The 229,369-nt window shown below is 62.3% G+C and carries 205 protein-coding genes, 7 tRNA genes, 1 pseudogene and 2 riboswitches (1 of these 215 cut by a window edge); of the genes and pseudogenes, 153 read left to right on the plus strand and 60 right to left on the minus strand.

Annotated elements, in window-relative coordinates; all coding sequences use genetic code 11:
- The first annotated feature begins 167 nt into the window (after positions 1–167).
- From JFN90_RS10405 to JFN90_RS10415, 3 genes are read left to right on the plus strand one after another with little or no spacing between them, the layout of a single operon-like run.
- Entirely contained in the window at positions 168–842 is a 675-nt protein-coding gene (locus JFN90_RS10405) for a hypothetical protein (RefSeq protein ID WP_199395059.1), read from the plus strand.
- A 59-nt stretch (positions 843–901) separates the two neighbouring features.
- A complete protein-coding gene (locus tag JFN90_RS10410; RefSeq protein ID WP_199395060.1) occupies positions 902–1,105 on the plus strand; it encodes a hypothetical protein in 204 nt (67 codons plus the stop codon).
- A 20-nt stretch (positions 1,106–1,125) separates the two neighbouring features.
- Positions 1,126–1,809, plus strand: a complete 684-nt coding sequence (locus JFN90_RS10415) for a DUF2461 domain-containing protein (protein WP_199395061.1) — start codon at positions 1,126–1,128, stop codon at positions 1,807–1,809.
- Between the two features lie 178 nt (positions 1,810–1,987).
- On the opposite strand, the gene JFN90_RS10420 is transcribed toward JFN90_RS10415, so the two are convergent.
- Positions 1,988–2,947 carry an SGNH/GDSL hydrolase family protein gene (locus JFN90_RS10420; RefSeq protein WP_199395062.1) on the minus strand — a complete coding sequence of 320 codons (960 nt, stop codon included), beginning with the start codon at positions 2,945–2,947 and terminating at the stop codon, positions 1,988–1,990.
- A gap of 351 nt (positions 2,948–3,298) precedes the next feature.
- On the opposite strand from JFN90_RS10420, the gene JFN90_RS10425 reads away from it, so the two are divergent.
- From JFN90_RS10425 to JFN90_RS10435, 3 genes are all read left to right on the plus strand, one after another.
- Positions 3,299–3,808, plus strand: coding sequence for a hypothetical protein (locus tag JFN90_RS10425; protein WP_199395063.1), 510 nt, complete (start codon positions 3,299–3,301; stop codon positions 3,806–3,808).
- Positions 3,809–3,876: 68 nt separating this feature from the next.
- A complete protein-coding gene (locus tag JFN90_RS10430) occupies positions 3,877–4,659 on the plus strand; it encodes an enoyl-CoA hydratase-related protein (protein ID WP_199395064.1) in 783 nt (260 codons plus the stop codon).
- 59 nt (positions 4,660–4,718) lie between these two features.
- Positions 4,719–5,492, plus strand: coding sequence for a class I SAM-dependent methyltransferase (locus tag JFN90_RS10435; protein ID WP_236018944.1), 774 nt, complete (start codon positions 4,719–4,721; stop codon positions 5,490–5,492).
- A gap of 13 nt (positions 5,493–5,505) precedes the next feature.
- On the opposite strand, the gene JFN90_RS10440 is transcribed toward JFN90_RS10435, so the two are convergent.
- The 3 genes from JFN90_RS10440 to JFN90_RS10450 form a co-directional block, all read right to left on the minus strand.
- Positions 5,506–5,829, minus strand: a complete 324-nt coding sequence (locus JFN90_RS10440; protein WP_328755553.1) for a nucleotidyltransferase family protein — start codon at positions 5,827–5,829, stop codon at positions 5,506–5,508.
- Positions 5,829–6,245: a nucleotidyltransferase substrate binding protein gene (locus JFN90_RS10445; protein WP_199395065.1), complete on the minus strand. Its 417-nt coding sequence runs from the start codon at positions 6,243–6,245 to the stop codon at positions 5,829–5,831. Before JFN90_RS10445 ends, JFN90_RS10440 begins: the two co-directional genes overlap by 1 nt.
- A gap of 348 nt (positions 6,246–6,593) precedes the next feature.
- Complete coding sequence (locus tag JFN90_RS10450; RefSeq protein ID WP_199395066.1) at positions 6,594–8,828, minus strand: vitamin B12-dependent ribonucleotide reductase; 2,235 nt, start codon at positions 8,826–8,828, stop codon at positions 6,594–6,596.
- Positions 8,829–9,065: 237 nt separating this feature from the next.
- Here JFN90_RS10450 and JFN90_RS10455 point away from each other — a divergent pair, with 237 nt between their 5' ends.
- The 9 genes from JFN90_RS10455 to JFN90_RS10495 all read left to right on the plus strand — a co-directional run bounded on the left by JFN90_RS10455 (position 9,066) and on the right by JFN90_RS10495 (position 13,979).
- Positions 9,066–10,136, plus strand: coding sequence for a sensor domain-containing diguanylate cyclase (locus JFN90_RS10455; RefSeq protein ID WP_199395067.1), 1,071 nt, complete (start codon positions 9,066–9,068; stop codon positions 10,134–10,136).
- Positions 10,133–11,404, plus strand: a complete 1,272-nt coding sequence (locus JFN90_RS10460; protein WP_236018946.1) for a right-handed parallel beta-helix repeat-containing protein — start codon at positions 10,133–10,135, stop codon at positions 11,402–11,404. The genes JFN90_RS10455 and JFN90_RS10460 overlap by 4 nt, the downstream gene beginning before the upstream one ends.
- A 152-nt stretch (positions 11,405–11,556) precedes the next feature.
- On the plus strand, positions 11,557–12,276 hold the full coding sequence (gene rph / locus JFN90_RS10465) for a ribonuclease PH (protein ID WP_199395068.1): 720 nt from the start codon (positions 11,557–11,559) through the stop codon (positions 12,274–12,276).
- Positions 12,273–12,869, plus strand: a complete 597-nt coding sequence (locus tag JFN90_RS10470) for an XTP/dITP diphosphatase (protein WP_199395069.1) — start codon at positions 12,273–12,275, stop codon at positions 12,867–12,869. The genes rph and JFN90_RS10470 overlap by 4 nt, the downstream gene beginning before the upstream one ends.
- Positions 12,870–13,172: 303 nt before the next feature.
- Positions 13,173–13,250 (plus strand) — tRNA-Pro (locus JFN90_RS10475).
- A gap of 21 nt (positions 13,251–13,271) precedes the next feature.
- Positions 13,272–13,348, plus strand: a tRNA-Arg gene (locus JFN90_RS10480).
- Positions 13,349–13,360: 12 nt separating this feature from the next.
- Positions 13,361–13,436, plus strand: a tRNA-His gene (locus tag JFN90_RS10485).
- A 57-nt stretch (positions 13,437–13,493) separates the two neighbouring features.
- Positions 13,494–13,578: transfer RNA gene (locus JFN90_RS10490), tRNA-Leu, on the plus strand.
- Between the two features lie 206 nt (positions 13,579–13,784).
- Positions 13,785–13,979, plus strand: coding sequence for a helix-turn-helix transcriptional regulator (locus tag JFN90_RS10495; protein ID WP_199395070.1), 195 nt, complete (start codon positions 13,785–13,787; stop codon positions 13,977–13,979).
- A gap of 553 nt (positions 13,980–14,532) precedes the next feature.
- Here JFN90_RS10495 and JFN90_RS10500 read toward each other — a convergent pair.
- The 3 genes from JFN90_RS10500 to JFN90_RS10510 form a co-directional block, all read right to left on the minus strand.
- Complete coding sequence (locus tag JFN90_RS10500; RefSeq protein WP_199395071.1) at positions 14,533–15,087, minus strand: recombinase family protein; 555 nt, start codon at positions 15,085–15,087, stop codon at positions 14,533–14,535.
- Positions 15,088–15,574: 487 nt separating this feature from the next.
- Positions 15,575–16,693: a helix-turn-helix domain-containing protein gene (locus JFN90_RS10505; RefSeq protein ID WP_199395072.1), complete on the minus strand. Its 1,119-nt coding sequence runs from the start codon at positions 16,691–16,693 to the stop codon at positions 15,575–15,577.
- Between the two features lie 22 nt (positions 16,694–16,715).
- The gene (locus JFN90_RS10510) at positions 16,716–17,333 is read right to left on the minus strand and encodes a hypothetical protein (RefSeq protein ID WP_199395073.1); all 618 of its coding nucleotides are present in this window, start codon (positions 17,331–17,333) and stop codon (positions 16,716–16,718) included.
- Between the two features lie 260 nt (positions 17,334–17,593).
- Between JFN90_RS10510 and JFN90_RS10515 the strand changes: the two genes are divergently transcribed.
- From JFN90_RS10515 to JFN90_RS22220, 4 genes and pseudogenes are all read left to right on the plus strand, one after another.
- The gene (locus JFN90_RS10515) at positions 17,594–17,923 is read left to right on the plus strand and encodes a hypothetical protein (protein ID WP_199395074.1); all 330 of its coding nucleotides are present in this window, start codon (positions 17,594–17,596) and stop codon (positions 17,921–17,923) included.
- Positions 17,924–17,928: 5 nt separating this feature from the next.
- Positions 17,929–18,636 carry a GSU2403 family nucleotidyltransferase fold protein gene (locus JFN90_RS10520; protein ID WP_199395075.1) on the plus strand — a complete coding sequence of 236 codons (708 nt, stop codon included), beginning with the start codon at positions 17,929–17,931 and terminating at the stop codon, positions 18,634–18,636.
- Positions 18,637–18,783: 147 nt separating this feature from the next.
- A pseudogene (locus tag JFN90_RS22630) lies at positions 18,784–19,125 on the plus strand (metallophosphoesterase); the annotation flags it as partial.
- 136 nt (positions 19,126–19,261) lie between these two features.
- Complete coding sequence (locus JFN90_RS22220) at positions 19,262–19,519, plus strand: hypothetical protein (protein ID WP_236018947.1); 258 nt, start codon at positions 19,262–19,264, stop codon at positions 19,517–19,519.
- A gap of 409 nt (positions 19,520–19,928) precedes the next feature.
- Here JFN90_RS22220 and JFN90_RS10530 read toward each other — a convergent pair whose 3' ends face one another.
- Positions 19,929–20,297, minus strand: a complete 369-nt coding sequence (locus JFN90_RS10530; RefSeq protein ID WP_199395077.1) for a hypothetical protein — start codon at positions 20,295–20,297, stop codon at positions 19,929–19,931.
- A gap of 217 nt (positions 20,298–20,514) precedes the next feature.
- Between JFN90_RS10530 and JFN90_RS10535 the strand changes: the two genes are divergently transcribed.
- On the plus strand, positions 20,515–21,978 hold the full coding sequence (locus JFN90_RS10535; RefSeq protein WP_199395078.1) for an AlkA N-terminal domain-containing protein: 1,464 nt from the start codon (positions 20,515–20,517) through the stop codon (positions 21,976–21,978).
- Between the two features lie 29 nt (positions 21,979–22,007).
- Positions 22,008–22,544: a methylated-DNA--[protein]-cysteine S-methyltransferase gene (locus JFN90_RS10540; RefSeq protein ID WP_199395079.1), complete on the plus strand. Its 537-nt coding sequence runs from the start codon at positions 22,008–22,010 to the stop codon at positions 22,542–22,544.
- A gap of 30 nt (positions 22,545–22,574) precedes the next feature.
- Here JFN90_RS10540 and JFN90_RS10545 read toward each other — a convergent pair whose 3' ends face one another.
- The gene (locus JFN90_RS10545) at positions 22,575–23,444 is read right to left on the minus strand and encodes a response regulator (RefSeq protein ID WP_199395080.1); all 870 of its coding nucleotides are present in this window, start codon (positions 23,442–23,444) and stop codon (positions 22,575–22,577) included.
- Positions 23,445–23,515: 71 nt separating this feature from the next.
- Positions 23,516–23,592: riboswitch (cyclic di-GMP riboswitch) on the minus strand.
- Positions 23,593–24,065: 473 nt separating this feature from the next.
- On the opposite strand from JFN90_RS10545, the gene JFN90_RS10550 reads away from it, so the two are divergent.
- A complete protein-coding gene (locus tag JFN90_RS10550) occupies positions 24,066–24,359 on the plus strand; it encodes a hypothetical protein (RefSeq protein WP_199395081.1) in 294 nt (97 codons plus the stop codon).
- A 153-nt stretch (positions 24,360–24,512) separates the two neighbouring features.
- Here JFN90_RS10550 and JFN90_RS22530 read toward each other — a convergent pair whose 3' ends face one another.
- A complete protein-coding gene (locus tag JFN90_RS22530) occupies positions 24,513–27,182 on the minus strand; it encodes a PAS domain S-box protein (RefSeq protein ID WP_199395082.1) in 2,670 nt (889 codons plus the stop codon).
- Between the two features lie 149 nt (positions 27,183–27,331).
- Between JFN90_RS22530 and JFN90_RS10560 the strand changes: the two genes are divergently transcribed.
- The 13 genes from JFN90_RS10560 to JFN90_RS10620 all read left to right on the plus strand — a co-directional run bounded on the left by JFN90_RS10560 (position 27,332) and on the right by JFN90_RS10620 (position 46,184).
- Complete coding sequence (locus JFN90_RS10560) at positions 27,332–28,741, plus strand: sigma-54-dependent transcriptional regulator (protein ID WP_199395083.1); 1,410 nt, start codon at positions 27,332–27,334, stop codon at positions 28,739–28,741.
- 320 nt (positions 28,742–29,061) lie between these two features.
- Positions 29,062–29,478: a response regulator gene (locus JFN90_RS10565; protein ID WP_199395084.1), complete on the plus strand. Its 417-nt coding sequence runs from the start codon at positions 29,062–29,064 to the stop codon at positions 29,476–29,478.
- A gap of 71 nt (positions 29,479–29,549) precedes the next feature.
- A complete protein-coding gene (locus JFN90_RS10570) occupies positions 29,550–29,966 on the plus strand; it encodes a response regulator (protein ID WP_199395085.1) in 417 nt (138 codons plus the stop codon).
- Positions 29,956–31,614 carry a chemotaxis protein CheA gene (locus tag JFN90_RS10575; protein ID WP_199395086.1) on the plus strand — a complete coding sequence of 553 codons (1,659 nt, stop codon included), beginning with the start codon at positions 29,956–29,958 and terminating at the stop codon, positions 31,612–31,614. The genes JFN90_RS10570 and JFN90_RS10575 overlap by 11 nt, the downstream gene beginning before the upstream one ends.
- A 41-nt stretch (positions 31,615–31,655) precedes the next feature.
- Positions 31,656–32,195, plus strand: a complete 540-nt coding sequence (locus tag JFN90_RS10580; protein ID WP_215906765.1) for a chemotaxis protein CheW — start codon at positions 31,656–31,658, stop codon at positions 32,193–32,195.
- A gap of 31 nt (positions 32,196–32,226) precedes the next feature.
- Positions 32,227–34,533 carry a methyl-accepting chemotaxis protein gene (locus JFN90_RS10585; protein WP_199395087.1) on the plus strand — a complete coding sequence of 769 codons (2,307 nt, stop codon included), beginning with the start codon at positions 32,227–32,229 and terminating at the stop codon, positions 34,531–34,533.
- Entirely contained in the window at positions 34,533–35,471 is a 939-nt protein-coding gene (locus JFN90_RS10590) for a CheR family methyltransferase (protein ID WP_199395088.1), read from the plus strand. The genes JFN90_RS10585 and JFN90_RS10590 overlap by 1 nt, the downstream gene beginning before the upstream one ends.
- A complete protein-coding gene (locus JFN90_RS10595; protein ID WP_199395089.1) occupies positions 35,455–37,818 on the plus strand; it encodes a HEAT repeat domain-containing protein in 2,364 nt (787 codons plus the stop codon). Before JFN90_RS10590 ends, JFN90_RS10595 begins: the two co-directional genes overlap by 17 nt.
- Positions 37,815–38,663, plus strand: a complete 849-nt coding sequence (locus JFN90_RS10600; RefSeq protein ID WP_199395090.1) for a CheR family methyltransferase — start codon at positions 37,815–37,817, stop codon at positions 38,661–38,663. Before JFN90_RS10595 ends, JFN90_RS10600 begins: the two co-directional genes overlap by 4 nt.
- A 4-nt stretch (positions 38,664–38,667) precedes the next feature.
- A complete protein-coding gene (locus tag JFN90_RS10605) occupies positions 38,668–39,717 on the plus strand; it encodes a protein-glutamate methylesterase/protein-glutamine glutaminase (RefSeq protein ID WP_199395091.1) in 1,050 nt (349 codons plus the stop codon).
- Between the two features lie 298 nt (positions 39,718–40,015).
- Positions 40,016–41,398 (plus strand): sigma-54-dependent transcriptional regulator, encoded by a 1,383-nt coding sequence (locus tag JFN90_RS10610; RefSeq protein ID WP_199395092.1) that lies wholly within the window; start codon positions 40,016–40,018, stop codon positions 41,396–41,398.
- Between the two features lie 369 nt (positions 41,399–41,767).
- Positions 41,768–43,399, plus strand: coding sequence for a methyl-accepting chemotaxis protein (locus JFN90_RS10615; RefSeq protein ID WP_199395093.1), 1,632 nt, complete (start codon positions 41,768–41,770; stop codon positions 43,397–43,399).
- Between the two features lie 139 nt (positions 43,400–43,538).
- On the plus strand, positions 43,539–46,184 hold the full coding sequence (locus tag JFN90_RS10620; protein WP_199395094.1) for a PAS domain-containing hybrid sensor histidine kinase/response regulator: 2,646 nt from the start codon (positions 43,539–43,541) through the stop codon (positions 46,182–46,184).
- A 280-nt stretch (positions 46,185–46,464) separates the two neighbouring features.
- Here JFN90_RS10620 and JFN90_RS10625 read toward each other — a convergent pair whose 3' ends face one another.
- Together JFN90_RS10625 and JFN90_RS10630 are read right to left on the minus strand one after the other, a co-directional pair.
- Positions 46,465–47,058, minus strand: a complete 594-nt coding sequence (locus tag JFN90_RS10625; RefSeq protein WP_199395095.1) for a YceI family protein — start codon at positions 47,056–47,058, stop codon at positions 46,465–46,467.
- A 118-nt stretch (positions 47,059–47,176) separates the two neighbouring features.
- On the minus strand, positions 47,177–47,614 hold the full coding sequence (locus JFN90_RS10630; RefSeq protein WP_199395096.1) for a MarR family winged helix-turn-helix transcriptional regulator: 438 nt from the start codon (positions 47,612–47,614) through the stop codon (positions 47,177–47,179).
- 534 nt (positions 47,615–48,148) lie between these two features.
- On the opposite strand from JFN90_RS10630, the gene JFN90_RS10635 reads away from it, so the two are divergent.
- Complete coding sequence (locus tag JFN90_RS10635) at positions 48,149–49,462, plus strand: NfeD family protein (protein ID WP_199395097.1); 1,314 nt, start codon at positions 48,149–48,151, stop codon at positions 49,460–49,462.
- Positions 49,446–49,745, plus strand: a complete 300-nt coding sequence (locus JFN90_RS10640) for a hypothetical protein (protein ID WP_199395098.1) — start codon at positions 49,446–49,448, stop codon at positions 49,743–49,745. The genes JFN90_RS10635 and JFN90_RS10640 overlap by 17 nt, the downstream gene beginning before the upstream one ends.
- A gap of 3 nt (positions 49,746–49,748) precedes the next feature.
- Here the strand turns inward: JFN90_RS10640 and JFN90_RS10645 are convergent, their stop codons facing one another.
- Positions 49,749–50,243, minus strand: coding sequence for a hypothetical protein (locus JFN90_RS10645; RefSeq protein ID WP_199395099.1), 495 nt, complete (start codon positions 50,241–50,243; stop codon positions 49,749–49,751).
- 229 nt (positions 50,244–50,472) lie between these two features.
- Between JFN90_RS10645 and JFN90_RS10650 the strand changes: the two genes are divergently transcribed.
- The 8 genes from JFN90_RS10650 (at position 50,473) to JFN90_RS10685 (ending at position 58,722) form a co-directional block, all read left to right on the plus strand.
- Positions 50,473–52,299 carry a transporter substrate-binding domain-containing protein gene (locus JFN90_RS10650; RefSeq protein ID WP_236018948.1) on the plus strand — a complete coding sequence of 609 codons (1,827 nt, stop codon included), beginning with the start codon at positions 50,473–50,475 and terminating at the stop codon, positions 52,297–52,299.
- A 109-nt stretch (positions 52,300–52,408) separates the two neighbouring features.
- A complete protein-coding gene (locus JFN90_RS10655) occupies positions 52,409–53,833 on the plus strand; it encodes a sigma-54-dependent transcriptional regulator (RefSeq protein ID WP_199395100.1) in 1,425 nt (474 codons plus the stop codon).
- A gap of 482 nt (positions 53,834–54,315) precedes the next feature.
- The gene (locus JFN90_RS10660; protein ID WP_199395101.1) at positions 54,316–55,050 is read left to right on the plus strand and encodes an amino acid ABC transporter ATP-binding protein; all 735 of its coding nucleotides are present in this window, start codon (positions 54,316–54,318) and stop codon (positions 55,048–55,050) included.
- A gap of 74 nt (positions 55,051–55,124) precedes the next feature.
- Positions 55,125–55,946 carry an ABC transporter substrate-binding protein gene (locus JFN90_RS10665; RefSeq protein ID WP_199395102.1) on the plus strand — a complete coding sequence of 274 codons (822 nt, stop codon included), beginning with the start codon at positions 55,125–55,127 and terminating at the stop codon, positions 55,944–55,946.
- A gap of 186 nt (positions 55,947–56,132) precedes the next feature.
- Positions 56,133–56,837: an amino acid ABC transporter permease gene (locus JFN90_RS10670; RefSeq protein ID WP_199395103.1), complete on the plus strand. Its 705-nt coding sequence runs from the start codon at positions 56,133–56,135 to the stop codon at positions 56,835–56,837.
- Between the two features lie 58 nt (positions 56,838–56,895).
- Positions 56,896–57,597: an amino acid ABC transporter permease gene (locus tag JFN90_RS10675; protein ID WP_199395104.1), complete on the plus strand. Its 702-nt coding sequence runs from the start codon at positions 56,896–56,898 to the stop codon at positions 57,595–57,597.
- A gap of 232 nt (positions 57,598–57,829) precedes the next feature.
- Positions 57,830–58,105 (plus strand): hypothetical protein, encoded by a 276-nt coding sequence (locus tag JFN90_RS10680; protein WP_199395105.1) that lies wholly within the window; start codon positions 57,830–57,832, stop codon positions 58,103–58,105.
- Entirely contained in the window at positions 58,102–58,722 is a 621-nt protein-coding gene (locus JFN90_RS10685) for a CAP domain-containing protein (protein ID WP_199395106.1), read from the plus strand. The genes JFN90_RS10680 and JFN90_RS10685 overlap by 4 nt, the downstream gene beginning before the upstream one ends.
- Before the next feature lie 62 nt (positions 58,723–58,784).
- On the opposite strand, the gene JFN90_RS10690 is transcribed toward JFN90_RS10685, so the two are convergent.
- The 3 genes from JFN90_RS10690 to JFN90_RS10700 are packed head-to-tail and all read right to left on the minus strand — an operon-like array spanning position 58,785 to position 62,953.
- Positions 58,785–59,402 carry a helix-turn-helix transcriptional regulator gene (locus tag JFN90_RS10690; protein WP_199395107.1) on the minus strand — a complete coding sequence of 206 codons (618 nt, stop codon included), beginning with the start codon at positions 59,400–59,402 and terminating at the stop codon, positions 58,785–58,787.
- A 4-nt stretch (positions 59,403–59,406) separates the two neighbouring features.
- Complete coding sequence (locus tag JFN90_RS10695; RefSeq protein WP_199395108.1) at positions 59,407–60,765, minus strand: HlyD family type I secretion periplasmic adaptor subunit; 1,359 nt, start codon at positions 60,763–60,765, stop codon at positions 59,407–59,409.
- A gap of 13 nt (positions 60,766–60,778) precedes the next feature.
- On the minus strand, positions 60,779–62,953 hold the full coding sequence (locus JFN90_RS10700) for a type I secretion system permease/ATPase (RefSeq protein ID WP_199395109.1): 2,175 nt from the start codon (positions 62,951–62,953) through the stop codon (positions 60,779–60,781).
- Between the two features lie 167 nt (positions 62,954–63,120).
- Between JFN90_RS10700 and JFN90_RS10705 the strand changes: the two genes are divergently transcribed.
- A complete protein-coding gene (locus JFN90_RS10705) occupies positions 63,121–63,441 on the plus strand; it encodes a hypothetical protein (RefSeq protein ID WP_199395110.1) in 321 nt (106 codons plus the stop codon).
- Here the strand turns inward: JFN90_RS10705 and JFN90_RS10710 are convergent.
- The 3 genes from JFN90_RS10710 to JFN90_RS10720 all read right to left on the minus strand — a co-directional run bounded on the left by JFN90_RS10710 (position 63,434) and on the right by JFN90_RS10720 (position 67,487).
- The gene (locus JFN90_RS10710) at positions 63,434–65,410 is read right to left on the minus strand and encodes a bifunctional diguanylate cyclase/phosphodiesterase (RefSeq protein WP_199395111.1); all 1,977 of its coding nucleotides are present in this window, start codon (positions 65,408–65,410) and stop codon (positions 63,434–63,436) included. The genes JFN90_RS10705 and JFN90_RS10710 overlap by 8 nt on opposite strands.
- An 18-nt stretch (positions 65,411–65,428) precedes the next feature.
- Entirely contained in the window at positions 65,429–66,103 is a 675-nt protein-coding gene (locus JFN90_RS10715; protein WP_199395112.1) for a transglutaminase-like cysteine peptidase, read from the minus strand.
- A 103-nt stretch (positions 66,104–66,206) separates the two neighbouring features.
- The gene (locus JFN90_RS10720) at positions 66,207–67,487 is read right to left on the minus strand and encodes a TolC family outer membrane protein (protein WP_199395113.1); all 1,281 of its coding nucleotides are present in this window, start codon (positions 67,485–67,487) and stop codon (positions 66,207–66,209) included.
- Between the two features lie 375 nt (positions 67,488–67,862).
- On the opposite strand from JFN90_RS10720, the gene JFN90_RS10725 reads away from it, so the two are divergent.
- The 11 genes from JFN90_RS10725 to JFN90_RS10775 all read left to right on the plus strand — a co-directional run bounded on the left by JFN90_RS10725 (position 67,863) and on the right by JFN90_RS10775 (position 87,177).
- On the plus strand, positions 67,863–70,184 hold the full coding sequence (locus JFN90_RS10725; protein ID WP_268898653.1) for an OmpA family protein: 2,322 nt from the start codon (positions 67,863–67,865) through the stop codon (positions 70,182–70,184).
- 77 nt (positions 70,185–70,261) lie between these two features.
- On the plus strand, positions 70,262–70,807 hold the full coding sequence (locus tag JFN90_RS10730; protein ID WP_199395115.1) for a hypothetical protein: 546 nt from the start codon (positions 70,262–70,264) through the stop codon (positions 70,805–70,807).
- Positions 70,808–70,826: 19 nt separating this feature from the next.
- Positions 70,827–71,402: a hypothetical protein gene (locus JFN90_RS10735; RefSeq protein WP_199395116.1), complete on the plus strand. Its 576-nt coding sequence runs from the start codon at positions 70,827–70,829 to the stop codon at positions 71,400–71,402.
- A gap of 9 nt (positions 71,403–71,411) precedes the next feature.
- Entirely contained in the window at positions 71,412–71,882 is a 471-nt protein-coding gene (locus JFN90_RS10740; protein ID WP_199395117.1) for a hypothetical protein, read from the plus strand.
- On the plus strand, positions 71,879–72,991 hold the full coding sequence (locus tag JFN90_RS10745; RefSeq protein ID WP_199395118.1) for a hypothetical protein: 1,113 nt from the start codon (positions 71,879–71,881) through the stop codon (positions 72,989–72,991). The genes JFN90_RS10740 and JFN90_RS10745 overlap by 4 nt, the downstream gene beginning before the upstream one ends.
- A complete protein-coding gene (locus JFN90_RS10750) occupies positions 72,963–74,933 on the plus strand; it encodes a hypothetical protein (RefSeq protein ID WP_199395119.1) in 1,971 nt (656 codons plus the stop codon). Before JFN90_RS10745 ends, JFN90_RS10750 begins: the two co-directional genes overlap by 29 nt.
- A gap of 391 nt (positions 74,934–75,324) precedes the next feature.
- Positions 75,325–81,615 carry an Ig-like domain-containing protein gene (locus tag JFN90_RS10755; protein ID WP_199395120.1) on the plus strand — a complete coding sequence of 2,097 codons (6,291 nt, stop codon included), beginning with the start codon at positions 75,325–75,327 and terminating at the stop codon, positions 81,613–81,615.
- Between the two features lie 191 nt (positions 81,616–81,806).
- Positions 81,807–83,435, plus strand: coding sequence for an AAA family ATPase (locus JFN90_RS10760; RefSeq protein WP_199395121.1), 1,629 nt, complete (start codon positions 81,807–81,809; stop codon positions 83,433–83,435).
- A 1-nt stretch (position 83,436) separates the two neighbouring features.
- Positions 83,437–84,159 carry a general secretion pathway protein GspB gene (locus JFN90_RS10765; RefSeq protein WP_199395122.1) on the plus strand — a complete coding sequence of 241 codons (723 nt, stop codon included), beginning with the start codon at positions 83,437–83,439 and terminating at the stop codon, positions 84,157–84,159.
- 86 nt (positions 84,160–84,245) lie between these two features.
- Positions 84,246–86,435 (plus strand): SF1B family DNA helicase RecD2, encoded by a 2,190-nt coding sequence (gene recD2 / locus JFN90_RS10770; protein ID WP_199395123.1) that lies wholly within the window; start codon positions 84,246–84,248, stop codon positions 86,433–86,435.
- Between the two features lie 40 nt (positions 86,436–86,475).
- Positions 86,476–87,177, plus strand: a complete 702-nt coding sequence (locus tag JFN90_RS10775; protein ID WP_199395124.1) for an aspartate/glutamate racemase family protein — start codon at positions 86,476–86,478, stop codon at positions 87,175–87,177.
- A 37-nt stretch (positions 87,178–87,214) separates the two neighbouring features.
- Here JFN90_RS10775 and JFN90_RS10780 read toward each other — a convergent pair whose 3' ends face one another.
- Positions 87,215–87,472, minus strand: a complete 258-nt coding sequence (locus JFN90_RS10780; RefSeq protein ID WP_199395125.1) for a Txe/YoeB family addiction module toxin — start codon at positions 87,470–87,472, stop codon at positions 87,215–87,217.
- Positions 87,469–87,723 carry a type II toxin-antitoxin system Phd/YefM family antitoxin gene (locus tag JFN90_RS10785; RefSeq protein WP_199395126.1) on the minus strand — a complete coding sequence of 85 codons (255 nt, stop codon included), beginning with the start codon at positions 87,721–87,723 and terminating at the stop codon, positions 87,469–87,471. The genes JFN90_RS10780 and JFN90_RS10785 overlap by 4 nt, the downstream gene beginning before the upstream one ends.
- Before the next feature lie 81 nt (positions 87,724–87,804).
- Between JFN90_RS10785 and JFN90_RS10790 the strand changes: the two genes are divergently transcribed.
- Genes JFN90_RS10790 through JFN90_RS10800 form a run of 3 tightly spaced genes read left to right on the plus strand, consistent with a single transcriptional unit; the run spans position 87,805 to position 90,322 of the window.
- Complete coding sequence (locus JFN90_RS10790) at positions 87,805–88,347, plus strand: surface-adhesin E family protein (RefSeq protein WP_199395127.1); 543 nt, start codon at positions 87,805–87,807, stop codon at positions 88,345–88,347.
- A 5-nt stretch (positions 88,348–88,352) separates the two neighbouring features.
- Positions 88,353–89,687 (plus strand): MFS transporter, encoded by a 1,335-nt coding sequence (locus JFN90_RS10795; protein WP_199395128.1) that lies wholly within the window; start codon positions 88,353–88,355, stop codon positions 89,685–89,687.
- 17 nt (positions 89,688–89,704) lie between these two features.
- A complete protein-coding gene (locus JFN90_RS10800; protein WP_199395129.1) occupies positions 89,705–90,322 on the plus strand; it encodes a LysE family translocator in 618 nt (205 codons plus the stop codon).
- 4 nt (positions 90,323–90,326) lie between these two features.
- Here the strand turns inward: JFN90_RS10800 and JFN90_RS10805 are convergent, their stop codons facing one another.
- The 4 genes from JFN90_RS10805 to JFN90_RS10820 all read right to left on the minus strand — a co-directional run bounded on the left by JFN90_RS10805 (position 90,327) and on the right by JFN90_RS10820 (position 92,806).
- Positions 90,327–90,596, minus strand: coding sequence for a Txe/YoeB family addiction module toxin (locus JFN90_RS10805; RefSeq protein WP_199395130.1), 270 nt, complete (start codon positions 90,594–90,596; stop codon positions 90,327–90,329).
- Positions 90,586–90,864, minus strand: a complete 279-nt coding sequence (locus tag JFN90_RS10810; RefSeq protein ID WP_199395131.1) for a type II toxin-antitoxin system Phd/YefM family antitoxin — start codon at positions 90,862–90,864, stop codon at positions 90,586–90,588. The genes JFN90_RS10805 and JFN90_RS10810 overlap by 11 nt, the downstream gene beginning before the upstream one ends.
- 85 nt (positions 90,865–90,949) lie before the next feature.
- Positions 90,950–91,378 carry an FKBP-type peptidyl-prolyl cis-trans isomerase gene (locus tag JFN90_RS10815; protein ID WP_199395132.1) on the minus strand — a complete coding sequence of 143 codons (429 nt, stop codon included), beginning with the start codon at positions 91,376–91,378 and terminating at the stop codon, positions 90,950–90,952.
- Positions 91,379–91,432: 54 nt separating this feature from the next.
- Positions 91,433–92,806 (minus strand): 4Fe-4S dicluster domain-containing protein, encoded by a 1,374-nt coding sequence (locus tag JFN90_RS10820; RefSeq protein WP_328755567.1) that lies wholly within the window; start codon positions 92,804–92,806, stop codon positions 91,433–91,435.
- 240 nt (positions 92,807–93,046) lie between these two features.
- Between JFN90_RS10820 and JFN90_RS10825 the strand changes: the two genes are divergently transcribed.
- Both JFN90_RS10825 and JFN90_RS10830 read left to right on the plus strand, forming a co-directional pair.
- Positions 93,047–96,724 carry a PAS domain S-box protein gene (locus JFN90_RS10825; RefSeq protein ID WP_199395133.1) on the plus strand — a complete coding sequence of 1,226 codons (3,678 nt, stop codon included), beginning with the start codon at positions 93,047–93,049 and terminating at the stop codon, positions 96,722–96,724.
- The gene (locus JFN90_RS10830) at positions 96,721–97,686 is read left to right on the plus strand and encodes a diguanylate cyclase (RefSeq protein WP_199395134.1); all 966 of its coding nucleotides are present in this window, start codon (positions 96,721–96,723) and stop codon (positions 97,684–97,686) included. Before JFN90_RS10825 ends, JFN90_RS10830 begins: the two co-directional genes overlap by 4 nt.
- On the opposite strand, the gene JFN90_RS10835 is transcribed toward JFN90_RS10830, so the two are convergent.
- The 10 genes from JFN90_RS10835 to JFN90_RS10880 form a co-directional block, all read right to left on the minus strand.
- The gene (locus tag JFN90_RS10835) at positions 97,680–98,261 is read right to left on the minus strand and encodes a cob(I)yrinic acid a,c-diamide adenosyltransferase (protein WP_199395135.1); all 582 of its coding nucleotides are present in this window, start codon (positions 98,259–98,261) and stop codon (positions 97,680–97,682) included. The genes JFN90_RS10830 and JFN90_RS10835 overlap by 7 nt on opposite strands.
- A 165-nt stretch (positions 98,262–98,426) precedes the next feature.
- Positions 98,427–99,098, minus strand: coding sequence for a sulfite exporter TauE/SafE family protein (locus JFN90_RS10840; protein ID WP_199395136.1), 672 nt, complete (start codon positions 99,096–99,098; stop codon positions 98,427–98,429).
- Between the two features lie 95 nt (positions 99,099–99,193).
- A complete protein-coding gene (gene ccoS, locus JFN90_RS10845; RefSeq protein WP_199395137.1) occupies positions 99,194–99,472 on the minus strand; it encodes a cbb3-type cytochrome oxidase assembly protein CcoS in 279 nt (92 codons plus the stop codon).
- Complete coding sequence (locus JFN90_RS10850) at positions 99,465–101,873, minus strand: heavy metal translocating P-type ATPase (RefSeq protein ID WP_236018950.1); 2,409 nt, start codon at positions 101,871–101,873, stop codon at positions 99,465–99,467. Before JFN90_RS10850 ends, ccoS begins: the two co-directional genes overlap by 8 nt.
- A gap of 8 nt (positions 101,874–101,881) precedes the next feature.
- Positions 101,882–102,337 carry a FixH family protein gene (locus tag JFN90_RS10855; RefSeq protein ID WP_199395138.1) on the minus strand — a complete coding sequence of 152 codons (456 nt, stop codon included), beginning with the start codon at positions 102,335–102,337 and terminating at the stop codon, positions 101,882–101,884.
- Positions 102,338–102,357: 20 nt separating this feature from the next.
- Positions 102,358–103,581 carry a 4Fe-4S dicluster domain-containing protein gene (locus tag JFN90_RS10860; protein ID WP_199395139.1) on the minus strand — a complete coding sequence of 408 codons (1,224 nt, stop codon included), beginning with the start codon at positions 103,579–103,581 and terminating at the stop codon, positions 102,358–102,360.
- Positions 103,578–104,069: a c-type cytochrome gene (locus JFN90_RS10865; protein ID WP_199395140.1), complete on the minus strand. Its 492-nt coding sequence runs from the start codon at positions 104,067–104,069 to the stop codon at positions 103,578–103,580. The genes JFN90_RS10860 and JFN90_RS10865 overlap by 4 nt, the downstream gene beginning before the upstream one ends.
- Positions 104,070–104,088: 19 nt before the next feature.
- Positions 104,089–104,238: a cbb3-type cytochrome c oxidase subunit 3 gene (locus tag JFN90_RS10870; RefSeq protein WP_199395141.1), complete on the minus strand. Its 150-nt coding sequence runs from the start codon at positions 104,236–104,238 to the stop codon at positions 104,089–104,091.
- Between the two features lies 1 nt (position 104,239).
- On the minus strand, positions 104,240–105,103 hold the full coding sequence (locus JFN90_RS10875; RefSeq protein WP_199395142.1) for a cbb3-type cytochrome c oxidase subunit II: 864 nt from the start codon (positions 105,101–105,103) through the stop codon (positions 104,240–104,242).
- A gap of 12 nt (positions 105,104–105,115) precedes the next feature.
- The gene (locus JFN90_RS10880; protein WP_199395143.1) at positions 105,116–106,519 is read right to left on the minus strand and encodes a cbb3-type cytochrome c oxidase subunit I; all 1,404 of its coding nucleotides are present in this window, start codon (positions 106,517–106,519) and stop codon (positions 105,116–105,118) included.
- A 639-nt stretch (positions 106,520–107,158) separates the two neighbouring features.
- Here JFN90_RS10880 and JFN90_RS10885 point away from each other — a divergent pair.
- Positions 107,159–107,815: a hypothetical protein gene (locus tag JFN90_RS10885; protein WP_199395144.1), complete on the plus strand. Its 657-nt coding sequence runs from the start codon at positions 107,159–107,161 to the stop codon at positions 107,813–107,815.
- Between the two features lie 5 nt (positions 107,816–107,820).
- Here JFN90_RS10885 and JFN90_RS10890 read toward each other — a convergent pair whose 3' ends face one another.
- Entirely contained in the window at positions 107,821–107,988 is a 168-nt protein-coding gene (locus JFN90_RS10890) for a hypothetical protein (RefSeq protein ID WP_199395145.1), read from the minus strand.
- A gap of 167 nt (positions 107,989–108,155) precedes the next feature.
- On the opposite strand from JFN90_RS10890, the gene hcp reads away from it, so the two are divergent.
- A complete protein-coding gene (hcp, locus tag JFN90_RS10895; protein ID WP_199395146.1) occupies positions 108,156–109,805 on the plus strand; it encodes a hydroxylamine reductase in 1,650 nt (549 codons plus the stop codon).
- 120 nt (positions 109,806–109,925) lie between these two features.
- On the opposite strand, the gene JFN90_RS10900 is transcribed toward hcp, so the two are convergent.
- From JFN90_RS10900 to JFN90_RS10915, 4 genes are all read right to left on the minus strand, one after another.
- Positions 109,926–111,296: a cbb3-type cytochrome c oxidase subunit I gene (locus tag JFN90_RS10900; protein ID WP_199395147.1), complete on the minus strand. Its 1,371-nt coding sequence runs from the start codon at positions 111,294–111,296 to the stop codon at positions 109,926–109,928.
- Complete coding sequence (locus JFN90_RS10905) at positions 111,293–112,009, minus strand: c-type cytochrome (RefSeq protein ID WP_199395148.1); 717 nt, start codon at positions 112,007–112,009, stop codon at positions 111,293–111,295. Before JFN90_RS10905 ends, JFN90_RS10900 begins: the two co-directional genes overlap by 4 nt.
- Positions 112,010–112,478: 469 nt before the next feature.
- Positions 112,479–113,210, minus strand: coding sequence for an iron-sulfur cluster repair di-iron protein (gene ric, locus JFN90_RS10910; RefSeq protein ID WP_199395149.1), 732 nt, complete (start codon positions 113,208–113,210; stop codon positions 112,479–112,481).
- Between the two features lie 198 nt (positions 113,211–113,408).
- Positions 113,409–113,828: a bacteriohemerythrin gene (locus tag JFN90_RS10915; protein WP_199395150.1), complete on the minus strand. Its 420-nt coding sequence runs from the start codon at positions 113,826–113,828 to the stop codon at positions 113,409–113,411.
- Positions 113,829–114,131: 303 nt separating this feature from the next.
- On the opposite strand from JFN90_RS10915, the gene JFN90_RS10920 reads away from it, so the two are divergent.
- Positions 114,132–115,085, plus strand: a complete 954-nt coding sequence (locus JFN90_RS10920) for a divergent polysaccharide deacetylase family protein (RefSeq protein WP_199395151.1) — start codon at positions 114,132–114,134, stop codon at positions 115,083–115,085.
- 116 nt (positions 115,086–115,201) lie between these two features.
- Here JFN90_RS10920 and JFN90_RS10925 read toward each other — a convergent pair whose 3' ends face one another.
- Entirely contained in the window at positions 115,202–116,575 is a 1,374-nt protein-coding gene (locus JFN90_RS10925; protein ID WP_199395152.1) for a ParA family protein, read from the minus strand.
- Between the two features lie 265 nt (positions 116,576–116,840).
- Here JFN90_RS10925 and xseA point away from each other — a divergent pair, with 265 nt between their 5' ends.
- The 43 genes from xseA (at position 116,841) to acnB (ending at position 161,005) form a co-directional block, all read left to right on the plus strand.
- Positions 116,841–118,217 carry an exodeoxyribonuclease VII large subunit gene (xseA, locus tag JFN90_RS10930; protein ID WP_199395153.1) on the plus strand — a complete coding sequence of 459 codons (1,377 nt, stop codon included), beginning with the start codon at positions 116,841–116,843 and terminating at the stop codon, positions 118,215–118,217.
- Positions 118,218–118,293: 76 nt separating this feature from the next.
- Positions 118,294–118,521 (plus strand): exodeoxyribonuclease VII small subunit, encoded by a 228-nt coding sequence (locus JFN90_RS10935; protein ID WP_199395154.1) that lies wholly within the window; start codon positions 118,294–118,296, stop codon positions 118,519–118,521.
- Between the two features lie 55 nt (positions 118,522–118,576).
- Complete coding sequence (locus tag JFN90_RS10940) at positions 118,577–119,461, plus strand: polyprenyl synthetase family protein (protein ID WP_199395155.1); 885 nt, start codon at positions 118,577–118,579, stop codon at positions 119,459–119,461.
- Positions 119,462–121,399 carry a 1-deoxy-D-xylulose-5-phosphate synthase gene (gene dxs, locus JFN90_RS10945; protein ID WP_236018951.1) on the plus strand — a complete coding sequence of 646 codons (1,938 nt, stop codon included), beginning with the start codon at positions 119,462–119,464 and terminating at the stop codon, positions 121,397–121,399. It begins immediately after the preceding gene.
- Positions 121,392–122,633: a peptidase MA family metallohydrolase gene (locus tag JFN90_RS10950; RefSeq protein WP_199395156.1), complete on the plus strand. Its 1,242-nt coding sequence runs from the start codon at positions 121,392–121,394 to the stop codon at positions 122,631–122,633. Before dxs ends, JFN90_RS10950 begins: the two co-directional genes overlap by 8 nt.
- Positions 122,634–122,708: 75 nt before the next feature.
- The gene (locus JFN90_RS10955; RefSeq protein ID WP_199395157.1) at positions 122,709–123,086 is read left to right on the plus strand and encodes a holo-[acyl-carrier-protein] synthase; all 378 of its coding nucleotides are present in this window, start codon (positions 122,709–122,711) and stop codon (positions 123,084–123,086) included.
- Positions 123,087–124,661 carry an NAD(P)H-hydrate dehydratase gene (locus JFN90_RS10960; RefSeq protein WP_199395158.1) on the plus strand — a complete coding sequence of 525 codons (1,575 nt, stop codon included), beginning with the start codon at positions 123,087–123,089 and terminating at the stop codon, positions 124,659–124,661. It begins immediately after the preceding gene.
- A 2-nt stretch (positions 124,662–124,663) separates the two neighbouring features.
- Positions 124,664–125,113, plus strand: coding sequence for a CBS domain-containing protein (locus JFN90_RS10965; protein ID WP_199395159.1), 450 nt, complete (start codon positions 124,664–124,666; stop codon positions 125,111–125,113).
- Between the two features lie 8 nt (positions 125,114–125,121).
- A complete protein-coding gene (tsaE, locus tag JFN90_RS10970) occupies positions 125,122–125,583 on the plus strand; it encodes a tRNA (adenosine(37)-N6)-threonylcarbamoyltransferase complex ATPase subunit type 1 TsaE (protein WP_199395160.1) in 462 nt (153 codons plus the stop codon).
- Between the two features lie 277 nt (positions 125,584–125,860).
- Positions 125,861–127,078, plus strand: coding sequence for an aspartate kinase (locus JFN90_RS10975; protein ID WP_199395161.1), 1,218 nt, complete (start codon positions 125,861–125,863; stop codon positions 127,076–127,078).
- Positions 127,079–127,264: 186 nt separating this feature from the next.
- On the plus strand, positions 127,265–128,851 hold the full coding sequence (gene cimA / locus JFN90_RS10980) for a citramalate synthase (RefSeq protein WP_199395162.1): 1,587 nt from the start codon (positions 127,265–127,267) through the stop codon (positions 128,849–128,851).
- Positions 128,848–129,405 carry a ComEA family DNA-binding protein gene (locus JFN90_RS10985; RefSeq protein WP_199395163.1) on the plus strand — a complete coding sequence of 186 codons (558 nt, stop codon included), beginning with the start codon at positions 128,848–128,850 and terminating at the stop codon, positions 129,403–129,405. The genes cimA and JFN90_RS10985 overlap by 4 nt, the downstream gene beginning before the upstream one ends.
- A gap of 153 nt (positions 129,406–129,558) precedes the next feature.
- Positions 129,559–129,714 carry a hypothetical protein gene (locus JFN90_RS10990; protein WP_012529698.1) on the plus strand — a complete coding sequence of 52 codons (156 nt, stop codon included), beginning with the start codon at positions 129,559–129,561 and terminating at the stop codon, positions 129,712–129,714.
- 273 nt (positions 129,715–129,987) lie between these two features.
- On the plus strand, positions 129,988–130,392 hold the full coding sequence (locus JFN90_RS10995) for an RrF2 family transcriptional regulator (protein WP_199395164.1): 405 nt from the start codon (positions 129,988–129,990) through the stop codon (positions 130,390–130,392).
- Positions 130,393–130,533: 141 nt separating this feature from the next.
- Complete coding sequence (locus JFN90_RS11000) at positions 130,534–131,877, plus strand: cytochrome ubiquinol oxidase subunit I (RefSeq protein WP_199395165.1); 1,344 nt, start codon at positions 130,534–130,536, stop codon at positions 131,875–131,877.
- Between the two features lie 9 nt (positions 131,878–131,886).
- Positions 131,887–132,915 (plus strand): cytochrome d ubiquinol oxidase subunit II, encoded by a 1,029-nt coding sequence (gene cydB / locus JFN90_RS11005; RefSeq protein ID WP_199395166.1) that lies wholly within the window; start codon positions 131,887–131,889, stop codon positions 132,913–132,915.
- Between the two features lie 319 nt (positions 132,916–133,234).
- Positions 133,235–134,542, plus strand: a complete 1,308-nt coding sequence (gene tig, locus JFN90_RS11010; RefSeq protein WP_199395167.1) for a trigger factor — start codon at positions 133,235–133,237, stop codon at positions 134,540–134,542.
- Positions 134,543–134,550: 8 nt separating this feature from the next.
- Positions 134,551–135,150, plus strand: coding sequence for an ATP-dependent Clp endopeptidase proteolytic subunit ClpP (clpP, locus tag JFN90_RS11015; RefSeq protein ID WP_199395168.1), 600 nt, complete (start codon positions 134,551–134,553; stop codon positions 135,148–135,150).
- Positions 135,147–136,400: an ATP-dependent Clp protease ATP-binding subunit ClpX gene (gene clpX, locus JFN90_RS11020; protein ID WP_199395169.1), complete on the plus strand. Its 1,254-nt coding sequence runs from the start codon at positions 135,147–135,149 to the stop codon at positions 136,398–136,400. The genes clpP and clpX overlap by 4 nt, the downstream gene beginning before the upstream one ends.
- A 9-nt stretch (positions 136,401–136,409) precedes the next feature.
- Positions 136,410–138,830, plus strand: a complete 2,421-nt coding sequence (gene lon / locus JFN90_RS11025; protein ID WP_199395170.1) for an endopeptidase La — start codon at positions 136,410–136,412, stop codon at positions 138,828–138,830.
- An 88-nt stretch (positions 138,831–138,918) separates the two neighbouring features.
- Complete coding sequence (locus JFN90_RS11030) at positions 138,919–139,194, plus strand: HU family DNA-binding protein (RefSeq protein ID WP_199395171.1); 276 nt, start codon at positions 138,919–138,921, stop codon at positions 139,192–139,194.
- Between the two features lie 32 nt (positions 139,195–139,226).
- Positions 139,227–139,303, plus strand: a tRNA-Asp gene (locus JFN90_RS11035).
- A 13-nt stretch (positions 139,304–139,316) separates the two neighbouring features.
- Positions 139,317–139,392 (plus strand) — tRNA-Val (locus JFN90_RS11040).
- 103 nt (positions 139,393–139,495) lie between these two features.
- Positions 139,496–139,572, plus strand: a tRNA-Asp gene (locus JFN90_RS11045).
- 229 nt (positions 139,573–139,801) lie between these two features.
- Entirely contained in the window at positions 139,802–140,542 is a 741-nt protein-coding gene (locus JFN90_RS11050; RefSeq protein ID WP_215906766.1) for a polyprenol monophosphomannose synthase, read from the plus strand.
- Positions 140,542–140,727, plus strand: coding sequence for a hypothetical protein (locus tag JFN90_RS11055; protein WP_199395172.1), 186 nt, complete (start codon positions 140,542–140,544; stop codon positions 140,725–140,727). The genes JFN90_RS11050 and JFN90_RS11055 overlap by 1 nt, the downstream gene beginning before the upstream one ends.
- A 72-nt stretch (positions 140,728–140,799) precedes the next feature.
- Positions 140,800–142,005: a type II secretion system F family protein gene (locus tag JFN90_RS11060; protein WP_199395173.1), complete on the plus strand. Its 1,206-nt coding sequence runs from the start codon at positions 140,800–140,802 to the stop codon at positions 142,003–142,005.
- 7 nt (positions 142,006–142,012) lie between these two features.
- Positions 142,013–143,734, plus strand: coding sequence for a GspE/PulE family protein (locus tag JFN90_RS11065; protein ID WP_199395174.1), 1,722 nt, complete (start codon positions 142,013–142,015; stop codon positions 143,732–143,734).
- A gap of 15 nt (positions 143,735–143,749) precedes the next feature.
- Positions 143,750–144,658, plus strand: a complete 909-nt coding sequence (gene pilM / locus JFN90_RS11070; RefSeq protein WP_236018952.1) for a type IV pilus biogenesis protein PilM — start codon at positions 143,750–143,752, stop codon at positions 144,656–144,658.
- Between the two features lies 1 nt (position 144,659).
- Complete coding sequence (locus tag JFN90_RS11075) at positions 144,660–145,199, plus strand: PilN domain-containing protein (RefSeq protein ID WP_199395176.1); 540 nt, start codon at positions 144,660–144,662, stop codon at positions 145,197–145,199.
- Positions 145,196–145,750 (plus strand): type 4a pilus biogenesis protein PilO, encoded by a 555-nt coding sequence (pilO, locus tag JFN90_RS11080; RefSeq protein ID WP_199395177.1) that lies wholly within the window; start codon positions 145,196–145,198, stop codon positions 145,748–145,750. Before JFN90_RS11075 ends, pilO begins: the two co-directional genes overlap by 4 nt.
- A complete protein-coding gene (locus tag JFN90_RS11085; RefSeq protein WP_199395178.1) occupies positions 145,747–146,409 on the plus strand; it encodes a type II secretion system protein PulP in 663 nt (220 codons plus the stop codon). Before pilO ends, JFN90_RS11085 begins: the two co-directional genes overlap by 4 nt.
- Before the next feature lie 11 nt (positions 146,410–146,420).
- Positions 146,421–149,117, plus strand: coding sequence for a cohesin domain-containing protein (locus JFN90_RS11090; RefSeq protein ID WP_199395179.1), 2,697 nt, complete (start codon positions 146,421–146,423; stop codon positions 149,115–149,117).
- Positions 149,118–149,135: 18 nt separating this feature from the next.
- Positions 149,136–149,627: a type II secretion system protein gene (locus JFN90_RS11095; RefSeq protein ID WP_199395180.1), complete on the plus strand. Its 492-nt coding sequence runs from the start codon at positions 149,136–149,138 to the stop codon at positions 149,625–149,627.
- 5 nt (positions 149,628–149,632) lie between these two features.
- Positions 149,633–150,046 (plus strand): type IV pilin protein, encoded by a 414-nt coding sequence (locus JFN90_RS11100; RefSeq protein ID WP_199395181.1) that lies wholly within the window; start codon positions 149,633–149,635, stop codon positions 150,044–150,046.
- 18 nt (positions 150,047–150,064) lie between these two features.
- Positions 150,065–150,787, plus strand: a complete 723-nt coding sequence (gene ftsE, locus JFN90_RS11105; protein WP_236018953.1) for a cell division ATP-binding protein FtsE — start codon at positions 150,065–150,067, stop codon at positions 150,785–150,787.
- Positions 150,774–151,721 carry a permease-like cell division protein FtsX gene (ftsX, locus tag JFN90_RS11110; protein WP_199395182.1) on the plus strand — a complete coding sequence of 316 codons (948 nt, stop codon included), beginning with the start codon at positions 150,774–150,776 and terminating at the stop codon, positions 151,719–151,721. The genes ftsE and ftsX overlap by 14 nt, the downstream gene beginning before the upstream one ends.
- 1 nt (position 151,722) lies before the next feature.
- Entirely contained in the window at positions 151,723–152,922 is a 1,200-nt protein-coding gene (locus JFN90_RS11115; RefSeq protein ID WP_199395183.1) for a murein hydrolase activator EnvC family protein, read from the plus strand.
- Positions 152,923–152,955: 33 nt separating this feature from the next.
- Positions 152,956–154,290, plus strand: a complete 1,335-nt coding sequence (locus tag JFN90_RS11120; RefSeq protein ID WP_199395184.1) for a S41 family peptidase — start codon at positions 152,956–152,958, stop codon at positions 154,288–154,290.
- 171 nt (positions 154,291–154,461) lie between these two features.
- Positions 154,462–155,784 (plus strand): cohesin domain-containing protein, encoded by a 1,323-nt coding sequence (locus JFN90_RS11125; RefSeq protein ID WP_199395185.1) that lies wholly within the window; start codon positions 154,462–154,464, stop codon positions 155,782–155,784.
- Positions 155,785–155,976: 192 nt separating this feature from the next.
- Positions 155,977–157,434: an NADP-dependent succinate-semialdehyde dehydrogenase gene (gabD, locus tag JFN90_RS11130; protein WP_199395186.1), complete on the plus strand. Its 1,458-nt coding sequence runs from the start codon at positions 155,977–155,979 to the stop codon at positions 157,432–157,434.
- Positions 157,435–157,508: 74 nt separating this feature from the next.
- Positions 157,509–158,267, plus strand: coding sequence for a formate dehydrogenase accessory sulfurtransferase FdhD (gene fdhD, locus JFN90_RS11135; protein WP_199395187.1), 759 nt, complete (start codon positions 157,509–157,511; stop codon positions 158,265–158,267).
- Between the two features lie 218 nt (positions 158,268–158,485).
- Complete coding sequence (gene acnB, locus JFN90_RS11140; RefSeq protein WP_199395188.1) at positions 158,486–161,005, plus strand: bifunctional aconitate hydratase 2/2-methylisocitrate dehydratase; 2,520 nt, start codon at positions 158,486–158,488, stop codon at positions 161,003–161,005.
- Positions 161,006–161,164: 159 nt separating this feature from the next.
- Here the strand turns inward: acnB and JFN90_RS11145 are convergent, their stop codons facing one another.
- Positions 161,165–162,931, minus strand: coding sequence for a M3 family oligoendopeptidase (locus JFN90_RS11145; RefSeq protein WP_199395189.1), 1,767 nt, complete (start codon positions 162,929–162,931; stop codon positions 161,165–161,167).
- 292 nt (positions 162,932–163,223) lie between these two features.
- Here JFN90_RS11145 and JFN90_RS11150 point away from each other — a divergent pair, with 292 nt between their 5' ends.
- On the plus strand, positions 163,224–163,595 hold the full coding sequence (locus JFN90_RS11150; protein WP_236018954.1) for a helix-turn-helix domain-containing protein: 372 nt from the start codon (positions 163,224–163,226) through the stop codon (positions 163,593–163,595).
- On the opposite strand, the gene yrfG is transcribed toward JFN90_RS11150, so the two are convergent.
- Complete coding sequence (gene yrfG / locus JFN90_RS11155) at positions 163,579–164,292, minus strand: GMP/IMP nucleotidase (protein WP_199395191.1); 714 nt, start codon at positions 164,290–164,292, stop codon at positions 163,579–163,581. The genes JFN90_RS11150 and yrfG overlap by 17 nt on opposite strands.
- A 73-nt stretch (positions 164,293–164,365) precedes the next feature.
- Entirely contained in the window at positions 164,366–165,742 is a 1,377-nt protein-coding gene (gene thrC / locus JFN90_RS11160) for a threonine synthase (protein WP_199395192.1), read from the minus strand.
- A 413-nt stretch (positions 165,743–166,155) separates the two neighbouring features.
- On the opposite strand from thrC, the gene rimP reads away from it, so the two are divergent.
- From rimP to JFN90_RS11260, 20 genes are all read left to right on the plus strand, one after another.
- A complete protein-coding gene (rimP, locus tag JFN90_RS11165) occupies positions 166,156–166,635 on the plus strand; it encodes a ribosome maturation factor RimP (protein WP_199395193.1) in 480 nt (159 codons plus the stop codon).
- Between the two features lie 42 nt (positions 166,636–166,677).
- Entirely contained in the window at positions 166,678–167,859 is a 1,182-nt protein-coding gene (nusA, locus tag JFN90_RS11170; RefSeq protein WP_199395194.1) for a transcription termination factor NusA, read from the plus strand.
- A 1-nt stretch (position 167,860) separates the two neighbouring features.
- Positions 167,861–168,454 (plus strand): DUF448 domain-containing protein, encoded by a 594-nt coding sequence (locus tag JFN90_RS11175; RefSeq protein ID WP_199395195.1) that lies wholly within the window; start codon positions 167,861–167,863, stop codon positions 168,452–168,454.
- Positions 168,455–171,343, plus strand: coding sequence for a translation initiation factor IF-2 (gene infB / locus JFN90_RS11180; protein WP_199395196.1), 2,889 nt, complete (start codon positions 168,455–168,457; stop codon positions 171,341–171,343). It begins immediately after the preceding gene.
- A gap of 222 nt (positions 171,344–171,565) precedes the next feature.
- Complete coding sequence (locus tag JFN90_RS11185) at positions 171,566–171,925, plus strand: ribosome-binding factor A (protein ID WP_199395197.1); 360 nt, start codon at positions 171,566–171,568, stop codon at positions 171,923–171,925.
- Complete coding sequence (locus tag JFN90_RS11190) at positions 171,906–172,874, plus strand: DHH family phosphoesterase (RefSeq protein ID WP_199395198.1); 969 nt, start codon at positions 171,906–171,908, stop codon at positions 172,872–172,874. The genes JFN90_RS11185 and JFN90_RS11190 overlap by 20 nt, the downstream gene beginning before the upstream one ends.
- On the plus strand, positions 172,874–173,761 hold the full coding sequence (gene truB, locus JFN90_RS11195; protein ID WP_199395199.1) for a tRNA pseudouridine(55) synthase TruB: 888 nt from the start codon (positions 172,874–172,876) through the stop codon (positions 173,759–173,761). Before JFN90_RS11190 ends, truB begins: the two co-directional genes overlap by 1 nt.
- A gap of 128 nt (positions 173,762–173,889) precedes the next feature.
- The gene (gene rpsO, locus JFN90_RS11200; protein WP_129127510.1) at positions 173,890–174,156 is read left to right on the plus strand and encodes a 30S ribosomal protein S15; all 267 of its coding nucleotides are present in this window, start codon (positions 173,890–173,892) and stop codon (positions 174,154–174,156) included.
- A gap of 183 nt (positions 174,157–174,339) precedes the next feature.
- Entirely contained in the window at positions 174,340–176,430 is a 2,091-nt protein-coding gene (gene pnp, locus JFN90_RS11205; protein WP_199395200.1) for a polyribonucleotide nucleotidyltransferase, read from the plus strand.
- 53 nt (positions 176,431–176,483) lie between these two features.
- Entirely contained in the window at positions 176,484–177,740 is a 1,257-nt protein-coding gene (locus tag JFN90_RS11210) for a M16 family metallopeptidase (RefSeq protein WP_199395201.1), read from the plus strand.
- Positions 177,740–178,180 carry a dUTP diphosphatase gene (gene dut / locus JFN90_RS11215; protein ID WP_199395202.1) on the plus strand — a complete coding sequence of 147 codons (441 nt, stop codon included), beginning with the start codon at positions 177,740–177,742 and terminating at the stop codon, positions 178,178–178,180. Before JFN90_RS11210 ends, dut begins: the two co-directional genes overlap by 1 nt.
- Positions 178,181–178,370: 190 nt before the next feature.
- Complete coding sequence (locus tag JFN90_RS11220) at positions 178,371–179,474, plus strand: aminopeptidase (protein WP_199395203.1); 1,104 nt, start codon at positions 178,371–178,373, stop codon at positions 179,472–179,474.
- Positions 179,475–179,476: 2 nt separating this feature from the next.
- The gene (locus JFN90_RS11225) at positions 179,477–180,085 is read left to right on the plus strand and encodes an L-threonylcarbamoyladenylate synthase (RefSeq protein WP_199395204.1); all 609 of its coding nucleotides are present in this window, start codon (positions 179,477–179,479) and stop codon (positions 180,083–180,085) included.
- Between the two features lie 27 nt (positions 180,086–180,112).
- Complete coding sequence (locus JFN90_RS11230; protein ID WP_199395205.1) at positions 180,113–180,466, plus strand: hypothetical protein; 354 nt, start codon at positions 180,113–180,115, stop codon at positions 180,464–180,466.
- Positions 180,467–180,654: 188 nt separating this feature from the next.
- Complete coding sequence (gene queD, locus JFN90_RS11235; RefSeq protein WP_199395206.1) at positions 180,655–181,023, plus strand: 6-carboxytetrahydropterin synthase QueD; 369 nt, start codon at positions 180,655–180,657, stop codon at positions 181,021–181,023.
- Positions 181,016–181,768, plus strand: coding sequence for a 7-carboxy-7-deazaguanine synthase QueE (locus JFN90_RS11240; RefSeq protein ID WP_199395207.1), 753 nt, complete (start codon positions 181,016–181,018; stop codon positions 181,766–181,768). The genes queD and JFN90_RS11240 overlap by 8 nt, the downstream gene beginning before the upstream one ends.
- Before the next feature lie 139 nt (positions 181,769–181,907).
- Positions 181,908–182,822 (plus strand): AAA family ATPase, encoded by a 915-nt coding sequence (locus tag JFN90_RS11245; protein WP_199395276.1) that lies wholly within the window; start codon positions 181,908–181,910, stop codon positions 182,820–182,822.
- Positions 182,823–182,842: 20 nt separating this feature from the next.
- Positions 182,843–183,685: a DUF58 domain-containing protein gene (locus tag JFN90_RS11250; RefSeq protein ID WP_215906767.1), complete on the plus strand. Its 843-nt coding sequence runs from the start codon at positions 182,843–182,845 to the stop codon at positions 183,683–183,685.
- Positions 183,672–185,555: a transglutaminase family protein gene (locus tag JFN90_RS11255; RefSeq protein WP_199395208.1), complete on the plus strand. Its 1,884-nt coding sequence runs from the start codon at positions 183,672–183,674 to the stop codon at positions 185,553–185,555. Before JFN90_RS11250 ends, JFN90_RS11255 begins: the two co-directional genes overlap by 14 nt.
- Before the next feature lie 62 nt (positions 185,556–185,617).
- Positions 185,618–187,540 (plus strand): tetratricopeptide repeat protein, encoded by a 1,923-nt coding sequence (locus JFN90_RS11260; RefSeq protein ID WP_199395209.1) that lies wholly within the window; start codon positions 185,618–185,620, stop codon positions 187,538–187,540.
- 4 nt (positions 187,541–187,544) lie between these two features.
- On the opposite strand, the gene JFN90_RS11265 is transcribed toward JFN90_RS11260, so the two are convergent.
- Together JFN90_RS11265 and JFN90_RS11270 are read right to left on the minus strand one after the other, a co-directional pair.
- A complete protein-coding gene (locus JFN90_RS11265) occupies positions 187,545–188,294 on the minus strand; it encodes an energy transducer TonB (protein ID WP_199395210.1) in 750 nt (249 codons plus the stop codon).
- A 332-nt stretch (positions 188,295–188,626) separates the two neighbouring features.
- On the minus strand, positions 188,627–190,966 hold the full coding sequence (locus tag JFN90_RS11270; RefSeq protein ID WP_236018955.1) for an NADP-dependent malic enzyme: 2,340 nt from the start codon (positions 190,964–190,966) through the stop codon (positions 188,627–188,629).
- A 308-nt stretch (positions 190,967–191,274) separates the two neighbouring features.
- On the opposite strand from JFN90_RS11270, the gene JFN90_RS11275 reads away from it, so the two are divergent.
- The 3 genes from JFN90_RS11275 to JFN90_RS11285 all read left to right on the plus strand — a co-directional run bounded on the left by JFN90_RS11275 (position 191,275) and on the right by JFN90_RS11285 (position 193,463).
- Entirely contained in the window at positions 191,275–191,757 is a 483-nt protein-coding gene (locus JFN90_RS11275; RefSeq protein ID WP_199395211.1) for an HIT family protein, read from the plus strand.
- Positions 191,754–192,653: an ROK family protein gene (locus tag JFN90_RS11280; protein WP_199395212.1), complete on the plus strand. Its 900-nt coding sequence runs from the start codon at positions 191,754–191,756 to the stop codon at positions 192,651–192,653. Before JFN90_RS11275 ends, JFN90_RS11280 begins: the two co-directional genes overlap by 4 nt.
- 102 nt (positions 192,654–192,755) lie before the next feature.
- On the plus strand, positions 192,756–193,463 hold the full coding sequence (locus tag JFN90_RS11285; RefSeq protein WP_199395213.1) for a DsbC family protein: 708 nt from the start codon (positions 192,756–192,758) through the stop codon (positions 193,461–193,463).
- Here the strand turns inward: JFN90_RS11285 and JFN90_RS11290 are convergent.
- Together JFN90_RS11290 and JFN90_RS11295 are read right to left on the minus strand one after the other, a co-directional pair.
- Entirely contained in the window at positions 193,456–194,703 is a 1,248-nt protein-coding gene (locus JFN90_RS11290; protein WP_199395214.1) for an endonuclease Q family protein, read from the minus strand. The two genes, JFN90_RS11285 and JFN90_RS11290, sit on opposite strands and share 8 nt — an antisense overlap.
- 67 nt (positions 194,704–194,770) lie before the next feature.
- The gene (locus tag JFN90_RS11295) at positions 194,771–195,184 is read right to left on the minus strand and encodes a MerR family transcriptional regulator (RefSeq protein ID WP_199395215.1); all 414 of its coding nucleotides are present in this window, start codon (positions 195,182–195,184) and stop codon (positions 194,771–194,773) included.
- A gap of 178 nt (positions 195,185–195,362) precedes the next feature.
- On the opposite strand from JFN90_RS11295, the gene JFN90_RS11300 reads away from it, so the two are divergent.
- The 7 genes from JFN90_RS11300 (at position 195,363) to JFN90_RS11330 (ending at position 200,819) form a co-directional block, all read left to right on the plus strand.
- Complete coding sequence (locus JFN90_RS11300) at positions 195,363–195,899, plus strand: nitroreductase family protein (RefSeq protein WP_199395216.1); 537 nt, start codon at positions 195,363–195,365, stop codon at positions 195,897–195,899.
- A 154-nt stretch (positions 195,900–196,053) separates the two neighbouring features.
- Positions 196,054–197,001: a pseudouridine synthase gene (locus tag JFN90_RS11305; RefSeq protein ID WP_328755590.1), complete on the plus strand. Its 948-nt coding sequence runs from the start codon at positions 196,054–196,056 to the stop codon at positions 196,999–197,001.
- Between the two features lie 56 nt (positions 197,002–197,057).
- Positions 197,058–197,333: a hypothetical protein gene (locus tag JFN90_RS11310; protein ID WP_199395217.1), complete on the plus strand. Its 276-nt coding sequence runs from the start codon at positions 197,058–197,060 to the stop codon at positions 197,331–197,333.
- A 368-nt stretch (positions 197,334–197,701) separates the two neighbouring features.
- A complete protein-coding gene (locus JFN90_RS11315) occupies positions 197,702–198,622 on the plus strand; it encodes a diguanylate cyclase (protein ID WP_199395218.1) in 921 nt (306 codons plus the stop codon).
- 115 nt (positions 198,623–198,737) lie between these two features.
- On the plus strand, positions 198,738–198,926 hold the full coding sequence (locus tag JFN90_RS11320) for a hypothetical protein (RefSeq protein WP_199395219.1): 189 nt from the start codon (positions 198,738–198,740) through the stop codon (positions 198,924–198,926).
- A gap of 194 nt (positions 198,927–199,120) precedes the next feature.
- Positions 199,121–199,897, plus strand: coding sequence for an electron transfer flavoprotein subunit beta/FixA family protein (locus JFN90_RS11325; RefSeq protein WP_199395220.1), 777 nt, complete (start codon positions 199,121–199,123; stop codon positions 199,895–199,897).
- Between the two features lie 10 nt (positions 199,898–199,907).
- Entirely contained in the window at positions 199,908–200,819 is a 912-nt protein-coding gene (locus JFN90_RS11330) for an electron transfer flavoprotein subunit alpha/FixB family protein (RefSeq protein ID WP_199395221.1), read from the plus strand.
- 86 nt (positions 200,820–200,905) lie between these two features.
- Here JFN90_RS11330 and ligA read toward each other — a convergent pair whose 3' ends face one another.
- Positions 200,906–202,912 (minus strand): NAD-dependent DNA ligase LigA, encoded by a 2,007-nt coding sequence (gene ligA, locus JFN90_RS11335; RefSeq protein WP_199395222.1) that lies wholly within the window; start codon positions 202,910–202,912, stop codon positions 200,906–200,908.
- Between the two features lie 208 nt (positions 202,913–203,120).
- Here ligA and JFN90_RS11340 point away from each other — a divergent pair, with 208 nt between their 5' ends.
- Entirely contained in the window at positions 203,121–205,157 is a 2,037-nt protein-coding gene (locus tag JFN90_RS11340; RefSeq protein WP_199395223.1) for an ATP-dependent helicase, read from the plus strand.
- A 30-nt stretch (positions 205,158–205,187) separates the two neighbouring features.
- Here the strand turns inward: JFN90_RS11340 and JFN90_RS11345 are convergent, their stop codons facing one another.
- Positions 205,188–205,817 carry a peroxiredoxin gene (locus JFN90_RS11345; RefSeq protein ID WP_199395224.1) on the minus strand — a complete coding sequence of 210 codons (630 nt, stop codon included), beginning with the start codon at positions 205,815–205,817 and terminating at the stop codon, positions 205,188–205,190.
- 193 nt (positions 205,818–206,010) lie between these two features.
- Here JFN90_RS11345 and JFN90_RS11350 point away from each other — a divergent pair, with 193 nt between their 5' ends.
- Positions 206,011–206,526 (plus strand): peptidylprolyl isomerase, encoded by a 516-nt coding sequence (locus JFN90_RS11350; protein ID WP_199395225.1) that lies wholly within the window; start codon positions 206,011–206,013, stop codon positions 206,524–206,526.
- A gap of 69 nt (positions 206,527–206,595) precedes the next feature.
- Here the strand turns inward: JFN90_RS11350 and JFN90_RS11355 are convergent, their stop codons facing one another.
- The gene (locus tag JFN90_RS11355) at positions 206,596–207,111 is read right to left on the minus strand and encodes a hypothetical protein (protein WP_199395226.1); all 516 of its coding nucleotides are present in this window, start codon (positions 207,109–207,111) and stop codon (positions 206,596–206,598) included.
- A gap of 270 nt (positions 207,112–207,381) precedes the next feature.
- Here JFN90_RS11355 and metK point away from each other — a divergent pair, with 270 nt between their 5' ends.
- Positions 207,382–208,551 carry a methionine adenosyltransferase gene (metK, locus tag JFN90_RS11360; RefSeq protein ID WP_199395227.1) on the plus strand — a complete coding sequence of 390 codons (1,170 nt, stop codon included), beginning with the start codon at positions 207,382–207,384 and terminating at the stop codon, positions 208,549–208,551.
- Positions 208,552–208,729: 178 nt separating this feature from the next.
- Here the strand turns inward: metK and JFN90_RS11365 are convergent, their stop codons facing one another.
- The gene (locus tag JFN90_RS11365) at positions 208,730–209,434 is read right to left on the minus strand and encodes a response regulator transcription factor (protein WP_199395228.1); all 705 of its coding nucleotides are present in this window, start codon (positions 209,432–209,434) and stop codon (positions 208,730–208,732) included.
- A gap of 2 nt (positions 209,435–209,436) precedes the next feature.
- Positions 209,437–210,396 (minus strand): sensor histidine kinase, encoded by a 960-nt coding sequence (locus JFN90_RS11370; RefSeq protein ID WP_199395229.1) that lies wholly within the window; start codon positions 210,394–210,396, stop codon positions 209,437–209,439.
- 143 nt (positions 210,397–210,539) lie between these two features.
- On the opposite strand from JFN90_RS11370, the gene JFN90_RS11375 reads away from it, so the two are divergent.
- The 3 genes from JFN90_RS11375 (at position 210,540) to ahcY (ending at position 214,341) form a co-directional block, all read left to right on the plus strand.
- Positions 210,540–211,631, plus strand: a complete 1,092-nt coding sequence (locus JFN90_RS11375) for an NAD(P)H-dependent flavin oxidoreductase (RefSeq protein WP_199395230.1) — start codon at positions 210,540–210,542, stop codon at positions 211,629–211,631.
- Positions 211,632–211,889: 258 nt separating this feature from the next.
- Positions 211,890–212,819 carry an ArsR/SmtB family transcription factor gene (locus tag JFN90_RS11380; protein ID WP_199395231.1) on the plus strand — a complete coding sequence of 310 codons (930 nt, stop codon included), beginning with the start codon at positions 211,890–211,892 and terminating at the stop codon, positions 212,817–212,819.
- A gap of 127 nt (positions 212,820–212,946) precedes the next feature.
- Positions 212,947–214,341 carry an adenosylhomocysteinase gene (gene ahcY / locus JFN90_RS11385; protein WP_199395232.1) on the plus strand — a complete coding sequence of 465 codons (1,395 nt, stop codon included), beginning with the start codon at positions 212,947–212,949 and terminating at the stop codon, positions 214,339–214,341.
- Between the two features lie 487 nt (positions 214,342–214,828).
- On the opposite strand, the gene JFN90_RS11390 is transcribed toward ahcY, so the two are convergent.
- From JFN90_RS11390 to JFN90_RS11410, 5 genes are all read right to left on the minus strand, one after another.
- A complete protein-coding gene (locus tag JFN90_RS11390; RefSeq protein ID WP_199395233.1) occupies positions 214,829–216,070 on the minus strand; it encodes a molybdopterin molybdotransferase MoeA in 1,242 nt (413 codons plus the stop codon).
- 121 nt (positions 216,071–216,191) lie between these two features.
- A complete protein-coding gene (locus tag JFN90_RS11395; RefSeq protein ID WP_199395234.1) occupies positions 216,192–217,043 on the minus strand; it encodes a HesA/MoeB/ThiF family protein in 852 nt (283 codons plus the stop codon).
- Between the two features lies 1 nt (position 217,044).
- Positions 217,045–217,269 carry a MoaD/ThiS family protein gene (locus tag JFN90_RS11400; RefSeq protein ID WP_199395235.1) on the minus strand — a complete coding sequence of 75 codons (225 nt, stop codon included), beginning with the start codon at positions 217,267–217,269 and terminating at the stop codon, positions 217,045–217,047.
- Positions 217,270–217,340: 71 nt separating this feature from the next.
- A complete protein-coding gene (locus JFN90_RS11405) occupies positions 217,341–219,071 on the minus strand; it encodes an aldehyde ferredoxin oxidoreductase family protein (RefSeq protein ID WP_199395236.1) in 1,731 nt (576 codons plus the stop codon).
- A gap of 39 nt (positions 219,072–219,110) precedes the next feature.
- A riboswitch (molybdenum cofactor riboswitch) is annotated at positions 219,111–219,231 on the minus strand.
- 185 nt (positions 219,232–219,416) lie between these two features.
- Entirely contained in the window at positions 219,417–220,580 is a 1,164-nt protein-coding gene (locus JFN90_RS11410; RefSeq protein WP_199395237.1) for an iron-containing alcohol dehydrogenase, read from the minus strand.
- Between the two features lie 489 nt (positions 220,581–221,069).
- Between JFN90_RS11410 and moaA the strand changes: the two genes are divergently transcribed.
- From moaA to JFN90_RS11445, 8 genes are all read left to right on the plus strand, one after another.
- Positions 221,070–222,050, plus strand: a complete 981-nt coding sequence (gene moaA / locus JFN90_RS11415) for a GTP 3',8-cyclase MoaA (RefSeq protein ID WP_199395238.1) — start codon at positions 221,070–221,072, stop codon at positions 222,048–222,050.
- A gap of 69 nt (positions 222,051–222,119) precedes the next feature.
- Positions 222,120–222,551 carry an MOSC domain-containing protein gene (locus JFN90_RS11420; RefSeq protein ID WP_199395239.1) on the plus strand — a complete coding sequence of 144 codons (432 nt, stop codon included), beginning with the start codon at positions 222,120–222,122 and terminating at the stop codon, positions 222,549–222,551.
- Between the two features lie 40 nt (positions 222,552–222,591).
- The gene (locus tag JFN90_RS11425) at positions 222,592–222,765 is read left to right on the plus strand and encodes a hypothetical protein (RefSeq protein ID WP_199395240.1); all 174 of its coding nucleotides are present in this window, start codon (positions 222,592–222,594) and stop codon (positions 222,763–222,765) included.
- 113 nt (positions 222,766–222,878) lie between these two features.
- The gene (locus JFN90_RS11430) at positions 222,879–223,691 is read left to right on the plus strand and encodes an electron transfer flavoprotein subunit beta/FixA family protein (RefSeq protein ID WP_199395241.1); all 813 of its coding nucleotides are present in this window, start codon (positions 222,879–222,881) and stop codon (positions 223,689–223,691) included.
- Between the two features lie 75 nt (positions 223,692–223,766).
- The gene (locus JFN90_RS11435) at positions 223,767–225,116 is read left to right on the plus strand and encodes an electron transfer flavoprotein subunit alpha (protein WP_199395242.1); all 1,350 of its coding nucleotides are present in this window, start codon (positions 223,767–223,769) and stop codon (positions 225,114–225,116) included.
- A gap of 219 nt (positions 225,117–225,335) precedes the next feature.
- Positions 225,336–227,303 carry a heterodisulfide reductase-related iron-sulfur binding cluster gene (locus tag JFN90_RS11440; protein ID WP_199395243.1) on the plus strand — a complete coding sequence of 656 codons (1,968 nt, stop codon included), beginning with the start codon at positions 225,336–225,338 and terminating at the stop codon, positions 227,301–227,303.
- Positions 227,304–227,361: 58 nt separating this feature from the next.
- Positions 227,362–227,490 carry a hypothetical protein gene (locus tag JFN90_RS22405; RefSeq protein WP_268898652.1) on the plus strand — a complete coding sequence of 43 codons (129 nt, stop codon included), beginning with the start codon at positions 227,362–227,364 and terminating at the stop codon, positions 227,488–227,490.
- Positions 227,491–227,504: 14 nt separating this feature from the next.
- Positions 227,505–228,845, plus strand: a complete 1,341-nt coding sequence (locus tag JFN90_RS11445) for a radical SAM/SPASM family putative metalloenzyme maturase (protein WP_199395244.1) — start codon at positions 227,505–227,507, stop codon at positions 228,843–228,845.
- Positions 228,846–228,935: 90 nt separating this feature from the next.
- On the opposite strand, the gene JFN90_RS11450 is transcribed toward JFN90_RS11445, so the two are convergent.
- Both JFN90_RS11450 and JFN90_RS11455 read right to left on the minus strand, forming a co-directional pair.
- Positions 228,936–229,346, minus strand: a complete 411-nt coding sequence (locus JFN90_RS11450) for a hypothetical protein (protein ID WP_199395245.1) — start codon at positions 229,344–229,346, stop codon at positions 228,936–228,938.
- Positions 229,347–229,351: 5 nt separating this feature from the next.
- Positions 229,352–229,369, minus strand: the end of a protein-coding gene (locus JFN90_RS11455; protein WP_199395246.1) for a vWA domain-containing protein. The gene runs 1,155 nt beyond the window's last position; 18 of the gene's 1,173 nt are visible here — the last part of the coding sequence; its start codon lies off the right edge, out of view; its stop codon occupies positions 229,352–229,354.

Below are 229,369 nucleotides of genomic sequence, written 5' to 3' on the forward strand. Positions count from 1 at the left end.
TCACGGCAATCCTACTGTTTAGGTGCGACAGAAAACGTCTTAAAAAGCAATCTGCTGAAGATTAGCGCTAATCGGCTAAATTTATGCCTGACAGATGCAAGCAATTTGATGATATATGATCATCTTACCCCGGCAGGTTTAAGGGGCGGCGCAGCACTGAGGTGGCAATGACCAGAGTAAACGAGAACGAGGGGGGTGTTGCTAAGGCTGTGAGGTCCCGCTGGCCCTCGCTCTGTGCATTGTTGGCGCTTGGTGGCCTGTATGCGGCATTGCCTTCCTCTTTGCTGCTGGGCGGCCCGCGCTGGCTCCTTCTGGCTATCGTCTCCGTACTTGCAGTGCCACTTGTCGTCACGCATTACAAGGGGGCTCACGATACCAACCAAGTGATAGGGTTCCTTCTAAACGGCGTGGTGACGGCGACCATGATCATCTCGTTAGTCTTACTGATAAGAGCCCTGCCGCTTCACCTGGAAAAACCGCAAGAACTGCTGCAGTCCGCTGCGGCACTGTGGCTCCCCAATATCCTGGTCTTCGCTTCCTGGTACTGGAGGCTTGACGCCGGCGGCCCGCACCATCGAGCTCAACGCCAGGAACACCTCAATGGGGCATTTCTTTTTCCCCAGATGACATTGCCCCCTGAGAGGAAACACGCTGCAGGTTTGCATGAGTGGACACCGAATTTTGTGGATTACCTGTTCCTGGCCTTCAACACCTCGACAGCCTTCTCGCCGACCGATGTCCCCGTCCTGTCGCGTTGGGCCAAGGTTTTGATGATGCTGCAGTCGATGATCTCTTTGCTGGTGATAGCTCTGCTTGCGGCACGGGCGGTCAACATCCTGTGACATCCGGGAGTTGTAATGGAACCTCCAGATGCACCAGCCTTTTTCAGTGGAGGATCGAGATGGGCACGACTTTTAAGTTGGTTTCGGTCATTTCAGCGCTGCTGATCGTCGGTTGCGCCGGTAGCAGCGTAAAGCGAGGCCTGTACGAGGGAATAAAGGTGCAGAGGGACCTGCACGCAACTCCCTCGGAGAGAGCGGACCGCGGCGAGTCCCCCGATTACCAGAGCTACGAACGGATGAGAAAGGAGCGGCTGCCCCAGTGACTTTCGCGAAGGAAGGTAAAATGATCGAAAAATTCGATGGATTTCCTCCAGCTACGTTTCAATTTCTAAGAGGCCTATGCGATAACAACCCAAAAGAATGGTTCGAACTTCACAAGTCGGATTACCAGAATTATGTTCTGAAGCCTTTACAATCATTAGCCGCGGGTTTAGGACCATTGATGCTGAGCATCGATCCTGATATTGAAGTTACTCCCTCTTTAAACAAGACAATCGCAAGAATATATCGGGATACCCGGTTCTCTAAGGACAAGTCCCCATACAAAACAAGCCACTGGATTACTTTCAAGCGCTCAAAGATTGAGTGGGTAGATAAGCCGGCATTCTTTATTGAAATCTCGCCATATTCATACCGTTACGGAATGGGCTTTTACAGCGCCAGCCGCGAGACAATGGACAGATTCAGAAAAGGAATCGACTCGCATCCAGCAAAGTTTCTCTCTGCAACTTCATTCTTCAAAAAGCAACGTGTTTTCAGTATTGAAGGGGACGAATACAAGCGGCCGCTGAAACCGGATCTTCCCGAGGAACTGCAACGTTGGTACAACAGAAAAAATCTTTATCTGGTCAGCAACAGGCAAGTAGAGGGAGGCAGCATTGAACAGGAAATATTCTCAGAATTAGTAAGCGGGTTCCAGACCATCGCTCCGTTCTATGAGTATCTGCGCAAAGTGGCGACGTATTGAGGTGCACGACGTGGCCCTTGGGCATCGACTGGGGCTGGAAGACGCCGCTATGGTCAAGGCGTGGACTGGTGGATGGGAAAATTGAAACAATCAAAAAGACGACAACAGATGGGGAGTTTGCCTCTCACAGACTGAAAACCGGAGCTCCTCGCGGGAGACTCCGGTTTTTTTATGCAGATTACTTCGCCAGCTCTGTCAGCGCCAGTTGCGCCATGATTCCGTGCACCTTTTCGGTGGGATGAATGCCGTCCCAGAAGATGAAGGTGTCGGGCTTGCTACAGACGTACGGAGGCGAGCCGGGTGTCAGGCAGGGGGTATTGACGACGCTCAAACCGAAACCTGCGGGGGCGCTGACGAGTTCGCCGAGCTTGTCATAAAAACTCACCCGCACCACCTGCAGGTCGGATAGTTGGGCCAACATCGACGACAGCATATAGTCGAGGAGGAAGTTGTAATACTGAGACAACTGGTGCGCGGCAGCCGCGGCCCCCGGCATCGCTTGGTCCGTGGCGATGAGCGCCGGGGTGAGCGAAAGGTCCGGGGCGTTGCATATCAGGAACTTCCTGGCCCCGGCATTGTAGAGAGCGACTATGTTCCGCTGCAGCGAGCTAACCGCCTGCTCAACGATGGCCGGGTCCTGTGCCTCCAGGGCGTCCCGGATGTCGTTGCTGCCGAATTCCACTACATAGAGTGCGTTCTGCGGTGCTTGGCCGTCGAACACGTTGAGGAAGGTGGTGACCTCGAAGGTGATCGTCGCCTCACCTGCCTTGTCATGCGCCCTGGCGCCACCGACGGCATAGTTGGTCGCATTGAGCCCGAGCTGCCGGAATGCAGGCCGGGTGTTCCCCGAGAGGGAGTATTGCCGCGCGAGTTGCTCCACCCAGGTCGCACCGTTACTGAAGTGGTGCCCGCCCCGCGCATACGGCATTTCAGGGACCAGGAGTTGGTCCAGCAACGGGTAGGGAGGGGTGTTCGACGTCCCCAGAAAAACGAAAGCGTTACCGGGATCGGAAAGGCTGTCGCCGAACACTACAATGCGGTCGAAGGACGTCTGCGCCGAGGCCCATGCCGGCACCATGAGCACGAGGGCCAGCAAAAGCCCCAGAATCGTCCACCTCTTGTTGTGGATCTTGGCCATAGAATCCTCCTTTGTAGTCACTGCAAAGTGAAACCAGCCAAGGAACGTATTCCTGCGCCTCTTGTCATCCCTCCTTTCCGCAGGTGTAACGACAACAAGTGTAAGGCTTTCCGTCATATCTTCAAGTCATCCCACCTTCAACCGCCACCCGGGCCATACCGGAAGCAGCGTTCAGGACGCGCTGCTCTCGCACTTCGACTTTGACAGGAATGACGCATGTCTATATATTGCGATTATTTACCGGGTCAAATGAGATTCACCTATGCGCGCCGCTTTTCTCGGGCGGAGGCGAGGAGGATGGATGTTGACGGGATGATCTGGTGCGATTTCAATCTTCAGGAGGCAGTTGCAATGTTATTTCGTTACCTTTCGTCGCTGTTGCTCTTTCCCCTTCTCGCAGGCTGTGCCATCGGTGTGCCGCAAAATCGACAAGAGTTCGTGACCATGTACAAAGACGCCAAGATTTTCGGCAAGGCGGAGCATTTCACCATCAACCGGCCCGCCAAAGCGGTCACCGCCGACGTGAAGGCGTTCGCTCAGAAGTGCCTCAACGTCCGGGTAGTAGACCCGCCCAACTACGCCCTCAAGGAAACAGGAGGTTCGACGACTTTCCGTCCCAAAGTTGAGACGGCCGGCAAGGAGATGACGACGCTTTCGCTGCAGGAGGAGTATAACGACCATCAGATGTCTGGCGCGCCCGTGGAGGGGCTCTACACCTTGGTGGCAGAGATGCGCCCGGCAGGGAAAGGCAGGACGGAGCTGGACATCTACCACGCCAGGCGGGGCAAGATCGCTGATCCGCTCAAACAGTGGGCCGAAGGCGACAAGTGCGCCTGCCCGTCCCTCAATCGAGGCTGGTAAGAAAGAGTGGTATACTCATCCGTCAAGAGCGGACTGTCACAGAGACATGATGTCATGAAGGAGGGGGAATGGACCTGAAGAACCTGCTGCTTGAAGTAACTGACAGCATCGCGACGGTGACGGTGAACCGTCCCTCGGCGATGAATGCCATGACGCCGGAGACCCTGGCGGAACTGCAACTTGTGGTCGCCGAGATCGAGCGTAACGACGAGGTGCGCGCCGCGATAATCACCGGGGCGGGCGCCAAGGCGTTTATCGCGGGCGCCGACATCGCGCTCATGCGGGATATGACCTCGACCCAGGCGCGGGAACTGGCGCTCATGGCCCATGGCATCTATGCGGCCATTGAACGATCGTCGAAACCGTTCATCGCTGCCGTCAACGGCTATGCCCTGGGCGGCGGCTGCGAACTGGCCATGGCCTGCGATATCCGCATCGCCTCCGACAACGCCCGCTTCGGCCAGCCCGAGATCAACATCGGCATCCTCCCCGGCTTCGGCGGCTCGCAGCGTCTCCCCAGGCTGGTCGGGAAGGGGCGGGCGCTCGAGATCATCCTCACCGGCGACATGGTCGATGCCGCGGAAGCGCTCCGTATCGGCCTGGTGAACCGGGTGGTACCGCAGGACGAGTTGCTGGACGAGGCGCGCAAGCTGGCGGCGAAGATCGCGTCCAAGGGGCGTGTGGCCATGAGGCTGTGCAAGGAGGCGGTGGTAAACGGACTGGAGATGGACCTGGTCCGGGCCTGCGCCTACGAAGCGGAACTCTTCGGCTACAGTTTCGCAACGGCCGACCAGAAAGAGGGGATGGGCGCCTTTCTGGAAAAGCGGGCGCCGGTTTTCCAGGACCGCTGATCGGCCGCGTGATCTGTGCGGGATCATGGCATGGCGTGACTGATATTCGAGGAGGGGGGATGATGTCGAACGAGGCGCAGACGCACCAGGAGAAGATTATCGAGCAATTCTCGCAGCAGGCGGTACCGTTCACGCAGGTGCCGGGGCATCACGACGCGATGCAGATCCTGCTGGAACTCTCCGGAACCGGCGCTGAGGATGAAGTCCTGGACGTTGCGTGTGGCCCGGGGATGGTCGCCTGCGAGTTCGCCAAACGCGCGCAGCATGTTACGGGAGTCGACATCACGCCGGCCATGATCGAGCAGGCAAGGCTGCGCCAAGAGGAGCAGCGGCTATCGAACCTCTCGTGGGAGGTCGGCAATGCCGTGCCGCTGGCGTACCCGGACAACTCGTTTTCCCTGGTGCTCACCCGCTACAGCTTCCACCATTTGCTGGATCCGCAGGCAGCCCTCTTCGAGATGATCCGCGTCTGCCGGCCGGGTGGCACGGTGATGGTGGCCGATGTCGCCATGCCTGCGGCAAAATCGGCGGCCTACGATCATCTGGAGCTGATCCGCGACCCTTCCCACACCCATGCCTTGACCGACGCGGAGTTCGAGTTGCTGTTCCAGCGCTCCGGCCTGGCCGACTGCCGCCGTAGCGCCTACGGCGTTGACATCGAGCTGGAAACGCAGATAAAGGCTTCCTTCCCCAAGCCCGGAGACGACCAGGTGATGAGGGAGATGGTGACCGCCGATGTGGGCGTCGACAGCTTAGGCATCAACGCCCGCGAGGAAGCCGGCCAGATCGTCTATACCGTGCCGATTGCTGTTTATGCGGGGAGGAAAAGGTAAAAGCGAGGTGGAGCTATTGGGTCAGGGCTGCGGCGTGTTTTTGTGTCAGCACCACGTAGTGGTCTAGAATATTTTTACGGAAGTTCTCTGGTACCTCATCCCATACCATCACGTCGACACGGAACGGCAAAGAGCTTTCCTCAAACGCCTCTTTCAGCGCAGTCACGCGTTCGCGCTGCGCACGCCCGATGAACAAAACCAAGTCCAGATCTGACGCGGGGCGGGACGTTCCTTTGACCCGTGAGCCGTAGGCCCATACTTCGGTGTCCGGAATGTAGCTGCTGAGCAGAGTCAGAACGGACTCACGCTGGTCCGGTGTGATATCTATAGAGGCCACTATTCCCACGTAGCACCAGTCATGGTCTCGTAAAGGTCAATGGCATCCTCGATGAAATCCCCCATCAGCTTCAGGCATTCTTCCGCTTTTTCCCCGCTGTAATCGTGGGAGGTGTCGACACGGGCCTGAGCGTATCCCAGCCACCTTTCCACCGAACGAAAGAGCTTATTCTCGAAGCCAAGGCGGAAAATGGGTTTGGGACTGTTGGGCACGTCAGGAAGGCCCAGTTCTTCCATTAAGTAACGCTTGAGGATCTTCCACAGGCAGTCATAGCAGGTCTCAAAGCGGTGTACGACCGATTCCGCCAGCGCCTCCCTGTCCAACTCGGGAAGGTTGCGCTCACTAGAGCTGCTGTAATTTGCAAATTGCAGCTCAAGATGCTTGAGTGACTTATTGAATTTATCGTAATCGATCACGCACAACCTCCATGACCATCCATCATCTTTGCCATTACTTGGCCTTGTCCAGGCGATCTCAAATGCTGCTGCAGATTCTTTAGTGCTCCGCTTATTGGCACGCCCGGAAAGCTACTGTAACTTAGCAGGTTTTTTGAGGTTATTCCAGTCAATATCTAGGTCCTTGCCAGGCATCGATGATCGGCAGATTGTGCCCCGTCTCGCTTCCCTGCTGCTGGTGAGAATGTCTATCTAACAAACAAAGGGGGACCGCGCAATCGGGTCCCCCTTTTTATTTACTGTTATTTCTTCTTTACTGTTTGCCCAGCCTGTCTCTGCTGGTCTGCGCAGGAGTGACCCCGCTACTTGCTAGGCACACTCGGAGTAGCCGCAGACGCGGCAGACGGCGCAGCCGCCTTCGTGCTCGACGACACCGCCGCACTCGGGGCAGGCGCCCCTCTCGAACGACGGGGCCTCGATCACTTCAGCATGACCGGTGATGGCCAGGTGCGCCTGGATCGCTTTCGCGACGGCGTCGGCGCAGGAAAGGACCTTGTTGTCGCCGAAACCGCTCGGGCTGTGGCAGGAGATGCCGAGGAGCTGCTTCACGACCTGGCGCGCCTGCACGCCGCTTCTCCAGGCCAAGGACACCATGCGCCCGATGGCTTCGCTCTGGCTGGCTGCGCAGCCGCCCGCCTTGCCCATGGTGGTGAAGACTTCGAACAGGCCGCTGGCGTCTTCGTTGATGGTGATGTACAGCGGCCCGCAGCCGGTCTGCATCTGGTAGGTCCACCCTTTGAGCGCCTTGGGACGCTCGCGCTTGATGGCGCGCTTCTCTTCGGCGGTGAGCGCCACCGCGGCCTTGGGCTCTTCCTTCTTGCCTACGGAGAGGACCTGCTCGTCGCGGGAGCCGTCACGGTAGATGGTGACGCCCTTGCAGTTCATCTGGTAGGCGAGACGGTACACCTGCTCGACGTCGTCGATGGTAGCTTCCTGCGGGAAGTTCACGGTCTTGGACACGGCGTTGTCGGTGTGGCGCTGGAAGGCCGCCTGCATGGTGATGTGCTCTTCCGGCGTGATGTCGTGGGCGGTGACGAATACCTCACGCACATCCTCGGGGATGGCGCTGATGTCCTGCACGGTGCCGTGCTCGGCGATCCTCTGCATCAGCTCCTCGGAGTAGAAGCCCTGCTCCTTGGCGATTTTTTCGAAGAGCGGGTTCACTTCGACCAGGATGTTCTTGTCCATCACCTGGCGCACGAAGCTGACCGCGAAGAGCGGCTCGACGCCGGAAGAGGCGTTGGCGATGATGGAGATGGTGCCGGTCGGCGCGATGGTGGTGACCGTCGCGTTCCTGATCGGATCGCCGCCCGGGACGTCGTAGATGCTACCCTTGAAGTTGGGGAAGGAGCCACGGGACTTGGCAAGCTCGCGGGAGGCGATTTTCCCTTCCTCGTTGATGAACTGCATCACCTTCTCGCCCAGTTCCGCGGACTCCTCGGAGCCGTAGGGGATGCCGAGCATGATCAGCATGTCGGCCCAACCCATGACGCCCAGGCCGATCTTGCGGTTGGAGCGGGTCATCTCGTCGATCTGCGGCAGCGGGTAGTTGTTCACCTCGATGACGTTGTCCAAAAAGTGCACGGAGGTGCGCACGGTCTCTTTCAGCTTGTCCCAGTCTACCTTGCCGTGGACCACCATCTTCCCCAGGTTGATGGAGCCCAGGTTGCAGGACTCGTACGGGAGAAGCGGCTGCTCCCCGCAGGGGTTGGTCGACTCGATCTCGCCGATGTGCGGGGTCGGGTTGTCCTTGTTCAGGCGGTCCAGGAAGATGATGCCCGGCTCGCCGTTCTCCCAGGCCTGCTTCACGATGCGGGCGAACACCTTGCGCGCGTTCAGCGTGCCGGCCGGCTTCTTGTCACGCGGGTTGAATATGGTGTAGTCCTTGTCCGCGTCGACCGCCTTCATGAACTCCTCGGTGATCCCCACCGAGATGTTGAAGTTGTTCAGCTGGCGCTGGTCGTTCTTGCACATGATGAAGTCCATGATGTCGGGATGGTCGACACGCAGGATCGCCATGTTCGCGCCGCGGCGGGTGCCGCCCTGCTTGATGGTCTCGGTGGCGATGTCGAAGACGCGCATGAACGAGAGGGGGCCGCTGGAGATGCCGGTGGTGGACATGACCACGTCGTTGGCCGGGCGCAGGCGCGAGAAGGAGAAGCCGGTGCCACCGCCGGATTTGTGAATCAGCGCGGTGTTCTTGACGGATTCGAAGATTTCCTCCATGCTGTCGCCCACCGGCAGTACGAAGCAGGCGGAAAGCTGCCCCAGTTCGCGGCCCGCGTTCATCAGGGTCGGGGAGTTGGGGAGGAACTCGAAGTTGGTCATCATGCTGTAGAACTTGTCCGACAGCGCGGAGATGTCCGCCTTCTTGTCGAACACGGAGTCCGCCTGCGCGATCGCGGTCGCCACGCGGCGGAACATGTCGGAGGCAGTCTCAAGGGGATTCCCGGCCTGGTCCCTCTTCAAATAACGCTTCTCGAGCACCGTCAGTGCATTCTTAGTGAGACCCGGGATCTGACCCTTCTCGACTGTTTTCTTCATAACCTTTTGTCCTCCTTGAGATATTCAACATGTAGCCATGTCATTTGCTTGGATCCCTACATTTTGTGGGCGGCCAGAAATAAACCACAAGATGTATGATGAAGTCAAGCGTTAATAGATTAAAATTCCGGGCCGTAATAAAAATCGAAATTGCCGCTATTTACACCGCTCGCCCATTTACAAGGGGGGCGCCGCTGTGATATTAATGTCGGGTTAATTTTTCTGCCGGGAGCCTCCATGACCCAGTGTGATTGCAACAGCGAAAAAGAGTCGCTCGAGTCCCAAGTAAAGGCGCTCAAGGACCTCATCGAGGTAGCCAAAGCCGTGGTGTCCACGCTCGACCTGGACACGGTGCTGCAGGCCATCCTCACCTCTGCGATGAGATTCGCCGAAACCCCCGCCGGTAGCGTCGCGCTCTACTACGACGCCAAGCGCGAGCTGAGCCTGCACGCGCACTCGGGGCTGACGGCGGACTTCGTGAAGAAGGAGCGCTGGGAGGTGAGTGCCGGCGGGCTGACCGAGCAGGTGCTCCGGGCGGGGGAGATCTTCTATATTGAGGACACCGAGGAGACCCCCTTCTTCAACAACCCGATCGCCCTCAACGAAGGGATCCGTTCGCTGGTCTGCGTGCCGCTCATTTTCCAGGAGCGCATCGTGGGGATCCTCTACCTGGACGATTTCGCCCCCAGGCAGTTCGACCGGGAGAAGCTGAACCTTCTTTCCATCCTGGCTTCCTTTGCCGCCATGGCGATTCACAACGCCACGCTGCATAAGCAGACCAAGCTCTTGGCCATCACCGATGCGCTCACCGGGCTGCACAACCACCGCTACTTCAAGCAGTACTTCCGGCAGGAGATGGCGCGCGCCAAGCGCTATCACAAGCCGTTTTCCATCATCATGATGGACGTGGACGACTTCAAGTCCTACAACGACACCTACGGCCACGCCAGCGGCGACCGCCTCCTGGAGCTGATGGGGGAGCTGATCCTGCAGACCATCCGCAACGTGGACGTCGCCTTCCGTTACGGCGGAGAGGAGTTCATCGTGCTCCTGCCGGAGACGCGGCTGGAGCAGGCCGTCCTGGCGGCGGAGCGCCTGCGTGACAGCGTGCAAAACGGCACGGCCGCCAGGCTGGTGGAGGGGACCAATCGCGGCGTGACGGTGAGTGTCGGGGTGGCGAGCTATCCCGAGAACGCGGACAAGATGGACGAGTTGTTCAACATCGTGGACTCCCTGCTCTACCTGGCCAAGCGCTGCGGCAAGAACAAGGTGTACCACCAGGAAAGCCTCCAGATCCCGACCACATGAAAAGAAAACTCTTTGCCCTTATCTGCGGTGGGCCGCTTCTGGCGGCCCTTTTGCTTCCCACCTTCGCCAAGGCTTCGGCCTTCGCTAAAGCTACGGCCGACAAGTCGGCTGACACGTCCGCCTTCGCCAAGGCTTCGGCCTTCGCCAAGGCTACGGCCGACAAGTCGGCTGACGGTGCTCGCGTCGTTGTCGCTGCGGCGGGAGAGGCGACGGCTCCAACTGCCACGGCTCCAACTGCTACGGCTCCGGTTGCTGCACAGACGATACTCCTGCGGCTCGAGGCGCCCTTCAAACCGCAACTCTCCTACGGGGACCAACTGCTCTCGGAGGATACGGTCTGGCGCGGGGAGGTGCTGGTGGAGGGAGCGGTCACGGTGGCTCCACAAGCGACACTGACCGTGGAACCGGGGACGGTGGTCCGCTTCAAAAAGAGTGAGGGGCACAACCCTACCTTGGTGGTGCAAGGACGCATCGCCGCTTCCGGTACCAAAGAGGAGCCCATCCGCTTTACCTCGAACTTCGTCACTTCGGCGGCGGGGGACTGGCTGGGAATCACGCTCCTCGGCAGCGAAAAGAAGAACGTCCTGGAGAACTGCCGCATCGATGGAGCGCAGACCGGGCTTGAGGCACTCTTCTCCAACCTGAACCTGAACGGGGTGCGCGCCGAGCGCTGCGTCACCGGGATGCGTTTCCAGGATGCCCTGGTGCAGATGGAAGCCGGCGGCGCGTCGGACTGCGATGCAGGTCTGGTCTTCGCCAACAGCGAAGCGACCCTGCGCAGCCTGAACCTGATCGGCAACCGCGCGGGGATCTCGGCCCAGAAGAGCTCCATCTACCTGCAGGACGCGAGTCTCGCCATGAACCGCTCCGCTCTTTCCTGTGACAACTGCCGGGTGAAGCTTGCCGGCGGCGCGGTGCTCGACAACGGGCGCGGCGTGACCCTGCTGGAGAGCGAGGGGGGTGTGAGCGGTGTGAAGCTCGCGCGCAACAGCGATTATGGTCTCTCCCTGACCGGGTCGCGGGTCCGCGTGGAGGGGAACCTGATCACCGGCAACGGCACGCAGGGCGTGCTCGTTTTCGACGGCGCGGCCGTGGCCTGGAACAACACCATCAGCGGCAACAGCGGGTACGACATCTATAATGCCGGGACCGAGGAGTTCCGCGCCCCCAACAACTTCTGGGGCGAGAACGGTCCCAGGATCTACGACAACGGCGGCCGCGGCAAGGTCGGCTTCGCGCCACAGCTCAAAACGGCGCCAAAACAGTAAAGGCGCGGTTCTAGGTTCTACGTTCTATGTTCTACGTTAGAACCTGGAACCGGCAATGCAGGTTCCTTTGAAATATCACCCAGAACCTGCGTTTAAGCAGTTAACTTAGAACGTAGAACATAAAACGTAGAACATGCTTTAAGGGAGTTAAGATGACACGCACAAACGGCCGCGCGGCCGACGCACTGAGAGATGTAAAAATCACCCGCAACTACCTCAAACACGCCGAAGGGTCGGTCCTGATCGAGTTCGGCGACACCAAGGTCATCTGCAACGCGACCGTCGAGGCGAAGGTGCCCTCGTTCCTGAAAGGGAAGGGGACCGGCTGGGTGACCGCCGAGTACTGCATGCTGCCGCGCGCGACCCACACCCGCAACCAGCGCGAGTCCTCGAAGGGGAAACTCTCGGGACGCACCCACGAGATCCAGCGCCTGATCGGCCGGTCCCTGCGCGCGGTGGTGGACATGGAGAAGCTCGGTGAGCGTTCCATCCTCATCGACTGCGACGTCATCCAGGCCGACGGCGGCACCCGCACCGCTTCCATCACCGGCGCCTACGTGGCCCTGGCCGACGCCCTGCAGACCCTGGTGAAAAAAGGCGAACTGGCAGAGAGCCCGTTGCGCGAGGCGGTGGCCGCGGTGAGCGTGGGCATCATCGACGGCGCTCCCTTCCTCGATCTCGACTACCCCGAGGATTCCAACGCCGAGGTGGACATGAACTTCGTGATGACCTCCTCCATGCGTTTTGTCGAGGTGCAGGGGACCGCCGAGGCGGAGCCGTTCACCATCGAGCAGATGGACGCCATGCGCAGCCATGCCATGCTCGGGCTCTCCCGGCTCTTCGAACTGCAGCGGGAGGCGCTGCAGGCATGAAAGAGCTCCTGGTCGCCTCGGGGAACAAGGGGAAGTTGAAGGAGTTCGCGGAACTTCTGCGCGGGGTGGTGGAGACCATCCTCTCTCCCGCTGATTTTCCGGACCTGCCGGAGGTGGTGGAGGACGGCGACACCTTCGAGGCCAACGCCATCAAGAAGGCGCTCTCTGCCGCCAGGTTCACCGGTAAGCCGGTGTTGGCCGACGATTCCGGGCTGTGCGTCGACTACCTGGGCGGGCGTCCCGGCGTCTTCTCGGCGCGCTTCGCCGGCGAGCAGGCCAGCGATGCCGACAACAACGCGCTCCTTTTGAAGGAGCTGGCCGGCGTGCCGCGTAAGGAGCGCACCGGCGCCTTTCACTGCGTCATCGCGCTTTGCCTGCCCGACGGGACCTGTCAGAGCTTCGACGGCATGTTGGCCGGAGAAATCCTGGAGGCGCCGCGCGGAGAGGGGGGCTTCGGGTACGACCCGCTGTTCCTGGTCCCCGAGTACGGGCAGACCTTCTCCGAGCTCCCCATGGAGGTCAAGAACGCCATCAGCCACCGCGGTCGGGCCATGCAGATGCTCAAAGAGGCGTTGTCCTCACAACAGGGGTAAAGGCGAAACTCTTAACGCAAAGACGCAGGACGCGAAGATAGGTAAAGGTCCTGAGGCAAAGGCGAAAAGCGAAAGACTGTATTTAACGCAAAGCCGCCAAGCCGCAAAGGGTGAAGCAAAGGCATAAACGTGGTTGGAAAGCAGAGACAAAGATTCCAAGGGACAAGACAAAGTACTCCTGGTTGTCTTTGCGGCTTTGCGTTAAATTTTGAGGGCTTTTCAAGAGCTTAAAAAATGCTGCGTGGGCTCAAAAAAAGGGCTTGCACGGCATCAGAGGCTGTGCTATAAACGTGGTTCTTGAATCGGGGTGTAGCGCAGCCTGGCTAGCGCACCTGCCTTGGGAGCAGGGGGCCGGAGGTTCGAATCCTCTCACCCCGACCACTCATTGCAGGCTCTACTTCTGCGCCTGTAGCTCAGTTGGATAGAGCAACGGCCTTCTAAGCCGTAGGTCAGAGGTTCGAACCCTCTCAGGCGTACCACAATTGAATATGGTGGGTATGGTGAAGCGGTTAACACAAACGACTGTGACTCGTTCATACGTGGGTTCGAATCCCACTATCCACCCCAACCTATAAAAGCCAACCCCGTTAACCGCGGGGTTTGCTGTTTCAGCCGTCCGATTTTGCGAGAGTGGCGGAATTGGCAGACGCACCAGACTTAGGATCTGGCTCCTCACGGAATAGGGGTTCAAGTCCCCTCTCTCGCACCACCAGTTAAATCAAAGGGTTATCCTGTAACGGGGTAGCCCTTTACTTGTTCTAGCTTTGGTTGTGTAACCGCTAGTGTAACCTCTAATTCCTGCTGCACGCTGACGAATCCTGCTGAATCCTGCTAACGAGTTCCCCTTATAGATCAATGACCGTGAACGGTGGTGAACATCAATCACTTTCGCGGCAACTCACAGGGGGATACCGAATGAAGACCATTATGAAGCGTCAGGACGTGGTTGCAGCAACGGGATTGTGCTACACGAGCATCTACAACAAGGAGAAAGCTGGTGAGTTCCCGGCTAGGCGCAAGTTGTCGGCAAGAAGCGTAGGTTGGATACGCCAAGAAGTGGAAGCTTGGATAGAAGGGTTGCAGCGGGTAGAGCAAGTAGCGCAGGCTTAAGCCTGGAGAACTGACCTTCCTTAGCAGGAGGGTTTTGTTCTGGACTATAACTATCCTATTGGTGTAGTACCTGCTGCACTCCCGAATGCTGAAAATGCCCTGCTGCTGCGTGAGAGTGTCTGAGAAGATAACGCCTGCATGGTTCCCCGTAGGCCCTCCGTGCCGTGATCGGTACTCCTGATGCCCTTGGGTGTGTCAGGCTTGCGAGGATGCCCTGTGGCGGGTCCTTGGGTGCCGGTGCATACCGTGGTGAGGGTGGGCGGGTTAAAAGCCGTCGACCTGCGCTGGTGCAGTGCTCGTCATCGCGGGGACATCTATCTTGTTTCCTCAGCTATCAAGTATTACCGATGACTTGGAACGTGGGCTACCTATAGAACAAACACCGGGATCTACCTGATGTTATCTACTCTGGCGGCTACCCGTCCACTATCTGTCTTGTACCCTGGAAAGGCAGCTCAGGGATTACGCGCTAAACAATTGGTATCTAACGGAAATCCCTGTTTTGGTATCTATTCGTTTTCGAGCTAACCGGGCAACATCTGTCTTGTGCTGTCTAGGCCGCTAGGTACCGATACAGGGTGTCCCTGCTGATGCTCATGTCCTTGGCGACCTTGGCCTTAGACTCACCATTGGCAACCCTAAGCTTAATCTCCGCTATCCGTTCTGCGGTCATCTCTTGCTTGCGCCCCTTGTAGGCTCCATTGGCCTTAGCAATCTGCACACCTTCCTTCTGCCTCTCTCGGATCAGTGAACGCTCAAACTCTGCTACAGCGCCAAGCATGGATAGCAAGAGGTTCGCCATCGGGCTATCGTCACCCGTAAAGGTAAGCCCCTCCTTCTGGAATTGGACAACTACACCTTTGGCGGTCAACTCCTTCACTATGCCTCTAAGGTCATCAAGGTTCCTTGCGAGCCTATCCATGCTGTGAACCACTACCGTGTCACCCTTGCGAGCATGGAGCATCATAGCGGCTAACTGCGGTCTGTTGGTGTCCTTCCCTGATACCTTGTCCTCAAAAGTGATGTCTGTCTTGACACCTTCAAGTTGTCTATCCGTGTTCTGCATCACGCTTGATACTCTGATGTAGCCGATGTGCTGTCCTGACATTTGATGCCCCCTTGCCCGAGTAGTGTACGATTTGAATCTAAAATGTCAGGCGAAAGGTGTCAAAGCTTATTTTCGTACATGTAAATCTTACGCACGATTTGTACGACCAAGGTGTACGCCTAGGGTACACCCCAAATTGAGGCATGGCGTAAAGCTATAAAATCGGGAAAAGTTCATATTTGGATAATTGAGGGAGCGTACGCAATTGCGAGTGGACCTCCGGAGTGCCGTATAGTATTGCAAAACTCGGAGGTGATGTGAGAAGGAAACAGATAAGTCATTCAAAGCTTTACAACAGATGCCGTAGAGAACCCAAACCCGAATTCGTTCTCCATTGATCTGGTTCATCGGATAATCTGGCCGTTTTTGCATGAGGAGAACCACTGCTTGATGACGGATCGACGAAGTTAGACAAGCCATTTATCTGAACGAAACTTGTGGAACTCCATGGACGAACACAGCAAACGTCTCGGGGGCGGAAAGGGCACTAGCTTTCGCGCAAGAAGACTAATTGACCATTTTGGTCTTCGCTCTTTTTATCAAGCCTGGCTAGCAAATCTTCAGATATTGCATCGTTCAAATACCCAATCAGATCCGTCTTAGACACACAGAGGCTGGATGCTATCTCGCTCAACGACACCTTGTCGCAGATAAGTTCCAACGCCTGGTCAAATAGCGTCGGCTGCTCCTTGGCCCACTCTGTGCCCTCATCTTTGCGTTGGCCGCTTTGCGATATCGAAATAAAGGCCTTTCTCAACGAATGTTGGGATAGGACCCCCAGATTGTAAGCCCGGTAAACCAGGGCCTGGATCGACATCTTCCATCGGTGTTTCAACTTTTCAAAAGCTTCATAGTCCCATCGCCTCGGGCATTCCAGGATAAAGCTGTCCCTTGGAGCAAGAAAAGCCCCGGCAAAGCGGTCCGCTTCGTTTTCGGTAAGCGAACATCCCGGCGTGTGCTCCTCATGCAGGACCAGGTGCCCCAATTCATGGGCGGCATCAAACCTGGCCCTGCTGGCAGTCTTCCCTAGGGCCAGCATCACCCAAGGGCGCTTCCCCGCCCATACCGAAAAAGCGTCCACCTCAATGCAGCTATTGTAGATGGGTGTGACTATAATGCCTTTGCTCTCAAGGAGCCTAGTGATGTTCGGGATAGGACCCAGGCTCATGCCCCAGAACCTTCTCAATTCAGCTGCGATTATCTCTATATCCTCCATGCTCTTGGGCTGGAAAGATTGGAATCCCGAGACCTTCTCTTCGGGAAAGACAACCCCTTGTTGCTGAAGGAAATCGACGAATTCGATGAAAAAGTCACCTATGCGAACGCTTTGCTTTCTTTTAGCTTGGCTCACGGATCTCTTAGACCTGAAGTGGCACTGTCCCAGATTTATGTACCGTCTTCCTTCCTTCTTGGCGAAAAAACTAGGAGGGACGGAAAGCGCGAGTGAAATCCGCATCAACGTCTCTGTGTCAGGTCTGATGATACTTTTCTCTATTTGGGAAATTGCACTCGGGGTTTTATCCACCTTCTGGGCCAGGTCTTTTTTGGAGAAACCTTTCAACTCACGAGCATAGGTGATTCTTTCTGGGTCTATGAGCATGCTCATCGGTTTATCCTTTCAGTTGTTTTTATGCATCTGATTGAGCGCTCTGTACGGCCTTTGGCTCCAACATAAGAACGGGTATGGCCTCTGCCTCTTCTTCGAAAAATATATATTTAGGAGTTTCGAACGTCGTTGCGGATGTCTTGAAAAGGGAAACGGTTTCAGACCAATAATACCGGTCAGACGCTACATCCTTTTCTAGCTTGCCGATAAAAATCTCACTGAGGCCGATTTGCACGTCTGCGGCAATTCCGAGAACCACATTGTCAAATGCGACTCTTCTTTTTTGCGGGAAAAGTGGCAACTGGGCTTCATCGGCCAAAGCTTTGACCTTCTTGGCTGACCTTGGCAACAGGCCTTCTCCGCCTACCCGGTGGTGGTGGATGGTGGCGTTCCCGATGGAAAAGCAGAATTCATTCCCCTTGGGAGGTGTTATTATTGGGTTGTTCTCGATTTCAGAAGTTGCCTTGATCCTGTTCCAACTGTTCTTCCAAAGGTGGGTCCCAAAAGTCCAATTATCGTTGAAAGGGTCATCAGCGTGGGCTCGCAGGCACACTTCGACCGCTTCTGTAATTAGCGGAACTATGTATTGCGAGACATGAGGGACGAGATCTTTGAGGGACGCTATCCGGATCGATTGCATTGGTGATATCCTCCTTTTGTGCAACACGCCGTGATTATATGAAGTAAATCACAAAATGCAACATAAAAATTAAGTGAGAGCGGTCACCCCTGGTGGTAAGTTAAGTACCCGTCAAGCAAGGCCCCCTGTCACTGTCGCTTAAATCCACGGAATTTTTGGCTCAACAGATACCCCAAAAGTAGATATATGTTGGTACAAAAAATTTGTACCACATGATACGATTATGTGGTAAGGTGTTGGTACAAAAACGGGAGGCGGTCGTGCGCGTCAAAGCCATAGACAATAGTGTTTTTAAGATGTTGGAGTCAGAGAGGGATCGGTGTATCAGAGTCATCGAGAAGATCTTTTCCGAACTCGAAAACCTGCCGCGGGGATGCCTAGGGCAGCGGAAGGTTAAGAGCGGTGGCAAGGTATATATCTATTCTTGTCTGAAATATAGGGAGGGCGCTCAGGTCAAATTTGAGCACATTTCCGCTCAGCGAGCAGAGGAGTTGCGACCAGTGCTTGAGCGGAAAAAGAAGCTGCAGAACGATCTGAAGGCCAGCCGGAAGAGGGCGGCTACAATTAATCACATCCTCCAGAAAGGGTGAATGCTTTGGAAATAAAATTTGAGAAGAGTCCCTTCTTTGAGCAAGATGTAACCGAACTTCTCAGGGAGCTCTCGGGGATCGGTTTTTTCACGCATGGACTTCTGATCGGGAGTTGGCCGATGGTTGTGTATGCCGACCATTTCACTCTAATGTACGGCCTGCGGACAGGCGACATCGATTTTGCTGTGATCGGTGCCATGAGGGTGCCGCAGCCGCCCCCTGAAACCGTCCCGGAGGTCTTGGATCGGTTGGGGTATTCGCCGGTCCACGATTACGATGCTGGCATTGAAACCTTTCTGCATGGGGAATTCGAGGTCGAATTTTTAACTCATCGTAAAGGCGGTGGCCGCGGAGAGGGATCGGTCCTGATTCAGCCTTGGAAGGTGGCGGCCCAACCGCTACCTTTTATTGATCTTCTCTTCATCAGGCCGGCGACTATCGTGATTGAAGATTTTAGTATTTCCATTCCTTCGCCCGAGGCTTTGATGCTGCATAAGCTTATCATCGCCCAGCGTCGAACTGGGAAGGACAAAGAACTGAAAAAGGAAAAGGACCTGCAACAGTGTTCGGTTCTTGTCGAGGTGGCGCGCCCCGAAGAGGTCCAACAACTCCTAGCGGAATATAAGATGTCGCGTGAGGTTCAGCGGCAAATGGAAATGTCCTGTGAAGAGGCGGGAATAGCTGTGCCCGGCGGATTGCCTTGGCAGCGGTAGGCGAATCGACATGAGAGCGTCGATCAACTTCCTGAAGCTGGTTTATCCACCGATATTGAACCAGTGCGCGGAGTGGCTATGGGATGAGCCGGTGGTAAGGGGGGCAACGGCTCTTAAGGGTTTTCGTGGGCACTGGGGCAACTATCTATGGCAATTATCATAAGTGATATCCACGGCTGCCTCCTTAAGGTGCAGAAATTTCTAGCCCATGAGCCCCAAGAGCAGCACATATGTCTTGGAGACATAGTCGACAGTAGGGGGCGGAACAAGCTTACGTTTGAAGAGGAATTGGCCTGCCTAGATCTGCTCTTGAGTTCACCCACTATTCTCCTGTGGGGCAACCATGACTTGGCCTACCTGCCAGAACGGCCATGGCGATGTTACGGTAACTTCAGTGAGATGGCCTTTCGTGACCGATATCAAACTGCGAGAAACAAATTTACTGCGGCTTATGCGGCCGATGGTTGGCTCTGTACCCACGCTGGTGTAAGTCCTAACTTGGCAAAACTAATTCCCGCAAGTGTTATTGCTGGGGGAGTAGAAGCTATAGCCGAATGGCTGTGCGTGGAGTTCGAGCGCGAGTTAATAGTGCCAAATCCTGACACCCTGCGAGGAGGGCCGCGATATGGGAAAGGCCCGCTCTTCCAAATTCCTGCCTGTCGCGGAGGCTACCATGAATATGGCGGGATTTTTTGGCACGATGCTGGAGGAGAACGAAGACTACCTTTTCCTCTCATCCCTCAAATTTTTGGTCATAGTCCCGATTTTGAACCGGTTCGTGGAGACACTTGGATTAACTTGGACACACATGGTGGTGAAACTTGGATTTACAATACTAAAACAGATGCGATTGTTGGACTTTAAATGGTTTCCTGGGCGTTAATGGATTCCTGCCTCCATTTCGCCAGAACGAACACGTAGGGTAATGGGACACTGGTGGGACAATTGGGGCAATAAATGGCAGGAAATAACTAGTAACAACGGGTGTGTGGTGAGTGGTAACCTGTTTGAAATTCAAGGCTATGATTGGTTATTGATTGACACTATTAACTTCTTGCCAGACTTAGGATCTGGCACCGCAAGGTATAGGGGTTCAAGTCCCCTCTCTCGCACCAGTAGTGTTTTTAAAGGGTTATCCCGTGACGGGGTAGCCCTTTTCTTGTATCGACTTTGCAAGCCATGGAAGACGCGCGTATTGAAAGTCCACGTGCTGGCGTTACACGAATTGTTGCAGACGTCGGAGCAGATCGCACAATCATCTTGTCAGAAGCAGCACCACCAGATACTAGACCTCAATCGAAATGAAATTTTGCTGCGTACTCAAATCTTCTTTGAGATTCATCGATGGGTGCCTTGAAGCCCATTTCGCAATGATACTCCAAGGCAGCTAGTAAATTTTTAAAAGCATATTGGAAATCTTCGGATAGTTCGTTCATTGATACACTGCTGTCTTGCAAATTCACGTAAATTGTCAGTGCATACATGGTATTACATACATTAATAGGTAGATTTAATCCTTTGGTGCAGTCATTGAACATGTGCCAAGCCCAGCTAGGAAGAGAAGCCGTAATAGTTCTAGCTACGCGTTTATCAAAACCTAATTTGACGAGTGTTGTTCTTACTCCAGCCTCATTCCAGTAGTTGCGTAATACACTGAGCATAATTCTCCTCTGATCAATAGTTTATGAAATGAATAACACGGCATAGGTGCATTACCTAACGATTTGTGGCGCGTACAGGTGTTAGGTGCGCGGCCGCCCGATCACGGGCGGCCCTTTTGCGTTGTCTGTTCTTGTCATCGCCCTATCTGTAAGCAGGTCCGAAAATAGCCGGTTTTTTGCGAGCGGATGTTGTATCTTGCTACAAAGAGGTGGGCGTATGGCGCAGCATGAAGAACGGATATGGTACGCGGCACTGAAGGCAAAGGACGCCAGGTTCGACGGACACTTTTTCGTCGGGGTCTCCTCCACGGGGATCTATTGCCGGCCGATATGCCGGGCGAAATTGCCCAAGCCGGAGAACTGCACCTTTTACACGACGGCTGCTGCTGCGGAGCAGGCGGGTTTCCGCCCCTGCCTTTTGTGCCGGCCGGAACGCGCCCCGGGGACCGCGCCGGTCGATGCCACCCTCGCCCTGGTCCATCGCGCCAAGGTACTGTTGGAAGAAAACTGCGGCAGCGGGGTGAGCATCGAGGCGATCGCCGACCAGCTCGGCTGCACTGACCGCCACATGCGCCGCGTATTTTCGGCCGCCTACAACGTCACTCCTGTTCAATACCTGCAAACCTGCCGGTTGCTGCTCGCCAAGAACCTCCTTACCGACACCGATCTTTCGGTAATCGACGTGGCGATGGCGGCCGGTTTCGGCAGCTTGCGGCGCTTCAACGACCTCTTCAAGACGAGGTACCGCATGGCGCCCACGGCCTTGCGCCGGCAATCGCCCACCACCAAAAGCAGGGACAACGCCATCGTGCTCGCCTTGGGGTATCGTCCTCCCTATCAGTGGCGGCAGATGCTGGACTTTCTCGCCCAGCGCGCCATTCCAGGAGTGGAGACGGTCATCGACGGCGCATACCTGCGCACGGTGCATCTCGTCAGTGCGGAGAAGCGGCATGTGTTTGGCTGGGTGCGGGTGGGGCATCGGCCGGAAAGCAACGTGCTGACGGTGACGGTGGACGGCGCGCTGCTGCCGGTACTGACCCAATTGCTGGCCCGGATCCGGCACCTCTTCGATCTGTTCTGCGATCCGGATGCGGTATATGAAGTCCTTGCCGCGATGAACACTGTCGGCCTCAACCTTTGCACGCCGGGAACCCGCTTGCCCGGTTGTTTCGATCCCTTCGAGATGGCGGTGCGGGCGGTGTTGGGACAGCAAATCACCGTGAAGGCGGCCCGGACCCTGGCTGCCAGGCTGGTCCTAGCCCAGGGCACTCCCGTGGCGACCGGTATCGAGGGGCTCACCCACGCTTTCCCGTCACCGCAACAGATCATCGCCTTGGCCGGCCCCATCGACGGGCATCTCGGCCCGCTCGGCATCACCGGGGCACGCGCGCGCACCATCCTGGAATTGGCACAGGCCATGGTGCGGGAAGAGATCAATTTCAACTTCGGCGCCGAACCGCAAACGGAACTGAAAAAGCTGATGGCGATTCCCGGCATCGGCCCCTGGACCGCGCAGTACATCGCCATGCGAGCCATGGGATGGCCCGATGCCTTTCCCGACACCGACTTCGGGGTCAAAAAGGCATTGGCGCCGCGCACCGCAAAGGAAATATCGGCCTTGGCGGAAACGTGGCGCCCCTGGCGCAGCTATGCAACGGTCAATTTATGGAACTCGCTGTAAGCGCACCAGACGGTGCAGGAGGCGGATAGATGTTTGTCACACGTTACGACTCACCCTTGGGTGGGATCATGCTCGCCAGCGACGGCGACAGCCTGGTCGGATTATGGCTGGAGGGGCAGAAATACTTCGCGGCGACCCTGCCGCAAGAGACGGAGGAAAAAGCGGACTTGCCGGTGTTCGTGGCGACGCGACGCTGGCTGGACGCTTATTTTGAAGGTGAGCGGCCCGACATTGCCGACCTGCCCCTGGCCCCGAAAGGGGGAGCGTTCCGCAGGGCGGTCTGGGACATCCTGTGCCAGATCCCGTACGGTGAAGTCATCAGCTACGGCGACATCGCCAAAAGGATCGCCGCGCGGACCGGCAAGGCAAGCATGTCGGCGCAGGCTGTCGGCGGGGCGGTGGGGCACAACCCCATCTCGATCGTGATACCGTGTCACCGGGTGGTGGGGGCAGATGGCAGCCTGACCGGTTATGCCGGAGGCATCGGCAAAAAGATCACATTGCTGCAGCTCGAGGGCGTCGACCTGTCGCGGTTGCGCACGCCCGCACGCGGGACGGCTCTTTGAGCGGCAGATCCGTCCAGAACGGGCGGTCCCTCAGTACTCCTGTGCCATGGACAGGGCGCGTTCCACCTTCACGGAGAGGGTCGCTTCGCGCAGGGGCTTGGGGATGAAGTCGAAGAAACCGCGGCGCAGGGCGGTGGCTTCCTCGTCCACGGTGGCGGTGGAGGTGACCAGTATCACGGGGACGTTGGCGGTGTCGGGAAAGGTGCGCAGGCTCTCCAGCACGGCGTAGCCGTTCAGCTTGGGCATCTCCTTGTCCGTGATCACCAGATCGAAGCGGTTGGACATGATCTCCTTGAAGGCCTCCATGCCGTCGGCCGCGCAGACCACGTGGTACCCCTTGCGCTTGAGCGATGAGGTGATGAACTGGCTCACCGCCTGGTCGTCGTCCACGACCAGGACGCTCTTCTTGTCGGAGGCGGCGGCCGGGGCGGACTTGAGGTAGTGCATCTTGATGGCCAGCATGATTTCGCGGTGGGTGGCCACGTAGGGCACGACCCCCACGTTATGTTCTTCGGCTATGGTACGCAGCACCTCGGCAAGGGTCGGGTCGCTGATGGCAACGCCGAGCTTCCCTTCTTGCAACTTCAGCGGGAAGATCAGGTTCGCCATGGCCACCTTGGCGGGGATCATCCGGAGCAGCTCCTCGCTATAGCGGTAGCGGTGAAAGTCCGCCAGGAACTTCATGTTGTGCTGTTGCGCCAGCGCCTGGGCCAACTCCTCCGGCGTCACCAGCTCCAACTCCTCGAGCACGGTGCCAAAGCGCTTTCCCTTCTTGCGCGCGTAGCTGACCAGTCTCTCCACGGTCACTGCGGAAAGAATGCCCCGCTCGACGAAGATCTCCCCCAGCTTCTTCCTGGTGGCGCGCTCCTTTCGCTGGGCTCCTTGCTGTGCCAGTTCCATTAATCCCCCTCATACAACACCGACTCCCGCGTCAGGACGCAAAAAAGCCGGGGCTTAATATCACGTGATATTTCGGCATCCCGGCTGTCTCATGGAGACCCTTTAGGCTTTCCGCCCCATCCTCGCGGATGGTTTAGTATTGTCGTGTATCGCTGAAAATTTCCATCTGCTTACACTCACAAGTCCTCCCTTGTCAAGCGTAATCAACTGAAGGTATTAGCAAAGAAGGAGCCGATACGGCATTGGACACTGGTTCTTGTGGTCAATAGTGGGAGAAGTTCCGGTTTCCCTGACTTTTGTGTGAAATAGCCGCTCCGATGAGTGAACAGTCGCTGCAAGAGTGGAGGAAAGACTTGTCTGGTGCCGCGTCGGAGGAGTGGGGATGGTCAAGGTGCGCGCGTAACTGCCCGATGTGCAGAATCTTTCACTGCGAGGTGAAAACGTTTGCACCGTCTTCGGGGAGAGCCGGCCGGCTACGACGCTGTAACCGTCGGTAATCACAACCGGCAACGCAAGTCAGCTTGCATGGCATGGCTTGTGTAAAAGAGACGCAGCAGCAACAATCCATTCAAAGGAGTACGACCCATGAAAAGAACGTTGGCTATTTATGCGGTGACCGCGATGACCTTGCTTTCCTTTGCCAGCCAGGGCATGGCCCGGGGCGGGATGGGAGGGGGCGCCGGCCACGGCGCCAGTCATGGCACCGGAACGGGTGCGGGAACCGGCGCGATGGGCGGCAAAGGTGCAGGAACGAAAGCCGGCATGTCCGGCACCGCCTCGAGCGGCATGGCCAGCGGAACCAAAGGGACGCACGCAAGCATGGCACCGTCGATGACCAAGACGACCATGCAGCAGTCGATGCAGGCCACCATGCACCAAGGCACAGTACAGACAGCGCCCCCGACTACTCCCTAGGGGCAGGCAGCGCAGAGGAACATCCGCTCCAAGGGCAAGAACGGGCCCGGCAGCGAACGACACCGAACTGGATAAAAGGCTTACCTCTGACGGGGTAGGCCTTTTTTGTGTGACGCCGGCAGCGAGCGGGCGGAGCCGGGCAGGGGAGTGCGCTCAGTGCTGCTGGTCCCCCGGTGCACCGGCGCCAGCGGGCTCCTCCCCGGGAGCGGAGAGGGCAGGGAGCCGGACCGTTACCTTGGTCCCCTTGCCGGGCTGCGACTCGAAAGTGAGGCTGCCGCCGTGCTCCTTGATGATGGAGGAGGAGATGTACAGGCCAAGCCCGGTCCCCCCCTTGTTGATCCTCATGGTGAAAAACGGCTCGGTGAGCCGCGCCAGCACCGCCTCGGACATGCCGTCCCCCTGGTCCTCGACGCTCAGGTTGACCGTCTCCCGCTCGCGATCGTGCCAGGTCGTCACCACGACGCCGCTGTTCTTGTCAGGGAGCGACTGCAACGCGTTCATGACCAGGTTGATCACCACCTGGTCGATCTGCTGCTGGCTCCCCTGCACGGCGGGGAGGTTTTGCCACAGCTCCATCCGGTAGTGGTCGGTGTGACGCTGGATATGGTGCCACAGGATGGCGGCGGCGTTCTCCACCGACCGGTTCACGTCGATGCTCCCCTGCATGTCCAGCCCGGCGGGCTTGGTGAAGTTCTTCATGTCCCGCACGATCTTGTCGATCTGCAGCGATCCCTCCCGGATGCCGTCGTGCAGCTTGGGCACCATGTCCAGGACCTCGTCGTAGCTGAATCCTCCCAGGTTCAATTCCGCTTCCGCCTCCTTGAGAGCCTGCAGGCGCGCCAGCATGTCCCGGGTGAGCTGGGTCAAAACCGTATTGTTGATGGAGATGCAGTGGTTGGGGTTGTTGATCTCGTGGGCCACGCTGGAAACGAGCATGCCCAGGGAGGTCATCTTGTTGGCCTGGATCAGCTTGGCCTGGGTGGCCCGGATTTCCTGCTCCAGGCGGAGCTTCTCGGAGATGTCCCGGATCGAGCAGAGCAGGAGCTCCTCGTCCTTGAGCCTGATCCGCGTGCCCCGCAAGGAGATGACGATCTTCTCGCCGCCGCTCTTGTAGCTCGTCGCCCGCTGCAGGAACCCCAGGGCGGCGTCGTGCTGGGCGAGCTCCGCCCTGATCTTGTGCAGGTCCTCCGGGTTGATGAGGGTGTCCATGGCCAGGGAGGGGAGCTCCTCGCGGCGCAGCCCGTAGAGCGTCAGCGCGGCGGGGTTGGCGTCGATCACCTGCAGGGTTTCCAGCTTCATGAGGATGACGGGGTCGTCGTTTTGCAGGAAGACCTGGTAGAAGCGCTCCTCGCTCTCCTTGAGCTCGTTCTTGGCGCGCGCGAAGTCGGTGATGTCGCGCCCCTCGGCGACCAGGTAGATGACCGAACCGGTCTCGTCGCGGATCGGAGAGAGGGAGAAGTCGACGTGGTGCACGCCCCCCGCCTGGTCCAGGTGGGTCGTTTCGAAGCGGGCCGGGATCCCCTGGCAGCCGGTGGCAATGGAGGCCCGCAGCCGCTCGCGCAGTTCCGGGTCGTGGCGCCACCAGGGGGTGTCCCAGTAGGGGACGCCCAGCACCTCCTCCTTGCTGGCTCCTACCAGCGCCAGCGCGGTGTGGTTGGCGTCCACCAGCGTCCCGTCCGTGGTGAGAAGCCCCTGGTAGTGGAAGGCGTGGTCGGTGACGGAGCGCAAAAGTCGCTCGCCCTCGACGAGCTGCTGCTCCCGATACCGTATCTCGTCCGCCATGCTGAGCAGGTCCCCAGCCAACTGCTCGACCTCGGCGATCTCCCCCGGCCGCCAGGGGGGAGATTTCTGGCCGCTGGCAACCCTGCGGGCGAAGCCGGCCAGTTCCTCCAGGCGGCGCGAGAGGCGGCGGGCCAAAAAGAGCGAGGCGACCAGGGCGAGGATGAGCGCCGCGACGGCCCCGGCCGCGACGTTGTGGGTGGTGATGGCCACGGACCGGTAGGCGCTCTGCGCCGGCTGGGCCACCAGGACGTACCAGCCGATGTGGCTGGAGCGCATCATGGTGCCGACCACGGTGCGTCCGTCCAGCCAGAACTCCCCGCTCACCGGCTGCCCCGAGGCGAGCCCGGAGCGCACCAGGGGGATGTTGCCCAGGAAACGGGGAGTGACCAGGGCCGTCCCCCCCTGGTCGGCGATCACCTGTCCGTTGCGGTCGATGAGGATGATCTCCTGCCCCGCGCTGCCGACGATGTCGCGCATGGAACGGACCAGCTTGGCGAGGTCGACTTCCCCGATGACCACCAGATCGCCGCTGGGTATCCCCACGGCGATGGATACCCCCTTGCCGAACGCGGACGCGAAGGTGTTGGACCAGGCCGCACCCTGGAGGCGCCGGGTGTCCCGGAAGAGCTGTTCGTGGGCCAGGCTGCTCCGCTCCAGGGCGCGGTGGTCCTGTTGGCTGTGGCGGTGGTCCTTGCGGATCCCGGCCCCCCTGATGCGTCCGTCGGGGAGGACGGCATAGAGCAGGTTGAGCGAGCCGGATGCCTCGACCTCGGCATCGAGGATCTCCTGCAGGTCCCCGAGGTAGTCGGGCTTGCGCAGGGGGAGGGCGGCGACCGCCCGGACATCGGTAAGCGCGGCGGAGAGGTAGTTGTCCAGTGCGACGCCGAAGGCCCGCGCCAGTTCGCGCTGGCCGGCGGCCACGTCCCGCGTGATGTGGGGGAGCAGCAGGAAGACGTTCAAAAAGACGACCAGCAGGAAGGGGACCACGGCCAGAAGGGTCGACTGCAGCGACAGTATCCTGCGGAAACGGTGGGTGGGCACGGGGCTCCTCACGATAGGGCCGCCGCAGGGGAGGCCGCCAATGGGCATCGGTGCAAAAAAATTCTTTTGCTTTTAACATTTTGACGCTAAGCTGGCAAACACTCATTTGACTATTAACATTTGTGGATTGCGAATTCGGCGGAGCGTGCATGTCGATACAGGGTAACAAGAAGGGGGAAGGTGACCTGATCCTCCTGGTGGACGACGAGCCCAGCATACTGTTCGGCTCTTCGGTGATGTTGCGGCAGGCGGGGTTGGGACGGGTGAGGACGCTGGACGACATCCGCCAGCTGTTGCCGCTTCTGGCCGAGGAAGAGCCGGGGGTGATCGTCCTCGACCTGCAGATGCCGCACATCTCGGGCAAGGAGATGCTCGGGGAACTCTCCTGCGGGTTCCCGGCCATCCCGGTGATCATCGTCACCGCGGCCAACGAGCTGGATACCGCCATCGACTGCATGAAGCTGGGCGCCTTCGACTACATCGTCAAGCCGGTCGACGCGACCCGTTTCGTCACCAGCGTCAGGAAGGCGCTGGACCGCAACACCATGCAGCGCGAGATCGAGTCGCTGCGCGAGTCGCTTTTGACGGGCAAGCCCGCCAACGAGGAGGCCTTCTCGGGCATCAAGACCAGGAGCCCGCGCATGAAGGCGATCTTCAGCTACCTGGAGGCGGTGGCCCCCACCGAGCAGCCGGTACTCATCACCGGCGAGACCGGGGTGGGCAAGGAGCTGATCGCGCGCGCCCTGCACGAGTTGAGCGGGCGCCGGGGCCCCTTCGTCCCGGTGAACAGTGCCGGCGTCGATGACCACGTCTTCTCGGACACCCTCTTCGGGCACAAGAAGGGGGCCTTCACCGGCGCCGACCACGCGCGCGACGGCATGATCGTGCGCGCCGCCGGGGGGACCCTCTTTCTCGACGAGATCGGGGAGATGTCCCTGCCCACCCAGGTGAAGCTCCTGCGCCTTTTGCAGGAGGGGGAGTACTACCCGCTGGGTTCCGACGTCGCCGCCGCCAACCAGGCCCGCGTGGTGGTGGCCACCAACCGCGACCTTGCCGCCGCCATCAGCGAGGGGAGCTTCCGCCGCGACCTCTACTACCGGCTCTGCGCCCACCAGGTGCACATCCCCCCGCTGCGCGAGCGGTGCGAGGACATACCGCTCCTTCTGGACACCTTCGTGGAGGAGGCGGCGCGCACCCTGCACAAGGAGGTGCCGGAATACCCCTACGAGCTGGCGAGTCTCTTGGCCGGCTACCATTTCCCGGGCAACATCCGCGAACTGCGGGCCATGGTCTTCGACGTGGTGACCCGGCACCAGCGCGGGCGGCTTTCCCTGGCCCCGTTCCGCGACGTGACCGGAGTGGGGCTTCCCGCCCTGGCCCCCTGCGCCGACGATGGGGGGGGATGGTTGAACCTCGCTGCGGGCTTTCCCACCCTGGCGCAGCTTACCCAGTGCCTGATCGAGGCCGCCCTGAAGCGCTCGGGGGGGAACCAGAGGGCCGCCGCGGAACTGCTCGGCATCAGCCGCCAGGCGCTTAACCAGCGAATTAGCAAGAAATAATGTAGTGCAATCACGTATTTACCCGCCGAAACCCGCTCTCCCCACTGCCGCACCGCTGCCGCAGGGCAAGAATTCTTGCCCTGTCAATTTTTCTTGCTCATTACCGTAACCCCCCGCTTCTTAATGAGAAACAAAGGTTCACCCTTCGGCCTGTCAAGTTTTCTTGCTCGCCGCAACACCCACCCCCAGAGTTCGCACCCTTGCCAAGTACTGTAAACAGTGACTTCTTCGTTTTTCCTGACATGGCACGGCGCTTGCCATAGCTGGAGCGGCGGGATGAATCCACCGCTGCGCGCAACAGATAGCTAACGAGGTGCACGATGCTGAAGAAAGTCCTGGTAATCGATGATTCGGAAATGATCCACAAGATGTACCGCCTGGTTCTGAACCGCTACAACTGCGAGATTCTCGATGCCATGGACGGACAGCAGGGGCTCGACCTGCTGGAGAGGCACCAGGGGGTCCAGCTCATCCTGCTCGACATCAACATGCCGGTGATGAACGGGGTGCAGTTCCTGGAGAAGGCCGGCACGCTCGGTTACACCAGCAGGATCCCGGTGGTCATCATCAGCACCGAGGGCAAAGAAAGCGATACCATCCGCGGACTGCAGCTGGGCGCCAAGGGGTACGTGAAAAAGCCCTTCAACCCCACCTTGCTGCACGAGCTGATCGAGAAGCTCCTGCCCCCAGGCGGCGCTGCCGGCCTCGACCAGCGCAGCTGCGCCAACACCCTGTAATCCCCCGGCCCGGCCGGCCGCGCCTGCGGGCGCCATTGCCGCCTGGCCGCAACATGGAAAGGGAAAAGATGATGCTGAACAAGGTTCTCGTAGTCGACGATTCGGCCCTGATCCACCAGATGTACCACCTGGTACTGGCGCGCTACCGCTGCCAGGTGGTCGATGCCAAGAACGGCCTGGAGGCCCTCGACATCCTGGCGCAGCAGGACGATGTGCAGCTCGTGCTGCTGGACATCAACATGCCGGTGATGAACGGGTTGCAGTTCCTGGAGAAGGCCTCGGCGCTCGGCTACACCGAGCGCTTCCCGGTGGTGATCGTCAGCACCGAGGGGAAGGAGGCCGATACCCTTCAGGGACTAAAGCTCGGCGCCAGCGGTTACCTGACCAAGCCCTTCACCCCGAGCCAGTTGCACGAGGTGATCGTCAGGGTGCTCCAGGCGGGCGCGACGGCCTCGGAGCCGGAAAAGGTGGCCGCCCTTGAACGGTGATTGCGATTTTTCAGCGCTGGTCGGGGATTTCGTCGAGGACGCCGGGGGGCACCTGGACGCGGTGGAGGGGTTTCTGCTCGAGCTGGAGCGGCGCGCCCCGGAGGGATGCGACGCCGAACTGGTCACCCTGATCCAGGGGCACCTGCATACCCTCAAGGGTAACTCCGGCATGATGGGGCTCGCCCCGTTGCAGCAGTACGTGCACCGGCTGGAAGAGGTGCTCAAGGAGACCGGCGCCGGCGCGCTCACCCTCGATGCCGCCTTTTTCGGCGCGCTCTACGGCGGCATCAACGCGCTGCGCGGCGCGCTGTTTCGCTTCGCACAGTCCCCCGACACCGACTTCGACTTCGCCGGCGAGGAGAGCGCGCTGGAGGCGCTGCGGGCATCCCGGCCGGCCGCGCCCGACAGCGCCGCCCAACCGGCACCTGCGCTCCCCCGCCCCGCCACCGCCGCGGAGTTCGGCTACATCACCCAGAAAAGCAGCACCCTCAAGGTGAACTTCGAGAAGCTGGACGAGCTTTTGAACCTCATGGGGGAACTGGTCATCCAGCGCACCGCGCTCGCCACCCTGGAAAAGCGCCTGCGCGAGCAGGTCACCGACCGGGAGCTCCTGAACGCCTTCAACGAGACCAGCCAACTGATCGGCAAGAGCACCGACGACCTGCGCCAATCCATCATGAAGGTGCGCATGCTCCCGGTGAAGACGGTGTTCCAGCGTTTCCAGCGCCTGGTGCGGGACCTCTCGCTCGCCCACGGCAAGGAGGTGCGCCTGGTGCTGGCCGGCGAGGATACCGAGCTGGACAAGACGGTCCTGGACGAGATCGGCGAACCGCTTTTGCACCTGATCAGGAACGCGGTTGACCACGGCCTGGAGACCCCGGCCGAGCGGCGCGCCCGCGGCAAGGAGCGCTGCGGTACGCTGACCCTCGGCGCGCGCCACGAGAGTAACCACATCGTCATCTCGGTCTCCGACGACGGCGGCGGCATGGACCCGGAGGAGATCCGCAAGAAGGCGGTGGCCCGCGGCATACTGGAGCCGGAAGCGGCCCGGGGTATGAGCGGCGCCGAACTTTTGCAGCTGGTCTTCGTCCCCGGTTTCTCCACCAGGAGCGAGGTGACCGAGACCTCGGGGCGGGGGATCGGCCTCGACGTGGTCAAGAAGATCGTCTCCTCCCTAAACGGCATCATCGAGATCGACTCCAAACCCGGGCGCGGCACCACCTTCACCATGATGCTGCCGCTGACCCTGGCCATCATCACAGCGCTGATGGTGGAGGTGGCGGGGCAGACCTACGCGGTGCCGCTCTCCGGCGTCCTGGAGAGCGTCCAGATCGGGGGGGAGGAGTGCCACGACACCGGTAGCGGCGAGGTGATCATGCTGCGCGACCGGGTGCTCCCCCTGCACCGGTTGGACCGCTTCTTCGGACGGCCGGGCGACGTGCAGAAGGAACAGGAATACGTGGTGGTGGTGGCAAGCGGGGACAAGAAGGGCGGACTGGTGGTGGACCGGCTGGTCGGCCAGCAGGAGATCGTGATCAAGGGGCTGGACGACTACCTGGGTGAACTCCCGGGCATCTCCGGCGGCACCGTGCTCGGTGACGGCACGGTCTCCCTCATCGTCGACATCCCCTCCATACTGGGGCGCTGACCCCCAACGGCGCAAAAAGAGTTATCGCAAAGGAGACAGGCATGGCAGAGCAATTTATCCTCCCAAGCTCGGGACTCGCGGAGGACGTGCTGGCCCGGTTCATCGAACAGGCCCAGGAGGAGGTGGACCGGGGCCTGTTCGATGCCGGCAGCCAGGGGGGCGGGACCTTGCAGTTGGTCACCTTTCGGCTGGGCAAGGAAGAGTACGGCGTCGACATCAACAGCGTCCAGGAGATCATCCGTGGGGGCGGTATCACCGAGGTCCCCGGGGCTCCCTCCCACGTAAGCGGCGTGATCAACCTGCGCGGCAAGATCATCCCGGTGGTGAACCTGCGCCGGCGTTTTTCCCGCCCGGAGATCGAGGAGAACGAGGAGCAGCGCATCGTGGTGGTGGAACTGGGCGAGAAGCGCCTGGGGATGCTGGTCGATTCGGTGCGCCAGGTGATCCAGTTCTCCACGAGTCTCGTGGAGGAGATGCCCGAGGACGCCACCACCCCCGAGGCGAGCTACATCCGGGGCATGGCGAAGCTCGACACCCGCCTGGTCATCATCTTGAACCTCAATCGCGCACTGCTGCTCTAGCACGGGGCACTACTCAGTAAAGGAGACGGAGATGTTAAAGAACGTTCGCATAGGTGGCCGGCTCGGCCTTGGTTTCGGCATCATGCTGCTCATCGTCATCGCGGTCGGCGCTACCGGCTACTGGGGGGTGAGGGAGAGCACCCAGACCACCGTCGCCATGCTGCAGGGGGACGCCACCATCTCGGAATACGCATCCCTCGCAGCAACCAACGTATTGGGACTGCGGCGCTACGAGAAGGACCTGTTCCTGAACCTCGGCAACCACGAGCACGAGAAGGAGTATCTCGGCAAGTGGAATGACCAGCGCGATCACCTGGTGAAGAACCTGCAGGAGTTGGAGAAGCTCGTGGTCCTGCAGAAGGAGAAGGACGCCGTCAAGGCGATGAAGGAGGAACTGGCCGCCTACGAGGCCGGCGTCACCAAGATCTACCAGGGGATCGAAGCGGGGCGCATCAGGACCCCGGCCCAGGCCAACGCTGCCACTGAGCCATACAAGGCGGGGATCCACAAGTTCGAGGGGGTCTCCAAGGAGATGGCTGAAGAAAGCAACCACCGTATGGACAGCAAGGAGAAGGTGATGATCGACCTGTCCCGGCACGTGACGCTCCTGGTGCTGGGGAGCATCCTGGTGAGCCTCATCGTCGGCATCCTGGTGAGCTTTTTAATCAGCCGCAGCATCACGGCTCCTATCAACGCGGCGGTCGAGATCGCGAAGACCGTGGCTGAGGGCGATCTGACCGTGGTGGTCGAGGTGAACTCCAAGGACGAGGTGGGTGAACTCCTCACCGCCATGCAGACCATGGTGCAAAACCTCATGGCCATGATCGGCAAGATCCGGGGCACCTCCGGCGAGGTGGCCTCCGCGGCGGGCCAGATCTCGGCCAACACCCAGCAGCTCACCAAGTCGGCCCACGGCCAGGCCTCGGCCACCGAGGAGACCTCGGCCACCATGGTGCAGATGGCCGCCTCCATCCAGACCGTCGCCGCCAACGCCGATTCGCTCGCCGCCAACGCGGACGAGGTGTCTTCCTCCATCGAGGAACTGGGGGCCTCCAGCGAGCAGGTGGCCAAGAGCGCCGACGTGATGGCGAGCGCGGTCGCCGAGACCTCGGCCACCATCGAGCAGATGACCATCTCCATCGACAACGTGGCGCAAAACGCCGACGAACTGATGACCTCCGTCGCCGAGACCTCCGCGACCATCGAGCAGATCACCGTATCCATTGACCAGGTGGCGACCAACTCCCAGGAACTGCAGAAAGTGGTGGCTGATTCCTCCTCCACCATCGAGGAGATGGCCGCGTCCATCCGCCAAGTGGCGAAGAACGTGGAGGAGGCGGACCAAGTGGCCAAGGGGGCGGCGAAAGAGGGGAACGCCGGCCTCGAGGCGGGGCAGCAGGCGGTCGCCGCCATGGGGCGCGTGGCCGAGGTAATCGAGAAGACCTCGGATTCCATCCTGAACCTCGGGCGGCGCTCCGAGGAGATCGGCAACATCGTCAAGGTGATCGGCGAGATCGCCGACCAGACCAACCTGCTCGCCCTGAACGCCGCCATCGAGGCGGCGCGCGCCGGGGACGCCGGGCGCGGCTTCGCCGTGGTGGCCGACGAGGTGAGAAAGCTCGCCGAGCGCAGCATGGGGGCCACCAAGGAGATCGCCCAGGTGATCCGCCAGGTGCAGGTAGACACCGGCGAGTCGGTGAAGTTCGGCGAGATCGCCTCGCAGGAGGCGAAGAACTCCATGGAACTGATCACCCTGGCCGGCAACTCGCTGGAGAACATCGTCTCCAGCATCGATCGTACCAGCACCCTCATGTCCGACATCGCCCGCATGACCGCCGAGCAGTCCAACGCCTCCAACCAGGTGCTCCAGGCGGTGGAGCAGATGAGCGGTGCCTCGGACGTGGTGGCCAACGCCGCCCGCGAGCAGGCCACCGGCGGCAGGCAGATCAGGATCGCCGTGGAGCGGATGAACCAGCTCACCCAGGAGGTGACCGGTTCCGCCAAGGAGCAGGCCCTGGGGAGCCGCCAGATCCGCATCGCCGTGGAGAACATGAACCAGGTGACCGGCCAGGTGACGATCGCCACCCGGGAGCAGTCCCTGTCCGCCCGCCAGATCGTCGGGGCGGTAAACAGCATGACCTCCATGACCCAATCGGTGGCCAACGCCACCGCCGAGCAGAAGAAGGGGGGCGAGATGGTGGTGGTCGCCATGGACAACATAAGCGACATCACCCGGGAAAACCTTTCCGCCGTGGAGCAGCTCTCGCGCGCGGCGCAGAACCTGACCCAACAGGCCGAGGAGATGACGGCGCTGGTGGGCACCTTCAAGGTGGCCTGATGCAAAACGGGGGCAACACGGCATACCGGGAGGGGGCAGCGGACCTCTACCTGGAGCGGATCCGGGAACGGGTCTTCGAGAAGAGCAGGCTCTACTTCGGCCCCCGCAAGCTGGCGCTGTTCAGGCAGCGCCTGGAGACCAGGCTGGCGCAGCTGGAGCTTCCCGATTTCTGCTCCTACTATAACCATCTGGAGCAGACCCCGAACGAGTACGCTGCCCTGCTCGACCTGATGACCATCAACGAGACCTTCTTCTTCAGAAACCCCGACCAGTTTCGGCACCTGCGCCTGGTCGCGCTCCCGGAGCTTGAGCTGGTGCGGGGGCGGGAGCTGATGCGCTCGTGGGGGGAAGCCGGCGGTGCCGGCGACAAGGTCATGAAGCTGCGCGTCCTGTGCGCCGGCTGTTCCACGGGCGAGGAGCCCTACACGGTGGCCATGACCCTCCTGGAGGGGCTGCGCTATCCCAAGGCGTGGGACATCGAGGTCGTGGCCGGGGACATCAGCCAGAGCTGCCTCGATATCGCCCGGGAGGGGTACTACGAAAACGACCGGCTGCAGCACATCCCGCCCCACTTGGTCCGCAAATATTTCACCGTCACCCCCACCGGCGCCTTCGTCTCCGAAGAACTGCGGGCGCTGGTGCGGTTCATGCCGCTCAACCTGAACCAGCTCATGGAAGGGGAACTCCCCCCGGGGATGACTACCGGCTGGGGGGGCTTCGACCTGGTTTTTTGCCGCAACGTGATGATCTATTTTTCGCCCAGCTGCCAGCAGCTCCTCGTGGGGACCCTCTCGCGGCTTTTGGCCCCGGGGGGGCACCTTTTCACCGGCGACGCTGAGCCGCTGCACCTTTTCAGCCACGACCTCGCCGCGGTTCCCGATGCGAGCTGTCTCGTGTACAGGAAATTGGAGAACGCCGAACATGCTTTCGCACTATGATGCCCCTGGCGCCGAACTCATCCGTTTGCAGGAACGTTCACTACCGGAGCTGCTCCTCTTCGTCGGCGATGCCGAACGGGGGCGCAAGAGCGAGGCCCTCGACACCATCATCGGTCGCGGGCTGGCAGCGATCTACCCCGCCCTGGAGGCGGCGGTCCGCGACAACGACGACGCGGACCTGAGAAACGGCGCCATGGAGGTGCTGGTGAAGATGGGGGGGGAGGCGGTGCCGCGCCTGAACCTGCTCCTCACTGACGGCGACGAGGAGATTCGCAACTTCAGCGCGGTGATGCTGGGAGACATCGGCAGCCGCGACGCGGTGGACCCTCTGATCCGGGCGCTGGCCGACCCCGACAGCAACGTGAGCCATTCCGCGGCGGAGGCGCTGGGAAAGATCGGCGACCGCAGTGCCCTGATGCCGCTGCTCGAGCTTTTGCAGGGGGAGTTCTGGCTGCAGTACCCCGCCATCTGCGCCATCGGCGAACTGCGCGACTACCGTGCCGTGCCGCACCTGCTGCCGCTGCTCGACAATGAGCTGCTGCGCGGCGCGGTGATCGAGGCGCTCGGCAAGGTGGGTGACCACCGCGCCCTTTACGCCCTGGCCGGGATCCTCCCCTTCGTGGAACCGGAGTCGGCGCGCAGCGCGGCGCGCGCCATGGCGTCCATCACCAACAGCCTGAACGACCAGATGAGCTACAAGAACAGCATCGCCATGGGGAGCCAGCAGGAACAGCTGCGCCAACTCCTCTCCGCGCGCGGCGTGGAGACGCTCAAGTCGATGCTGTGGGAAAGCGGCGACCTGGAGTCGTCCCGGGCGGCGGCGATGCTCCTGGGGTGGATGGGAGAGTTGTCCGCCATCGACGGTTTCTTCGGGCTGCTGGGGGACGAGGCCAACTATCAGGTGGTTGAAGACGCGGTGCTTTGCCTGGGGAGGGGCGCCGAAGACAAGCTTTTGGCCGCGCTCGATCATGACAGCGCCGCGGTGCGCCTGGTCGCGCTGCGCGCGCTGCGCTGGCTCGGCGTCCCCTGCGAGGCGGGGAAACTCGCGCGTCTGCTGTCGCGGGACGAGGAGGCGGTACAGCTCGAGGTGCTGGAGACGCTGCAAGACTTCCCGGAGGAGGCGCTGCTGCCGCAACTGCAGTTACTGCTGGCCGAGGGGAGCGACGCCCTGGCGCAGCAGGCGGCCGAGGTCCTGGCGCGTCATCGCCTGGGGCCGGTGCTGGAGCTTTTCGACCAACTGGCGCACTCCCCGTCGGAGCAGTCGCGCCGCCGGGCCGCCATGCTGCTCGGGTGCCTGAAGCAGGGGGGCGGCCTCGAGAACCTGCGCCTGCTCTGCCAGGACGACGAGCCCGAGGTGCGGGCGGAGCTGGTACGCTCCATCGGCAAACAACAGGTCTCCCAGGCTGTGCCGCTTCTGTGCCGGGCGCTGTGCGACCCGGAGGAGTCCGTGCGCGAGGCGGCGGTCCTTGCTGCGGCGGAACTGGGGGATGCCATGCTCCTGGACGAGCTGCTGGCCCTTTTGGGAAGCGGCCGCGAGGACCTCGACTACTGCGTGATCCGGGCGGTGGGCGACATGGGGGCGCGTGAGGCTGGGAGATTCCTGGTGGGGCATCTTGCCGGCGGCGTATCGCGCCAGCTGGAGTACGCCATCGTGGAGACCCTGGGCAAGCTCGCCTACACGGAGGCCTCCGAGCTGGTCGTTCGGCGCTACCTGAATCACTCCGACCCCGACTTCAGGAGGCTCGCCGTCTATACCCTGGGCGAACTGGCCGACCAGGAGTCGCTCAAGGGGGTTGAGGAAGCGGCGGGCGACCCGCACTGGAGCGTGCGCATGGCGGCCCTGCGCGTGCTGGGTAAGATCGGTGGCGGGCGCGAGCTGCCGCTGCTCTTGAAGGGAGTTAACGACGCTGACGCCATGGTGCGTAAGCACGCCATCACCGTGCTCGGGGAGCTGCGCAACCCGGTGACCGTGCCGGAACTGGTGGCGCTGCTCGACGATGCCGAGGTAGGGAGGCAGGCGTTCGAGGCCCTGGTCCACTTCGGGCGTGCCGGGCTTCCCTGGCTGCACCGTCTCATGAAGAAGAACTACAAAGCGGATCTGCGTGAGCGGGTGATCGACGTCATCGGCAAGATCGCGGACCGCAAGAGCGTGGACCCGCTCTTGGAACTCCTCGACGACGAGAGCGAGATCGTGCGGCTCGCCGCCATCGACGCGGTGTGCCACTGCTACGACTCCCTGCCGCTCAAGCGCCTGATCCAGGTCAGAAAGGACGACTGCAGCGTGGAAGTCCGGACGAGGGCGGAACTGGCCCTGAAGAGCTTCGCGCAGCAGGAATACCTGGGATGACCGTTGCGAAAGTCGCGATGCAGGCAGAGGAATTCAGGCTGATCAGGGAGTACGTGGCGGAAGCCGCCGGGCTCGTGCTGGAGGAGGGGAAGCAGAAGGGGCTCGCCGCGAAGCTCTCCCCCCGGCTGCACGAGTTGCGGCTGAGGAGCTTCACGGAATATTACAGCTACCTCAAGTTCTCCCCGGGGCGCAGCGCGGAATGGCAGCGCCTGGTCCCCCTGATCACCAACAACGAGACCTACTTCTTTAGGGAATCCGCGCAGCTCTCGGTCCTGGCGCAGGAGGTACTGCCGGCGCTCAAGGAGAGCAAGCTGGCGCGCGGGGAGCGCTCCCTCCGCATCCTTTCCGCCGGCTGCTCGAGCGGCGAGGAGGCGTACACCATCGCCATGCTCCTGCTGGAGTCGGGGGGCTTCTCCTGGGACTGGGACGTGCGCATCACCGGGGTCGATATCGACACGCGGGCGCTGGAGGCGGCCCGGCAGGGGGTGTACCGCGAGCGCGCCTTCTGGGCCACCGAGCCCCACCTGGTCGAGAGGTACCTGAAGCGCCAGGGCGACAGCTACGTGGTGCGGGACATCCTCAGGAAATGGATCAGCTTTAAGCAGGGGAACCTGCTCGAACTGGCCGACAGCGCGGGGGGGGAGACCTTCGACGTCATCCTGTGCCGCAACGTGCTCATCTATTTCGCGGACCAGACCGTCCAGCGCGTGGTGGATAACTTCGACGCCCTCCAGGCGCCGGGATCCTACCTGTTTCTGGGACACTCGGAGTCTCTGTCCAGGACCCAGGCGTCCTACCTGCCGCTGCGCTTTCCGGGCGCCATCATCTATCAGAAGAGGGAGTAGCAGCTTGACCGGTTCGCAGAGAAAAATAAGGCTCCTGGTCGTGGACGACTCGGCATTCGTGCGCCGGGCCATCATACGGATGTTCGAGAACAGCGCGGACATCGAGGTGGTCGGCGTCGCCGCCAACGGCGAAAGCGCGGTGGAACTGGCCAGGAACCTGGCCCCGGACGTGATCACCCTCGACGTGCAGATGCCGGTCCTGGACGGTCTTTCCGCGCTGGAGCTGATCATGAAGGAGTGCCCCGCGCCGGTGATCATGTTCAGTTGCCTGACCGGCAAGGGGGGGGAGAAGACCATGAGGGCCCTCGAGATCGGAGCGGTCGATTTCATCGACAAGAGCTCCGCGGGAGGGGCCATGGACATCGGCGCCCTGGCCAAGGAGCTGACCGGAAAGATCAAGGTCGCGGCCGGGGTCGACATGGAGAAGCTGCGCGGCGCGGCACGAAAGCCGGAGCCGGCGCGTCCCTGCCGCGGGACCGTGCACCGTTCCAGCACCGAGGTCGTGGTGGTGGGGACCTCGACCGGCGGCCCCCCTGCGCTGCAACAGGTCCTGAGCCGGCTCGAGCAGCCTCCCTGCCCGGTTCTCATCGTGCAGCACATGCCCCCGGGGTTCACCACTTCGCTGGCCGCGCGGTTGGACCGCAACAGTAGCCTGACGGTGCGGGAGGCAAGTGACGGCGAGACGGTCGTGGCGGGGAACGTCTATCTCGCCCCCGCCGGCTGGCACATGCGCCTCAGGCGCAGGGACGGCGTCCTCCAGGTCTGGCTCGACCCGGTGCCGGGCGGGCACCTGCACTGCCCGTCGGTCGACGCCCTCTTCGAATCCGCCGCCGAGGTCTGCGGCGGCCGGGCGCTGGGTGTGGTGTTGACCGGCATGGGGAAGGATGGGGCCGACGGGGCCCGCGCCATCAAGAAAGCCGGGGGGCGGGTGGTGGTCGAGACCGAGCAGACTGCCATCGTCTACGGCATGCCCAAGGCGGTCGCCGAAGCTGTCAGCGTGGACGCCGCCGTCCCCTTGTACCAGGTTTCCGATACCATCACCGCCATGGTTTAGCGACGATCGCCTCACCTGGGCGGCGGGGTTCTGCCCCGCCGCCGCATTCTCCCTGGGCCGGGACCGCACGCCCGGCTTTTCTGTCCGGCTTTCCTACCGGTTTTCTTCCCCGTTTCCTGCCGCACGCTTTGCCGCACCCGTCCTTGCCCGCACCGATGGTTCCTCACCGGCGCGACTCCCCGCATTCCGCTCCGCCCCTGTTTTACCGCACCACTTCCGCGCGCCCGTCCAGTACCGGCTCAAGCTCCTCCGAGAGCTGCCGATAAGACAGGGAACTCAACTCGCGGAGCCCGACCACATGCCTCACACCACCAGGATACTAGCCGTAGACGACGAACCCGTGTTCCGCTTCCTGCTGGAACGTCAACTGCGCGAGATCGGCTACGACGTGCTCACCGCGGCCGACGGGCTGCAGGCGCTGGAGATCCTCGAGCGGGAGCCGATGGACCTGGTGCTCTCGGACCTGGTCATGCCCAGGATGGACGGCCTGCAGCTGATCGGCTCGGTGCGGAAGCTGTATCCGGCCACGCCGATCATCGTGATCACGGCCCACGGCAGCGTGGAGAGCGCGGTGGAGGCGATGCGGCGCGGCGCCTATGACTACCTGGAAAAGCCCTACGATCCGGAAGACCTGCGCATAACCATCCAGCGTGCGCTCGACTACCAGCACGTGGTCCAGGAGAACGAGCAGATCAAGGGGCTTTTGACCGAGCGCTTCACCTTCCAGAGCATCGTGACGGTGAACCCCGCCATGAAGCAGGTGCTGGAGCTGGCCTCCCGGGTTGCGGCGGCGCGCCAAACCACGGTGGCCGTCTACGGCGAGAGCGGCTCCGGCAAGGAGGTGCTGGCGCGGGCGATCCACTTCGCCGGCATGGGGCTCCCCGCCGAGTTCGTGGCGGTGAACTGCGCCGCCATCCCCGAGCACCTGATGGAGAGCGAGCTCTTCGGGCACGTGCGCGGCGCCTTCACCGGAGCCGACCGCGACCGGGAAGGGAAGTTCAGCCTGGCCCGGAAGGGGACCATCCTCCTGGACGAGATCGGCGACATGCCGCTCTCCCTGCAGGCCAAGCTTTTGCGCGTGCTCCAGGAACGGGTCTTCGAGAGAATCGGCAGCAACACCCCGATTCCGGTCGCCTGCCGCGTCATCGTCGCCACCAACCGCAGCCTGGCCGACCTGGTCGCGGCGGGGCGCTTCCGCGAGGACCTGTACCACCGGGTCAACGTCTTCCCGCTGACCATCCCGCCGCTGTGGCAGAGAAAGGACGACATCCCGATCCTCTCCGGCCACATCCTGGAGCAGTTGCGCCAGCACCTGGGCAAGCCGCTGCCGGGAATCTCGCCGCAGGCCATGGACCTGATGCTGGAGTACCGCTGGCCGGGCAACGTCCGCGAGCTGCGCAACTGCCTGGAGCGGGCCGCCATCCTGACCGACAACGAGCTGATCCGTCCCGGCCACCTGGGGCTTGCCGGGGCCGCGCCGGAGGCGGGGCAGGAGAGCGCCGGTGCGTGTGCCACCGATTCGAGCCGCGTGAACTACCAGCTCACCCTTCCCGTCGAGGAGCTTTCCCTCGACGCATTGAACGAGCAGATCCTGGGCATTACGCTGGAGCGTTGCGGCGGCAACAAGTCCAGGGCGTCCCAACTGCTCAAAGTGAACCGCAAGGCCTTTTACCGTACCTGACCCCGCCTCGACTCTTCCTCTTGGCGCGTCCCCTCCTTTTTTATTCTCCCCACTCCCGGCTTCCCCCGCCGGGGACGGGGAATGATTCCGCTCCGGTGCAGGAAAGGTCATTGTCAATCGTCTGTTGTCAATTGACTGCCCCTCCTCTTTGTCCCGTTCGCACACACACTGTCCCGCTGGGGGACAACCGGGATTGTCCCGGTTCGATTCAACGTACCGGAAAGACGCCGGTTATGCTTTTGGCACCGGCTATGCTCATACAAGATCAAGGTGGTCCTAATTGTCCCACACGGGACAGGGCGACGGTACCGGCCACCAACCTCCCTCCGGGGAGGGTGCCGCCACTACTTCAGACACGGGAGACATGACATGAAAACGATCAGAGATCTTAAAGTAGGGGTCAAGCTGGCAGCAGGGTTCGCCTGCGTGGCCATCATAGCCGCAGTGATCGGGTACATCGGTATCAAGGTCACCAACGACCTCAACCGGGAAGGGAAAAGGACCTACGAGACGGTGACGGTTCCCCTGGGTGAGCTGGCCGGGATGTCGGTCTCCTTCCAGAGGGTGCGCATCAACTTGCGGGACGCGGTGGAGGCGACCGACCCGACGCAGCGCCAGCGTTACGTGGACACGGTCACGACGCTGCGGCAGAACATCTCCGAGCGCACCGCTCGGTATGAGAAAACCGTCACCAGCGACGAGGAGCGCGGCCTGTTCCGTGACTTCGTGCAGGCGAGGTCGGCATACCTGGGCTACGTGGAAAAGATCCTCGCGCTGGAGGGCTCGGGACACGATGCCGAGGCCAAGGAGCTTCTGCACGGTGCGGGCAAGGACGCGGCCCTCAAACAGCAGGATTTGCTGGACAAGCTGATGGCGCTGAAAGAGCGCCAGGGGAAGGATACCGCCCGGAACAACGAGGCGGCAGCCGTGTCGGCGGCCAGATCGATTGGTGCTTTCATCGCGCTGGGGCTCATCCTTGCGCTGGTGCTGGGCGTGGTCATCACGAGGTTGATCACCCGCCCGCTGGACAAGGCGGTGCAGGTAGCGAACCGGTTGGCCGAAGGGGACCTGACCGTCGAGGTGGTGGTTGATTCCCAGGACGAGACTGGCCAGCTCCAGCAGGCCATGGGGCACATGGTGCAGAGCCTGCGGGGCCTGGTGTCCCAGACCGTGCAGATTTCCAGCAGCATTGCGTCCGCTTCGACCCAGTTGCAGGGTACCTCCGCCCAGATCGCCACCGGCGCCGAGGAAGTCGCTTCCCAGACCGGGACCGTGGCCACCGGCAGCGAGGAGATGGCTGCCACCAGCGCGGACATCGCCCGCAATTGCGTTCTGGCCGCCGAGGCTTCGCGCCAGTCCACCGACTCCGCCAACCAGGGGGCCAAGGTGGTGCAGGAAACCATCGTAGGCATGGAAGAGATCGCCGGCCGCGTGCGCAGGACCTCGAAGACCGTTGAAGCGCTGGGGCACCGTTCCGAAGAGATCGGCGACATCGTCGGGACCATCGAGGACATCGCGGACCAGACCAACCTGCTGGCTTTGAACGCCGCCATCGAGGCGGCCCGGGCCGGCGATCAGGGGCGCGGCTTCGCGGTCGTCGCCGACGAGGTGCGGGCGCTGGCCGAGCGGACCAGCAAGGCGACCAAGGAGATCGGCGCGATGATCAAGGCGATTCAGGGCGAAACCCGCGACGCGGTGCGCGCCATGGACGAGGGGGTGCAGGAGGCCGAGAAGGGAGCGGCCTCGTCGCAACGCTCCGGCCAGGCGCTGGAAGACATCCTCAGGTGCATCAGCGAGGTTTCCATGCAGGTGAGCCAGATCGCCACCGCCGCGGAAGAACAGACCGCCACCACCACGGAGGTCACCTCCAACATCCAGCAGATAACGGACGTGGTGCAGCACACCGCGCGCGGGGCCGAGGAAACCGCCATGGCCGCCGCCCAGTTGGCCCAGCAGGCAGACGAACTACAGACGCTGGTGGCCCGCTTCAGGGTAGCCTAGCCCGGCGCTGCGGCTGGACGGAAAGCGGGACCGCGACATTGCACTCAAGGATGACGCGGTTCCCCCCGATGAATGAAATACGTCCCCAGGGTCGGAGCGTTTTCGGCCGAGACTGGTTCAAACATACAGAGGTGGCGTCATGAACGCGGAACGCAGCCTGAAAATAACCATCACGAGCACGCTGGCCCTGGTGATCCTGCAGGGGGGACTCACCTGCCTGATCCTGGAAAACATGCGCGGAGGGGCCGGCGGCGGTCTCGACCTCAGGCAGTCCGCACTGCTGCTCATCGCCGTCGCCTGCACCGTTTTCGGCTGGTTCCTCGCCTGGCACTACACGGCCCGGCGCGATGACCCCGGCGCCGAGGAGGGTGGGCCGCACGCCGCGCTGCTGCTGCAGTCGGTCGAGGAGGGGGTGGTTTCGGTGGACGGCGCCGGCTACGTCACCTTCGCCAACCAGGCGGCACACGAACTGCTGGGGTACCGGGAGGGGGAACTGGCGGGGCGGGACCTGCGCGAGGTGATGCACCACGGCCGGACCCTCGACTGCACCAGTTGCGGCAAGCAAAGTTGCCTGTTGCACCCGGCCTTTATCGGCGGCCGGCGGCAGCGCTCGCGCAACGAACTGCTCTGGCGCAACAACGGCAGCTCCTTCAGCGCTGATTTCAGCTGCAGCGCGCTCGCGGGCGGCAGCCGCCCCGGCGCCGTACTCACCTTCCGGGACGTCAGCGCGCGGCGCGAGGTCGAGGAGCGGTTGCGCCTGCAGGGGGCGGCACTTGAGGCGGCGATGAACGGCATCATCATCGCCAACCGGCAGGAGAGGATCATCTGGGTCAACCAGGCGCTGTGCCGGATCCTCGGGTGCACCCCGGAGCAGTTACTGGGGAAGGACCCGCAATCGCTGTTCAGCTCGGAGCGCGACCCGGAACTGTTGGCCGAGCTTGCCGAGAGCCTCGAGGCGAGGCGCCCCTGGCAGGGGGAACTGGTAGGGCACCGCGGCGACGGGACGGCGCTGGACCAGGAGGTGACGGTCGCCCCGGTCCTGGACGAGACGGGAGGAGTGGGCAATTTTGTCTGGATCTTGCTCGACATCTCGCGGCGCAAACGCAGCGAGGCGGCGCTCCAGGAAAGTACCCGCCTGCAGGAGGAGGCCAACCGGCAGTTGGTCAGGACGGTGCAGCGCGCCAACGAACTGGCGGTTAAGTCCGCCCGCGCCTCAGCCGCGAAGAGCGAGTTTCTCGCCAACATGAGCCACGAGATCCGCACCCCCATGAACGCAATCGTCGGGGCGGGGCATCTGCTGCGGGAGACCGAACTCTCGCCGCGGCAGGGTGAGTACCTGCAGACGCTGATGGTGTCCGCCGACCTCCTGTTGGGGATCATCAACGACGTACTGGACTTCTCCAAGATCGAGGCGGGCAAGCTCATGATCGGGCAGGTCACTTTCGCGGTGCGGGCCGTGGTGGATGAACTGCTGGCGGTCTACGCGCACAGGGCGCGCCAGCAGGGAATCGATCTGCACGTCGAGCTGGACTCGCAGATTCCGGATCTGATCACCGGCGACCCGATGCGCCTGGCGCAGATCCTCAACAACCTGTTGAGCAACGCACTTAAGTTCACCCGCCACGGCAGCGTCCAGCTCGCGGTAAAACTGGCGCGCAAGGATGCGGGGTCGGCCGAACTGATCTTCGCGGTGCGCGACTCCGGTATCGGCATCCTGGCGGAGGACCAAGCCCAGTTGTTCCAGGCCTTCACCCAGTTGGACGGCTCGATCACCCGCAGCCACAGCGGCACCGGGCTCGGGCTCGCCATCTGCAAGCGCCTGACCACCATGATGAAGGGCGAGATCTGGTGCGAGAGCATCCCGGGGCTTGGGAGCACCTTCTCGTTCTGGCTTCCCTTCGGCATCGCCGCCGCCGACAGCAGGGTCGAGCGGAAAAAAGAGGCGGGCTTCACCCCGTTCCGGCAGCAGCGGGTTCTGCTGGTCGAGGACAATCCCTTCAACCAGAAGGTGGCGCTCGCGCTCTTAGAGCGGGGTGGGCTGCAGGTGACAGTCGCCGGCAACGGCGCCGAGGCGGTGGAGCTGGTGCGGGCGAAAGAGTTCGACCTGGTGCTGATGGATGTCCGGATGCCGGGCATGGACGGGCTCACCGCGACGCGGGAGATCCGGGCGCTGGGCAAGCCGGGGACGGAGTCCCTTCCCATCCTGGCGGTCTCGGCCAACGCCATGGACCAGGATGTGGCGGCGAGCCTCGAGGCCGGCATGGACGGGCACATCGCCAAGCCCTTCACGCCGGACTCCCTCTACGGCGCCATCGCGGCGTGGCTTAACGGCCCGGGGAGCGCGGCGGCGGGGGGACGGGAACAGGTCGAGGAGCGGCCTCAGGTGGCGAAGGTCGATTTCGAGACCGGCGTGCGGCAGACCGGCGGGGACCGCAAGCTCTACCGCGACCTCTTGAGGCAGTTCGAGCGCGAGTACCAGGACCAGGGGGGCGAGGTCGAACGGGAACTCCGGGCCGGCAACAGGGAGGAGGCCTCGCGCCTCGCCCATTCGGTGAAGGGGATCGCCGGGGTGCTGGCCGCGCTGCCTCTGCACGGGGCCGCCCAGCGGCTGGAAACCGCCCTGAAAGGGGAGGGGGATGTGACGGCAGTGCTATCCGATTTCCGGGAGGAGCTGAAAGCGACCATCGCCTGCCTGCAGGCCGAAGGGTGGCAGAACCTTACCAGCAGCAACCCGCGCCAGCCCGCGGAGGCGACCGGGAATGGGTCCTCCCGGGCCAACGCCTGAACCTCTTTTGCGCGATCAACGATCTTCGTGCCCCCTTCCGAAGGAGGGGACTGGCTCCGCGAGGTGCCTGTCCCCTTCGGGCGTTGGGAGGTCGGCAGGGCTGAAATGAGCGTCCCGCTAGGGGGACTGGCACCTGCGGAGCCAGTCCCCTCTGCCTCCCAGTCCCCTCTGCCTCCTTTGCGGGAGTGGGGAGGCCGAGGGGCGAAACGACAAAAGCGCCTGTTCCAATGAAGGAACAGGCGCTTTATTTGTTTGGTGCTTCAAGCGGTGCTGCCGGCAGTTACTTCGCCTTGATCATCTCGATCTCGAGGTTGATGTCGACGTCCTCGCCCACTGCCACGCCGCCGGTCTCCAGTGCGGCGTTATAGACCAGGCCGAAGTCCTTACGGTTGATCTTGGTGCTGGCGGTAACGCCGCTTCTGAAGTTGCCCCACGGGTCCTTGCTCTCCTTGGCCGGACCTTCCACGTTCAATACCACTTCCTTGGTGACGCCGTGCAGGCTCAGGTCGCCGGTAACTTTCAGCTTGCCCTTGCCGGCCTTGGCCACCTTCTTCGAGGTGAAGGTCATGGTCGGGTACTTGGCGACGTCGAAGAAGTCGGCGCTTCTGAGGTGCTCGTCACGCTTGGCGACGTTGGTGTTGACCGAGGCGGTGTCGATGGTGACGTTGACCTTGGACTTGGTGATGTCCTTGTCGTTGATCTCCACGGTCCCCTTGTGCTTCTCGAAGTTGCCTTTTACGTTGGACACCATGAGGTGACGGACCTTGAAGCCGACGCTGGAGTGGTCGGGGTCGATGTTCCAGGTGGTGGCGGAGGCGAGTGCGGGGAGGGCCAGGGCTGCTACTGCGGCTATGGTTGCAATGATTCTTTTCATGGTGTTTCTCCTTTTCTGATCCTTTTTACGGATTTGGTTTTAGTCGTTATCTTTTTAGTTGATGTCTTTTGATGTTAAATTATCTGGTCAAAAAAAGTTGCCGGTATCTCTGTGTCCGCTATCCCTCCCGTAAGCCTAGTTTCTTGCAAAGTTTCCCCAGGGTTTCCTGTTCTGCATCGGTCAGCACCCCCATCTCCGCGACGATGGCCGCTTCGACCTCGGCGAAGGTGGTTTCGATCAAGCCGCGTCCCTTCTCCGTGAGGAGCACGGTGCAGTAGCGGCGGTCCTCCAGGGAGCGCTCGCGCTGGACCAGCCCCTGCTTTTCCAGGTTGTCGATGACCAGGGTGATGTTGCCGGTACTTTTCAAAATCTTGATCGCCACGTCGCGCTGGCACATGGGGCCCTTGTGCAGCAGGGCTTCCAGCACGCCGAATTGGCTGATGGTGAGTCCAGCGTCCGACATTTTGCGCCCCACCCGTGCGGTCACCGATTCGGTGCCGCGCATCAGCTTGGTGTAGGTGTTCAGCGCGAGTTTTGACTTGGCGTCTTGTCTCATGATCTGCCTCTTCGTTGAGAACTATCGTTTCGATGATTTAAAGTTAAACCCCAAACGATTAAATGTCAAACTATTTTTTTAGGTGGGTGTGAAAAAGATGCAAGTTGTTGGAATTTAGATTTTGCGACAAGGGAGAGTCTCGGAAAATGGTTTGTCAGGGATTTCGCCAGACCCTATCTGCCGCTCACGAAGCGCAGCAGGAGAACCGGCGTCCTCCCCTTTGCGAAGGAGGGGACGCTTGTGCATGTGCAACGCTTATTGGCAACATGCTCGACGCTCCCCGGGCTCGTACTGGGCGCGGGTTGCCATCTCCCCTTTTTAATGGAAAATTACGCGGTGGTGTGTTAACCCAAAACTGCCAGATGCCATGATTGTTTTGAAGGCAGGAAAACAAGGGAAAAAACAAACTGTATTAACGCAAAGACGCGAGGACGCTAAGAAAAGACTTTGTGGAAAGGGCTTTTCCTTGCGCCTTTGCGGCTTTGCGTTAATAACCTGCCTTTGATTTGCTGTGTGGTTCTACGGAGGTGCCGAATGAAACGGCTGTTCCTGTTGCTGCTGATACTGGTGGTGTTGCCGCTGTGCCTGAAGGCGCAGGAGCCGCAGGTGGGACTCGTTTCCCTGCGCGGCCCCATCAATCCCGTCACCGCGTCCTTCCTGAAGGAGAACCTGGACGCGGCGGGGAAACGCGGCGATCGGCTCGTGCTGGTGGAACTGGATACCCCCGGAGGGCTCGATACGGCCATGCGCGAGGCGGTCCAGGCCATCTTCGCGGCGCCGGTCCCGGTTGCGGTCTACGTCGCCCCTGCCGGAGCGCGCGCGGCCTCCGCAGGGGCGGTCATCGGCCTCTCCGCCGACATCCTGGCCATGGCCCCCGGCACCAATATCGGCGCGGCCCACCCGGTCGGCTTGGGAGGCAAACCCGACCCGGTCATGGAGGCCAAGCTGGTCAACGACGCCGAGGCCTATGTCGCGGGAATCGCGGCCAAGCGCGGCCGCAACGTGGAACTGGCCCGAAGCATGGTGCGCCAGAGCATATCGCTCACCGCCGAAGACGCCCTGAAGCAGCGGGTGATCGACCTGGTGGCTCCCACCCGCCAGGAACTGCTGTCGAGCCTGGAAGGGCGGCGGGTGCAGCGGGGCGGGACCGAGGTGGTGCTGCATCTGGCCGGCGCGCGCGTGGTCAGTCACGAGATGGGGACCCGCGACAGTATCCTGAACGCGGTCAGTAACCCGGATGTCGCCTACATGCTCATGCTGCTCGGTATCGCCGGGATCTTTTTCGAGCTCGCCCACCCGGGTGTGATCCTCCCTGGGGTGATCGGCGGCATCTCGCTGCTGCTCTCCTTTTTCGCGCTGCAGACCCTACCCGTCAACTACGCCGGCATCGGGCTGATCCTTTTGGGCATCATCCTGTTCATCGCCGAGATCAAGGTGGTTTCCTACGGCATGCTCGCGGTCGGGGGCGTGGTGGCCATGGTGCTCGGGTCGCTGATGCTCTTCCCGTCGCCCGAGCCGTACCTGCGCCTGTCCTGGGAGGTGCTGGCGGGAACGGTAGGGGTGACGGCGCTCTTCTTCGGTGTGGTGGTGGTCAAGGTGATCCAGGCACACCGGGAGAAACCGATCACCGGCGTGGAGGGGATGATCGGGTCTGTTGGTGTGGCCGATAGCGACCTCGCGCCGGAGGGGAAGGTGCTGCTGAGGGGTGAGTACTGGAACGCGATCGGCGAGGAGCCGGTGCGCCAAGGTGAAAAGGTACAGGTGGTCGCCGTAACCGGGCTCATGCTTACCGTGCGCAAGGCGGGAGCGAAAGGGGAAGGCAGGACGGAGCATGACAGGATCGGGTAAAAAGGGTAAGGAGTCGGGGGACCTGCGGCTGGGGGATAGGCTGTTGGGGCTTCCCTGTCTGCAGCGCCAGCGCGCCAACCTGACTGCGGGGGTACGGGAGGAACGGTTGCCGGCCGGGGTAGAGTGCCCGGTGTGCGGTATCGAAGTCCCGGAATTGGTGCACCGGACTCAGGGGGCGGACGATGCGGGGCTTTTGGAGCGGGTGCAGGAGAGGTTGCCCGGGTGGCAGCCCGAGGAGGGCCTGTGCCGGCCCTGCCTCGAGCGTTTCAGTCATTCCCGGTAAGCGCTAGTAGTGCTTCGGGATGGGTAGGCACCCTTCTTCGTTGAGGGCGGTCAGGTAGGCGCCGCGCAGGGCGATGAAAGCCTGGGTGAGCCGGTCGATAAGGGTGTTGTGGTTGCACCCGATCAGTTCCAGGAGCCCGTTCTGCTTGTTGGAGATCAGCCTCTCGATGTGCGCCGCCCTGCGGTTGATGTCCACGTGGGTGTGCCCCTGGGCATGGCTGATCAGGCTCAGCATTGCGTCGGTCACGAAGACGTCGATGGAGTAGACGGCCGCCACCTGCGGGTGTTCTTTGAGTTGAAATACCACGCGGATTTCCGGGTGCGGGAACTCGATGCCGGGCAGGTGCTCGGGGCCCATGTAATAGGACGCCGCCACCGGCAGCACTTCGATGTAGCAGTTGAGCAGGGTGGACTCGATATCGATGGGGGTCTGCACCGGAAGTTTCAGTGCGGCCCGGGAGAACTGTTCGCCATGTTCGAGATAGAGAGATAGCCGCATGTCATCACCTATAGTAGATCTTGCCAGAGAGGGAATACTTCTGTTGTCACGATAAAAATAATACCGGCCCACGCCAAAAAGCAAGTGGGGGCATGCAATTATGTTTGGGGGGCTGTCTGGTCCCGGCCTCTCCGTGGCGGCTGATCGCGGTTGACATAACCCGCCGGTCTATGCCATTAATTTCCCATTGTCCTCTATCCCGCAAATCCCCTGCTAAGGTGTCTTGCCCTTGCCCATTTTCCGCTTCGCACACTACATCCAGAGATCCCGCGCCGCTGGTGCAGGCCGTAAGCGACTGCGCCTCCCTCGCACCGCCATGCTCCTTCTGGTACTGCTGCTGGCGCTGTTCGCCTCGGCGACGGGCGCCGACACCTTGGGGCGCGGCGGAGTCGGCAAAGCGGTGGTCGTGGTCGGGGGGGATTTCAACTATCCTCCTTACGAGTTTGTCGACCACGACGGCAAGCCCGCCGGCTTTAACGTGGAGCTGACCCGCGCCATCGCCGAGGTGATGGGTTTCAAGGTGGAGATCTCCCTGGGGCCGTGGGACGGCATGCGCCGCGCGCTGGAACAGGGGGATGTCGACATCCTGCAGGGGATGGCGTTCTCGCAGGAGCGCACCAACGAGGTTGATTTCTCCACGCCGCACGCGCTTTTGTTCCAGTCCATCTGGATCCGCCGGGACGACCGGCGCATCAGGTCCATCGAGGACGTGCGCGGCAAAGAAGTCATCGTGATGAAGAACAGCATCATGCATGACTTCATGAAAGGGTTCGACCCCAAGGCGCGGCTCATCCTCACCGACACGCTGGCCGAGGCGCTCAGGCTCTTGAACCAGGGGAGGGGCGATTGCGCTCTCGTGTCCCGGCTGACCGGGATGTACCTGGAGAAGGAGATGGGGCTGAAGCGGATCGTACCGGTGGCCGAACCGATCATGACCCAGGCCTACGGTTATGCGGTAAAGAAGGGGAACGCCGAGGTGCTGGCGCGCTTCAACGAGGGGCTCGCCATTTTGAAGCGCTCCGGGCAGTTCCAGGAGATCCACAACAAGTGGCTCGGGGTGATGGAGCAGCAGCCGGTTTCTTGGGGCCGGGTGGTACGCTACGTGACCCTCGTTTCCCTGCCGCTGTTGCTGATCCTCGGGGGGACCGTGGTCTGGTCGCGGACCCTGCAGAAACGGGTGGCGCAGCGCACCGAGGAACTGGCCCGCGAGGTGGCCGAGAAGCAGGCCGCGCTGGAGAAGCTCCGCATGCACCAGGACCAGTTGGTGCAGGCCGACAAACTCGCTTCGCTCGGGACCCTGGTGGCGGGCGTCGCTCACGAGATCAACAACCCCAACGGGCTGATCCTTTTGAACCTCCCCCGTTTCGAGGAGGTGCTGCGCGGCTCCCAGCCGATCCTGGACGAGTACCGTGGAATTCACGGCGACTTCAAGCTGGGGCGGCACAGCTACGATCGGCTGCGCGAGGAGCTGCCGCACATGCTGTCCGAGACGCAGGACGCGGCCAAGCGGATCAAGCGCATCGTCGCCGAGCTGAAGGATTTCGCCCGCCGCGACAGCGCCGAACTGACCGAGCTTCTGGATCTGAACTCCTGCGCCCAGGCCGCGCTGCGCCTGGTCGAGAACACGGTGGTGAAGAATTCGCACCAGATTGTGGCGCACCTGGCCGACACCCTGCCGCGGGTGAAGGGGAACAGCCAGCGCATCGAGCAGGTGATCGTGAATCTCCTTCTGAACGCGGCCCAGTCGCTGGAGGGGAGCGGCAAGAGTATCCAGATCTCCACCCGCCACGACCGGTTCCGCGACCTGGTGCTGCTCACCGTGCGCGACGAGGGGAGGGGGGTGGAGCCCGAGCACCTGGCGCGTCTCACCGATCCCTTCTTCACCACCAAGCGCGAGGAAGGTGGGTGCGGCCTGGGGCTCTCCATCTCGGCGGGGATCGTGAAGCAGCACGGCGGCACGCTGAACTTCGATTCGGAGCCGGGCTTCGGCACCACGGTGACCATGGAGCTGCCGGCGCTGCCGCCGGGGGGAAACCCGGAACACAGAGGACTCTGAGGGCCACAGAGGACACGGAGAACTGCCCCCTCACTCTTTAGGATGATGAACTGTAGGGGCGAATAATCATTCGCCCGCTTTTGATTTAAGAAACGAAGAGGAGTTGCAGATGAGCGAAGCACTATATCCGGCCTTCGGTGTGCTGCTGGTGGACGACGAGGCGCCCTGGCTGCGTAGCCTGCGCATGACGCTGGAGGGACCGGGCGCCATCAGCAACATCACCGCGCTCACCGACAGCCGCCTCGTAATGGGGGAGCTCGACCGCGGCAACATCGGCCTGGTGCTGCTCGACCTGACCATGCCCTACCTCTCGGGACAGGAACTCCTCGCCCGCATCGCCGAGGAACATCCCGAGGTGACCGTGGTGGTGCTTTCCGGCCTGAACCAGATCGAGACCGCGGTCTCCTGCATGCGCCTGGGCGCCTTCGATTACCTCGTGAAGACCGACGAGGAGGACCGCATCCTCGAATCGGTGCGGCGCGCCATCCGGATGCAGGAGCTGCAGCGGGAAAACAAGGAGATGCGACGCCGCTTCCTCAACGACCGCCTGGAGTGCCCGGAGGCCTTCGCCCCCATGGTCACCAGCAACAAGGCGATGCGCTCCATCTTCCAGTACATCGAGGCGGTCGCCAAGAGCACCCAGCCCATCCTGGTCACCGGGGAGAGCGGCGTAGGCAAGGAGCTGATCGCCCGCGCAATCCACACGTTAAGCCGCGGCGACGGTCCCCTGGTCCCGGTCAACGTGGCCGGGCTGGAGGACAACGTCTTCACCGACACCCTGTTCGGGCACAAGAAGGGGGCTTTCACCGGCGCCGACGAGAGCCGCAGCGGCATGGTGGAGCAGGCCGCCGAGGGGACGCTCTTTCTCGACGAGATCGGGGACCTCTCGCTTCACTGCCAGGTGAAACTGTTACGCCTTTTGCAGGAGGGGGAGTATTACCCGCTGGGGAGCGACCAGCCCAAGCAGCTGCGGGCGCGCATCGTCGTGGCGACGCACCACGACCTCTCCAAGAAGAAGGACGCCGGGGGCTTCAGGAAGGACCTCTACTTCCGCCTGAGGGCGCACCATGTCCACATCCCACCCTTACGCGAGCGCAAGGACGACATCCCGCTGCTGCTTGATCACTTCCTCAAGGAGAGCGCCGAGGTTTTTGGCAAGAAGGTCCCCAGCTACCCCAAGGAACTGCTGACGCTCTTGGCCAACTACAGTTTCCCGGGCAACCTGCGCGAGCTGAGGTCGATGGTGTACGACGCCATGAGCGTGCACTCCTCGCGCATGCTCTCCATGAACAGCTTCCGCCAGGTCATGGAAGTGCAGGGGGAGGTCCCCGCGGAACAGGCTGCGGCGGGCGAACAGAACGTCTTTTACTCCTGTCCCGAGATCCCGACACTGAGCGCCGCGGTGGAGCAACTGGTGACCGAGGCGATGCGGCGCTCCGACAACAACCAGAGCATGGCCTCGCGCATGCTGGGGATATCGCAGCCTGCGCTCAGTAAGAGGCTCAAGCTGCAGAGGGGCGGCAAAGTCGAATAGAAAAAGCGGTTACGCGAAGTACTCTGAGCATCCGCGAAGGACGCAAAGAAATACCTCTCTTGGTTTTAACCATAGAGATTTTTCTTCGCGTTCCTCGCGCCTGCTTCCTGTTCTTTGCGTAACCGCTTTTTGTTTAAACGGGTATAACTTTCGTTAAGCCTATAATGAATGTTATACCCGCCGTAAAATCCCCTTTCTCCGTTACTTCCTTCCTCTCCTGAAACACCTTTCCACTTGTGGTTATACCCCTTTGTTTCTAATCATGGCTGCGGTACTGGCTCATTCGGATAACAATTCGAGTTGTTAGCTGCTTACGGGCACTTTGGCACCGGCTTTGCTGTATAGAGAGGTACACTCTGCACTTACTCGCCTTGCCGGTCGGCAAACAACGGTTGGCGAGAACGGCCGGCAGGGAAACTGCCCATATCCTGTGCAGCAGCTTCGAGTGACTCGATTGGCAACAAATAGAAAAGGAGCAGCAGATGATCAAGTTTGAAGGGGTCCACAAGTGGTTCAAAAAGCTTCACGTGCTTAACGGGATCGATCTCCACGTCAAACAGGGAGAAGTGGTCGTGGTCTGCGGTCCCTCGGGGTCCGGCAAGTCCACCCTGATCCGCACCATCAACCAGTTGGAACCGATCGAGGAAGGGACCCTGGTCGTCGACGGCATGGACCTCAGGAGCAAGAAGACCGACCTCAACAAGCTGCGCGCCGAGGTGGGCTTCGTGTTCCAGCAGTTCAACCTGTACCCGCACCTCTCGGTGATCGACAACATCACCCTGGCCCCGATCAAGATCCGCAAGACCTCCAAGAAGGAAGCGCAGGAGCAGGCCATGGAACTGCTGGAGCGTGTCGGCCTGGCTGTGAAGCGTGACGCATACCCGACCCAGCTCTCCGGCGGCCAGCAGCAGCGCGTTGCCATCGCCCGCGCCCTGGCCATGAAGCCGCGCATCATGCTCTTCGATGAGCCGACCTCCGCGCTCGACCCCGAGATGATCGGCGAGGTGCTCGCGGTAATGCAGGATCTCGCCAGCACCGGCATGACCATGGTCTGCGTCACCCACGAGATGGGCTTCGCCCGCGAGGTTTCCGACCGCGTGGTGTTCATGGATCACGGCGTCATCCTCGAGGAGGCGCAGCCGGAAGAGTTCTTCCGCAACCCGCAGCACGATCGCGCCAAGCAGTTCCTGAAGCAACTGCTGTCGCCCATGCACTAGAGAACTCGTTCACCTGTCGAACGCTGGATCCTGCGGCGGGTGCCTGTTAATACTGAAATCAAAAGGAGAGTACTGTGAAAAGATTGGCTGCTGTTGTTATGGGTTTGGCCCTGTTGGGTTCTTTCGGTAAGGCGATGGCCGCGGCTCCCGCCGATACCCTTGCTGAAGTTAAGAAGAAAGGCGTCCTGGTTGCCGGTGTCAAGGATTCCCTCCCTCCTTTTGGTTACGTAGATGAGAAGAGCCGCGAGATCGTGGGCTACGACGTGGACTTTGTAAAAGCAATCGCCAAGAAGCTGGGCGCGAAGGTCGAACTGAAGCCGGTTACCTCCGCTTCCCGCATGCCGCAGCTCACCGAAGGCAACATCGACATCATCGCCGCCACCATGACCAAGAACCCGGAGCGCGCCAAGCAGATCGGCTTCAGCCACACCTACTTCGCCACCGGTCAGAAGTTCATCACCGTGAAGGGTAAAGTAAAGAGCCTGAAGGACCTGGCTGGCAAGAAGATCGGCACCGCCAAGGGTTCCACCTCCGAGCAGAACGTGAAGGCAGCCCTGCCGACCTCCACCGTGCTCTCCTTCGACGACTACCCGCAGGCGTTCCTGGCCCTGCAGCAGGGTAAGGTGCAGGCGGTGACCACCGACGAGGCGATCCTGGCCGGCATCCTGGCCAAGGCACCCAACAAGTCCAAGTTCGAGATCCCGAACGTCCAGATCTCCAATGAGCCCTACGGTCTCGGCATGAGGAAGGACGACGCCAAGTTCATCGCTTTCGTGAACAAGACCATCCTTGACATGGAGAAGAGCGGCGAAGCGAAGAAAATTTTCGAGAAGTGGTTCGGCAAAGGGACCGACTTCCAGCTCAAGCGGACTTTCAAGATCGTAGCGGACAAGTAATGAAGAAACAGGTTAAGGTTGAGGATAAGGTTAAGAAAAACCTTGTCTCAGCCTTGACCTGCCGTTTAACAGTAAACCAGGTTGAAGAGCGGGACCCGGTTGAGAAAAGACATTTACCTGATAGCTTTATCTCAGTCTTAATCTCAGTCTTAATCTTAGTCTCAACCTGCCTCTAAGGGGTTTCACGTGCTAAAGTACACATTTGACTGGTCCATCGTCACCTCCGGCAAGTATTTCGAATGGCTGGTTTCCGGGCTCAAGGTCACCCTGGAGCTCTCCGTGGTGGGCATTGTCTGCGCCTTCATCCTGGGACTCCTGATCGCCGTCCTCAAGATGAGCCACTACCGCCCCGTGCGCTGGATCGCCACCGCCTACCTGGAGTTTTTCCGGAACACGCCGCTGCTGGTCCAGATCTTCTTCTGGTACTTCGGCTCGTACAAGGTGCTCCCGGCGGCGGTCAACGAATGGTTGAACAGCACGAACTTCGAATTCGCCGCGGCCGCCATCGCCCTCACCATCTATACCTCGGCCTTCATCGCCGAGGACATCAGGTCGGGCATCCTCTCCATTCCCAAGGAGCAGATGGAGGCGGCCAGGAGCGCCGGCTTCTCCTATCTCCGTTCCATGCAGTACATCATCCTGCCGCAGGCGGTGCGCATCACCATCCCGCCGCTGGTGAACCAGTTCCTGAACCTCGCCAAGAACTCCTCCTTGGCGATGAGCATCGGGGTCATGGAGCTCACCTACCAGGCGCGCCAGGTCGAGAGCTACACCTTCAAGGGGTTCGAGGCGTTCACCGCCGCCACCGTGGTCTATCTCGGGCTCTCCGTAGTCATCACGGCGCTCATGGACCTGTACAACAAGAAGGTGCTCAACCCGCAACGCGCCTAGTAGGGCGACCAGGTAGCAACGAAAACGGCGGATTTTCACGCGGGAAACGGAGAACAAAATGGAAGAAGCACTCAACTTTCAGGTAATCATAGACAACTTCACCTACTTCATGATCGGGCGCTACCCGAACGGGCCTCTGGGGGGACTCGGGCTCACCATGTACCTCGCGGTGGTCTCCTGCGTCCTTTCCTTCTTCGGGGGGATGATCCTGGGGCTTTTGAGCCTGTCGCGCTACGCGGTGATCCGCCACCCGGTGAACCTGTTCATCAACGCGGTGCGCGGTATCCCGCTCTTGATGGTGATCTTCTGGATGTACTTCCTGCTGCCGGCCCTGATGGGCAAGACGGTGCCGGAAGCGACCACGGTCATCATGGGGCTCACCATCTTCACCTCGGCCTACATGTCGCAGATCGTACGCGCCGGCATCCAGGGGATCCCCAAGGGGCAGACCGAGGCCGCCATTTCGACCGGCTTGAAGCCATGGCAGGCGATGCTCTACATCGTGCTGCCGCAGGGGCTTAGGAACATGATCCCGTCGTTTGTGAACCAGTTCGTGTCGCTGATCAAGGACACCTCGCTCGCCTTCATCGTCGGGGTTTCCGAGCTGACCCACGTCGGCACCCAGATCAACAACCGGACCATGGCCTTCCCGACCGAGATCTTCATCTTCATCGCGGCGGTTTACTTCGTGCTCTGCTTCGCTTTCACCAGCTTCTCGCGCTGGCTGGAAGGGCGGCTGGCGTGGAGGAAGTCCATCTAGTTTCCGCAGCTGTACCGGATTTTAGAAACGCCCCCCTTGGCTTGCCTTGGGGGGCGTTTTTTTGTCCGGGCTCCCTCTCCCCCTGGGAGAGGGGTGGGGTGAGGGCGATGTGGGCCTTGTCATCGGCGGCGGGGTCGCTTATCCTATGGTCTGTTCAGGGGGGCGAATGATTATTCGCCCCTACAGGGTTTGCAGGGTTTTGGGTCAGGACTGTCAATGGGAGGGGCGCTTCATGGAGGTTCAGGTCGTTTCGGTTCGCTACCGCATTCCGCTTACGGAAAACCAGGCGCAGAAACTGCGGCGCACATGGCCCAACGGGGACCAGTTCTACCCCTACGAGAAGATGGAACGCTACCTGGAGCCGCTTCTGGTCGAGGATCTCAACTGGCACCACTACTCGGGCAACTACCTCTACTTCACTGTGTATGGCGACGACATCGAGGCGACGCTGGCGGATGCCCTCAAGGTGTTCGAGACGAGGCTGGCTCTTTTGGAGGGGAAAAAATGATCCGCAAATCCTTGGCGCTATCATCCCTGCTGCTCCTGCTCACCTGCGCCGCGGCCTGCGCCGAACCTGCCGACCTCGGCCAACAGATCCTGGCTGAAACCAACGCGGCGCGCCAGAACCCGCAGCGCTATGCGCAATACATCCGCAATTTCAAAAAGAGCTTCGTCGGTAACGCGTACCGATTGCCGGGATCGCTGAACATGGTGATGACGTCGGAAGGGAAGGGGGCTCTGGACGAGGCAGTGCAGTTTTTGTCACGGCAGCGCCCGCTGCCGGCGCTGTCCTGGTCGACGGGGCTGGCGAAGGCGGCGGCGGACCTGGTGCGGGAACAGACGGCTTCAGGGGAAACGGGGCACGACGAGCGCGGCGACATGAAGCAGCGGATTGCGAAGTACGGCTCCTGGCGCTCGTCGTTCGGGGAGAACATCAGCTACGGGCCGGACACGGCCAGGCAGGTGGTGATGGGGCTGATCATCGACGACGGGGTCGCGGACCGGGGACACCGAAAGAACATCTTCGACCGCTCCTTCGGGACCATGGGCGCCGCCTGTGGGCCGCATCCGCTCTACCGCACCATCTGCGTCATGGACCTGGCCGGCGGCTTCCAGAACCGGTAACGCCGGCGCGACCTGGCACAGGGGACTGGCTCCGCAGGTGCCAGTCCCCCTCGCCGCTGCAGCTACCCCTGGTTGACCAGGAGCGCGAGGCTTAGCCGGTTACCGGCGGGGAGTTTGCCGTAGATGGAGGTGAGGTGGGCCTTCACGGTGCGCTCCACGATCCCCATGTCGGCGGCGATCTCGAGGTTGGTCCTTCCCGCCGCCACCATCTCGGCCACCCTGCGCTCGGTCGGCGTAAGGGGCCCCATAAGCTTTTCGCAATCCCTCGCCTTACCTGCGCCGTTGTGCGCGGCTTCCAGGATCAACTGTTGGATCACCTGCTGTCCCAGCCACACCCCCCCGCCAGTTATCACCCGTAGCGCTTCCAGGAGGTTCTCCCGGGCGATGTAGCTGTTGGCGTAGCCCACGATGCCCACCTTCAGGAAGGAGAGACCCTCCTCGGAGTCGGGACGGTCCGAGAGGAGGAAAAGCCGGGCATGGGGGGCCGCGGCGCGCAGCTCGGCGCAGGCGGTCGCGTCCACCAACTCGCGATGCAAAAGCACCAGCTCGACCTCACCCTGAGAGGCAACTTGCTTCAGCTCGCCGAGGGTGCGGCATTGCCGCGCCTGGTTTCCTTCCGCGACCAGCCCCTGCCACCGCTTGGACAGGGACTCGTTTGCACTTGCCAGCAGCATCAGCATGTAATCACCTCTCGCGCAACGCCGAGTACTTCGCCTTCAGGATGGGTTTCAAGAGGTAGGAGAGTATGGTCCGCTTGCCGGCCAGGATGTCCACCGTCGCCACCATGCCGGGGATGATGGGGAGCGGCTTATCCTTGGTGCCGAGGTAGTTGCGGTCGGTCCTGAGCGTCACCGTGTAGTAGCTCTCCTTGTTCTTCTCGTCGGTGATGCTGTCGGCGCCGATCTGCTCCAGGCGCGCCTCCAGTCCGCCGTAGATGGTGTAATCGTAGGCGCTGAACTTCACCGTGGCCTTCTGGTTCGGCTTTAAAAAGGCGATGTCGGCCGGCTTGATCTTGGTCTCGATGAGCAGGGTCCCCTCGGTGGGGACGATCTCGACGATGTTCATGCCGGGCTGGATGACGCCGCCGATGGTGTTGACCAGGATCCGGTTCACGGTTCCGTTCACCGGGGAGCGCACCAGGGTGCGGTCCAGCCGGTCCTTGAGCGCCAGCGACGAGGCCGTTTCTTCGCCGACCTTGGCGACGGTGTCGTTGTACTCGACCTTGGCCTTGTTGGAGAAGTTGAGCCGCAGCTCCTTCATGGCGGCGTAGCTTTCGTCGATCTTGGCCTGGGTGCGCGGGATAGACTGCTTGATGGTTTCGATTTCCCCCTTCATCTCGCTTGCCTTGCGCTCAAGCTGCAACAGTTCCATATCGGAGACGGCACCCTTGGCCACCAGGGGCTTGGTGATGTTGATCTCTTTCTGGTACAGGGTGTAGGTCTGGTTCAGCTCGCGCAGCCGAGTGTTCAGCTCCCTGAGCTCGCTCTGGCGCTGTTCGACCTGGGACTGCTTCACCTCGAGGGAGTGCTTCAGCTCGGAGCGGCGCGACTCGAACAGGGCGCGCTCGCTGGAGGCGACGCTGGCCGGGACGTCGCTGGGCATGGAGAAGCTGCCGCTGCCGGCGGCCTCGGCGCGCAGGCGGGCCGCCTTGGCCTTGTCGGCGCCGGATTTCGCCTGGCTCTGCTCCAAGGAGGAGACGAAGCGGGTCTCGTCGATCTTCAACAGGAGCTGTCCCTTCTTGACCGTGTCGCCCACCTTCACGTGCAGTTCGGAGAGGATCCCCCCCTCGAGGTTCTGGATCACCTGGACCTGGCTGGCGGGAATCACCTTCCCCTCGCCCCTGGTGGTCTGCTCCACCTCGGACACCGCCGCCCACCCGATGAAGATGACGAAGAGCGCCAGCGTGGCCCAGAGGATGGCCCGCCCGCCGCGCGGGGTCTGCACCAGGATCGAGGTCCTGATGTCGGTGACGTAGTCGACGTCGTCCTCGGGCATCCTGCGAAATACCCCATTTACCTTTTTTTGGGCTGTTTTTATCTCCACTTCGTATTCTCCGCTAGATGTTCAGGTGGCCGCGCTGGAGCGCTTCGAGGACAGTCGCCTTGGGTCCGTCGGCGATCACGGTGCCGTTGTCGATGACGATGATGCGGTCCACAAGCTCCAGGAGCGAGGCACGGTGCGTGATCAGGACCATGGTCTTTTCCCGGGCGCTTTCCGCCAGGTGGTTCTTGAGCCGTATCTCGGCGCGGCTGTCCATGTTGCTGGTCGGCTCGTCGAAGACGAGGACCGGCGGGTCCAAAAGGAGCGCCCGCGCGATGGCCACGCACTGGCGCTGCCCGCCGGAAAGGCCGCGGCCGAACTCGCCCACCTCCATGTCGAAGCCCATGGGGTGCTTCTTGACGAACTCGCCGACGCCGGCCAGGTCCGCCGCGCGCATGATGGCGTGGTCGTCGATGTCGGCCGCCCCGAGGGTCAGGTTCTCGCGCACGGTCCCCTTGAAGAGCGAGATGTCCTGGGGGACGTAACCCACGTAGTGCCTGAGTTCCGCCGGGTCGATCTGCCGCAGATCGGTATCGTCCATGGTGACCATGCCGCTGGCCGGCTCGAAGAGCCCCAAAAGGAGCTTGCCCAGCGTGGTCTTCCCGGAACCGATGGGGCCGATGACGCCGACCTTCTCGCCCGGGGCGATCTGCAGGGAGATGTTGTTGAGAGTGTTCACGGTCTGGCCCGGGTAGGCGAAGACGAGCCCCTTCACCCCGATCCCCCCCTTGAAGCGGGGGCGGTGCAGGAAGGTCTTGCCGGCCGGACGCTCCACCGGGAGCTTCATGATGTCGTCGAGGGCGCGGTAGGCCTCCTTGGCGCGATGGTAGCGGGTGGCGAGGTTGGCCACCTGGGCCACCGGCCCAACCACCTGCCGGGACAGGATTACCAGCGCCACCAGCCCGCCCTGGGTCAGTTCGCGCATGGCGATGGCGTACACCCCGGCAATCACCAGGGCGACCACGGCCAGGTTCTGCACCAGGAAGGCGACATGGTTCACCGAGGAGGAGATGAAGCGGGAGCGGGCGCTCCAGGTGGAGATGTAGCTGACCGCGTCCTCCCAGCTTCTCTGCACGTGGCTTTCCGCCCCCAGCATCTTAACCGTCTCCAGCCCGGCGAGACCCTCGACCAGGATGGCGTTTTTCTGGCTCGACGCGGCGAAGGTATTCTCCACCGCCCGGCGCAGCGGCGCCTGGATGCAGGCGGAGTAGATGAGCATGAGTGCGATGCTGACCAGGAAGATGGTGAGTATGGCGCCGCCGCCGATGTACCAGATCACGATGAGCCCAAGGATCACGAAGGGGAGGTCGATGACGGCGGTGATGGAGAAGGAGGTGATGAAGTCGAGGATGGTCTCGAACTCCCTCAAGTTGTTGGAGAACGAGCCGATCGACTGTGGGCGCGCCTCCAGGCGCAGGTTCAGGACCCGCTGCAAGAGCAGCGAGGAGATCTTCAGGTTGGCCTTCTTGCCCGCCTCGTCCACGAAGTAGCCGCGCAGCCCCTGCATCAATATCGAGAAGAAGTAGACCACGGTGACGCCGATGGAGAGGACCCAGAGAGTCTCGTAGGCGCTGTTGGGGATGACCCGGTCGTACACGTTCAAGATGTAGAAGGTGCTGACCAGTGCGAAGACGTTGATCAGGAAGGAGGCGATCAGTACGTCGCGGTAGATGCGCCAGGAGGAGGTGATGGCCCCCCAGAACCAGTTCCCTTTCCCTTCCTCGCGGGTGACGCTGGTCGACTTGCCGATGCGGTAGCGGGGGCGCACGAAGATGGCGAAGCCGGTATAGAGCTTCTCCAATTCGGCGCGGGTCACCGTCTTCTCGCCGGTCCCCGCCTCGGGGAGCAGGATCCTGAAGCTGTCTTTTTCCGGGATCCGCTCCACCACCGCGCAGGCCTCGCGGTTGTGCAAAAGCAGGATGGCGGGGAGCTGCAGCTTGGAAATCCGCTCCAGGGGGCGTTTTACCAGCCGGGAGGAGAGCCCGGCCCGCTCGGCGCAGCGGGGGAAAAGCTCCACCGTGACCCGGTTCTGCACCAGGGGCAGCCCCGCGGTGAGCCCGGTGCGCGACGCCGGCAGCCCGTGCAGCTTGGCCACCAGGAGCAGCGAGTCGAGAAGGGGGTCGTCGTGGCGGTCGCTATCCTCGCCCACGTTCCACTGTGTTTCCAACTTTCGGTTTTCAGTCTCTGGCACGTCCGATCCTCTTAGCTGTAAGGGGGCCCGCTCAAATGAAGGTGAAATATTCTAGCATAATACTTTTCACATTGGTAAACGTTTTGCGTTATACTTGCGGCTGTTGTCCTGTGTCAGTACCACTGTCTGAATGACTGTCATCGAGCCGGTAAGAGAAAGGATACGCCATGTTTTATGTAGAAAGAGACGGCGAGGGCAAGATCGTCGCCCTGCACAAAAGCCCCGCCGCGTCGGCCACCGAACAAAAACCCCCGATGGACGAGGAGGTGCTCGCCTTTTTGAACGAGGCGGGGGCCTGGGGAGAGGCGCTCGCCTTCTCCGACGCGGCCACCGTGCGCGTCATCGAGGACCTGGTCGACCTCCTGGTCCGCAAGAACCTGATCAACTTCACCGAACTCCCCGAACAGGCGCAGCAGAGGATCAAGGCGCGCCAGAGCCTGCGCGAGAAGATCTCCTCCACCGACCTCCTGGTGCACGACATCATCTGACGGTAGGGTAGGAGGAGAGCGGCTGGGGCCTGCCGAAGAAGTATCCCTGCATGGCGTCCAGGTTGAGCTCCTTCAGGATCGCCGCCTGGGCCTCGCTTTCCACCCCTTCGGCCACCACCTTGATGTCGATGCTGTGCGCCACGCTGCACAGCGAGGCGACGTAGAACCTGCTGTCGTTCTCCCCGCCGGAGAGCTCCCCGGTGTAGGCCCGGTCGATCTTCACGTACTCCGGGTGCAGGGACTGCAGGTAGCCAAGCTTCGAGAAACTGCGGCCGTAGTGGTCGAGACCGATGCCGTGGCCGCAGGCCCTGATCGCGGCGGCGAACTCCCGGATGCTGTCCAGGTGCTGCACCGCGGCGAACTCGGAGAACTCGAAGTTCACGTGGGGCGCACCGGCAGGAAGCGCCTTTAAAAAGGCGTAGAGCCAGCTGCGGAAGGCGTCGTCCTCGAGCGAGGTGGGGGAAAGGTTGATGGCGACCCGCTCCACCCCGAGGCGGCGGTAGTCGACCTTCAACGCCTCCTCGATCACCATCCGGTCGATGGCGGAAACGAGCTTCAGCCGCTCCGCGACCGGCATGAACAGGGCGGCGTCCAACGCTTTGCCGTCCTCCTGCATGATGCGCGCGAAGAGCTCCAACTGGATGAGCTTGCGCCCCGGCCCGTTGCCGATCACCCCCTGCGCGTCGAGCGTGATGCGCCTCTCCTCGAGCGCCCGCACCAGGGCGTCCTTCCAGTGCTGCTGCCCCTGCGGCAGCGTCTCTGTTTCCCCCGTCACCGCCCGCAGTTCCCAGCCGTTGGCACCCTTTTGCAGCGCCGCCGAGAGCGCCAGGTCCGCCTCGGCCAAAAGCCGCGGCAGGGTGGTGCCCCCCTGGTAGGTGGCGACACCCAGGTGGCCGATGTTGTCGGTGAGGGCGATCTTCTCCATGGCGACCCGGCCCAACTGCGCCGCGATCTCGGTGGCGATGATCCCCCCCTCGACAGGGGAGGCGTCGGGGAGGAAGATGCCGAAGTCCCCGCCGGTGAGTCGGGAAAGCGCGGTGTCGGCATAGGCGGTCAGCGAGCTCTTCAAAAGGGTGGCGACCCGCTTTAACAGCTCGTCGCCGGCCTGCAGCCCCTTTTTCTGGTTCAAGGCGTCCAAGCCGTGGATCCTCAACAGGATGAGCAGCCCGCAGCCGTTATGCTCCTGCCGACCGAGGTCCGCGTTGACCTGGCTCTCGAACAGGCGCCGGTTGCCCAAAAGGGTGACCGGGTCCTGGTAGGCGCGCTCCTGGAGCCCCTCGGCCCGGGCCGCCTGCTCCTCGAACATCTCCTTCACCTTCACCGTCATCCGGTTCATCGCCTCCACCACGCTCTTGAACTCACGGGTGCGCGGCAACGACTCCTGGACCTGGTACTCCTTGCGGCACAGCGCGTCCGCCTGGCGCTCGACGGCGGCCAGGGGCTTCAAGAGGATCCTGAGCCCGATCCCCGCGGCGAGGAGCAGGAAGGCCGCGCAGGCGGCGAACCAGACGGTCATGCTGATCACCTCGCTCCAAAGCGTCGCGTAGGCGTAGCCGGGATGGCTCTTGACCAGGATGCTGCCGCCCTGGTTCCACCCCGCCATCACGTCGGAGACCGCCTCCGGGGTCTTCACCGGCACCAGCGCCACGAACCACTGTGGCACGTCCTCGACCCGGACCGGGAGGGTGCGCTCGATGAGCACCTTGCCGCGCGGGTCGGCGAAGGTGATCTTCTGGTAGTAGCCCCGGTCGAACAGGGCGCTGATCATCCCCTCCACCACGGTGAGGTCCTTCTGGGCCACGTGCGGGGAGATGGAGAGGGCGAGCGAGGTGGCGGTGTCCTGCACGTGGGACTCGAGCTGGTTGGTCAGGAAGGTGCGGGTATTGGCGAGCTTCGCATACCAGGTGCCGGTGAACAGGAACAGGAAGAGCACGACGGTGAAGATGATGAGCTGTCGGTACAGTGTCATAGGGTTACCCTTGGTCCGTTACAGTTTGTTCTCGGACATCTTTTGAAGAAGATCCTGCCACAGCCTCAGCCGGTTCGACTTGCCGGCGGCCTTGCCCATGCCCCTTTGCTTGGCGAGCCACAGCCCGGAGCCGTTGAAGCTCAGGATGGGCACCAGGTCGCTGCGCCGGGACGCATGATCTATGGAATCGACCAGGTTGTCGAGCACAAGCGGCTCGGCCTCGGGCGTGCTGTAGTAGGTGAGCACCATGTGGTGGATGTTGAAGCGCAGCGCCTTGACGTAGGTGATGCGGAGCTTGTCGTCTTCCACCCCCATCGCCTTCAGGGTGAAGTACTTGGCGATGGCGAAGTCCTCGCAGTCCCCCGCCCCCTTGGCCAGGAACTCGATGGGCGTGGCCCAGTAATCCTCGACCCCCCAGACGTCCCAGTCGCTGTCGAAGCGGAGCCGCTCGTTGAAGAAGCGGTTTACCTTGTCGAGCTTGTCCCGGTCGGCGCGGCTTTTGTCCCGCGCGATGAGCTCTTCCCAGGCGGTCAGGCGGCGCAAGGCTTCCCTGCCGTACTTCTTCTCGGCCTGCTGCAGGACGGAGCGGTCGACGCTGAAGTTGCCGGCAGGGAGAACGGTGCCGGCAAGCAATAGCGCCGCCAGGAAGGCGGTCAGGGAGAGCGATGTCAGTCGTTTCAGGTAGATACCCACGTTGATCCCGGCGCAGATGCCCTTTCTTTAAAAAAAAGCCCGGACCGTCCTTAAAGGTAGCGGCGATCCGGGGCTCTATCATACAGTGCGCTCTCGGGATAGTCTACGGCGTTCCGGCGGCCGTGGTGACGCGGCCGGCGTTGTCGGGGGGCTGCAGCCCCAGGGTCGGCAGCAGGCGCGACATGCCGTTTAAGACCCGGTACTCGGCGTAGCGCTGGTCGTACTGTGCGTTCACCAGGCTCGCCTTGGCGTTGATCAGTTCGGCCTGGGTGTCGAGGAGGTCGAACATGGTCCTTCTGCCGATGGACCACTGGGCGGCGAAGGCGTCCGCGGTCTGGGCGGCGGCCTTCACGTAGTCGTCGAGGTACTTGATGCGCTCCTGCGCGGAGCGGTTGGCTTCCCAGGAGAGCCGGATCGACTGCACCGTCTGGCGCTTGGTGTTCTCGGCGATTTCCTGCGCCTCGTACACCTCGCTCTGGGTCTGGGCGATGCGCGCCTTGTTCCAGCCGCCGTTCAGGATGTTGAAGGTGAGGGTGGCGGTGCCCAGGAACTCCTCACGCTGGCCGGGGAGGTCGTTGTAGTCCTTGAGCCAGCGGTAGTCGAGGGCCACGTCGAGGCTCGGGTAAAGGAGGCTCTTGGCCGCCTCGTGCTGCGCCGTTCTCTCCTGCACCCCCTCGCGGGCGGACTTGAGGGCCTGGTTCCCGGAGACGGCCAGTTCCTCCGCCTCTTCCTTGCTCCTGGGGAGACGCGGCCCGACCGACTGGGGGTCGGTCAGTTCGCCGGGGAGGTAGCCGATGACGGCCTGGTAGTCGGCCAGGCTGTCCGAGAGGTTGGCCTGGGCCGCGGCGAGGTTGCTTTCCGCGAGTGCCACGCGCCCCTTGACCTGTTCGAAGTCGGCCCGGCGGTCAACGCCGGACTCGCTTCTCAACTTCACCTGGTCGTGGATGCGCAGGTGGTTGGTGAGGTTCTCCTGGGCCAGCGCCAGGAGCTTCTCGCTCTTCAATACGTTGAAGTACACCTTGGAGGCCAAAAGGGCGTTGTTCTCGGCGGAATTTCCCAGCTGGTACTGCTGGGCGCGGGCACGGGCCTCCTGGCGCTCCACTTCGCTTTGGGTGCCGAAGAAGCGGAACACGTTCTGGCGCACGCTGACGATCGCCGTGTTGGGGTAGGCGGTGCCGAAGGTCGGCTCGTGCTGACGGGTCACCCCGGCGGCCAGCGAGACGTCCATGGTGGGGAGGTACCCTGCCTTGGCCTGGCGCACTTCCCTCTCGCGCGCCACCTTATTGTAGTACTGCGCCCGTACCTCGGGGTTCGAGCGGAGCATGTACTGCACCGCGTCCTGGAGCGTCTCCGCCTGGGCGGCCCCGGCTCCCGATACCAACATCCCCAATGCCAATACTGTCACTAATCTCTGGTTTCGTGGCATAACATACCTTCCTGTGGTCTCATATTTAATAGCAGCAAATTAAAAACGGTAAATGTATACGAGCTAGATGCATTATATACCGTGTAGTTGCTAATGTCGATACACATATTATGTTGCGATAATAAATTTGCAAATATTATTTTTTGTGATTAATATGTGTCCGGCCGCGAGCCAAATATAAAGAATCAGATGCCATTTGACACGGCGGGATTTAATAGTAGCTTAATAGTACATTTTCGCAAGCGTATGAGAGTAAAGCAGTTTTTTAATGCAATCTAATTCAACTGAAACGGAGAAGAAGACTTGAAACGACATGCATTGATGATTATGGCGATGACGTTGCTTCTCGCCTCCCGTCCCGGTACGTCGGCAGCAGCCGACGCTCCACCAGGAGGGAGTCCGGCAAGCAACAGAGTGGGGACATTCTCGATATCCCCGATGATCGGTGGGGTTTCCTTTGACGGGGAGCAGCACCTTGAAACCGCGCCGGTGTTCGGCCTGCGCGCCGGCTACAACTTCACCCGCAACCTGGAGGCGGAAGCGCTCTTCGACTACGCCAAGACCCGCTCGACGCTCGCCGACAGCAACACCGACTTCCTGCGCTACGGCGCGGACCTCTTGTGGAACTTCAGACCCGACGAGAAGTTCGTGCCCAACATCGCCGCGGGCTACGCCGCGACCCAGCTTAAGTCCGACACCAAGGGGTCCTTCGACCTCGGCGCCGGCTTCAAGTACTTCGTGACCGAGGACATGGCCTGGCGCGGCGACGTGAGAGGGGTCTTCCTCGACAACAAGATCGACCACTACGCCATCGAGTACACCACCGGGATCTACATCCCCTTCGGCGTCACTCCTCCGGTCGCCAAGCTCCCGCCCCCGCCGCCGCCACCCGAACCGGTGGCGCGTCCGATCCCCGCGGTGCAGCCGACCCTGAATCTGACCGTGCCGCCTCCGGCGCCGGCCCCGGTACCGGTGGCCGCTCCCGAGGTTTCGCTCGCCGCCGCACCCGACAGCATCAAGAAGGGTGAGAAGTCGGTGCTGACCTGGCAGAGCAAGGGGGCAGACAACTGCGAGATGCGTCCCGACCTGGGCAGCGTGGCCGTGAAAGGCTCCACCACCGTGACGCCTGCCGCGGACACCATCTACACCGTCACCTGCAAGGGCAAAGGGGGTACGTCTTCCGCCAACGCCTCGGTCATGGTGGCCCAGCCGACCCAGGCGGAGAAGCGCTTCTGCAACCAGCCCGCGGTGCTGATGATCAACTTCGACACCGACAAGTGGAACGTGAAGCCGCAGTACCACGCCGAGCTGAAGACCGTGGGTGACTTCCTGAACGAGTTCCCGGAGGCCCACGGCGAGATCTCGGGGCACACCGACGGCACCGCCAGCGCCCCCTACAACCAGAGGCTCTCCGAGCGGCGCGCCCAGTCGGTGCGCGACTACATCGTCAAGAACTTCAACATCGATCCCAAGCGGCTCACCGCCAAGGGATACGGCAAGTCCCGCCCGGTGGCCACCAACAAGACCGCCGTGGGGCGCGCCAAGAACCGCCGCATCGAGGCCAACCTCGTGTGCGAGAAAAACGGTGCCCCGCAGGGAGCGGCAGCCCAGCCGGCAGCAGCCCCCAAGGCCGCGGCGAAGAAGCCCGCAGCAAAGAAAGGTGCCACTGGAAAAAAGCCCTTAGCCCTGGTGCCAGCGCAAGGTAACGTCGCCGACAGCGACGTTCCTCCTGCACAACGCCAGGGCGAACCCGAAACACGTTTTTTCCCGCAGGTAACCGCGCCGGAGGCCATGGCCGCCGGCGCGGCATCCCTGCCCGCAGCACAAAGAAAGGGGGACGAGGCGGCACGCTTCTTCCCCCAGCCGGCAGCACCCGAACTAAAGGAGGGGACCGCGCCCCCTCCGCTTCCTGAGGCCAAGCGCCAGGCGCAAAGCCCGGCCGTCTACCCGGACCAGCCGCCGCGGCAAGCAGCGCAGGCGTCACCGGCGCCGGGGGCGATCCCGGCGGCACAACTGGCTCCCCCCGCCGCTCCATTGATCGAGGGAGCCGCACCGGCCGCCCAGGTCGCGTCGCTACCGACGCCGCCCGAGTTGCCGGCGGCGCAAAGAATGAAACAGGCAGCCCAGCCTACATCCGATACCCCCGTCACCTCAGCGCCGACCGCGCTTCCCGCCACCTCCCCCGCGCCGGCCGCGCCCGAACAGGCTGCCGCTGCCGAAGCAGCATCCGTCGCCTCCGCGCTCAGAAAGCAGGAGCCCGAAGCTCCGGCTCCCGATGAGGCGCCCTTCGTGCTCAAGGCGACCACCCCCACCCCCGCTCCCGACGGCAGGATCGCCCTGACCGGCATCACCATCGACAAGGACGGCCTCAGCCTGTACACGAGCGGCAAGGTGAACGAGTTCAGCCTGATCACCATGGTGGAGCCCTACAGCCTGGTCATCGACCTCTACGGTGCGGTGAACGGCATCGGCCTTCCCAAGGCGCCGGTGGAGAAATTCGACCTCACCAACGTTCGTTTCAGAGAATTCCCCGACCACCTCCAGATCACCCTCGATGCCGGCCGGGAGGAAATCATCCCCTACCGCAGCTTCAAAACCGATACCGGGTTGAGGATCAACATCAAGCCGAGAAGCAGTCACCACATAGGCCCCTGACCAAAAGCGCAGGCGCGCACCCGGCAGCGGCTCACGATACATGCTCTAAGTAGCTCATCCGTAAGGAGGAGTCTGACATGGACCACGGTATTGCATTGCGATGGAAACAGGCTGTCGTAGTGACGGGATTGGTGTCTCTTCTGGCCGCGCCGGCGCTTTTCGCCGCCGAGGCGCAGCCCCCCGCCCCCCCTCCGCAAGAAGCGCCCACCGAGCAGGCAAGCGACCTGGGTCTCGAACTGAGGCTGCAGACGGTGAAGAAGGACCTCCTGGTCATGCTCAACTTCGCCGAGCACTTCATCGCCAGCGGCGAGACCAAGACCGCCGCGCAGCTGCAGGCCCCCCTCGACGACTACCTGAGACGGCACGCAGACTACCTGGTGACCCAGGCGGTGGACGGCTCCAACAACGAGATGACCCAGCTCTCCGCCGAAATTGCCCTGGTGAAGACGCGCCTTCTGATCGTGCTCAACTACCGCGACGATGCCGGCAGCGTCATCACCGAAATGAAGAAGCTCTACGCTCCCTACCAGAAGATGTCGGTGCAGATCCAGGGCAAGACCACCACCCTGGACGAAGCCATCCGCCAGTTGGACACCGACCTGGCACGCATCGCCAAGAAATAACCGCCAAGGAGCCGCCGCCATGGACATTCTGGGTCTCATCACCATCAACCCCAACAGTTTCAACATCTGGTCGCTGAGAGTCTCTCTCACCCTGACCACCAGCATCTTCATCATCGCCATGATCCTCGCGGTGCGGGCTTTCCAGCACGCCAAGGCGCTGGACCACAAGCACCTGGACAGCGTCAAGGACCAGCACGCCACTCCCGGGGACACCCTTTCCGAGAGCGTTGCCAAGATGCTCTGGGCCACCAGCCAAAGCGACAACACCACCGGTGCGGCGGCCCCCAAGGAGTTCCTCTACGACGCGACCCGCGAGGTGGCGCAGAACAACTTCAACGGCACCTTCGTGAACCGGATCTACATGTGCGCGAACCTGCTGCCCCCGATTGGCCTATGGGGGACGGTGGCGGGGATGATCGTGATCTTTCTCTACACCGGCGACCCGGGGGGCGCCATCAACAACGGCGCCATCGGGACCAAGCTCTGGTCCACCTACTTCGCGCTCATGTACTACGTCTTCTTGCAGGCGACCTGCGTCGGCCTGGACGTGATCGCCAAGCGCTCCATCAACCGCGGCCTGCAGGTGAAGATCTAGGAGGGGACCATGCGCTCGGTGGGAACTTCGCGGAACCAGTGGCTCATCTCGTTCACTGACGTCGCCTTTTTGCTGCTCCTGGTCTTCACCCAGATGTCCCGGATGGACACCTCCAGCAGCCAGGTGGCGGAAATGCAGCTTCCCGCCCCGGTGGTGGCGAAGAGCCCCGAACTGGTGGCGATGCAGTCCAACCCGGACTACCACCAGCTCCTGGTGGAAAAGCACGGAGCCAAACCGTACCGGCTGGCGCACATCGTGCGCGGCAAGGAGGCGGCGCGCACGGACCCGCTCTCCTATGACGAGCTCTGCTCCACGCTGAAGCACCTGCAGGAAAACCGCGAACAGCCGCGTCCGGTCGTGGTGCCGTTGCCCGAGTCCTACAGCAGCGACCTCCTCTCCGCGGCGGCGGTGGTGAGTAAGTACTGGAGCTCCAACGGCCTTGCGGTGGTGCACACCTCGCGCAACGGGGATGGGCCATGACGCTGCGCATCCAGAACGCCTGCGGCCACGGCGGGACGCGCCTGAAACACGTCCTGGTCTGCGCCGAGCACGAGCTGCGCCCTCCGATCCCCTGGTGGCTGCGCCTGGCGGTGGTGACGGCGCTGATCCTGGTGGTCTTGTGCGTGAGCCGTTTCCAGATGCCGGGGGCGCCGGTGGGCAAGCGCACCATCATGGACGTGAGCCGGTTGGAGCTGAAGGCCCCCCCGGCGCACCCCAAAAAGATCGCCCCCGTGGAGAAACCGGTGGTCGCGCAGCAAAAGCCGCGCACCGTGTACGCCCTGGACCTGAAGCCGCCGCAGTACCGTCCCCCCGAGCCGGGGAGGGAGCATGCCGGTGAGGGAGGGCGCGCGGGGCACGCGCCGCTGCGGCACGAGGTGGATTACCCAGCCGAGCTGCCGCGCCCGGCGGTGGCCCGCTCCTACGGCTACCAAAGCGGCTCCGAGGTGGCCCTCTACCCTGCGGTCGCGCGGGAGCGCAAGGGGGCGGAAGCTTACGACGAACAGCACGGCGCCGCCAGCGCGCGGGTCCCGGCGACGAGGCTCAGGAGGGAAGCGGGGAGCGCAGAGGTGGGGGGGCGGCCTACGCCCAAGAGCACCTACATCTACCGGGTGCGCGGCGGGCCGGCGAGCGCGGTTCTCGCCGACGACCCGGTCGCCCGGCCGCAGCGCCCGACCCGCGCCGTCGAGGTGGGGGGGAGCGCGCCGGCACCGCGAGTAGCGGCGGTCAGGAGCGCACCGGAAGTGACCATCGAGGAGCCCAAGGGGGCGCAGCCTCTGACGGCGCGGCAGCGCAGCAAGAGCCCCGCCGGAAGCGGAGCGGGGGGCTCGGAAGTCGCACTGGCGCGCGGGATCTCGCTGATGAGCCTCAAGATCTGTGACAGCGCGCTGCAGCAGGAGGAAGCGATCAAGGCGGTCTTGAGCGTGGTGGGAGCGCGCGCAAGCTGCACCAGTGACAAAGGTGAGTTCCAGTTCAAGGGGACCAAACGCGTATCGTCCTTCAACCTCATGATCTACCCGTCCAGGGGACGAGAGCCATCCCAGCGATGCGAGGAGTTGGATTATGCCTACGACTGCCTTAAGAAGAACTGACGCCAGACGGATCATCGCATTCATCTTCTGCTGCCTGCTGTGCCTGCTGATGGCGGCCGCCCCTTCCTGGGGTGCCCCAAAGAAGAAGCACGCTGCACCGGCCAAGAAGCAGTACAAGGCGGCGGCCGTGGCGCCCCCTGCCGCTCCCCAAGTCAAGGAGTGGGGGCCCTACCTCGACGTTGCCTACGAGCTCACCTACTGGGACAAGAACGAGATCAAGGAGTGGCGCGAAAAGCGCGACCAGGAGGTCGGGGAAACGCTGGCCTCCTACATCGCCACCTGGAACGGCAAGCTCGTGGCGGGGCAGAAGGGGGAACAGCCGCAGCTTTTCCGCGATCGCGACTACCTGCGCCTGGCCATCGCCCAGACCGTGGACTACCTGCAAAGCGACAGCCCCGAGAGCCTGGCCGCCGCGGCCAAGACCATGGAGAGCCTGAAGGGGAAAGCCTCCATGCCCGAGATCGCCTACTGGTCCGGGATGGTGAAGGCGCTGCAGGCCCTTGAGCGCGACGACGCCGACGACTTCGTGACCCAGGTCTACGGCATCTGGAACGGGTCGATCCTCTACATCGAGAAGAACGAGATTGCCACCGGCGCGACCAGCGGCAGCGTCCCCACCAACACCCCCTTCTACTACCGAAACCTGATCAGCCTGGTGGTGAACCGGGCCATCATCGCGCGGAAGCTTGACGGCCTGAATGCGCTGGGCCCCCTGTTCGTGATGATGAACGACCGCAATCTCGGCGAGAAGGACAGCGAAGGGAAGTACACCAAGACCCTGGTGCAGCGCATCGTGGACGGGCTGAGCGCGCCCGACTCGGACCGCTACCGGTTGAACTTCACCGTTGCCGCCATCGAGTCCAAGCGCCTGCAGCAGGTGGCGAGCGCCAAGCTCGACGCCGAGGGGATGACCGAGGCGGTGCAAAAGACCTACGAGCGGGCCAGGACCTACAACGACCTCTGCTTCAAGTGGGCGGCGGGCCCGAGGTCGAGCGGCGTGGTCATGGCGGCGGTGGACTACCTGGACATGACCAGCTTCGCCATCCCGCGCCTGGCCGACAACGAGAACGCGGCCGCCTACAAGTTCTTCGCCACCCTGCCGGACCAGGAGGGGCGGAGCGCGCTTTTGAAGTCGATGGCGATCTTCAACGACATCGCGCCGTACTCCGCGGGAGGGTGGGAGCGTGCCGGCTACCAGAGCCGCGAGCTGTATCTCAAGTCGGCGCACCGGCTCTGGCGCGCCGTCATGGAGCTCGCCCTGTGGACGGGCGACTACTACCTGGTGAAGCTGAACACGACCCAGGACTCGCAGAGCATCCAGAGTTACGCCACCTCGATGCAGATGGCGCTCAACTCTTACCTGAACTTCCTCACCGCTCAGCAGGGTAGGGGCTTCAACGACGTCATCCCCGATTCCGCTTACTTCGGGGCTTTCGAGGCGAGCGACAAGGTTTCCTACGCCTACCGCAAGGTGAGCGAGTTCAGCGCCGACAACGGCGCCTACAACCTGTGGTTCACGCACCGGCTGCTTTCGGCCGAGCTGTTCCCGCTCTCCCTGCGCGAGGTGCGCCAGACCTCGGCCACGCTCAAGAAGGATGGGCGCTACAACCTGTACCTCGACTACTACCTGCCGCTGGCGAGCCGCATCAAGCAGTCCCCGGCCATCAAGAAGTGGGTGAGCGCGCAGCGTCCCGAGACGGCGACGGCGAGCCTCGCCTACATCACCGCCATCGACAAGCTCTTTGCCGGCACCGCGACCGCGGACGCCCCCTCGGACACCCAGCTGGTGGCGTCGTTCCAGAGCATGCGCGAGGAGATGCAGCGAAACCCCGACCACCCGACCCACAACCTGTTGAAGCTCTTCTACCTGGAGGAGATTCAGAAGAACTCCAACTTCACCAAGCTGGTCAAGGAGCCCAACCGTCTAGATCGGCCGTTCTAACGGCAAGAAATGTCGCACGGGTCGCACGCGCCCCAGTGCCCCCCGCTGCCCACAAAGCGGCGCACGTGAACCAGCGTCCCCCCTTTTGCGAAGGGGGGACAGGGGGGATTTGTCTTTCCCTTGAAGTCATAATCACAAAAGCCCTCTATGTCACAGAGGGCTTTTTTTGTGTCTGTTACTTGGCATACGTCAAGACACAGGTAATATATCCACTCCGAATCTACAGCCTCTAGCTATGGCAGCGAAAAAATGGGCTCTGTGTAACGTCATCACTATGTCAGTCTAGTACCAAGGTACAATAGACATGGTTTCCCCTCAGAGATATCTTTAGCATAACCAATTTCAGGTAGCTCCCTCTCACGTCTCACTATCACATACATGGAGAATGGTCATGGCACAGAACAATCAGGCAGCAGCGCACCAGGTGGTCGGTAAGGTTGTCATTCTGTACGGAACGGTGAAAGCGATATCCCCGGATGGCGCGATTCGTCTGCTCATGCCGAACAGCCCGATCTTTGCCGATGACCGCATCGTTACCGAGAGCGACGGCAGCGCATCGATCGTATTCGACGGCGCCCAGGGGAACCAGCTGGACCTGGGCCGGATGATGAACGTCTCCATCGACCACGACGTTTACGGCTCGGTCATGTCGGGTGACACCACCGACACCACCGCCGAGGTGGCCCAGATCCAGCAGGCATTGGCGACCGGCGACCAGCCCATCGAACTGGAAGCCCCCGCAGCCGGTGGTCCCGCCGATGCGGGCGGCACCCATCCCCTCTTCGTGCTTGCCCCGACCGGCGAAGAAGTCCAACCGACCGGCGGCGTGACCACCACCGGGGTCACCTTCGGGACGACTGGGACTCTCGATTCAGTCATCGCCACGGTTCAAACGCCGCCGCTCACGGCAACCATAACCGTCAATCCCATTACCAGTGACAATATCGTCAACAACGTCGAAGCTACCGGCCAGATCCCCGTCTCCGGCAATGTCGGAGGCAATGCCCACCCGGGTGACACGGTCACCATCGTGATCAACGGCAACACCCATACCGGCACCGTTGCCGGCGACAACTCCTACACCATCACCGTACCGGGATCCGAACTGGTCAACAACCCGAACCATATCATCACCGTCAGCGTCACCACCACCGGGCCCAACGGCAATACCGCCACCGCGACCGTCACGCCCAGCTACACGGTGGACACCACGACGGCGGACATCCACATCACCAGCATCGCCGGTGACAACATCGTCAACAACGTCGAAGCGGTCAACGCCAACGTTCCGGTAACCGGCACCATCGGCGGCGGTGTTCATGCTGGTGATGTCATCACGGTCACCGTCGGAGGCCAGACTTACAGCCACACCGTGACCGAGGCCGAGGCCAGCAACCACAGCTTCACCATGAACGTTTCCGGTGCGGACCTGACCAACAATGCCGGCCACTCTATCACCGCTTCGGTATCGACCACCGATGCGGCCGGCAGCACCGCGAATGCCAGTGCCACCGCCGGTTACACTGTCGACAACACCACTGCCGAGATTCACATCACGAGCATCGCCGGCGACAACGTCGTCAACAATGCCGAGGCTGGGAGCACGACTGTTCCGGTGACCGGCACCATCGGTGGGGGAGTCCATGCCGGCGACGTGATCATCATGACCGTCGGCGGGCAAACCTACACCCACACCGTCACCGACGCCGATGCCGGCAGCCACAGCTTCACCGTGAACGTTTCCGGCAGCGACCTGACCGGCAACGCGGGGCACCAGGTCACCGCCTCGGTGACGACGACCGACGCGGCAGGTAGCACGGCGAGCGCCACGGCTGTTGGCGAATATACCGTGGATTCTACGGTTGCAACCCACGTCGATACCGCTCACTCTGCCAGCAGCGTCGATGAGGGCGCCTTGGCCGCGGGGAGCCATCCGGGTACCGGCTACATTGCCGAAGGCAACCTTGTTTCCAGCGGCGGCACCGGTTCCTACACCTACGCCCTAGTGTCGGACTCGGTCGCGCACGAGGGGACACTGGTCATCGACCCGGCCACCGGTCATTACACCTACACCCTGAATGGTCCGACCCTCACCAACAGCCCGGATACCTTCACCTATCAGGTGACCGACGCCCACGGCAACACGGCAACCAACACGGTGACCATCGCCATCGCCGATGACGCGCCGGTTGCCAACGTTGATAGCGGCAGCGTGGTGGAAGGCGCGACCCTCTCCGGCAGCGTGGTCACTAACGACGTCCCGGGTGCCGACGGCTCCATCGTCGTGGTGGGAGCTGCCGCCGGTACCAGCGCAACGGCGGTAAGCGGGCAGGTCGATTCCGTGATCACCGGTGTTCACGGCACCCTGACGCTGCACGCCAACGGAAGCTACGAGTACCACGCCAACCCGAACAGCGAGAACACCAGCGACACCTTTACCTACACCATCCAGGATGCCGACGGCAGCAAGTCCACCAGCACCCTGACCGTTAACCTGACCGACAGCGGGCTGCACACCCAGGTTGACACCCTCACCTCCGTCACCGGCGTCGACGAGGGCGCCCTGCCGGTGGTGGGCAGCCACCCGGGCAGCGGCTACATCGCGGAAGGGAACCTGGTTTCCACTGGCGGCGCTGGATCTTACTCCTATGCCCTGGTCTCCGACTCGGCCACCCACGAGGGAACCCTGGTTATCGACCCGGCTACCGGGCATTACACCTATACCCTGAGCGGACCGACCGGCACCAACACCCCGGACAGCTTCACCTACCAGGTAACCGACGCGTATGGCAATACCGCGACCAACACGGTGACCATCACCGTCGCCGATGACGCGCCGGTGGCCAACGTCGACAGCGGCAGCGTGGTGGAAGGCGCGTCCGTGTCCGGTAGCGTGGTCGCTAACGACGTACCGGGTGCCGACGGTGTGGCGCCCGGCTCCATCGTGGTGGTCGGCGTGGCGGCAGGCACCAGCGCCACGGCGGTCAGCGGCCAGGTGGACAGCGTCATAACCGGCGCCCACGGCACCCTGACCCTGCACGCTGACGGCAGCTACGACTACCACGCCAACGCGAACAGCGCCAACACCAGCGACACCTTCACCTACACCATCCAGGACGCTGACGGCAGCAAGTCCACCAGCACCCTGACCGTCAACCTGACCGACAGCGGCCTGCACACCCACATCGACACGCTCACTTCCGTCACCAGCATCGACGAGGGCGCCCTGCCGGTGGTGGGCAGCCACCCGGGCAACGGCTACATCGCGGAAGGGAACCTGGTTTCCACTGGCGGCGCCGGATCTTACTCCTATGCCCTGGTCTCCGACTCGGCCACCCACGAGGGAACCTTGGTCATCGATGCGGCCGGCCACTACACCTACACCCTGAACGGCCCGACGCTCACCAACAGCCCGGACACCTTCACCTACCAGGTGACCGACGGTGAAGGGAACACCTCGACCAACACGGTGACCATCACCATCACCGACGACGCGCCGGTGGCACAGACCGACAGCGGCAGCGTCGTGGAAGGCGCGACCCTTTCCGGCAGCGTCGTCACCAACGACATCCCGGGAGCGGACGGCTCTATCGTCGTGGTAGGCGCTGCGGCCGGTGTCAGTGCAACGGCGGTCGCCGGGCAGGTGAATAGCGTCATTTCCGGCGCCCACGGCACCCTGACCGTCCATGCGGACGGCAGCTACGAGTACCACGCCAACCCGAACAGCGACAACACCAGCGACACCTTCACCTACACCATCCAGGATGCCGACGGCAGCAAGTCCACCAGCACACTGACCATCAACCTGACCGACAGCGGTCTGCACACCCAGGTCGACACCGTTCATTCCGATACCAGCGTCGACGAGGGCGCTCTCTCCGTTGGTAGCCACCCTGGCAGCGGCTACATCGCCGAAGGGAACCTGATCTCCAGCGGCGGCGCTGGGTCCTACAGCTACGCCCTGGTCTCCGACTCCGCGACTCACGAAGGGACCCTGGTCATCGACCCGGCTACCGGCCATTACACCTACACCCTGAACGGCCCGACGCTCACCAACAGCCCGGATACCTTCACCTACCAGGTCACCGACGCCCATGGCAACACCGCCACCAACACGGTGACCATCACCATCGCCGATGACGCGCCGGTGGCGCATACCGACAGCGGCAGCGTCATGGAGGGCGCGGCCCTCTCCGGCAACGTGGTCGCTAACGACGTACCGGGCGCCGACGGCGTGGCCCCCGGCTCCATCGTGGTGGTCGGTGTGGCGGCAGGCGTCAGCGCGACGGCGGTGAGCGGGCAGGTTGACAGCGTCATTACCGGCGCCCACGGCACCCTGACCCTGCACGCTGACGGCAGCTACGACTACCACGCCAACCCGAACAGCGACAACACCAGCGACTCCTTCACCTACACCATCCAGGATGCCGACGGCAGCAAGTCCACCAGCACCCTGACCGTCAACCTAACCGACAGCGGTCTGCACACCCAGGTTGACACCCTCACCTCCGTTACCGGCGTCGACGAGGGCGCCCTGCCGGTGGTGGGCAGCCATCCGGGTAGCGACTACATCGCAGAAGGGAACCTGGTCTCGACTGGCGGCGCCGGGTCCTACTCCTACGCCCTGGTCTCCGACTCGGCCACCCACGAGGGGACCCTGGTCATCGATGCAGCCGGGCATTACACCTACACCCTTAACGGCCCGACACTCACCAACAGCCCGGACACCTTCACCTACCAGGTGACCGACGCCAACGGCAACACCGCCACCAACACGGTCACCATCACCATCGCCGATGATGCCCCGGTGGCCAACGTTGATAGCGGCAGCGTGGTGGAAGGCGCGACCTTCTCTGGCAGCGTGGTCGCTAACGATATCCCGGGCGCCGACGGCTCCATCGTCGTGGTCGGTGCAGCCGCAGGCACCAGCGCGACCGCAGTGAGCGGCCAGGTGGACAGCGTCATCACCGGTGCCCACGGCACCCTGACCCTGCACGCAAACGGCAGCTATGAATATCACGCCAACGCCAACAGCGCGAACACCAGCGATACCTTCACGTACACCATCCAGGACGCTGATGGCAGCAAGTCCACCAGCACGCTGACCCTCAACCTGACCAACAGCGGCCTGCACACCCAGGTCGACACGGTCCACTCCGACACCACCGTCGACGAGGGCGCCCTGTCCGTCGGCACCCACCCGGGTACCGGCTACATCGCGGAAGGGTCCCTGATCTCCAGCGGCGGCGACGGCTCCTACACTTACGCCCTGGTGCCCGACGCGGCCACCCACGAGGGGACGCTGGTCATCGACCCCTCCACCGGGCATTACACCTACACCCTGAACGGTCCGTCGAGCAGCGACAGCCCGGATACCTTCACCTTCCAGGTAACCGACGGCCACGGCAACACCGCAACCAATACCATCACCGTCACCATTACCGATGATGCGCCGGTGTTGAACGTCACCAACGGCATCTTCCAGAACACCGGCGACACCGACACGACCGCTCATACTGGTGGAACCATGGTCGAAGGCACCCTCGCCACCATCGGCGCCGATTTCGATACCGCCCATGTTACCTTGACCGGGACGCCTCCTTCCGGATTGTCCTCCTATGGCCAGACCGTTACCTACAACGTCTCGGCTGACGGTTCTACGATCCATGCCATGGCCGGCGGCAACGAGGTCTTCACCGTGACCGCCCACTCGGATGGTACGTACACCTTCGACCAGCACCAGATTCTCGACCTCGCGGTGCTGAACAGCAACCTGCAGGGGAGCATAGGCGCAGGTGGGCCGCAGACCTCCTTCTACGTCTACACCGACGGCTCTTCCGGGTTCGATGCCACCGCCAAGCCGTGGTCCCTCCAGATCACCGCCGACGGCCATAGCGTCAACCCGAGTACCCAGGGGATGGGGGTCGACAACAACTGGCTGAACCTAACCAGCAACGTCGGCACCACCGAAACCCTTCACTTCAACTTTGACAATGAAGGAGCCAGCGGCGCGGCTAACCTCGCCTACCAGGCTAAGATCGGGATCAATGATCTCGGGGCCGGCGAGCAGATCAACTGGACTGCCACCTATACCGATGGCGTTCACTCCCAGGACATCTCTGGTGTTGCGACCACCAGCAGCCTCGACTCCACGGGTCACCTGGTGTTCACCGCTCCGCAGAACAACATGTACATCGACCACATCGACTTCACCGGCGGTGCCGGCGCTGTGAGGGTCACTTCCTTCACCGCCTACACCATTGACACCACCGTGACCCAGACGCTGAACTTCGGCTTTACCGCTACCGACGGCGACGGGGACCACGTATCCGGCAACTTCAGCCTGCTGGCCCAGAACGGTTCCACCCTGACCGGCGACAGCAGCAACAATGCACTTGGCGGTGGCCATGGCGATAACATCATGTCTGGTGGGGCTGGGGCTGATATCTTTACGGTGAACGGAGGCAACGACACCATAAAAGACTTCACCGCCCATGTGGATAAGATCGTCATCGAGCAAACCCACACGGATGCTTTATTCCAACATACTGATGGATCCACCACGGCCAGTCTGACGATCACCAATAACGGAGCCCAGGTGGGGACTGTTACCTTTGAAAACGTCACCGATGCAGGTGCTCTTTTGGATTCCTTGATCCACAACGATCCCAAAATCCACTAGGATTCGGTGACTGGTTGAGCCGAGCTGCCGCGGAGAATGTCTCCGCGGCAGCTTTTTTTTGCACCTCATTTACCTTAGTAAAGGTTCATCTCGCCGCAGGATTCCCTTGACACTCCCCTCGCAAAAAACTATAGCTATAACCTCCACTTCACCCAACCTTCTCCCGCCTGGAACGGGCACATCGGGGAAACATGTACTGGGAATCTTTCGGCTTCAAGGAAGCACCTTTCGCGCTTACTCCTAACCCGGCTTTTCTGTTCCTGAGCGCTCCGCACCAGGAGGCTTTCGCGCACCTGCTTTTTGCCATCGAGAACCGCGCCGGGTTCATCGAACTGTCGGGCGAGGTGGGGACCGGCAAGACTACCATCGTGCGCACCCTGTTGAATCAGCTCGACCCGCAAACGCACCGCACCGCGCTGATCTTCAACCCGATCCTCTCCCCCCTGGGCTTCATGAAAGAGGTCAACGCCGAGTTCGGCCTCCCCACCGAAGGGAACGAGATCCGCGACCTGCACGCGGCCCTCAACGCCTTTCTCCTGGAAGAGAACCGCGCCGGCCACACCGTGGTGCTGGTGATCGACGAGGCCCAGAACCTCTCGGTGGAGGTGCTGGAGCACGTGCGGCTCATCTCCAACCTGGAGACCGAGAGCGACAAGCTGATCCAGATCGTGCTGGTCGGGCAGCCAGAACTGAACGCGCTCCTGGCCCGGGACGAGCTGAGGCAACTCGATCAGCGCATCACGGTGCGCTACCACCTGAAACCGATGGACTTCGACGACACCTGCGCCTACATCCGGCACCGGATCCGGTTCGCCGCCGAGGGGCGGGAGCCGCTCAGCTTCGCGCCCGGCGCCTTCAAGCGCATCTTCAAATGCTCCGGCGGTCTGCCGCGCCTGATCAACGGGGTCTGCGACCGCACTCTGCTGCTCGCCTACACGCGCGACTGCAAGGAGGTCACCCCGGCCATGGCGTCGCTCGCCATTGCCGACCTGCGCAAGGAGTCGCCGCGCCGGAAGCGGGCCTTGCAGGTGAGGGCGCTGTCGGCGGCGCTGGCCCTCTGTGTCGTCATCATCGCCGGATTCTCGGTCATCTCCTTCCATCTGCTCCCCGGCGAGAAGAAGGAGGCCAAGGAGGTCGTGGTCCCGCCGCTGTCGGCGGAGGCGGCGCGCCAGGGGATTCAGGCCCAGCCCGAGCAGGACAACCTTTTCGCCGCGGTGAACGCGGTGCTGGATGCCTGGCGGGTGCAGCGGGTGGAACCGGTGCCGGGGCAGCCGGCGACCCTGCGCACGCTGGTCCGGCAGCGCGGCATGGCGGCAGCCAGGTTCCCCGCGAGCCTCGATCTCCTGGCGCGGCTGGACGCCCCCGTGCTGCTCCACATCGTGCTGCCGGGGGGAGCGGAGCGGCTGGTGGCGCTGGTGGGATTGGACAAGAACGAGGTCGAGGTGGTCCCGCAGGTGGCCGGGCGCTCCAAGCTCACCCGCGCGGAACTGGCGCAGGTGTGGAGCGGCGGCGTCACCGTGCTTTGGAAGGACTTCCACGGTATCGCCACCCGGACTAAGGGTGCCGAGAAGGCGGCCGGTACCAAGTCGCTGCAGGGGCTTCTGAAGCAGGTGGGATGCTACGACGGTGCCGTGGACGGCAAGTTGAACGAGACGACCAAGAGCGCACTCGCCGAGTTCCAGCGCCGGGAGCAGTTGCCGGGTGACGGGAAGGTGGGGGCGCAGACCCTCATGCTGCTGTATCGCCGCGCCGGCGGCTATTTCCCGCCTGGACTGGCGCGGGTGCAGGGCGCCGACAGCAAACAGACGGGACGGATGTGACATGAGCCTGATACTCGATGCCTTGAGAAAGATGGAACAGGAGCGCAGGAGCAGGCGTGGGGGTGGCCAGGACCTGCGCCCCGAGGTGCTGCGCTACCGCCTGGCGGCCCAGCCCAAGGAACCGCGCCGTTTCCCGGTCGCGGTGGTCGCGGGCGTGGTGCTGGTTATGGCCGGTATCGGCGCCGGTTTCCTGCTGAAGGGGGAATCCACCCAAACGGCGGCGCAAGCCCCCGCCGCCTCTGTCCCCGCACCGCAACTGCCGGCTGCCGCGGCCCCGACGGCCCCGCCTGCAGTTCCTACCGGTGTGGCGTCCCCAGTGGCGGCCGCCCCCGTCGCGTCCGCCCCGGCTCCTGCGCTGTCGGTCGCGCCTGCCGCGCCGGTCGTGGCAGCTCAAGCTCCGGCCGCACCTGCCCAGCCGGTTCTCCTTCCTGCGCGCAGGGCCTCCCGCACCGCAGCGGCCCAGTCCGCGCCGTCTGAGGCGTCGCAGTTCGCACCGCAGGAACCTGCCGCCGTGGCGACAGGGGGCCAGGACATTGCCATCACCGGCATCGCCTACCAGGACGAGCGGCGCATGAGGCGGGCGGTACTAAACGGCATGCTGGTCGGCGAGGGGGCCGAGGTGGCCGGCGCCCGCGTGGTCGAGATCAAGGAAACCAAGGTCAAGCTCTCCCGCGGCGGCCGCGTCTTCGAGGTTCCCTTCTCCTCCGGGCTGCAATCCCGTTAATAAAGACGTGCACCGGCCTGAGCCCTGGTAGCCCTCGGGCCCGCCATCCCTGTTCCCAAATTCCCTACGCACCACCGGGAGCCTCGATGAAAGACAGATCACCTGCTGAGCACCCGGTCGAAAGGATCGCCGGCTCGTTGGAGAGGGTTACCTTCCACAGCGAGGAGACGGGCTTTTGCGTGCTGCGGGTGAAGGTCGCAGGGCACCGCGAACTGGTGACGGTGACCGGGAGCGCGGCAACTGTGACGCCGGGGGAGTTCATGGAGTGCACCGGCTCCTGGCACAACGACCGCACCCACGGCATGCAGTTCAAAGCGGAGCACCTGAAGGTGGTGCCCCCGACCACGCTCGAGGGGATCGAGAAATACCTCGGTTCCGGCATGGTGCACGGCATCGGCCACCACTTCGCCAAGGTGCTGGTACAGGCCTTCCGCGAGGAGGTTTTCGACGTGATCGAGAACCAGCCGGAGCGCCTTTTGGAACTCCCCGGCATCGGCCGCAAGCGCATGGAGTCGGTGGCGAGCGCCTGGGTGGAGCAGAAGGCGATCCGCGAGATCATGGTCTTCCTGCAGAGTAACGGCCTGGGGACCGCACGCGCCGTGCGCATCTACAAGTGCTACGGCAACGAGGCGATCTTCAAGGTCACCGAGAACCCGTACCGGCTCGCCCTCGACATCCAGGGGATCGGCTTCAAGACCGCCGACGCCCTGGCCGCCAACCTGGGCATCGCCCGCGACTCGCTGATCCGAGCCCAGGCCGGCGTGAGACACGTGCTGCAGGAGCTCTCCGGCAGCGGCCACTGCGCGGCCGCCCGGGCCGACCTGGCGCAGAGCGCCGCCTCCCTCTTGGACATCCCCGCTACCGTCATCGAGACCGCCATCGACGCGGAGGTCACCGAGCAGAACCTGGTTGCCGAGCCGATCGGCGGTCGCCCCTGCCTGTTTCTCACGCCGCTGCACCGCGCCGAAGTTGGCGTCGCCGCCAGCCTCGCGCGCCTCGCCAACGGAGCGCCCCCCTGGGGCGGCGTTGTCGCGGAAGAAGCCATCCCCTGGGCCGAGAGCCACAACGGCATCACCCTTTCCGAATCCCAGCGCGACGCGATCCGGCTCGCACTCAAGAACAAGGTGGTCGTCGTCACCGGCGGCCCCGGCGTCGGCAAGACCACGCTGGTGAACAGCATCTTGGCCATCATCCGCTCCCAACACCTCAAGGTGACCCTGTGCGCCCCCACCGGCAGGGCCGCCAAGCGTCTCACCGAATCGACCGGGATCGAGGCCAAGACCATCCACCGCCTGTTGGAGTTCGATCCGCTGAGCTTCGGCTTCAAGCGCGACCGGGACAACCCGCTCGTGACCGACCTCCTGGTCATGGACGAGGCCTCCATGGTGGACGTGGTGCTGATGAACAAGCTCCTCCCTGCCGTCCCGGACCACGCGGGGCTCATCATCGTCGGGGACGTGGACCAGCTTCCCTCGGTCGGCCCCGGCTGTGTCCTTGCCGACATCATCGACTCCGGCGCCGTAGCCACCGTGCGCCTCACCGAGATCTTCCGCCAGGCTGCGGGCTCCAAGATCATCGTCAACGCGCACCGCATCAACCGCGGCGAACTCCCGCTGCAGGACGAGGGGAAGGAACTGGCCGACTTCTACTTCATCCCCGCCGCCACCGCCGAGGACATCCACGGCAAGCTGCTCCAGGTGATCACGGAGCGCATCCCCAAGCGCTTCGGCTTCGACCCGGTGCGCGACATCCAGGTGCTCACCCCCATGAACCGGGGCGGACTCGGCACCGCTTCGCTCAACGCCGAGTTGCAGGGGGTGCTAAACGGCAAGGCGGAACCCAGGGTAACCCGCTTCGGCACCGGCTTCGCCCCGGGCGACAAGGTGATCCAGACGGTGAACAACTACGAGAAGGAAGTGTTCAACGGCGACATCGGCCGCATCGTGGAGGTGCGCCAGGAAGAGGGGACGCTCAGCGTCGATTTCGACGACCGGCTGGTGGAATATCAGTTCGGCGAACTGGACGAGGTGAGCCTCGCCTACGCCACCAGCATCCACAAGAGCCAGGGCTCGGAGTACATGGCGGTCGTGATCCCGCTCTCCATGCAGCACTACACCATGCTGGAGCGCAACCTGATCTACACCGCGGTGACCCGCGGCAAGAAGCTGGTGGTGGTTATCGGCGAGCCCAAGGCACTGTCCATGGCGGTGCGCACCAACAAATCCCAGCGCAGGATGACCGACCTGGCGCGCAGGATCAGCAGCGCACCGGCGTGAGGGAAGTGACTAAAAACGTTGAGGTCGACAGGAGGACGTGATGAAGACCATCGGCATGATCGGGGGACTGGGACCTGAGTCCACCGTTGACTACTACCAGCGCATCATCGAGGCGTTTCGCGTGCCGGGAAGCCTTGCCGCGCCGGAGATGGTGATCTACAGCGTGAGCCTGCAGGAGGTGATGGCCCTTGCCGCCAAGCGCGAGTGGAACCATCTCGTTTACCTGCTGGTGCAGAAGGTGAGGGCGCTGCACAAGGCAGGCGCAGACTTTGCAATCATCACGGCCAACACGCCGCACGTCGTGTTCGACGAGGTGCAGGCCAAGTCGCCCATCCCGCTGATCAGCATCGTCACCGCCACCTGTGACAAGGCCAAGGAACTGGGTGTGAAGAAGGTCGGCCTTTTGGGGACCCGGTTCACCATGGAGGAGAATTTCTTCGCGCCTCCTTTCGCGGCGGCCGGGATCTCAGTGGCGGTGCCCTCTGCCAGTGATCAGCACTATATCCACGAGAAACTGATGACCGAGATTGAGCTCGGCATCATCAAGGACGACACCAGGAAAGGGTTGATCGACATCATCGGCCGTCTGGTGCGGGAAGAACAGGTCGAGGCGATCATCCTCGGCTGCACCGAGTTGCCGCTGATACTAAAAGACGGCGACTTCGATACCACCTTTCTCAATACCACAGCGATCCATGTCGAAAGTGTCGTGAGCTATTGCAGGGCAGGGAGGACGTGGTAAAAGGAGCAGGGCTGGATTACGGAGCGGATGAGCTTATTCAGCCTGAGTAGTAGCGGCAGGCGATCACGATGATCTCTTTTTCCTCCACCAGATACACCAGCCGATGTTCGCGGTCGATTCTGCGGGACCAGCAGCCGGCAAGCTGGAAGCGGAGCGGTTCCGGCTTGCCGGTGCCATCAAACGGCGTGCGCCGGATCTCTTCAAGAAGGGCGAGGATACGCTCGGTCTGGCGCTTGTCGGTCTTCAGCCAGTAGCGCAGGTCATCCAAAGCGGTGGGAGTGAAAGAGACGTTCACAGCCCGAGGGCGTCCAGCGGGGTCGTCTTGCCAGCTTTTGCCTCAGCGAGGGATTGCGTGAGGTGGGCGGCATTGGCGGGGTTGGAAAGCAGGTAGTCGCTTTCCATGATGGACTCGTAATCCTCGAGGCTCAGGATGACCACGCTTTCTCCTTTGCGCCGAGTCACCAGGATAGGCTCGTGGTTGCTGCACGCCTCATCCATCACGTTTTTCAGGTCCTGACGTGCTTCGCTGTATGTTATGGCCTGCATGGGGCACCTCCAGTTGACAACTTGTTGTACAATATCATTCGCCTGCTAAGTTGGCAAGGCGGAATGGAGTAGGGGGGGAGTATGAAAAGACTGATGATCCTGGCGCTGGTGCTCATCGCCTCGACCGCGTTCGCCGGGGAAAAGAAAAAGACGGCCAAGGAGGCGCCCAGCTCGCAATCGCTGCAGGAAAAGTGGGATGCCGATGCCTCGCTGCTGAAGCTGGACTGCAGCGACAGCATGTGCGTCTACGGCGTCAAGGGCTCCGCGCAGATAGTCGATGCCGAAAGCAACATCCGCACGGCCTGGGTCGCCTTTCTCTATACCGACACCGGGCGTAAGGCGCTCACCGGGGCACTCAAGGGAAGCTATTACAGCAAGGAGAAGTGGAATATCAACTGCAACGAGGCGACCATGAATGTTTCTTCGGTGCACTACTACGACGCCAAGGGGAGCCCGGTGAGTTCCTACGGCAACGACGAACAGTGGAGCGACATTGTCCCGGGCAGCTTCGGAGAGACGGTCGCCGCCATAGTCTGCACCGTCGAGGATGACGGGACCGAGGAAGAGACTCCGAACCCCGATGTGCCGGGCGAGTCGCCGCCCCAGGAAGGCACACCCCTTTAAACCTCATGAGCCCACTCGCCGGCATATCGCGCGCCAAGGTGCTGCTCCGGGCGCTGCGCTCCCGCAACTACCGGCTCTTCGTGGCCGGCCAGAGCGTATCGCTGGTCGGCACCTGGATGCAGCAGGTCGCCATGAGCTGGCTCGTGTACCGGCTCACCGATTCGGCCGTGCTCCTCGGGGTGGTTGGCTTCACCAGCCAGGTCCCCACCTTCATCTTTGCACCGGTGGCGGGCGTCTTTGCGGATCGCTGCAACCGGCGCCGCCTGCTCATGCTGACCCAGGCGCTGGCCATGGTCCAGGCGGCACTCCTGGCCGCGGCGGTGATGCTCGGGGTGGTCCAGGTCTGGCACATCGTGGTGCTCAGCCTGGTTTTGGGCGTGGTGAACGCGTTCGACATCCCGGTGCGCCAGTCTTTCGTGGTCGAGATGGTGACCGAACGCGAGGACTTGGGCAACGCCATTGCGCTCAACTCCTCCATGGTCAATGCCGCCCGCCTGATCGGCCCGACCGTCGCCGGCCTGCTGGTAGCCACAGTGGGAGAGGGGATCTGCTTCCTGCTGAACAGCGCCAGCTACCTGGCCGTCCTTGTTGCCCTTGCCGCGATGCGCATCGAGCCCAGGGGGGGCACGGAAAAGCCCCGGCGCCACATCTACCATGAACTCAAGGAAGGTTTCGTCTATGCTTTCGGCTTCGGCCCCATCCGGAGCATCCTGCTGCTGGTCGCGCTGATGAGCCTGACGGGCATGCCGTACACGGTGCTGATCCCGGTTTTCGCCAAGGACATTCTGCACGGCGGCGCCCACACCTTCGGTTTCCTGATGACCGCCGCCGGATGCGGCGCCCTGGTCGGCACCATCTACCTCGCCTCCCGCGGCAGCGTCCTCGGACTGGGCAAGGTGATCGTCTTCTCCACCTGCCTTTTCTCCGTCGGGGTCGCCGTCTTCGCCATCTCGAGCAGCATGGCGCTCTCCCTTGCCGCGCTGGTCGTGGCCGGCTTCGGCGCCATGACCCTGGTCGCCTCCTGCAACACCATCTTGCAGACCATCCTGGAGGAGGACAAGCGCGGTCGGGTGATGAGCTTCTTTACCATGGCCTTCATGGGGATGACCCCCTTCGGCAGCCTGGGCGCCGGTGCCATGACCAAAGTGGTCGGCCCGCGGGTGACGCTGGTGATCGGGGCCTGTTGCTGCCTCGCCGGAGCGTTCGTCTTCGCCAGGAACCTCCCCCGTATCAGGCAGATGATCCGTCCCATCTACGCCCGCATGGGCATCGTCAGAGAAGTCGCCCAAGGCATGGAGACTGCCGCCGAGCAGCCACAGCTGCCAAAAGAGAAAGAATAAAGGAAAGTGAACTGTAGATGATCGATTTTATTACCGCAGGTTTTGTTCTTGGTTGCTCGGCGGGGTTCTCACCGGGGCCGCTTTTGATGCTGGTCATCTCCGAGACGCTCACCCACGGCACCCGCTCCGGCGTGAGGGTGGCGCTCTCCCCCATCATCACCGATTTCCCCATCATCGCCGCCACGCTCTTTTTGTTGATGAACCTCTCCGGATATCACGGCATCCTGGGCGCCCTGTCGCTCGCCGGCGGCCTCTTCGTGCTCTACACGGGCTACCACTCCCTGCGGGCGCGACCGGTCGAGCTGGATCTTCCCAAGGAGCCTCCCAAGTCGCTCAGGAAGGGGGTGCTGACCAACTTCCTCAGCCCGCACCCTTACCTGTTCTGGATCACCGTGGGCGCGCCGCTTTTGACCCGGTCGCTCAAAGTGGGTCCGGTCGCCTTTGTCGCCTTCATCGGGAGCTTCTACCTGAGCCTCGTCGGCGCCAAGATCGTGCTCGCCGTCGCGGTAGGGCGGTCGCGCGCCTTCATGGGAAGCCGGGTCTACCTCTGGATCATGCGCCTGCTCGGCGCGCTGCTGACCTTCTTTGCGCTGCTCTTGTTCCGGGAAGGGGTGAAACTGCTGGGAATATGGTAGGGGATCAGTAGTGGTAGCGGGCCTGGAGGAAATCAACCCGGTCGTCGCTGACCAGGTACACCAGCCGATGCTCTTGGGTGAGACGGCGGGACCAGACGCCGGGGGAGAGGTACTTTAGGGGTTCGGGTTTGCCGATACCTTGGAAAGGGTCCCGCATCACCGCCTCCACCAGTGACAGAGCTCGCAGCGCCGTCTTGCGGTCCACCTTCACCCAATGGCGCAGGTCTTCGCGAAACTCCGGGTGGAATATCGCTTCACGGTGTTTAGGCGCCAACGCCCAGCTCCGTTCGGAGCGCGTCGACCGTTTCCGGCTCGCCCTCCCGCTTCAGGGCACGTTCCAGCGCCGTCAGCAGCCGTTGCGCGTTCTTGGGCGAGCGCATCAGGTGCGCCGTCTCGACCAGGCTGGCCAGTTCGTCCGCAGCTATCATGGCGACGCTCTCGCCGCTGCGGCGATCGATGATGACGATCTCGCGGTTCTTGGTCACTTCATCGCAAAGCCCGGCCAGGTTGGCCCGGGCGTTGGTGTAGGTGGTCTTCAACATGTGCCGCCTCCCTGGCGAGTTGTACAGCAGTACCGTACAGCAACACCTTCTTTTTGGCAAGAGCCAACAGGAGGTTCCCGGTTCCTCAGGTGTTTTCTATTTCCACCACGTCGATCTGCAGCACGATCTCTTCGCCGGCCAGGTGCGGGTTGCGGTCCAGGTTCACTCCCTTTTCAGTGGTGACGATGCTGAACTCGTCCGAGGTCCCCTGGTTCACCACCTCGCGCTGCATCTCGGTCACGCTGCCGCCGATGGGAGCGGCCGAGTCGCGGGAGAAGCGGGACACTGCGGAAGGGTCGCGGCGCCCGTAGGCCTTGTCCGGCGGCAGGGTGACCCGCTTCGATTCACCCGCCGACATCCCTTCCAGCGCCTCCTCCAGCCCCCGCATCACCTTCCCCTGGCCCACCGTGATAAGCAGAGGGTCTCCCCCCGCCGTCGATTCGACTACCTCGCCGTTTTTGCGCTGGGTCGTGTAATGCACCCGCACCGTACTGCCGTACTTTACCGTTGGCATGTGCCACCTCCCTTGATCGGATCTCCTCCCAGCCGTCAGCCGCCAGCCGCCCTTTCAATCGTACCCGGAGAAACCGTCCACTTCCACGTGCTCCAGCAGGCGCCCAAGATACCGGGATTTCAGCTGTTCGCTCGCCATGAGCCTCTTGATAGGCGGCAACCTGAGGATGGCCCCTAGTATGGCCGCCATGGCGCGATGGCTCAGGTAGGCCTGGTTGTCGAAGATGAGGTTTTGCAGCTTGCCGCGCTCGATCGCCATGAGCACCAGGCGGTGCGCCGTGTTCACCGGCGTCAGGACGCGCCTGGCGCGGCTGGTGAGCCGGATGGCGCCGGCGGGGCAGGCGCGTACGCAGACCCCGCACCCCAGGCAGAAGTCGGTGGCGGCCCGCGCCTTCCGGCCGCCCCCCTCCCGACCTCCCCCCTCCGGGGTGAGGAGCTGTACGGACATCCCCTCCCCCGGAGGGGGAGGGTCAGGGAGGGGGGACAGTGTTTCTTCGGCTTCCATGGTGATCGCGTCGACCGGGCAGCTGGCGGCGCACTTGCCGCATCCGGTGCAGCGATGGGCCGCCGTGGTCTGTACGAAGTTTGTGCTGTACATGGCGTTGGGAATGGCGAGCCTGCGGGTGGCGATGAGCCCCTCGCAGCAGCAGCGGCAGCAGTTGCAGATGAAGTTCACCCGCTGCTGCACGTTGTCCGCGCACTGCACGAGGTTCAGGTCGCGCGCCTTTTGCAGCAGGTCCAGCCCCTCCGCGCTCTCCACTCGGCGCGCCACGCCGCGCCGCAGCAGCGACTGCGCCGCCAGGTTCAGGGTCAGGCAGATGTCCAGCGGCGCGTCGCAGGCACGCCCCACGTGCGCCATCTTCTGCCGACAGTAGCAAAGCCCCACCGCTATGTGGCTGGCGCTCTTGATCACCTCGCTGGCCCGCTCGTAATCGAGCACCTGGCACGCCTTCTCGTCCGGAATCGCCTCCTCGTTCACTAACACCCGCCCCAGCGAGGTCTCGCCGCCGGCAAAGAGGTCGCGGATGAAGGCATCTTCGACGTTGATGTAGTGGAAAAAGAGGCGGGACAACTCCTGCTGGTCCAGGTCCGGGCGCATCCGCATCAGCGAGAACTCGAAGAACCCCGCCATCGGGGGAGGAAGGATGTAGACCATCCTGCCGTCGCGCTCGATGTCGAGCAGCAGCGAGCGCGAGGCGAGCTGCTCCAGCAGGGCGCGCGTCTGCTGGACGGGGAGGTTCCAGACCCTGGCCGCCCTGGCCGCCGAAAACGGGCGCAGCGGCAACATGCTCAAAAGCGTCGCCTCCCGCTCGTTGCACAACAGGGAGAAGATCCTCAGCAGGAGATCGGAGTCGGGCGCGCCCTGCGGGAACAGGTTCACCCGCCGCATCAGGCGATGATAACCGTCGTTTGATCGCTGCTCTGGCACGGTGCGGCTCCTTTTATTAAAAAAAGACAATGTGCCAGTATAACAGTCCGCCCACGGCAGGCAACCGCCGGTAATGGTCACCACTCCCTAGGCTTTTCCGGCGTTTTCTTTCGTTATTCCTGACCTTGCTAATTAAAGATCCCCCCTCCGGCGCCGAAGAGGAAAAAAGCGGCTGACGCGGTCCGCGGCCCCCCGTGCCGGGCCGCCTGGTCCGGTGCTGGCGAGGAGCGCCCTCTGATCATGAAGAAACTGAGCCTGACAACCAAGATGAGCCTCATGGTGTCCCTGCTGGTGACGCTGGTGCTCTCCTTCATGACGCTGTGCGCGGCGTGGTTCCTGGAGAAGCAGTACCAGGAGACCGTGTCGGAGCAGCAGTTCTCCATGGTCACTTCCATGGCCGGCGAGATCGACAGCAAGATGCGCATCACCCAGCTTCAGCTCGAGGCCCTCGCCAAAACCATTCCGCACCGGCTCTTCAACAGCCCGTTGCTGGCCCAGCGTTTCCTGGAACAGCGACCGGATACCCTGGCCCTTTTCGACAGCGACATCTTCATCTTCGACGCCAAGGGGAAGCTCCTGGCGGTCAATCCCCTGGAAAAGAGACTGATCGGCCGGGATTACTCCTTCCGTGACTTCTACCGCGAGGCCGCCCGCCTTAAAAAGCCCGTCATCTCCGACCCCTTCATCTCCACCCAGGCGCACCGTCACCCCACGGTCGCCTTCGTGGTCCCGGTGCTGGACGGCAAGGGGAACATGCTGGGGATGATCGGCGGCATGATCGACCTGTACAAGGACAACTTCCTGGGCAAACTCGCCCACGACCGGGTGGGCAAAAACGGCTATCTCTACCTTTTCAACAGGGAGCGCGTCGTCATCACCCATCCGGACCAGGAGCGTATCCTGAAGCGTCTTCCCACGCCGGGCACCAACCCCCTTTTGGACCGTGCCGCGGCCGGCTACGAGGGGGCCGGGGAAACGGTCACCTCGCGCGGCCTCCCCGCGGTGGCTGCCTTCAAGCGTCTCAACAGCACGGAGTGGATCCTCGCATCGAACTTTCCCCTCACCGAGGCCTACGCGCCGGTGCGGGAGGCCAAGGTGCTCCTGGCGGCCGGGCTGGTGGCGGCCCTGGCCGGAAGCGTCCTGGTCTGCCTGCTGTTCATGAGGGGGCTGACGGCGCCTTTGGTGACCTTCATCCGCCACGTGGAGGGGATCAGCGACCAGGACCGGGAGCTGGAGCCGGTGGTGATCCGGACCGGGGACGAGATCGGCACCCTGGCCGACGCTTTCAACCGCATGATCCAGGACCTGCGCCGGCAGAAGGAATCGGCGCGCGAGCTGCGGCTGGCCATCGACCAGGCGCCGGTGACGGTCATGGTCACCGACCGCGATGGCCGCATCGAATACGTCAATCCCCATTTCAGCAAGGTGACCGGCTACAGCGCCGAGGAGGTGCTGGGGGAGAATCCCCGGATCGTGAAATCGGGGTGGCACCCTCCCGAGTTCTACGCCGAGATGTGGCAGACGGTGCTCTCCGGGCGCACGTGGCACGGCGAGATGCGCAACCGGCGCAAGAACGGCGACCTCTACTGGGAAAGCGCCTCGATCGCCTCGGTAACGGGTGACAAAGGCGAGATCACCAACTTTGTGGCGGTGAAGGAGGACATCACCGAGAGAAAATGGGCTGAGGAGGCGCTGATCAGAAGCGACGAGCGCATCAGGCTCCTTTTGGAGTCGACCGCGGAGGCGATCTTCGGGATGGACCTCCTCGGCAACTGCACCTTCGCCAACCGCGCCTGCGCCGCGTTGCTCGGCTACTCCGGCACCGACGAGCTGCTGGGGAAGAACATGCACCTGCTCATCCACCACACCGCTTCCGACGGCTCTCCGTACCCGGTGCAGGAGTGTCCGCTCTACCGCGTGCTGGGGGGAACCCAGGGGATGCACAACGACGACCAGGTCTTCTGGCGCGCCGACGGCACCAGTTTCGCTGTCGAGTACTGGTCCTATCCGCAGCTGCAGGATGGTGAAGTGGTGGGCGGGGTAGTGACCTTCTTCGACATCGCCGAGAGGAAACGGGCGGAAGAGGAGCTGCGCCGCGCCACCGAGGCGGCCGAGTCGGCCACCCGCGCCAAGAGCGAGTTCCTGGCCAACATGAGTCACGAGATCCGCACCCCCATGAACGCGGCGCTCGGCATGCTCTACCTGTTGCGGCAGACCGAACTCTCCGAACAGCAGAAGGATTACCTGGACAAGGCGCAGAGCGCCTCGGGGGTGCTGCTGCGCGTCATTAACGACATCCTCGACTTCTCCAAGATAGAGGCGGGAAAGATGGAGCTCGAGCGCATCCCGTTCCGGCTGGAGCAGGTGCTCTCCGACCTGCAGAACGTGGTCGGGGCGATCCTGCGGGACAAGGAGATCGAGTTCGCGGTCACCGCCGGCGCGGGCATCCCGGAGCTCCTGGTGGGGGACCCGCTCCGGCTGGGGCAGGTGCTGTTGAACCTCGCCGGCAACGCCATCAAGTTCACCGACAAAGGGAAGGTCGAGGTCGGGGTAGCGCTCGTGGCCGTGGAACAGGGGTACGCGACGCTGCGCTTCTCGGTCACGGACACCGGGATCGGCATGGACGCCAGCCAGCGGGAGGGGCTCTTCACCCCATTCACCCAGGCCGACAACTCCACCACCCGCCGCTACGGCGGCACCGGCCTCGGTCTCGCCATCTGCCGCGAGATGGTACAGCTCATGGAGGGGCAGATGGCGGTGGAGAGCGAGCCGGGGCGCGGCAGCACCTTCAGCTTCATGGCCCGTTTCGGGATATCCCAGCCGGGACAGGCTTCGCTCCCTGAGACCCCGGCCGGGGGGGAAGCCGCCCTGGCCGCGGCCGGCATGCGCGTCCTCCTGGTGGAGGACAACCCGATCAACCAGGAGGTGGCCCGGTTCATCCTGGAGCGGGGCGGGGTCACCGTCGAACTGGCCCGTAACGGCGCGGAGGCGCTTTCCATGGTGCACGCCCCCGGGGCGGAGTACCATGCCGTGCTCATGGACGTGCACATGCCGGTGATGGACGGGCTGGAGGCGACCCGGCGCATGCGGCTCGACCCCGCACTGGAGCGGCTCCCCATTATCGCCATGACCGCCAGCGCCCTGCCGGGGGAACGCCTGCTCTGCCGCGAGGCGGGCATGAACGACCAGGTGGACAAGCCGATCAACGTGCCGGGGCTCTTCGCGACCCTGAGGCGCTGGGTGGGGACGCAGTCGGTGCATCCGGAGCCGGCGGCGCTGGACGCGGCGCCAGGCACCGAGGAGGAACTTCCCGACTACCTGCCCGGACTGGACCTGCAGCGGGCCAAGGCCAGGCTCCAGGACGGCAAGCTCCTGAAGAAGCTCCTGGTCCGCTTCCATCGGGACAACGAGGAACTGGTGCGCCGGATCGCGGCGGCCGCCGGCGCGGGCGACCTGAAAGAGGCCCGGCGCCTGATCCACACGGTCAAGGGGAGCGCGGGGAACCTGGGCGCGATCTGGCTCGGCAGCGCCGCCGCCTCGCTGGAGCTGGCTCTGCAGGGTAACGACGCCAGCCTGGTCCACGAGACCCTGGAGCGTTTTGCGGAGAAGCTGGAGGAGGTGATGGCCTCCGTCGGGCGGCTGCAAGGGGAGGTAAGCGCCACCGCCGCGAGGTTGGCTGGTACCGCTTCGGTGCGCATCGAATGCGATGATCCCGAGCCGGTGACCGCCTTGGCCCGCACCCTGACACGGCTGCTGGCGAGCCAGAACATGAGTGCCCTGGCGGTGTGGGAGGAGATGCGCCCCCTGCTGGCGGGGGAGTTGTCGCAGCGGCTGGATGCCGCGCTGCAGGCGCTTGATTTCGGCGACGCCGGCGTCATTTTACGGGACATCATCGAACAGCTGGAGCTAAGGATATGAGCGTCGAGGGAGCGGAAGAAGCAGGAAGAGGCAAAATCCTGATCGTGGACGACACCACGGCCAACATCGAGATCCTGTACAAGATCTTGAAGGGGGAGTTCGACGTGCTGTTCGCCAAGAGCGGCGCGGACGGCGTGCGCATGGTGCGGGAGCAAACCCCGGACCTGGTGCTCTTGGACATCATGATGCCCGACATGGACGGCTACCAGGTCTGCCGCGTCCTGAAGCAGGACCCGGCGACGGCGCACATCCCGGTGGTGTTCGTGACCGCCATGGGCAACGACGAGGACGAGGCCAGGGGACTGGAAGAGGGGGCCATTGACTACCTCACCAAGCCGATTCGCCCCGCCATCGTGGTGGCGCGGGTGCGCAACCACCTGGAGCTGAAGCGCAGGGGGGACCTGCTGGAAAAGCTCAGTACGGAGCTGGCACGGAAGAACCGGGAGCTGGAGGAACTGGCGCGCCAGGATGGCCTGACCGGGATCGCCAACCGGCGTCATTTCGACGAGTCACTGCGTTCGGAGATCCAGCGCGCCGCGCGCAACGGGCGCAACCTCTCGCTCATCATGTGCGACATAGACCACTTCAAGAGGTTCAACGACCTCTACGGCCATTTCGCCGGGGACAAGTGCCTGCAACTGGTGGGGGAACTGCTCAGGAAGAGTTTCAAGCGCGCCGGAGAGGTGGTGGCACGCTACGGCGGCGAGGAGTTCACCGTTATCCTGCCCGACACCAGCGGCGAGCTGGCGGGGCACCTGGCCGAGCGGCTCAGGCTGGAACTGCTCGCGCAGGCCCTGCCGCACGGCCAGTCGGAGTTCGGCATAGTCACCATGAGCCTGGGCGTGGCGGGAGTGCTGGTGGGGCGGGAGAACGACCAGGAGTGGTTCATAACCGCCGCCGACGAGGCCATGTACCGTTCCAAGGAGGAGGGGAGGAACCGGGTCTCGGTCTGGGGTCAGTAATCAACGCCCGGCTGCGGTTCTATTTCCTTACGGTAGGCGTGCTTCACCTCGACCACCTCGCTCACGGTGTCGGCCAACTCGATCACTAGAGGGTGCGCGTCACGCCCGGTGAGCACGAGATGCATGAGCGGCGGCTTGCGCGACAGGATCTCCAGGACCTGTTCCAGGTCGACCAACTGCAGTTGCAGGGCGTTGTTGATCTCGTCGAGAACCACCATGTCGAAGGCGCCCGAATCAATCTTCTCCAAGGAGAGCCGCACCGCGTCCTGCGCGTTGGCCCGGTGCTCACTCTTGGGATACGGGTTGCCCAGGATGCCGCAGAACCCCTTGCCGGTGGTGTGCAGTTCCACCTGGTCCCCCAAAAGCTTCACCCCGTCCCATTCCCCCGCGTAGAGGTCTCCCTTCATGAACTGGATGATGCACACCTTCATGCCGTGCCCGCAGGCGCGTAACGCCATCCCGAGCGCCGAGGTGGTCTTCCCCTTGCCGTGGCCGGTGATGACGACGGTCAGTCCCTGCTTCACCTTCGGTTCCAGCTTGTGTATTTGCAGCGGCGGGCTTCCCTGGCTTTTCATGATAGCGCCTCCCCGGATATTCTAACCCATTTAAAAGCCGTTATGCAAAGTACGCACAGATGCGCGAAGTTCGCGAAGAGAGGCTTTTGTTGTTCACGCCCAAGCCTTCTTTGCGTTCTTAGCGGATACTCCGCGTTCTTTGCGTAACCGCTTTTCGGGGGGGAATCAATGACAGCAGCTCTTGGCCAAGACCTTCCACAAACCAGCCACTCCCATGAGGGCGATGGCGACGCCGGCGGCGCGCAGCATGGCGTTTCTGAGGGCGCCGGAGACGGCGCTCGACGCGGTCCCGAAGCCGAGCATGACGGGAACGGTGCCCAGTCCCATGGCGGCCATGGTGGCGGCGCCGGTGACGGGGCTCCCGGTCCCGGCGGCGACCAGCAGCGGAGCGTAGACCAGCCCGCAAGGGAGCAGCCCCAGCATGAGCCCGAGCGGCAGGGAGGCGAGGGGGGAGGGGGCGGCGAGGGCGCGGCGCACCGGGGTGGTGAGAAAGCGCGCACCGGTCCCTTCCAGGGTGGAGAGGTTGAGGACGCTCAGCCCCAGTGCCGAGGAGAGCCCCACCATGATCACCATGACGTTGGCCCCCACCATGAACCAGCGAAAGACGCTCTTCATGGCCAACAGGTCGAGCGACGAACCGATCAGCCCGGCCGTGGCGCCGAGCAGGGTGTAGGTGGCGATGCGCCCGGTGTTGTAGAAGAGCTGCGACTTGAGCCGCGCAGCCAGCGCCCCCTCCTTGTCCTTCAGGGAGATGGCGGCCACGATGCCGCCGCACATCCCGATGCAGTGGAAGCTGCCGGCTAAGCCGGCCATGAACGCCAACCAGATCTGTAGCATAGGTTCTCCGTGTAGTGGGGGGGGAGGGGGACTGGCTCCGATAGGTGCCAGTCCCCTTTGAACTGCGATAGGTGCCAGTCCCCTTCATCTTGGTGTTATCGGTGCGGCACAGCCCTCACCGCCGCCTGCGGTTCTTCGGAATCCGGGAGGCGGTGCGACATGGTGAGTTCGTGCCCATCGGCCACGGGGACGGACGGGGTGGGGGGAACCTCTGCCCGGGACGGGGGCGGAGGCTCGTCGTCGTCCAGCATCCGGTGCTTGGGGCGCTCCATATCGGTGAATTCGCCTTTTTGTACCCCCCACAGGAAGAACAGCCAGCAGCCGCAGCCCAAGAAGAAGGAGAGAACTATCAGTGCACAAAGGGAGTTATTCATCCGGAGTCCTCATGAGCCTCAGCGAGTTGCCGACCACGCATACGGAACTAAGCGCCATGGCGGCCGCGGCGTAGATCGGGGTCAGGCGCCCGGTCATGGCGAGCGGGATACCGATCAGGTTGTAGAGAAAGGCCCAAACCAGGTTCTGGCGTACCACGGCCATGGTGCGCCGCGCCATCCGGTGCGCCTGCGACAAGCGCTCCAGGTCCGGCTTGGCGAGGACCAGGTCCGAGGTCTCCAGGGCGATGTCGGTGCCGCCAGCCACGGCGCAGCCGACGTCGGCGGCCGAGAGGGCGGGGGCGTCGTTGATACCATCCCCCACCATGAGCACGGTGGCGCCGTTGGCCTGCAGCTTCTCAATCTCCCTGGTCTTGTCAGCGGGCGACAGGGAGCCGATGCCCCTGGCCACCCCGGCGCACTTGGCGACCTTGTCGGTGCACTCCTGGCGGTCCCCGCTTAACAGCAGGGTATCGATCTCCTGGCGCCGGAAGTAGGAGACCATCCCCGGGGCGTCGTCGCGCATCCGGTCCTTGAAGGTCAGGGTGCCGCAGTAACGCCCGGTCCGGGCCACGCCCACCAGCATTCCCCCCTCCGGCGATTCCAGCTCGGCCGGGATACCCTTCACCCCCAGGCGTTCCAGGAAGGGTACACTCCCGAGGGCGATCGCCTCGCTCCCCAACCGGCCGGTGACACCCGCGCCGGCCAGTGTGACCAGCTCGGTGCCGGCGGGGTACTCGATGTCGTGCCGGGCCGCGTAGTCCCGCACCGCCTTGGCGATGGGGTGTAGCGAGCCGCATTCCACCGCGGCGGCCAGCGCCAGCACCTGGCGCGGCGTAAGGCCCGCGCTCGCTTGGATGTCGACCAGCATGGGAGCGCCGCGGGTGAGGGTGCCCGTCTTGTCGAAGACGGCGATGCTGACCCGGCTAAACCGCTCCAGCACGTCCCCGCCCTTGAACACGATGCCGTGCCCCGCGGCGGCCCCGGTGCCGGCCAGGATGGCGGTCGGGGTGGCGAGGCCGAGCGCGCAGGGACAGGCGATCACCAGCACCGCCAACGCCACCATGAGGCTCGCCCCGAGCGATCGCCCCTGGCTGTAGTGCCAGCAGAATGTGGCCACGGCGAGGGTGAGCACGGCCGGGACGAAGTAGGCGCTGACCCGGTCGGCGATGGCCTGTATCGGCGCGCGCCGGCTCTGGGCCTCCTCCACCAGGTGGGCCACCCGGGCGATGAAGCTGTCCCCGACTTTCCTGAGGCAGTGCACCCGCACCGCGCCGGTCAGGTTGGAACTGCCGGCGATGACCTCGTCTCCCGTCTTTTTCAGCTGCGGCAGCGGCTCCCCGGTGGCGGCCGATTCATCCACGTCGCTCATCCCCTCCAGGACCGTCCCGTCCACCGGGAAGCGTTCCCCCGGCGCCACCAGGATCAGGTCCCCCGGGTTCAGCTCGGAGGGGTCCACGCTCTCCAGCTGTTCCCCAACGAAGCGCTGGGCCTGCCCCGAGCAGAGTTCCAAAAGCCTCCCGATCCCGCTCGAGGCCCGTCTCTTGGCGCCGTTTTCCAGGAGCCTCCCGGCGAGAATCAGGGTAACGATCATGGCGGCGGTCTCGTAGTAGACCTCGCCCCCGACAAAGGTCGCGTAGACGCTGTAACCGTAGGAGGAGAGGGTGCCGATGGTGATCAAAAGCTCCATGTTGGGAGCGCCGTTCAAGACGCCGCGCCAGGCCCCGGCGAGGAAGGGCCAGCCGCAGTAGAAGACCACGGGCGTGGTGACCAGGAGCGAGAAGAGTTGCAGGTACGCCTTCATCTGCGGCTCGATCCCCTGGAAATAGCCGGCGTACAGGGCGAAGGCGTAGGCCATGAGCTGCATGGTGAGGAAGAAGGCGGTGCCGAAACGGACCAGGAGATCCTTGTGCACCCGCTGTCCCGCCTCGCGCGCGGCGTCCTCGGTGTAGGGGCGCGGCACGTAGCCGATCTGGTCGATGCGGTTGAAGATGGCGGAGGGGGAGATCCGTTCCGGGTCGAAGCGGACCCGGGCCCGGCCGGTGGCGTAGTTGACCCGCGCATCGAGCACGCCGGGAATGGCGCCGATGATCTTTTCGTTCAGCCAGACGCACGAGGCGCAGCGGATGCCGTCGATGATGATGTCGATGACGCTCCCCTCGGCCGAGGGGTAGACGAAACGGGACAGGTAGGCGTCGCGGTACTCCCCCTTGAAGGCCTGGGGGATGAGCCCCGTTTCCTGCCAGTCGCGCCGGCGGTAGTAGTCGGCGAGCCCGGACCCGCTGATGAGGAGATAGGCCCCGTGGCAGCCGTGGCAGCAAAAGGAGAGCACCGAGTCCGCGTTGCGCTCCTCGACCAGCATGCCCGGCGGTATGTCACCGCCGCAATGGTAACAGGGTGCCAATACGCCTCTCAATTGAAGAACACCACTTTCTGGGAGGCGATCGACTCTCCCTTGGTGAAGAGAAGCTCGCCGCGCAGTTCGCCCTGTCCGGATACGGGCCAGGGGGCGACGAAGATGCCGGGAGCGGTTTCTGCCAGCGTCAGCACCTCTTTCTCGTTGCCGTGCCTGGTCTGGAACGAGAGCTTGCCGCCGGCGACCGGGGCGCCCTTGTCGTCATGCACCCGTACCTGCAGGTCGCTGCCGGAGAGCGAGGCCGACATGATCCAGTCCAGTCCGGCATTGTAGGCGCCGTTTCTGGTCTTCGAGTAGTTGAGCCCGTTTTGATAGTAGTCTGGGTCGGTGACGGCGCTGCCGCGCTCGACGGAGATGAACATGGTGGTCCCCATCCCCAGGAGGAAGGTGGCTATCAGGAGCACGATGGCGATCCGCCAGCGGCAGGGGAATTTGGTTGATCTTTTTTGCATGGTTCCTTCCTTCATCCCTCTTATTGCACCGCCACCGGCAGCGGGCTCGCCGCCACTGTTTTCCCTTCCGACACGAGCCTCAGCTGCACCTGCGTCCCCGGCGGCGGCGCCGCGTTCAGCTTCAGCGCGAATCCGATCTTCTTGTTCTCATTGGCAGCCAGCGCTATCCCCCGCACCGGGCCGACCAGCTCCACCCGGTACCCCGGCAGCGCCGCCGCCTCCAGCGAGTAGGAGCGCGCCGCGGCGCCGCGGTTTTCCACGAAGGCAGAGTAGAAGTTCACCAGTGAGCCGTCCGGGAGCCGCTTCACCTCGCCGGTTGCGGAACGCTGCACCTTGAGCGTCGCCTCCTGGCGTGTGGTCACACCGAACACCAGCAGCCCCACCAGCAACAGGAGCACGCCCCCCAAAAGAAGCGCCTTCCGGTTCACCGGCCGCGACCCTTCGGCACCCGCCGGCCCGAACGTGTAATGGATCAGCCCGCCGCGGCCGCGCGGGGCGAAGACGTCACGGCAGGCGTCCAGGCAGCGGCCGCAGTTGATGCACTCAATCTGCAGCCCTTCGCGGATATCGATCCCCGTGGGGCAGGCCCTGACGCAGGCGCCGCAACGCAGGCAGACTCCCTTCAACGCTGGGTCGAACTCGAGTGTGAGCGTGCCGCGCTCCATGGCCATCAGCTGGATGCGCCCGTAGGGGCAGACGCTCTTGCAGAACCGGCGCCGCACGAAGGCGAGGTCGAGGTAGACCACCAGCGCCGTCACCGTCAGCGAGATCCCCGCCACCGCACCCAGTTGTCCCGCGGCGAGTCTCGCGAAGAACTCCGGCGGCGCGATGAAGTACCAGACCAGGTTGGCCCCCACCAAGGCGGAGAGGGCCAGGAAACACGACTGCCTGAGCGGAGCGCGCAGCGGCGTGGGCAGTTTTTTGGTACGGCGCTCGATCCAGTCCGCCAGGTCGCCTAGCGTGGTCTGGGGACAGAGCCAGCCGCACCACACCCTGCCGAAGAGCATGGTCACGAACAAGAAGGCGAAGACCAGGATCAGCACCACGACCAGGAAGAGGTAGAACTCCTCGATGCGCAGCTTGGCGCCGAAGAAGAGTAGCGTCCTGGTGCCCGCGTCCAGGCGCAGCAGCGACTCCCCGCCGGGACGGATGAACGGGAGCCCCAGGATGATGAGAGTGGCGAGCCACTGCACCCCCTTGCGCCAGGGGGCGATGCGCCTGCTCTTTAGCGGTACTTCACTCAAAACGACAGGACGTACTGTACCAGCCCTTGGATCTTGTCGCCGGAAAGCTCGTTCTTGAAGCCCGGCATGCCCCCCGGGCGCCCGTCACTGATGCTCGTGGTCACCTCAGGCGCCGTCTTGCCGTATTTGTACTGCTTGGCGGTCAGGTTGGGGCCGATCCCACCCTTGCCGTCGGCGCCGTGGCAGGCCGCGCACTTCTCGGCGAACTCCTTCTTCCCTTCAGCGGCGAGGTCGGTGCTCTTGATTTCCTTGCTGGTCGGGACCGCCTGGGCTGCTTCCCCTTTCTCCTTCTGCACGGCGAGGCGCGCCTCCTTGGCCTTCTTGATCTGGTCGAACTCCCCGTAGGAGGTCCAGCCGCTGAACAGGTAGTAGGCCATGAAGATAATCCCCCAGGTCCACAGCCCGAAGTACAGGACCCTGAACACCAGCGGGGAGCTTTTCTCCGCCCGGTACCTGATGCCGTCGTACTCTTTATTTTCGTCGGACATCGCGTCCTCCTTTTTATTCTTAGTTCGGGTAGTCGTCATCCATCATCCGGAACTTGGGTTCCTCGCCGCGCACCGCGTGCTTTTTGCTGTAGGTGCGCACCACGATGACCACAAAGATCAGGAAGAGGATGAGGGTCACTCCCAGGTAGTAGATGCTTGCGCTGTCCATGTCAGTGCTTGTGCACGGACTTCAGGTAGGTGACCACCTTCCAGGTCCGCTCCTTGCCCAGCGTGTCGCCGAAGGCCGGCATGCCGCCCGCGGCGATGCCGCTGTAGACCGAGGCGAACACCTTGGCGTCGGGTTGGTCCATGTCGCGCAGGTCCGGCCCCACCTCGCCCTTCAGTTCGATGCCGTGGCACTGGGCGCAGTGCTCGGCGTAGAGCTTTTGTCCCTCGGGGAGCACGCTCATGTTGTCTTGGAACGGGTTCTTCATCTCGCCCAGCACCTCGGTCTTGCCGGTCTTTCTCCAGGGGATGTCGTTGCCCACCTTCTGCATGTAGGCGATGATGGCGTCCATCTCGCTCTTGCCCTGCAGCGCCTGGATGTCGGCGGGGGTGTAGGGGAACTTGAGCGCCTTCATCTTCTTCTCCGAGAGGCTCGTGTCGAGCGGCCGGTTCAGGAAGTCGTAGGCGGGCATGTTGGAGCGCGGCACCATGGAGCGCGGGTCCTTCATGTGCTTCACGTGCCAGGCGTCCGGGTACTTGCCGCCGATCCTCGCCAGGTCCGGGCCGTTTCTGCGCGAGCCCCAGAGAAAAGGCTGGTCGTAGACAAACTCGCCGCTCTTTGAGTACTCGCCGTAGCGCTCGGTGTCTGAGAGGAGCGGACGTACCGTCTGGGTATGACAGTTGTTACACCCCTCGCGGATGTAGATGTCACGTCCTTCCAACTGCAGCGGGGTGTAGGGCTTCACCGAGGCGATGGCGAGCTTCGGGTCGTTGATCCACCGGAAGGGGAGCACCATGGTGATGATGGTGCCGACCAGGATGGTGGCGGTGGCCAGGAGCAGGAATATGATCGGTTTCTTCTCTATCATGGCGTCTCCTCCCTAGGCTCTTTGCGCCACGGCCTGGGTCTTGGCGCCGGCGATGGTCTGGTAGATGTTGTAGAGGAAGACGAGGAGCCCGGCGAGGTAGATCACGCCGCCCACGGCCCGCATGTGCCAGTACGGGTAGAGTTCCACCATGGTTTCAATGAAGCTGTAGTGGAGGCTCCCGTCCGGGTTGGTGGCGTTCAGCATCGCCGCCTGCTGCACCCCCGCGATCCACATGGTGATGGAGAAGATGAGCTGACCAGTCAAAACCAGCCAGAAGTGCACGTTGGCGAGGCCTATGCTGTAGATCTCGGAGTGGTAGAGCCTCGGTATGGTGTAGTAGATGGCGGCGAAGAGGACCAGGGAGACCCAGCCGAGCGTCCCCATGTGCACGTGCCCCGGCACCCAGTCGGTGAAGTGGATGAAGGCGGAGAAGGTGCGGATCGACTGCGACGGCCCCTGCAGCGTCTGTAGGCCATAGAAGGTGATGCCGAAGATCAGGAACTTGACCAGGTAGTTCTCGCGCATCTGGTGCCACTGCCCGTTCATCGAGAAGTAGCCGTTGAAGACCGCGGCCCAGGAGGGGGCGATCAGCATGACCGAGAAGCCCATGGCGAGCGTCTGCACCCAGTCCGGCACCGGTGCCCACAAGAGGTGGTGCGCCCCGGTCCAGAGGTACATGAAGATGAGGCTCCAGAAGGCGATCACCCCCATCCGGTGGCTGTAGATGGGGACGCCCGTCGCCTTGGGGAGGAAGTAGTAGAAGATGGCCAAAGGAGGCGTGGTAAGCACCATCGCCACCGCGTTGTGTCCGTACCACCACTGCACGTTGGCATCGTTGGCGCCGGCGTAGGCCGAGTAGGACTTGGTGAGCGAGACGGGGATGGCGGCGTTGTTGACCAGGTAGAGCACCGCGACGCCGACCAGTGTGGCCAGGATGTACCAGAGCGAGATGTACATCTGCTCCTCGCGCCGTTTCACGATAGTCATAACGATGTTCACCGCGAAGATGACCCAGAGCACCACGACGAGGCTCGCCACCGGCCATTCCAGCTCGGCGTACTCCTTGGAGCGGTTCATCCCCATGGCCAGCGTCACTGCGGCGAGCGCAATGACGATGTTGAAGAGCCAGAGTTGCGCCTTGGCGAGTCCCGGGCTCCACAGGCTCGTTCGGGTCAGGCGCTGGGTGATGTAGATGAAGAAGGCCATGAAGCTGCCGATGCCCCAGCCGAAGATGCCGGCGTTGGTGTGGATCGGGCGCAGGCGGCCGTAGGTGAGGTAGGGGGGGAAGTTAAGCTGCGGGAAGGCGATTTGGAATGAGATGAAGACGCCGACCAGAACGGCTACCAGTCCCCATACCATGCTCCAGATCACAAACCCTTTGACGATGTCGTCAGCGTACCCTTCCTGTTGGTTCATGCCGTCCTCCTGGAGATGAATGGATCAATGCAGGCAACATGTGAACGACCGGGATGTCGAGCCGACACCCGTCGTTTAGTCGCCGCGAGCTTATGTCATAAATGTTGGAACTGTCGTGATTTTGTCTGATGGATGGAGCGTCTTGCCGGAGTAACGTCCAATGATCCTGCAATAACAAAGTGTTAGTTTAAGTTGTAATCGCCGTTTAGCAAGCGCTCCCCCTGTATACGCCTTCATTTTGGTTGTCCTGAATTCTGTTGAACCATAGGCTATGTTGCCCCCGACCGCTGAAGTTGAACTAAGGTCCCCCCTTTGCGAAAGGGGGGACAGGGGGGATTTGCTTCTTGTCCACATCCCATCCCCCTCTTTTGTCTGCAGAAACCTCAACAGATGCCGATACGCACAGTATCAGGATGCCTCGTTTGACAGAAGCGAGTCGCCTTATCCCTGTTCATCGGCCCGAAGAGTGGGGTGGTAGCAGAAGGGACTGGCTCCGCTAGGTGCCTGTCCCGCTAGCGGAACGCTCCATTCCGCAATGCCACCGTACCCAAACCCTAAGGGGACAGGCACCTGGCGGAGCCAGTCCCCTCATTTGGTTAAGGGCGCGAAAGATTGGGTGATCGGGCCCGGAGGAGTCATATGAGCGAAGTTATCTACTACTGTGCGGCGGGCGTGACCCTGCTTGTTGTCTGGCTGGGGGCCACCTATTGGGCCGTCAACTTCTTCATCAGGCAGGTGACCCAGCAGAGCTGCCAGGATTTCCGGGTGCGGATGAGAAACGAGACGGAGCGGGCCCTGAAGCTGTTCCGGGAAGGGCTGTGTGAGCAGATCGTCCAGCAGGAGAACAAGTCCGACGCGCTGGCGCGGCTCTACGCCACCCTGATCGATCAGTTGCGGCTGGGGAGGGAGTTCCTGGGCTCGCTGGGTGAGGGAGAGCGCGCCCAGGCGGAGAAACAGCTAAGGACCATCAGGGGGACCGGCGAACACTTCTCGGATACCTTCCAGAAACAGGGGCTCTTCTTCTCGGAGGAATTCATCAGGACGGTGAAGGATATGCTGACCCAGCAGAAAACGGGGCAGGAACGGCTTGAGGAACTGCTGCGCCGGGTGCAGAGGGAGCCGCAGAACCCGCTCGCCGTAGATGACCTGAAAAAGGAATGGGGGCAGTTCGAGGACCTGTTGAACAAGCTCATGGACTACGTGCGCAACGAGTTCCGCAGGCGCAATCCCGTAAGCGGCATGATGATGAAGTGGCTCAACGAAGGTCCGGCCCCCGGCGAAAAACAGGGGAGCTAGCTCTCCTACTTGTCCAGAGGCTCCGGCTTGCAGAGGTGCTCCTCTTTCTTCGCCGCGCGTCCGCATTTCTTGCAAACGTAGCGCGGCTCCGCGACGATCTTCTTAAGCTCCTTCAGGTTGTCCTTTATCTCGTCCTTGTCCCACTTGCAGAGCGTCTTGTTGTCCTTGCCCATATCACTCACTCCTGTGTTATTCAGATCAAGTCTCTGTTTTAGGATTTGTATTAACATGATTTAATTCAATTTTAAGGTAAGCCTCTATTGAAATGGAAATCTTTCCAGATATAGTAAATCAGTTTTCGAAATTTCCTAGTGAGTTCAATAGAAAAGGGGGAATCAATATGTCGATGTTCTGCCGTCAATGTGAGCAGGCCGCCAAGGGAACCGGATGCGAGGTAGTGGGGGTATGTGGCAAGAATCCCGAGGTCGCGGCGCTTTTGGACCTGATGATGTACGGTCTCAAGGGGCTGGCTATTTACGCTGACAAGGCAAGGGAATTCGACGTGCGTAACACGGTCGCCGACATGTTCCTCATCGAGGGGCTTTTCACCACCGTCACCAACGTCGATTTCGATCCTGTGCAGCTGGCCGGCAAGCTGAGGAAATGCTACGACCTGAAGGAGCAGGTGAAGGCGATGTACGAGACCGCTTACCGCGAGAAGAACGGCGCCGCGGCTCCCGCCATCACCGACGGCCCGGCAGCGTGGGTGATCGCCGACAACCTGGAAGGGCTGGTGGCCCAGGGGCAGGTGCAGGGCGTGAAGAGCCAGCACAGCGATCCCGACATCCTCTCCGCCATCGAGATCATCATCTACGGTCTGAAGGGGATGGCAGCCTACGCGGAACATGCCATCATCCTGGGCAAGACCGACGAGGAGGTGTTCGCCTTCTTCCACAAGGCGCTCGCCGCCACCACCGACGGCAGCAAGGGGCTCATGGATTTCGTGGGCATCGCCATGGAGTGCGGCAAGCTGAACATCAAGGTGATGGAGATGCTGAACACCGGGCACGTGGAGCACTACGGGCACCCGGTACCGACCAAGGTCCAGCTCGGCACCCGGAAGAACAAGGGCATCCTCGTTTCCGGCCACGACCTGCGCATGCTCGAGGAACTCCTGAAGCAGACCGAAGGGAAGGGAATCGACATCTACACCCATGGCGAGATGCTCCCCGCCCACGGCTACCCCGGCCTGAAGAAGTATGCTCATCTCTACGGCAACTTCGGCGGGGCGTGGCAGGACCAGGCCAAGGAATTCCCGAACTTCCCCGGCGCCATCATCTTCAACACCAACTGCATCCAGCGCCCGTCCGACAGCTACAAGGACCGCCTCTTCACCTGGGGCGAGGTTGGCTGGCCCGGCGCCAAGCACCTGACCGGCTGGAAGTTCGACGAGGTGATCAACAAGGCCCTTGAATGTCCCGACATGCCCGACGCCCCCGGCCAGGAGATCCTGACCGGTTTTGGCCACAATGCCGTGCTCGGTGTGGCCGACAAGGTGATCGATGCGGTCAAGGCGGGGGCGGTGAAACACTTCTTCCTGATCGGCGGCTGCGATGGCGCGAAGAGCGGCCGTAACTACTACACCGAGTTTGCCGAGAAGGTGCCCAAGGACTGCGTCATCCTGACCCTTGCCTGCGGCAAGTACCGTTTCAACAAGCTCGAGTTTGGCGACATCGGCGGCATCCCGCGTCTTCTTGACGTCGGGCAGTGCAACGACGCCTACTCGGCGGTGCAGATCGCCTCGGCCCTGGCCGGCGCCTTCAACTGTGGCCTCAACGACCTGCCGCTCTCTTTCATCCTCTCCTGGTACGAGCAGAAGGCGCACGTCATCCTGCTGTCGCTGCTCTATCTCGGTGTGAAGAACATCAAGCTTGGTCCGGCGCTTCCGGCGTACCTGTCGCCCAACGTGTTGCAGTTCCTGGTCGACAACTTCAACATTGGCCAGATCGGGACGGTGGATGCAGACCTGAAGGCGAGCCTCGGGCAATAAACAGAAGGGAGGGGGCGGTCCCAAAAGGAACCCGCCCCCTTGGCAGCACGCAGCACCAGAGCATATGTAGCTCCTTTAGCGCCAGGTCTGGGCAGATCTGGCGCCTTTTTTGTGTCTGCGTCAGATGTTGGAGGCGGGCGTCACCACGGGTTCGGGCGCGGGGATGCTGGACGGCTTGATGGTAAAGAGGTGGTACACGGTGATGACCACGCCGGCGAGGAAGACGAGACCGACGCCGAAGGCGACCCGGAACCAGAACATCATGGTGAGGTGCGCGGTGCTGTAACCGATGTCCAGGAAACGCTCCAGGTAGGTCTGCAGGATGCCGGCGATGCCGAAGACGAGCCCCAACACGAACATGCCGATGGTGGTGATCCAGAAGCCCCACTTGCCCAGCCGGTCCTGGTACTTGTTGATCCCCTTCAGGCGCGGCATGGCGAAGTAGAAGATGGTCAGGTTCAACAGGGCATAGGCGCCGAAGAAGGCGAGATGCCCATGGGATACGGTGATCTGGCTGCCGTGGGTGTAGTAGTTGATGGGCGGCAGCGTGTGCATGAAGCCCCAAAGCCCCGCGCCCACCAGGTGGTAGATGGCGAGCCCGATGATGTAGTACCAAGTGAGCGGGTTCACGATGGGGTTCCTGCGCTCGCGTACGTGCATCCAGGTGTCCACCACCATGAGCACGATGGGGAGCGGTTCCAGGGCGCTGAATATGCCGCCCCACCAGATCCAGTAATCGGGAGCGCCGATCCAGTAGTAGTGATGGCCGGTGCCGACGATGCCGGTGAAGAGGAACAGGCCCGTCTCAACGTAGAGCCATTTCTCTACCACCTTGCGGTCCACCCCGGTCACCCTCATGATGATGTAGGCGACGATGGACGCTGTCACCACCTCCCAAGCCCCCTCCACCCAGAGATGGATCACCCACCACCAATAGTAATAATCGGTGTTTAGGTTTTTGTAGAAGGGCATGCCGAATAGGTACATGACGGCCAGGAAGGTGACGCCGCCAAGCAGCATCCACTGCAGGGCCGACTTCTGCTTGGACTGGATGATGGTCATGGCGACGTTGGCAATGAAGAGGAGCGCCGCGACCACGATCAGTCCGTTCAGGGGGAAGGGGATCTCCAAGAGCGGCTTGCCGCGGGTCCAACCGAACAGGAAGCCGATCACCGCGGTGACGGCGGCGGCGACGAAGATGACGAGCTGCGCATAGGCGATCTTCGGGCTGTAGAGGTCACGGCCGCACTCGGGGGGGAGGATGTAGTAGGTTCCTCCCATGAATCCCAAAAGCATCCAGGCCACCAGCACGTTGGTGTGGATCTCGCGGGCGGTGGAGAAGGGGAAGACGTTGACCAGGTCCTGCGGCAGCGTGAAGGCGTAGTTGATGGAGAGCCACAGCCCCATGATCACCTGCAGTATGAAAAGCACCAGGGCGAGACGGAAGTACCACAGCGATACCCGCTGGCTTTGGTATTCGATCAGCATCATTTGTTCACCTCCTTGGTGGACTTAAGGCTCAGGATGAAGTCCGCGATTATGGCCGCCGTCTGCGGGCTCACGTCCTGCGGCGGCATGGCCACGCCGGGGCGCACCGACTGAGGGTTGATCATGTAGTTGATCAGTGTCTGGCGATCGTAAGGGATGCGGTTGGCGATGGTGGTGAGGTCGCCGCCCACGTTGCGTCCCTGGTTTTCAAATGTGTGGCAGCCGCCGCAGGCCTGCAACACCAGGTGTACCTTGTCCAGTTTCTCCGGCTGGGACTCGCGCAGCCTGTAGGCCTGGACGAACTTCTCGTCTTGGGGTGGCCAGTGCCGGTTCTCGATGTCACCCACCCAGCGCAGGAAGCTGACCAGTTGCCTGGTTTCGGTCTCGCTGACGCCGAGCTGCGGCATCTTCCGGAAGGAGTTTTTGTACATGACATCGGGGTGCTGCACGATGGAGGCGATGTTGTTCTCCCCCAGCCGATAAAAGGCCTTGGTCATGTCCGGTGCGTAATAGCCGCCGAAGCCGAGGATGGTGTGGCAGTCGTTGCAGTTGTACTTGTGCCAGACCTTCTTGCCGGCCACTACTTGTTCGGTGAGCTTGTCGGTGTGGGTCAACCTGGGGGTCTGCATGTGGAAGTCGTAGGTTTGCCAGAGGAAAATCGCTGCCGAGGTGAGGGTTCCCACCCAGAAGATCAGCCGGGCTGTTTTTCCGGTCATACCGCCCTCCTTTTGCTGTGGTTTGTGACTATAGTTAGATAAATCTAATGATTGACAGCAGGAAGGATACCTTGGGGAGGGGGGATGTCAACATGGAGGAATAAATAAGGCCCCGAAAGGATTGTTGTCATCCGGTTTCGGGGCCTTTTGCGATAGTGGCGGTTTGGGTGGAACGGGCTAATGTGGAGCTGGTTGCGGCGTGCTAATCATCTTTGCGCTGCCTCAGGGGGCAGAGCGAAACGGCGGCCAGTGCCAGCCAGGAAAAAGCGAAGATTGCCACTATGACGGTCATTCGTAGGCTCCTTTTAAGCGGTATCGCAAAGAACGCGAAGTATCCGCGAAGAACGGAAAGCGAGGCGTTCGGGTTTAACACCAAAAAGCTTTCTTCGTGTACTTTGCGCCTGCTTGGCGTGCTTTGCGTAACTGCTTTAAATGCAGAATCGCAAAGCACGCGGTGTAGTGGATCTACTTACAGCTTGCCTGCCTTGGGGAAGAGGATGTTGTTCTCCAGATGGACGTGCTTGTGCAAGTCGTCCTCGAACTCTTCCAGTTTTTGGTAGGTGACCGTGAAGGTGTTGCAGGCGTCGGCGGGCACGGCGTAGTTCTTGGACAGCCGGCGGATCTCGTGCACCGCGGCCCCGACCTCGTCATGCTCGTGCCCCAGTTCCGAGAGGACCGCCTTCAGCTTCTTGATCTCGTCCGGGTTGGGCGCTCCGCCTTCCTTGCGCATTTCGGTCAGCCTTCTTATCGCGGGGAAGAGCTGTTCCTCCTCGCTTTTCAGGTGCTGCATCAGGTCGGCCGCCACCTTTTCGAAGATCTGGGCGATCTGCGCCACCTCGGGGTGGTTGGGGCCGTGAACCTGTGCGATCTTGTTGGCATAAGCGGTGATGGTGGGGATGCTCTCCTTCAAGTAGCCATGGTGCGCGTTGACGATGTAGTCGGCCAGGAAGGGAAGCTCCCAGGCGTCGTAGTTCTGGCTGCGCTCCAGCGGGCGGGCCGCAGTCTCTTCCAGGTCGCGCATGAGTACCGCGAGGTCAATGCCCTTCTCGCGGCAGGCCTGCGCCAGTGGCATGTTGCCGCCGCAGCAGAAGTCGATGCCATATTTCTCAAAGACTTCGGCGGCGCGATAATCCCTGGCGACCACCGAGCCTACGGTTTCCACGTTGGTTTTTTCAGCTGGTTCCTGAGTCGATTTTTCCATGGTGTCGCTCCCTTGGCGGCCCTTCAGCGAAGAGCTGCCGGTCAGACGTTGCGGGGTGTATTTGTCCCCTTTGAGCCCATGGTAACACTATTGGCGCTTCAGAGTATGATCCAGATCAAAAAGTGAAAGGTAGTGCGGGGCGAGGGGGCGCGAGCGCCGGATTGCCGGCGCCGATGCCGATGTGGAAAGGGGGGGCGGTCAGCTCCGGGGGGAGGGTGCCGAGTTGTTGACGAAGCGGCCGATGGCGCGGTCCATGGTGGAAATGTGGTCGATGAGCCAACTGGTAATGAAGTTGGTCATGGTGCTGACCAGGTTTTGGGAGAGTCCCTCGACCTTAAGCCGTTCTTTCAACTGGTTGATCTGGTCGATGAAGACGAGGTGCTTGTCGCGGTGCGCCACGAAGTCGGGGAAGCGGACCTGCTGCATCAGCTTCTCCTCCTCCTTGAAGTGCGTGACCGCGTACGCTTCCAGGAACCAGAACATGCGCATGATCTCGTCCTGGTCCTGGTTCGACTGGTAGGCGTTGACGAAGGCGTTGAACTTGTCGAAAAGAAGCTTGTGTTGAACGTCGATCTCCAGCATCCCGATGCTAAGATCGTCTCTCCACTGGACCAGCATTGTCATCCTCCTGGTGATGATAGAGACTTTTTATACAATCTCTGTTTGGCTTAATCAATAGCTTTAATGTACCTGCAAGGGGAAAAGCAGACGACTCACGCAAAGCCGCAAAGGCGCCAAGGCCTGATGGACTAACTCTTTCTTCCCGTTTCGTTGTCGCTCCCTTTTGCAAAGTATTTGCAATGTCGCAGTGCATCATGCTATCTCACATTAAAAGATGCACGGCTTGTCCGTGCCGGCAGTTATGTCTAAAGGACGGCTGGGGCAATGCCCTGTTCTTGCGCCGTCCCGGTGGAGGTAGTTTTGGCAAGAAAAGGCAAGGCGGTTAACAGGCGCAAGCCTGCTCCCGGCGGTGGTGGGCGTAAGCCGCTCATGGCACTTCTTATTGTTGTTGTACTGATCGCGGCAGCGTTTTTTCTCCTGGAGCAGCTTAACAAGCCGTCTCCGCCCCCCCAACCTGCGCCGAAGGCCGCGGCCGGCCCGACCAAGCATCAACCGATGCCCGAGCGACCGGCCCCCGTGCAACAGCAGCTTTCCACCGCCCAGGCACCGGCCGTAAAACCGCATCCGGCCGCACTCCCCAAGGCCACTGGTCCCGGTCGTCTCGCCATTATCATCGACGACATGGGCACCAGCATGCAGGAGCTGAAGACGCTGCAGTCGATCGGGCAACCTCTCACCTACTCGGTCATCCCAAGTCTGGCCCACGCCAAGCAGGTCGCCGAGGGTGCGCACGCCGCCGGGGCCGAGGTGATGGTGCACATGCCGATGGAGCCGGAGGGGTATCCCAAGCAGAAGCTGGAGTCGATAGGGGTGCTGGTCGCCATGGACGACGCCGAGATCGCGAAGCGGATCAGGAGTTATTTCACCACGGTACCCCATGCCGTCGGCGCCAACAACCACATGGGATCGCGTTTCACCCAGGATCCGGCCAAGATGAAGGTGGTGCTGCAGATATTGAAGGAGAAGGGGCTTTTCTTCGTGGACAGCAAGACCTCGCCGACGTCGGTCGGTTACCGCGAGGCGAAGGCGCTGGGGATGAAGTGTGCGGCGCGGCAGGTGTTTTTGGACAACGTGCAGGATGAGAGCGCCATCGGCAAGCAGTTGGCGCAGGCCGCCGCCATAGCAAGAAAAAAGGGTGCGGCGATAGCAATCTGTCATCCGCACCCTGCAACCATGCGAGCCTTGAAGCTCTATATGCCGGAGCTGGCCAAAAGCGGTATCACCTTTGTGCACGTGTCGGAGCTGACCAACTAGACCAATACTGGGGACAAGTGAAAAGGGGGACAGGCTCCGCGCAGGTGCCTGCCCCCCTTTGTTTGTGGTTGAAGCTAAAAGGGGACAGGCACCTTACGGAGCCAGTCCCCTTTTGTTTATAGTTGCGCGGCGATCTTCTTCTTGAGCTTCGCCACTTCCCGGTACTTGTCATCCACCAGGATGGAGGCGGGGTTGTCGCCGTTCACGGGGTGAACCATCAGGAAGGCGTCGCGCAACTCGCCTTCGTAGCCGGACAGGGTCTCGGACATGATCCCGGAGAAGCCGTCACGCTGCGGGGCGCGGGCCAGCGGGTACTTCTTCTTCAACAACTCGCTGCCGCTCAGGTCGAAACGGTGGAAGTCGATGCTCCCCGCCTCGTCCCCCACGCCGGGGTTCAGCACGAACACCGATTCCAGCGCGGTCTGGTGGATCATCTGCCTGGTCGGGTCGTCGGCCGGCAACTGGCGCTCGATCTTGAAAATGGTGGAGACCAGGAACCCGGTGAAGCAGTCGGCTTCCATGTAGCCGCTGGCGGCGCCGTCGGAGCTCTCGCAGTAGTAGGAAACCTGGGATTCCTGGCTCAACTCCTTGCCGCACACCAGGCACTGGCTCTTCAGCCCGGAAAGCCTGCCAAAGTATTCCTCTTTCTTCCTCTTGTTCTCCTCGTGCTGCCATTTGTCGTAGAGCATGGCGCGCGGTTCTTCGGTCTCGTAGAACTCGTTGAGGCAGGTCTGCCCGAGCGCCGCGAACTGTCCGTAGACGTCGGTGCCGCGCCCGTGGGTGAGGATCGGATAGATCTTCCCTTCCGGGTTGGTGTTGAGGCTCTCCACCTTGGGGCTCTTGGATATGAATGTGTCGGAGCAGCGGAAGCCGCGGTTGATGGCGAAGGCCTTCAGCAGCGTCTTCTGGTCCTTGAACATCCCTTCGAACTTGATCCTCTCGTCGATCAGGCAGGGGATCAGCGACAGGCTCTTCCTGTCCAGTCCCCTCTTGTCGAACAGCTCGAAGATGTTGCGGCAGTTGTCCATGCTGGCCATGTCCTTAATCGGGACCAGCACCCGGTCCGCGGCGTAGAGCGCATTCTGGGTCAGCACGTCGAGGTCCGGGCGGGTGTCGACGATGAGGATGCCCGGGATCTCGGACATCGCCAGGAGCCGCGCCAGCACCATCGGTCCCTTGAGCGAGCCGCGCAGTTCCGGAAGGGTGGTGGAGGAGGGGATGTAGTTGACGCCGTACTGCCCGGTGTGCAACAGGTCGCGCCCGCGGGTCTCCAGCAGGAGGTCGGCCACGGTCCCGTTCAGTTTCTGCCCCTTGATCGAGAACATCTTGTCGATGGTGAAGTGGTTGTCGAAGGAGAAGATCGACACCGGGAGGTTTTCGTCCAGGCCCTTAAGGAAGATGGCGAGGTTGGTGGCCAGGGTGGTCTTGCCGACGCCCCCCTTTTCCGAGGAAACAGTTATTACATAAGGGTAATTTTTCATGGCGCGCATACTAACATCGACACGCCCGGACGGTCAACCCGTTTGACAGTGACGAGGGCGGCGTGATAGAAACGTGGACGTCGAGTGCCCTGGATACTCCGTATTCTTTGAGACAAAAGCGGTTACGCGAAGTACGCGGAGCAGTCGCAAAGACACGGAGAAAGGCTTCTTTGATGTTTACCCCAACGTCTTTTCCCTTTGCACTCTTTGCGGATACTTGGCGTTCCTTGCGTAACTGCTTTTTACGTTGATTGCTTTTGGCTTTGAGGTAGGTATGCAACTTTTCAAAGAACGCCTTATCTTGACGGTGAGCGCGCTGACGGCGCTGGTGCGCGGCCTCCTGGAGGAGAATTTCGACCAGGTCTGGGTGGAGGGGGAAATCTCCAACCTCGCCTGCCCGCAGTCGGGGCACTGCTACTTTACCCTCAAGGACGCAGGCGCCCAGATCCGCTGCGTCATGTTCCGCGGCGCCTTCCGCACCCTTAAATTCACCCCGCGCGATGGCATGCGCATCCTCTTGCGCGCCCGCATGACCCTCTTCGAGCCGCGCGGCGAGTACCAGCTCTCCGTGGAGGCGATGGAGCCGCAGGGGATCGGCGGTCTGCAGCTCGCCTTCATCCAGTTGAAGGAGCGCCTGGCCAAGGAAGGGCTCTTCTCCGAGCTGCACAAGCGCGAGATCCCGAAACTCCCCCGCAAGATCGGCGTGGTCACCTCGCCCACCGGCGCCGCCATCCGCGACATCCTCACCGTGCTCTCGCGCCGCTTCGCCAACGTGGAACTCCTGATCGCGCCGGTCCGGGTCCAGGGGGAGGGGGCGGCCCAGGAAATTGCCGCTGCCATCGCTGACCTGAACCGGGTGGGCAACGTAGACGTCATGATCGTCGGGCGCGGCGGCGGATCGCTGGAGGACCTCTGGGCCTTCAACGAGGAGGTGGTGGCGCGGGCCATTCACAAATCCACCGTCCCGGTCATTTCGGCGGTGGGGCACGAGATCGACTTCACCATCGCCGACTTCGTAGCCGACCTGCGCGCCGCCACCCCGTCGGCCGCGGCCGAGCTGGTGGTGCAGAGCAAGCAGGAACTGACCGCGACGGTGGAGGCGCTGAGCCACCGGCTCCAAGTCGCGCAGCTGCGCCGGCTGGAGCGTTCGCGCGCGCTGGTGACGGCGCTGAGCCGCGCCATCACCGACCCGAGCCGCATCCTCGGCCACCTGGCCCAGCGGGTCGACTCGCTCGACTCCCGCCTGGTGCGGGAGGCGGGGCTCATCCTCGACGACGCCTCGGAGCGCATCGTCACCCTGTCTGCGCGCCTGGCCCGCCAGAGCCCCGCGCTCACCCTGCGCCGCAACGCGGAACTGCTCTCGACGCTCTCCTTGAGACTGGACCACGCCATGACCCGCCGCCTGGCCTGCGCCGCCGAGAGCGTCGGCCTCGCCACCGGAACCCTGAACGCGGTCTCTCCGCTTGCCACCCTCTCGCGCGGCTACAGCATCGCCCGCAAGCTCCCCGGCCGCTCGGTGATCACCTCGTTCCGCCAGCTGGCTCCCGGGGACCGGCTGGAACTCTCCCTTGCCGCCGGTTTCGCCCTTTGCACCGTGGAGCGGGCCAGCGGGCAGAGTGAATCCTTGACGGCATCAGAGCGATCGGTATAATAGGCGATCACTTTTTAATAATTAAACGCGGCGGCGCTTCTAATCCGTCGCGGCAGTACCCGGACACGAGGTTGGTATGGCCGTTGAGAAGTTCGAAACCGCATTGAAGAAGCTCGAGGACGTCGTGAAGAAGCTGGAAGGGGGGGAGCTCTCGCTCGAGGATTCCCTGAAGGCGTTCGAGGAGGGGGTGAAGCATTCCGCCTTCTGTTCCAAAAAGCTGAACGAGGCCGAGCGGCGGGTCGAGCTCCTCATCAAGCAGCGCGACGGCAGCCTCGCCACCAGGCCTTTCGAAGAGGAGGAGTAGTACCGCCTCCGCGGCTGATGTTCCACACCCATTACACCCGAAAGCGAGACCTTCCATGGATCTTAAGGAATACCTGAAGCAGAAGTGCCAGTTGGTCGACCAGGCGCTGGAGCGCTACCTTCCCGATGCCGAGGAACTCCCGGCATCCCTGCACGGCGCCATGCGCTACTCGGTTTTCGCCGGCGGCAAACGGGTCCGCCCGGTGCTCATGCTGGCGGCCAGCGAGGCGGTCGGCGGCTCCGCCGATGCGGTCATGCCCGCGGCCTGTGCCATGGAGATGATCCACACCTACTCCTTGATCCATGACGATCTACCCGCCATGGACAACGACGACTTCCGCCGGGGCAACCCCACCAACCATAAAGTATATGGCGAGGCGACCGCCATCCTGGCCGGCGACGCCCTCTTGACCGAGGCCTTCATCCTGCTCTCCAACGGCGCCGGCGGGGATCCCGCGGCACGGCTCAAGGTGATCCAGGAGATCGCCGTCGCCTCCGGCTCGCGCGGCATGGTGGGCGGCCAGGTGGTCGACATGGAAAGCGAGGGGCGCCACGACGTCGACATCGCCACGCTCTCCTACATCCACACCCACAAGACCGGCGCCCTGATCCGCGCCTCGGTCCGCTGCGGCGCCATCCTGGGAGCGGCGAGCGAGGAGCAGTTCAAGGCGCTCACCCGTTACGCCGACGCCATCGGCCTCGCCTTCCAGATCGCCGACGACATCCTCGACGTCGAAGGGACCACCGAGGAGTTGGGCAAGGACGCCGGCAGCGACCAGGCCCGCGGCAAGGCGACCTACCCCGCGCTGATGGGGCTCGAGGCGTCCAAGGCCCGCGCCCATGAGCTGGTAGAGATCGCGCTGGACGCGCTGGCAACCTTTGATGAGCGGGCCGAACCGCTGCGCGCCATCGCGTCGTACATCGTAAAAAGGAAATCGTAAATGCCCGGCATCCTGGACGGCATCACCGACCCGAGTCAACTGAAGTCGCTGTCGCTGCGCGAGCTGGAGACGCTCGCCGAAGAGCTGCGCGCGCGCATCATCGCCACCTGCGCGGCCAACGGCGGCCACGTGGCGCCGAGCCTCGGCGTGGTGGAGCTCACCATCGCGCTGCACCGGGTCTTCGATTCCCCCAAGGACAAGATCGTCTGGGACGTGGGGCACCAGGCCTACGCCCACAAGCTGTTGACCGGCAGGAAGGAGCGCTTCGGCACCTTGCGCACAAAGGGGGGCATCAGCGGCTTCCCCAAGCGCGCCGAGTCGCCGCACGACAGCTTCGACGTCGGGCACTCTTCCACCTCCATCTCCGCCGGCGTCGGCTTCGCCGTGGCGCGCGACCTTAAGAAGGGGCGCAACAAGGTGCTGACGGTGATCGGCGACGGCGCCATGACCGGCGGCCTCGCCTTTGAGGGGCTGAACCACGCGGGCGAGCTGAACAAGGACCTGGTGGTGATCCTGAACGACAACGAGATGTCCATCTCGGAGAACGTCGGCGCCCTCTCCAACCTCCTCTCCCGCACCATCACCAGCGAGTATGTGCACCGCGCCAAGAAGGACCTGGAAGCCTTCCTGGAGGGGGTCCCCATGTTCGGCAAGTCGGTGCTGAAGATCGCCAAGCGGGCGGAGGAGTCGCTGAAAACCCTGTTCACCCCGGGGATGCTGTTTGAGGCCTTCGGCTTCGAGTACATCGGCCCCATCGACGGCCACGACATCCCCAAACTCCTGGAGACGCTGGAGGCGGTGAAGCGTTTCGACGACGCGGTGCTGATCCACGTACTGACCAGGAAGGGGAAGGGATATCCCCCTGCCGAGGCGAACCCCTCGCTGTTTCACGGGGTCGGCCCCTTCGACGTCGCCACGGGCAAGGTGCACAAGGGGAAGGGGGGAGCCGCCTCCTACACCGGCGTCTTCGGCGAGACCATCAAACGGCTGGCCCATGAGGATGAGCGCATCGTCGCCATCACCGCCGCCATGCCCGACGGCACCGGCCTCACCCCCTTCGCCAGAGAATTCCCCGGGCGCTTCTTCGACGTGGGGATCGCGGAGCAGCACGCGGTTACCTTCGCCGCCGGGCTTGCCGCCGAAGGGTTCAAGCCGGTGGTCGCCCTCTACTCCTCTTTCCTGCAGCGCGGCTTCGATCAGCTCTGCCATGACGTCTGCCTGCAGGATCTCCCGGTGGTGTTCGCCATCGACCGAGCCGGCGTGGTGGGCAGCGACGGACCGACCCACCACGGCGTCTTCGACGTCTCCTACCTGCGCGCCGTCCCGGGGCTCACGATAATGGCTCCCAAGGACGAGAACGAGCTGCAGCACATGCTGCTGACCGCTCTCTCCCTGGAAGGGCCGGCGGCGTTGCGCTACCCACGAGGCAACGGCCTGGGCGTCCCCATGGACCAGATCCTCACCCTGCTTCCCGTCGGCAAAGGGGAGCGGCTCAAGGAGGGGAAGGACGGCGCCATTCTCGCCCTGGGCACCATGGTGGAGCCTGCCCGGCAGGCCGCGGCGGCCCTCGCCCTGGAAGGGATCGAGGTTGCCGTCATGAACGCCCGCTTCGTCAAACCGCTCGATAGCGAACTGATCCTGGACCTGGCCCGGACCGGCCTCCTGGTCACGGTGGAAGACAACGTGATCCAAGGGGGATTCGGCACCGCCATCCTGGAACTCCTCGAAGAGCACGAGGTGACCGGGGTACGGGTGCTGCGCCTTGGGTATCCGGACGCTTTCGTGGAACAGGGGGAGCAGGCCGATCTGAAGGCCGCCTACGGCCTCGACGCCGCCGGCATCGCCCGCACGGTCCGCGAGGCTTGCCAAGGACGCCATGCCAGCGCGCCGGTGCAACGCTCGGAGCAGCCGGCCGTTCCGGAACAGCCGCATGCTTGATCGCCGCGCGCTGCTGCTCGCCCTCCTTCTTTGCGCCGGCACCGCTCTCGCCGCCGACCCTCTCACCTATGGCGCCAAGGCCCAGCAACTGATCTCCAAGGGGGACTTCGTACAGGCGCTCGACGAGCTCAAGGCGGCGACCTCGCGCTTCCCCTACGACCAGGAGCTCAAGCACCAACTCGCCTTCACCTACACCGAGCTTGCCAAGCGCGACCTGCAGTCCGGCCGTTACGCGCAGGCGGCGGAAAACTTCCGGCAGGCCCACGAGCTGATACCCGAGAGCAAAGAGCTGGCCCTGATGCGCGGCATCGCCTTGTACCTCAACAAGGATTACGTCGCCGCACGGGATGAACTGCTCCAGTCGGGGGAGGGGAGCGAGTCCCTGGTCTATCTCGGCAAGATCAGCTACGACACCGGCGACCTCCCCGGCGCTCTTGACTTCTGGCGCCGCGCCAAGGAGCTGGACCCCGCCAACAAGGTGCTGGCAGGCCTGATCGAGAAGGCCGAGCGCGAGCTGCCCGTGGAATCCAGGATGGACAAGGGATACAGCTCTATGTTCGACCTCAGCTTCGACGCCGAGCTCCCCCCCGGGCTCTCCGCCGAGGTGCTGGACGCCCTGGAGAGCGCCTACAACACGGTCGGCGCCGACCTCGGCGTGTTTCCCACCGCACGCATCCCGGTGCTTCTCTACACCAAGAAAGATTACCGCAGCGTGACCGCCGGCCCGGACTGGTCCGGCGGGCTCTACGACGGCAAGATACGTCTCCCGGTGGGAGGGCTTACCGAGCTGACGCCGCAGTTGCGGGCCATCATCTTCCACGAGTTCACCCACGTCTTGGTCGCGGAGCTCACCCACGGCAACATCCCCACCTGGTTCAATGAAGGGCTTGCCGAGATCGAAGGGCGCAAGCTGTTCGCCCCCAAGCTCCCGCAGTTGGACGCGGCCCAGGAAAAGCACCTGTTGCCGCTGGCGGACCTCTCCGGCGGTTTCAGCGGCATGGGAGGCGGTAAGGCATGGATGGCCTACCAGCAGAGCTTCTCCATGACGAGTTTCATGGTGCAGCGCTACGGGTGGTACTCCGTGCAAGAGATCCTGAAGTACCTGGGGCAGCGTGCTGACATGAACACGGCCGTGTCCAAGGCGTTGGCTGATTACGCGCTGGATCTAAACGGGGTGATGCGCGAGTGGCGTGAGTCACTGCCGGCAGCAGGGACGGGCGGCGGCTCGCAGTGAGTGGTATAGTATCAGTAAGGGTTGCCTCTATGGCTGTTCCTCGGGGCGGCGACAAGGCAACAAAAGGGAGTTCTGTTGATCTACGGTACCGGCGTTGACATTGTGGAGATCGCACGTTTCGATAAGTTCCTGAAGCAGGGGAACGACGCGCTGTTTCAACGCATCTTCACCCGCGGCGAGATAGATTACTGCTCCGCCAAGAAACTTTCCGCGCAGCACTACGCCCTGCGCTTTGCCGCCAAGGAGTCGTTCTTGAAGGCGCTCGGCACCGGGCTGCGCGACGGGCTTTCCTGGCAGGACATGGAAGTGATCAACGACGAGCTCGGCAAGCCGACTTTGCGGCTCGCCGGCCGGGCCGAGCAGATGTTCCGCGAGGCGGGGCTGTGCGGCTGTTTCCTGTCGCTTTCGCACGACGCCGGCTGCGCCGTGGCCATGGTGGTATTGGAGCGCTAGATGAAGGTCGTCAGCGGACAGGTCATGCAGCTTATGGATCGCCGTGCCATCGGCGAGTTCGGCGTGCCGGGACTGGAACTCATGGAGCATGCCGGTCGCGGCTGCGCCGACGTCATCGAAGAGGCCTTCGGTGAGGGGGAGGCGAGGCGTGCCGTCATCGTGGCGGGCAAGGGTAACAACGGCGGCGACGGCTTCGTAATTGCCCGGCTCCTGGCTGAGCGTGGCTGGGAGGCGCCGGTGCTGCTGCTGGCGACGCCCGAGGCGGTGACCGGGGACGCGGCTGCCAACCTGGCGCGCCTGCCCGCCTCGACGGTGAAGAGCGTGCCGCGTGGGATCGCCGGCGAACAGGAGCTGCTGCAAAGCGCCACGGTTATCGTGGACGCCCTCCTTGGCACCGGCATGAACAGCGAGGTCACCGGGGTCTACGGCGAGGCCATAGATCTTATCAACGTGGCCGGGGTCCCGGTGGTTTCCGTCGACATCCCCTCCGGTGTCGACGCCGCTACCGGTAAGGTGCTGGGGCGCGCGGTGCGCGCCGATATCACCGTCACCTTTGCGCTGGCCAAGCTGGGCAACGTGCTGTATCCCGGTGCGGAATTGTGCGGCCGGCTGGTGGTGGCCGACATCGGCATGCCCGACGCCGTGGTCGCCGAGGCCGAGGGTGCGCAGTACGTCGACCCCGCCTGCGCAGCCGGGCTGTTCCGCCCCCGCGGCGTCACCGCGCACAAGGGGAGCGGCGGGCACTGCCTCATCGTCGCCGGCAGCACCGGGAAGACCGGCGCCGCCGCCATGGCGGCCAACAGCGCGCAGCGCACCGGGGCGGGCCTGGTTACCCTCGCCGTGCCGGCCGCGCTGAACCCGATCCTGGAACAAAAGACCACCGAGGCCATGACCATCTCGGTCGGGCCGGAGCGGGCCGGGCACCTGAGGGCTGGGTCGCTCCCCGAACTTCTCGCCGCCGCGGCTATCCGCGACGTGGTCGCGCTGGGACCCGGCATCGGCACCGCCCCCTCTACCGTTTACCTGGTGCATTCGCTCCTTGCCGCGCTCGATAAGCCGCTGGTGCTGGACGCCGATGGGCTGAACGCCGTGGCGCTCAAGTCCGATTTGCTGATGGCCAGGCAGGACCGCATCACCGTTCTCACCCCGCACCCGGGGGAGATGGCACGCCTGGCGGGGTGCTCGGTGCCGGAGGTGGAGGCGGACCGCATCGGCTGCGCCCGCGCTTTCGCCACGAAGTACCGGGTGCACCTGATCCTCAAAGGCGCCCGCAGCATTATCGCCGCGCCGGACGGGCGCATCGCCATCAACGGCAGCGGCAACCCGGGCATGGCCACCGGCGGTATGGGCGATGTCCTGACCGGGGTGGTCGCCGCATTTCTCGGCCAGGGGTATGAACCTTTCGTCGCCTGCCAACTGGGCGCCTTCGTCCACGGCCACGCCGCCGACTTCCTGGTGGAGGGCCTCGGCACCCAGGGGATGAGCGCCACCGATGTGCAGGAGATGCTCCCCGTGGCGCTGGCGAGTCTGGCCGCGTCCCGAACCACCGCAACGAACAACCAACAGGGAGAATGACCATGATGAAAGCGAAAGAGATCATGACCACAGACGTCATCACCGTGCACCGCGACACCACCGTCAGGGATCTCGCCAAGCTCTTCGCCGAGCGCCGCATCTCCAGCGTCCCGGTTGTGGACGACGAGGGGCTCCTGATCGGCATCGTCTCCGAAAGCGACCTGATCGAGCAGGACAAGCCGCTGCACATCCCGACCGTCATCTCCATCTTCGACTGGGTGATCTACCTGGAGAGCGACAAGCGTTTCGAGAAGGAGCTGCAGAAGATGACCGGCCAGACCGTGGGGGATATTTATTCCACAGAGGTCGCCAGCGTGGAGCCGGATGCTCCCGTTTCGGATGTCGCCGAGATCATGACCGAGAAGAAGGTCCAGGCCGTGCCCGTGGTAGAGGGGCGCCGCGTGGTCGGCATCATCGGGCGCATCGACATGGTGCGCACCATGATCGCCTAGGCGGCCGGATGTCCTGCGTAGTGACCAAGAGCCAGCAAGAGACGGTAGCGCTGGGAGCGAGGCTGGGGCGGCTGTTGCAGCCGGGGGACTTCGTCGCCCTGGTCGGGGACCTGGGCGCCGGCAAGACCCAGTTCGCCAAGGGGATCGCGCTTGGGCTGGAGGTGGATCCGGAGACCCCGGTGACTAGCCCCACCTATACCATCCTCAATATCTACGACGGGCGCATTCCGCTGTACCACTTCGACCTGTACCGGCTGGAAGGGGTGCACGACGTGGAGGCTCTCGGCTTTGAGGAATACTTCTCCGGAGGCGGCGCCTGCGTGGTGGAGTGGGCCGAGCGACTGGAGGAGGACCTTCCCGGCGACCTCCTCACCGTCACCTTAAACCACGCCGGAGACGATGAGCGCTCCGTCTGTTTCGACGCCTCCGGGCCGCGAGCGCGGGTACTTGCCGAAGCCGTCCTGACATAGTCATCGGCACCGGGCCGCTCACGATTCAAACAGCGGGTTGCTGCCTGCCTCCCACCGCGTTTGCCTTATGCACCAAACGCCCCTCTCTCTCAACGAGGAGGGGCGTTTTTTTATACTGTAAACAGGACGGACCGGAAAAATGAAGAAATAGGCTATCTTGGCCGTGATTGCTTAAAAAAATGTTTTGAGCAAGCACGCTAATGTGCTAATAAAGTGGTTCCTACCGCCCGGATCAAGGTTCAGGTGGATCAATCAGTAGAGTACAAGGAGGACTGACATGGCTTTGGTGGTCCAAAAGTACGGCGGCACCTCGATGGGGTCCGTCGAACGAATTCGCAACGTCGCCAAGAGGGTGGCAAAAACCTATGATGCCGGCAACGACATGGTGGTGGTTGTCTCCGCCATGGCAGGCGAAACCAACAAGCTGGTCGCGCTTGCCAACGAGGTGTGCGAGTTCCCGGACAACCGTGAATATGACGTGCTTGTTGCGGCTGGGGAGCAGGTCTCCATCGCACTGCTGGCCATGTGCCTGAAAGCCATGGGGTACAAGGCGAAGTCCTACCTCGGCTTCCAGGTTCCCATCCTCACCGATTCCTCCTACAGCAAAGCCAGGATCGAGAGCATCGACGACAAGAAGATGCGTGCCGACCTGAAAGAGGGGACCATCCTGATCGTTGCCGGTTTCCAGGGCGTGGACGAGTTCGGCAGCGTCACCACCTTGGGACGCGGCGGTTCCGACACCTCGGCTGTGGCGCTGGCAGCGGCCCTGAAAGCCGACGTCTGCGAGATCTTTACCGACGTGGACGGTGTCTACACCACCGACCCGAACATCTGCAAGGACGCCAAAAAGATCGAGCGCATCTCCTACGAGGAGATGTTGGAGTTGGCCAGCCTCGGCGCCAAGGTGCTGCAGATCCGCTCCGTGGAATTCGCCAGCAAGTACAACGTCGACGTCCACGTCCGCTCGAGTTTCAACGAAAATCTCGGAACCATGGTTACCAAGGAGGATAAAGAAATGGAAGCAGTGCTCGTCTCGGGTATCGCCTACGCCAAGGATGAAGTCAAAATCGCCGTCATGCAGGTACCGGACAAGCCCGGGATCGCAGCCCAGATCCTCTCTCCGCTTTCCGACGCCAACATCTCCGTCGACATGATCGTCCAGAACGTGAGCGAAGCCGGTTCCACCGACTTCACCTTCACCGTGCCCCAGGCCGATTTCAAGAAGGCGCTCTCCATCACCAAGGAAACCGCCGAGGCCATCCACGCCAAGGAAGTCCTCTCCGACGAGAGCGTCACCAAGGTCTCCATCGTCGGTCTGGGCATGAGGAGCCACGCCGGCGTGGCGACCACCATGTTCCAGGCGCTCGCCAAGGAGGGGATCAACATCCAGATGATCTCCACCTCCGAGATCAAGATCTCCGTCGTGGTTGACGCCAAGTACACCGAACTTGCCGTCCGCGTGCTGCACGACGCCTTCGGCCTGGCCGGGAAATAGATACCGTTCAGCGTGCAACGTTCGATGTTACGAAACGCCCCGGCTTCGGCTTGGGCGTTTCCGTAACGGCGAGCGCGGACCTGCAGACGGCGAAAGGGGACAGGCACCTGCGGAGCCAGTCCCCAAACTGACTTTTGAACGTTCGATATCGAACGTTGGACGTCTTTTGATGAAGTTGGGGGGGATATGAGCCTGGTGAAACTTTACGATACGACGCTTAGGGACGGAACGCAGGCGGAGGACATCTCTTTCCTTGTCGAGGATAAGATCCGCATCGCCCACAAACTGGACGAGTGCGGCATGCACTACATCGAGGGGGGGTGGCCCGGCTCGAACCCCAAGGACGTCGCCTTTTTCAAGGACATCAAGAAGGAGAAGCTCTCCCAGGCCAAAATCGCCGCCTTCGGCTCGACCCGCCGCGCCAAGATCACCCCGGACAAGGACCAGAACCTGCGCACCCTGGTGGACTCCAAGGCCGACGCCGCCACCATCTTCGGCAAAAGCTGGGACTTCCAGGTGCACGAGGCGCTCAGGATCCCGCTCGAGGAAAACCTCGAAATGGTCTTTGATTCGCTGGAATTCCTCAAGAAGAACATGCCTGAGGTGTTCTACGACGCCGAGCACTTCTTCGACGGCTACAAGTCCAACCCCGACTACGCCATCAAGACACTGCTGGCCGCCCAGCAGGCGGGGGCCGACTGCATCATCCTGTGCGACACCAACGGCGGCTCGATGCCCTACGAGATCGCAACCATCGTGGACGAGGTGAAGAAACACATCACCACCCCGCTCGGCATCCACGCCCACAACGACGGCGAGTGCGCGGTGGCCAACTCCGTCATCTCCGTGCAGCAGGGGATCGTGCACGTGCAGGGGACCATCAACGGCTTCGGCGAGCGCTGTGGCAACGCGAACCTCTGCTCCATCATCCCGGCGCTCAAGGTGAAGATGCAGCGTGACTGCATCTCGGACGCACAGATGAAGACGCTGCGGGACCTCTCCCGCTACGTCTACGAGCTCGCCAACCTGGCGCCCAACAAGCACCAGCCCTACGTCGGCAACTCCGCCTTCGCCCACAAGGGGGGCGTGCACGTCTCGGCCATCCAGCGCCACCCGGAAACCTATGAGCACATGCGGCCGGAACTGGTCGGCAACACGACCCGCGTGCTGGTTTCCGACCTCTCCGGGCGCGCCAACATCCTCGCCAAGGCGACCGAGTTCAACATCAACCTGGACAGCAAGGACCCGGTCACCCTCGAGATCCTGGAAGACATCAAATCCATGGAGAACCGCGGCTACCAGTTCGAGGGGGCGGAAGCTTCTTTCGAACTGTTGATGAAGCGCGCTCTCGGCACGCACCGCAAGTTCTTCTCCGTGATCGGCTTCCGCGTCATTGACGAGAAGCGCACCGAGGACGATCAGCCCATCTCCGAGGCGACTATCAAGGTCAAGGTGGGCGGCAAGATCGAGCACACGGCATCCGAGGGACACGGCCCGGTCAACGCCCTGGACAATGCCCTCAGGAAGGCGCTGGAGAAGTTCTACCCGAAGCTGAAAGACGTGAAGCTGCACGACTACAAGGTCCGGGTGCTTCCGGCCGGGCAGGGCACCGCATCCTCCATCCGCGTCCTCATCGAAAGCGGCGACAAGGAAGGGCGCTGGGGCACGGTCGGCGTCTCCAGCAACGTCATCGAGGCCTCCTACCAGGCCCTCGTGGACGCCATCGAGTTCAAGCTCCACAAAGACGAGGAGACGGCGGCGCCCAAGAAATGATGCCCAGGGGCCAGCGACTTGCCCTTTGGTGCCTCGCCCTGCTCCTGACCCTCACGTTGTACATGAAAGGCCGCTCTCCCGCCCACCAGGCTGGGGGAGCGGCCTTTTCCCGTTATACGGGGCAGGGGATCACGGTGCGTCTCGCCGGAAAGCTCCGACATCCGGGTGTTTACCGCCTGCCGCCGGGGACCGACGTCGCTACCGCCATTAAAATGACGGTGCCTGCAGGGGAGGAGACGGCGAGTGTCACAGGACCCGCCACCCGGAAACTGGCGAGCGGGGACGTAGTCACCCTCGGCGGCAGCTCTGGCGGTAAGGGAGTGATTTCAGTCACTAAAATGGGCGCCAAAGAGAGGATGCTCCTCAAGATTCCTCTGCATCCCGACCTGCTTCAGGAAGAGGAGTGGGACCTGCTCCCGGGCATCGGGCCGGCCCTGTCCCGACGCATCGTGGCCGACCGTCAGGAAAATGGCGCTTTTGGCGCGGTGGACGGGCTGCTGCGGGTGCCGGGTATCGAGGCGGGGAAGCTTGCCGCTATTCGCAAGTATTTCTAATGGTCGCTAAGGGGGCATTTTTGCGAAGGTTCGTTCTAAATGGAGTACGGATTAGATTACAGCCTGTTTAGATTTCCGATATTGGCATGTCGTGTGAATTATACGTTCCCACATGAAGTTCTTTAATCAACTTTTTGTTGGGAGGTATGGCTTATGAAATGCCCTAAATGCAAAGGTAGGATGTTTGCCGAGAAATATTACGACTTCGTGAGATCGTTCGATGCCTGGAAATGCACCTGCTGTGGCGAGGTGCTCGATCCCACCATCCTCGCCAACAGAGCCAGGAACTTCAACAGCCTCCTCGGCTGATCCCACATCATCACCGACACCAAGGGGGGACGTCTCCAACGCCCCTCCTTTTATTTCCTGCTTGTCAGCCGTAGCCACGCCCCCGCGACTGCCGCGCCCGGCATTGCCTTGCCGCGCCTGGTTTGTCCGCTCGCCCGCCGGATGTGCCCGCTCCATCAGCCTGTGAACTGGAACTGCTGTAGTCATCGAGAAATCATGGAAGCATGATTTTGTCTTGACAGGATCAGGGGTGTCGGTTATAAAGGGGATCAAATTGGTCCTAAAGGTGTTTTTATGATGGAACTGACCCGCAAGGGTGAATACGCAATCCGTGGCATCATCTACCTGGCGCAACAGCCGCCGGGGCGGGTTTCGCTGATCAGCGAGATCGCCGCCGCCGCCGAGGTGCCGCAGACCTTCCTGGCCAAAATCTTCCAAAGCTTCGCCAAGCTCGGCTTGGTTACCTCCTCGCGCGGTACCGGCGGGGGCTTCGTGCTTGCACGTCCCGCATCCGCGATCACCCTGCGTGAGGTGGTTGAGGCCGTCGAGGGGCCCATTCTGCCCAACCGCTGCCTATTGGGCAGCGCCTGTGACAGGGGAGGCCCCTGCCGCGTGCACGCCGTCTGGAAACAGGTGCAGACTGAAGTGGTCCACATCCTCGACGGCGTCACTATCGATACCCTTGCCCGGAACCCCTGACCCTGCGTCGTAGCGTTCAAATTTTTTTGTTTACAATTAAGATAAAGAAGGTCCTGTTGGTCTTTTGTGACCGCTAATATCAAGTTCGGCTGAGAAACGGCCCATGGGCCAAACTGTTCAATTTTATCTAAGGAGCGAATCATGGATGTATTGACCCTGAGCAGGCTGCAGTTTGCCATCACCAGCATGTTCCACTTCATTTTCGTCCCCCTCACCCTGGGGCTGTCGGTCCTGGTGGCGATGATGGAAACCCGTTACGTGCTGACCGGCAACGAGATGTACAAGAGGATGACGAAGTTCTGGGGCAAGCTGTTCCTGATCAACTTCGCCCTCGGCGTGGTGACCGGCATCACCTTGGAGTTCCAGTTCGGTATGAACTGGGCCGAGTACTCGCGCTACGTCGGCGACATCTTCGGGGCACCTCTGGCCATCGAGGCGACCGTGGCCTTTTTCATGGAGAGCGTCTTCATCGGGGTCTGGGCCTTTGGCTGGGACAAGGTGGGGAAGCGGTTCCACGCGGTTTCCATCTGGCTGGTGGCACTGGCCACCAACTTGTCCGGCCTTTGGATCCTCTTGGCCAACGGATGGATGCAGCACCCGGTCGGCTACGTGCTCAGAAACGGCCGTGCCGAGATGGTGGACTTCATGGCGCTGATCACCAACCCCTTCGGCCTGCTGAAATTCGGGCACCAGATCGTCTCCGGGTACACCGTGGCGGGCTTCTTCGTGATGGGGGTCTCCGCCTACCACCTGCTCAAGGCGCGTAACCGCGAATTCTTCAAGGCCTCCTTCGGTATGGCCGCCGTCTTCGCCCTGATTGCATCCATCATGGTCGGCGTCATCGGCGACTTCCACGCCGCCGACGTCGCCAAGACCCAACCCGCCAAGTTCGCCGCCATGGAGGCGGTCTGGAATTCCTGCAGCAACGCGCCCATGCACCTGATCGCCTTCCCCGACGAGAAGAACGAGTGCAATCTGGTCACAGCGCTCCCGGTACCGGGTCTTCTGAGCTTCCTTGCCTTCCACGACACCAACGCGCAGATCCGCGGCATCACCTCCTTCCCCAAGGACGAGCGTCCGCCGGTGCTCCCGGTATTCCTGAGCTTCCGCCTCATGGTCGGGCTGGGCACCCTGTTCATCCTGCTGTCGGCCGCGGCGCTCTTTCTCTCCAAGAACGGCCTGCTGGAGAAGTACCCCCTGTTCCTGAAACTGCTGGTGCTCTGCATCCCGCTACCCTACATCGCCAACCAGCTCGGCTGGCTGGTCTCGGAGGTGGGGCGGCAGCCCTGGATCGTCTACGGCATCATGAAGACCTCCGACGCGGTTTCCAAGTCGCTGGACATTTCCCAGGTGATCGGCTCCCTGCTCGGTTTCACGCTGCTCTACGGCCTCCTTGGCTTCGTGGATATCTACCTGTTGACCAAATTCGCCCGCAAGGGGCCTGAAGAATCTCACGTCGGCGCTACCAACGCCTTCAGAAACTAGGGGGGGACAATGGATCTGCATATCGTATGGTTTGTACTTTGGGGCGTTCTCTGGGGGGTCTATTTCATGCTGGACGGTTTCGTCCTCGGGGCGGGAATGCTGCACCGCGTGCTGGGCAAGACCGACATGGACCGTCGCGTCGTCATCAACAGTTTCGGCCCGGTCTGGGATGGTAACGAGGTCTGGCTGGTCACCGCCGGCGGCGCCACCTTCGCCGCCTTCCCGACCACCTACGCCCTCATGTTCAGCTACCTGTACACGCCGCTTTTGCTGCTGCTCTTCGGCCTCATCGTGCGCGGGGTCTCCTTCGAATTCCGCAGCAAGGAGGAAGGAGCCACCTGGCGCGGTTGCTGGGACTGGGCCATCGTGCTGTCGAGCTTTGTGCCCGCGCTTCTCTTCGGCGTCGCCTTCGGCAACATCTTCGCCGGGCTCCCTATGGACCAGGCAGGTTACCACGGCTCCCTCATTGCCCTTTTGAACCCTTACGGCATCGTGAGCGGGCTGCTCTTCGTGATGCTCTTCCTCGAGCACGGCGCCCTCTACGTGGCGGTTAAAACGACCGGCGACTTGAGCCGGCGCGCCGAGTCCCTGGCCCGCACCCTCTGGGTCCCGCTCCTTGTGGTGGCGGTCGCCTTCCTGGGCTACACCAACTTCGCCACCAAGCTCTATGACAACTACCTGAAGGCCCCGGTCCTTTTGGTGGCGCCGCTTCTGGCCGTGGCTGCCCTGGTTGGCGTGCGCCTGCTGCTTGGCACCGGCAACACCCTGGCCGCCTTCGCCGCCTCCTGCGTCACCATCCTGGGTGTGGTGGGTACCGGCGTGATCGGGCTGTTCCCCAACCTGATCCCCTCCAGCATGGACGTCTTGTCGAGCCTCACCATTTACAACAGCTCCTCTTCGGAGTACACGCTGCAGATCATGACGGGCGTGGCTTTCACCTTCGTGCCGGTGGTGATCCTGTACAAGATCTGGGTGTACCGGATCTTCCGGGAGAGGGTCACCGCAGAGGCGGTGGCCGCCGACCACGAGGCCTACTAGCCCGCATCCGCCTGCCGCCGCCCTCCACCACGGGGGGCGGCTTTTTCCTTTTCGTGCCGCGCCGCGGTCGCCCCACAGGGGCCCTAAGCGATTAAAGGGAAACCAATTCTATATTGACAAGTTCCCTTCCTCTTTGCTACTTTACCCTCTTGTCGCGCGCCCTGAGCGAACAGCGCCGGTGCCATAGCCCTTCCCGGGAGGCAGCTTTTCTAGCGGATGCCCCGACAGACCCGTCACCACAACCCCCGCCCAGACATTCTTGCACGAGGCATTACGGCAGAGAGCCTGCCATATAAAGTGAACAAAGAGAGGACTTTCCATGCAGATTAGTGTTGAATCGGTCAACAGCATCAAGAAGAAGTTGAACTTCGAAATTCCGGCGGACAAAGTTTCTGCTGAAGTTGACAAGGCGTATGCCGAAATAAGGAAGCATGCCGCCATAAAAGGGTTCCGCAAGGGCAAGGTCCCCATGGGACTGATCGAGAAACACTACGGCGAGAAGATGGCCGAGGACGTGGTCAAGAGCCTCGTGAACGATACCTACTTCCAGGCTGTCACCGAGCAGGGCCTCAACCCGGTATCCTACCCGGTCATCGAGAGCGAGCTGCTTAAAAAGGGCGAGCCGTTCAAGTATTCCGCGACCATCGAGGTCTTCCCCGAAGTCGAACTGAAGGAATACCTCGGCCTCGAGGTGCAGAAGGAGCAGCTGGTGCTCGACCCGGCCGCGGTCGACGCCCGCCTCAAGGAGATGCAGGAGCGCATGGCGCAGCTGGGACCCGCTCCGGAAGGGCACGCCGCGGCACTGGGCGATTTCGTCACTTTCGACTTCACCGGTTCCATCGACGGCGTTCCCTTCGAGGGGGGTGCCGCTGAGGACTTCCAGCTCGAACTCGGCTCCGGCCGCTTCATCCCGGGCTTCGAGGACCAGATGGTCGGCCTGACTGTGGGCGCCAACAGCACCATCAAGGTCACCTTCCCGGAGAGCTATGGTTCCGCGGAACTGGCCGGCAAGCCCGCCGACTTCGAGATCACCGTCAAGGAGATCAAGATCAAGGAGCTTCCCGAGCTGAACGACGACTTCGCCAAGGAGTTCGGCGAGGAGTTCGAGACCCTCGACCTGTTGAAGGCGAAACTGGCCGAGATCAACCAGACCCAGGAAGAGTCGCGCATCAACCATGACCTGCGTGAGAACGTCTTCAAGGCGCTGATCGAGAAGAACCCGGTCGAGGTCCCCGAGACCCTGGTCGATCGCCAGGTCACCATGATGCTGGAGAACACCAAGCAGCGCCTCTCCTCCCAGAGGATGTCCCTTGAGATGATGGGGATGACCGACGACAGCTACAAGGCTCAGTTCCGTGATGCCGCCCGCGACCAAGTCAAGGGTTCCGTGATCGTCGACGCCGTGGCCGAGAAGGAGTCCATCGAGGTGACCGAGGAGGAGTTCCAGGCGCAGCTCGGCCAGATCTCAGCCCAGACCGGCCAGCCGCTGGAGAAGGTGACCCAGCTGTACACGACCAATGAGCGGGCCAAGGATAGCCTGATGGCCCAGATGAGGGAAGACAAGGCGGTGCAGTTCATCACCGAGCGCGCCAAGGTGACCGAGGTTCCCAAGGCGGAAAGCAAATAGGAGATTCCATGCTGGTACCGATAGTAGTGGAGCAGACTGGCCGGGGCGAGAGGTCGTACGACATCTACTCGCGCCTTTTGAAGGACAGGATCATCTTCCTGGGGGGCGGCATCGACGACAACGTCGCCAACCTGGTGATCGCGCAGCTCCTCTTCCTGGAGGCCGAGGATCCCGACAAGGATATCCATCTCTATATCAACTCCCCCGGCGGTGTGGTCACCGCCGGGATGGCGATCTACGACACCATGCGCTACATCAAGGCGCCGGTGTCGACCATCTGCATCGGGCAGGCGGCCTCCATGGGCGCCTTCCTGCTGTCGGGCGGGGAGAAGGGAAAGCGTTTCTCCTTGGCTAACTCGCGCATCATGATCCACCAGCCGCTGGGAGGGTTCCAGGGGCAGGCGACGGATATTCATATCCACGCCAAGGAGATCCTGCGCATGAAGGACCAGCTGAATGAACTCTTGGCCGAGCATACCGGCCAGAGCTTTGAAAAAGTCTCCGCCGACACTGAGCGCGACTACTTTATGTCGGGCGAAGAGGCAAGGACATATGGTATTATAGATGCCATTGTGACTAGAAACGTTGTCACCGGAGGTGCCAATTGAGCAGAAGAGATGACCGTTCCGATACGCTGATCTGTTCCTTTTGCGGGAAGAGCCAGGAAGAGGTGAAGAAGCTTATTGCGGGGCCTACGGTCTACATCTGCGACGAGTGCATCGAACTTTGCAACGACATCATCGCGGAGGAGTCCAAGCTCGAGGACACCTCCGGCCCGGACGTCCGCAAGCTCCCCAAGCCGCAGGAGATCAAAGAGGTCCTTGACGAGTACGTCATCGGGCAGTCCCGCGCCAAGAAGGTTCTGGCCGTCGCGGTGTACAACCACTACAAGCGCGTCGAGGCACCCGCAAAGCCCGGCGACGTGGAGATGCAGAAGAGCAACATCCTGCTGCTGGGGCCCACCGGCTCGGGCAAGACGCTCCTGGCCCAGACCCTGGCCCGCATCCTCAAGGTCCCCTTCGCCATGGCGGACGCCACCAACCTCACCGAGGCGGGCTACGTCGGCGAAGACGTCGAGAACATCATCCTGACCCTCCTGCAGGCCGCGGACTACGACGTGGAGAAGGCGCAGAAGGGGATCATCTACATCGACGAGATCGACAAGATCGCCAGGAAGTCCGATTCCCCCTCCATCACCCGGGACGTTTCCGGAGAAGGGGTGCAGCAGGCACTTCTGAAGATCATCGAGGGGACCATCGCCAGCGTGCCTCCCAAGGGTGGTCGCAAGCACCCGCAGCAGGAGTTCCTGAAGGTCGACACCACCAACATCCTCTTCATCTGCGGCGGCGCCTTCCCGGGGCTGGACAACATCATCCAGCAGCGGATCGGCGTGAAGACCTTGGGCTTCGGTGCCGACGTCAAGAAGAAGGTCGAGAAGAAGGCCGGCGAACTGCTGGCCGGGGTAACCCCCGAGGACCTGTTGAAGTTCGGGTTCATCCCCGAGTTCGTCGGGCGTCTCCCCATGCTCGCCTCGCTGTCCGAGCTGGACGAGGAGGCCATGGTGCAGATCCTCAAGGAGCCCAAGAACGCGCTGATCAAGCAGTACCAGAAGCTGTTCGAGATGGAGCACGTGAAGCTCAAGTTCACCGACGGCTCCCTGATCGCCATTGCCCGCGAAGCGCTGAAGAGAAAGACCGGCGCCCGCGGCCTGCGTTCCATCCTGGAAAACGCGATGCTCGACATCATGTACGAGATCCCGTCCCAGAGCATGGTCAAAGAGGTGGTGATCAGCGAAGAGGTGATCTACAGCAAGGAAAAACCGATCATCGTCTATGAGAACGTGGCGGAAAGCGCCTAACAGGGACATATGACTGAACAAACCAGCAGCAGACGCAAGAAGAGAGGGAATCCGGAAAGGTTCCCTCTCTTTCCTTTACGGGACATCGTGATCTTCCCCCACATGGTGATACCTCTGTTCGTGGGGCGTGAGAAGTCGGTGCTCGCCCTCGAGGCCGCCATGGCCCAGAACGACAAGCTGATCCTGCTTGCCACCCAGAAAAACGCCAAGACCGAGGACCCCGAGCCGGCGGACATCTACACGGTGGGGACGCTGTGCCAGGTGATCCAGCTCCTGAAACTCCCCGACGGCACCGTCAAGGTGCTGGTGGAGGGGAAAAGGCGCGGCTCCATCGTCTCCTTCAGCGACCGGACCGATTACTTCGAGGTCGAGGTGGAGACCCTCACCGAGAAGAGCAGCAACCAGACCGAGGTCGAGGCCCTGAAGCGAGGTGTGCTCGCCTCCTTCGAGAGCTACGTGGAGCTGAACAGTTCGGTGCCGGCCGAGATCCTGCAGTCGGTGCAGGCGATCGCCGACCCCTCGCGCCTGGCCGACACCATCGCTCCGCACCTGAACCTGAAGGTGGCCCAGAAGCAGGAACTTTTGGCCGCGGTGCAGCCGGCGCGGCGCATGGAACGCCTTTTGTCGCTCATGGGCGCCGAGATCGAGATCCTGCAGATCGAGAAGAAGATCCACGCCCGGGTCAAGAAGCAGATGGAGAAGACCCAGAAGGATTACTACCTGAACGAGCAGATCCGCGCCATCCAGAAGGAGTTGGGGGGCAAGGACGAGTTCAAACAGGAGTTGAGGAGTCTGGAGGCGAAGGCCGCCAAGCTGCCGCTCTCGGCCGAGGCCAAGCAGAAGGTGCAGGCCGAGATCAAGAAGCTGAAATTCATGTCCCCCATGTCCGCCGAGGCGGCCGTGGTGCGCAACTACGTGGACTGGCTGCTCGCGCTCCCCTGGGGCGCCTACGCCAAAGAGAACCGGGACATCCGCGAGGCGCGCGCCCGCCTGGACGGCGACCACTACGGCCTGGAGAAGGTGAAGCAGAGAATCCTCGAGTTTCTGGCAGTGAGTGCCTTGGCCCCGGGGATGAAGGGGCCGATCCTCTGCCTGGTGGGCCCTCCCGGCGTCGGCAAGACATCGCTGGCGCGCTCGGTCGCCAAGGCCACCGGCCGCGACTTCGTCAAGATCTCGCTGGGCGGGGTGCGCGATGAGGCCGAGATCCGCGGGCACCGGCGCACCTACGTGGGGGCCATGCCGGGGCGCATCGTCCAGTCGCTCAAGAAGTGCGGCTCGTCCAATCCCGTGTTCCTCCTGGACGAAATCGACAAGATGAGTTCCGACTTCCGCGGCGACCCCGCCTCGGCCCTTCTCGAGGTGCTCGACCCGGAGCAGAACGCGAGCTTCAACGACCACTTCCTCGACCTTGACTACGACCTCTCCAAGGTGATGTTCATCACCACGGCGAACTCCAGCCATTCCATCCCGCGGCCGCTTCTGGACCGCATGGAGGTGGTACGGCTGGACGGCTACACCGAGCACGAGAAGCTCGCCATCGCCCGCCAGTACCTGATCCCTAAGCAGGCCGAAGCCAACGGGCTTGCCGATAAGGGGATCAGCTTCACCGACGCGGCGCTTCTGGAGCTGGTGCGCCGTTACACCCGCGAGGCGGGGGTGAGGAACCTGGAGCGCGAAATCGGTTCGATTTGCCGCAAGATCGCCTTCGTTCTGGCAGAGGGAGGCAGGCTGCGCCGTACCGTGCAGCCCAAGCAGCTCGCCGGCTATCTGGGACCTACCCGCTATAAGTACGGGGAGATCGGCCAGGAGGATGCTATCGGCCTGGTTACCGGGCTGGCCTGGACCGAGGTGGGGGGTGAGCTCCTGAACATCGAGGTGGTCTCGCTGCCGGGCAAAGGGAAGCTGACCGTGACCGGCAAGCTGGGCGAGGTGATGCAGGAGTCGGCCCAGGCGGCCATGACCTACGTCCGCTCGCGCGGGGAACTCCTGGGCTTTGCCAAGGACTTCTACCAGCATCTCGACATCCACATCCATGTCCCGGAAGGGGCGATTCCCAAGGACGGCCCCTCGGCCGGTATCGCCATGGCCTGCGCGCTCACCTCGGCGCTGACCAAGAGGCCTGTGCGGCGCGACATCGCCATGACCGGCGAGGTGACCCTGCGCGGCACCGTGCTTCCCATCGGCGGCCTTAAGGAGAAGCTCCTCGCGGCAGGGCGGGGCGGCATCCGCACCGTCTTGATCCCCAAGGAAAACGAGAAGGACCTGGCGGAAGTGCCCAAGGAAATCCTGGCGGGGCTCACCGTATACCCGGTGGCCCACATGGATGAGGTGCTCGGCCACGCGCTGTTGGCACCGGTAGGTCTCCCTGCAGCCGCTCTGTATGCGGACGCAGCTCAAGCGGCAGGTGACAGCGCGGTGGTACCGCACTAGAAAAAAAATTAGAAAAAAGGTTGACACCTCGAACGATGCTCTGGTATATAGTGTCTTCACTTTTGCGATGCATACCTAGGAGGAGCTAATGAACAAGGCAGAACTGGTAAGCGCTATTGCCGACGAAGCACAGTTGACCAAGGTTGATGCTGACAAGGCTCTCACTGGGATTCTTGATGCACTGACCAACTGTCTCGCCGCCGGCGACAAAGTCACTCTGGTTGGCTTTGGCACCTTCAGCGTCGCCGAGCGCGCCGCCCGCACCGGTCAGAACCCGCAGACCGGTAAGAAGATCGAGATCGCGGCTTCCACCGCTCCGAAATTCAAGCCGGGCAACACCCTGAAGGAACTGATCAACGCTTAACAAATCCCGGTTCTCCGGGATGTAGTAGATGCGGGGTTGTAGCTCAGTTGGTTAGAGTGCCAGCCTGTCACGCTGGAAGTCGCGGGTTCGAGCCCCGTCAACCCCGCCATATAAAATCTAATGGGTGAATAGCTCAGCTGGGAGAGCGCCAGCCTTACAAGCTGGATGTCGGGGGTTCGATCCCCTCTTCACCCACCACAAAACAAGTTCTACGTTCTAGGTTCCAAGTTCTACGTGTTAGTTCTTGGTTTCAACATAGAACGCAGAACGTAGAACCGATTCTCAACAGTTTTCGAGAGTTGGGGTTGTAGCTCAGTTGGTTAGAGTGCCAGCCTGTCACGCTGGAAGTCGCGGGTTCGAGCCCCGTCAACCCCGCCATCAAAAGGAAAGGCCGCCTGTCTCAGGCGGCCTTTCCTTTTTTCGTTCCGGGCTCTTCCGCCACGCGCACGGCTGCTTCCCTGCCGCCTTTGCTGCAAGCCCTTTAGCTTGACTTGCCTGATCAAAATCGTTTATCCTCTGCCAGATCCTGGTCTGCGGACTTCAGCTCCCCAAGCACATATGATTTTGCGGTTTTAGCCGTCAACGTGAAACGGAAAGTGAGCCTCCCTTGAAACCCATCAAGCCTATCGTGGTGATCCCCACTTATAACGAAAGAGACAACCTGGAAAAACTGGTTAGGCAGGTACTCAACCTGAACCCCGCCCTGGAGCTCTTGGTGGTTGACGACAATTCACCTGACGGCACCGGCGATCTCGCAGAGAGCCTGGCGGCGGAGACGGGACGCGTTTCCGTGCTGCACCGCAGCGGCAAACTGGGATTGGGCTCCGCCTACCGTGAGGGGTTTGCCAAGGCGCTGGAGATGGGCGCCGACCTCGTGGTGCAGATGGACGCCGATTTCTCCCACGATCCGGCCATGATCCCGTACTTCTTCGAGGAGACCCGCAACTCCGACCTGGTGATCGGGTCGCGTTACCTGAACGGGGTGAGCGTGGTAAACTGGCCGCTGCGCCGGCTCATGCTGAGCTACTTCGCCAGCGTCTATACCAGGGTCATCACCGGTCTCACCATCTCCGATTGCACCAGCGGCTTCAAGTGCTTCCGCGCCGAGGCCCTCAGGGCGATCGACCTCTCCAGCATCCGCTCGGACGGCTACTCGTTCCAGATCGAGATGAACTACCGCTGCAAGGAGAAGGGGTTTCGCATCAGCGAAGTCCCCATCATTTTCATAGACCGCCATGCCGGCACCTCCAAGATGTCCAAGAAGATCGTGCGCGAGGCGGTGCTCATGGTCTGGAAACTCAAACTGGGGTCGCTGCTGGGCGCGGTGCTCCCCAAAGGGAGGGGATGATGCCCTCGACGCTGTGGTCGATTATCTGCGTGGCCGGTCTCTGGGGCTTCGTCACGTGCACCATTTTCTTCATACTGCGTGCCTTTCCGGCCCGTGATTCTTTTCAGGGGAAGGCGGCCCTCAGGTGGGGAGCGGGCGTGCTTCTCTTCTTCGTTGTCTGGATCGTGGGCATGATGCAGGCCTGACGCTGCTGTAGACAGAACCAGTTCCCGTTTACTGTTTTAATTCTCTCATATTTGTGGTACTCATAATATCTTATGCCCGTTTATACCTGTAAAATTGGTTCTTCCGACGGCCGAATCCTCACCAAGGAACTCGATTCTGTCAGTGAGGCTTTGCTGCGTCAGAGTCTGGAGGAACAGGGGTATGTGGTATTCGAGGTTCGCAAGAAACCGTTTCAGTTCCTGCTGGACACGGGTGTCGGCCGCAAGAAGGTCGGGAGCAAGGAACTACTGCTCTTCAACCAGGAACTGCTGGTGCTCTTGAAGGCGGGGCTTCCCATTATCCAGGCTCTCGACACGATTCTAGAGTCAGGAACCGGGAAACTGTACGAGATACTGAACGCGGTGCGGGAGGATATCAAGGGGGGGCTCGCGCTGTCGACGGCGATCGAAAAGTACCCGAGGATTTTCCCGGCGCTCTACATAGCCTCGATCCGCGCCGGCGAGCGCACCGGCGACCTGCCGCAGACCATCCGGCGCTACATCGCCTTTTTGAAGAGGAGCGAGGGGTTCCGCGGCAAGATCATCGGCGCCATGTTCTACCCGGCCATCCTGGTGGCCGTGGCATTCGTGGCCATCACGGTGCTCCTGATCTACGTGGTACCGACCTTCAGCACGATCTACGGGGATTCAGGTAACGCGTTGCCGGTGCCGACCCAGATGCTGATCAACTTCACCGGATTCCTGAGGCACTACCTGCTTGTCTTCGTGGGGCTCATCTTCGGGGCCGTGACCATTTTCAGGCGCTGGAAGGAGACGGAGTCGGGACGCTACACCGTGGACAACATGAAGATCAAGACCCCCTTTGTCGGAGCGGTGGTCATTCGCTACGCGCTGGCGGGCTTCACCCGGACCCTGGCCACCGTGCTCGGTTCCGGCATCCCGATCGTCGAGGCGATGCGCATGTCGGTGGGGACCCTGAACAACAAGGTGCTGGAGCGCGGCCTGCTCATGGCCGTGCACCGGGTCGAGGAGGGGAGCAAGCTCTCCACCGCGCTGGAGAACATGAAGCTCTTGCCGCCGCTGGCGCTGCGCATGCTTTCCGTGGGCGAGACCACCGGTGCCATCGAGGAGATGCTCGGGGATATCTCCGACTACTTCGAGGACGAGATCGAAAGAAATCTGCAAGTGCTGACTACCGCCATCGAGCCTGCCATCATGATCGTCATGGGGGTGGTCATCGGCACCATCATCGTCACCATGTACCTGCCGATCTTCAAGATCGCCAGCACCGTCAGTTAGAGGGAACATGCTGAAGCCGTTCAAAAGACAGAGGCTGGGTGACATCCTCCTGGAGCAGGGTGAACTGACCAACGATCAGCTGGCCTACGCTCTCGACAAGCAGCAGGGCACCAAGGAGCGCCTGGGCGCCATCTGCATCGCCGATGGGCTCATCAGCGACGTGGCGCTGGGGCAGGCACTGGCGCTCCAGTTCGGCCTGGAATTCGTCGACCTGAAGGGCGTGCGCCCGGACGAGTCCCTGTTCAACGTCGTCCCCCCCGAGGTCATGTTCCGCTACCATTTCGTGCCCCTGGAACTGCAGGGGGACCTATTGGTGGTGGCCATCGCGGACCCGACCGCGGTCCTGCAACTGGACGAGATGTCCCTGCTCCTGGAGCGGCCGCTCACTTTCAAGGTGGCCGCTGAATCGGAGATCGCCCACCACCTGAAGCGGGGCGAGGGGACCAGCCGTGTCTTGAAGGAAGTCTCCGAAGACTTCATGCTGCAACTGGTGACCGAGACCGACAAGGGGGAGGAAATCCTCTCCGTCGAAAACGTCTCCGCCGACACCAGCCCCATCATCAAGCTGGTCAACTCCACCATCCTCGACGCCCTGACCCGGCGCGCCTCGGATATCCATATCGAGACCGCCCAAGAAGGGGTCATCATCAAGTACCGTATCGACGGCGTGCTCTACAAGGCCACCGATCCGATCGACAACCACTTCCAGGGGCCGCTCATCTCCAGGCTCAAGGTCATGAGCGAACTGGACATCTCCGAGCGGCGCATCCCGCAGGACGGAAGGTTCAAGGTCAGGATCGGCGCCAAGTCCATCGACTTCCGCGTCTCGATCATGCCCAGCGCCTTCGGTGAGGATGCCGTCATCCGTATCCTCGATAAGGAGAGCATCGCCAGCGACCTGCGTGGACTCACCCTGGAGACGCTCGGCATGGCGTCCCACGAGATCAAGCGCTTCCGCAAGATGATCAAGGAGCCCTACGGCATGGTGCTGGTCACCGGCCCCACCGGTTCCGGCAAGACCACCACGCTCTACGGTGCACTCACCGAGATCCACACCGGCCTCGAGAAGATCATCACCATCGAGGACCCGGTGGAGTACGTCCTCTCCGGCATCACGCAGATCCCGGTCAACGAGAAGAAGGGGCTCACCTTCGCCCGCGGCCTGCGCTCCGTGTTGCGCCACGACCCGGACAAGATCATGGTGGGCGAGATCCGCGACTCGGAGACCGCCCAAATCGCTGTGCAGTCGGCGCTCACCGGTCACTTGGTATTCACCACCGTACACGCCAACAACGTATTCGACGTGATCGGCCGCTTCACCCACATGGGCATCGACCCGTACAACTTTGTCGCCTGCCTGAACTGCGTCATGGCGCAGCGCCTGGTCCGGAAGATCTGCCCCTCCTGCAAGAAGGCGGTCACCGTCTCCGACGACGAGCTGCGCGAGTCGGCGATCGATCCGGAGCGCGCCCGCGGCCTCACTCTGTACGAGGCGCGTGGCTGCGACGACTGCAACGGCACCGGTTACCGGGGCCGTTCCGCCATCGTGGAACTGCTCGATCTCAACGACGAGATCCGCGAGCTGATCATCTCCAAAGCCCCCATCGCCGCCCTGAAAAAGGCGGCCAAGGCGGCCGGGACCATGTTCCTCAGGGAATCGGCCGTGGCCAAGGTGCTGGCCGGCGAGACGACGATTAAGGAGATCAACCGTGTCACCTTCGTGGAATAGGTGCCAGATATGCTAATGTCCCGGAAAAGTCTTGGGCTGGAGCTCTCCGCCGCCGGGTTCAGTTTCGCCCTGGCCAGTGGCGGCAAGACCCCCACGGTCGAGGCGGGACTCACGGTGCCGTTCGCGCCGGGACTTCTGACCCTGTCGCGCCGCGACCCTAACGTGACCGACGGCAAGACCTTCGTCGCCGCGCTCAAGGAGGCGCACCTGCGCCTTCTGACCAAGGAGCGCAGCGTCAGCGTTTCGCTGCCGGATGCCGTGGGACGCGTGGTGCTCCTCGACCTGGAGGCGCGCTTCAAGAACCGCGACGAGGGATTGGACGTGATCCGCTGGAAGCTCAAGAAGAGCCTCCCCTTCGACATCAGCGCCGTGCACCTGGACTACCAGACCCTGGAGGAGAAGGAAAACGGGGCGGTGTCGCTTTTGGTGTCGCTCATCTCACGCCCGGTGGTGCAGCAATACGAGGAACTCCTGGTCGCGGCGGGGCTCGAGCCCAAGCTGATCGACTTTACCTCCTTCAACCTGTACCGCCTGTTCCAGCCCCGGCTCGACCTATCCGAAGACGGCGCTTTCGTCACCTTCTACCAAGGTTCCATGACGGTACTGATCTTCAACGGCGGCGTGCTGAGCTTTTACCGCACCAAGGAGGGGGTAGGGGATGTGCAGAACCTGTTCCGCGAAGTGAACAGCTCCTTCCTGGTCTACGGCGATCAGAACCCCGGCCAGAGCGTCAGTGAGGTCTTCTGTGCCGCAGCTCCCGGCGATGCCGAGTCGTTCCGTGCCCTGGTCGCCGAGGCGAGCGGACTGGAACCGGTGCTGCTTGACCTGGAGCGTCTGGTCCGGCAGGCCCCGGCCTTGGGATTGGACCGCCCCGCGTTGCATGCGCTGGCTGGTGCCATGGGCGCCGCGCTGAGGAGCCTGTGATATGAAACTGACCATCAACCTGGCCACCAGGCGTTACGTTAACCTGCCCCAGCTGAACGCCGTGCTGGCCGCCTCCTTCGTGGTCCTCGCGCTGCTCCTGGTTTACCTGGTGCGCGAGGTGGCCAACAACCAAGTCGAGATCAACAAGATCAAGAACGAGAGCGCCGCCGCGAGCCGCGGCCCCGCCGGTGCTCCTCCCGTTCCCGCTGAGCAGATGAAGGCCCTGGAGGCGAAGATCGCCTTTGCCAATACCATCATCGATCAGAAGTCCATCAACTGGCTCGGCCTTTTGGATAAGTTGGAACTGGTGGTGCCGGCAGGGGTGGCGCTCACCACGGTGGTGCCCTCGGCTCAGGACCCGCAGTCGTTGGCACTGTCCGGGATGGCCCTCTCCTTCGGCAAGCTGCGCACGCTCTTGGAAACCATGGAACAATCCCCCAACTTCTCGGACGTGTACTTGTTGAGTCAGACCGATCGCAAGGTCGGCAACGACCAAAAAGGCTTCGCCTTCACAATCTCCTGCAAGGTCAGTAACCGATGAACTGCCAGATGCTACTCGACATGATCGCCGCTCGGCGCAAGTCCTTCGCGTTCATCGCTTTCTTGGCGCTGCTCGCCCTGGGGGTTGGGATCTATCTCTCCGCCTACCAAAAGCCGGAACTGGAAGAGGCTCAAAAGGCGTGGTTCGCCAAGCGGGATTCCCTTGCCCGCGGAGAGACCCAGGCCGATGCCACCAAGTACCAGCAGGGGATGCGCGACCTCGAAACGTTCCGCAAGCACCTGGTCGCCAAGAAAGAGTTCCCCGCCTTGTTGGAGCGACTCTACGACACCGCCAAGCACAACTCCCTGGCCCTGAACGGCATCACCTACAAGCCCGGCAAGGAGAAGGTAAAAGGGAACCGCGTGGTGACCTACGGCATATCCTTCAACGTGACCGGCAAGTATGCGGCCATCAAGAGCTTTCTCGGCGACCTCGCGCGCTACCAGGAAATGCTGGTCATCGAAAGCATCTCCCTGAGCAACAGTAGTGCGACTGAGGAAAAGGTGGATCTCAAGGTCGTGACTACGCTTTACCTGACGGAGGGGGCATGAATCGCCAGAAACTAGCGCTTTTCCTGCTGCTCGTCGCTCTCGTCGGGGCTATTGTCTACGCCTTCGTGCGCTCTCCGCGGCAGCAGCAGGTATCCGCTCTCAAGAACCAGCCCGGCGCCAAGGCCACAGTGCTCAGGAAGAAGCCGGATCTCGCCCCGAAAGCGGCAGCGCCTGCTGCCGGGGTGGTTCATCTCGAGCTGCTGGAGCGGGAGAAGCCGGGGTTTAGCGGTTTCAGGCGCAACATCTTCTCCCCCATCTTCAGAGAGGATGCGAAGCTGTCGGCCCTCAAGCTCCCGCCGCCCCCGCCGCCGTTGAAGAAACTGCCGCCGATGCCGCAGGCATTGCCGGTGGCTCCGCCGCAGGTGCCCCCGCCGCCTCCACCGCCGACCCAGGAGCAGTTGGACGAGACCGAGCTGGGCAGGTTCGTTTTCATCGGCTTCCTAAAGAAGGGGACGGAGAAGACCGTGTTCCTTTCCAAGGGGGGCGAGATCTACCTGGCCAAGAAGGGAAGCCAGGTGGGCCCGAGGTTCCAGGTGTCCAACGTCACCGATGATGCCATCACCATCAAGTCGATCCAGACTGACCGGCAACTGGTGATTCCGCTGGTAGAAAACAGGTCGCTCAACGTGCGCCGCCCCAGCACCAGTCCCAGGCCTTAAGGAGCAACTTCATGCATAGACTAAGATCGATCTCAACCCTGATGCTGCTGACCGTGGCCCTTTCCGGCTGTGCGGCGGGGCGTACCGCTTTCAGCAAGGCAGAGCAGCTCGAGCGCGAGGGGAACCTGGACGCCGCGTTGGTTAAGTATGCGGAAGTAGCCTCCAAGCACCCCGATGTCGGCGAATACCGGGTGAAGCTGATCAATGTCACCGAGGCGGCCGCCAAGGTGCACTTCAAGAAAGGCGAGGCCTTCCTCGATAACAAGAACTACGAGGAGGCTCTGAGGGAGTTCCAGAGCGCCTACGCGATGGATCCCACCTACGTGGAGGCGAAGGCCCGCGGGGATCAGGCGCTCAAGTTGAGAAACGCCCAGACCTACCTGCAGGAGGGGGCGGATTTCGAGCGGGACCACAAGCTGCGCGAGGCGATGACCTCGTACCAGCACGTGCTGCAGTTCGAGCCGGAAAACAAGGCGGCCAAGGCGGGGCTGGATCGGATCCTCGCCGGCAAGAAACAGAAGTTGGACGGTTTCGAACTGAACCTGAAGTCGACCAAGCCGATTACTCTTAAGTTCAAGGACGCGAAACTCAAGGACATCTTCAACATCCTGACCCAGCTCTCCGGGATCAATTTCGTCTTTGACGAGGGGGTGAAGGACGTCAACGTCTCGCTGCACCTGGAGAACGGCAGCTTTCAGCAGGCCATGGAACTGCTGACCGGCATGCAGAAGCTGGAAAAGAAGGTGCTCAACGAGAGCACCATCATCATCTATCCGAAGACCCCCGATAAGATCAAGCAGTACGAGGAACTCTTCGTTCAGACCTTCTACCTGAACAAGCTGGACGCCAAGAAGGCGGTCAACCTGGTGCGCACCATGCTCCAGGTGAAGAAGATCTACGTCAACGAGGAGGCCAACGCCCTGGTCATCCGCGATACCCCGGAAGTCGTCGAGGTCGCGCGCAAGATCCTGGAGGCCAACGACGTTCCCGATGCCGAGGTGCTCCTCGAGGTCGAGGTGTTCGAACTCTCCAAGAAGGACTCGGAAACCTTCGGGATGCTGCTCTCCCGTTATTCGACCTCCCTCGGCATAACCGGGCCCAATGCCCCGGCTACCGGATCTCCATTCCTCGCGGATACCTTGAGCTCCACCTCAACGACAGCGGCGGCCACTACCGGTACGACAACGACTGCGTCCACCGGGATCAACAACCTGCTTAATGTTTTCAGGATGAGAGGCTACAACGGCTGGCTCACCGTGCCCAACGCCACCTTCAACTTCGGCAAGACGCTCTCCAACGGCGAGACCCTCTCGAACCCGAAGATCCGGGTGAAGAACCGTGAGAAGGCTAAGTTCAACGTCGGCACCAGGGTGCCGATTACGACCACATCCTCCACCTCCACCGGCACCAGCGTGAACGTGCAGTACGTGGACGTCGGGGTCAAGGTGAACGCGGAGCCGACCATCCAGTTGAACAACGAGGTGTCCATCAAGCTCGGCCTCGAGGTGAGTTCGATCTTGCAACGGGACACCATTGGTACCGACCAGGCCACCACCGTCGTCACCATCGGCACCAGGAACCTCGACACCGTGCTTTCTTTGAAAGACGGCGAGACCAGCATCATCGGCGGCCTGATCCAGAAGAGCAAGACGGACAGCAAGAACAAGGTCTTCCTGCTGGGGGATATCCCGATCCTGGGGTCGCTCTTCTCCAACACCGCAGACGCCAACGACAAGAGCGAACTGCTGCTCGCGATCACCCCGCGCATCGTTCGCGGCGTGACTGTGCCCGAGAACGACGTGGCGGCTTTCTGGTCCGGTCGCGAGGACGAGCCCTCGACCAACAAGCCCTATCAGTCCTTCATCGAGCCTGAATTCGCCGATACCGCCGCTCCGGCCAAGGCAGCTCCCGCCAAGGCTGCGCCGGCCAAGGCTGCGCCGGCTAAAAAAGCCGTCCCGGCTCCTGCCGCCCCGGTTGCACCGGCTGCCCCGGGCGCCGTTCCAGCTGCTCCGGGCGTCGCTCCGGCTGCTCCAGGTGCTCCGGCTGCTGCTCCGGGTGCTCCGGGTGCTGCTCCGGTTGCCGTGCCGGCCCCTGGGGCTGAGACCCCGGCTGCATCGGGAGCTGCCGCACCGGCCGCCGCCGAGGGGGACGCCGCTGTCGAGATGTCCGCGGAGCCGGGCGCCGAAGCTGCGGCCGCCAGCCCCGCTCAACCCCCGACTCCCGCCGAGGGAGGGGCTGCTGCAAATGCTGCCGCGGCTGCGCCCAAGGAATCTCCCAAGCCGGCAGTCGCGCCGGTACCGCTTGAGAAGGCCCTGCTCGCGTTGAGCCTCCCTTCCTCGGTGAACGTGAACGACCAGTTCATGGTGCAGGTCAACGCCTCGGGGTTGAAGGATCTGGAGAAGGCGGTGTTTGTGCTGAGCTATGACCCCAAGATTATCGAAGTAGTGGCACAGACCGAAGGAGCCTTGCTCAAGGAGACCGGGAAGCCTTCGACCTTCCAGTCCTTTGCTGATAAGAAGAAAGGGGAAATTTGGATGTCCGGCAGTAAGATCGAGGGGGGGACCGGCAACGGAGTGCTGGCCCAGGTCACCTTCAAGGCCCTCGTCGAGGGGAGCAGCCCGCTTTCTTTCTCTAACACCAGCTTCACCCAGAAGGGGGGAGCACAAATCGCCGTGACGCCGTTCAAGTCGGTAGTGGAGGTAAAGTAGCCCTCGGGCTCTCGCCACATGTGGAAGATCCTTAAAGATAAAAGGGGGCTCAGCCTGATCGAGATGGTGGTGACCATGGTCATCCTCACCCTGCTCGCCTCGCTGATCGTCCCCTCGGCCCAGATGGCCTCCAAGCGGACCAAGGAACTCGAGCTGAGAAGGAACCTGCGCGAGATCAGGACCGCCATAGACGAGTACAAGAAGAATTACGACAAGGCACTCTCGGACCAGAAAACGGTGCAGGTACTGAACGCCACCGGTTACCCAAAGACCCTCGACCTGCTGGTGGAGGGGGATGACTTCGGCGGCCTGGTCAAGGAGAAGAAGAAGTTCCTGCGCCGCATCCCGAGCGACCCCTTCAACAAGGCCCAGGAGGGGGAGGCCAAATGGGGCATGCGCTCCCACGCCGACGAGTTTGACAGTACCACCTGGGGAGGCGAGGATGTCTTCGACGTCTATTCCCTGAGCAACGGCGTCGCCATCGACGGTACGAAATACAAGGATTGGTGAACCTCATGTTAAAGAGGATACTGAAAAGCCAGCGGGGTTTCACGCTGATAGAGCTGATGATCGTGGTCACCATCGTTGGCATACTGGCGGCCATCAGCGCCCCCAACTACCAGTGGGGCATCATCAAGGCGCGCGAGGCGGTGCTGCGGGAAGACCTGTACACCATGCGCTCCACCATCGACCAGTACTACGCCGACCAGGGGAAATATCCGGATACGCTGCAGGAGCTGGTGGATAACAAGAACAAGTACCTGAGGGATATACCCAAGGACCCCTTTACCAAGTCCAAAGATACCTGGGTAATCAGCGCGCCTCCCGCGACCGACACCCCCTCCGAAGGGGGAAGCGGCGGGGTCTACGACGTGCACAGCGGTTCCACGCTGGTGGGCAGCGACGGCAAGCCGTACAACGAATGGTAGTTACGAGGCTTTAGAACGATGATCCAAATGCATAATGTCTTCATGTCGTACCAGCCGGAATCGAGCGCGCTGGCCGATATCAATCTCAAGATCCCCAAAGGGGATTTTGTTTTTTTGACCGGGCAGTCCGGTGCCGGCAAGTCCACCCTGCTCAAGATGATCTACGCCGACCTCACCCCCACCCGCGGGCAGGTGCTGATCGACGGGGTCAACCTGACCCGGCTCTCTCGTGCGCAGGTTCCCCTGCTGCGCCGCTCCATCGGGGTGGTGTTCCAGGACTACAAGTTGCTCCCCAATCGGACCGTGCTCGAGAACGTCGCCATCACCCTGGAAGTGCTCGGTTGGGGTAAGCGCGACATCGGCAAGAAGGTCTACCACATCCTGAAAAGGATGGGGATTGAGGACAAGATCAACGCGACGCCTTTGCGACTTTCTGGCGGCGAGCAGCAGCGCGTGGCGCTGGCGCGCGCCCTGGTGAACGATCCCAAGATCCTGGTGGCCGATGAGCCGACCGGCAACCTCGACGACGAGAACAAGGAAGCGATCCTCTCCATCTTCAAGGAGGCCAACAACCGCGGCACCACCGTGGTGGTGGCGACCCACGACCGCCGGGTGATCGAGAACTCCCACCGCCGGGTGATCAGGCTCGACAAGGGGAGTATCGTGGAGACGCCGGATTTCTTCCCGGGGCAGGCTGCCTCGGCGTCCCCCGTGCTGGAGGTGCCCGATGTCCAAGGCTAACAAGGGTGCCATCCGCCCCAAGCTCGAACAGGAAGGGTTCTTCGGCAGGTTTTCCTATTTCACCAGCCGCGCCTTCGCCAACCTGCGCCAGAACGTCTTCGTCAGCGCCGTCACCGTGGGAACCATCGCGCTGGCGCTCCTGATCGCCTCGCTGTTTCTCCTGGTTTACGTGAACCTGGATGGCATGGCGGAAGGGTGGAGCGACAAGGTGCAGGTGACCGCCTACTTCGACCAGGAACCAGCACCCCTCGCGGTATCGGCGCTGAAGGGGAGGGTGCAGGCCATTCCCGGGACCTCCAAGGTCCTCTTCGTGAGCCAGGCCGAGGCGGAGAAGAGGCTGAGAAGCCGCCTGAAGGGACAGGAGTCGCTCCTGGAGGGGATCACCCCGGACGTGCTCCCCGCTTCGCTGGAGATCATGCTGGACCGGAGCCACCGCGACACCGAATCCGTTGCTGCCTACGTCAAAAAGTTGAAGCAGATCCAGGGGATTTCCGAGGTGCAGTACGGTGAGGAGTGGGTGAAGCGCTTCAACTCGTTCATGAACCTGTTCCGGCTCATGGGGGCGCTGCTCGGGAGCTTCCTGACCATCACCGTGCTCTTCATCGTCTCCAACACCATCAAGCTCACCATCTACGCCAGAAAGGACGAACTGGAGCTCTTGGGGCTGGTCGGTGCGACCCGGTTCTTCATCAAGGCGCCCTTCCTGATCGAGGGGATCGTGCAGGGGGCCGCGGGGGCGGTGATCTCGTTGTTGGCGCTGCTCGGTTGCTACTTCGCCTTCCTGAAAAACGCCGGTGACTTCCTCGGCATCAATCCGGCTTCTGCCGGGCTCTCCTTCCTCCCCGCCACGCACCTGGCCGGGGTGGTGCTGGGAGGGGTGCTGCTCGGGTTCATCGGCAGCGCGACCTCGCTCAAGAGGTTCATAAACGTCTAGCATGCGCCACCTAACAGCCATAATCCTGCTGGTCCTCGCCCTCCTGGCGCCTGCGCTTTGCCGTGCCGGCGCCAACGAGGAGCTGCAGAACATCAAGAAGCAGATCAAGGAGAAGAACCGGCTCATCTCGAAGACCCAGAAGGTGGAGACCAAGGTCTCGGGGGAACTGGTGCAGATCCAGAAGTCGCTGGCCGAGAAGCAGTCCAGCCTGACCGTGCTGGGGCGCGATCTCGCCGGCGTCGAGAAGGGGATCGACAAGACCCACGAGGACATCGAGCATGAGCGCCAGGAGGCGGAGCGCAAGAAGGCGCAGATCAACCGCCGCATGGCCGCGCTCTACAAGGGAGGCGATACCGGTAACCTGCGCGTTTTCTTCTCCTCCGAATCATTCCCGCAGATGAGCGAGAACCTGCGCTACATGCGCAGCATCCTCGAAAACGACAAGAAACTCTTCCAGCAGTACAGCGACAACCTGGAGCGGCTGAACAAGCTCAAGGAGCGCCTGGAGCAGGAGGCGGTCAAGAAAGAGGGGCTGCGCCGTTCCATCGAGGCGAAAAGGCGCGAGATCGAGCAGGAAAAGAGCCGCAAGGCGACCTACCTGGTCAAGGTGCGCCAGGACAAGCAGGGGTACCTTGCCTCGCTCAAGGAACTCCAGGCCAACGCGAGCCGGCTGCAGAGCATGATTCAAAGGCTTGAAGCCAAAAGTAGAAAAGCGTATAGTTCCAAAGGCCGCACCGCCAAGGGGAGCGAGCCGGCCCGCCCCGGCGTGACCGCGAAGGCCACCCCGGTTCCCAACCAGGGACTGGGCGCCCAGAAGGGGCGGCTCTCGCTGCCGGTGCGCGGCAACATCGTCGACCGTTTCGGAAGGCATAAACACCCCGAGTTCGATTCCTTCACTGTCAGTAACGGGATCTCTGTGGCAGCCCCCGCCGGCAGCGCCATTCATGCAATCTATGACGGCGAAGTGATTTTTGCCGACTATTTCAAAGGCTATGGTAATATGATCATCGTCGATCACGGCGACGGGTTCTTCAGTCTCTATGCCCACGCCTCGTCGATAGCCAAGAGGGTGGGTTCCAAGGTGGCGAAAAACGACGTCCTTGCCAGTGTGGGCGACGTTGACTCAACCAAGGGGCCCATGCTCTATTTCGAGATCAGATACCAGGGAAAACCGGTTGATCCTTCCCCCTGGTTCAGATAAGCAGGGTATCGAAACAAAATCCAGGGAGGCAAAATGTTCAAGGGCAGCAAATTCAAGAAAACAACCCTGTTTGTCACTACCGTTTCACTGCTGACGCTCGCCATCGCGTTCGGCGTGCAACGCAGATGTGCCGCCCAGGGCGGCGGCAACGACTACCAGTCCATCGAGCTGTTCACCGACGTGCTCGCCATCGTCAAGAAGAGCTACGTCGAGGAAGTGGACACGAAGAAGCTGGTCTACGGTGCCATCAACGGCATGCTCACCTCGCTCGACCCGCACAGCTCCTTCATGCCCCCCGAGACCTACAAGGAGATGAAGATCGACACCAAGGGCGCCTTCGGCGGCCTGGGTATCGAGATCACCGTCAAGGAAGGGATCCTGACCGTCATCTCCCCGATCGAGGACACACCGGCGTTCAAGGCCGGGATCAAGGCGGGGGACCAGATCCTCAAGATCGACGACAAGTTCACCAAGGACCTTACCATAACCGACGCGGTGAAGCGTATGCGCGGCGTGAAGGGGACCAAGGTCACCCTGACCATCATGCGTGAAGGGTTCGACAAGACCAAGGACTTCGTCCTGGAGCGCGACATCATCCAGGTCAAGAGCGTGAAATACAAAGTACTCGACGACGGCTACGGCTACATCCGGATCGCCCAGTTCCAGGAGAAGACCGACGACGACCTGGAGAAGGCGCTGCAGGGGCTGCAGGCCGACAAGAACCAGTTGAGGGGCCTGGTGCTGGACCTCAGGAACGATCCCGGCGGGCTCCTGGATCAGGCGGTCCGCGTCTGCGAGCACTTCGTCCCAGAAGGGAAGCTGATCGTCTACACCGAGGGGCGCGAGAAGGACTCCCAGATGCGCTTCACCTCGAGGAAGAGCCACAAGCAGGGCGAGTACCCCATCGTGGTGCTGATCAACAGTGGCTCGGCCTCCGCCTCCGAGATCGTGGCGGGCTGCCTGCAGGACCACAAGCGCGCCGTTATCATGGGCACCCAGAGCTTCGGCAAGGGTAGCGTGCAGACCATCATCCCGCTCGCCGACAACTCGGGGCTCAGGCTGACCACCGCCCGCTACTTCACCCCGAGCGGCCGTTCCATCCAGGCCAAGGGGATCACCCCGGACATCGTCGCCGAGCGCGTGGAGATCGCCCCCACCAGCGAGAAGAAGGAAGGGATGCATATCCGCGAGAAGGATCTTGAGAACCATTTCGAAGGGGACAAGAAGGGCGAGCAGGACGACAAGAAGGTGAAGCCGGCTCCCTACAAGACCGACGAGATGATCAAGAACGACTCGCAGGTGCTGCGTGCTCTCGACCTCCTCAAGGGGTGGGACATCCTGAAGAGCATGGGCAAACTCCCCTCCTAAAGAGGGCGGTTCCCGCATAGAGCAGTAAAGGGAAGGGGTGGCCATGCGGCCGCCCCTTTTTCTTTGTCCGCGGCCCCTCGGCGCAGGGGTGGGCCGGCTTGACAGCCCCCGAGGGGGTCAGTAAAGTAAACCGGTCCGTTACGGCAGTTATCCCCCCGTTCCGAGGTCATCATGATCAGGCAGACTCGCTGTCGATGGTATTGGCTGCATCTTTTCCTCGTTCTGCTGGTTCTTCCGGCTCTCCCTGCCTTCGCCTTGCCGACCCTCACCGTATCCTCACCGGCATCCGACGGCGTCTTCGTTCTGCGCGGCGAGCAGATGGACGGCGTCGCCGGCCTCGACCTCAGCATCGGCTACGATTCCGCCACGCTTGCCAACCCACGGGTTACCATGGGGAAGATGGTGCAGGGGATGATGAACGCGGCCAATCCCGGCAATCCCATCCGGCTCGCCATCGTCGGGACGAGCGGACTCAGAGGGAGCGGTATCATCGCCAGCATTGCCTTCGACCGGACCGGGAGCTCTCCCGGCGTCGTCACCCTGGTCACCGGTACCTTGATCGATACCACGGGGAAGAAGGTGGCCATGGCGCAACCACTCATCGTTAACCCTTCCGCCGTGGTAGCCGCGGATGACGGCGGCACGGCGACGGCGCCGGCCGGGCAGGAGGGGAAGGGGGAGACCGTCACGGCAGGCGCGAGCCCCGGGATGACCCGTCCGCTCATGGTCGGGGGGACGTTGACCATGCCCGGGCAGGAAGGGACGCCGGATAAAGAGATCGCCGCGACGGCCGAGGCGCAGGTGCCGGCGGAAGGTGTGCCCCTGGTCAAGAAGCGGCTGCGCACCAAGAAGGCGCAACTGGAAGGGGAGGAACCGCCGCTCGACCGGGAAGAGAACCCACCCCCTCCCGAGCGGGAGGCTACTCCGGCCCCCGAGGCCCCTGCGCCCCCGCCGAAAGTAACCCCGCCGGCTCCCATCACCAGCGTCCTGGACCGCTTCAAGTCTTTCCACGGGGAGCGCACACCGGCCAACCTGGTCGCCCTGTTTCGTCAGGACGCCCCCGTTTCCTACCAGCAGATCCCCCCGGTGGCCCTTGCCGACGGCAAGGCGACGGTGACCCTGGTGATCGCCATGACCACCGGCGAGGCCACCCCCAGTTTCACCTTCAGCGGCTGCACCTATGTCTCGCACCGACGCACCGAGGCCGGGTGGGAAATTCAGGCCAGGCCCAAGCGGGATGCGGTGAAGGCCGACGTCACCATGCTCTACAGCGGTCTGCGGCAGGAGTTCCCTCTGACGGTGGCGCCCAGGGTCGCCCTGGTGCCGGGGAAGGTGCGGCCGGTGAAGGAGAGCGATTTTGAACGCTTCCTGAGGGAGCGGGGGACCGCATCCCGCCCGCGCTACGATCTCAACAAGGACGGCCGCCGCGATTACGTCGACGACTACATCTATGCCGCCAACTACCTGGTGCGTACCGGCCAGGTGGCGCCGTAGCGCTGGTTTTGGACCACTCCCCTCCAACCTGCCGGGACATGCCCTCCTCGAGACTGTCGAAGGGGGCATTGTCATAGGTACTTATTGTTAAACAGGGGCGATGGGCAACAGCTTTCTGTTGCCGCCAGGACGACTATGGGGTATACACGACCTTCGCGGGGCGGAAAGGAGCACTTTTGACGGGAGGAGCCGATGCGGAATCTCAAGGACAAAAGTCTATTCCACCAGCTGTGCTTTATCAACGGCGCCTGGACCGGGGCTGACAGCGGCGAGACCGTCGACGTCACCAACCCGGCCACCGGAGCAAAACTGGGCACCATCCCCAAGATGGGAGGCGCCGAAACCCGCCGCGCCATTGAGGCGGCCCATGCGGCATTGCCGTCCTGGCGCGCAAGGACCGCCCAGGAACGGTCAGTGATCCTCAGGCGCTGGGCCGAGTTGCTTCTGGAGCATCAGGACGACCTGGCCGTGCTGATGACCGCTGAGCAGGGCAAACCCCTGGCCGAGGCGCGTGGCGAAACTGTCTACGCCGCCTCCTTCCTCGAGTGGTTCGCCGAGGAAGGGAAAAGGGTCTACGGGGACGTGATTCCGTCCGACCAGGCCGGCAAGCGCATCGTGGTGCTCAAGCAGCCGGTCGGGGTCTGCGCCGCCATCACCCCCTGGAACTTCCCCTCCGCGATGATCACCAGGAAGGTCGGGCCTGCGCTGGCGGCTGGCTGCACCATCGTGGTGAAGCCGGCCACGGCGACACCGTACTCGGCCCTGGCCCTCGCCGTGCTGGCCCACCGCGCCGGGGTACCGGACGGCGTCTTTTCCGTCGTCACCGGCTCCGCCTCTGCCATCGGCGCGGAGATGACCGAGAACCCGCTGGTGCGCAAGCTCACCTTCACCGGTTCCACCGAGGTGGGGAAAAAGCTGATGGCCCAGTGTGCCGGGACCGTGAAGAAGGTCTCCCTGGAATTAGGCGGCAACGCACCCTTCATCGTCTTCGACGACGCCGATCTCGATGCCGCGGTCGAGGGTGCGCTGATCTCCAAATATCGCAACACCGGTCAGACCTGCGTCTGCACCAACCGCTTCCTGGTACAGGAGGGGATCTACGACCGTTTCGCCGACAGGCTGGCGCAGGCGGTCGGCCAACTGAAGGTGGGGGATGGCCTGCAGGGGGAGACCCAGCAGGGGCCGCTGATCGACATGGCGGCGGTGGAGAAGGTCGAAGAGCATGTCGGCGACGCCCTTGCCAAGGGCGCCCGCATCGTCACCGGCGGCAAGCGCCATCCCCTGGGCGGATCCTTCTTCGAGCCGACCGTGCTCGCCGACGTGACGCCGGAGATGCACGTGGCCCGCGAAGAGACCTTTGGGCCCGTGGCGCCCCTGTTCCGCTTCCGGACTGAGGAGGAAGCAATCCGGTTGGCGAACGACACCGAGTTCGGCCTGTGCGCCTACTTCTACAGCCAGGATATCGCGCAGGTCTGGCGCGTGGCCGAGGCGATTGAGGCCGGCATCGTCGGCATCAATACCGGCCTCATCTCCACGGTGGTGGCACCCTTTGGCGGCATCAAGGAGTCCGGCATCGGCCGGGAAGGCTCCAAGTACGGCATCGAAGAATTCCTGGAGATCAAATACCTCTGCATCGGCGGCATACGGTAACGAGCTGAACAGTTCAACCACTGATAAGGACGTTAACTCCTCCCCCTCCGGGGGAGGGGGGGGTGGGACGGTATATGACAGAAGTCACGACATACAACGATGGCAAGGTGCTGCGCGGCGAGGTCGACGTGGTGCGGGAATTTCCCCTGGTGCTGCGGGTCAACGACCGTGAGATCGTGACGCTGATCGCCTCGCCTCACGACCTGCGCTTCCTGGTGGCGGGTTTCCTGCGCCTGCAGGGGGTCGTCTCGCACGTGGAGGACTTCCTGGTGTTGAGCGTGTGCAACGACTACGGTATCGCCAACGTCCGCATCAAAGGCGAAATCCCGGCGGAGCTGAAACCGGTCCTGACCTCCGGGTGCGGCACCGGCATCACCTTCTCCCTGCCGCAAGCTGCTGGCGCGAGGGGGACGGGCGCCATGGAGCAGGTTACCGTCGCAGCCATATTCGAGCTGATGAAGCAACTGGCGCTGAGCTCCGCCAAGTACAAAAGCCATGGCGGCGTCCACTCCGCGGCTATCGGCGATACTGAAGGGCGGCTGCTCCTGCACGCCGAGGACCTTGGCCGGCACAACACCATCGACCGACTGGCAGGTGAGGCCTTGTTGAAGGGGATCCCCCTCTCCGGCACCATGCTGGCCACTTCCGGCCGTGTTTCGGCGGAACTGGCCGCCAAGGCTGCGCTTCTCGGCGTCGGCGTCATCGTTTCCCGCACCTCTCCCACCGATATGGCCATCCGCATCTGCGAAGAGGCCGGCATCACCCTGGTCGGCTACCTGCGTGGTACCAGGTTCAGCGCCTATACTCATTCAGCCCACATTTTATTTTCTTAACGGTCTGCCTTCTCTCACCACGACTGACTTCCGCTGATTCCAGATAAAACGCCACAGTAACAACTCTTTCGCCGCCGATCCATGCCTTTTCACAGGCACTTTCAACAATTGACAAAAGAGGGTAAAAATTGTATACAGTATCCGTTCAAATGAAGCATCAGCTGACAGAAGACTTTTGATAACTTCCGTAAATAGCTGCACATTATCTAGGAGGAATCATGATCGAAGCGTATCTGAAGCAAGAGGCAGAAAGAAAGGCACTCGGTATCCCTGCGAAGCCGCTCGACCCTGAGCAGACCGCGGAACTTTGCAAACTCTTGGAAGCACCCCCGGCAGGCAAGGAGGAGTTCCTGCTCCACCTTCTGAAGGAAAGGGTCTCCCCGGGCGTCGACCCGGCTGCCGAAGTCAAAGCCGGTTTCCTGGCTGGCATCCTGGCAGGCTCCAAGAAGTCCCCGCTGCTTTCCAAAAAAGACGCGGTCCAGATCCTGGGCACCATGCTGGGTGGCTACAACGTGGCCCCGCTGGTCGGAGCCCTGAAGGACGCTGAAGTTGCCGAAGAGGCCGTCAAGGCTCTCTGTGGCACCACCCTCGTCTACGATGCCTTCGACGAAGTCTTCGCACTCTCCAAGTCCAACGCCGGCGCCAAGAAGGTGCTGGAGTCCTGGGCCAACGCCGAGTGGTTCACCTCCAAGCCGGGCCTGCCGGAGACCGTGAAGGTGAAGGTCTACAAGGTCGAAGGCGAGATCAACACCGACGACTTCTCCCCGGCGGGCGACGCCTGGAGCCGTCCGGATATCCCGCTGCACGCGCTCGCCATGGGCAAGACCCGCTTCCCGGACGGCAACGCTACCATCGCTAAGTTCAGGGCTGACGGCTTCCAGGTCGCCTTCGTGGGCGACGTCGTCGGCACCGGTTCCTCCCGTAAGTCCGCCTGCAACAGCGTGCTCTGGCACATCGGCCAGGACATCCCGGCGGTTCCGAACAAGCGTCGCGACGGCATCATCATCGGCGGCGTCATCGCACCGATCTTCTTCAACACCGCGCAGGACTCCGGCGCGTTCCCGATCAAGACCGACGTGACCAAGATGAAGACCGGCGATGTCATCGTGATCAACTCCAAGAAGGGTGAGATCACCACCGAAGGCGGCGAAGTGCTTTCCACCTTCAACATCGCTCCCAACACCCTGTTCGACGAGTTCCGCGCCGGCGGCCGCATCCCGCTGATCATCGGCCGCGCTCTCACCGACCGCGCCCGCAAGGCCCTTGGCCTCGCACCGACCGACGTCTTCACCCTGCCGGTGAACCCGGTCCCCAAGGCTGGCCAGGGCTACTCGCTGGCACAGAAAATGGTCGGCAAGGCCTGCGGCGTCACCGGCGTCCTGCCCGGCACCGCGTGCGAGCCGAAGATGACCACCGTCGGTTCCCAGGACACCACCGGCCCGATGACCGCCGACGAACTCAAAGAACTCGCCTGCCTGAAGTTCCTGGCGCCGATGTTCATGCAGTCCTTCTGCCACACCGCCGCTTACCCGAAACCGGCCGACGTCAAGATGCACAAGACCCTGCCGCAGTTCATCATCGAGCGTGGCGGCGTGCCCCTGAAGCCGGGTGACGGCGTCATCCACTCCTGGCTGAACCGTCTGCTGGTTCCGGACACCGTCGGTACCGGTGGCGACTCCCACACCCGTTTCCCGATCGGGATCTCCTTCCCGGCGGGTTCCGGCCTGGTAGCCTTCGCAGGCGCGCTCGGCTTCATGCCGCTGGACATGCCTGAGTCCGTGCTGGTCCGCTTCAAGGGCAAGTTCAACCCCGGCATCACCCTGCGCGACGCGGTCAACGCGATCCCGTACTGGGCCATCAAGCAGGGCCTTCTCACCGTGCCCAAGAAGAACAAGGTCAACATCTTCAACGGCCGCATCCTGGAGATGGAAGGTCTTCCGGAGCTCTCCGTCGAGCAGGCCTTCGAGCTGACCGACGCCGCCGCCGAGCGTAGCGCCGCCGCCGGTTGCATCAAGCTCTCCGAAGCGTCGGTAGCCACCTACCTCCGCTCCAACGTGGCCCTCATGAAGCAGATGATCGCCGACGGCTACCAGGATGCACAGACCCTGCAGAACAGGATCGATGCAGCCAACGAGTGGCTGAAGGCACCGAAGCTTCTCGAAGCAGACGCCAACGCAGAGTACGCAGCGGTCATCGAGATCGATCTTGCCGAGATCACCGAGCCGATCCTCGCCTGCCCGAACGATCCGGACGACGTCAAGCTCCTCTCCGAGGTTGCCGGCACCCAGATCCACGACGTGTTCCTCGGTTCCTGCATGACCAACATCGGCCACTTCCGCGCCGCTGGCGAGATCTGGAGGGGCCAGAAGTTCAACCCGAACGTCCGCACCTGGATCTGCCCGCCGACCCGCATGGATCAGGCAAAGCTCAAGGACGAGGCGTACTTCTCGGTTTACAGCGCCATGGGCGCCCGTGTCGAGATCGCCGGCTGCTCGCTGTGCATGGGTAACCAGGCCCGCGTGCCCGATGGTGTGAACATGTTCTCTACCTCGACCCGTAACTTCGACGACAGGATCGGCAATGGCGCCAAGGTATTCCTGGGCTCCGCCGAACTCGGCGCCGTCACGGTCAACCTGGGCAAACTCCCGACCCCGGCCGAGTACCTGGCCGTGTACAAGGAGAAGGTCGAGCCCAACAAGGCCAACGTGTACAAGTACCTCCAGTTCGACGAGATGTAATCAGAGCTGGTAGCAGCACAATAAGAAAGGCCCGCCGGGAAACCGGCGGGCCTTTCTGTTTTTAGCTCCCCTCCCTTGACGGGCCTGCGCGCCGTAGCGCTTCTGTCCGTGGAGGCGGGAGGGGCTGGGGGGGGATGACAGTGCGGGGAGGGGGGGAGGCTACAGCAGCGCCTTCAGCTCCGTGATCAGGTCGGCTAGGAGGTCGTACCCTCCCTGCCAGAAGCTCGGGTCGCTGAAGACGATCCCTGCCGGTGCCAGCGTGTCCCCGGGGGACTTGGAGCCGCCGTCGGCGAGGATGTCGCGGTAGATGGGGACGAAACTTTCCCGCTCCTTCAGGTAGCGCTGGAACAGCGACAGCACCACCAGTTCCGCGCAGGTGTAGGAATAGCAGTAGAAACGGGCGTGGATGAAGTGCGAGATGTAGCTCCAACCGTAGCGGTAGGGCTCGATCATCTCGACCGCGTCACCGTAAAGTTTCGCGTTCTCCTGCCACCAGAGGTCGGCAAGCTCGCTCGCCGTCAGAAGCCCGTTCGCCCGCTCCAGGTGCATGCGCTCCTCGAATCTGGTCAGCACGTTTTGGCGGAAGGTGGTGGCGATGATGTCCTCGATCTTCGCGCACAGAAGCGACTTCTTCACCTCGACGTCAGTCTCCCGCTCCAAAAGCTGCCGGGTCAACAGCATCTCGCCGAACACCGAGGCGGTCTCGGCCAGCGGCAGGGGCGGGTGGTAGTTCAGCATGGTCTGGCGCTGGGCGAGCTGATAGTGGATGCCGTGGCCGACCTCGTGGGCGATGGTGGCCACGTCGCGCAGGTTCCCGGTGAAGTTCAAAAGAAGATACGGCGGGAGCGACGGGGTCATCCCCATGCAGAAGGCGCCGCCGCTCTTGCCCGGCCTCGGCAGCACATCCACCCGCCTTTCGGTGAAGAAGGAATCGGCCAGCTGGGCGAACTCTTCGGAGAAGCCGCGGTAGGCCTCCACGGTCATGATGCGCGCTTCTTCAAAACTGTACTTGCGGTCGCTCTCCGAGAGCGGCGCGTACACGTCGGTGTTCTTCAGCTTGGGCATGCCGAGCAACTTGGCCTTGAGGCGGAAATATTCCTGGGCCAGGGGATAGTTCTTTTCGGAGACCTGCATCAGGCTCTCCACCACCTCGTTGGGGATCTCGTTGCCCAGGTTGGTCGGCTCCATGGGATGGCTGTAGTTTCTGAGCTCCATCTCCTGGGAGTGATCCAGTGCCACGTTGTTGAACACCGCCGAATAAAGGATGCTGTGCTCCTCGTGCTTTTTCAGGAAGGTGCCGAAGGCGTGCTCCCTGAGCGCCGCATCGGGATGGTGCAGCAGCGCCAGCAGCTCCTCTCCGGTCATCTCCCGGGTCTCGCCCTCCATCTCCAGGGTGTAGCGTAGCGAGGCAGACACCTCGTCGAACAGTCGGCAAAAGGCCTGCACGCCGGTGAGGCTCTTCTGGGTGAGCAGGCTCTCCTCGCGCTCGGAGAGCGTGTGCTTCTTGAATTTGCGCAGCACCGCCAGGAAGTGCTGGTAATTGGCCAGCAGGGGGGTCTCAAGGAGCTGCTGGAAGGGCTCCTCCTCCATCTGAATGATCTCCAGGTCGAAGAAGAGGAGTTCCCGCCCCATGGCGTTGCCGAACTCCTGCGACTTCTGGGAGAGGCGCTTGTGCAGGTCGCTTTCGCTGTCGGCGGCGAAGAGCAGGTGAGCGTAAAGCTGCGGCACCACGAGCTCCTCCTGCAACTTCTCATACACTTGCAGTGCTTCGAGCAGTGCTTCCGCGGAAAGGCCGGCAACCTTGCCGCGGTAGCGTTCCCTAAATCCGGCAACTTGCGCGGTGGCGTCTTCGAAGGCTTGGGTCAGTTCCGGAGCGGAAGGTGACGGGTAAAGTGGTGTGGTATCCCAGTTGAGATCGCTGCTCATCATTCCTCCTGGCAGGCGTGTATTGTTCAATGATTTCGAATGAATGGAACCGATAGTAATGCATGGGGTGCATGGTGTCAAGGAAGGGGGGCGGCAGCAAGGGGGCAAGCTGCGGCGCCGCTGGCGCTCAAGTTGCCTTGACAACCTAGGGGGGTGCGATAGAACTAGCAAATGTTAAAAATTTATAATTATGCAATAGGTTAGCCGCCGACTGTTCTTCCGGGTAGGAAGCGGAGCCTCCGCTTCCGCAAGTGGTTCCTGTGTCAACCGCTAGCAGGCGAGGATGGACGTCATGAAAAAGCGTCAGGTAGTTGAAGATGCGGCTTGCCGGCCCGCTTCCGGGACCGGCAACGAGTCCCACCCCGCCGGGTGGATGGGTGCTCAGTGCGTGGTATTGCAGCGGCTTTTTTCAGGCCGCAACGACCTGGCCTTGCCAGGGGGGATGCTTGATGGCGAGACCGCCTGCGGCATGGGGGGCACCGGTGCCGGGCAGATGACGCTCCGGGAAGCCAGGGACAGGGTGGAGCGTTACATGGTGCACGATGCCATCCAGTCCTCCGGAGGCAACATGAGCAAGGCGGCGGAGGTGCTCGGCGTCAGCCGTCCCGCGCTCTACGATTTGGCCAAGAAGTACGGGTTGTGCCGGATTAAATCCCGCGGGTAGGGGCGAGTTCCACGCTCATGCCGCCGTCGCGCGGGATCAGTTCACTGAAGTAATGGATGGAATGAAAACTCTCCGATTGGGCCGGCGTCGCCGTCGAGCTGAAGCGTCCGACGTGGATCAGGTAGCGGATGCCGAAGCGACGCGCGGTCTCCAAGTTGGTCTCGCTGTCCTCTCCCAGCATGGTCCGCTCCGGATCATACGGCACCTTCTGCTGCAGCTTCCCCCAGAAAAGTGGGTCTTCCTTAGGTAGCCCCAGATCATGGGCTGAAATGATCCCGTCGAAGTAACTCCCGATCCTGGTCAGTCGCAGTTTGATGTTCAGGGTCTTACTGTGGGCGTTGGTCACCAGGTAGATCTTCTTGCCGTGTTGGCGCAGGAAGAGGAGGAACTCGATCACGAAGGGGTGCACCGCGATCAGGTGGTTCACCTCTTCCTTGAGCACCGGGATGTCGAGGCCCAACTGCGCCGACCAGTAATCGAGGTCGGTCCAGTTGAGGGTCTGCTCTTGGGAGCGGAACATGCGGTGCAGTTTCTCCTGCGCCGCGTGCTCACTGATGCCGTTTATTTCGGCGTAGCGTTTGGGGACGTGCTCCAGCCAGAAGTGGTCATCGAAGTGCCGGTCCAGCAGGGTGCCGTCCATGTCAAGGTGGACGGTGTCGATGTGGTTCCAGTCTACGTGCAGGGGGGGGAGGGGCATGGGAGTCTCTTCTTTTGGCCGGACCTGCCCGACTAGACTGACTAGTCCGGCAGGTCCGACCTTCGACGATTTGCTAAGCGTTGGCCTTGACGAACTGCTTCACCAGCTCTTTGTCAGCAGCCATGATCTCGCAGCGGGTTTCCTTGCCCTGCAGAGCGGCCAACTGCGGCGGCAGCGGCGCGGGTGTCCCGATGGCACGCTCCACGGCCTCGCCGAACTTGGCGGGGTGGGCGGTGGCCAGGCAGACCACGGCCGGGTGCCCCTTGACGCACTCTAGTGCCCCGCGCACGCCGACTGCGGTATGCGGGTCGAGCAGGTACCCGGTTTCCTTGTTGAAACTGGCGATGGTCTCCAGGGTCATGGCTTCATTGACGGTGCAGCTCAGGAACTCGCTCTGCACGCGTTGCACCTCTTCCGCGCTGAAGACGATCTTGCCGGTCTGCTGCAGTTCGACGAAGGCGTTTCTGACCCGCTCCGGGCTCTCGTTGAAGAGGTAGTACAGGTAGCGCTCCAGGTTGGAGGCGAGCTGGATGTCCATGGACGGCGAAACCGTCTGCACCACCTGGCCCAGCGAGTAGTCGCCGCTAGCCACGAAGCGCGACAGGATGTTGTTCTCGTTGGTGGCCAAAAGGAGTTTCTCCACCGGGAGTCCCATCCTCTTGGCGAGGTAGCCGGCGAAGATGTCGCCGAAGTTGCCGGTCGGCACGGAGAAGACCACCTTGCCCTGCTCGGGGAGCCTCCCCCAGGCGTAGAAGTAGTAGACCACCTGCGCCAAAACGCGCGCCCAGTTGATCGAGTTCACGGCGCCCAGGGCGTATTCCTTCTTGAACTCCAGGTCGTTGAACAGGGTCTTGACGATGTTCTGGCAGTCGTCGAAGGTCCCCTCGACGGCTACGTTGTGCACGTTGGCGTCGAGGACGCTAGTCATCTGCAGCGCCTGGATGGGCGAGGTCTTCAGGTGCGGGTGCAGGATGAAGATGTTGATGTTCTCTTTGCCCCTCACGCCGGCGATGGCGGCGCTGCCGGTGTCGCCGGAGGTGGCGCCGAGGATGTTCATCTTCTCGCCGCGCTCCTTTAGGAGGTACTCGAACAAGTTTCCCAAAAGCTGCAGCGCCACGTCCTTGAAGGCGAGGGTGGGGCCGTGGAACAGTTCCAGGATGTAGACCCCGTCCTTTTTCACCAGCGGCGTGGTCTCCTGGTGCTCGAAGCTGCCGTAGGAGCGGTCGATGAGCGCCTTGAGGTCGTCCCGCGGGATGTCGGTGGCGAAGAGGGAAATGATATTGAAGGCGAGCTCGCGGTAGGGAAGCTTCGCCCAGGCGGCGAGGGTTTCAGGCGCGATCTGCGGGATGCTCTCCGGCAGGATCAGGCCGCCGTCGGTGGCAAGTCCCATCATCACTGCTTCCTTGAACCCGATGGGTGCGATGTTTCCCCTGGTGCTTACGTATTTCATGTCAGTTCTCTTTCTGGTGCTGGTTTTTGTGTCGTTGCGGCAACGCCAATATATAGCAGTTAATGTCGCAAAAGTGAAGAGATTGCTGGTTCTGTCTTTGGCGCGTCTCCGGTTCAGAGGAGGCGGCAGATGGGCTGGCAGGAGAAAATAAAGTCACGGCAGCAGAAAAAGGCGTCACTGTATTTGTTTTTTCCAATGACAGCAGGTGGCACCGTTAGATTTTGTCCCCGCGACAGCTAAAAAAGGTGCCCAAGAATCAAGCGTCAAACGGGCGCGAAAGCTTGAAAAACGGCTTACTTTCGCAAAAAAAGCGCTTGCATAAACCACTCTTCCATGCTAAATAATGGGTCACATGTTAATGTTCACTCAAAAGTGAGCTCCTCCGGCTCGCTTTTTTTTATGGGAAAACGCAGATGGCAAAGGTTGATGTAGCAGAAAGAGTCACAGAGATTGTCACCGAGATCGGTGCGCCGCTCGGAATCAGCCTGGTGGACCTGGAGTATAAGCGCGAGGGGCGCGACATGGTGCTGCGCATCTTCCTGGAGAAGGAAGGCGGCATCAACCTGGACGACTGTGCCGACGTGAGCCGTCAGCTCTCCGACATCCTCGACGTGGAAGACTTCATGCCGGAGCACTTCAACCTGGAGGTCTCCTCGCCGGGGATCTGCCGCCCGCTCAAAAAGGTCGCCGATTACGAACGCTTCCAGGGGCACCTGGTCAAGGTGAAAACCTTCGACACGCTCACCGACGACGCGGGGAACAAGCGCAAGACCTTCACCGGGAAACTGCTCGGGGTCCAGGACGGGGTGATCAGCATCGACCTCACCGAGGGACAGCACGCCTCGATCCCGCTGGACAAGGTGGCCAAGGCCAACCTCGAATTCGAATTCTAAACTTTACTTTGCAATTATCAGCAAGCAGAAGGAGACAGTGACGTGGAAACGAGCTTTAACCTCAAGCACACGATCGACCAGATCGTCAAAGAGAAGGGTATTGATAAAGGGATTGTGGTAGAGGCGCTGGAACAGGCAGTTCTTACCGCGGCCAACAAGAAATTCCGCAATACCCGCGATCTGGAGGCGCATTACAACCCCGAGATCGGTGAGGTTGAGCTGTTCGAGTTCGTTACCGTCGTGGAAGAGGTTCAGGATTCCTACCGCGAGATTGAGTTGGACGAGGCACGCGAGGAGGATCCGGAGGTCGAGATCGGCGACTCCATCGGCATGAAGATGGACGCATCCGGCTTCTCCAGGATCGCCGCCCAGACCGCCAAGCAGGTGATCATCCAGCGCGTGCGTGAGGCGGAGCGCGAGACCATCTTCAACGAGTTCCAGGAGCGTCAGGGCGAGATCGTCAATGGCGTGGTGCGCCGTTTCGAGAAGGGCGACCTGATCGTCGATCTCGGTCGCGCCGAGGCGCTTTTGCCGCACAAGGAGCAGGCCCCGCGTGAGGTCTACCGCCAGGGCGACCGCGTCAAGGCCCTCATCACCGAGATCCGCATGACCACCAAGGGTCCCCAGATCATGCTCTCCCGCACCCATCCCACCATGCTGGCCAAGCTGTTCGAGGCCGAGGTGCCGGAGATTGCGGAAGGCATCGTCGAGATCAAGAGCGTCGTGCGCGAGCCGGGCGGGCGCGCGAAGATTGCCGTCTACTCGCATGACGGCGACGTGGACCCGGTCGGCGCCTGCGTCGGCATGCGCGGTTCCCGCGTTCAGAACGTGGTATCCGAGCTGCGCGGTGAGAAGATCGACATCATTCCCTGGAGCGAGGACATCGCCCGTTTCGCCTGCAACGCCCTGGCCCCGGCCGTGGTGACCAAGGTGTATGTCGACGAGGAAGACTACGCCATGGAAGTGATCGTGGCGGACGACCAGCTTTCGCTGGCCATCGGCAAGCGCGGCCAGAACGTGCGCCTGGCCGCCAAGCTGACCGGCTGGAAGATCGACATCAAGAGTGAGACCCGCATGGCCGAGGCCGAACTGCAGCAGTTCGCTTCCTACGACGGCACCGAGGCCGAGGAGGCCGAAGAGGGCGTCGAGGGCGTCGAGGCAGCGGAGGCCGTCGAGCCGGCAGCAGTAGAGGCGGCAGCGGTAGAGGCGGCCGAAGAGGAATAGGATGCCCAAGGCCACACCACAGAGAAGCTGTCTTGCCTGCCGTGAGACCAAGGACAAGGGCGAGCTGCTTCGCTTCGTGCTGGCCCCGGACCGCACCCTGGTCCCCGACCTGCAGAGCAAGCTCCCGGGACGCGGGGCGTACACCTGCCTGAAGGCCTCCTGCCTGAGACAGGCGGCCCAGAAAAAACAGTTCTCCCGCGGCTTCAAGGGAGAGGTGCTGGGCGCCGACGCCGAGGGGCTGGTGCAGCAGGTAATTCGCAAGCTTGAGGAGCGCATCGCCTCCTACATCAGCCTGGCCAACAAGGGGGGCAAGGTGGTGTCGGGCTCGGACCAGGTCCAGGAAAAGTTGAAGAAAGGGGGCGCCGGTCTGTTATTCGTCGCCACCGACATCTCGCCGGACATCGGTGAAAAGTTCAGGGGGCTGGCGCAGCTCAAGCAGGTTCCCTGCATCTCCCTGTTCACCAAGGAGCGCCTTGGGGAACTCTTGGGAAAGGAACTCAGAAGCGTCCTGATTGTTATGGAAAGCGGCTTCGTGGGATCGATTGGATTGGAAATGGAAAAGTACAGGAACTTCTTTGAGGAGGAGCGTGAGTAGATGAGCAAAACCCGCGTATATGAGCTGGCGCAGCAGATGGGGATCGACAATAAGGAGCTTATGGCAAGGTTGGCCGAGGCAGGCGTACAGGTCAAGAACCATATGGCTGTCCTTGAGGATTCGGATATCAAGGCGGTATCCGCCCCTGCGCAGACCCCCCACAAAGAAGTATCCCAGGAAGAAGTAAGGGTGAAACCGACCCTGATCCGCCGTCGCGCCAAGGCGGTTGAGCCGGAAGCCGCGGCAGAGGCGGCAGCGCCGGCCGAGCCGGAGCAGGTAGAAGCACCGCAGCCCCCGGTGGTCGAGAAGGCCCCGGTGGAGGAGGCTCCCAAGCGCCCCGAACCGGTCCGCGCCAGGATCATCGAGGCGGCTCCCGCTCCCAAACCGGCGGCAAAGCCCGAGGCGCAGGCCCCCGCGGCCCCGGCCGTGAAGGAAGAGAAACCCGCGGCAGCGCAGAAGGCTGCCCCGGAGGCACCGGTTGCGACCGAGAAGCCCGCCGCTGAGGCCCCCAAGGCAGAGGCCGCTCCCGCAGCGCCGACTCCCGCACCGGAGGCAGCCAAGCCGGCTGAAGCGCCGGCAGCCGAGGCCGCTCCCGCTAAAGCGCCGGAGGCCGCAGCCGCCAAGCCCGAGCCGGAGCCGGATAAGCCGACCGCGACCCGCGCCAGGATCCTCGGCCGCGTCGAGATCCCCATCCCGACCCAGCGTCCGGCCGAGCGCCGCGAATACCAGCGTCCCGCGCAGGGCGAGCGCCCCGCGCCGCGCCCGGGCATGCCGCGTGGCGTAGAGCGTCCCGGCACCGAGCGTCCCGCGCCCCGTCCGGGTGCAGGCCGTCCCGGCGAGCGCCCCACCGGTCCGCGCCCGGACCGTCCGGCACCGCTCGCCCCTGTGGAACCGCCGCCGCTGCTGGATGACCGCGGTCGCAAGCGGAAACCCGCCCCCGGCGCCGCCCCCGACTTCGGCAAGAACGCCAAGAAGGGCGCCCCCGCCGCCGGCAAGGGTAAGAAAGACAGCTTCAAGGACATGCTCGACAAGCGCGAGCGGGTCTTCGAGCCCGGTCCCCGTTCCAAGGGGAAAAAGGGCAGGTACGTGGAGAAGGTCCAGATTGGCAAGAAGACCGAGATCACGGTACCCAAGGCCATCAAGAGGATCATCAAGATCAGCGAGTCCATCACCGTGGGCGAGCTGGCCAAGCGCATGGGGATCAAGGCTACCGACCTGATCCGCGCCCTCATGAAGCTCGGGGTCATGGCCACCATCAACCACCCGCTGGACTTCGACACCGCGACCCTCTTGGCCACCGACTTCGGCTACGAGATCGAGAACGTGGCGCTGGACGTGGACGAGCTGCTCGAGGCAGAGCCGGACAACCCCGAGGCGATGCAGAAGCGCCCGCCGGTCGTCACCATCATGGGCCACGTCGACCACGGCAAGACCTCGCTCCTGGACGCCATCCGCCAGGCCAACGTCATTGCCGGCGAGGCGGGGGGCATCACCCAGCACATCGGCGCGTATGACGTGGAGCTCAAGGGACAGAAGATCACCTTCCTCGATACCCCGGGTCACGAGGCCTTTACCGCGATGCGCGCCAGGGGTGCCAAGGTCACCGACATCGTCATCCTGGTGGTCGCGGCCGACGACGGCGTCATGCCGCAGACCCGCGAGGCGGTGAACCACTCCAAGGCGGCAGGGGTTCCCATCATCGTCGCCATCAACAAGATCGACAAGCCGGAGGCGAACCCGAGCAAGGTGAAGCAGGAGCTCATGGAGTTCGGCCTGGTTTCCGAGGAGTGGGGCGGCGAGACCATCTTCGTCGAGGTCTCCGCGAAGAAACAACTGAACCTCGAGTCGCTGCTGGAAATGGTGCTTCTGCAGGCCGACGTTCTGGAGCTCAAGGCGAACCCGGACAAGACCGCCCGCGGTACCGTGGTCGAGGCCAAGCTGGACAAGGGGCGCGGCCCGGTAGCCACGGTTCTGGTTCAGGAAGGTACCCTTAAGGCCGGCGACTACTTCGTGGCCGGCGTCCACTTCGGACGCGTGCGTGCCATGCAGAACGACCGCGGCGACAAGGTGCTGGCCGCAGGTCCGGCCATGCCGGTCGAGGTCATCGGCTTCAACGGCGTGCCTGACGCGGGCGATATCTTCGTGGCCATGGCCGATGAGAAGCAGGCCAAGGAGATCGCAAACCACCGCCAGATGAAGCTGCGCGAGTCCGAACTGGCCAAGCACAGCAAGCTCTCCCTGGAGCAGCTCTACGAGAAGATCCAGAAGGGCGAGGTCAAGGACCTCAACACCATCGTCAAGGGCGACGTGCAGGGTTCGGTCGAGGCCGTGGCCGAGTCGCTCAGAAAACTCACCACCGACGCCATCCGTCTCAACGTGCTGCACGCCTCCGTCGGCGCCATCACCGAGACCGACGTCAACCTGGCCAGTGCGTCCAACGCCATCATCCTGGGCTTCAACGTCCGTCCTGAAGTCAAGGCGGCGGCGCTCGCCGAGAAGGAAGGGGTCGACGTCAGGCTGTACAACATCATCTACGACGCGGTGGACGACATCAAGAAGGCCATGGAAGGCCTCCTCGAGCCGACCTTCAAGGAGAAGTACCTGGGCCGCGCCGAGATCAGGGAAGTCTTCTCGGTACCCAAGGCGGGCATGGTCGCCGGTTCCTACGTCACCGACGGCAAGATCATCAGGAATGCCCAGGTTCGCCTTCTGCGCGACAACGTGGTTGTCTTCGAAGGGAAGCTCGGCAGCCTGCGCCGCTTCAAGGACGACGTCAAGGAAGTGGCCACCGGCTACGAATGCGGTATGTCGTTGGAAAGCTACAACGACCTCAAGATCGGCGACATCTTCGAATGCTTCGAGATGGAGAAGGTTGCCGGTAAGCTGTAACAGTCAAGCACACGGGGAGAGAGGCGACCTGCGTCCGGTATCCCGGCGGCGGAAGCCCCTCTCCCCTTATCGTTTTCGCCTCTACTCCTCCCCCTAGAGGGGGGAGGCCGGGAGGGGGGCTGCGGAAACTTCCCCCTCCCTAACCCTCCCCCTCCGGGGGCGGGGATTGCAACATAACCCTGTGGTTTGCGATCCACAGGATACACACAAGAGAGAAAGATCATGGTAAAGCGTTCCGACAAGGTTGCCGAAGAGATCCACAAGATCATCTCGGAACTTCTGATAAAGGGTCTCAAGGACCCCCGCATAGGCTTCCTCACCATTACCGGAGTCAAGGTCACTCCCGACCTCAGGCAGGCGACTGTCTACTTCACGGTACACGGCGACGACGCCGCCAAGAAGAACAGCGAGGCGGGGCTCAACTCCGCCAAGGGCTTCATCCGCAAAGAGATCGGCCAGGCCCTCAAATTGCGTTGCACCCCCGAGGTGTTCTTCAAGTACGACACCTCGTTGGATTACGGCCAGCATATCGAATCGATTCTGAAGGAGATTGGGGCTACGGATGACGGCGACGACAGCTGAGATTAAGCGGATAGTTGCGGAGATCGAACAGGCGCAGAGCTTCCTGGTCACCAGCCACGAGAGCCCCGACCCCGACGCGGTCGGTTCCTCCCTGGCTTTGGCCAACTACCTCACCGCGCGGGGCAAGGACGTCACCGTCTACCTCTCCGACCCGGTCCCCGACAACTGCACCTTTTTGCCCATGGCCGACCAGGTCTACGGCGAGATGCCGGAGCGCGACTTCGACGTCTGCTTCGTGCTCGACGTCGGCGAATTCCGCCGCGCCGGCAAGGCGGTCACCGGCAACCAGAGGATCGGCCGCTTCATCAACGTCGACCATCACCTGGGATGCGAGAACTTCGGCGTCTGCAACCTGATCGACCCCAAGGCGAGCGCCACCGCGGCACTCATCTACCGGATCATCAGGGCAGCCGGCGACGAGGTGGATTTCCCCACCGCGCTCTGCATCTATACCGCCATCCTGTCCGACACCGGGAGCTTCCACTATTCGAACTCCGACCCCGAGGCCTTCGCCATTGCCGGCGAGATGATCGGCAAGGGGGTGAACGCCTGGAGCGTGAACGAGAACCTCTACGAGAGCGAACCTTTGCAGAGAATCGCGCTCCTCGCGTTGGCGCTCTCCGACCTGACTGTCTCCCTCTCGGGCGAGTACGCCTCGGTCACGGTGACCCTCGACATGTACCAGAAGACCGGCGCCAACGCCCAGGACACCGACCGCTTCATCAACTACCCCCGCTCCATCAAAGGGGTGCAGGTGGCGCTCTTTTTCCGCCAGGTCGACGAGGGGCTCTTCAAGGTCGGCTTCAGGAGCAAGGGCAAGGTGGACGTCGCGGCGGTATCCGCATCTTTCGGCGGCGGCGGACATCACAACGCGGCCGGCTGCATGGTACGCGGGACGCTTGCCGAGGTGAAGGCGCAGGTCTTCGACCGGTTGGAGCAGATGCGCTGATGTTCAACGGCTTTTTCGTGATCGACAAGCCGGCCGGCGTCACCTCGCATGACATCGTGTCCAAGGTCCGTCGCGCCATCAATCAGAAGAAGGTCGGCCACACCGGCACCCTCGATCCCTTCGCCACCGGAGTTTTGCCGGTCGCGGTGGGGGAGGGGACCAAGTCGATCCAGTTCCTGGACGAGTCCGAGAAGGAATACCGGGCCGTGATGAGGCTCGGCATCGCCACCGACACCCAGGACCTGACCGGCGAGGTGATCTCGGAGCGCGAGTGGTCCCATATCGCCCCGGCCGACCTGGAAGAACTGGTGCCGCGTTTTCTCGGGCTCCAGAAACAGCTGCCCCCCATGTTCTCCGCCATCAAGCAGGGTGGCGTGCCGCTCTACAAGCTGGCGCGCAAGGGGATCGAGGTGGAGCGCGAGGCGCGCGAGGTGGAAATCCACGCGCTGACCTTCGACTGGATCCGTCTCCCCGAGGCCTGCTTCACCGTGCGCTGCTCGCGCGGCACCTACGTCAGGACCCTTGCCTGCGACATGGGCGAGGCGCTCGGCTGCGGCGCGCACCTCTTGGAGCTGCGGCGCACCCGGAGCGGGCTCTTCTGGGAGGCCGACGCCATCAGTATCGAGACGCTGGCCGATGCCGCGGATCAGCAGGCGCTGCTCATGCCGCTGGACCGTGCGCTCAATCACTTAAAGCGGCTGGCCCTGACCGAGGCGGGTGGGAAGAAGGTGTTAAACGGCGTGGTGCCGCAGCCGCATGATTTCATCGATCCGCCCGGCGAATTTGCACAGGGGGAACAGGTGCGACTCTATCTGGGGGAGCGCTTCGCGGCAGTAGCGGAGTACGACAAGCTCAAAGGGCTCAGGCTGGCCCGCGTATTCAACTAGTATTCCTTCTTTACACGTACTTGCTTTTGTGATAAGAGTTAAAGGTCTTGATCTATTCCGTGGAGGCAATCTCTGCGGGCAGGTATAAATAAGCAAAATAACTAGGAAGCGGAAGGGGGTGTCACCACATGCTGCAAACTGAAAAGAAGCAGGAAATCATCACAGCTCATAAGCTGCACGATTCCGACACGGGTTCGCCGGAAGTGCAGATTGCAATTCTTTCTGAGCGTATCACCTATCTGACTGAGCACTTCAAGACTCACAAGAAGGATCATCACAGCCGTCGCGGTCTGCTGAAGATCGTCGGTCAGAGAAGGGGTCTGCTGGACTACCTGAAGAAGAAAGACGTCGAAAGGTACAAGGCGATCATCGCTAAACTCGGCATCAGAAGGTAAGAAAAGGCAGTATACCTCCCCGGGTATATTGCCTTTCCTCTTTCATCATGTAAGGGCCTCGTGCCCTTTTTCTTTGTTGGGGACGTGGATAAAACTGCCCTGCGGCGCACCTTTCGCCCGCAAGGCGCTTTTCTCGGCGGCCCCAACACCAACCGTAGCAATCCTAAAATGGAGGCCGTAACAATGGTACACACTGTCCAAGCAGAGTGCTGTGGCAAGACTATTACTATCGAAACAGGAAAGATTGCAAAGCAGGCAAGCGGCGCGGTCATGATCAAAAGCGGCGACACCATGGTGCTGGTCACCGCCGTCGCCATGAAAAACGCCAAGGAAGGGCAGGGTTTCTTCCCGCTCACCGTCAACTACCAGGAAAAAGCCTACGCAGGCGGCCGCATCCCCGGCTCCTTCTTCAAGCGCGAAGGGCGTCCCTCCGACAGCGAGACCCTGACCTGCCGTCTCATCGACCGTCCCATCCGTCCGCTGTTCCCGGAAGGCTTCCTTAACGACACCCAGATCATGGCTACCGTCATGTCGGCGGACAAGGACCACGATCCCGGCATCCTCGCCATGATCGGCGCCTCCGCGGCCCTCATGGTTTCCGACGCCCCCTTCGCCGGCCCGATCGCCGGCGTCAAGGTCGGCCGCGTCGACGGCAAGTTCATCGCCAACCCGACCTCCGAGCAGGAAGAGCAGAGCGACATGGAGATCGTGATCGCGGCCTCCAAGGACGCCATCCTCATGGTAGAAGGTAGCGCCTCCGAAGTCTCCGAGGACGACCTCCTCGAAGCAATCTTCTTCGGCAAGGAAGCGGTGCAGGGGATCCTCGCAGCGCAGGAAGAGCTTGCTGCCAAGGTCGGCGTTGCCAAGCGCGACGTCCCGGCGCCGGTAGTGAACGAGGCCCTGAAAGCCCGCGTTGACGCCCTCGCCAAGGAAGAGATGAAGGCGGCGGTGCGCATCAAGGCGAAGGGCGAGCGTCACGACGCCATCGACGCCATCACCGAGAAGACCGTAGCGGCGCTGGCCGCCGAGTTCGAAGGGAGCGAGAAGGAAGTCAAAGCCTTCATCGAAGACCTCGAGTACAACCTGGTGCGCGAGCACATCATCAAGGACGGCTCCAGGATCGACGGCCGCGACACCAAGACCATCCGTACCATCTCCACCGAAGTCGGCTTCCTGCCGCGCGCCCACGGTTCCGCCCTGTTCACCCGCGGCGAAACCCAGTCCATCGTGGCCGCCACCCTGGGCACCTCGGTCGACGAGCAGCGCATCGACTCGCTCTACGGCGATTCCAGGAAGAAGTTCCTCCTGCACTACAACTTCCCGCCGTACTCCGTCGGCGAGACCAGCTTCCGCCTCGCCCCGGGCCGCCGCGAAATCGGCCACGGCATGCTCGCCGAGCGCGCGCTGCAGCAGGTGCTCCCGAAGCACGACGACTTCCCCTACACCATCCGCATCGTCTCGGACATCACCGAGAGTAACGGTTCCTCCTCCATGGCCACCGTTTGCGGCGGCTCCATGTCCATGATGGACGCCGGCATCCCGATCAAGGCACCGGTCGCGGGTATCGCCATGGGCCTCATCAAGGAAGGCGACGAGTACGCCATCCTCTCCGACATCCTGGGCGACGAAGACCACCTGGGCGACATGGACTTCAAAGTCGCAGGTACCGCCGAGGGCGTCACCGCGCTGCAGATGGACATCAAGATCGGCGGCGTAACCCGCGAGATCATGGGTGCCGCATTGGCGCAGGCAAAAGCCGGCCGTGTCCACATCCTGGGCGAAATGGCCAAGACCCTCGCCACCGCACGCGGTGATCTCTCCTCCTTCGCACCGCGCATCACCACCATCTGGGTCAAGGTCGACAAGATCCGCGACGTCATCGGTTCCGGCGGCAAGAACATCCGCAGCGTCACCGAGGCAACCGGCGTGGCTATCGACATCGAGGACACCGGCAAGATCAACATCGCTTCCAACAACAAGGAAGCATGCGACCTCGCCATCAAGATGATCAGGAACCTCACCGCCGAGGCAGAAGAAGGCAAGCTCTACATGGGCACCGTCAAGAAGATCATGGAATTCGGCGCATTCGTCGAGATCTTCCCGGGCACCGACGGCCTGGTGCACGTTTCCGAGCTCGACACCGAGCGCGTGAAGAACGTGAGCGACATCCTGAAAGAAGGCGACAAGGTGCTGGTGAAGTGCATCGGCATCGACAAGCAGGGCAAGATCAAGCTGTCCCGCAAAGAGGCCCTGGGCCAGACTTTCACCGAATAATTTCTCTCATTTGAAAACTGGCAATTCATGGGTTTCCCGGTATAGTTCTAGCCATGATTAAAAAGACCACCCTAAATAACGGTATCCGCGTCATAACTGAGCGGATACCGTATGCCAGCTCGGTTTCCATAGGAATTTGGGTCGCCAACGGCTCCCGCCACGAACGGCGGGAGTCGAACGGCGTCGCCCATTTCATCGAACACCTCCTCTTTAAAGGCACTGATCGTCGTTCCTCATTGGATATTGCCCGTGAAATTGACTCCGTGGGCGGCGTCCTGAACGCCTTCACCAGCCGCGAGTACGTCTGCTACTACGCCAAGGTGCTGGACAAGTTTCTCCCCCGGGCGGTCGACCTTCTAACCGACATTTTCCTCCATTCCACCTTCGACAGCGACGAGATCGAAAAGGAACGCCGCGTGGTGCTCCAAGAGATCAACATGATGGAGGACACCCCGGACGACCTGATCCACGACCTGTTCCACCAGCATTTCTGGAAGGGGCACCCGCTGGGGATGTCGATCCTGGGCGACGCCGAGAGCGTCACCGGGCTCTCCCGCGAGGCGATCATCGCCTACAAAGATCAGATGTACCGCGCCGACGACATCATCGTCACCGCCGCCGGCAACGTCACCCACGAAAAGCTCACCGCGCTCCTCGAGGAGTTCCTGCAGGGAGTGGTCCCCGGGCACGGCAGGACCGAATCCGTACCGCCGGTGTACGAGCGCCGCATCGAGTTGGTCGAGAAGGACCTGGAGCAGATCCACGTCTGCCTCGGCCTTAAGGGGGTGCAGCAAAGCCACCCGCAGCGCTACGACGCCTTCATCATGAACGCCATCCTGGGGGGCTCCATGAGCTCGCGCCTGTTCCAGGAGGTGCGCGAGAAGAGCGGCCTTGCCTACTCGGTCTACTCCTACATCGCCTCCCACGCCGACGCCGGCTCCCTGGTAGTCTACGCGGGCGCGAGCCCCGAGAACGCCAAGGAGCTCCTGGAGATCATGCTGCGCGAGATCGGGCGCTTCAAGAACGAGCCGGTCCCCGCCGACCAGCTCGAGGCGGCTCGGGAGCAACTCAAAGGCAACCTGCTGCTGTCGCTTGAATCCAGCGACAACAGGATGTCCCGCCTGGCCAAGAACGAAATTTACTTCGGCACGCCGCTGCCGCTTTCCGAGATCATGGAAGGGTTCGACGGTGTGACGTCGGAGAGCATCCTGCAACTCGCCAACGAAATCCTGGACAACTCCGCGCTGACCCTCGTCATGCTGGGCCGGATCGGAACGCCTTCCTTCGCCAACTCCGACATCAACGTCTGATGAAAATGATCCCCATCCGGATAAAGCGCCTGCGGTCGACCCCTCTCCCCTGTTACATGACCGAGCAGGCGGCGGGCGTCGACCTGCATGCCGCGCTCGAGGAAGATTTCGTGCTGCATCCCGGCGAGCGCGCCCTGGTGCCGACCGGGTTGGCCGTCGAGATTCCTCCCGGCTTCGAGGCGCAGGTGCGTCCCAGGAGCGGCCTGGCCCTCAGGCACGGCATCGCCCTGGTCAACTCGCCCGGCACCATCGACGCCGATTACCGCGGCGAGATAGGCGTCATCGTGATCAACCACGGCAGCGAGCCCTTCACCATCAAAGACGGCGAGCGCATCGCCCAGATGGTGTTCGCCCGCTGCGAGCGCGCCGAGTTCATCGAAGTCGACGATCTTAGCGACACTGCACGCGGCGCCGGCGGGTTCGGACACACGGGCAGATAAAGATCAAGAGATTTGACCTCCCCCTTTTGCAAAGGGGGGGACATTAGTTCACCTGCAGCGCTTCGTGAGGGCGTTTCCCCTAGGGTGCTTGGGATGTCCGGAAGGACCTTCGCGAAGTGGTAAAGGCTGCAACCTGTCCTGCCGGACAGCCGCGTCACCCATTCTTAAACCATCTTACGGGGGTACGCCCATGAAAGATCCTCGCGTCAGACAATTCGCCGAAGTCCTGGTCAACTACTCGGCCCGTGTGCAGCCGGGCGACGTGGTGCTCATCTCCTGCGCCGGCCTGGAAGGGGAGCCGCTGGTCAAGGAGCTCTACGCCCTGTGCCTGGAGAAGGGGGCCAAGTACGTCGAGTACGAGTTCAGCATCCCGGACATCGGCCGCTACTTCTACAACCTCGCCAGCCCCGACCAGCTTTCCTATTTCCCGCAGCACAAGCTCGATTTCATGAAACAGGTCGACGTCTACTTCGGTCTCTCCGCCGCGGACAATTCCATGGTAATGGCCCAAGCGAACCAGAAGAGCATGATCGCCTGGTCCAAGGTGGTGCGCCCTATCATCGACCAGCGTGTCAAGGGGACCCGCTGGGTGGTGACCCGCTACCCGACCCACGGAGCCGCGCAGGAAGCGCGCATGAGCCTGGACGAGTACGAGGATTACCTCTTCGCCGCCTGCTGCATGGACTGGGAGGAGGAGTCGAAGAAGCAGGACGCGCTGAAAGCCTGCGTCGACGCCGCCGACCGGATCCGCATCAAGGCCACCGACACGGACCTCTCCTTCAGCATCAAGGGGCTCCCCGGCATCAAGTGCGACGGGCGCCTGAACATCCCCGACGGCGAGGTCTTCACCGCGCCGGTGCGCGATTCGGTGCAGGGGTATATCACCTACAACTGCCCGACCGTCTACCAGGGGAAGGAATTCAACAACATCCGCCTGGAGTTTGCGAACGGACGCATCGTCAAGGCTACCGCACCCGGCATGGACGCCGAGCTGAACCGGATCCTGGATACCGACGAGGGGGCGCGCTACGTGGGCGAGTTCGCCATCGGGGTCAACCCCAAGATCCGGGTGCCGATGCGCAACATCCTGTTCGACGAGAAGATCTTCGGCTCGATCCACTTCACCCCGGGGCAGGCCTACGACGAGTGCGACAACGGCAACCGCTCCGCCGTGCACTGGGACATGGTGAAGATCCTGGCCGGCGACGGCGAGCTGTGGTTCGACGACATCCTGATCCAGAAGGACGGCCGCTTCGTGCACGAGCCGCTTCTGGGGCTCAACCCCGGTGACTAGCCATGCTGCTTGAGATCAACCCCGACAATCCGCAACCGCGCCTGATCGCCAAGGTGGTCGAGATCCTGAAAAACGGCGGCGTGGTGGCCTATCCCACCGACACCACCTACGGCATCGGCTGCTCCATCTTCAGCAAGAAGGGGATCGAGCGGATCTACCAGATCAAGCAACGCGACCGCAAGAAGCCGTTTTCCTTCATCTGCGCCGACATGTCCGAGATCTCCCGCTATGCCCGGGTCTCCAATTACGCCTTCAAGCTGCTGCGCCGCCTGCTGCCGGGGCAGTACACCTTCGTCATGGAGGCGGCCACTGTGGTGCCGGACCTCTTGCAGACCAAGCAGAAAACGGTCGGTATCCGTATTCCGGACAACAAGATCTGCCTGGCCATTGTGAAGGAGTTAGGCGCCCCCATCGTCACCACCAGCGCCAACCTCTCCGGCGAGGATCCCATCGGCAACCCGTGGGCGGTGGAGCACGAACTGGGCAAGCAACTGGACCTGGTTGTGGACGGCGGTGACCTTTCCGCCGACGTAAGTTCCGTGGTCAGTCTCATCGGCGATCGACCCGAGGTACTCAGAAAGGGTGTCGGGGACGTGAGCTGGTGCGAATAGAGCGGTCCACGCCCGAGGTTATCATCCATGCGTAAATCCACCGTGCGTCGCGGCATCAGATCCATCTGCGCCGGCATCCTCGCCCTGATCGCCGCCACCTTCTTCCATAGTGAGATCTCGGCCCTCCTGATGCTCGGCATCGCCGGCGAGGCACGTCTCACCTTCCTGGGGTTTTTCCTCTCCGGGATGCTGGGTGGCTTCGGCGTGCTGGTCGCGGCCCTGGGGCTTTTGCAAAACGGGGAAGGGGAGCCGCGGGTGCGCCTTTTACCCACCATGGTGCTGCTGTTCTCGTTGGTCGTCCTCTTCTTCGTCCTCACCTACACCTGGATCACCTCACCCTCCGCTCCGGTTCTCGCCCCGGGAGAAAGCATCAACATCTAGAAGCAGGTTGAGCTAAAGATTAAGTTTGAGAAAAGGCACGTGACGATCATTAGCCGCAAGTCGACTTTGCCCATGTTCTTTGTTTCTCCTCAACCTTAATCTTAATCTCAAGTCGCCTTTTGCCTTAACCTCAGCCTGTTTTTCATGATATATTGGCGTCACTGAAAATAATGAAAAGGGAGGGTGGCATGTTTCGTCTCACCATTCACACTGCGTTTGCCGCTGCGCATAATCTGATCAACTACCAGGGCGACTGCGAAAACCTGCACGGCCACAACTGGAAGGTCGAAGTCTCCATCACCACCAACGAACTGGATAAGGCCGGCCTGGGCATCGACTTCAAGATCCTCAAGCGGCAGACCAACGATCTCTTGAAAACACTGGACCACAAATACTTGAACGAACTGGCCCCTTTCTCGGAGCTCTCCCCGTCTTCGGAGAACATCGCCCGGTACCTTTACCATGAGCTGACCAAGATCTTCGGCTCGGACAAGGTCAAGGTAGACATGGTCACGGTGTGGGAATCCGACTTCGCGGCGGCGAGCTACTATGAGTAATCTGCAGGCGCCCCTGGTCGAATGTTTCTCCTCCATCCAGGGAGAGGGGGTGCTGGTCGGCTTGCGCCAGGTGTTTCTGCGCTTCTCCGGCTGCAACCTGAACTGCAAGTTCTGCGACACCCCGGGCATGACCGCCGTCCCGGACGAATGCCTGCTGGAGCTGACCCCCGGGCGGCGCGACTTCTTCAAGGTCCCTAACCCGGTACCGCTGGAGCGCGTGGCGACCTTGATGGAAAGCTGGACCGCGGCATGGCCCGGCATCCACCATTCCATCAGCATCACTGGCGGGGAGCCGCTCCTTTTCGGGACGCTGCTCGAGGAGTGGCTGCCGGTGCTGAAAAAGATCCTCCCCATCTACCTCGAGACCAACGGCACGCTCCCCGAGGCGCTGGCACCGCTCATCCCGCACCTGGACAGCATTGGCATGGACATCAAGCTGCCGTCCTCGACCGGCTGCCCGGAGCTATGGGACCAGCACCACGCCTTTCTGGAGTTGGCCGCCATGAAGGAGGTCTTCGTCAAGATAGTGGTGGGGCAGGAAACCGAAGACTGGGAGATCCAGCGTTCCTGCGCCATGATCGCCTCGGTGGACCCTGCCATCCCGCTCATCCTGCAGCCGGTGACCCGCGACGACGGCAGCATCGGCATCGATGCCGTGCGCACCCTGGAACTCCAGGAACTCTGCTCCTCACTCCGGGAGGTGCGGGTCATCCCGCAGACCCACAAGTTCATGGGGCAGCTGTAGCGCCTCGTCAACAACGACATCAGCGAAGGGCGTCCATTGCGGGCGCCCTTTCTTTTTTGCGGGGTGGCCGTTATAATGAGTGGCTGTGGCTTCACCCCGGGAGGTTTTCCACGTGCAGAAACTAGCCAAGGTTGACGAGATGAACGCGGTGCTGGAGGAGCTCTCCAGCCAACACCTGAAGGGGAAGGTGAGGGCCTTGCGCCTGAGCCTGATGGCGCTTTTGACCGGCGGGCACATCCTACTCGAAGATATCCCCGGACTCGGCAAGACCACCATGGCCCTGGCCTTCGCCAGCGCCCTCGGGCTCTCCTTCGGCCGGGTCCAGTGCACCAGCGACCTGCTCCCCTCCGACATCACCGGCCTCTCAGTATTCGACCGGAGCGAGGGGCGCTTCAACTTCATCCGGGGGCCGATCTTCAACAACATCGTCCTGATCGACGAGATCAACCGCGCCATGCCCAAGACCCAGAGCGCGCTCCTGGAGGCGATGGAGGAGCGGCACGTCACGGTCGAGGGGGTCACCTACCAGCTCCCCGAGCCGTTCCTGGTGCTGGCGACGCAGAACCCGGTGGAGCAGGTGGGTACCTATCCCTTGCCGGAGTCGCAGATGGACCGCTTCCTGATCCGCACCGGGATCGGTTATCCCCCCGAGGAGATCGAGAAGGGGATCCTGAGGCAGGGTAGCATCCGGGACGAGATCATGCACATTCCGGCCCTGGTGCGCAGCGACGACCTGGTCACCGCCATCGCCAGCGTGAAGGAAGTCTACGTGGGCGACAAGGTGACCGACTACACCTATGCGATCATCAAGGCGACCCGGAACCACCCGCTGATTCTGGCCGGCCTCTCGACCCGAGGCGGCATCGGCATGGTGGACGCCGCCAAGGCGGCCGCCTACCTGCACGGCCGCGACTTCGTGGCGCCGGAGGACGTCAGGGACGTGGTCCATGCCGTCTGCCCGCATCGCCTCATCTTCCGCCCGGAGCACGAAGGGGTGGACAAGGAGCACGTATTAAACGCGATCTTAAAGGAGATCCCTCTCCCTCTCACATAAAGCTCACCAAGGGGGGCGGGATGTACGTCGCCTCCACCCTGCTGCTGGGGGTGTCCGCGGTCAATACCGGCAACAACCTCCTCTTTCTCATCGTCGCCGCCATGCTCGCTTTCATGGCGATCACGGGGGTGCTGGGGTGGCTGAATATCCGCGGGCTCGCCCTCAGCGTGCACCTGCCGGACGAGGTCTACGCCGGCACCGATACCTTCCTCTCCATCACTCTTGAGAACCGGAAGAGGTATCTGCCGTCCTTCCTGATCCGGGTCGGCGTCTTGGGCGGCTCCACCTCCTTTCTCCTGGTGGAGAAAAACCGGCCCCAGTCTGGATCGCTCCTGCTTTCCTTCCCGGTGCGGGGCCCCCTGCAGCTCGCCGAGGCCTCGATCAGCTCCCCCTTTCCGGTCAACTTTTTCGTTCGCGCCGCATCGCTGCCGATCCGCCAGGAGTGCACCGTATTCCCGGCGCCGCGCGCGTTGCCGGTCCCGGCGCCGGGAGGTAAGCCCGATGCGGGGGAGTCGGCCGCCATTGCTGCCGCCGGTTATGACGGCGATCTCGCCAAGATCTCGGATTATCGCGGTGGTGAGCCCCTCAAGTTGATCCACTGGCGCCTGTCGGCCAAGCACGAGGAGTTCAAGGTGAAGGAACTGACGGCGACGGCGGCTGAACCGCTGCTGCTCGACCTGGACCTGATCCCGGGGCGCGACCTGGAGCAGCGCCTTTCCTTCGGCACCTTCCTAGTGAACCGCCTGGTGAAGGGGGGACGGCCGGTAGGTCTCAAGCTCGGGGAGCGCGTCATCACCCCCGGCAGCACCAGGAGCCACCGGCTCAAGCTGCTCACGGAACTGGCCAACTATGGTAAGAATTGACCTCCTTTTGAGCGGGCTCACCGCCTGCATCGCGCTGATCAGTTACCTGCCCCTGCAGGAGTACCTTGATCCCTTCGCGCGCTTTTTCTTCCCGGCGGCGCTCGTGCTGGCGGCCTGCCTGCAGGTCAGGGGGCGCGCCCTGCCGCCGCGGGTGCTGACACCGGCCTCGATACTGCTCTTTTTGTACCTCGCCTCGCAGTTCTCCCTGAGCCGGTTGGTGCCGGTCACTGCCGACCTGCTGGTGGTCTTTCTGGGGGTGCGGCTCCTCGGTGAGCGGATCGGCCGCAACTACCTGCAGGCCTTCGCTCTTTCCCTGTTCTGCCTGGCCGCCTCCTCGCTCTACGAGATCTCGGCGATCTTCCTGGTCTACCTCTTCTCCCTGCTGCTGCTGGTGGCGGTGGCCCTGGTGCTGCTGACCTTCTACGCCGAGGATCCCGTCTCCGCCCTGCCGGCAAGAGAGGCGAAGAAGGTGTTGACCGTCGCCGCGCTGATGCCGGTGGCCTCGCTGCCGCTGTTCCTCTTTCTCTTTCTCTTCCTTCCCAGGACCCAGTACCCGATCTGGCTCACCAATGCCCCGGCAGGGAAGAAGACCGGCTTGTCCGACACGGTACAGCCGGGGAGCGTCCAGTCCGTTTCGGAAGTGAAAGGGGCGGTGCTGCGGGCGATTACCCCGAAAGTGCCCGAACAGCAACTGTACTGGCGGGCGGTGGTGCTGAACGCGTTCAAGAAGGACGCCTGGGTGCGGGAGCCTGTCCCCGGCGATGCCCCTGCGGTCGCCCGGGGAGACGTGGTGCTCCAGGAGATCTATCCGGAACGGACCGCCACCCAGTACCTCCCCGCGCTCAATGTGCCCCGCGCCATCAGGGAGCTGCGCCACGATGCCAGCGCCGACGGCGTGTTCGTGTCCCGACGCCCCCTGGACAAGAAGGTGCGCTACCTCGCCGAGTCGGTACTCGCGGACACGATCCTGGTGCGACGCATCGACCGGGATTTCTACCTGCGGCTGCCGGAGCAGGTCTCGGAACGCATGCGGGGCGAGGGACGCAAGCTGGCCCGCTCCGGCAAGAGCGTCGAGCAGAAGATGGCGGCACTGGAGTCATTCTTCCGCGACCAGCGCTTGACCTATGCCAACACGGGACTTCCGGTGGGCGGGGACCCGCTCGACTCTTTCCTCTTCGAAAAAAAACGTGGCAACTGCGAGTATTTCGCCTCCTGCTACGCGATACTGCTGCGCCTAGGCGGGGTTCCCGCGCGCCTGGTGGGAGGGTTCCGCGGCGGGACCTACAACGACGTCGGTGGGTACTACCTGGTCACCGAGGACATGGCCCACGTCTGGGTGGAAGCCTACCTGGACGGGGTGGGGTGGCGGACGGTGGACCCGAGCTCCTGGGCCCTGGGGGGGGGGCGCAGCCAACAGGCCCGCGGGCTGTCCATGTACCTCGACATGGTCGGGTTCTACTGGGACAAGGCGGTGGTCACCTATGACCTTGACAAACAGCTGTCCTTAGTGCGAAATGCCGGGAACAAAGCCCGCGACCTGCGGCTTCCCCCCTGGTTCGGGAGGTTGATGCTCCTGGCCCTGCCGGTGCTCGCTGCGCTTGTGCTTTTGGTCCTCTGGCGCAAGCAGCGTCCCCCCACTGTCGAGGCGCGCCTTTTGCGGCGCATGCTCCGCCTGCTGGCCAAGCGTTATCCCGGAGAGATCAAGGGTGACGAAGGGCTCTTCGAGCTCTCCGCTCGGCTCCAGGACCGGCACCTGGCCCGGTTCGTCGGCGTTTATGGCGCCGCCGTCTACCACGACCGTCCCCTGACCCGTGCCGAGGCGGCAGAACTCAATGAAATCGTTCGGGAGGCATCCCAGGATCGTTCTTGACACGGGACCTGCTTTGATTTAGTTTTACCTTTCCGTATTTTCAGGGGTTGTGAGGCGATAACTTGGCTTCCAAAAAAGACAAAATTCTCGAGAGTGCCCAGCGCTTCGTGCTGAAGGGGCAGATAGACAAGGCGATCAAGGACTACCAGCAGGTGGTGGCCATGGAGCCCAACGATATCCGCTATCGCCAGCGCCTGGCCGAGCTCCTGGTGCGCGACAACCGCAAGGATGAAGGGATCCAGCAGTACGAGGACATCGGCAAGCACTACGCCGACAACGGTTACTTCCTGAAGGCGATTGCCATCTACAAGCAGGTCCAGCGTCTCAACCCCGGCAATCCCGCCACCGCGCTTACCATCGCCCATCTGAACCACCAGCAGGGGCTGATCGGCAACGCCATGGCGGAATACAACCAAGTGGCGGCGCAGTATGAAAAGGAAGATTTGCTGAAGGAAGCCCTCAAGGTGGTGGAAACGATGCTGGGCGTCGATGCCGAGCATGTCGCCACCAGGCTTAAGTACGCGGAACTGCTGTACGTGACCGGCGCAGTAGAGCAGTCCCGGGAGGCCTTCCGGGCATTGCTGGCAGCTTTGCGCAATCGCGGTCTCGAAGGCGAGGCCGCCTCGATCGCCGCCCGTGTCCAGGAACTCTTCCCCGAGGAGCAGGACGCGCCCGAGCCCGAGCCCGTTCCCGCATTTGCCGGCGAGGGACTGTCGACCACCGGTTTCGAAGGAGTAGAAGATGTACCCGGGGTGCAGCCCGCACCTTCCTGGGACAGCGCAATCGAGGAACCGGTCCTGCCGGACTGGGACGCTCCCGCGGCCGAACTGCCTGATCCCTTCGCGGCGCCGACCCCGACGGAACAGCCCGAACCTGTCGCGGCAGCCCCTGCCTCATACGAGGCACCGGCACCTTGGGACACCGAGCAGGAAGAAACCGCTGAAGAGGGCTCCATTGCCTGGGAAGAGGAGATCGAACTAGACCTGGAGGATGATGTTTTCGCGTCTGCGCCGACCCATGAGTCCGCTGCTGCCGAGCTTCCCGATGCACCCTCCGAACCCTCTGAACCGTCCGAGCCCGCAACTGCTGCCGCGGCCGGGGTAGAACTCCCGCTGGACTTCTCGCTGGAGCTGGACTTCGACGAAGTCGCGGCCGAGGAGGACCTGGAGGCGGAGCCGGAAGAGGACGCTGCCCCGGTGGTGGAACTCGACTTGGAGCAGGGAGGGGATCTGGAGTTGACCCTGCCCGACCAGGAAACCCCCTTCGGCGAATTCTCCTGGCAGGAAGAGGGGGACGAGCCGCAAGAGCCGGAAGAAGCGGAGCCGACGGCGGAGCTTGCCGAGTGGGAGGAGGCCGAGCCCGAGCTCGAGGCGGAACTGGAACTTGAGCCGGAACTGGAACTTGAGCCGGAACTGGAACTTGAGCCGGAACTGGAGCTCGAGCCGGAGTTTGAACTCGAGCCGGAGCCCTTACAGGAACCTGAAGCGCCGGAAGCCCCGGAAGCTCCGGAACCGGCCCCGCTGCGCGGCTGGGAGGAGATCTTTCCGCAGGCGGCAGGCGGCGCGGACCTCGATACGGAGGAACTCGAGTCACACTACGATTTAGGGATCGGCTACAAGGAAATGGGGATGTACGCCGGGGCCATCAAGGAATTCGAAATCGCGGCGGGGAACCCGCAGCGCCGCTTCGATTGCCTGACCCTGCAGGCAATCTGCTACCGCGACAAGGGAGAGCCGGCCAAGGCCGAGGAACTGTTGCAGCGCGCCCTGGAACTGACTGTGATCTCCAGGGACGAGCGCACCTCCCTCCACTACGAACTGGCGGTAATCGCGGAAGGAAAAGGCGCTGTGGAAGAGGCGATCGGGCTGTACCGCGAGGTGATCCGCGTCAATCCCAGCTACCAGGACGCTTCCAGCAGACTTTCCGCGCTCTCGGGCGAGGAGGTTGAGGATTTCATCGACTTGGAGCTGGAAGAGGGAAGCTGACCTTTTACCAGGTGAGCAGGTTGAGCGGGGGGACCAGGCGCACCGGCGCCTGGAAGAAGTCCCCGATGAAGTTGGCGGGGACCGGGGGGAGCGGTCCGGCCGTCTCCAGCGTCTTCTGCACGGCCCGGTCGTAGACGATGTTGCCTGAACTTTCCAAAATGGTGCTGCCGATGATGTCGCCGTTACGGGTGATGGTGAGGTTCACCACGATCGGCGCCACCTTCTGATCCTTCTGTTCCAACCACCACTTATCGTTTACCCCCTGCAGCAGCCGAATGTAATACTCCTTTATCTCCGGACGCAGCGTGTCGCCGTCGCTGAGCGGCCTGAAGTACCCCTTGGTAAGACCCATCCCGAAGGTGGTGCGGGACTGTTCCTCGACGGCGGTCTGGGGCCGTGCCGGTTGCGGTGTCGGGGCCGCGGGCTGCGCGGCCTGCACCGGCTGCGGGGCTGGTGTCGGCGGCAGCGGTTCAGCCTCTTCCTGGGGGAGTTCCGGCTCGGGGTCGGGCTGGGGCTGGGGCTGTACCGCGGGGGCGGCCGGGACCGGTGCCGGGATTGAGTTGAGGTCGATGAAGGTGACGGCGGGACGCGCCGGTTCGCCGCCGCCGGGGATGCCGAGCAGAACGACCGCGCAGACCACGTGCAAAACCAGCGAGACCGCCAGCCCGGTGAGCAACTGCTTGTTGGGGCTGGTCGGGTACTGCTCTTCCTCGAGCGGGTCGAGTGGATCGAGCGGGTCTATCGCGTCTTGCATGGCTGGTACGTCCTTCTCCCGCCATCCCAAAGCGGGCGTCAGGCATGGTTAGTGTCCGTCATGTATAACAAATTCGCGGCGGCTCTGGCAACCAAAGAAAGACGTTTACGGAAAATGCGAAGGGACCCCGCGGGGTCCCTTCTTCGTTTGGGCAGTGTTTGGGTGCCACCCTTGTGGGAGGTTTATCCGGGACTTTCGGAGGCACGCAGCAGTTGCCCCCTCCCCTTGCGGGAGGGGGTAAGGGGGTGGGGGAAGATGCCATTATTTCCGCTGCTTGCGGCTTCACCCACCCCCCGTCCCCCTCCCGTCAAGGGAGGGGGAGCCCTGTAGCCCTATAGCGGGGTAGGGGCCGGAGCGTCGAGGGAGGGGATGGGAGCGTCCAGGGCGGAGGAGGTTCGGCTCACCTTCCAGCGCAGCTCCTCCTGCATGCTCTGCGCGTCAACCACCGCTATGGCGGCCATGTTGACTATGGTGGCGACGTCGTCTCCCCTTTGCAGCACGTGGACCGGTTTCTTCATCCCCATGAGGAGCGGTCCGATCGCCTCCGCCCCCCCCAACCGGTGCAGGAGCTTGTAGCAGATGTTCCCCGAGTTCAGGTCCGGGAAGATGAGGATGTTGGCGGGGCCGGTAAGGGTGGTGAAGGTGTAGTTGGCGAGAAGCTCCGGCGTCACCGCCGTGTCCGCCTGCATCTCTCCGTCGATCTCGAGGCCGGGCACCCTTTCCTTCACGATCTCCACCGCGCGCTTCACCTTCTGGGTCAGGGCGTGGTTCACCGACCCGAAGTTGGCGAAGGAGAGCATGGCGATGCGCGGCACGATGTCGAGCAGTTGCACCTTTTCCGCCGCCAAGAGCGCGGTCTCTGCCAACTCCTCGGCGGTCGGCTCGATCTCGACCGTTGTGTCGGCCATGAAGTAGATCCCCTTTTTGAAGACCATCATGTACATGCCGTGCACGCCGGTCAGCTGCGGCTGCCTACCGATCACCTCCAGGGCCGGCCTGATGGTGTCGGGGTAGTGGGTGTCGATGCCGCCCAGGAGCGCGTCCGCGTCACCCATGTGCACCATCATGGCGCCGAAGTGGTTGCGCGACTTGCGGCGCACGATGCGTTGCGCCTCGGTGAGCGTGATCCCCTTGCGCTGCCTCATCCGGTACAGTTCCTGCGCGTAAGGCTCAGTCAGCTCGGAATTCTCCGGGTCGACGATGGTCAGGTTCAGCTCCATCCCCAGTTCGGCCATTTTTTCCAGCACCTTGGCGCGGTTCCCGATCAGGATCGGGTGGGCGATCCCTTCCTCCACCAGGTGGTAGGCGGCCTTGAGGATCTTCTCGTTGTCCCCCTCCGGGAAGACGATCTTCTTGGGATCGCTTTTCGCCTTGTTGATGATGGCGCGCATGGTCTCCTTGGCGCGCCCCTGCAGCGTTTCCAGCCACTCGACATAGCGGCCCATGTCTTCGATGGGGATCCGCGCCACGCCGCTCTCCATGGCTGCCCGGGCCACGGCCGGCGCCACCCGCAGCAGGGCCCGGGGATCGAACGGCTTGGGGATGATGTAGTTGCGCCCGAAGGAGAAGCTCTCGTTGCCGTAGGCGCGGCAGACCGAGTCGGGACATTCCTCCTGCGCGAGCTGCGCCAGCGCGAACACCGCCGCCTTCTTCATCTCTTCGTTGATGGTGCTGGCCCGGACGTCGAGGGCGCCCCTGAAGATGAAGGGGAAGCCGAGCACGTTGTTGACCTGGTTGGGGTAGTCGCTGCGGCCGGTGGCCATGATCACGTCCGAGCGGACCGAGAGCGCCTCTTCCGGCGTGATCTCCGGGTCCGGGTTGGCCATCGCCATGATGATGGGATCTTTGGCCATCTCGCGCACCATCTGCGGGGTCACCGCCCCCTTCGCCGAGACGCCGATGAAGACGTCCGCGCCGCGCATGGCCTCCTCCAGGGTGCGCCACTCGGTCCGGATCGCCAGCCGCTCCTTGTAGGGGTTCATCCCCTCGGTCCTCCCCTGGTAGATCACCCCCTTGGTGTCGCACATGCAGAGGTTTTCCGGCTTGGCCCCCAGGGAGATGACCAGGTTGGCGCAGGCGACGCCGGCGGCCCCGGCGCCGTTGACGACGATGCGCGCCTTTTCGATCTTCTTCCCGACCAGTTGCAGCGCATTGATGAGCGCGGCCGAGCAGATGATGGCCGTGCCATGCTGGTCGTCGTGGAAGACCGGGATGTTCATGGTCTTCTTGAGCTCTTCCTCGATGTAGAAGCACTCGGGCGCCTTGATGTCCTCGAGGTTGATGCCGCCGAAGGTCGGTTCCAGAAGCTGCACCACCTTGATCACGTCGTCCGGTTTCTCCGATTTCACCTCCAGGTCGAAGACGTCGACGTCGGCGAAGCGCTTGAAGAGGACCCCTTTCCCCTCCATGACCGGCTTGCCGGCCAGCGCCCCAATGTTCCCCAGCCCCAGCACCGCCGTACCGTTGGAGACCACCGCGACCAAGTTCCCTTTGGCGGTGTAGAGGTAGGCGTCCGACGGATTTTGTTCAATGGCGAGGCAGGGCTCGGCGACGCCGGGGGTGTAGGCGAGGGAGAGGTCCAGGGAGGTGAGGCAGGGTTTCGAGGAAATCACTTCGATCTTCCCCTTGCGCCCTGCGGCGTGATATTCGAGCGCGTCTATCTTCTTCGTCATGGCATCCTCCTCGAAACAGGTGGTAACGGTGAGTTTTGCGGACTGGAAAAAACGGCTGTAGCGATGTTCGGGTGCAAACGGGGAAACGATACTGCCACACTGCGGTGCGTCAGCAAAAGGAAGTCAGATGGGCTGCGAAAGTATAGCATGTCACCTCACCGGATCAATCTCCAGCCTAGTCGCCGGATCAATCTCAATCACCACCCAGGTTCAGGGGAGTTGATGGTGATGTCAGCTCAAGGTTGTAAATTGAGACAATCTGGTTGATAATCTTCGCGGCTATAACAGGAAACGAAGGGGAGGATGTCATGGACAGGCTTTGGGCACCTTGGAGGATTGAATACCTGACGCAGCCACCGGCGCCGGGTTGCATCTTCTGTGCTGAGGGGGACGACCGGGAGCTCCTGGTCCTGCACCGCACCCCGCTGGCCCGCGTCATGCTGAACCGCTACCCGTACTGCAACGGTCACCTGCTGGTTTCGCTGCACCGTCACAGCGCCGATTTGGGCGGACTCTCCGGCGAGGAGATGCAGGAACTCTTCCGCGTGGCGGCGTTGTGCAAGGATGTCCTGACCCGCTCCAGCAGTCCCGACGGCTTCAACATCGGCATGAACTTGGGCAAGACGGCCGGGGCCGGCGTCGAGGACCACCTCCATCTGCACGTGGTGCCGCGCTGGAGCGGCGACAGCAACTTCATGTCCGTGGTGGCGGACCTTCGGGTCATCCCCGAGGCCCTGCTGGCGAGCTACGACCGGCTGCTCCCCTTCTTCCCCAAAGCGGAGGATGCGTGAAGGGAGAGTTGTGCATCGGCGTGGACCTGGGGGGGAGTAATCTGAGATTTGCCCTGGTGGACCGGCAGGGGAGGGTGCTGGCGCGCAGCGCGGAGCCTACCTTGCCGGCGGCGGGGCTGGAATCACTAATGACGCGGCTCTTGTCGGGGGTGGAGCGGTTGCGGCAGCAGGCAGCCCGCATGGGGGCTGGGACCGTGGCGCTCGCGGTCGGGGTCCCGGGGCTGGTCTGCAGCGACGGGGTGGTGCGCGCCAGCGTCAATGTTCCCGTGCTCGAGGGGGTGCCCCTGGCCCGGGAACTTGCCGGGGCTACCGGGATGCCGGTGGCGGCGCTCAACGATGCCAACGCCTGCGCGCTGGGTGAAAAGAACTACGGCGCCGGGCGCGATTACCGATCGTTGATCGCGCTCACTTTGGGGACCGGCGTCGGGTCGGGGCTGATCCTCGACGGGAAGCTCTGGACCGGCGTCGACGGCGCGGCCGGGGAATTCGGCCACATCCCGGTGGAACCCGAGGGACGCCCCTGTGGCTGCGGCGGCCGGGGCTGCCTCGAGCAGTACGCTTCGGCCGGCGCCATCGCGCGGGGGGGTGATGACGCAGCCGCGGTCGCTTGCCGAGCACAACAGGGAGATGCCGCGGCGCTCGCGCTCTTTGCCGAGGCAGGGCGCTATCTGGGGATTGCGGCCGCCGGGGTGGTGAACCTGCTCAACCTGGAGGCGGTCATCCTCTGCGGTGGCGTGGCGCGCAGCTTCGATCTCCTGGTACCCGCACTGCGCCGGGAACTGGAGGCCCGGACCTTCCCCGTTTCCGGCGGCCGGGTGCGCGTCGAACAAGGGATACTGGGGGACGACGCCGGGGTGCTGGGGGCGGCGGTGGCCGCCTTCGGGGCCCTACTTTAAGAAAAAACTCTCATTATTAAAGAGCCGTTCGCGGCCAACCTATGTTATAGTTACCGCTGCCCCGCAGGGCGGGGCTTCAATTTGACCTGTATGGAGGCGCCCATGTCGTTTAGAAGCATTTTCAAAGCACTTTTCACCGCATGCATTCTGCTTACCCTGGCGGCCACCTCGTTCGCCGCAGCCCCGGTCAAGCCGGAGGAGTCTTTCCGCAACGCCTTCCCTCAGGTGCCTGTGGACAGCATGACCCCGACCGAGATCCCGGGGCTGTACGAGGTCGTCTCGGGTCAGCGCATCTTCTATTACTACCCCGACAAGGAACTGGTGCTGACCGGCGAGATCGTAGGCAAGGACCTGAAGAGCCGCACCGCCGAGCGTAAAGGGGCCATGATGGCCAAAGTGGCCAAGGACCTGCCGCTGGACAAGGCGCTCAAGATCGGGGACGGCAAAAAGGTGGTCATCGAGTTCACCGACCCCGACTGCCCCTTCTGCCGCAGGGGCGCCGAGTACTTCACCAAGCGGACCGACGTGACCCAGTACATCTTCTTCGCGCCGCTGGCCCACCCGGGGGCGATCACCAAGATCGAGTACATCCTGTCGGCCGACAACAAGGTCCAGGCCTATGACGCCATGATGCTCGGGCAGGAGATTCCTGCCGGCGCCAAACCCGCCTCTCCGGAGATCAAGCGGTTGGCCCAGGAACACATGGAGCTGGCCAAGAAAGCCGGCGTCACCGGGACCCCCACCTTTTTCATCAAGGGCCAGATGGTCGTGGGCGCCGACGTAAACCGGTTGGACGAGTTGCTCAAGTAGCATCGTCCTCCGAAGCGGAGACCGAGACGGTGCCGAACTTGCCGTCGTAACCGGGCTCGATTTCCACCTCGCCCGCACGCATCCTAGCAATACCAGCCGCCAGCGTCGCACTCGACCTGGCGGCTATTTTTTGTAAAGGCGCCTCGAGCAGGATGTGGAACTCGTTGCCCTGCTCCTGCAAAAGCTCGAAGTAGAGCGTCTCCGCTTTCTTGCTGGAACTCCCCACCCGCAGCGCACCCCCGATCAGATCGATGAGCGGTATCACGGACCAGAAGGGAGGCGCCAGCGCCGGCCTCGCCCCCGTCGGACGATCCGCCAGGAGTTCCACCCGGTGCAGCACCCCCACGGTCAGTTTCCTTCCGCAGACGGGGCAGCGATAGTCGTGGGCGATGGTCTCCTCGGGGGAGAACCTGATGCCGCAGCACCGGTGGCCATCGGCGTGGTATTTCCCCTGCTCCGGGAAAAACTCGATGGTCCCCGCCACACCTTTGCCGCCGGCTATCGCCTGGTGGATCCCGTCATAGCAGAGTTCGGTGTCGAAGATGGTCGCCTCGCGCCCGAGCTTGGCGGCGGAGTGTGCGTCCGAATTGGAGATGAGCGTGACGCCGTCCAGGCCCGACAGGCGCCAGTTCATGGCGGGGTCGGAGGAGAGCCCGGTCTCGATGGCGTGGATGTGGGGGGCGAGTTCGTCGAAGCATTCCGAAAGCGACGCGAACCCGGAACAGGCGCCGAAGATGGAGTAGTGGGGGGTCCAGGCGTGTGCCGGGACGAGGAGCGCGCGCGGGGAGGCGTCGAGCACCATGGCCAGGAGGTCCTTGGCGTCGAGCTTCAGGATGGGCCTGCCGTCGGAGGCGAGGGAGCCGATGCGGGCAAGCTGGAGGTTCAGCCGGTGCGCCGCTGCGAAGTCGGGGAGCAGTATCAGGCAATGCACCTTCCTGGTGCGTCCCCCTTTCCGGTAGATGCAGCTGATTTCGCCGCTGATCAGGAAGGAGACGGGGGCGCGGCAGCTTGCCGGCACCTGGTCCGGGGGAGGCTCCCGGCGTAGGCGCAAGAGCCCAGCTTCGGCCGGCACCAGCTCCCGCTCCAGTTCGGCAAGCCATTCGGGGTGGGTGCAGTCACCGGTGCCGACCACCCGGATCCCTTTCAACTGCGCCCAGCGCCAGAGTTGCTGGAGGTCGAGGTCGCGGCTGGTCGCCCTGGAAAAACGGGAGTGGATGTGCAGGTCTGCTGTGAATCTCATGTGGGGCGGTTCCGGGCGCGCCTTGCGCCGTTACAGGGAGGCGGGGAGGGGCAGAGGGGCGGCGCCGTCAGGCGTCGCTGGCCCGGGAGGCGCCGAACTTGGTGACCATGTGCTGCCGGTAGCTGACGATCTCGCTGCGCAGAGAGGCGAGCCTGGCCATCTTCTCGTCGATCTTCTCGATGTGCTCGTCGAGGATTTCCACCAGCCGGGGCACCATGCGCTCGGTCTGCTTGGCCTCGCCGTACGCCGCGTAGAGGTCCTGCATCTCCTTGATGGTGAGCCCCAGTTCCTTCAGCTTGATGATGAACTTGATGCGGCGCACGTAGTAGGGGGTGAAGCCGCGCGTGGCGCCGTCGCTTCTGGGAACGCTTTCGATGATGCCGACTTCCTCCCAGTAACGGATGGTCCTGGTGGTGAGTCCCAGCGCAGCGGCGACGTCCCCGATCGAGGTGATCTCTTCGCCGTCGTTGATGATGTCCATGGAAAACCTCTCGGTGGCAATAAATTCCCAGCTAATCTAGAACATGGCGTTCTGGGTGTCAATCGCTTTCCCGCAGCCGCGCCCGCCCAGGTGAAAACCGTTCAACGGGAATTGGGACATTTACAAAACAATGTTTTTCGTGTATCAAGTTTAGTATGGATTTATAGGAGGCTGAAGCATGGATCTTTTTCAGGCCATCACCGGCCGTCGCAGCATACGGAAATTCAAGCCTGTGCCGGTTGAGCCAGCAAAAATAAAACAGGTACTCAATATGGCGCGGCTGGCGCCTTCCTGGAAGAATCTGCAGTGCTGGCGTTTCCTGGTACTGACCCACCCCGGGCCACGAGCCCTCCTGGCCGAGGCCTTTCCCGATGACAACCCGGGCAAAAAGGCCATCGCGTCGGCGCCTTGCATCATCGTCGTGTGCGCCGATCCTGCCGAGAGCGGGGTCGAAAACGGCATCGAGTACTTCGTTGCCGACACCGCCCTCGCCTTTGACCACCTCTGCCTGGCCGCCCATGGCCTGGGCCTGGGTACCCGCTGGATGGGGTGGTTCAACGAGGAGGCGATCAAGCGCGCACTCGACATTCCGGAGGGTATCCGGGTGGTCGGAATCACCCCGCTTGGCTATCCGGACCAGTCGCCCAACCCGCGCCCGCGCAAGGAACTGGCGCAGGTCGCCTTCAGCGAGAAGTGGGGCGCTCCCTACCAGTAGCGGGCGGTGCCTGATCGCCCATACCGATTTGTGATCGGCCCTTTCTGCCGGCCGTCCAACACTAGGGGCAATCGACGGGTTGCCCCTCTTTTTTTGTCCGCACTGCAGTGTGGGGTACACGCCGCTTCGGCGTGATTGCCTGCGGGGACGGTCCGTGCTATCCTGCCGCCGCGCCGATTCCCGGCGCGAGCCGCCCGCCATCCTCATGCAAAGGTCCGCCATGTCCATCTCACCGTACCCCGCCACGGTCACCATGCCCAGGCTCGAGCATCCCTACCCGACGGTGTTCGCCTTTTTGGTGGAACATTTCCCGCGGATACCCCGCGAGGTGTGGGAAACGCGCATCGCGCAGGGAAAGGTGCTCGGCGAGGATGGTGCGCCGGTCGGCATCGCCACCCCGTACGCTCCTCAGCGGCGGGTCTTCTACTTCAGAGAGGTGGAGGAGGAGCGGGAGATCCCTTTCCGGGAAGAGATCCTGTTTCAAAACGACGAGCTGCTGGTGGCGTGCAAGCCGCATTTCCTGCCGGTGACCCCCGGCGGGGTCTACCTGAACCAGAGCCTGTTGCACCGACTCAGGGAACGTACCGGCATCCACCACCTGGTGCCGCTGCACCGGATCGACCGGGAGACGGCCGGCCTGGTCCTTTTCTCGGTGAACCCGAAAACGCGCGGCCGTTACGGCGCCTTGTTCCAAGGCGGCTGCATCGAGAAGGAGTACCGGGCGGTCGGCGTGGGGCGGGTACCCGAGGGAGAAAAAAGCTGGCTGGTGGAAAGCAGGCTGGTGTCCGGGGAGCCCTGGTTCGTCATGACGACCGAACCGGGTACGCCCAACGCGCGTTCGCAGATCCGGCTGCTCGAAGAGCGGCAGGGGCGTTGCCTGTTCGCGCTCAGCCCGGTCACCGGGAAGACCCACCAGTTGCGGGTGCACTTAAGCTCCCTGGGGTGGCCGATCCTCAACGACAGGCTTTACCCGCAGTTGCAGCCTCAGCAGTTGGACGACTTCGACAAGCCGCTGCAACTTCTGGCGCAACGGCTGCGTTTCAAGGACCCCGTCAGTGGCAAGTCGCTGGAGTTCCAGTCTGATAGGCGACTTTTGTGGTAATCTAGAACGGTTCGCGCAGTCTCTGGTACGGCAGAAGGTTCGCAGGGAGGTGTAAGATGGCGAAGAATGTGCTCCTGCTGGTCGATTACGGCGTCAACAACAGCATCCACATCGGGCTGTTCAAGATCCAACTCAAGGAGGCGGGATGGCGCCCCGGTCTCGTAGAAGGGGCCTTCGAGAAGAGCCTCGACCTTCCCGATTCCGTCATCGAGAAGACGGTGCAGGAGGAGGTCGACAGCGCCGCCAACCTGGCCGCCTTCAAGAAGACCTGCTGCGAACTCTTCATCACCGAGGACGAATTGAAATTCTGCTGGGACTGGAATACGCCCTGACCAGCATCCAATCCCGCACCCGCTTCTGTCATTGCTATCCGAAATCACTGGACAATTTCCCGAAAGTTTAGTTACTATTCACGCTATGAATAAAGTCGCAGCAGTGTTTATCATCTTGTTTACCGTCGCAGTAATAACTTTTGGCACCTGGCAGCTCTTCAAAGGGAACTTCGAGGCGGCTTTTTCTGCGTTTCCGTTCCTGCTGATTATCTACTTTTTTATCAAGCCATTCCGTAACTCATAAGGTCGAGTGCCATGCGGTGTGCGGTCCTCGTGATGCTTCTCTGTCGGCGTTTCTGTCTGGCGCCGGGAAGATGTCGTCGCGCGCCGCCGGCTGCTGTATTGGGGCCTTGCCGATGGGAGACATCATGTTCAGTTGTGCACTTGTGATCGATGATTCGGCTGCCATTCGGGAGCAGGTAATACGGACGCTGCAGGACGTCGGGTTGTTCGAGCAGTACCGGGAAGCGAAGGACGGGATGGAAGGGTTCAAGACCCTGATCGACTGCAAAGCCGACCTGGTGATCTGCGATGTGGAGATGCCGCGCATGGACGGCTACAAGTTCCTGCAACTGGTCGCCTCGCGCCCCGACCTGCAGGGGTTGCCCATCATCATGCTGACCGGCAAGATGGACTTCAACTCCAAGATCAGGGGGCTGGAACAGGGCGCCAGCGACTACCTCACCAAGCCCTTCGACTCCGGCGAACTGGTGGCGCGCGTCAAGGTGCAACTGAAGATCAAGTCCCTGCAGGACGAGCTGAAGAAGGCGAACGAGCAGCTCAAGCGACTCACCAACATCGACCACCTGACCGGGCTATTCAACCGGCGCTACCTCGCCGAGGTCCTGGAAGCCGAGTTCTTCAGGGCCAAGCGCAACGGCGAAAACCTCTCTCTGGTCATGGTCGACATCGATTTCTTCAAACAGGTCAACGACACCTACGGCCACCAAAACGGCGACGTGGTGCTCTCCTCCGTGGCCGATGTGATACAGCAGCAGATGCGCGCCTACGACAGCGCCGCGCGCTACGGCGGCGAGGAGTTCGTCATGGTCTTCCCCGGCACCACGCTGGAAGGCGGGGTGATGGCCGCCGAACGCCTGAGGCTGGCGGTAATCGATCATCACTTCCCGCACCCGCTGGATGACCTCACCGTGACCGTCAGCGCCGGCGTCGCGGGCTACCCATCCCCCCAAGTCGACAACCTCGACTCCCTGTTCCGCCGCGCGGACGAGGCACTTTACCGCGCCAAACAAAACGGCCGCAACAGGGTGGAAACGATGTCGGTCTGATCCATCTGCTATAAAGTTAATTTTTTTTAAGAAAACACTTGAAAAAGTTTTAATTTTTGGGTAAATGTTACCTCCTGCTGTGCGCCCCAAGGCGCCAATACGGGAGGAGCCTGGTATGGACACCTTTGACGCGGCTTATGCCAATTACTTGAAACTGTTGGCAAAACTTGACAAGACCGACGACATCACCGAGAAGAACCAGATCTTTCGCCAGCTCACCCAACTGCTGTGCGAGTTAGAGCAGGGGCTCAAGAACAAATCGACGCCAAGCGGCTGCCGAGAGGAATTGGCCTACTGGCTCTAGCTCCCTTGCCCCCACGCACCCCCCCCAAAGCTGCAGGGGCTGCCTGCACCCGCCATGGCGGCCTCGCCACCTCATGAAAAAGTTTGACACTTCTGCTTCCTCCTTTATTCTCTAAGTAAGCGATATCATTCCCGGCTGGAAGGGCAAGCGGCACAGGTATGTAACACCGCCCGCAACGCTGGAGGAGGTTCATTATGAAGATCCTGGTATGCGTCAAGCAGGTGCCTGACATGGAATCACGTTTCCGCCCCGATGCCGCCGGCGTCTGGTATGCGGAGACCGATCTGGCCTTTCGGGTCAACGAATACGACGAGTACGCCATCGAGCAGGCGGTTTTGCTCAAGGAGCAGTTGGGGGGCGAACCGGAGATCACCCTGCTGTCGGTGGGGCCGGACCGGGTGGTGGAGGCCGTCAAGAAGGGGCTCGCCATGGGGGCGGACCGGGCCGTGCACGTGCGGGACGAGGCCGCCCATTTCAAAGACCCGTTCCAGATCGCGTCGATCATCGCGGCCTATGCCAAGGGGGAGGGGTTCGATCTCATCTTCACCGGGATGCAGTCGCTCGACCGCGGCTCCTCCCAGGTAGGGGTCGCCGTCGCCGAGGCGCTCGGTTACTCCTGCGTCACGACCGTCGTTGCCTTCGAGTACGCCGACGGCACCGTGACCGTGAAGCGGGAGCTTGAAGGCGGGGTGAAAGGGACGGTGCGTATGAAGACCCCGGCCCTGATCACCTGCCAACTGGGGCTGAACCAGCCGCGCTACCCGACGCTTCCCAATATCATGAAGGCGAAGAAGAAAGAGGTGAACGTCATTCCCGTCGAGCAGTTGCTGCAGCAGGAAGCGAGGCTCGTGCTGGTGAAGTTCAGCGCACCGGCCAAGAAGGGGGGCGGGGTGATTCTGGAAGGCGAGGTTGCCGATCAGGTCGACCGGCTCATCGGGATTCTCAAGGACAAGACGGCGGTGCTGCGTTAAGGGGGCGACCATGAAAGCTTTACTGATAGGCGAATGCCGCGATGGAAAACTCTTGGAGTACAGCTACGAACTGTTCGGTTTCGCCTCCCAACAGGGAGCGGAGAGCGCCATGGTGTTGATCGGCACCGAAGCGGCCCTGCCGAGCTATGGGGGGACCGTCTACCTGGCCGATGCCGGCAAGTATGGGGAGTACGATCCCGATTTGCACAAGCGGCTGGTGCAGGCGGCGGTGGAGCGGGAAAAGCCGGACTACGTGGTCTTCCTGCACACCTCCTACGGCTGGGACCTGGCGCCGCGGGTCGCGGCCCTGCTCAAGGCGCCGCAGGTTTCCGAGGTGGTCGCCCTGGCGGAGGGAGGTTTCGAGCGTCCCTGCTGCAGCCAGAAGATGAGGCAGGTGGTGAAGCCCGTGGGCACCCCCGTGGTGCTTACTCTGCAGGGAGGGGCCTTCCCGGCGCTGGTACCGGGGGGGACGCCGCAGCGGCAGGCGCTGGAGGCTGAGGGAGAGGGGAGGACCGAGTTCCTAGGCTACGAGGCGGCAGTCCGTAAGGGGGTCGACCTGACCAGGGCGGAGATCATTGTCAGTGCCGGGCGCGGTGTCGGCAAGAGGGAGAACCTGCCGGTCATCGCCGAACTCGCCAAGGTGCTGGGCGGCGAGGTTGGGGCGAGCCGCCCGGTCGTGGACAGCGGTTGGATGGAGGCGGGGGCGCAGGTGGGGGTGACCGGCCAGACCGTGAGTCCGAAGTTGTATGTCGCCTGCGGCATCAGCGGCGCCATCCAGCATTTGGCCGGGATGAAGAAGTCAGGGTTCATCGTCGCCATCAACAAGGACAAGGACGCCCCCATCGGGGAGGTAGCCGACGTGTTGGTGGTGGCCGACGTGATGCAGTTCGTTCCCGCGCTGACCGCCAAGCTGGCGAAGTAGAACCGCAAGAAAGACGCTGAAGCAAAAGGGCGCGGCAACCGTATGGTTGCCGCGCCCGTGCCTGTCAACACTATTGCTGCCGCACGTTACTGCATCAACTCCAAAAACTCATCTTCGCTCAGCACCCGCACGCCCAACTGCCGTGCCTTCTCCAGCTTGCTGCCGGCGTCGGCGCCGGCTACCACGTAGTCGGTCTTCTTGGAGACGCTGCCGGCGGCATGGGCGCCTTCCTGCTCCACCATCTTCTTGGCCTCGTCCCTGGTGAACTTCTCCAGCGCACCGGTGAAGACGAAGGTCTTGCCGGTGAACCTGCCGCCGATCCGCTTTTCCTCGACCTTGGGGCTGACCCCGGCCTCCTTGAGCCGCTCCAGCACCTTCAGGTTCTCTTCGTTGCGGAAGAAGTCGGCTATGCTGGTGGCGACCTGGGGGCCGACCTCGCGGACGCTGACCAGTTCCTCCTCGCTCGCCTTGGCCAGGTTCTCGATGCTCCCGAAGGCGCTGGCCAAAAGCTTGGCGGTGTGCTCGCCGACGTGCCTGATGCCGAGGGCGAAGATAAGCCGCGACAGGTCGCGCTCCTTGCTTGACTCGATGGCGTTTAACAGGTTCTCTGCGAGCTTCTTCCCCATGCGCTCGAACTGCATGAAGTCTTCTTCCTTGAGCGAATAAATGTCGGCGACATTCTGGATCAGCTTCAGGCTCAGAAGCTGCTCGATGAACTTGTCTCCCAGTCCGTCGATATCCATGGCGCGCCGGGACGCGAAATGTTTCACCCGCTCCAGGAGCTGCGCCGGGCAGTTAAGGGACACGCAGCGCACCGCCACCTCCTCAGGCAGGCGGACCACCTCGCCTCCGCAGGCCGGGCAGTGCTCCGGCACCTGCGGCTGGACCGCACCTTCCGGGCGCTGGTCGAGGATGACCTGCACCACGGCCGGTATGACGTCGCCGGCGCGCTCGACGATCACGGTATCCCCCTCGCGGATGTCCTTGCGCTCCAGTTCCTCCCAGTTGTGCAGGGTGGCGCGCGACACCATGACGCCGGACACGTTCACCGGCTTCAGGAAGGCTACCGGCGTGATGACTCCGGTGCGCCCGACCGAATGGAAGATCTTCTCCACCACCGTGGTCGCCTGCCGCGGAGGGAACTTCCACGCGATGGCCCAGCGCGGCGAACGGCTTTTCTCTCCCAGCTCCCTCTGCATCCGGAACGAGTCAACCTTGACCACCACCCCGTCGATCTCGTAGGGGAGGTCGTCGCGCTTTTCCATCATCTCCTGGTAGTAAGCGAGCATCTCCTGGATGCCGTGCACCACGCGGGTGAGCGGGTTTACCGGCAGTCGCCAGGTCGGGATGGTCTCCAGGAAATGGCTCTGCGCGGTGAATTCCACGCCGCCCAGTTCCCCGGGCGCGTAGCAGAAGATGCTCAAGGGACGCTTGGCGGTGATCTTCGAATCGAGCTGGCGCAGGGACCCGGCTGCCGCGTTCCTCGGGTTGGCGAAGGGGGGCTCGCCCGCTTCCTCGCGTTCGCTGTTGAACTTGCGGAAGGGGGCCAGGGGGAGGTAGACCTCACCGCGCACGGTAAGCAGTTCCGGCGGCTCTTGCGTTTCCAGGCGCAGCGGCACGTCCTTGATGGTCCTCAGGTTCTGGGTCACGTCCTCGCCCACGACGCCGTCGCCGCGGGTGGAGCCGATGGCCAAAAGCCCCTCGCGGTATACCAGTTCCACGGCGACCCCGTCCATCTTGGGCTCGCAGACGTAGGGAATCATAGTGTCGGCGGCAAGGCCCAGGAAGCGCTTGACCCGGTCGTCGAAATCGATCATGTCCTGCTCGGTGAAGGCGTTCTCCAGGGACAGCATCGGCATGCTGTGGCGCACCTGGGTGAACTTCGCCAGCGCCCGGCCGCCGACCCTGCCGGTGGGAGAGTCGGGGAGGGCAAGTTCCGGGAATTCCTTTTCCAGCCCCTGGAGTTCGCGGAACAGCGCGTCGTACTCGGCGTCCGTGATCTCCGGCATGTCCTGTTCGTAGTAAAGGCGGTTGTGGCGCTCGATCTCTTTCGAGAGCAAGGCGATGCGCTGGGCGGCGGCTTGTGCTTCCATGGAGAACCTCGTGGCGGTTTGTCGTGAACGGTGCTTTATAGCACACCCCGCGGCAGTTTGGAACTGGCATGGATATAGCGCCTTGCATTGCCCTTTTGCTTCTGGTAACAATATCCGGCCGCACCTTTCCGGGGACGGCTCTTTTTTGGCCCGCAAACTCGGAACCCCGTTGTCGCTGCGGCGCAAATGCCCGCTTTATGAGGAATTCATGCTCGACCTGTCCCGTCTCAATCCCGAACAACTCGCCGCCGTGAAGCACACGGAGGGGCCGCTGCTGGTCCTGGCCGGCGCCGGGTCCGGCAAGACCGGGGTGATCACCTATCGCATCGCGCACCTGATCCTGCACAAGGGGGTGCCGCCGGACCAGATCCTCGCGGTGACCTTCACCAACAAGGCAGCCAAGGAGATGAAGGAGCGGGTGGAGCACCTGGTGGGACGCAAGCATTGCAAGGGAATTGTCCTTTCCACCTTCCACTCCCTGGGCGTGCGCGTCCTGAAGCGGGACATCGAGCGCTTGGGCTACAAGAAAAACTTCTCCATCTACTCGACCGCCGACCAGGTTGGGCTCGTGCGCCAGATCGTGCGCGAGGTCAATACCGACAGCAAGAAGTACGACGCGGAAAGCATCATCTGGCGCATCTCCGGCGCCAAGAACAAGTTGATCCCGCCGGACCGCTTCGCCCCCAACCCGCTCGACGACATCGACATGATGGCCGCGCTGGTCTACCCGCGCTACCAGTCTGCGTTGAAGGCGTTCAACGCCATCGACTTCGACGACATCATCATGCTCACCGCCGAACTGTTGCAGCATCACCCGCCGGTCCTCAAGCACTGGCAAGATCGCTTCAGCTACATCATGGTGGACGAGTACCAGGACACCAACTCGTCCCAGTATCTCCTGGTGAACCTCCTGGCGGCCGGCTGCAAGAACCTCTGCGTGGTGGGCGACGACGACCAGTCCATCTACGGCTGGCGCGGCGCCGACGTCGGCAACATCCTCGACTTCGAGAAGGACTTCCACGGGTGCCGCACCATCAAGCTGGAGCAGAATTACCGCTCCACCGGCAACATCCTGGACGCGGCCAACAGCGTCATCGGCAACAACAAGGTGAGAAAGGCGAAGCGGCTTTGGACCGCCTCGGGGCAGGGGCCGCTCATCGATCTCTGCATCGTCCAGGACGACGAGGAGGAGGCGACCAGCGTGGTGGAGCGGATCCAGCTGGAGCGCTTCAAGAAGGACACCCCCTACAGCGACTTCGCCATCCTGTACCGCACCAACGCGCAGAGCCGCGCCTTCGAGGAGCAGCTCCGCTTCGAGGACATCCCCTACGTCCTGGTCGGCGGCACCCAGTTCTTCGAGCGCAAGGAGGTCAAGGATTCCCTTTCCTACCTGAAGGTGATCGCCAACCCCCTGGACGAGGTGGCGCTTTTGCGCATCGTCAACTTCCCCAGGCGCGGCATCGGCGACAGCACCGTGATCCGCATCAACCAGTGGTCGCTGGAAAAGGAGATCCCGCTTTTCGAGGCGTTCAGCCGGGTAGGGGAGATCGAGGGGATCTCAGAAGCGATCAGGGACAAGGTGCTCGGCTTTCACCACACCCTGCTCGACGCCGCCACAGACTTCCGGGCGGAAGGGGGGCTGGCCGAGAAGGGGAAGGCGCTCTTCGAGAAGCTGAAGATCGAGGAGGAGATTTTCCGTACCATCGACGATCAGAAGGCGGCGCGGCGCAAGGTGGAGAACGTGGAGCAGATCATCAACTCCATGGCGGCCTACGAGGAGCGGGTGCCGCAGGCGACCCTCGGGGGCTTCATCGAGAAGGTGTCGCTTATGGACGAGGACCGCTTCTCCGGCAAGGACAAGAAGGATCACGGCAAGGACGCGGTGACCCTCATGTCGCTGCACTCCAGCAAGGGGCTCGAGTTCCCCTTCGTGTTCCTGGTCGGGATGGAGGACGAGATCCTGCCCCATAAAAGGGCCATCTACGAGGATGACACCATCGACGAGGAGCGGCGCCTATGCTACGTCGGCATCACGCGCGCCCGGCAGCAGTTGGTGATGACGCGGACGCTGTATCGGAAAAAGTACGGCAAACTCGAGGAGCGGGTGCCGTCGCGCTTTCTGGAGGAGATCCCTGGTACGGTGCTGAACGTGCAGCAAAGCGGGGTCGTGAAGGAAGTGACGCCGGAGGAAGCGGAAAAGAGCGCGGAGGATTTCTTCGCCAAGATGAAGGCGATGATTGGGTAGGGGGCGGCAGGCCCGCCCCCGGATGGATGGTTACGGTTTGCCGAGAGTCTTCTGGCCCGGCTTCCAGCCCAGGGGGCAGAGCGAGCCGGTCTGCAGCGCCTCGAGAACGCGCATGGTTTCCTCAACGCTCCTGCCCACGTCAAGGTTGTGCACCACCTGGTACTGCAGCACGCCGTCGGGATCGACGATGAACAGTGCGCGCAGGGCGACCCCTTCCTTCTCGTCCAAAGCGCCGTATTTTTCAGCGACTTCCTTCTTGATGTCGGAAAGCAGTGGGAACTGCAGGTTGCCCAAGTCGCCGCGCTGCACCCACGCCAGGTGCGAGTACTTGCTGTCGGTCGAGGCGCCCAGCACCACGGTGTTCAGCTTCTCGAACTCCGGGAGCGCCTGGTTGAACCCCTTGATCTCGGTGGGGCAGACGAAGGTGAAGTCCATCGGGTAGAAGAACAGCAGCACCCACTTGCCGCGATAGTCGTCGAGCGAAATCTGCTTGAACTCCTTGCCGGCGGTGGTGCCGACCAGGGCGTCCAGCTTGAAGCCGGGAGCGGGATCACCGACCTTGGCAACCTGCTGCAGGTCCGATGCGGCTGCTACCGGCAGGACGGTCGTGAAAAGGGAGAGTGTCAGTGCAGCCAAGATGGTGATGGTTGAGACTTTCATGATCAGCTCCTGTGAATATTTTAATGCCATAGGTGCACTACATAAACAGTTCTGGTACAATCGCTGACTGTACATGATACCGTAGCAACCACGCTGCAACCAGTAAAAACTTCCCAGACAGTACGTTGTGTGATATTGAAGACCGCTGCAACCCGAAAAAGGTGTATCAAACCCAATATAAAGGAGCAACATAATGACTGAAGAAAAAAATCCCGTAGTCGTCATGGAGACCTCGATGGGGACCGTTAAGATCGAGCTCTTCAAGGACAAGGCACCCATCTCCGTGCGCAACTTTCTTTCCTATGTCAAGGACGCCTACTACGACGGCACCATCTTCCATCGCGTGATCAAGAGCTTCATGGTCCAGGGAGGCGGGCTGGATGAGAACATGCAGCCGAAGAAGACCAAGTTCGCCATCAAGAACGAGGCCACCAACGGCCTGAAGAACGTGCGCGGCACCCTGGCCATGGCCCGTACCTCCGTGGTCGACAGCGCCACCTCGCAGTTCTTCATCAACGTCGTGGACAACGCCTTCCTCGACCACTCCGGCAAGACCCCGGACCGTTTCGGCTATGCCGTTTTCGGCCAGGTGATCGAAGGAATGGACGTGGTCGACGCCATCCGCGAGGTGAAAACCGGCAACAAAGGTGGTCACCAGGACGTGCCGGTGGAGCCGGTCTTCATCAACTCCATGAAGTTGGTGGAATAGGGACGGGACGGATGTTTCCCCTGCGGGGGAAGGCAACAGGTGAGCGGCTGGCGCAGATGCGCCAGCCGCTCATTGCGTTTGGAGGGTAAGCCTGGCGGTGATCCCCGGGAGGACGGCGCCGTTGGCGTCGCGAGCGGAAAAGTTCTCCAGGGTGAAGGCGTTCACGGAGGGGACCACGCCCGCCGCGACCTGGCAGGTGAGGGTGGCCAGGGGGCCGACGGTGAGCCCGCCGGGATGGGCGATGTTCACCAGCAACTGCGGCCCCGACGTGGCGCTCGCGGCTTGCAGGAAACTGGCGCCGGCGTAGCTGCCGCTGAACGCCGGTACCAGCACCCCGTCCGGAAGCAGGTTGCTGCCGCTCGTGGTGGGGAGCGACACGCCCGCCGGGAGGCGCAAGGTGAATTGCGCGGCATAGAGAACGGAATCGGCGGCAGGTCCCAAGGTGCCGATGCTGAGGCGGGCAGTACCCGCTACGGGCTCCGGAGTCAGCACGCTGCCGTCGTCGCCTGGGGCGCCGTTTGAGCCGGAGCCCCCGCCGCATGCTCCAAGTAGCAGACACAGCATCACCAGCCAAAGCATTCTCATTGCTATCCTCCTGTTGAAGAACATCTCTATTCTGCTCCAGATGACGGATGGCAGGCGCCAATGATGGTTCGCACGACTCGACGGGAAAGATTGTACCGGGGAATTTATGTGAATCAATTAATTATGAGCAAGCCGCTCTGGTATTGCCCGGTGGCGTGGCGGAACTTGCTGATATTGGTCGCATTTAATTATTGACAAAGAGAATTGCCAACTATACAATCTGCGAGCTTTACAACACCTGATATACACTTCGTTAGGGGGTTTTACCTTATGGAAATGAAGGACTTCATCTTTACGTCCGAGTCTGTTTCTGAGGGACATCCGGACAAGGTTGCCGACCAGATATCCGACGCGATTCTTGATGCGATCCTGACCCAGGATCCGAAATCGCGCGTGGCGTGTGAAACGCTGGTGACCACCGGTATGGCGGTTATCGCCGGTGAAATCACCACCAATGCCGTCATCGACTATCCGAAAGTCGCGCGTGAAACCATCAAGGAAATCGGTTACCACGATTCCGCCATGGGCTTCGACTGGGAAACCTGCGCGGTGCTCACCTCCATCGATAAGCAGTCCCCCGACATCGCTCAGGGCGTAACCGAAGGGGAGGGGATGTTCAAGGAGCAGGGCGCCGGTGACCAGGGGCTCATGTTCGGCTTTGCCTGCAACGAGACTCCCGAATTGATGCCGATGTCCATCCTCATGGCGCACAAGCTGGTTTCCAGGCTTGCCGACGTCAGGAAGGCCGGCGTACTCGACTTCCTCCGTCCCGACTCCAAGTCCCAGGTTTCCATCCAGTACATCGATGACAAGCCGGTCCACGTCGATACCATCGTCATCTCCTCCCAGCACTCCCCCGAGGTCTCCTACGAGATGATCAAGGAAGGGATCATCGAGGAAGTCGTCAAGAAGATCATCCCGGCCAACCTGATGGACGCCAACACCAAGTTCCTGATCAACCCGACCGGGCGCTTCGTCATCGGCGGTCCGATGGGCGACTGCGGTCTCACCGGCCGCAAGATCATCGTCGACAGCTACGGCGGGCACGGCGCCCACGGCGGCGGCGCGTTCTCCGGCAAGGACCCCTCCAAGGTGGACCGTTCCGCGGCCTACATGGGTCGTTACGTCGCCAAGAACCTGGTTGCTTCCGGCGTCTGCGAGCGTTGTGAAGTGCAGGTGGCCTACGCCATCGGCGTCGCCGAGCCTGTCTCCGTGATGGTCGACTGCAACGGCACCGGCAAGATCCCGTCCAAGCGCATCTCCGAGATCGTGCGCGAGGTGTTCGACCTCCGTCCGCGCGCCATCATCGAGCAGCTCGACCTTCTGCGTCCGATCTACAGGAAGACGGCAGCCTACGGCCACTTCGGCCGCGAGCTCCCCGAGTTCACCTGGGAGCGCACCGACAAGGCCGCCATCATTAAAGAGAAGGCGGGCATCTAAGAAACCCGTTCTACGTTCTGCGTTCTACGTTAAAAGCAAAAGGCCTTCCGGATTCGGAGGGCCTTTTTGTTTAGGGGCTCTGTTGATTTTTCAAGGTCGAGGGTAGAACGGGCAGTTAGCTTTTAGAATGGGCTGGTTGTTCAACGTAGAACGTAGAACATAGAACGTAGAACGGCCTTTAAGCCTTCCTGCTGAACCGGTACCCCACCCCCCGCACGGTCTGGAAAAAAACGGGGCGCGAGGGTTCGGGCTCGAAGTACTTCCTGAGCCGCACGATGAAGTTGTCCAGGGTCCTGGTCTCGGCGTCGGTGGCGTAGCCCCAGACGCTTTCCAGGATCTCGCCGCGCGGTATCGCCTCCCCCTCGCGATGAAAGAACAGCGACAGCATGCGCACCTCCAGGTCGGTGAGATCGATCTCCCCCTGCCTGGTCCTGGCGCGGTAGGAAAGCAGGAACACCTCGTTGTCCCCGAAGCGATACCCTTCCTCCACCGGCTCCGGCCGATACCAGGCGCTGCGCCGCAGCATCCCCGAAACCCTGAGCAGGAACTCCTTCAGGTTGAAGGGCTTCACCAGGTAGTCGTCGGCCCCGGCGGCGAGCCCGGAGATGCGGTCGCTCTCGGCGGAGCGCGCCGTCAGCATCAGCACCGGCACCCGCGAATCGAGCCCGCGGATCTTCTGGCAGACCTCGAACCCGCCGATACCCGGCAGCATCACGTCCAGGATGATGAGGTCGAACTTCTCCAGGGCGACCTTCTCGAGTGCCTCCTCGCCGCTCTCGACGTGGCTCACCAGGTACCCTTCCTGTTCCAGGTTGAAGGTGATGCCCCGCGCCAGGTGCATCTCGTCTTCGACCAGCAGTATGTGCGGTTTTTCGCCGGACATGCCTATCCTCTTTGCTGCCTGCCCTGCAGCGGCAGGGTGATGTGAAAGGTGCAGCCTTTGCCGAGCCCCGGGCTCTCGACGGAGATCTTGCCGCCGTGGGCGTTGACCACGGACCTGACGATATAGAGCCCCAGGCCGGTCCCCCTGATGTTCTCACCGGCGGTGCGCACCCGGTAGAACATGTCGAAGATCTTCTCCAGCTCGTTTTTGGTGAGCCCCTTGCCGTTGTCCTGGAAGTCGAGGTGGCATTGCCGGCCGCTCGCGCTGCGCTTGAGCGTCACCCGGATCTCGGGTGAAACAGGCGAATAAAGGAGCGCGTTCTCGAAAAGGTTTCGAAGCGCCATCTCCATACCCTCGACGTCGATGGTGGCGCTGATGCCGGGCTCCACCTCCAGGGTCAGTTTCCCTCCCTCGGGAAGTTCGCTCATCTTCCCCTGCAGGTAGCTGGTGACGAACTCGGAGAAATCGATCTTTTTCGCCTTGTCTCCCAGTTGCCGGAATTCGATCCTGGTGGCCATGAGCAGGTTGCTGGTCAGGACGTTGAGCCGGTCGGTGTCCGAGAGCATGGTGTCGATGAAGCCGTCCAATTTGTCCTTGGGGAGGTCCCTCATCTTCACCGTCTCGAGGTGCAACTGGATCGAGGCGAGCGGCGATTTCAGTTCGTGGGTCAACTGGGATATGTAACTGCGCTGCTGCAGATAAAGTTTCGCCTGGCGCCGCCAGTAAAGAAAGATGACATAGACGCCGGCCAGGATGGCGATTGCCATCAACAGGCCCTCAACCAGGACGATCCACTCCATCCCCTGAGTCAGCAGTTCCGGTTTGTAACGCAAGGCAAGGTTACGGAACTCCTTGCTCCTGCCGATGAACCAGTAGATCCAGGAGATGACCATCACCACCCAGATCAACTGGATCCCTATCAATGCAATCAACGGGTTGGATAGTTTCCGGTTCATTTTCATGCCCCACTGGTAGCATCGCTGTCGGCATTTTGCAAGGGGTATCTGTGGGATAAGGCCCCTTTGTTTTTACACTACTATTACAAAAGATTTTGAGGTTCTCTGCTAATGTGTTTAACGTGCAGTCAGACAGTCAGGAGGAGCATATGTTCAAACCGTTGCGCATTGGCAAACACGAGGCACGTTACCCGCTGATTCAGGGCGGCATGGGGGTCAGGATTTCGGCAGGATCCTTGGCCGGGCACGTTGCCAAGTGCGGCGGCGTCGGGCTGGTTGCCTCCCCGGGCATCACCTTGAACAGTGAGTTCTTCGACGGCAAGAACTATCTCAAAAGCAACTCCGTGGCGCTGAAAGACGAGATCAGGAAGGCGTACGAGATCGCCCCTGACGGCATCATCGGGGTCAACGTGATGGTCGCTCTTACCGATTTCGAGGAGCTCGTGGTCGCAGCCGTTGAGGCGGGAGCCAAGGTGCTGGTCTGTGGCGCCGGCCTGCCGATGACCCTCCCGGGACTCACCGCACACGCGCCGGACGTGGCACTGGTGCCGATCGTCTCTTCCGTGCGTGCCGCCCAGCTCATCGCCAAGAAGTGGGACAAAGCCTACAACCGTCGTCCTGATGCAGTCGTGGTCGAAGATCCGGACACCGCCGGGGGGCACCTCGGTGAGAAGTTGGAAAATATCGGCATCGGCGAGTACGACCAGTACGAAACCGTGCGCGGCGTGAAGGAATTCTTCCGCAGCGAGTACGGGCTGGACATCCCGGTGATCGCCGCAGGCGGCATCTGGGACCGCGCCGACGTGCTGCATGCGCTGGCCGAAGGGGCCGACGGGGTGCAGATGGCGAGCCGTTTCGTCACCACCGTCGAGTGCGACGCCGAGGATGCCTTCAAGCAGGCTTACCTTGACTGCAAGAAAGAGGACATAGGCCTGATCATGAGCCCGGCAGGTCTGCCCGGCCGCGCCATCCTCACCAACCAGGAAGGGATCGTTTCCTACGACCGCGACCGCGGTTCCGTCTGCTCCTACGGTTGCCTCAAGAAGTGCTCCTACAAGGAAAGCGGCGAGCGCTTCTGCATCGTCAAGTCCCTGGACCGCGCCCAGCGCGGCGAGGTCGACTCCGGCCTGATCTTCTGCGGCACCAACGCCTGGAAGGCGACCCGGATCGAGACCGTCCAGGAGATCTTCGACGAAATCTTCTCCGAGGCGGGCGCCGTCGCCGAAGACAAGGCGGCCTAAAAAAACTACCCGTCGGACTTAAGTTTCCTCATCCCCCTGTGGCCTACGCTGCAGGGGGATTTTTCGTTTAAAAACCACTAGCCACCGAGCAAATCTGAGGAAATCGGAGAAAGGCAAAAGGAAAAGGGGGCACCCCTTTCGTTGGAGGCGGCAGGTCCAATGAGCCGTAAATAATATGGCTTTTACCTTGCCTGCAGCCGCGCCCTATGTTATATCAAGAAAACTTGATTTAAGAAAATCACCAAGGTTGATATAGCCATGCTGGAACTATTCAAGGCGCTGTCCGATCCATGCCGACTGCGGTTGGTGGCGGTGCTGCTCAACTCCGAACTTACCGTCCAGGAACTGACCCAGATCATGGGGATGGGACAGTCGCGCATCTCGCGGCACCTGAAGATCCTGGCAGAGGCGGGCGTGCTCTCGGTCAAGCGCCAGGGGACCTGGAGCTACTATCGCGCCGGGGAGCAGAACCCCTTCTTTAGTGCCATTCGCCCTGAATTCGAGCGCGCGCTGGAGCAGCTTCCGGAGCGCCGCAGCGATCTCGCCGCCGTGGCGCAGGCTTTGGATGCTCGCCGCAAGCGTAGCCTGGAGTTCTTCGATCAGCACGCGGCGCAGTGGGACGAGCTGTCGCGCACGCTACTGCCGGTGCCGGAGTACCAGGAAAGCCTGCTGGCCCTGGTTCCCGAGGTTCCCGTGCTGCTGGAAATAGGTGTCGGCACCGGGACCTTGATGGCGCAACTGGCACGCAAGGCAAGACAGGTGATCGGTGTGGACCATTCTCCGGCGATGCTGGTCGAGGCGCGGCGACGCTTGGTGGACGACGGAGTCCCGGGGGCGGAACTGAGGCTTGGCGAGATGACCCATCTTCCCATCGCCGACGGCGGCGCGGGTTGCGTAGTGGCCAACATGGTGCTGCACCATGCGCCCGACCCGCAGGCGGTGCTGACCGAAATCGTCCGGGTCCTTCAGCCGCAGGGAACGCTGGTGCTTGCCGACCTGGCGCGCCACGAGCGGGAGTGGGCCCGGGAGCAACTGGCCGACCAGTGGCTTGGGTTCGAGGAGGATGAGCTGCAGGCATGGCTCAAGGCGGCCGGGTTGGCGGACGTTTCCGTGCAGCGGCTCCCGTCCGAGATCGGCCAGGAGAGCGTGCTGCTGGTGAAGGCGGTAAAGGCAGGGCCTGGGGACTAGGGACTAGTAAAGGCAGACACAGAGAGACAAATAAGGGACAGGTGAGCGGGGAGGGGACGGGCCGATCGGTTTTGCCAGCCCCTAGCCCCCAGCCCCTAGCCCCGATTCTACAAAAAGGAGAAGTAACGTGACCAAGGATTACATCGTTAAGGACATGTCGTTGGCCGATTGGGGCCGCAAGGAAATGATCATCGCAGAAACCGAGATGCCGGGACTCATGGCGATCCGCGAGGAGTACGCCGCCGCCCAGCCGCTCAAGGGGGCGCGCATCGCGGGCTCGCTGCACATGACCATCCAGACCGCGATGCTCATCGAGACCCTCACCGCGCTTGGCGCCGAGGTGCGCTGGGCATCCTGCAACATTTTCTCGACCCAGGACCACGCCGCCGCGGCCATCGCCGCCGCAGGCATCCCCGTTTTCGCGCACAAGGGCGAGACGCTGGCGGAATACTGGGACTACACCCACAAGATCTTCGAGTGGCACGACGGCGGCGCCCCGAACATGATCCTCGATGACGGCGGCGACGCGACCCTGCTGCTGCACCTCGGCAGCGACGCGGAGAAGGACGCTTCTGTGATCGCCAACCCCACCTGCGAAGAGGAGCAATTCCTGTTCGCGGCCATCAAGAAGCGCCTTGCCGAGAAGCCGGGCTGGTACTCCAAGACCGCCGCCTGCATCAAGGGCGTCACCGAGGAAACCACCACCGGTGTGCACCGCCTGTACCAGATGTTCGAGAAGGGTACGCTGAAGTTCCCGGCCATCAACGTCAACGACTCGGTCACCAAATCGAAGTTCGACAATATCTACGGCTGCCGCGAGTCCCTGATGGACGGCATCAAGCGCGCCACCGACGTGATGGTGGCGGGCAAGGTGGCGGTCATCTGCGGCTATGGCGATGTCGGCAAGGGTTGCGCCCAGGCTATGCGCGGGCTGCAGGCCCAGGTGTGGGTCACCGAGGTCGACCCGATCTGCGCGCTGCAGGCGGCCATGGAAGGGTACAAGGTGGTCACCATGGAGTGGGCGTCCGACAAGGCTGACATCTTCGTCACCACCACCGGCAACATCGACGTCATCACCCACGACCACATGAAGGCCATGAAGCACAACGCCATCGTCTGCAACATCGGGCACTTCGACAACGAGATCGAGGTGGCCAAGCTGAAGCAGTACAAGTGGGAAAACATCAAGCCGCAGGTCGACCACGTCATCTTCCCGGACGGCAAGCGCATCATCCTCTTGGCAGAAGGGCGCCTGGTCAACCTCGGTTGCGCCACCGGCCACCCCTCCTACGTTATGTCCTCCTCCTTCGCCAACCAGACCCTGGCGCAGATGGAGATCTTCTGCAACCCCGATAAGTACCCGGTCGGCGTCTACATCCTGCCTAAGGAGTTGGACGAGAAGGTGGCGCGCCTGCAGTTGAAGACGCTTGGCGCCATGCTGACCGAACTGTCCGATGCGCAGGCCGCCTACATCGGCGTCAAGAAGGAAGGGCCGTACAAGTCGGAGCATTACCGGTATTAAGAGGCAACTGACGTTCAACGTTCAACGTTCTACGTTCTACGTTGCAAGCTCGCTTCCACCCTCTCCCCCCGGGAGAGGGATGGGGTGAGGGCGTTGCCACGAAGAAAGGTCGCTGCAGGTGCCACTGAGGGGGGGCGAATGATTATTCGCCCCTACAGGTGGGACATCTGTTCCCGGCAAAATAACGATACAAAAGGAAAGGGCGCCTGCTTTTAGCGGCGCCCTTTCTTATCCTTCCTGCTCGTTTTCTGCGGCCTTCTTCTTTTTACCCCGGTCCCCGGAGCATGCGGGAGACATTCAAGTCTCGATCCCCATGCGGGGCAGGATGAAGCGCTGCAGCACCACCCAGCCTGCCACGATACCACCCAAAATCAGCATTTCTTGCATGTTGCACCTCCCGAATATTAGCATTTGCTTTATCGCATATTCGGGAAAGAAAATATAGCAAATAAATTATTATTATGACGCGTTCAGCTTTGCTTCAGCATTAGGAACAGCACCTTATGCCGACCTCCCCCTCGCTCAGCAGGTCAACTTCCCTCATCAATGCCAGGTCGACTTCGCTCCCGGCGGGGATGAAGGTGGCATCGCAGGGTAGGGCGGCCAGGGCGTCGCACCTGGTCATGGTGCTCAGGATGGCGGTGTGCTGTTCGCCGGCGCAGTAGGCGACGTGCCGGCCGTGGCGCTTCTTCACGGTGACCCTGATGAAGTGCAGCTTGCCCGGCTTCTTGTGCGCGTCCTCGGCCAGTATCCCTTTTACGAAGGGGGGAAGCACCCGGTGGTGCCCCATCATCTTCAGGAGGGCGGGCTTCACCAACAGCTCGAAGGTCACCATGGTGGAAACCGGGTTGCCGGGGAGCGAGAAGATCGGTTTTCCCTGCCATACCGAGAAGGCGGTGGGGCCGCCCGGCTTCATCCCGATCTTCCAGAACAGTTCTTCCGCGCCGAGGCTCGCGGCGACCTCCCTGACCAGGTCGCGGTCTCCGGCGGAGACGCCTGCCGAGGTGATCAGGGCGTCGCAGCAAAGTCCCTCCTGCATCTTGTCCCGGTGGCTCTGCAGGTTGTCCCGCGCTATCCCGAGCAGGACCGGTTCCGCTCCGGCCTCGCGCACGGCGGCGGCAAGCGACAGGGCGTTGGAGTTGATCACCTTGCCCGCTCTCGGACTTTCGCCCAGCTCGATGAGTTCGTCTCCGGTAGAAAGGATCGCCACGCGCGCCTTGCGGTATACCGGCACCAGCGCCTGTCCCATGGCCGCCAGCATGCCGATCTCGGCGGGCCGGATCTGGCTGCCGGCAGGGAGGACCTGGGTGCCGCAGGCCACGTCGCTACCTCTGACCCGGACGTGCTGTTTGGGGAGCGCCCGCTGCTGGATGACGACCTGGTCCCCTTCCTGCTCGGTCTCTTCGATGGGCACCACGGCGTTGCAGCCGGGGGGGATGGGGGCGCCGGTCATGATCCGGACCGCGCAGCCGACGCTTACCGCGGGGCATTGCTCCTCACCGGCAGGCAGGAAGCCGGTGATGTTGAGACGGGTGGGACTCGAGGTGCAATCGGCGGCGTGCACGGCATAGCCGTCCATGGCCGAATTGTCGTACTGCGGCAGGTCCCAGGGGGCCATGATGTCCGTGCTAACCACGCGCCCCAGGGCGTCGGACAGCAGGACGTTCTCTTCACCCAACGGGGCGACGTGGGCCAGGATGATGCCTCGCGCTTCTTCAAAGCTTGGCATGATGCACCTCGGTGCTCTATGCGGCGTCGTCGACGGCGTCGCTCTTTTTTTTAGCGGCAGCATTGCCGCTTTGATTCTCCCTCACCCCAGCCCTCTCCCGAGGGCGAGGGGGGCAGAGCGATTAGGCCGCGTCCACCAGGGTTACCACGACCGGCGCGTAGGAGATCTCCTGCATCTCCATTTCCAGCAGGTCGATGGAGAGCTTGCGGTTCCTGAGCGGCTCCCCCGTGCCCAGCAGTATCTTGCAGACTTCGGCGACTTCGAGGCTTGCCACCACGGCCGGGGTGAAGGAGGGATTGCCGAGCTGCTGCTCGATCCCCTTGCCCGCTACATAATGGCGATAGATCTGCTGCACCGTGGTCTCGCCGGGGAACTGGGAGGCGACGTGGCCGTACCAGCCGCCGATGGCGCCGTGGACCATGGGGATTCCGGCGGTGTTGCAGACCTCCGCCAACTCCAGCCGGTAAGGGATGCTATCCAGCGCGTCCACCGCCACGTGCGCTCCGGCCAAAAGCTCCAAGCCGTTGGCAAGGCAGAAGGCGTCCTGGATGGCGGTGACCGTGACGGCGGGATTGATCTGCGCCAGCCGTTCGGCCGCCGCCTCAACCTTGGGCTGACCCAGGGAGGCCGGGGTGGAGAGGATCTGCCGGTTCAGGTTGTGTTCTTCGAAGATGTCCGGGTCGATGGCGACGATCTGCCCGACCCCGAGCCGTGCCAGTTCTTCCAGGACGTATCCCCCCAGGCCGCCGCAGCCGATTACCGCCACGCGGCTTTTGAACAGGCGCAGTTGCTGTTCGATCTGGATCATGTTCCGGTTGCGCTGGTACCGCGCCGGGAACAGCCCGTTTTGCAGGGCGAGCAGCTCGACCGCGGCGTGGCTCAGCTTGAAGCGCTTCGCGGTGGCGTCCTGGGCGCTCCAGGGGAGCAGGCCGTCCTTGGTCTGTTCTTTCAGAAAAGTGATGACCTTGCGCATATCAGCCTCCTCCGACCAGGGGAAAGAGCGAAAGAATATCGCCGTGGCTCAACGTGCTGTCCAGTTCACCGTGCCGTCCGTTCAGCATCACGATGCCGATTTCTTCCTCGGTGAGTCCCAGGGAAAGCACCACCTGGCGCACCTCGGTCCCTTCGGCGAGTTCCTGCTCGGCGATCTTGAACCTGCCGTTTCTGAATGTGGCGAAAAGCTTGAGTGTTATCTTCATGCGGCACCTGCGTGTTTGGCTCAAACGGAAAAACCCGGCGTGACTTCCGTCACGCCGGGCAAAGGTGGTTCCTAGAAGTTCCAGAACTCGTCGATTTCCTCGTCGGTGAAGTCCCACACCGCGTTGTGCGGCGCGACCGGTTCGGTCTTGAAGAAGTCCGGCAGGCGGTCGTGGACGTTAGTGAGGCCGGCCTTCTGGTTGAAGTCGCGCTCCAGTTTCAGGATGTACTTGCCCAGGTTGGTGACGTCGTCGCCGGTGAGGGCGATGCCGAAGCGGGCGTTGATCATGTCGATCAGGGCCGGCAGGCACTCCGGGATGTCCAGCGCCGGGAAGGCGACGAAGATGCACATACCGGTGGAGTCAACCGCGGCGGTTGCGATCTGCAGGTTGCGGGAAAGCTCGACCTGGCCCTCTTTCTTGAGCGGATCCACGTAGCCGCCGACGTTCAGGATGTTGGTGGCGATGGTGTAGCCGGAGGTGTGGTCGGCGCCCATGGTGGAGGTGGCGTAGGTGATGCCGATGCCCTTGACGGAACGCGGGTCGTAAGCCGGGATGCCCTGGTTCTTGACGACCGGTACGCGGGTCACGCCGTAGGTGCGGCCGACGGAGCCTGCGCCGCCGCCCAGGATGCGGCCGAGGGCGGTACCCTTGCCGATCTCGTCGGTCAGCAGGCGGAGCATCTCCTTGGAGTCGCCCCACTTCAGGATGCCGGCTTCCATGGCCACGCCGAACATGACTGCGGTTTCGATGGAGTCGATCCCGATGTCGTCCATCAGGTTGTCGGCGCGTGCGATGTCGTCCAGGTTGTCGATGCAGCAGTCAGCGCCCAGGCCCCAGATGGTCTCGTACTCGAAGCCGGATGTGACGTATTTGCCATCCTTGTCGTGATAGACCTGCGAGCACTGGATGATGCAGCCGGCATGGCAGCCGTGTTTGGGCTTGCCGCCGCGCTCCACGATGGTGTCGTGCATGGTCTCGCCGGAGATCTTGTCATGGGCTTCGAACTGGCCGGTGGTGAAGTTCCTGGTCGGCAGGCCGCCCGCCTCGTTGAGGATGTTGACCAGGACGTTGGTGCCGTAGGTCGGGAGACCTTCGCCGGAAACCGGGTGGTCGAGAAGCGCCTTGGAGAACGCCCTTGCTGCGGTCTTGAATTTCTCCGGATCCGCGATGGTCACGGGTTTCGCGCCTTCGCCGTCGATGGAGATGAATTTGATCTGCTTGGAACCCATGACCGCGCCCAGGCCGCCGCGGCCGTGGCTGCGGATCTTGCTGTCCGGGTCCTTGACGGAGATGTTGGCCGCGGTCATCTTCAGTTCGCCGGCCGGGCCGATGGTGAGGACGCCGGTCTTTTTGCCCAGGCGGGCCTCGACCGCGTCGATCACGGCGAAGTTACCAAGGCCAAGCAGTTCCTTCTCTTCGTTGATGGTGACGCCGTTCAGGCCCACGGCCAGGTTGTACCAGGCGCCGGTTTTCGGTGCGCCCTCGATGATGATGGCCTTGATGCCGAGTTTCGCCAGCATCTGTGCCGCGGTGCCGCCTGCGTTGGACTCCTTGATGCCGCCGGTGAGCGGGCTCTTGGCGCCTGCGGAGAGGCGGCCGGAGTTGGCCGCTGCGGTGCCGGTCAGAAGGCCCGGTGCGAAGACCAGTTTGTTGTCGGCGGAAAGCGCGTGGCAGGTCGGCGGTACTTCGGCGGCCACGATGGTGGAGGTGAGGCCACGGCCACCCAGGCCTGCCCATGCTGCCGGAACTGCTTCGATCTTGGTGGTGAGGTCGGTCATGTTGACGCGAAAAATCTTATCCATGCTTTTCAAGCTCCCTGTTTTTGTTTAGTTTTACCGGCAGTACGACCGCCGGGACTCCTTTCCAAGAGGGAGGCCCCGCCGTTTCCAGCGAAACCCGTTGGCCTGGAGCCATGAGGGGAGGTCCCTTTTAGGCTGCGACGGCTCGGAGATTTTTGATGCGTGACTGACCCGACACCGCTTACGCATCTCTTGCATGTGTTCGGACCTGCGCGCCGGTTGGGGCCGCAGGCGGTGTTGCCTTTACCCGCTAGAAGCGGGAAGTGCGGGGGCGAATGATTATTCGCCCCTACAGGTGTTCGTGCCGTTGCCCCTTCCCCCGGAGGGGAGGGGCATTGGGCCTATCTACTACATTGCGTCCTTGAAGATCTGGACGACCTGCTCGAGGGTCGCTTTGCGCGGGTTGGTGAACTGGCAAGCGTCCTTCTTCGCGTTCTCTGCCATGACGGTCAGGTCCTCTTCCTTGACATTGAGGGCCTTGAGGCCGGTCGGGATGCCGATGGAAGCGGAGAGGGTGCGGATCCTGTCGATCGCTTTCTGGCCGGCTTCGGTCACGGACAGGCCGTCGACGTTCTCGCCCAGGGCTTTCGCGATGTCAGCGAAACGCTTCGGGCAGGCGATCAGGTTGTACTGGCTGACTGCCGGCAGCAGGATGGCGTTGCAGACGCCGTGCGGCAGGTTGTAGAAGCCGCCCAGCTGGTGAGCCATGGAGTGGACGTAGCCCAGGGAAGCGTTGTTGAACGCCATGCCGGCCAGGTACTCGGCGTATGCCATCTTGTCGCGTGCCTCGAGGTCTTCGCCGTTGGCGACTGCCTTGGAAAGGAACTCGGCGATCAGTTCGATGGCCTTGATGGCGCATGCGTCGGTGATCGGGGTGGCGATGGTGGAGACGTATGCCTCGACCGCGTGGGTCAGTGCGTCCATGCCGGTTGCAGCGGTCAAAGCTGCCGGCTTGCCGACCATGAGCAGCGGATCGTTGATGGCGATGTTCGGAGTGCAGCGCCAGTCGACGATGGCCATCTTCACGTGGGTGTCGGTGTTGGTGATGATGCAGAAGCGGGTCATTTCGGAAGCGGTGCCGGCGGTGGTGTTGATGGCTACGAATGCCGGCATGGATTTGGTGGACTTGTTCACGCCTTCGAAGTCGCGGATGTGGCCGCCGTTGCCGATGACCAGGCCGATGCCCTTACCACAGTCGTGGGAGGAGCCGCCGCCCAGGGAGATGATCGCGTCGCAGCCGTTTTCCTGGTACACCTTGACGCCGTCGTGCACGTTGACGTCGGTCGGGTTCGGCTCGGCGCCGTCGAAGATAACGGCTTTAACGCCGGCAGCTTCCACCTGCTCCTTGATTTTGTCAGCAACGCCCATGGCCGAGAGGCCTTTGTCGGTGACGATCAGCGCTTTGGATGCGCCCAGTGCCTTAACCTGCTCGCCGGTTTCCTTAGCGGAACCAACGCCCATCAGCGATACCGTCGGAATGTAGAAACCGTAAGTCTGCTCTCCTAATGCCATTTTCATTTCCCCCTGTTGTTTTTCCGGGCTTTGACCCGGTTCTTTTGTGTTTAAGAAATGATGCCATGCTGCATACACTTTCCTAAAACGGTTTTCTACGTTATCGCAAAGGGCGTACCAGAATTTGCCGTAAACACAATTTTTCGGGATATCGAATAATATTCACAAGATACCGTATACTTAACTGCCGCTGTGTTTACCGCCCCCGCACCCCCTTCCCAAGTTGCGTCCTCAAATCGAACAGTTGCGCCGTTCCACAATGGCACATTTGCTCTTTTGTGGAACGGCCGTTTTGATCAGGCAACCGAGCTCGCACGCCCCGCACGTTTGTTGAATTCACCATGACAAAAATTGGTTCGTTTCCCATGTATTCACCAGCTTAGTTGCTCCCTCATTAGTGGGTGAGCTCCCTTTTTGCTCCGAATCGGGACAATTGGTATCGATATTGCCTTTGTATACGGCGAGGCGTGTTTCCGAAGGGAGTAAGACATGGCACTGATCGATACCTATGGCAGGCGGATCAACTACTTAAGACTCTCGGTCACCGACCGCTGCAACATGCGCTGCTGCTACTGCATGCCGGCGCAGGGGGTGGCGAAGCTCGAGCATAAAGAGATGCTGAGCTACGAGGACCTCTATCGCGTCTCCGCCGCGTGCGTGGAGCAGGGGATAGAGAAGATCAGGGTGACCGGCGGGGAACCGCTGGTACGGAGGGGACTGGTCGATTTCCTGGGGCGTCTCTCGGCGCTGCCGGGACTTAAGGAACTGGTGCTGACCACCAACGGTTTGCTGCTCGAGGAGCTGGCCCAGCCGCTCAAGGATGCCGGGGTGGCCAGGCTCAACATCAGCCTCGACTCCCTGCAGCCGGAAACCTTCGCCAGGGTCACTCGCGGCGCGGACCTGAACCGGGTGCTGGCGGGGATCGATGCGGCACAGAAGGCGGGCTTCGGCCCGCTCAAGATCAACATGGTGGTGATGCGCGGCGTGAACGACCAGGAACTCCTGGACTTCGCGGCGCTCACTCTGGACAAGCCGTACACCGTCCGTTTCATCGAGTACATGCCGACCCTCCAGGACGAGGGCTGGGGCGCCCAGAGCATGCCGGGGAGCGAGATCCTGGCTGCCATCGGCGAGCGCTATCCCCTGCTGCCGCTGGTGAGCTCGGAGATGGCGGGGCCGGCCAGGAACTACAAGATACAGGGAGCGGCGGGCGCCATCGGGATCATCACCCCGGTTTCCGGCCACTTCTGCGAGAGCTGCAACCGGATCAGGATCACGGCGACCGGCCGGGTGCGCGGCTGCCTCTTCTCGGAACAGGGGACGGACCTGAAGCCGCTCCTGGCGTCGGAGGACCCCGAGGCCCTGCGGCAGACACTGCGCAGCATCGTGACCCAGAAGCCGGGTAGACACCACATCGCCGAGGAAGGGAACGAGCAGACGGTGGTGAACATGTCGAGGATCGGCGGGTAAAAGACAGGGGATAGGGGACTGGCTCCGCAGGTGCCAGTCCCCCTAACGCTCCCCTAACACGGAGGAAACATGAGCGCATCGGTAGTGGCGGTCAACATAAGCCGCAATAAGGGCGAGAGGAAGAAGGCGGCGCCGGAGGCACACCTGCGGGAGAACTTCGGCATCATCGGTGACGGGCACGCGGGGGACTGGCATCGCCAGGTGAGCCTCTTGGCCCAGGAGAGCATAGACAAGATGGTGCAACTCGGGCTGTCGGTGGGCGCCGGCGACTTTGCCGAAAACATCACGACCCGGGGCATCGACCTCATGCACCTCCCCGTTGGTACCCGGCTCGGCATCGGTCCGGCGGTGCTGGAGATCTCCCAGATCGGGAAGGTATGCCACACCCGCTGCGCCATCTACTACCAGGCCGGCGACTGCGTCATGCCCAAAGAAGGTGTCTTTGCCACGGTAATTAGCGGCGGGGTGGTACGCCCCGAGGACGAGATCGAGCTGCTCTGAACGCAGCATATTTTCTAGACGAACAAGAAGGGGAGAAGTCATGAAGGACAGAAGCCAGAAAAAAGTGAACATCATCTCGATCCGTATGAGCGACGACGAGCGCGACGCAATTCAGAAGCTGATGGACAAGAGGGGGAAGAAGGCTTCCTTCATCATGCGCGAGGCGTTCGCACTGTTCAGGGAGCAGTGGGAGCTCACCAGGGTTAGCCACTAAGCTACGAAAACCTTGGTGGACACGGTGGACTTAGTGGACACAAGTGGACCGTGGCTGGGGTTGGAAAAAGCTGGACTGAGAGCTGGAAAATTGCTTGTGAGAGAGGAACTTGCATGTACGTAGTGGCTTGCATTAAACAGGTGCCGGATACGACCCAGGTGCAGATTGACCCGGTCACCAATACGCTGGTGCGCGATGGCATTCCCTTCATCGTCAACCCTTACGACACCCATGCCCTCGAGGAAAGCCTGCGCATGAAGGCCCGCTACGGCTTCAAGGCGGCCGCGCTCTCGATGGGACCGCCCAATACGGAGGCGACCCTGAGAAAGGCGCTGGCCCTCGGCGTTGACGAGGCGATCCTCTGCTCGGACCGCGCCTTCGGCGGTGCGGATACGCTCTCCACCAGCAACGTGCTGGCAGCGGCGATCAGGAAACTGGCCCAGGAGGACGAGGTGGGGATCGTGTTCTGCGGCAAGCAGACCATCGACGGCGACACGGCCCAGGTCGGCCCCGGCATCGCCATCCGCCTCGGATTCTCGCAGCTTACCCTGGTGGACCGGATCGAACACCTCGACTTCCTGACCAAGAAGATCCGGGTCCGGCGCAAGCTGGAGGGGCGCTACGAGATCGTGGAGGCGAAACTGCCGGCCATGATCACCGTGGTGCGCGAGCTGAACCGCCCGCGCTACCCGACAGTCCCCATGCGGCTCAAAGCGGCCAAGGCGGAGGTTAAGGTCTGGGACAACAAGGAGCTCCAGTTGGACCCGAACAGCGTCGGCCTGAAGGGCTCGCCCACCTGGGTCAGCAGGATCTTCTCGCCGCAGCGCGCGGCGGGCGAGATCATCGGCGACGGCATGGGCGACCCGGCGGGCACCGCCAGGCTGCTGCTGGAGAAGCTGGTGGCTAGCGACATGCTGGCGGTTTAGTCGCCAAAACCTTGTGGACTTTGCGGACACCGGCGACCGGTGGACCTGATGGACGTGACTAGGAGTGGGGTAAAGATGGCTGAGCTTAAAAACAAACCGAAAAAGCCGCGCGGCAAGGTCAGGCTGGTCGAGGGGAAGTGCATCGCCTGCGGCGCGCGCTGCCAGAGCAGCTGCCCGGTCGACGGCATCCAGATGAGCGATGCGGGCGAACCGTGCATCGAACTCTCCAAGTGCATCGGCTGTCTCAAGTGCGTGAAAGCCTGCCCGGGCTCGGCTTTGGAGATCTTCTACACCCCTGAGGAACTGGAGATCCTGGCGCAGCTGGCCGGACAACAGGACTTGGCGGAAGAGGATGCGGACCCGGAAGAACTGGCGCGCCGCGAACTGGTGGCGGGTTACCGCGGGGTCTGGGTTTTCGTGGAGCAGACCGAAGGCGAGGCGGCCCGCGTTTCCTGGGAGCTGATGGGGAAGGGGAAGGAACTCGCCGCCAAGCTGGGCGTGGAACTCTGCGCGGTGGTGATGGGGGACCAGGTGGGGCACCTGTGCCGCGAGGCGTTCAGCTACGGCGCTGATAAGGCCTACCTCATGGACCAGCTGGTGCTCAAGCACTACCGCACCTACCCGTACCTGGACGCACTGTGCCACCTGATCGACAAGTTCAAGCCGGAGATCGTCCTCATGGGCGCGACCGGCATGGGGCGCGACTTGGCCGGCGCTGTTGCGACTCGCGTCAAGACCGGCCTCACCGCGGACTGCACTGGCCTGGACATCGACGCCAAGCGTAACCTGATGCAGACCCGGCCGGCTTTCGGCGGCAACATCATGGCGACCATCATGTGCGACAGGTTCCGTCCCCAGATGGCGACGGTGCGCTCCCACGTGATGCCGATGCCGGCCCAGATGCCGGGATGTACGGGCAAGATCGTCCCCGTAAGCCTCCCCATCTCCGAGGCGGACATCTTCACCAAGGTGCTCCAGGTGATCCGCGACAAGAAGGCGGGAGATGTCGACATCGCCGGCGCCGAGTTCATCGTTTCCGGCGGGCGCGGCATGATGGCCAAGGAGAACTTCGCCATTCTGCAGGAGCTGGCCGACGAGTTGGGCGGCGTGGTGGGCGCCTCGCGCAGCGCGGTCGACGCGGGGTGGATGCCGGGGGACCGCCAGGTGGGGCAGACCGGCAAGACCGTGCGACCCAAGATCTACATCGCCTGCGGCATCTCGGGTGCCATCCAGCACCTGGTGGGGATGCAGGACTCCGACCTCATCGTCGCCATCAACCGCGACAAGGAGGCCCCCATCTTCGAGGTGGCCAATTACGGCATCGTGGGGGATCTGTTCGATGTGGTCCCTGCCCTCATCGCCGCCTTGCGCGAGATGAAGACGACCAAGGGACCGGCCGAGGTCAAGGACAGCAAGGCGGCTTAGCGGAACTGTTCTACCGCCATAGCCGGCTTGCAGAAACTCTCCCTCGCCCTTCGGGAGAGGGTAGGGGTGAGGGCAGCGCTTGCTGCGGTAATGCGTCGACGTGGGGTTGAGGCAACCGCCCTCACCCTGGCCCTCTCCCAAAGGGCGAGGGGAAGTGGACGTCGCGAGACCTGAGGGTGCAACCGCCAGCGCCGACAAAACATTTACAAGGACATGAATATGCAACCTGATCCTATGATCTTTACACCCCTTCTGGCGGCCGCCGCAGTGATCTTCGCCTGGAGCTGCTATCGGCGCTTCAGCCTGGTCGGCGTGGGCGCCTCCGAGGACCGCTGCTCCAGCCTCCCGGAAAGACTGCAGGGGATGTTCCTGTTCGCCTTCCTCCAGAAGCGAGTGGTCAGCCGTCCCTTCGGCATCAACCATCTCTTCATCTTCTGGTCGTTCCTGATTCTGGCCATCGCCAATACCGAATTCCTGGTGGGGGGCGTGTTCCCGGCGGCGAGGCTCGTGCGCATCCTGCCGGCGGCACTCTACCAGCCCCTGGTCCTCGTCTTCGACATCGTGTCGCTTTGCGCCCTCACCGCGGTGGTGATCGCCCTGGTGCGTCGTGCGGTGGCGCCCCCCTACCAGGGAGCCCGCACCGGCGAAGCCTTCGGCATCCTCTCCATGATCGGCACGCTGATGCTGGCCTACTTCGGCCTGCACGCGGCGGAGATCGCCCTGGGCGCGGAGGAGGCGGCGCAGGCCATGCCGGTCTCGCTGGCGCTCTCGTCGCTGCTGGCCGGGCAGGGGCCGGAGACGCTGAATAGCGTGGCACAGGTCTCCTGGTGGCTGCACGCCGGCGTGCTCCTGTTCTTCCTGAACTATCTTCCCTACAGCAAGCACATGCATATCCTGGCGGCGATCCCCAACTGCTTCTTCAAGGGGCTGGAAACGCCCAACACGCAGCCGCGCGAGGAGTTCGTCGAGGGGAACGTGTACGGCGCCGGGAGCATCGATCGCTTCACCTGGAAGGATCTCTTCGACTCCTTCTCCTGCACCGAGTGCGGCCGCTGCGAGAAATCCTGCCCTGCCGCCAGCACCGGAAAGCCGCTCAACCCGCGCCTGGTGATGCACGACATCAAGGTGAACCTGTTGGCCAACGGCAACCTCCTGCAGCGTGGCGGGGAGCCCACCGTGCCGGTGATCGGCGACGCGGAAGGGAGCATAAAGCCCGACGCGCTCTGGTCCTGCACCAGTTGCGGCGCCTGCCTTGCCGCCTGCCCGGTCTTCATCGAGCAGATGCCCAAGATCACCAAGATGCGCCGGCACCTGGTGCAGATGGAAGCCGACTTTCCGGAAGAGCTCCTGAACCTCTTCGAGAACATGGAGCAGCGCTCCAACCCCTGGGGCATCGCGCCGGGCGAACGCGGGAAGTGGGCCGGCGGGCGCGAGGTGCAGCAGTTCGAGGCAGGGAAGACCGAATACCTCTATTTCGTCGGCTGTGCCGGCTCCTTCGACTCGCGTAGCAAGCAGGTGACCCTGGCCATGACCAAGATCATGGAGGCGGCGGGGGTCTCCTACGGCATCCTCGGCAAGGAAGAGAAGTGCTGCGGCGACAGCCTGCGCCGGCTCGGCAACGAGTTCCTCTTCGATAAGATGGCCCGGGAGAACGTGGCGCAGTTCCAGGAAAAGGGGGTCACCAAGGTGGTCACCCAGTGTCCGCACTGCTTCACGACGCTCAAGAACGATTACCGTCAATACGGCCTGGAGCTGGAGGTGATCCCGCACGCGGAGTTCATCGAGTCGCTCCTGGCGCAGGGGAAACTGAAGCTAGACCACCACGCCAAGAAAGGCGGCAACATCGTCTTCCACGATTCCTGCTACCTGGGGCGCCACAACGGCGTCTACGAGGCGCCGCGCGCGGTCATCGCGCAGGCGACCGGAACTGCGCCTTCGGAGATGGAGAGAAACCGCGAGAATTCCTTCTGCTGCGGCGCCGGCGGCGGGCGCATGTGGATGGAGGAGCACCTGGGCGAGAGGATCAACCTGAACCGGGTCAGCGAGGCGCTGGAGGGGAATCCCGGCACCATCTGCACCACCTGCCCGTACTGCATGACCATGATGGAGGACGGCCTGAAGGATCGCTCCAACGGCGGCACCAAGGTCAAGGACATCGCGGAACTGGTGGCCGAGGGACTCGCGTAACAGGAACTAGGGACTAGGGGCTGGCAACGGCAACCCCCAACTGGCTCAGCATGAACACATGGATACTAAACGGGGCCTGACCGGCTCCACCGAAACTCTCGCTTCCCGGGAGGACCGGACGGGACGTCTTAACGCGGGCGGCACCTCCCCGGTCGGTCTCCCGGGGGGCGGGGGGAGCAGCGGGTAATGAGGAACAACGGGATGCAAAGCAACGCAGCGGCGCTATCTGAATTCATGCCAGTCAACGAGCCGGCCTTTCGGGAATACCCTTCCAAGCTGTTCGTGGAAACAACCAGCCGCTGCAACCTGAACTGCGTCATGTGCATGAAGCAGAATGGGGACGGCAGCCGGGCCAAGGACGGCGACCTCGACCTCGCCACCTTCAGCGAACTGGAGCCGGCGCTCCCTAACCTGGAGGCGCTGGTGCTGAACGGCGTCGGCGAGCCGCTCTTGAATACGCGCCTGGAGCACTTCATCAGCCGGGCCAAGAAACTGATGCCGGCGGGAAGCTGGATCGGGTTCCAGAGTAACGGCCTGCTCCTCTCGCACCTGCGCGCGGTGTCGCTCCTGAACGCCGGGGTGGACCGCGTCTGCCTCTCCATGGACGGCGTCGACGCCACCACCTTCAGCTCCATCCGCTCCGGGAGCCAACTCGTGGACCTGGAGCACGCCCTGAACGCGCTCGGCGCCGCCAAGACCGCCTGTCACCGCCCCGACATGGAGATCGGCGTCGAGTTCGTGGTGATGCGCGAGAACCTCGCCCAGCTCCCCGCTGCGCTCTCCTGGGCCGCCGAATTCGGCGTCAGCTTCGCGCTGGTCTCCCACCTGCACCCGTTCGACGAACCGCACCTCAAGCAGTGCAGCTACGACCTCTGCACCGATGAGGCGATCACCCTGTACCAGACCTGGAAAAGTAAGGCCGACCTGAAGGGGATCGATATCCGCCGCTACTTCCAGATCCTGTGGAGCTACCAAAAGTCCGAGCAGGAAAGGCGGGTCATCGATTTCGTGGCGGCGATGAAGGCGGACGCGAACCAGCGCGGCATCACGCTGGACCTGAAGCGGCTGTTCGCCATGGACATGGTGCAGATCCATGAAAGCCAGGGGATTTTCGAGGAGGCGGCTCAGGTGGCGCGCCGGTCCGGGATCGACCTGAGGCTGCCGGAGATCGCCCGGCGCGAGAAGCGCGGCTGCAGTTTCGTGGAAAAGGGGAGCGCGTTCGTTTCGTGGGACGGCGGCATGCATCCCTGCTACCACCTCTGGCACAGCTGCAGTTCCTACGCCAACGGCTGGCAGCACCCGGTGCACCCCTGGGTGTTCGGCAACGTGAAGGACAGCGGCGTGCTGGACATCTGGAACAGCCCGAGGTTTCGCGGCTACCGGGAAAACGTGGTGCGCCACGACTACCCCTCCTGCGCCGAGTGCAACACCTCCCCCTGCGACCTGGTGCAGGCCGAGCGTTTCGACCAGGACTGCTACGTCAACGCCGAGCCCTGCGGCAGCTGCCTGTGGAGCTCCGGGGTCTTCAGGTGCCTGGACTAACAAAGGCAGGGGTTAGGGACCGGGGACTAGGGGCTAGTTGAAGTCCCAAGGCCTTTCCAGCCCCCAGCCCCTGGCCTCCAGCCCCTGCTTTTACAGATCCCCGGTCATCTCCTGCAGTAGGTACAGTTTCGGATTCACCTTGCGCACGCAGTCGATCACCTCGCGCAGCATCGCCTCGTCCAGGCCGCACTCCTCGTCGATCCCCTGGAAATAGGGGTATCCCTTGGGCAGCGGGGTGAGCGCGCCGTCGCGCAGGAGCATCACGTCGACGTGGTCGTTGATCCTCCCCTCGGCCTCCCAGGGGTCGCGGTAGTTGAACTGGCGCGCCACCACGTGCAGCGCCATGCCGTTGTCGAAGATCGCCTTCACCTCGAAGGAGAACTCCCTGGGGGCGCTGTAGTTCTCGCTGCGCCCGGAGCGCACCATCACCTGCGCGCCCGCTTCCCTCAATATCTCTCCCACCGATTCAGCGGTCATCGGCGCCGACGTCGTTTCTTCCATATCGTTCAAACCTCCAGTCTTAG

The sequence above is a fragment of the Geomonas propionica genome (assembly GCF_016458235.1).
Lineage (GTDB): Bacteria > Desulfobacterota > Desulfuromonadia > Geobacterales > Geobacteraceae > Geomonas > Geomonas propionica.

Bases quoted from the DNA above. Each gene is read 5' to 3' on its own strand.
- JFN90_RS10690 (WP_199395107.1), bottom strand. From the start codon at position 59,402: ATGCTGATGCTGCTGGCAAGTGCAAACGAGTCCCTGTCCAAGCGGTGG.
- rph (WP_199395068.1), top strand. From the start codon at position 11,557: ATGACACGCACAAACGGCCGCGCGGCCGACGCACTGAGAGATGTAAAA.
- JFN90_RS10985 (WP_199395163.1), top strand. From the start codon at position 128,848: ATGATGCCCAGGGGCCAGCGACTTGCCCTTTGGTGCCTCGCCCTGCTC.
- JFN90_RS11265 (WP_199395210.1), bottom strand. From the start codon at position 188,294: ATGCAAGACGCGATAGACCCGCTCGATCCACTCGACCCGCTCGAGGAA.
- JFN90_RS11120 (WP_199395184.1), top strand. From the start codon at position 152,956: ATGTTCAAGGGCAGCAAATTCAAGAAAACAACCCTGTTTGTCACTACC.
- JFN90_RS10720 (WP_199395113.1), bottom strand. From the start codon at position 67,487: ATGTTGGTATCGGGAGCCGGGGCCGCCCAGGCGGAGACGCTCCAGGAC.
- ftsX (WP_199395182.1), top strand. From the start codon at position 150,774: ATGTCCAAGGCTAACAAGGGTGCCATCCGCCCCAAGCTCGAACAGGAA.
- JFN90_RS10685 (WP_199395106.1), top strand. From the start codon at position 58,102: ATGATCCGCAAATCCTTGGCGCTATCATCCCTGCTGCTCCTGCTCACC.
- JFN90_RS10590 (WP_199395088.1), top strand. From the start codon at position 34,533: ATGCAAAACGGGGGCAACACGGCATACCGGGAGGGGGCAGCGGACCTC.
- JFN90_RS10675 (WP_199395104.1), top strand. From the start codon at position 56,896: ATGGAAGAAGCACTCAACTTTCAGGTAATCATAGACAACTTCACCTAC.
- thrC (WP_199395192.1), bottom strand. From the start codon at position 165,742: ATGAAATACGTAAGCACCAGGGGAAACATCGCACCCATCGGGTTCAAG.
- JFN90_RS10745 (WP_199395118.1), top strand. From the start codon at position 71,879: ATGACGCTGCGCATCCAGAACGCCTGCGGCCACGGCGGGACGCGCCTG.
- JFN90_RS10510 (WP_199395073.1), bottom strand. From the start codon at position 17,333: ATGCAATCGATCCGGATAGCGTCCCTCAAAGATCTCGTCCCTCATGTC.
- JFN90_RS11355 (WP_199395226.1), bottom strand. From the start codon at position 207,111: ATGAGAATGCTTTGGCTGGTGATGCTGTGTCTGCTACTTGGAGCATGC.
- ftsE (WP_236018953.1), top strand. From the start codon at position 150,065: ATGATCCAAATGCATAATGTCTTCATGTCGTACCAGCCGGAATCGAGC.
- JFN90_RS10500 (WP_199395071.1), bottom strand. From the start codon at position 15,087: ATGTCAGGACAGCACATCGGCTACATCAGAGTATCAAGCGTGATGCAG.
- JFN90_RS11325 (WP_199395220.1), top strand. From the start codon at position 199,121: ATGAAGATCCTGGTATGCGTCAAGCAGGTGCCTGACATGGAATCACGT.
- JFN90_RS10550 (WP_199395081.1), top strand. From the start codon at position 24,066: ATGACCTTGCTTTCCTTTGCCAGCCAGGGCATGGCCCGGGGCGGGATG.
- JFN90_RS11285 (WP_199395213.1), top strand. From the start codon at position 192,756: ATGTCGTTTAGAAGCATTTTCAAAGCACTTTTCACCGCATGCATTCTG.
- JFN90_RS10830 (WP_199395134.1), top strand. From the start codon at position 96,721: ATGAGCGTCGAGGGAGCGGAAGAAGCAGGAAGAGGCAAAATCCTGATC.
- dut (WP_199395202.1), top strand. From the start codon at position 177,740: ATGAAAATGATCCCCATCCGGATAAAGCGCCTGCGGTCGACCCCTCTC.
- JFN90_RS11425 (WP_199395240.1), top strand. From the start codon at position 222,592: ATGAAGGACAGAAGCCAGAAAAAAGTGAACATCATCTCGATCCGTATG.
- JFN90_RS11145 (WP_199395189.1), bottom strand. From the start codon at position 162,931: ATGAGCAGCGATCTCAACTGGGATACCACACCACTTTACCCGTCACCT.
- moaA (WP_199395238.1), top strand. From the start codon at position 221,070: ATGGCACTGATCGATACCTATGGCAGGCGGATCAACTACTTAAGACTC.
- JFN90_RS10680 (WP_199395105.1), top strand. From the start codon at position 57,830: ATGGAGGTTCAGGTCGTTTCGGTTCGCTACCGCATTCCGCTTACGGAA.
- JFN90_RS10990 (WP_012529698.1), top strand. From the start codon at position 129,559: ATGAAATGCCCTAAATGCAAAGGTAGGATGTTTGCCGAGAAATATTAC.
- JFN90_RS10460 (WP_236018946.1), top strand. From the start codon at position 10,133: ATGAAAAGAAAACTCTTTGCCCTTATCTGCGGTGGGCCGCTTCTGGCG.
- JFN90_RS10625 (WP_199395095.1), bottom strand. From the start codon at position 47,058: ATGAAAAGAATCATTGCAACCATAGCCGCAGTAGCAGCCCTGGCCCTC.
- metK (WP_199395227.1), top strand. From the start codon at position 207,382: ATGGAAATGAAGGACTTCATCTTTACGTCCGAGTCTGTTTCTGAGGGA.
- JFN90_RS11220 (WP_199395203.1), top strand. From the start codon at position 178,371: ATGAAAGATCCTCGCGTCAGACAATTCGCCGAAGTCCTGGTCAACTAC.
- JFN90_RS10875 (WP_199395142.1), bottom strand. From the start codon at position 105,103: ATGATAGAGAAGAAACCGATCATATTCCTGCTCCTGGCCACCGCCACC.
- JFN90_RS11270 (WP_236018955.1), bottom strand. From the start codon at position 190,966: ATGACGAAGAAGATAGACGCGCTCGAATATCACGCCGCAGGGCGCAAG.
- JFN90_RS10610 (WP_199395092.1), top strand. From the start codon at position 40,016: ATGCCTCACACCACCAGGATACTAGCCGTAGACGACGAACCCGTGTTC.
- JFN90_RS10800 (WP_199395129.1), top strand. From the start codon at position 89,705: ATGATCGATTTTATTACCGCAGGTTTTGTTCTTGGTTGCTCGGCGGGG.
- JFN90_RS11365 (WP_199395228.1), bottom strand. From the start codon at position 209,434: ATGTCCGGCGAAAAACCGCACATACTGCTGGTCGAAGACGAGATGCAC.
- JFN90_RS11150 (WP_236018954.1), top strand. From the start codon at position 163,224: ATGAAAAAGCGTCAGGTAGTTGAAGATGCGGCTTGCCGGCCCGCTTCC.
- JFN90_RS10790 (WP_199395127.1), top strand. From the start codon at position 87,805: ATGAAAAGACTGATGATCCTGGCGCTGGTGCTCATCGCCTCGACCGCG.
- JFN90_RS11315 (WP_199395218.1), top strand. From the start codon at position 197,702: ATGTTCAGTTGTGCACTTGTGATCGATGATTCGGCTGCCATTCGGGAG.
- JFN90_RS10810 (WP_199395131.1), bottom strand. From the start codon at position 90,864: ATGTTGAAGACCACCTACACCAACGCCCGGGCCAACCTGGCCGGGCTT.
- JFN90_RS11065 (WP_199395174.1), top strand. From the start codon at position 142,013: ATGCTGAAGCCGTTCAAAAGACAGAGGCTGGGTGACATCCTCCTGGAG.
- JFN90_RS10470 (WP_199395069.1), top strand. From the start codon at position 12,273: ATGAAAGAGCTCCTGGTCGCCTCGGGGAACAAGGGGAAGTTGAAGGAG.
- JFN90_RS10885 (WP_199395144.1), top strand. From the start codon at position 107,159: ATGAGCGAAGTTATCTACTACTGTGCGGCGGGCGTGACCCTGCTTGTT.
- JFN90_RS10535 (WP_199395078.1), top strand. From the start codon at position 20,515: ATGGCGCAGCATGAAGAACGGATATGGTACGCGGCACTGAAGGCAAAG.
- JFN90_RS11210 (WP_199395201.1), top strand. From the start codon at position 176,484: ATGATTAAAAAGACCACCCTAAATAACGGTATCCGCGTCATAACTGAG.
- JFN90_RS10890 (WP_199395145.1), bottom strand. From the start codon at position 107,988: ATGGGCAAGGACAACAAGACGCTCTGCAAGTGGGACAAGGACGAGATA.
- JFN90_RS10940 (WP_199395155.1), top strand. From the start codon at position 118,577: ATGGATCTTAAGGAATACCTGAAGCAGAAGTGCCAGTTGGTCGACCAG.
- JFN90_RS11190 (WP_199395198.1), top strand. From the start codon at position 171,906: ATGACGGCGACGACAGCTGAGATTAAGCGGATAGTTGCGGAGATCGAA.
- JFN90_RS10905 (WP_199395148.1), bottom strand. From the start codon at position 112,009: ATGACCGGAAAAACAGCCCGGCTGATCTTCTGGGTGGGAACCCTCACC.
- pnp (WP_199395200.1), top strand. From the start codon at position 174,340: ATGGTACACACTGTCCAAGCAGAGTGCTGTGGCAAGACTATTACTATC.
- JFN90_RS10960 (WP_199395158.1), top strand. From the start codon at position 123,087: ATGAAGGTCGTCAGCGGACAGGTCATGCAGCTTATGGATCGCCGTGCC.
- JFN90_RS11240 (WP_199395207.1), top strand. From the start codon at position 181,016: ATGAGTAATCTGCAGGCGCCCCTGGTCGAATGTTTCTCCTCCATCCAG.
- JFN90_RS11030 (WP_199395171.1), top strand. From the start codon at position 138,919: ATGAACAAGGCAGAACTGGTAAGCGCTATTGCCGACGAAGCACAGTTG.
- JFN90_RS10870 (WP_199395141.1), bottom strand. From the start codon at position 104,238: ATGGACAGCGCAAGCATCTACTACCTGGGAGTGACCCTCATCCTCTTC.
- JFN90_RS11450 (WP_199395245.1), bottom strand. From the start codon at position 229,346: ATGGAAGAAACGACGTCGGCGCCGATGACCGCTGAATCGGTGGGAGAG.
- JFN90_RS11000 (WP_199395165.1), top strand. From the start codon at position 130,534: ATGGATGTATTGACCCTGAGCAGGCTGCAGTTTGCCATCACCAGCATG.
- JFN90_RS10660 (WP_199395101.1), top strand. From the start codon at position 54,316: ATGATCAAGTTTGAAGGGGTCCACAAGTGGTTCAAAAAGCTTCACGTG.
- JFN90_RS11245 (WP_199395276.1), top strand. From the start codon at position 181,908: ATGAACGCGGTGCTGGAGGAGCTCTCCAGCCAACACCTGAAGGGGAAG.
- ric (WP_199395149.1), bottom strand. From the start codon at position 113,210: ATGGAAAAATCGACTCAGGAACCAGCTGAAAAAACCAACGTGGAAACC.
- JFN90_RS10725 (WP_268898653.1), top strand. From the start codon at position 67,863: ATGACGTTGCTTCTCGCCTCCCGTCCCGGTACGTCGGCAGCAGCCGAC.
- JFN90_RS10735 (WP_199395116.1), top strand. From the start codon at position 70,827: ATGGACATTCTGGGTCTCATCACCATCAACCCCAACAGTTTCAACATC.
- JFN90_RS10825 (WP_199395133.1), top strand. From the start codon at position 93,047: ATGAAGAAACTGAGCCTGACAACCAAGATGAGCCTCATGGTGTCCCTG.
- JFN90_RS10965 (WP_199395159.1), top strand. From the start codon at position 124,664: ATGATGAAAGCGAAAGAGATCATGACCACAGACGTCATCACCGTGCAC.
- JFN90_RS11085 (WP_199395178.1), top strand. From the start codon at position 145,747: ATGAATCGCCAGAAACTAGCGCTTTTCCTGCTGCTCGTCGCTCTCGTC.
- JFN90_RS10760 (WP_199395121.1), top strand. From the start codon at position 81,807: ATGTACTGGGAATCTTTCGGCTTCAAGGAAGCACCTTTCGCGCTTACT.
- JFN90_RS10640 (WP_199395098.1), top strand. From the start codon at position 49,446: ATGACAGGATCGGGTAAAAAGGGTAAGGAGTCGGGGGACCTGCGGCTG.
- JFN90_RS10405 (WP_199395059.1), top strand. From the start codon at position 168: ATGACCAGAGTAAACGAGAACGAGGGGGGTGTTGCTAAGGCTGTGAGG.
- recD2 (WP_199395123.1), top strand. From the start codon at position 84,246: ATGAAAGACAGATCACCTGCTGAGCACCCGGTCGAAAGGATCGCCGGC.
- JFN90_RS10840 (WP_199395136.1), bottom strand. From the start codon at position 99,098: ATGCTACAGATCTGGTTGGCGTTCATGGCCGGCTTAGCCGGCAGCTTC.
- JFN90_RS10415 (WP_199395061.1), top strand. From the start codon at position 1,126: ATGATCGAAAAATTCGATGGATTTCCTCCAGCTACGTTTCAATTTCTA.
- JFN90_RS11405 (WP_199395236.1), bottom strand. From the start codon at position 219,071: ATGGATAAGATTTTTCGCGTCAACATGACCGACCTCACCACCAAGATC.
- JFN90_RS11100 (WP_199395181.1), top strand. From the start codon at position 149,633: ATGTTAAAGAGGATACTGAAAAGCCAGCGGGGTTTCACGCTGATAGAG.
- pilO (WP_199395177.1), top strand. From the start codon at position 145,196: ATGAACTGCCAGATGCTACTCGACATGATCGCCGCTCGGCGCAAGTCC.
- acnB (WP_199395188.1), top strand. From the start codon at position 158,486: ATGATCGAAGCGTATCTGAAGCAAGAGGCAGAAAGAAAGGCACTCGGT.
- rpsO (WP_129127510.1), top strand. From the start codon at position 173,890: ATGCTGCAAACTGAAAAGAAGCAGGAAATCATCACAGCTCATAAGCTG.
- JFN90_RS11300 (WP_199395216.1), top strand. From the start codon at position 195,363: ATGGATCTTTTTCAGGCCATCACCGGCCGTCGCAGCATACGGAAATTC.
- infB (WP_199395196.1), top strand. From the start codon at position 168,455: ATGAGCAAAACCCGCGTATATGAGCTGGCGCAGCAGATGGGGATCGAC.
- JFN90_RS11090 (WP_199395179.1), top strand. From the start codon at position 146,421: ATGCATAGACTAAGATCGATCTCAACCCTGATGCTGCTGACCGTGGCC.
- JFN90_RS10595 (WP_199395089.1), top strand. From the start codon at position 35,455: ATGCTTTCGCACTATGATGCCCCTGGCGCCGAACTCATCCGTTTGCAG.
- JFN90_RS11255 (WP_199395208.1), top strand. From the start codon at position 183,672: ATGGTAAGAATTGACCTCCTTTTGAGCGGGCTCACCGCCTGCATCGCG.
- JFN90_RS10750 (WP_199395119.1), top strand. From the start codon at position 72,963: ATGCCTACGACTGCCTTAAGAAGAACTGACGCCAGACGGATCATCGCA.
- JFN90_RS11310 (WP_199395217.1), top strand. From the start codon at position 197,058: ATGGCGAAGAATGTGCTCCTGCTGGTCGATTACGGCGTCAACAACAGC.
- cimA (WP_199395162.1), top strand. From the start codon at position 127,265: ATGAGCCTGGTGAAACTTTACGATACGACGCTTAGGGACGGAACGCAG.
- JFN90_RS10620 (WP_199395094.1), top strand. From the start codon at position 43,539: ATGAACGCGGAACGCAGCCTGAAAATAACCATCACGAGCACGCTGGCC.
- JFN90_RS10540 (WP_199395079.1), top strand. From the start codon at position 22,008: ATGTTTGTCACACGTTACGACTCACCCTTGGGTGGGATCATGCTCGCC.
- JFN90_RS11250 (WP_215906767.1), top strand. From the start codon at position 182,843: ATGTACGTCGCCTCCACCCTGCTGCTGGGGGTGTCCGCGGTCAATACC.
- JFN90_RS10995 (WP_199395164.1), top strand. From the start codon at position 129,988: ATGATGGAACTGACCCGCAAGGGTGAATACGCAATCCGTGGCATCATC.
- JFN90_RS11420 (WP_199395239.1), top strand. From the start codon at position 222,120: ATGAGCGCATCGGTAGTGGCGGTCAACATAAGCCGCAATAAGGGCGAG.
- fdhD (WP_199395187.1), top strand. From the start codon at position 157,509: ATGACAGAAGTCACGACATACAACGATGGCAAGGTGCTGCGCGGCGAG.
- JFN90_RS10705 (WP_199395110.1), top strand. From the start codon at position 63,121: ATGTTTTATGTAGAAAGAGACGGCGAGGGCAAGATCGTCGCCCTGCAC.
- JFN90_RS11445 (WP_199395244.1), top strand. From the start codon at position 227,505: ATGCAAAGCAACGCAGCGGCGCTATCTGAATTCATGCCAGTCAACGAG.
- JFN90_RS11075 (WP_199395176.1), top strand. From the start codon at position 144,660: ATGAAACTGACCATCAACCTGGCCACCAGGCGTTACGTTAACCTGCCC.
- JFN90_RS10655 (WP_199395100.1), top strand. From the start codon at position 52,409: ATGAGCGAAGCACTATATCCGGCCTTCGGTGTGCTGCTGGTGGACGAC.
- JFN90_RS10730 (WP_199395115.1), top strand. From the start codon at position 70,262: ATGGACCACGGTATTGCATTGCGATGGAAACAGGCTGTCGTAGTGACG.
- JFN90_RS10545 (WP_199395080.1), bottom strand. From the start codon at position 23,444: ATGGAACTGGCACAGCAAGGAGCCCAGCGAAAGGAGCGCGCCACCAGG.
- JFN90_RS10710 (WP_199395111.1), bottom strand. From the start codon at position 65,410: ATGACACTGTACCGACAGCTCATCATCTTCACCGTCGTGCTCTTCCTG.
- JFN90_RS10615 (WP_199395093.1), top strand. From the start codon at position 41,768: ATGAAAACGATCAGAGATCTTAAAGTAGGGGTCAAGCTGGCAGCAGGG.
- JFN90_RS10430 (WP_199395064.1), top strand. From the start codon at position 3,877: ATGGACCTGAAGAACCTGCTGCTTGAAGTAACTGACAGCATCGCGACG.
- JFN90_RS10740 (WP_199395117.1), top strand. From the start codon at position 71,412: ATGCGCTCGGTGGGAACTTCGCGGAACCAGTGGCTCATCTCGTTCACT.
- JFN90_RS10645 (WP_199395099.1), bottom strand. From the start codon at position 50,243: ATGCGGCTATCTCTCTATCTCGAACATGGCGAACAGTTCTCCCGGGCC.
- gabD (WP_199395186.1), top strand. From the start codon at position 155,977: ATGCGGAATCTCAAGGACAAAAGTCTATTCCACCAGCTGTGCTTTATC.
- JFN90_RS11380 (WP_199395231.1), top strand. From the start codon at position 211,890: ATGCTGGAACTATTCAAGGCGCTGTCCGATCCATGCCGACTGCGGTTG.
- JFN90_RS10420 (WP_199395062.1), bottom strand. From the start codon at position 2,947: ATGGCCAAGATCCACAACAAGAGGTGGACGATTCTGGGGCTTTTGCTG.
- JFN90_RS10835 (WP_199395135.1), bottom strand. From the start codon at position 98,261: ATGAAAAGCCAGGGAAGCCCGCCGCTGCAAATACACAAGCTGGAACCG.
- tig (WP_199395167.1), top strand. From the start codon at position 133,235: ATGCAGATTAGTGTTGAATCGGTCAACAGCATCAAGAAGAAGTTGAAC.
- JFN90_RS10775 (WP_199395124.1), top strand. From the start codon at position 86,476: ATGAAGACCATCGGCATGATCGGGGGACTGGGACCTGAGTCCACCGTT.
- JFN90_RS11290 (WP_199395214.1), bottom strand. From the start codon at position 194,703: ATGAGATTCACAGCAGACCTGCACATCCACTCCCGTTTTTCCAGGGCG.
- JFN90_RS10755 (WP_199395120.1), top strand. From the start codon at position 75,325: ATGGCACAGAACAATCAGGCAGCAGCGCACCAGGTGGTCGGTAAGGTT.
- JFN90_RS11350 (WP_199395225.1), top strand. From the start codon at position 206,011: ATGACTGAAGAAAAAAATCCCGTAGTCGTCATGGAGACCTCGATGGGG.
- JFN90_RS10570 (WP_199395085.1), top strand. From the start codon at position 29,550: ATGCTGAACAAGGTTCTCGTAGTCGACGATTCGGCCCTGATCCACCAG.
- JFN90_RS10765 (WP_199395122.1), top strand. From the start codon at position 83,437: ATGAGCCTGATACTCGATGCCTTGAGAAAGATGGAACAGGAGCGCAGG.
- JFN90_RS11375 (WP_199395230.1), top strand. From the start codon at position 210,540: ATGTTCAAACCGTTGCGCATTGGCAAACACGAGGCACGTTACCCGCTG.
- JFN90_RS10935 (WP_199395154.1), top strand. From the start codon at position 118,294: ATGGCCGTTGAGAAGTTCGAAACCGCATTGAAGAAGCTCGAGGACGTC.
- JFN90_RS10865 (WP_199395140.1), bottom strand. From the start codon at position 104,069: ATGTCCGACGAAAATAAAGAGTACGACGGCATCAGGTACCGGGCGGAG.
- JFN90_RS10495 (WP_199395070.1), top strand. From the start codon at position 13,785: ATGAAGACCATTATGAAGCGTCAGGACGTGGTTGCAGCAACGGGATTG.
- clpP (WP_199395168.1), top strand. From the start codon at position 134,551: ATGCTGGTACCGATAGTAGTGGAGCAGACTGGCCGGGGCGAGAGGTCG.
- JFN90_RS22405 (WP_268898652.1), top strand. From the start codon at position 227,362: ATGGATACTAAACGGGGCCTGACCGGCTCCACCGAAACTCTCGCTTCC.
- JFN90_RS11125 (WP_199395185.1), top strand. From the start codon at position 154,462: ATGATCAGGCAGACTCGCTGTCGATGGTATTGGCTGCATCTTTTCCTC.
- xseA (WP_199395153.1), top strand. From the start codon at position 116,841: ATGCAACTTTTCAAAGAACGCCTTATCTTGACGGTGAGCGCGCTGACG.
- JFN90_RS10530 (WP_199395077.1), bottom strand. From the start codon at position 20,297: ATGCTCAGTGTATTACGCAACTACTGGAATGAGGCTGGAGTAAGAACA.
- JFN90_RS10855 (WP_199395138.1), bottom strand. From the start codon at position 102,337: ATGCAAAAAAGATCAACCAAATTCCCCTGCCGCTGGCGGATCGCCATC.
- JFN90_RS10560 (WP_199395083.1), top strand. From the start codon at position 27,332: ATGTCGATACAGGGTAACAAGAAGGGGGAAGGTGACCTGATCCTCCTG.
- cydB (WP_199395166.1), top strand. From the start codon at position 131,887: ATGGATCTGCATATCGTATGGTTTGTACTTTGGGGCGTTCTCTGGGGG.
- ccoS (WP_199395137.1), bottom strand. From the start codon at position 99,472: ATGAATAACTCCCTTTGTGCACTGATAGTTCTCTCCTTCTTCTTGGGC.
- JFN90_RS10815 (WP_199395132.1), bottom strand. From the start codon at position 91,378: ATGCCAACGGTAAAGTACGGCAGTACGGTGCGGGTGCATTACACGACC.
- JFN90_RS10455 (WP_199395067.1), top strand. From the start codon at position 9,066: ATGACCCAGTGTGATTGCAACAGCGAAAAAGAGTCGCTCGAGTCCCAA.
- JFN90_RS11410 (WP_199395237.1), bottom strand. From the start codon at position 220,580: ATGGCATTAGGAGAGCAGACTTACGGTTTCTACATTCCGACGGTATCG.
- JFN90_RS10450 (WP_199395066.1), bottom strand. From the start codon at position 8,828: ATGAAGAAAACAGTCGAGAAGGGTCAGATCCCGGGTCTCACTAAGAAT.
- JFN90_RS10795 (WP_199395128.1), top strand. From the start codon at position 88,353: ATGAGCCCACTCGCCGGCATATCGCGCGCCAAGGTGCTGCTCCGGGCG.
- JFN90_RS11390 (WP_199395233.1), bottom strand. From the start codon at position 216,070: ATGCCAAGCTTTGAAGAAGCGCGAGGCATCATCCTGGCCCACGTCGCC.
- JFN90_RS10880 (WP_199395143.1), bottom strand. From the start codon at position 106,519: ATGAACCAACAGGAAGGGTACGCTGACGACATCGTCAAAGGGTTTGTG.
- JFN90_RS10925 (WP_199395152.1), bottom strand. From the start codon at position 116,575: ATGCGCGCCATGAAAAATTACCCTTATGTAATAACTGTTTCCTCGGAA.
- JFN90_RS11345 (WP_199395224.1), bottom strand. From the start codon at position 205,817: ATGAAAGTCTCAACCATCACCATCTTGGCTGCACTGACACTCTCCCTT.
- JFN90_RS10410 (WP_199395060.1), top strand. From the start codon at position 902: ATGGGCACGACTTTTAAGTTGGTTTCGGTCATTTCAGCGCTGCTGATC.
- truB (WP_199395199.1), top strand. From the start codon at position 172,874: ATGTTCAACGGCTTTTTCGTGATCGACAAGCCGGCCGGCGTCACCTCG.
- JFN90_RS10565 (WP_199395084.1), top strand. From the start codon at position 29,062: ATGCTGAAGAAAGTCCTGGTAATCGATGATTCGGAAATGATCCACAAG.
- JFN90_RS10630 (WP_199395096.1), bottom strand. From the start codon at position 47,614: ATGAGACAAGACGCCAAGTCAAAACTCGCGCTGAACACCTACACCAAG.
- pilM (WP_236018952.1), top strand. From the start codon at position 143,750: ATGTCCCGGAAAAGTCTTGGGCTGGAGCTCTCCGCCGCCGGGTTCAGT.
- JFN90_RS10950 (WP_199395156.1), top strand. From the start codon at position 121,392: ATGCTTGATCGCCGCGCGCTGCTGCTCGCCCTCCTTCTTTGCGCCGGC.
- JFN90_RS10635 (WP_199395097.1), top strand. From the start codon at position 48,149: ATGAAACGGCTGTTCCTGTTGCTGCTGATACTGGTGGTGTTGCCGCTG.
- lon (WP_199395170.1), top strand. From the start codon at position 136,410: ATGACTGAACAAACCAGCAGCAGACGCAAGAAGAGAGGGAATCCGGAA.
- JFN90_RS11275 (WP_199395211.1), top strand. From the start codon at position 191,275: ATGGACAGGCTTTGGGCACCTTGGAGGATTGAATACCTGACGCAGCCA.
- JFN90_RS10900 (WP_199395147.1), bottom strand. From the start codon at position 111,296: ATGATGCTGATCGAATACCAAAGCCAGCGGGTATCGCTGTGGTACTTC.
- JFN90_RS10435 (WP_236018944.1), top strand. From the start codon at position 4,719: ATGATGTCGAACGAGGCGCAGACGCACCAGGAGAAGATTATCGAGCAA.
- JFN90_RS11320 (WP_199395219.1), top strand. From the start codon at position 198,738: ATGGACACCTTTGACGCGGCTTATGCCAATTACTTGAAACTGTTGGCA.
- ligA (WP_199395222.1), bottom strand. From the start codon at position 202,912: ATGGAAGCACAAGCCGCCGCCCAGCGCATCGCCTTGCTCTCGAAAGAG.
- JFN90_RS10915 (WP_199395150.1), bottom strand. From the start codon at position 113,828: ATGCTGGTCCAGTGGAGAGACGATCTTAGCATCGGGATGCTGGAGATC.
- JFN90_RS10785 (WP_199395126.1), bottom strand. From the start codon at position 87,723: ATGCAGGCCATAACATACAGCGAAGCACGTCAGGACCTGAAAAACGTG.
- JFN90_RS11395 (WP_199395234.1), bottom strand. From the start codon at position 217,043: ATGCGCAAGGTCATCACTTTTCTGAAAGAACAGACCAAGGACGGCCTG.
- JFN90_RS11095 (WP_199395180.1), top strand. From the start codon at position 149,136: ATGTGGAAGATCCTTAAAGATAAAAGGGGGCTCAGCCTGATCGAGATG.
- JFN90_RS11370 (WP_199395229.1), bottom strand. From the start codon at position 210,396: ATGAAAATGAACCGGAAACTATCCAACCCGTTGATTGCATTGATAGGG.
- JFN90_RS10425 (WP_199395063.1), top strand. From the start codon at position 3,299: ATGTTATTTCGTTACCTTTCGTCGCTGTTGCTCTTTCCCCTTCTCGCA.
- JFN90_RS11295 (WP_199395215.1), bottom strand. From the start codon at position 195,184: ATGGACATCATCAACGACGGCGAAGAGATCACCTCGATCGGGGACGTC.
- JFN90_RS11430 (WP_199395241.1), top strand. From the start codon at position 222,879: ATGTACGTAGTGGCTTGCATTAAACAGGTGCCGGATACGACCCAGGTG.
- JFN90_RS11225 (WP_199395204.1), top strand. From the start codon at position 179,477: ATGCTGCTTGAGATCAACCCCGACAATCCGCAACCGCGCCTGATCGCC.
- rimP (WP_199395193.1), top strand. From the start codon at position 166,156: ATGGCAAAGGTTGATGTAGCAGAAAGAGTCACAGAGATTGTCACCGAG.
- JFN90_RS10580 (WP_215906765.1), top strand. From the start codon at position 31,656: ATGGCAGAGCAATTTATCCTCCCAAGCTCGGGACTCGCGGAGGACGTG.
- JFN90_RS11185 (WP_199395197.1), top strand. From the start codon at position 171,566: ATGGTAAAGCGTTCCGACAAGGTTGCCGAAGAGATCCACAAGATCATC.
- JFN90_RS11440 (WP_199395243.1), top strand. From the start codon at position 225,336: ATGCAACCTGATCCTATGATCTTTACACCCCTTCTGGCGGCCGCCGCA.
- JFN90_RS11330 (WP_199395221.1), top strand. From the start codon at position 199,908: ATGAAAGCTTTACTGATAGGCGAATGCCGCGATGGAAAACTCTTGGAG.
- tsaE (WP_199395160.1), top strand. From the start codon at position 125,122: ATGTCCTGCGTAGTGACCAAGAGCCAGCAAGAGACGGTAGCGCTGGGA.
- JFN90_RS11340 (WP_199395223.1), top strand. From the start codon at position 203,121: ATGCTCGACCTGTCCCGTCTCAATCCCGAACAACTCGCCGCCGTGAAG.
- JFN90_RS11115 (WP_199395183.1), top strand. From the start codon at position 151,723: ATGCGCCACCTAACAGCCATAATCCTGCTGGTCCTCGCCCTCCTGGCG.
- hcp (WP_199395146.1), top strand. From the start codon at position 108,156: ATGTCGATGTTCTGCCGTCAATGTGAGCAGGCCGCCAAGGGAACCGGA.
- JFN90_RS11400 (WP_199395235.1), bottom strand. From the start codon at position 217,269: ATGAAGATAACACTCAAGCTTTTCGCCACATTCAGAAACGGCAGGTTC.
- JFN90_RS11435 (WP_199395242.1), top strand. From the start codon at position 223,767: ATGGCTGAGCTTAAAAACAAACCGAAAAAGCCGCGCGGCAAGGTCAGG.
- dxs (WP_236018951.1), top strand. From the start codon at position 119,462: ATGCCCGGCATCCTGGACGGCATCACCGACCCGAGTCAACTGAAGTCG.
- JFN90_RS11055 (WP_199395172.1), top strand. From the start codon at position 140,542: ATGCCCTCGACGCTGTGGTCGATTATCTGCGTGGCCGGTCTCTGGGGC.
- JFN90_RS11175 (WP_199395195.1), top strand. From the start codon at position 167,861: ATGCCCAAGGCCACACCACAGAGAAGCTGTCTTGCCTGCCGTGAGACC.
- JFN90_RS10585 (WP_199395087.1), top strand. From the start codon at position 32,227: ATGTTAAAGAACGTTCGCATAGGTGGCCGGCTCGGCCTTGGTTTCGGC.
- JFN90_RS22220 (WP_236018947.1), top strand. From the start codon at position 19,262: ATGGGAAAGGCCCGCTCTTCCAAATTCCTGCCTGTCGCGGAGGCTACC.
- JFN90_RS11230 (WP_199395205.1), top strand. From the start codon at position 180,113: ATGCGTAAATCCACCGTGCGTCGCGGCATCAGATCCATCTGCGCCGGC.
- queD (WP_199395206.1), top strand. From the start codon at position 180,655: ATGTTTCGTCTCACCATTCACACTGCGTTTGCCGCTGCGCATAATCTG.
- JFN90_RS11060 (WP_199395173.1), top strand. From the start codon at position 140,800: ATGCCCGTTTATACCTGTAAAATTGGTTCTTCCGACGGCCGAATCCTC.
- yrfG (WP_199395191.1), bottom strand. From the start codon at position 164,292: ATGCCCCTCCCCCCCCTGCACGTAGACTGGAACCACATCGACACCGTC.
- JFN90_RS10975 (WP_199395161.1), top strand. From the start codon at position 125,861: ATGGCTTTGGTGGTCCAAAAGTACGGCGGCACCTCGATGGGGTCCGTC.
- JFN90_RS10505 (WP_199395072.1), bottom strand. From the start codon at position 16,693: ATGAGCATGCTCATAGACCCAGAAAGAATCACCTATGCTCGTGAGTTG.
- JFN90_RS10600 (WP_199395090.1), top strand. From the start codon at position 37,815: ATGACCGTTGCGAAAGTCGCGATGCAGGCAGAGGAATTCAGGCTGATC.